The organism is Pantoea sp. X-Soil-TKNS-1207 (genome assembly GCF_059730485.1).
The window spans coordinates 1,833,232-2,062,934 of the sequence record NZ_AP035958.1; the positions used below are offsets into that span (position 1 = coordinate 1,833,232).

The 229,703-nt window shown below is 57.4% G+C and carries 213 protein-coding genes, 3 tRNA genes, 1 other RNA gene, 1 pseudogene and 1 other annotated feature (2 of these 219 only partly in view); of the genes and pseudogenes, 127 read left to right on the forward strand and 91 right to left on the reverse strand.

Annotated features, from left to right (window positions below; translation table 11 throughout):
* The 4 genes from dcuR to AC6I8V_RS08635 form a co-directional block, all read right to left on the reverse strand.
* Positions 1-444: the 5' portion of a two-component system response regulator DcuR gene (gene dcuR, locus AC6I8V_RS08620; RefSeq protein ID WP_497845456.1), read on the reverse strand. 276 nt of this gene lie to the left of the window's left edge; 444 of the gene's 720 nt are visible here — the first part of the coding sequence; its start codon is at positions 442-444; its stop codon lies off the left edge, out of view.
* Complete coding sequence (locus AC6I8V_RS08625; protein ID WP_497845795.1) at positions 441-2,072, reverse strand: sensor histidine kinase; 1,632 nt, start codon at positions 2,070-2,072, stop codon at positions 441-443. The genes dcuR and AC6I8V_RS08625 overlap by 4 nt, the downstream gene beginning before the upstream one ends.
* A 100-nt stretch (positions 2,073-2,172) precedes the next feature.
* Positions 2,173-2,712, reverse strand: a complete 540-nt coding sequence (gene msrA / locus AC6I8V_RS08630; protein WP_497845457.1) for a peptide-methionine (S)-S-oxide reductase MsrA — start codon at positions 2,710-2,712, stop codon at positions 2,173-2,175.
* A gap of 64 nt (positions 2,713-2,776) precedes the next feature.
* Positions 2,777-3,343: a flavin reductase family protein gene (locus AC6I8V_RS08635; protein ID WP_497845458.1), complete on the reverse strand. Its 567-nt coding sequence runs from the start codon at positions 3,341-3,343 to the stop codon at positions 2,777-2,779.
* Positions 3,344-3,455: 112 nt separating this feature from the next.
* On the opposite strand from AC6I8V_RS08635, the gene AC6I8V_RS08640 reads away from it, so the two are divergent.
* Complete coding sequence (locus AC6I8V_RS08640) at positions 3,456-3,971, forward strand: P-loop nucleotide/nucleoside kinase family protein (protein ID WP_497845459.1); 516 nt, start codon at positions 3,456-3,458, stop codon at positions 3,969-3,971.
* A 37-nt stretch (positions 3,972-4,008) separates the two neighbouring features.
* Here AC6I8V_RS08640 and umuC read toward each other — a convergent pair whose 3' ends face one another.
* Entirely contained in the window at positions 4,009-5,271 is a 1,263-nt protein-coding gene (gene umuC, locus AC6I8V_RS08645; protein ID WP_497845460.1) for a translesion error-prone DNA polymerase V subunit UmuC, read from the reverse strand.
* A gap of 132 nt (positions 5,272-5,403) precedes the next feature.
* Between umuC and AC6I8V_RS08650 the strand changes: the two genes are divergently transcribed.
* The 4 genes from AC6I8V_RS08650 to AC6I8V_RS08665 all read left to right on the forward strand — a co-directional run bounded on the left by AC6I8V_RS08650 (position 5,404) and on the right by AC6I8V_RS08665 (position 10,783).
* On the forward strand, positions 5,404-6,369 hold the full coding sequence (locus AC6I8V_RS08650; protein ID WP_497845461.1) for a threonine/serine dehydratase: 966 nt from the start codon (positions 5,404-5,406) through the stop codon (positions 6,367-6,369).
* The gene (locus AC6I8V_RS08655; RefSeq protein ID WP_497845463.1) at positions 6,366-7,307 is read left to right on the forward strand and encodes a Rossmann-fold NAD(P)-binding domain-containing protein; all 942 of its coding nucleotides are present in this window, start codon (positions 6,366-6,368) and stop codon (positions 7,305-7,307) included. Before AC6I8V_RS08650 ends, AC6I8V_RS08655 begins: the two co-directional genes overlap by 4 nt.
* A gap of 19 nt (positions 7,308-7,326) precedes the next feature.
* Positions 7,327-7,962 carry a helix-turn-helix transcriptional regulator gene (locus AC6I8V_RS08660; protein ID WP_497845464.1) on the forward strand — a complete coding sequence of 212 codons (636 nt, stop codon included), beginning with the start codon at positions 7,327-7,329 and terminating at the stop codon, positions 7,960-7,962.
* Positions 7,963-8,353: 391 nt separating this feature from the next.
* Positions 8,354-10,783, forward strand: coding sequence for a membrane-bound PQQ-dependent dehydrogenase, glucose/quinate/shikimate family (locus AC6I8V_RS08665; RefSeq protein ID WP_497845465.1), 2,430 nt, complete (start codon positions 8,354-8,356; stop codon positions 10,781-10,783).
* A gap of 37 nt (positions 10,784-10,820) precedes the next feature.
* Here the strand turns inward: AC6I8V_RS08665 and umuD are convergent, their stop codons facing one another.
* Positions 10,821-11,240, reverse strand: a complete 420-nt coding sequence (gene umuD / locus AC6I8V_RS08670; protein ID WP_497845796.1) for a translesion error-prone DNA polymerase V autoproteolytic subunit — start codon at positions 11,238-11,240, stop codon at positions 10,821-10,823.
* A 376-nt stretch (positions 11,241-11,616) separates the two neighbouring features.
* Here umuD and otsB point away from each other — a divergent pair.
* From otsB to cheZ, 15 genes and pseudogenes are all read left to right on the forward strand, one after another.
* Positions 11,617-12,406: pseudogene (gene otsB, locus AC6I8V_RS08675) on the forward strand (trehalose-phosphatase).
* Positions 12,403-13,839 carry an alpha,alpha-trehalose-phosphate synthase gene (gene otsA / locus AC6I8V_RS08680; RefSeq protein WP_497845466.1) on the forward strand — a complete coding sequence of 479 codons (1,437 nt, stop codon included), beginning with the start codon at positions 12,403-12,405 and terminating at the stop codon, positions 13,837-13,839. Before otsB ends, otsA begins: the two are co-directional and overlap by 4 nt.
* Positions 13,840-14,894: 1,055 nt before the next feature.
* Positions 14,895-15,245, forward strand: coding sequence for a flagellar transcriptional regulator FlhD (gene flhD, locus AC6I8V_RS08685; RefSeq protein WP_497845467.1), 351 nt, complete (start codon positions 14,895-14,897; stop codon positions 15,243-15,245).
* A complete protein-coding gene (gene flhC / locus AC6I8V_RS08690; protein ID WP_497845468.1) occupies positions 15,245-15,823 on the forward strand; it encodes a flagellar transcriptional regulator FlhC in 579 nt (192 codons plus the stop codon). The genes flhD and flhC overlap by 1 nt, the downstream gene beginning before the upstream one ends.
* A 132-nt stretch (positions 15,824-15,955) precedes the next feature.
* Positions 15,956-16,843 carry a flagellar motor stator protein MotA gene (gene motA, locus AC6I8V_RS08695; protein WP_497845469.1) on the forward strand — a complete coding sequence of 296 codons (888 nt, stop codon included), beginning with the start codon at positions 15,956-15,958 and terminating at the stop codon, positions 16,841-16,843.
* The gene (motB, locus tag AC6I8V_RS08700) at positions 16,840-17,874 is read left to right on the forward strand and encodes a flagellar motor protein MotB (RefSeq protein WP_497845470.1); all 1,035 of its coding nucleotides are present in this window, start codon (positions 16,840-16,842) and stop codon (positions 17,872-17,874) included. The genes motA and motB overlap by 4 nt, the downstream gene beginning before the upstream one ends.
* A gap of 11 nt (positions 17,875-17,885) precedes the next feature.
* Positions 17,886-19,859 (forward strand): chemotaxis protein CheA, encoded by a 1,974-nt coding sequence (gene cheA, locus AC6I8V_RS08705; protein WP_497845797.1) that lies wholly within the window; start codon positions 17,886-17,888, stop codon positions 19,857-19,859.
* A gap of 23 nt (positions 19,860-19,882) precedes the next feature.
* Positions 19,883-20,380, forward strand: coding sequence for a chemotaxis protein CheW (gene cheW, locus AC6I8V_RS08710; protein WP_497845471.1), 498 nt, complete (start codon positions 19,883-19,885; stop codon positions 20,378-20,380).
* A 164-nt stretch (positions 20,381-20,544) separates the two neighbouring features.
* Positions 20,545-22,212, forward strand: coding sequence for a methyl-accepting chemotaxis protein (locus AC6I8V_RS08715; protein ID WP_497845472.1), 1,668 nt, complete (start codon positions 20,545-20,547; stop codon positions 22,210-22,212).
* Between the two features lie 244 nt (positions 22,213-22,456).
* Entirely contained in the window at positions 22,457-24,115 is a 1,659-nt protein-coding gene (locus tag AC6I8V_RS08720; protein WP_497845473.1) for a methyl-accepting chemotaxis protein, read from the forward strand.
* Positions 24,116-24,274: 159 nt separating this feature from the next.
* Complete coding sequence (locus tag AC6I8V_RS08725) at positions 24,275-25,951, forward strand: methyl-accepting chemotaxis protein (protein WP_497845474.1); 1,677 nt, start codon at positions 24,275-24,277, stop codon at positions 25,949-25,951.
* 105 nt (positions 25,952-26,056) lie between these two features.
* Positions 26,057-26,932 (forward strand): protein-glutamate O-methyltransferase CheR, encoded by an 876-nt coding sequence (gene cheR / locus AC6I8V_RS08730; RefSeq protein ID WP_497845475.1) that lies wholly within the window; start codon positions 26,057-26,059, stop codon positions 26,930-26,932.
* A complete protein-coding gene (locus tag AC6I8V_RS08735) occupies positions 26,929-27,978 on the forward strand; it encodes a protein-glutamate methylesterase/protein-glutamine glutaminase (RefSeq protein ID WP_497845476.1) in 1,050 nt (349 codons plus the stop codon). The genes cheR and AC6I8V_RS08735 overlap by 4 nt, the downstream gene beginning before the upstream one ends.
* 39 nt (positions 27,979-28,017) lie before the next feature.
* Positions 28,018-28,407, forward strand: coding sequence for a chemotaxis response regulator CheY (gene cheY / locus AC6I8V_RS08740; protein ID WP_497845477.1), 390 nt, complete (start codon positions 28,018-28,020; stop codon positions 28,405-28,407).
* 9 nt (positions 28,408-28,416) lie between these two features.
* Positions 28,417-29,058 (forward strand): protein phosphatase CheZ, encoded by a 642-nt coding sequence (gene cheZ, locus AC6I8V_RS08745; RefSeq protein WP_497845478.1) that lies wholly within the window; start codon positions 28,417-28,419, stop codon positions 29,056-29,058.
* A gap of 79 nt (positions 29,059-29,137) precedes the next feature.
* Here the strand turns inward: cheZ and AC6I8V_RS08750 are convergent, their stop codons facing one another.
* Positions 29,138-29,956 carry a DeoR/GlpR family DNA-binding transcription regulator gene (locus tag AC6I8V_RS08750; protein WP_497845479.1) on the reverse strand — a complete coding sequence of 273 codons (819 nt, stop codon included), beginning with the start codon at positions 29,954-29,956 and terminating at the stop codon, positions 29,138-29,140.
* A gap of 376 nt (positions 29,957-30,332) precedes the next feature.
* On the opposite strand from AC6I8V_RS08750, the gene AC6I8V_RS08755 reads away from it, so the two are divergent.
* From AC6I8V_RS08755 to AC6I8V_RS08795, 9 genes are all read left to right on the forward strand, one after another.
* Entirely contained in the window at positions 30,333-31,130 is a 798-nt protein-coding gene (locus AC6I8V_RS08755; RefSeq protein WP_497845480.1) for a GolD/DthD family dehydrogenase, read from the forward strand.
* Positions 31,131-31,191: 61 nt separating this feature from the next.
* The gene (locus AC6I8V_RS08760; protein ID WP_497845481.1) at positions 31,192-32,127 is read left to right on the forward strand and encodes a D-ribose ABC transporter substrate-binding protein; all 936 of its coding nucleotides are present in this window, start codon (positions 31,192-31,194) and stop codon (positions 32,125-32,127) included.
* Positions 32,128-32,171: 44 nt separating this feature from the next.
* Positions 32,172-32,783, forward strand: coding sequence for a DUF2291 family protein (locus AC6I8V_RS08765; protein ID WP_497845482.1), 612 nt, complete (start codon positions 32,172-32,174; stop codon positions 32,781-32,783).
* Positions 32,784-32,793: 10 nt separating this feature from the next.
* The gene (locus AC6I8V_RS08770; RefSeq protein ID WP_497845483.1) at positions 32,794-34,326 is read left to right on the forward strand and encodes a sugar ABC transporter ATP-binding protein; all 1,533 of its coding nucleotides are present in this window, start codon (positions 32,794-32,796) and stop codon (positions 34,324-34,326) included.
* 10 nt (positions 34,327-34,336) lie between these two features.
* Positions 34,337-35,404 carry an ABC transporter permease gene (locus tag AC6I8V_RS08775; RefSeq protein ID WP_497845484.1) on the forward strand — a complete coding sequence of 356 codons (1,068 nt, stop codon included), beginning with the start codon at positions 34,337-34,339 and terminating at the stop codon, positions 35,402-35,404.
* Positions 35,405-35,415: 11 nt separating this feature from the next.
* Entirely contained in the window at positions 35,416-36,213 is a 798-nt protein-coding gene (locus AC6I8V_RS08780; protein WP_497845485.1) for a glucose 1-dehydrogenase, read from the forward strand.
* A gap of 251 nt (positions 36,214-36,464) precedes the next feature.
* A complete protein-coding gene (locus AC6I8V_RS08785; protein WP_497845798.1) occupies positions 36,465-36,671 on the forward strand; it encodes an XRE family transcriptional regulator in 207 nt (68 codons plus the stop codon).
* Positions 36,672-36,828: 157 nt separating this feature from the next.
* On the forward strand, positions 36,829-38,265 hold the full coding sequence (locus AC6I8V_RS08790; protein WP_497845486.1) for a YchO/YchP family invasin: 1,437 nt from the start codon (positions 36,829-36,831) through the stop codon (positions 38,263-38,265).
* A gap of 56 nt (positions 38,266-38,321) precedes the next feature.
* Positions 38,322-39,356 (forward strand): helix-turn-helix domain-containing protein, encoded by a 1,035-nt coding sequence (locus tag AC6I8V_RS08795; protein ID WP_497845487.1) that lies wholly within the window; start codon positions 38,322-38,324, stop codon positions 39,354-39,356.
* Here AC6I8V_RS08795 and AC6I8V_RS08800 read toward each other — a convergent pair.
* Positions 39,295-40,359, reverse strand: coding sequence for an alpha/beta hydrolase family protein (locus tag AC6I8V_RS08800; RefSeq protein ID WP_497845488.1), 1,065 nt, complete (start codon positions 40,357-40,359; stop codon positions 39,295-39,297). The genes AC6I8V_RS08795 and AC6I8V_RS08800 overlap by 62 nt on opposite strands.
* A 176-nt stretch (positions 40,360-40,535) precedes the next feature.
* Entirely contained in the window at positions 40,536-41,612 is a 1,077-nt protein-coding gene (locus tag AC6I8V_RS08805) for a porin (RefSeq protein WP_497845489.1), read from the reverse strand.
* An 885-nt stretch (positions 41,613-42,497) separates the two neighbouring features.
* On the opposite strand from AC6I8V_RS08805, the gene AC6I8V_RS08810 reads away from it, so the two are divergent.
* The 6 genes from AC6I8V_RS08810 (at position 42,498) to spy (ending at position 49,420) form a co-directional block, all read left to right on the forward strand.
* On the forward strand, positions 42,498-43,718 hold the full coding sequence (locus AC6I8V_RS08810; protein WP_497845490.1) for an aspartate aminotransferase family protein: 1,221 nt from the start codon (positions 42,498-42,500) through the stop codon (positions 43,716-43,718).
* Positions 43,715-44,746 carry an arginine N-succinyltransferase gene (astA, locus tag AC6I8V_RS08815; protein ID WP_497845491.1) on the forward strand — a complete coding sequence of 344 codons (1,032 nt, stop codon included), beginning with the start codon at positions 43,715-43,717 and terminating at the stop codon, positions 44,744-44,746. The genes AC6I8V_RS08810 and astA overlap by 4 nt, the downstream gene beginning before the upstream one ends.
* Positions 44,743-46,212, forward strand: coding sequence for a succinylglutamate-semialdehyde dehydrogenase (gene astD, locus AC6I8V_RS08820; RefSeq protein WP_497845492.1), 1,470 nt, complete (start codon positions 44,743-44,745; stop codon positions 46,210-46,212). Before astA ends, astD begins: the two co-directional genes overlap by 4 nt.
* Positions 46,209-47,537 carry an N-succinylarginine dihydrolase gene (gene astB, locus AC6I8V_RS08825; protein ID WP_497845493.1) on the forward strand — a complete coding sequence of 443 codons (1,329 nt, stop codon included), beginning with the start codon at positions 46,209-46,211 and terminating at the stop codon, positions 47,535-47,537. Before astD ends, astB begins: the two co-directional genes overlap by 4 nt.
* Before the next feature lie 46 nt (positions 47,538-47,583).
* Entirely contained in the window at positions 47,584-48,579 is a 996-nt protein-coding gene (gene astE, locus AC6I8V_RS08830; protein ID WP_497845494.1) for a succinylglutamate desuccinylase, read from the forward strand.
* Positions 48,580-48,925: 346 nt separating this feature from the next.
* On the forward strand, positions 48,926-49,420 hold the full coding sequence (gene spy / locus AC6I8V_RS08835) for an ATP-independent periplasmic protein-refolding chaperone Spy (RefSeq protein WP_497845799.1): 495 nt from the start codon (positions 48,926-48,928) through the stop codon (positions 49,418-49,420).
* A gap of 78 nt (positions 49,421-49,498) precedes the next feature.
* Here spy and cho read toward each other — a convergent pair whose 3' ends face one another.
* The 5 genes from cho to AC6I8V_RS08860 all read right to left on the reverse strand — a co-directional run bounded on the left by cho (position 49,499) and on the right by AC6I8V_RS08860 (position 54,095).
* Complete coding sequence (gene cho, locus AC6I8V_RS08840) at positions 49,499-50,359, reverse strand: excinuclease Cho (protein ID WP_497845495.1); 861 nt, start codon at positions 50,357-50,359, stop codon at positions 49,499-49,501.
* Between the two features lie 62 nt (positions 50,360-50,421).
* The gene (gene yddG, locus AC6I8V_RS08845; RefSeq protein WP_497845496.1) at positions 50,422-51,312 is read right to left on the reverse strand and encodes an aromatic amino acid DMT transporter YddG; all 891 of its coding nucleotides are present in this window, start codon (positions 51,310-51,312) and stop codon (positions 50,422-50,424) included.
* A 65-nt stretch (positions 51,313-51,377) separates the two neighbouring features.
* Positions 51,378-52,205, reverse strand: a complete 828-nt coding sequence (gene nadE, locus AC6I8V_RS08850; protein WP_497845497.1) for an NAD(+) synthase — start codon at positions 52,203-52,205, stop codon at positions 51,378-51,380.
* Between the two features lie 117 nt (positions 52,206-52,322).
* Positions 52,323-53,513, reverse strand: a complete 1,191-nt coding sequence (locus AC6I8V_RS08855; RefSeq protein WP_497845498.1) for a multidrug effflux MFS transporter — start codon at positions 53,511-53,513, stop codon at positions 52,323-52,325.
* On the reverse strand, positions 53,514-54,095 hold the full coding sequence (locus AC6I8V_RS08860; RefSeq protein ID WP_497845499.1) for a TetR/AcrR family transcriptional regulator: 582 nt from the start codon (positions 54,093-54,095) through the stop codon (positions 53,514-53,516).
* Positions 54,096-54,288: 193 nt separating this feature from the next.
* Between AC6I8V_RS08860 and osmE the strand changes: the two genes are divergently transcribed.
* Complete coding sequence (gene osmE, locus AC6I8V_RS08865; protein ID WP_497845500.1) at positions 54,289-54,624, forward strand: osmotically-inducible lipoprotein OsmE; 336 nt, start codon at positions 54,289-54,291, stop codon at positions 54,622-54,624.
* A 61-nt stretch (positions 54,625-54,685) separates the two neighbouring features.
* Here the strand turns inward: osmE and AC6I8V_RS08870 are convergent, their stop codons facing one another.
* The 6 genes from AC6I8V_RS08870 to hxpB all read right to left on the reverse strand — a co-directional run bounded on the left by AC6I8V_RS08870 (position 54,686) and on the right by hxpB (position 59,961).
* Positions 54,686-55,048, reverse strand: coding sequence for a DUF6515 family protein (locus tag AC6I8V_RS08870; RefSeq protein ID WP_497845501.1), 363 nt, complete (start codon positions 55,046-55,048; stop codon positions 54,686-54,688).
* A gap of 196 nt (positions 55,049-55,244) precedes the next feature.
* Positions 55,245-56,636 carry an L-cystine transporter gene (locus AC6I8V_RS08875; RefSeq protein WP_497845502.1) on the reverse strand — a complete coding sequence of 464 codons (1,392 nt, stop codon included), beginning with the start codon at positions 56,634-56,636 and terminating at the stop codon, positions 55,245-55,247.
* A gap of 152 nt (positions 56,637-56,788) precedes the next feature.
* Complete coding sequence (locus AC6I8V_RS08880; protein ID WP_497845503.1) at positions 56,789-57,379, reverse strand: metal-dependent hydrolase; 591 nt, start codon at positions 57,377-57,379, stop codon at positions 56,789-56,791.
* 132 nt (positions 57,380-57,511) lie between these two features.
* Entirely contained in the window at positions 57,512-58,273 is a 762-nt protein-coding gene (gene kduD, locus AC6I8V_RS08885) for a 2-dehydro-3-deoxy-D-gluconate 5-dehydrogenase KduD (RefSeq protein WP_497845504.1), read from the reverse strand.
* A gap of 17 nt (positions 58,274-58,290) precedes the next feature.
* Complete coding sequence (kduI, locus tag AC6I8V_RS08890) at positions 58,291-59,127, reverse strand: 5-dehydro-4-deoxy-D-glucuronate isomerase (RefSeq protein ID WP_497845505.1); 837 nt, start codon at positions 59,125-59,127, stop codon at positions 58,291-58,293.
* Between the two features lie 165 nt (positions 59,128-59,292).
* Entirely contained in the window at positions 59,293-59,961 is a 669-nt protein-coding gene (hxpB, locus tag AC6I8V_RS08895; protein ID WP_497845506.1) for a hexitol phosphatase HxpB, read from the reverse strand.
* 143 nt (positions 59,962-60,104) lie between these two features.
* On the opposite strand from hxpB, the gene AC6I8V_RS08900 reads away from it, so the two are divergent.
* Entirely contained in the window at positions 60,105-60,641 is a 537-nt protein-coding gene (locus AC6I8V_RS08900) for a YniB family protein (RefSeq protein WP_497845507.1), read from the forward strand.
* A gap of 4 nt (positions 60,642-60,645) precedes the next feature.
* On the opposite strand, the gene AC6I8V_RS08905 is transcribed toward AC6I8V_RS08900, so the two are convergent.
* Positions 60,646-61,536 carry a fructosamine kinase family protein gene (locus AC6I8V_RS08905; RefSeq protein ID WP_497845508.1) on the reverse strand — a complete coding sequence of 297 codons (891 nt, stop codon included), beginning with the start codon at positions 61,534-61,536 and terminating at the stop codon, positions 60,646-60,648.
* A gap of 92 nt (positions 61,537-61,628) precedes the next feature.
* Complete coding sequence (ghoS, locus tag AC6I8V_RS08910; protein WP_497845509.1) at positions 61,629-61,919, reverse strand: type V toxin-antitoxin system endoribonuclease antitoxin GhoS; 291 nt, start codon at positions 61,917-61,919, stop codon at positions 61,629-61,631.
* Positions 61,920-62,250: 331 nt separating this feature from the next.
* Between ghoS and AC6I8V_RS08915 the strand changes: the two genes are divergently transcribed.
* The 16 genes from AC6I8V_RS08915 (at position 62,251) to AC6I8V_RS08990 (ending at position 76,596) form a co-directional block, all read left to right on the forward strand.
* Complete coding sequence (locus AC6I8V_RS08915; RefSeq protein WP_497845510.1) at positions 62,251-63,012, forward strand: DUF481 domain-containing protein; 762 nt, start codon at positions 62,251-62,253, stop codon at positions 63,010-63,012.
* 244 nt (positions 63,013-63,256) lie between these two features.
* Positions 63,257-65,185, forward strand: a complete 1,929-nt coding sequence (gene thrS / locus AC6I8V_RS08920) for a threonine--tRNA ligase (RefSeq protein ID WP_497845511.1) — start codon at positions 63,257-63,259, stop codon at positions 65,183-65,185.
* Between the two features lie 3 nt (positions 65,186-65,188).
* Positions 65,189-65,731, forward strand: a complete 543-nt coding sequence (gene infC / locus AC6I8V_RS08925; RefSeq protein WP_497845800.1) for a translation initiation factor IF-3 — start codon at positions 65,189-65,191, stop codon at positions 65,729-65,731.
* 100 nt (positions 65,732-65,831) lie between these two features.
* The gene (rpmI, locus tag AC6I8V_RS08930; RefSeq protein ID WP_010275699.1) at positions 65,832-66,029 is read left to right on the forward strand and encodes a 50S ribosomal protein L35; all 198 of its coding nucleotides are present in this window, start codon (positions 65,832-65,834) and stop codon (positions 66,027-66,029) included.
* 109 nt (positions 66,030-66,138) lie between these two features.
* Entirely contained in the window at positions 66,139-66,495 is a 357-nt protein-coding gene (gene rplT / locus AC6I8V_RS08935; protein WP_007892678.1) for a 50S ribosomal protein L20, read from the forward strand.
* 115 nt (positions 66,496-66,610) lie between these two features.
* Positions 66,611-66,736 (forward strand) — a sequence feature (Phe leader region).
* On the forward strand, positions 66,616-66,660 hold the full coding sequence (gene pheM / locus AC6I8V_RS08940) for a pheST operon leader peptide PheM (RefSeq protein WP_106120997.1): 45 nt from the start codon (positions 66,616-66,618) through the stop codon (positions 66,658-66,660). It overlaps the preceding feature by 45 nt.
* A gap of 71 nt (positions 66,737-66,807) precedes the next feature.
* Complete coding sequence (pheS, locus tag AC6I8V_RS08945; RefSeq protein ID WP_497845512.1) at positions 66,808-67,791, forward strand: phenylalanine--tRNA ligase subunit alpha; 984 nt, start codon at positions 66,808-66,810, stop codon at positions 67,789-67,791.
* Positions 67,792-67,805: 14 nt separating this feature from the next.
* Positions 67,806-70,193 carry a phenylalanine--tRNA ligase subunit beta gene (gene pheT / locus AC6I8V_RS08950; RefSeq protein WP_497845513.1) on the forward strand — a complete coding sequence of 796 codons (2,388 nt, stop codon included), beginning with the start codon at positions 67,806-67,808 and terminating at the stop codon, positions 70,191-70,193.
* A gap of 4 nt (positions 70,194-70,197) precedes the next feature.
* Entirely contained in the window at positions 70,198-70,500 is a 303-nt protein-coding gene (gene ihfA / locus AC6I8V_RS08955; RefSeq protein WP_497845514.1) for an integration host factor subunit alpha, read from the forward strand.
* Between the two features lie 193 nt (positions 70,501-70,693).
* A complete protein-coding gene (locus AC6I8V_RS08960; RefSeq protein WP_497845515.1) occupies positions 70,694-71,050 on the forward strand; it encodes a DUF2502 domain-containing protein in 357 nt (118 codons plus the stop codon).
* A 102-nt stretch (positions 71,051-71,152) separates the two neighbouring features.
* Positions 71,153-72,136 (forward strand): vitamin B12 ABC transporter permease BtuC, encoded by a 984-nt coding sequence (gene btuC / locus AC6I8V_RS08965; RefSeq protein WP_497845516.1) that lies wholly within the window; start codon positions 71,153-71,155, stop codon positions 72,134-72,136.
* Positions 72,137-72,176: 40 nt separating this feature from the next.
* On the forward strand, positions 72,177-72,719 hold the full coding sequence (locus AC6I8V_RS08970) for a glutathione peroxidase (RefSeq protein ID WP_497845517.1): 543 nt from the start codon (positions 72,177-72,179) through the stop codon (positions 72,717-72,719).
* A gap of 3 nt (positions 72,720-72,722) precedes the next feature.
* Positions 72,723-73,469 (forward strand): vitamin B12 ABC transporter ATP-binding protein BtuD, encoded by a 747-nt coding sequence (gene btuD, locus AC6I8V_RS08975; RefSeq protein ID WP_497845518.1) that lies wholly within the window; start codon positions 72,723-72,725, stop codon positions 73,467-73,469.
* Between the two features lie 75 nt (positions 73,470-73,544).
* Positions 73,545-74,003, forward strand: coding sequence for a C40 family peptidase (locus AC6I8V_RS08980; RefSeq protein WP_497845519.1), 459 nt, complete (start codon positions 73,545-73,547; stop codon positions 74,001-74,003).
* Between the two features lie 311 nt (positions 74,004-74,314).
* Positions 74,315-75,058 (forward strand): EAL domain-containing protein, encoded by a 744-nt coding sequence (locus AC6I8V_RS08985; protein ID WP_497845520.1) that lies wholly within the window; start codon positions 74,315-74,317, stop codon positions 75,056-75,058.
* Positions 75,059-75,156: 98 nt separating this feature from the next.
* Positions 75,157-76,596: a protein adenylyltransferase SelO gene (locus tag AC6I8V_RS08990; RefSeq protein WP_497845521.1), complete on the forward strand. Its 1,440-nt coding sequence runs from the start codon at positions 75,157-75,159 to the stop codon at positions 76,594-76,596.
* Positions 76,597-76,605: 9 nt separating this feature from the next.
* On the opposite strand, the gene AC6I8V_RS08995 is transcribed toward AC6I8V_RS08990, so the two are convergent.
* On the reverse strand, positions 76,606-77,652 hold the full coding sequence (locus tag AC6I8V_RS08995) for a 3-deoxy-7-phosphoheptulonate synthase (RefSeq protein WP_497845522.1): 1,047 nt from the start codon (positions 77,650-77,652) through the stop codon (positions 76,606-76,608).
* 193 nt (positions 77,653-77,845) lie between these two features.
* Positions 77,846-78,673 (reverse strand): posphoenolpyruvate synthetase regulatory kinase/phosphorylase PpsR, encoded by an 828-nt coding sequence (gene ppsR, locus AC6I8V_RS09000; protein ID WP_497845523.1) that lies wholly within the window; start codon positions 78,671-78,673, stop codon positions 77,846-77,848.
* A 450-nt stretch (positions 78,674-79,123) separates the two neighbouring features.
* Here ppsR and ppsA point away from each other — a divergent pair, with 450 nt between their 5' ends.
* Entirely contained in the window at positions 79,124-81,511 is a 2,388-nt protein-coding gene (gene ppsA, locus AC6I8V_RS09005; RefSeq protein WP_497845524.1) for a phosphoenolpyruvate synthase, read from the forward strand.
* 453 nt (positions 81,512-81,964) lie between these two features.
* On the opposite strand, the gene rprA is transcribed toward ppsA, so the two are convergent.
* Together rprA and ydiK are read right to left on the reverse strand one after the other, a co-directional pair.
* Positions 81,965-82,072, reverse strand: an RNA gene (rprA, locus tag AC6I8V_RS09010) — antisense sRNA RprA.
* Between the two features lie 255 nt (positions 82,073-82,327).
* A complete protein-coding gene (gene ydiK / locus AC6I8V_RS09015) occupies positions 82,328-83,440 on the reverse strand; it encodes an AI-2E family transporter YdiK (protein WP_497845525.1) in 1,113 nt (370 codons plus the stop codon).
* Between the two features lie 208 nt (positions 83,441-83,648).
* On the opposite strand from ydiK, the gene ydiJ reads away from it, so the two are divergent.
* A complete protein-coding gene (gene ydiJ / locus AC6I8V_RS09020) occupies positions 83,649-86,702 on the forward strand; it encodes a D-2-hydroxyglutarate dehydrogenase YdiJ (protein WP_497845526.1) in 3,054 nt (1,017 codons plus the stop codon).
* Between the two features lie 33 nt (positions 86,703-86,735).
* Here ydiJ and AC6I8V_RS09025 read toward each other — a convergent pair whose 3' ends face one another.
* Positions 86,736-87,140, reverse strand: a complete 405-nt coding sequence (locus AC6I8V_RS09025) for a hypothetical protein (protein WP_497845527.1) — start codon at positions 87,138-87,140, stop codon at positions 86,736-86,738.
* Positions 87,141-87,530: 390 nt separating this feature from the next.
* On the opposite strand from AC6I8V_RS09025, the gene sufA reads away from it, so the two are divergent.
* From sufA to AC6I8V_RS09060, 7 genes are all read left to right on the forward strand, one after another.
* Positions 87,531-87,905: a Fe-S cluster assembly scaffold SufA gene (gene sufA, locus AC6I8V_RS09030; protein ID WP_497845528.1), complete on the forward strand. Its 375-nt coding sequence runs from the start codon at positions 87,531-87,533 to the stop codon at positions 87,903-87,905.
* A gap of 7 nt (positions 87,906-87,912) precedes the next feature.
* Positions 87,913-89,406 (forward strand): Fe-S cluster assembly protein SufB, encoded by a 1,494-nt coding sequence (gene sufB / locus AC6I8V_RS09035; protein ID WP_497845529.1) that lies wholly within the window; start codon positions 87,913-87,915, stop codon positions 89,404-89,406.
* A gap of 35 nt (positions 89,407-89,441) precedes the next feature.
* The gene (gene sufC / locus AC6I8V_RS09040; protein ID WP_497845531.1) at positions 89,442-90,188 is read left to right on the forward strand and encodes a Fe-S cluster assembly ATPase SufC; all 747 of its coding nucleotides are present in this window, start codon (positions 89,442-89,444) and stop codon (positions 90,186-90,188) included.
* The gene (sufD, locus tag AC6I8V_RS09045) at positions 90,163-91,440 is read left to right on the forward strand and encodes a Fe-S cluster assembly protein SufD (protein ID WP_497845532.1); all 1,278 of its coding nucleotides are present in this window, start codon (positions 90,163-90,165) and stop codon (positions 91,438-91,440) included. Before sufC ends, sufD begins: the two co-directional genes overlap by 26 nt.
* The gene (gene sufS, locus AC6I8V_RS09050) at positions 91,437-92,660 is read left to right on the forward strand and encodes a cysteine desulfurase SufS (RefSeq protein ID WP_497845533.1); all 1,224 of its coding nucleotides are present in this window, start codon (positions 91,437-91,439) and stop codon (positions 92,658-92,660) included. Before sufD ends, sufS begins: the two co-directional genes overlap by 4 nt.
* A 20-nt stretch (positions 92,661-92,680) precedes the next feature.
* A complete protein-coding gene (gene sufE, locus AC6I8V_RS09055; RefSeq protein WP_497845534.1) occupies positions 92,681-93,097 on the forward strand; it encodes a cysteine desulfuration protein SufE in 417 nt (138 codons plus the stop codon).
* 65 nt (positions 93,098-93,162) lie between these two features.
* Positions 93,163-94,197 carry a L,D-transpeptidase family protein gene (locus AC6I8V_RS09060; RefSeq protein WP_497845535.1) on the forward strand — a complete coding sequence of 345 codons (1,035 nt, stop codon included), beginning with the start codon at positions 93,163-93,165 and terminating at the stop codon, positions 94,195-94,197.
* 75 nt (positions 94,198-94,272) lie between these two features.
* Here the strand turns inward: AC6I8V_RS09060 and AC6I8V_RS09065 are convergent, their stop codons facing one another.
* From AC6I8V_RS09065 to AC6I8V_RS09090, 6 genes are all read right to left on the reverse strand, one after another.
* Complete coding sequence (locus AC6I8V_RS09065; RefSeq protein ID WP_007374746.1) at positions 94,273-94,509, reverse strand: major outer membrane lipoprotein; 237 nt, start codon at positions 94,507-94,509, stop codon at positions 94,273-94,275.
* 304 nt (positions 94,510-94,813) lie between these two features.
* Positions 94,814-96,226, reverse strand: a complete 1,413-nt coding sequence (gene pykF / locus AC6I8V_RS09070; protein WP_497845536.1) for a pyruvate kinase PykF — start codon at positions 96,224-96,226, stop codon at positions 94,814-94,816.
* Positions 96,227-96,574: 348 nt separating this feature from the next.
* Positions 96,575-96,651 (reverse strand) — tRNA-Val (locus AC6I8V_RS09075).
* 9 nt (positions 96,652-96,660) lie between these two features.
* Positions 96,661-96,737, reverse strand: a tRNA-Val gene (locus AC6I8V_RS09080).
* A gap of 3 nt (positions 96,738-96,740) precedes the next feature.
* Positions 96,741-96,817: transfer RNA gene (locus tag AC6I8V_RS09085), tRNA-Val, on the reverse strand.
* Positions 96,818-96,970: 153 nt separating this feature from the next.
* Complete coding sequence (locus AC6I8V_RS09090) at positions 96,971-98,344, reverse strand: MATE family efflux transporter (protein ID WP_497845537.1); 1,374 nt, start codon at positions 98,342-98,344, stop codon at positions 96,971-96,973.
* 198 nt (positions 98,345-98,542) lie between these two features.
* Between AC6I8V_RS09090 and AC6I8V_RS09095 the strand changes: the two genes are divergently transcribed.
* The gene (locus tag AC6I8V_RS09095) at positions 98,543-99,193 is read left to right on the forward strand and encodes a riboflavin synthase subunit alpha (protein ID WP_497845538.1); all 651 of its coding nucleotides are present in this window, start codon (positions 98,543-98,545) and stop codon (positions 99,191-99,193) included.
* A gap of 44 nt (positions 99,194-99,237) precedes the next feature.
* Here AC6I8V_RS09095 and cfa read toward each other — a convergent pair whose 3' ends face one another.
* Positions 99,238-100,386, reverse strand: coding sequence for a cyclopropane fatty acyl phospholipid synthase (gene cfa / locus AC6I8V_RS09100; RefSeq protein ID WP_497845539.1), 1,149 nt, complete (start codon positions 100,384-100,386; stop codon positions 99,238-99,240).
* A 310-nt stretch (positions 100,387-100,696) separates the two neighbouring features.
* Positions 100,697-101,902, reverse strand: a complete 1,206-nt coding sequence (punC, locus tag AC6I8V_RS09105) for a purine nucleoside transporter PunC (protein WP_497845540.1) — start codon at positions 101,900-101,902, stop codon at positions 100,697-100,699.
* 109 nt (positions 101,903-102,011) lie between these two features.
* Here punC and punR point away from each other — a divergent pair, with 109 nt between their 5' ends.
* Positions 102,012-102,923, forward strand: coding sequence for a DNA-binding transcriptional activator PunR (gene punR, locus AC6I8V_RS09110; RefSeq protein ID WP_497845541.1), 912 nt, complete (start codon positions 102,012-102,014; stop codon positions 102,921-102,923).
* Here punR and purR read toward each other — a convergent pair.
* A complete protein-coding gene (purR, locus tag AC6I8V_RS09115; protein WP_497845542.1) occupies positions 102,920-103,945 on the reverse strand; it encodes an HTH-type transcriptional repressor PurR in 1,026 nt (341 codons plus the stop codon). The two genes, punR and purR, sit on opposite strands and share 4 nt — an antisense overlap.
* A 285-nt stretch (positions 103,946-104,230) precedes the next feature.
* Between purR and cydH the strand changes: the two genes are divergently transcribed.
* Positions 104,231-104,320, forward strand: coding sequence for a cytochrome bd-I oxidase subunit CydH (gene cydH, locus AC6I8V_RS09120; protein WP_139810913.1), 90 nt, complete (start codon positions 104,231-104,233; stop codon positions 104,318-104,320).
* Between the two features lie 52 nt (positions 104,321-104,372).
* Here the strand turns inward: cydH and AC6I8V_RS09125 are convergent, their stop codons facing one another.
* Complete coding sequence (locus tag AC6I8V_RS09125) at positions 104,373-105,161, reverse strand: C40 family peptidase (RefSeq protein ID WP_497845543.1); 789 nt, start codon at positions 105,159-105,161, stop codon at positions 104,373-104,375.
* Between the two features lie 367 nt (positions 105,162-105,528).
* On the opposite strand from AC6I8V_RS09125, the gene AC6I8V_RS09130 reads away from it, so the two are divergent.
* Positions 105,529-105,861, forward strand: coding sequence for a Grx4 family monothiol glutaredoxin (locus AC6I8V_RS09130; protein WP_497845544.1), 333 nt, complete (start codon positions 105,529-105,531; stop codon positions 105,859-105,861).
* 34 nt (positions 105,862-105,895) lie between these two features.
* Here AC6I8V_RS09130 and rnt read toward each other — a convergent pair whose 3' ends face one another.
* The 5 genes from rnt to eptA all read right to left on the reverse strand — a co-directional run bounded on the left by rnt (position 105,896) and on the right by eptA (position 110,611).
* Complete coding sequence (gene rnt / locus AC6I8V_RS09135) at positions 105,896-106,564, reverse strand: ribonuclease T (protein ID WP_497845545.1); 669 nt, start codon at positions 106,562-106,564, stop codon at positions 105,896-105,898.
* A 108-nt stretch (positions 106,565-106,672) separates the two neighbouring features.
* A complete protein-coding gene (gene gloA, locus AC6I8V_RS09140) occupies positions 106,673-107,080 on the reverse strand; it encodes a lactoylglutathione lyase (RefSeq protein ID WP_497845546.1) in 408 nt (135 codons plus the stop codon).
* A 111-nt stretch (positions 107,081-107,191) separates the two neighbouring features.
* Positions 107,192-108,289: an alkene reductase gene (locus tag AC6I8V_RS09145; RefSeq protein ID WP_497845547.1), complete on the reverse strand. Its 1,098-nt coding sequence runs from the start codon at positions 108,287-108,289 to the stop codon at positions 107,192-107,194.
* 48 nt (positions 108,290-108,337) lie between these two features.
* Positions 108,338-108,934: a TetR/AcrR family transcriptional regulator gene (locus tag AC6I8V_RS09150; RefSeq protein WP_497845548.1), complete on the reverse strand. Its 597-nt coding sequence runs from the start codon at positions 108,932-108,934 to the stop codon at positions 108,338-108,340.
* A 39-nt stretch (positions 108,935-108,973) separates the two neighbouring features.
* Positions 108,974-110,611: a phosphoethanolamine transferase EptA gene (eptA, locus tag AC6I8V_RS09155; RefSeq protein ID WP_497845549.1), complete on the reverse strand. Its 1,638-nt coding sequence runs from the start codon at positions 110,609-110,611 to the stop codon at positions 108,974-108,976.
* 241 nt (positions 110,612-110,852) lie between these two features.
* Between eptA and AC6I8V_RS09160 the strand changes: the two genes are divergently transcribed.
* From AC6I8V_RS09160 to AC6I8V_RS09175, 4 genes are all read left to right on the forward strand, one after another.
* Positions 110,853-111,092, forward strand: coding sequence for a DUF1289 domain-containing protein (locus AC6I8V_RS09160; protein ID WP_497845801.1), 240 nt, complete (start codon positions 110,853-110,855; stop codon positions 111,090-111,092).
* A gap of 59 nt (positions 111,093-111,151) precedes the next feature.
* The gene (locus tag AC6I8V_RS09165; protein ID WP_497845550.1) at positions 111,152-112,048 is read left to right on the forward strand and encodes an aldo/keto reductase; all 897 of its coding nucleotides are present in this window, start codon (positions 111,152-111,154) and stop codon (positions 112,046-112,048) included.
* Positions 112,049-112,119: 71 nt separating this feature from the next.
* The gene (sodC, locus tag AC6I8V_RS09170; protein ID WP_497845551.1) at positions 112,120-112,638 is read left to right on the forward strand and encodes a superoxide dismutase [Cu-Zn] SodC; all 519 of its coding nucleotides are present in this window, start codon (positions 112,120-112,122) and stop codon (positions 112,636-112,638) included.
* Positions 112,639-112,756: 118 nt separating this feature from the next.
* On the forward strand, positions 112,757-113,224 hold the full coding sequence (locus AC6I8V_RS09175) for a hypothetical protein (RefSeq protein WP_497845552.1): 468 nt from the start codon (positions 112,757-112,759) through the stop codon (positions 113,222-113,224).
* Here the strand turns inward: AC6I8V_RS09175 and AC6I8V_RS09180 are convergent, their stop codons facing one another.
* Genes AC6I8V_RS09180 through AC6I8V_RS09190 form a run of 3 tightly spaced genes read right to left on the reverse strand, consistent with a single transcriptional unit; the run spans position 113,225 to position 116,334 of the window.
* Positions 113,225-115,225: an FUSC family protein gene (locus tag AC6I8V_RS09180; RefSeq protein WP_497845553.1), complete on the reverse strand. Its 2,001-nt coding sequence runs from the start codon at positions 115,223-115,225 to the stop codon at positions 113,225-113,227.
* A gap of 8 nt (positions 115,226-115,233) precedes the next feature.
* Positions 115,234-116,091 (reverse strand): efflux RND transporter periplasmic adaptor subunit, encoded by an 858-nt coding sequence (locus AC6I8V_RS09185; RefSeq protein WP_497845554.1) that lies wholly within the window; start codon positions 116,089-116,091, stop codon positions 115,234-115,236.
* A gap of 6 nt (positions 116,092-116,097) precedes the next feature.
* On the reverse strand, positions 116,098-116,334 hold the full coding sequence (locus tag AC6I8V_RS09190) for a DUF1656 domain-containing protein (protein ID WP_497845555.1): 237 nt from the start codon (positions 116,332-116,334) through the stop codon (positions 116,098-116,100).
* A gap of 154 nt (positions 116,335-116,488) precedes the next feature.
* Between AC6I8V_RS09190 and slyA the strand changes: the two genes are divergently transcribed.
* Positions 116,489-116,926 carry a transcriptional regulator SlyA gene (gene slyA, locus AC6I8V_RS09195; RefSeq protein ID WP_497845556.1) on the forward strand — a complete coding sequence of 146 codons (438 nt, stop codon included), beginning with the start codon at positions 116,489-116,491 and terminating at the stop codon, positions 116,924-116,926.
* A gap of 41 nt (positions 116,927-116,967) precedes the next feature.
* Here the strand turns inward: slyA and slyB are convergent, their stop codons facing one another.
* Complete coding sequence (gene slyB, locus AC6I8V_RS09200) at positions 116,968-117,435, reverse strand: outer membrane lipoprotein SlyB (RefSeq protein WP_497845557.1); 468 nt, start codon at positions 117,433-117,435, stop codon at positions 116,968-116,970.
* 286 nt (positions 117,436-117,721) lie between these two features.
* Here slyB and anmK point away from each other — a divergent pair, with 286 nt between their 5' ends.
* From anmK to pdxY, 5 genes are all read left to right on the forward strand, one after another.
* Complete coding sequence (gene anmK / locus AC6I8V_RS09205; protein ID WP_497845558.1) at positions 117,722-118,843, forward strand: anhydro-N-acetylmuramic acid kinase; 1,122 nt, start codon at positions 117,722-117,724, stop codon at positions 118,841-118,843.
* Positions 118,844-118,852: 9 nt separating this feature from the next.
* Complete coding sequence (locus tag AC6I8V_RS09210) at positions 118,853-119,173, forward strand: MliC family protein (protein WP_497845802.1); 321 nt, start codon at positions 118,853-118,855, stop codon at positions 119,171-119,173.
* A gap of 19 nt (positions 119,174-119,192) precedes the next feature.
* On the forward strand, positions 119,193-119,849 hold the full coding sequence (pdxH, locus tag AC6I8V_RS09215) for a pyridoxamine 5'-phosphate oxidase (protein WP_497845559.1): 657 nt from the start codon (positions 119,193-119,195) through the stop codon (positions 119,847-119,849).
* Between the two features lie 139 nt (positions 119,850-119,988).
* Positions 119,989-121,263 carry a tyrosine--tRNA ligase gene (tyrS, locus tag AC6I8V_RS09220; RefSeq protein ID WP_497845560.1) on the forward strand — a complete coding sequence of 425 codons (1,275 nt, stop codon included), beginning with the start codon at positions 119,989-119,991 and terminating at the stop codon, positions 121,261-121,263.
* A gap of 55 nt (positions 121,264-121,318) precedes the next feature.
* Entirely contained in the window at positions 121,319-122,179 is an 861-nt protein-coding gene (gene pdxY / locus AC6I8V_RS09225; protein ID WP_497845561.1) for a pyridoxal kinase PdxY, read from the forward strand.
* A 91-nt stretch (positions 122,180-122,270) separates the two neighbouring features.
* Here pdxY and gstA read toward each other — a convergent pair whose 3' ends face one another.
* Positions 122,271-122,876: a glutathione transferase GstA gene (gene gstA, locus AC6I8V_RS09230; protein WP_497845803.1), complete on the reverse strand. Its 606-nt coding sequence runs from the start codon at positions 122,874-122,876 to the stop codon at positions 122,271-122,273.
* A 70-nt stretch (positions 122,877-122,946) separates the two neighbouring features.
* Positions 122,947-123,855, reverse strand: coding sequence for a LysR family transcriptional regulator (locus tag AC6I8V_RS09235; RefSeq protein WP_497845804.1), 909 nt, complete (start codon positions 123,853-123,855; stop codon positions 122,947-122,949).
* A gap of 91 nt (positions 123,856-123,946) precedes the next feature.
* On the opposite strand from AC6I8V_RS09235, the gene AC6I8V_RS09240 reads away from it, so the two are divergent.
* Together AC6I8V_RS09240 and AC6I8V_RS09245 are read left to right on the forward strand one after the other, a co-directional pair.
* Complete coding sequence (locus tag AC6I8V_RS09240; RefSeq protein WP_497845562.1) at positions 123,947-124,573, forward strand: glutathione S-transferase family protein; 627 nt, start codon at positions 123,947-123,949, stop codon at positions 124,571-124,573.
* Complete coding sequence (locus AC6I8V_RS09245) at positions 124,557-125,405, forward strand: pyridoxamine 5'-phosphate oxidase family protein (protein ID WP_497845563.1); 849 nt, start codon at positions 124,557-124,559, stop codon at positions 125,403-125,405. Before AC6I8V_RS09240 ends, AC6I8V_RS09245 begins: the two co-directional genes overlap by 17 nt.
* Positions 125,406-125,448: 43 nt before the next feature.
* Here the strand turns inward: AC6I8V_RS09245 and dtpA are convergent, their stop codons facing one another.
* Both dtpA and betT read right to left on the reverse strand, forming a co-directional pair.
* Entirely contained in the window at positions 125,449-126,954 is a 1,506-nt protein-coding gene (gene dtpA, locus AC6I8V_RS09250; RefSeq protein WP_497845564.1) for a dipeptide/tripeptide permease DtpA, read from the reverse strand.
* Positions 126,955-127,499: 545 nt separating this feature from the next.
* Positions 127,500-129,515, reverse strand: a complete 2,016-nt coding sequence (betT, locus tag AC6I8V_RS09255; RefSeq protein WP_497845565.1) for a choline BCCT transporter BetT — start codon at positions 129,513-129,515, stop codon at positions 127,500-127,502.
* A gap of 160 nt (positions 129,516-129,675) precedes the next feature.
* On the opposite strand from betT, the gene betI reads away from it, so the two are divergent.
* From betI to AC6I8V_RS09275, 4 genes are all read left to right on the forward strand, one after another.
* A complete protein-coding gene (betI, locus tag AC6I8V_RS09260) occupies positions 129,676-130,281 on the forward strand; it encodes a transcriptional regulator BetI (protein WP_497845805.1) in 606 nt (201 codons plus the stop codon).
* Between the two features lie 9 nt (positions 130,282-130,290).
* A complete protein-coding gene (betB, locus tag AC6I8V_RS09265) occupies positions 130,291-131,757 on the forward strand; it encodes a betaine-aldehyde dehydrogenase (RefSeq protein ID WP_497845566.1) in 1,467 nt (488 codons plus the stop codon).
* Positions 131,758-131,800: 43 nt separating this feature from the next.
* On the forward strand, positions 131,801-133,465 hold the full coding sequence (betA, locus tag AC6I8V_RS09270; protein ID WP_497845567.1) for a choline dehydrogenase: 1,665 nt from the start codon (positions 131,801-131,803) through the stop codon (positions 133,463-133,465).
* A 144-nt stretch (positions 133,466-133,609) separates the two neighbouring features.
* Positions 133,610-134,299 (forward strand): CTP synthase C-terminal region-related (seleno)protein, encoded by a 690-nt coding sequence (locus tag AC6I8V_RS09275; RefSeq protein ID WP_497845568.1) that lies wholly within the window; start codon positions 133,610-133,612, stop codon positions 134,297-134,299.
* Positions 134,300-134,362: 63 nt separating this feature from the next.
* Here the strand turns inward: AC6I8V_RS09275 and AC6I8V_RS09280 are convergent, their stop codons facing one another.
* The 10 genes from AC6I8V_RS09280 to ydgT form a co-directional block, all read right to left on the reverse strand.
* Entirely contained in the window at positions 134,363-135,316 is a 954-nt protein-coding gene (locus AC6I8V_RS09280; protein WP_497845569.1) for a zinc-dependent alcohol dehydrogenase family protein, read from the reverse strand.
* Positions 135,317-135,327: 11 nt separating this feature from the next.
* Positions 135,328-135,960 carry an endonuclease III gene (gene nth / locus AC6I8V_RS09285; RefSeq protein WP_497845570.1) on the reverse strand — a complete coding sequence of 211 codons (633 nt, stop codon included), beginning with the start codon at positions 135,958-135,960 and terminating at the stop codon, positions 135,328-135,330.
* Positions 135,957-136,658: an electron transport complex subunit E gene (locus tag AC6I8V_RS09290; protein WP_497845571.1), complete on the reverse strand. Its 702-nt coding sequence runs from the start codon at positions 136,656-136,658 to the stop codon at positions 135,957-135,959. The genes nth and AC6I8V_RS09290 overlap by 4 nt, the downstream gene beginning before the upstream one ends.
* A complete protein-coding gene (gene rsxG / locus AC6I8V_RS09295; protein WP_497845572.1) occupies positions 136,651-137,283 on the reverse strand; it encodes an electron transport complex subunit RsxG in 633 nt (210 codons plus the stop codon). Before rsxG ends, AC6I8V_RS09290 begins: the two co-directional genes overlap by 8 nt.
* A gap of 3 nt (positions 137,284-137,286) precedes the next feature.
* The gene (rsxD, locus tag AC6I8V_RS09300; protein WP_497845573.1) at positions 137,287-138,345 is read right to left on the reverse strand and encodes an electron transport complex subunit RsxD; all 1,059 of its coding nucleotides are present in this window, start codon (positions 138,343-138,345) and stop codon (positions 137,287-137,289) included.
* Positions 138,346-140,775 carry an electron transport complex subunit RsxC gene (gene rsxC / locus AC6I8V_RS09305; RefSeq protein ID WP_497845574.1) on the reverse strand — a complete coding sequence of 810 codons (2,430 nt, stop codon included), beginning with the start codon at positions 140,773-140,775 and terminating at the stop codon, positions 138,346-138,348. It abuts the gene before it with no gap.
* Positions 140,768-141,346 carry an electron transport complex subunit RsxB gene (gene rsxB, locus AC6I8V_RS09310; protein WP_497845575.1) on the reverse strand — a complete coding sequence of 193 codons (579 nt, stop codon included), beginning with the start codon at positions 141,344-141,346 and terminating at the stop codon, positions 140,768-140,770. The genes rsxC and rsxB overlap by 8 nt, the downstream gene beginning before the upstream one ends.
* A complete protein-coding gene (rsxA, locus tag AC6I8V_RS09315) occupies positions 141,346-141,927 on the reverse strand; it encodes an electron transport complex subunit RsxA (protein WP_497845576.1) in 582 nt (193 codons plus the stop codon). The genes rsxB and rsxA overlap by 1 nt, the downstream gene beginning before the upstream one ends.
* A 123-nt stretch (positions 141,928-142,050) precedes the next feature.
* Positions 142,051-142,494 carry a DUF2569 domain-containing protein gene (locus AC6I8V_RS09320; RefSeq protein WP_497845577.1) on the reverse strand — a complete coding sequence of 148 codons (444 nt, stop codon included), beginning with the start codon at positions 142,492-142,494 and terminating at the stop codon, positions 142,051-142,053.
* A 105-nt stretch (positions 142,495-142,599) separates the two neighbouring features.
* Complete coding sequence (gene ydgT / locus AC6I8V_RS09325) at positions 142,600-142,815, reverse strand: transcription modulator YdgT (RefSeq protein ID WP_041525780.1); 216 nt, start codon at positions 142,813-142,815, stop codon at positions 142,600-142,602.
* 673 nt (positions 142,816-143,488) lie between these two features.
* Here ydgT and ytfQ point away from each other — a divergent pair.
* The 4 genes from ytfQ to yjfF are packed head-to-tail and all read left to right on the forward strand — an operon-like array spanning position 143,489 to position 148,013.
* Positions 143,489-144,445, forward strand: coding sequence for a galactofuranose ABC transporter, galactofuranose-binding protein YtfQ (ytfQ, locus tag AC6I8V_RS09330; protein ID WP_497845578.1), 957 nt, complete (start codon positions 143,489-143,491; stop codon positions 144,443-144,445).
* Between the two features lie 55 nt (positions 144,446-144,500).
* Complete coding sequence (locus AC6I8V_RS09335) at positions 144,501-146,021, forward strand: sugar ABC transporter ATP-binding protein (protein ID WP_497845579.1); 1,521 nt, start codon at positions 144,501-144,503, stop codon at positions 146,019-146,021.
* Positions 146,014-147,030: a galactofuranose ABC transporter, ATP-binding protein YtfT gene (ytfT, locus tag AC6I8V_RS09340; RefSeq protein ID WP_497845580.1), complete on the forward strand. Its 1,017-nt coding sequence runs from the start codon at positions 146,014-146,016 to the stop codon at positions 147,028-147,030. Before AC6I8V_RS09335 ends, ytfT begins: the two co-directional genes overlap by 8 nt.
* Positions 147,027-148,013 (forward strand): galactofuranose ABC transporter, permease protein YjfF, encoded by a 987-nt coding sequence (gene yjfF / locus AC6I8V_RS09345; RefSeq protein WP_497845581.1) that lies wholly within the window; start codon positions 147,027-147,029, stop codon positions 148,011-148,013. The genes ytfT and yjfF overlap by 4 nt, the downstream gene beginning before the upstream one ends.
* 1,326 nt (positions 148,014-149,339) lie before the next feature.
* Here yjfF and araA read toward each other — a convergent pair.
* On the reverse strand, positions 149,340-150,842 hold the full coding sequence (gene araA / locus AC6I8V_RS09350; RefSeq protein ID WP_497845582.1) for an L-arabinose isomerase: 1,503 nt from the start codon (positions 150,840-150,842) through the stop codon (positions 149,340-149,342).
* A 12-nt stretch (positions 150,843-150,854) separates the two neighbouring features.
* A complete protein-coding gene (locus AC6I8V_RS09355) occupies positions 150,855-152,540 on the reverse strand; it encodes a ribulokinase (RefSeq protein ID WP_497845583.1) in 1,686 nt (561 codons plus the stop codon).
* 367 nt (positions 152,541-152,907) lie between these two features.
* Here AC6I8V_RS09355 and AC6I8V_RS09360 point away from each other — a divergent pair, with 367 nt between their 5' ends.
* The 5 genes from AC6I8V_RS09360 to AC6I8V_RS09380 all read left to right on the forward strand — a co-directional run bounded on the left by AC6I8V_RS09360 (position 152,908) and on the right by AC6I8V_RS09380 (position 158,592).
* A complete protein-coding gene (locus tag AC6I8V_RS09360) occupies positions 152,908-153,891 on the forward strand; it encodes an arabinose ABC transporter substrate-binding protein (RefSeq protein ID WP_497845584.1) in 984 nt (327 codons plus the stop codon).
* Between the two features lie 66 nt (positions 153,892-153,957).
* The gene (gene araG / locus AC6I8V_RS09365) at positions 153,958-155,481 is read left to right on the forward strand and encodes an L-arabinose ABC transporter ATP-binding protein AraG (RefSeq protein ID WP_497845585.1); all 1,524 of its coding nucleotides are present in this window, start codon (positions 153,958-153,960) and stop codon (positions 155,479-155,481) included.
* Between the two features lie 17 nt (positions 155,482-155,498).
* Positions 155,499-156,485, forward strand: a complete 987-nt coding sequence (gene araH / locus AC6I8V_RS09370) for an L-arabinose ABC transporter permease AraH (RefSeq protein ID WP_497845586.1) — start codon at positions 155,499-155,501, stop codon at positions 156,483-156,485.
* A gap of 71 nt (positions 156,486-156,556) precedes the next feature.
* The gene (gene araC, locus AC6I8V_RS09375; protein ID WP_497845587.1) at positions 156,557-157,474 is read left to right on the forward strand and encodes an arabinose operon transcriptional regulator AraC; all 918 of its coding nucleotides are present in this window, start codon (positions 156,557-156,559) and stop codon (positions 157,472-157,474) included.
* A 77-nt stretch (positions 157,475-157,551) separates the two neighbouring features.
* Positions 157,552-158,592 (forward strand): oxidoreductase, encoded by a 1,041-nt coding sequence (locus AC6I8V_RS09380; RefSeq protein ID WP_497845588.1) that lies wholly within the window; start codon positions 157,552-157,554, stop codon positions 158,590-158,592.
* Between the two features lie 48 nt (positions 158,593-158,640).
* On the opposite strand, the gene add is transcribed toward AC6I8V_RS09380, so the two are convergent.
* The 3 genes from add to malX form a co-directional block, all read right to left on the reverse strand.
* Entirely contained in the window at positions 158,641-159,639 is a 999-nt protein-coding gene (gene add, locus AC6I8V_RS09385; RefSeq protein WP_497845589.1) for an adenosine deaminase, read from the reverse strand.
* A gap of 118 nt (positions 159,640-159,757) precedes the next feature.
* Entirely contained in the window at positions 159,758-160,933 is a 1,176-nt protein-coding gene (locus AC6I8V_RS09390) for a MalY/PatB family protein (protein WP_497845590.1), read from the reverse strand.
* A gap of 2 nt (positions 160,934-160,935) precedes the next feature.
* Positions 160,936-162,522 (reverse strand): maltose/glucose-specific PTS transporter subunit IIBC, encoded by a 1,587-nt coding sequence (gene malX / locus AC6I8V_RS09395; RefSeq protein WP_497845591.1) that lies wholly within the window; start codon positions 162,520-162,522, stop codon positions 160,936-160,938.
* Between the two features lie 176 nt (positions 162,523-162,698).
* Here malX and malI point away from each other — a divergent pair, with 176 nt between their 5' ends.
* Positions 162,699-163,727 carry a Mal regulon transcriptional regulator MalI gene (gene malI / locus AC6I8V_RS09400; RefSeq protein WP_497845592.1) on the forward strand — a complete coding sequence of 343 codons (1,029 nt, stop codon included), beginning with the start codon at positions 162,699-162,701 and terminating at the stop codon, positions 163,725-163,727.
* A gap of 47 nt (positions 163,728-163,774) precedes the next feature.
* Here malI and AC6I8V_RS09405 read toward each other — a convergent pair whose 3' ends face one another.
* Positions 163,775-165,274: a YdgA family protein gene (locus AC6I8V_RS09405; protein WP_497845593.1), complete on the reverse strand. Its 1,500-nt coding sequence runs from the start codon at positions 165,272-165,274 to the stop codon at positions 163,775-163,777.
* Between the two features lie 130 nt (positions 165,275-165,404).
* Positions 165,405-166,580, reverse strand: coding sequence for a mannose-6-phosphate isomerase (gene manA, locus AC6I8V_RS09410; protein ID WP_497845806.1), 1,176 nt, complete (start codon positions 166,578-166,580; stop codon positions 165,405-165,407).
* Positions 166,581-166,777: 197 nt separating this feature from the next.
* Here manA and fumC point away from each other — a divergent pair, with 197 nt between their 5' ends.
* Complete coding sequence (gene fumC, locus AC6I8V_RS09415; protein WP_497845594.1) at positions 166,778-168,175, forward strand: class II fumarate hydratase; 1,398 nt, start codon at positions 166,778-166,780, stop codon at positions 168,173-168,175.
* 58 nt (positions 168,176-168,233) lie between these two features.
* On the opposite strand, the gene tus is transcribed toward fumC, so the two are convergent.
* Complete coding sequence (gene tus / locus AC6I8V_RS09420; protein ID WP_497845596.1) at positions 168,234-169,163, reverse strand: DNA replication terminus site-binding protein; 930 nt, start codon at positions 169,161-169,163, stop codon at positions 168,234-168,236.
* A gap of 216 nt (positions 169,164-169,379) precedes the next feature.
* On the opposite strand from tus, the gene AC6I8V_RS09425 reads away from it, so the two are divergent.
* Positions 169,380-170,579 carry an MFS transporter gene (locus AC6I8V_RS09425; protein ID WP_497845597.1) on the forward strand — a complete coding sequence of 400 codons (1,200 nt, stop codon included), beginning with the start codon at positions 169,380-169,382 and terminating at the stop codon, positions 170,577-170,579.
* A 160-nt stretch (positions 170,580-170,739) separates the two neighbouring features.
* Positions 170,740-171,225, forward strand: coding sequence for an RrF2 family transcriptional regulator (locus AC6I8V_RS09430; RefSeq protein WP_497845598.1), 486 nt, complete (start codon positions 170,740-170,742; stop codon positions 171,223-171,225).
* 155 nt (positions 171,226-171,380) lie between these two features.
* Here AC6I8V_RS09430 and oqxB read toward each other — a convergent pair whose 3' ends face one another.
* Together oqxB and AC6I8V_RS09440 are read right to left on the reverse strand one after the other, a co-directional pair.
* On the reverse strand, positions 171,381-174,533 hold the full coding sequence (oqxB, locus tag AC6I8V_RS09435) for a multidrug efflux RND transporter permease subunit OqxB (protein ID WP_497845599.1): 3,153 nt from the start codon (positions 174,531-174,533) through the stop codon (positions 171,381-171,383).
* A gap of 18 nt (positions 174,534-174,551) precedes the next feature.
* Positions 174,552-175,706, reverse strand: a complete 1,155-nt coding sequence (locus tag AC6I8V_RS09440) for an efflux RND transporter periplasmic adaptor subunit (RefSeq protein WP_497845600.1) — start codon at positions 175,704-175,706, stop codon at positions 174,552-174,554.
* Between the two features lie 299 nt (positions 175,707-176,005).
* Here AC6I8V_RS09440 and AC6I8V_RS09445 point away from each other — a divergent pair, with 299 nt between their 5' ends.
* The 3 genes from AC6I8V_RS09445 (at position 176,006) to AC6I8V_RS09455 (ending at position 177,138) form a co-directional block, all read left to right on the forward strand.
* Complete coding sequence (locus AC6I8V_RS09445) at positions 176,006-176,353, forward strand: helix-turn-helix domain-containing protein (protein WP_497845601.1); 348 nt, start codon at positions 176,006-176,008, stop codon at positions 176,351-176,353.
* A gap of 87 nt (positions 176,354-176,440) precedes the next feature.
* Positions 176,441-176,872 carry a ribonuclease domain-containing protein gene (locus AC6I8V_RS09450; RefSeq protein ID WP_497845602.1) on the forward strand — a complete coding sequence of 144 codons (432 nt, stop codon included), beginning with the start codon at positions 176,441-176,443 and terminating at the stop codon, positions 176,870-176,872.
* 2 nt (positions 176,873-176,874) lie between these two features.
* On the forward strand, positions 176,875-177,138 hold the full coding sequence (locus AC6I8V_RS09455) for a barstar family protein (protein ID WP_497845807.1): 264 nt from the start codon (positions 176,875-176,877) through the stop codon (positions 177,136-177,138).
* Here the strand turns inward: AC6I8V_RS09455 and AC6I8V_RS09460 are convergent.
* The 4 genes from AC6I8V_RS09460 to AC6I8V_RS09475 all read right to left on the reverse strand — a co-directional run bounded on the left by AC6I8V_RS09460 (position 177,135) and on the right by AC6I8V_RS09475 (position 185,165).
* On the reverse strand, positions 177,135-179,498 hold the full coding sequence (locus tag AC6I8V_RS09460) for a virulence factor SrfC family protein (RefSeq protein ID WP_497845603.1): 2,364 nt from the start codon (positions 179,496-179,498) through the stop codon (positions 177,135-177,137). The two genes, AC6I8V_RS09455 and AC6I8V_RS09460, sit on opposite strands and share 4 nt — an antisense overlap.
* Positions 179,495-182,467 carry a virulence factor SrfB gene (locus AC6I8V_RS09465; protein WP_497845604.1) on the reverse strand — a complete coding sequence of 991 codons (2,973 nt, stop codon included), beginning with the start codon at positions 182,465-182,467 and terminating at the stop codon, positions 179,495-179,497. The genes AC6I8V_RS09460 and AC6I8V_RS09465 overlap by 4 nt, the downstream gene beginning before the upstream one ends.
* A 2-nt stretch (positions 182,468-182,469) precedes the next feature.
* The gene (locus AC6I8V_RS09470) at positions 182,470-183,801 is read right to left on the reverse strand and encodes an SrfA family protein (RefSeq protein ID WP_497845605.1); all 1,332 of its coding nucleotides are present in this window, start codon (positions 183,799-183,801) and stop codon (positions 182,470-182,472) included.
* 152 nt (positions 183,802-183,953) lie between these two features.
* Positions 183,954-185,165 (reverse strand): benzoate/H(+) symporter BenE family transporter, encoded by a 1,212-nt coding sequence (locus tag AC6I8V_RS09475; protein WP_497845606.1) that lies wholly within the window; start codon positions 185,163-185,165, stop codon positions 183,954-183,956.
* Between the two features lie 62 nt (positions 185,166-185,227).
* Between AC6I8V_RS09475 and AC6I8V_RS09480 the strand changes: the two genes are divergently transcribed.
* The 3 genes from AC6I8V_RS09480 to AC6I8V_RS09490 all read left to right on the forward strand — a co-directional run bounded on the left by AC6I8V_RS09480 (position 185,228) and on the right by AC6I8V_RS09490 (position 186,849).
* On the forward strand, positions 185,228-185,773 hold the full coding sequence (locus tag AC6I8V_RS09480) for a helix-turn-helix domain-containing protein (protein ID WP_497845607.1): 546 nt from the start codon (positions 185,228-185,230) through the stop codon (positions 185,771-185,773).
* Positions 185,774-185,857: 84 nt separating this feature from the next.
* Positions 185,858-186,280, forward strand: coding sequence for a MarR family winged helix-turn-helix transcriptional regulator (locus AC6I8V_RS09485; RefSeq protein WP_497845609.1), 423 nt, complete (start codon positions 185,858-185,860; stop codon positions 186,278-186,280).
* A 17-nt stretch (positions 186,281-186,297) separates the two neighbouring features.
* Positions 186,298-186,849 carry an isochorismatase family protein gene (locus AC6I8V_RS09490; protein WP_497845610.1) on the forward strand — a complete coding sequence of 184 codons (552 nt, stop codon included), beginning with the start codon at positions 186,298-186,300 and terminating at the stop codon, positions 186,847-186,849.
* A gap of 112 nt (positions 186,850-186,961) precedes the next feature.
* Here AC6I8V_RS09490 and AC6I8V_RS09495 read toward each other — a convergent pair whose 3' ends face one another.
* From AC6I8V_RS09495 to pqqU, 3 genes are all read right to left on the reverse strand, one after another.
* Positions 186,962-187,381 (reverse strand): type II toxin-antitoxin system VapC family toxin, encoded by a 420-nt coding sequence (locus AC6I8V_RS09495; protein WP_497845611.1) that lies wholly within the window; start codon positions 187,379-187,381, stop codon positions 186,962-186,964.
* Positions 187,381-187,632, reverse strand: a complete 252-nt coding sequence (locus AC6I8V_RS09500; protein WP_497845612.1) for a type II toxin-antitoxin system Phd/YefM family antitoxin — start codon at positions 187,630-187,632, stop codon at positions 187,381-187,383. The genes AC6I8V_RS09495 and AC6I8V_RS09500 overlap by 1 nt, the downstream gene beginning before the upstream one ends.
* 131 nt (positions 187,633-187,763) lie before the next feature.
* The gene (gene pqqU, locus AC6I8V_RS09505) at positions 187,764-189,887 is read right to left on the reverse strand and encodes a TonB-dependent receptor PqqU (RefSeq protein WP_497845613.1); all 2,124 of its coding nucleotides are present in this window, start codon (positions 189,885-189,887) and stop codon (positions 187,764-187,766) included.
* 219 nt (positions 189,888-190,106) lie between these two features.
* On the opposite strand from pqqU, the gene AC6I8V_RS09510 reads away from it, so the two are divergent.
* Positions 190,107-190,970, forward strand: coding sequence for an NAD(P)-dependent oxidoreductase (locus AC6I8V_RS09510; protein WP_497845614.1), 864 nt, complete (start codon positions 190,107-190,109; stop codon positions 190,968-190,970).
* Between the two features lie 4 nt (positions 190,971-190,974).
* Positions 190,975-191,757, forward strand: coding sequence for an AraC family transcriptional regulator (locus AC6I8V_RS09515; protein ID WP_497845615.1), 783 nt, complete (start codon positions 190,975-190,977; stop codon positions 191,755-191,757).
* On the opposite strand, the gene leuA is transcribed toward AC6I8V_RS09515, so the two are convergent.
* The gene (gene leuA / locus AC6I8V_RS09520) at positions 191,708-193,393 is read right to left on the reverse strand and encodes a 2-isopropylmalate synthase (RefSeq protein ID WP_497845616.1); all 1,686 of its coding nucleotides are present in this window, start codon (positions 193,391-193,393) and stop codon (positions 191,708-191,710) included. The two genes, AC6I8V_RS09515 and leuA, sit on opposite strands and share 50 nt — an antisense overlap.
* A 213-nt stretch (positions 193,394-193,606) precedes the next feature.
* On the opposite strand from leuA, the gene AC6I8V_RS09525 reads away from it, so the two are divergent.
* The 9 genes from AC6I8V_RS09525 to AC6I8V_RS09565 all read left to right on the forward strand — a co-directional run bounded on the left by AC6I8V_RS09525 (position 193,607) and on the right by AC6I8V_RS09565 (position 202,040).
* Entirely contained in the window at positions 193,607-194,539 is a 933-nt protein-coding gene (locus AC6I8V_RS09525) for an ABC transporter substrate-binding protein (RefSeq protein ID WP_497845617.1), read from the forward strand.
* A gap of 77 nt (positions 194,540-194,616) precedes the next feature.
* Positions 194,617-195,645, forward strand: coding sequence for a dipeptidase (locus AC6I8V_RS09530; RefSeq protein WP_497845618.1), 1,029 nt, complete (start codon positions 194,617-194,619; stop codon positions 195,643-195,645).
* 149 nt (positions 195,646-195,794) lie between these two features.
* The gene (gene pqqA / locus AC6I8V_RS09535) at positions 195,795-195,866 is read left to right on the forward strand and encodes a pyrroloquinoline quinone precursor peptide PqqA (protein ID WP_010617686.1); all 72 of its coding nucleotides are present in this window, start codon (positions 195,795-195,797) and stop codon (positions 195,864-195,866) included.
* Between the two features lie 56 nt (positions 195,867-195,922).
* Complete coding sequence (gene pqqB / locus AC6I8V_RS09540) at positions 195,923-196,849, forward strand: pyrroloquinoline quinone biosynthesis protein PqqB (RefSeq protein ID WP_497845619.1); 927 nt, start codon at positions 195,923-195,925, stop codon at positions 196,847-196,849.
* Positions 196,846-197,601, forward strand: coding sequence for a pyrroloquinoline-quinone synthase PqqC (gene pqqC, locus AC6I8V_RS09545; RefSeq protein ID WP_497845620.1), 756 nt, complete (start codon positions 196,846-196,848; stop codon positions 197,599-197,601). The genes pqqB and pqqC overlap by 4 nt, the downstream gene beginning before the upstream one ends.
* A 4-nt stretch (positions 197,602-197,605) precedes the next feature.
* Positions 197,606-197,884 (forward strand): pyrroloquinoline quinone biosynthesis peptide chaperone PqqD, encoded by a 279-nt coding sequence (pqqD, locus tag AC6I8V_RS09550; protein WP_497845621.1) that lies wholly within the window; start codon positions 197,606-197,608, stop codon positions 197,882-197,884.
* Positions 197,871-199,013: a pyrroloquinoline quinone biosynthesis protein PqqE gene (gene pqqE, locus AC6I8V_RS09555; RefSeq protein ID WP_497845622.1), complete on the forward strand. Its 1,143-nt coding sequence runs from the start codon at positions 197,871-197,873 to the stop codon at positions 199,011-199,013. Before pqqD ends, pqqE begins: the two co-directional genes overlap by 14 nt.
* The gene (gene pqqF, locus AC6I8V_RS09560; protein WP_497845623.1) at positions 199,013-201,319 is read left to right on the forward strand and encodes a pyrroloquinoline quinone biosynthesis protein PqqF; all 2,307 of its coding nucleotides are present in this window, start codon (positions 199,013-199,015) and stop codon (positions 201,317-201,319) included. The genes pqqE and pqqF overlap by 1 nt, the downstream gene beginning before the upstream one ends.
* A gap of 136 nt (positions 201,320-201,455) precedes the next feature.
* Entirely contained in the window at positions 201,456-202,040 is a 585-nt protein-coding gene (locus tag AC6I8V_RS09565) for a YceI family protein (RefSeq protein WP_497845624.1), read from the forward strand.
* A gap of 121 nt (positions 202,041-202,161) precedes the next feature.
* Here the strand turns inward: AC6I8V_RS09565 and dld are convergent, their stop codons facing one another.
* Positions 202,162-203,859 carry a D-lactate dehydrogenase gene (gene dld / locus AC6I8V_RS09570; protein WP_497845625.1) on the reverse strand — a complete coding sequence of 566 codons (1,698 nt, stop codon included), beginning with the start codon at positions 203,857-203,859 and terminating at the stop codon, positions 202,162-202,164.
* Positions 203,860-204,295: 436 nt separating this feature from the next.
* On the opposite strand from dld, the gene AC6I8V_RS09575 reads away from it, so the two are divergent.
* From AC6I8V_RS09575 to AC6I8V_RS09605, 7 genes are all read left to right on the forward strand, one after another.
* Positions 204,296-205,276 (forward strand): 6-phosphofructokinase, encoded by a 981-nt coding sequence (locus AC6I8V_RS09575; RefSeq protein ID WP_497845626.1) that lies wholly within the window; start codon positions 204,296-204,298, stop codon positions 205,274-205,276.
* Between the two features lie 10 nt (positions 205,277-205,286).
* Positions 205,287-205,601, forward strand: coding sequence for a PTS sugar transporter subunit IIB (locus AC6I8V_RS09580; RefSeq protein ID WP_497845627.1), 315 nt, complete (start codon positions 205,287-205,289; stop codon positions 205,599-205,601).
* Positions 205,594-206,961 carry a PTS sugar transporter subunit IIC gene (locus tag AC6I8V_RS09585; RefSeq protein WP_497845628.1) on the forward strand — a complete coding sequence of 456 codons (1,368 nt, stop codon included), beginning with the start codon at positions 205,594-205,596 and terminating at the stop codon, positions 206,959-206,961. Before AC6I8V_RS09580 ends, AC6I8V_RS09585 begins: the two co-directional genes overlap by 8 nt.
* A complete protein-coding gene (locus AC6I8V_RS09590) occupies positions 206,948-207,790 on the forward strand; it encodes a class II fructose-bisphosphate aldolase (RefSeq protein WP_497845629.1) in 843 nt (280 codons plus the stop codon). Before AC6I8V_RS09585 ends, AC6I8V_RS09590 begins: the two co-directional genes overlap by 14 nt.
* A 63-nt stretch (positions 207,791-207,853) precedes the next feature.
* Positions 207,854-208,123: a hypothetical protein gene (locus AC6I8V_RS09595; protein ID WP_497845630.1), complete on the forward strand. Its 270-nt coding sequence runs from the start codon at positions 207,854-207,856 to the stop codon at positions 208,121-208,123.
* A gap of 9 nt (positions 208,124-208,132) precedes the next feature.
* A complete protein-coding gene (locus AC6I8V_RS09600) occupies positions 208,133-208,570 on the forward strand; it encodes a PTS sugar transporter subunit IIA (RefSeq protein ID WP_497845631.1) in 438 nt (145 codons plus the stop codon).
* Positions 208,567-209,151 (forward strand): P-loop nucleotide/nucleoside kinase family protein, encoded by a 585-nt coding sequence (locus tag AC6I8V_RS09605; protein ID WP_497845632.1) that lies wholly within the window; start codon positions 208,567-208,569, stop codon positions 209,149-209,151. Before AC6I8V_RS09600 ends, AC6I8V_RS09605 begins: the two co-directional genes overlap by 4 nt.
* Here the strand turns inward: AC6I8V_RS09605 and AC6I8V_RS09610 are convergent.
* Both AC6I8V_RS09610 and AC6I8V_RS09615 read right to left on the reverse strand, forming a co-directional pair.
* Positions 209,118-209,981, reverse strand: coding sequence for an NAD(P)-dependent oxidoreductase (locus AC6I8V_RS09610; RefSeq protein WP_497845633.1), 864 nt, complete (start codon positions 209,979-209,981; stop codon positions 209,118-209,120). The two genes, AC6I8V_RS09605 and AC6I8V_RS09610, sit on opposite strands and share 34 nt — an antisense overlap.
* Positions 209,982-210,063: 82 nt before the next feature.
* Complete coding sequence (locus AC6I8V_RS09615) at positions 210,064-210,951, reverse strand: LysR family transcriptional regulator (RefSeq protein WP_497845634.1); 888 nt, start codon at positions 210,949-210,951, stop codon at positions 210,064-210,066.
* 113 nt (positions 210,952-211,064) lie between these two features.
* Here AC6I8V_RS09615 and AC6I8V_RS09620 point away from each other — a divergent pair, with 113 nt between their 5' ends.
* From AC6I8V_RS09620 to AC6I8V_RS09635, 4 genes are all read left to right on the forward strand, one after another.
* A complete protein-coding gene (locus AC6I8V_RS09620; protein WP_497845635.1) occupies positions 211,065-212,201 on the forward strand; it encodes a serine hydrolase domain-containing protein in 1,137 nt (378 codons plus the stop codon).
* Complete coding sequence (locus tag AC6I8V_RS09625; protein ID WP_497845636.1) at positions 212,201-213,367, forward strand: MFS transporter; 1,167 nt, start codon at positions 212,201-212,203, stop codon at positions 213,365-213,367. Before AC6I8V_RS09620 ends, AC6I8V_RS09625 begins: the two co-directional genes overlap by 1 nt.
* Before the next feature lie 69 nt (positions 213,368-213,436).
* On the forward strand, positions 213,437-214,231 hold the full coding sequence (locus AC6I8V_RS09630; RefSeq protein WP_497845637.1) for an SDR family NAD(P)-dependent oxidoreductase: 795 nt from the start codon (positions 213,437-213,439) through the stop codon (positions 214,229-214,231).
* Between the two features lie 241 nt (positions 214,232-214,472).
* The gene (locus AC6I8V_RS09635) at positions 214,473-214,730 is read left to right on the forward strand and encodes a hypothetical protein (protein WP_497845638.1); all 258 of its coding nucleotides are present in this window, start codon (positions 214,473-214,475) and stop codon (positions 214,728-214,730) included.
* Positions 214,731-214,762: 32 nt separating this feature from the next.
* On the opposite strand, the gene AC6I8V_RS09640 is transcribed toward AC6I8V_RS09635, so the two are convergent.
* Positions 214,763-215,092 carry a cupin domain-containing protein gene (locus AC6I8V_RS09640; protein ID WP_497845639.1) on the reverse strand — a complete coding sequence of 110 codons (330 nt, stop codon included), beginning with the start codon at positions 215,090-215,092 and terminating at the stop codon, positions 214,763-214,765.
* A 130-nt stretch (positions 215,093-215,222) separates the two neighbouring features.
* Between AC6I8V_RS09640 and AC6I8V_RS09645 the strand changes: the two genes are divergently transcribed.
* Positions 215,223-215,861, forward strand: coding sequence for an RpiB/LacA/LacB family sugar-phosphate isomerase (locus tag AC6I8V_RS09645; RefSeq protein ID WP_497845640.1), 639 nt, complete (start codon positions 215,223-215,225; stop codon positions 215,859-215,861).
* A gap of 52 nt (positions 215,862-215,913) precedes the next feature.
* On the opposite strand, the gene AC6I8V_RS09650 is transcribed toward AC6I8V_RS09645, so the two are convergent.
* From AC6I8V_RS09650 to AC6I8V_RS09675, 6 genes are read right to left on the reverse strand one after another with little or no spacing between them, the layout of a single operon-like run.
* Entirely contained in the window at positions 215,914-216,669 is a 756-nt protein-coding gene (locus AC6I8V_RS09650; protein WP_497845808.1) for an ABC transporter ATP-binding protein, read from the reverse strand.
* A gap of 19 nt (positions 216,670-216,688) precedes the next feature.
* Entirely contained in the window at positions 216,689-217,555 is an 867-nt protein-coding gene (locus tag AC6I8V_RS09655; protein ID WP_497845641.1) for an ABC transporter ATP-binding protein, read from the reverse strand.
* A complete protein-coding gene (locus tag AC6I8V_RS09660) occupies positions 217,527-218,432 on the reverse strand; it encodes an ABC transporter permease (RefSeq protein ID WP_497845642.1) in 906 nt (301 codons plus the stop codon). The genes AC6I8V_RS09655 and AC6I8V_RS09660 overlap by 29 nt, the downstream gene beginning before the upstream one ends.
* Positions 218,429-219,454, reverse strand: a complete 1,026-nt coding sequence (locus AC6I8V_RS09665; RefSeq protein ID WP_497845643.1) for an ABC transporter permease — start codon at positions 219,452-219,454, stop codon at positions 218,429-218,431. The genes AC6I8V_RS09660 and AC6I8V_RS09665 overlap by 4 nt, the downstream gene beginning before the upstream one ends.
* Complete coding sequence (locus tag AC6I8V_RS09670) at positions 219,451-221,082, reverse strand: ABC transporter substrate-binding protein (protein WP_497845644.1); 1,632 nt, start codon at positions 221,080-221,082, stop codon at positions 219,451-219,453. Before AC6I8V_RS09670 ends, AC6I8V_RS09665 begins: the two co-directional genes overlap by 4 nt.
* A gap of 60 nt (positions 221,083-221,142) precedes the next feature.
* A complete protein-coding gene (locus AC6I8V_RS09675) occupies positions 221,143-222,297 on the reverse strand; it encodes a mandelate racemase family protein (protein WP_497845645.1) in 1,155 nt (384 codons plus the stop codon).
* Positions 222,298-222,615: 318 nt separating this feature from the next.
* On the opposite strand from AC6I8V_RS09675, the gene AC6I8V_RS09680 reads away from it, so the two are divergent.
* Positions 222,616-223,731: an ABC transporter substrate-binding protein gene (locus AC6I8V_RS09680; RefSeq protein ID WP_497845646.1), complete on the forward strand. Its 1,116-nt coding sequence runs from the start codon at positions 222,616-222,618 to the stop codon at positions 223,729-223,731.
* Between the two features lie 541 nt (positions 223,732-224,272).
* On the opposite strand, the gene idnD is transcribed toward AC6I8V_RS09680, so the two are convergent.
* The 3 genes from idnD to AC6I8V_RS09695 are packed head-to-tail and all read right to left on the reverse strand — an operon-like array spanning position 224,273 to position 227,476.
* Positions 224,273-225,313 carry an L-idonate 5-dehydrogenase gene (gene idnD, locus AC6I8V_RS09685; protein ID WP_497845647.1) on the reverse strand — a complete coding sequence of 347 codons (1,041 nt, stop codon included), beginning with the start codon at positions 225,311-225,313 and terminating at the stop codon, positions 224,273-224,275.
* On the reverse strand, positions 225,313-226,683 hold the full coding sequence (locus AC6I8V_RS09690; protein ID WP_497845648.1) for an MFS transporter: 1,371 nt from the start codon (positions 226,681-226,683) through the stop codon (positions 225,313-225,315). The genes idnD and AC6I8V_RS09690 overlap by 1 nt, the downstream gene beginning before the upstream one ends.
* A 25-nt stretch (positions 226,684-226,708) precedes the next feature.
* On the reverse strand, positions 226,709-227,476 hold the full coding sequence (locus AC6I8V_RS09695; RefSeq protein WP_497845649.1) for an SDR family oxidoreductase: 768 nt from the start codon (positions 227,474-227,476) through the stop codon (positions 226,709-226,711).
* 286 nt (positions 227,477-227,762) lie between these two features.
* Between AC6I8V_RS09695 and AC6I8V_RS09700 the strand changes: the two genes are divergently transcribed.
* A complete protein-coding gene (locus AC6I8V_RS09700; protein WP_497845650.1) occupies positions 227,763-228,467 on the forward strand; it encodes a FadR/GntR family transcriptional regulator in 705 nt (234 codons plus the stop codon).
* A gap of 71 nt (positions 228,468-228,538) precedes the next feature.
* Positions 228,539-229,703: the 5' portion of an enolase C-terminal domain-like protein gene (locus AC6I8V_RS09705; protein ID WP_497845651.1), read on the forward strand. It continues 89 nt past the right edge of the window; only the first 1,165 of its 1,254 coding nucleotides appear in the window; it begins with the start codon at positions 228,539-228,541; its stop codon lies off the right edge, out of view.

Below are 229,703 nucleotides of genomic sequence, written 5' to 3' on the forward strand. Positions count from 1 at the left end.
CGTCGCCGGGCTGCCGTGGATCAGCAAATCCACATCTGACTGTTGATAGTAATGCTGGTTATCCATCAGCGATTTTTTCTGCTGCCACTGGGTCAGCGCTTCTTCAAAACGCGGGAACTGGAACGGTTTGATCAGGTAGTCCACCACGCCATAGTGCAGCGAGGTTTTGATGGTGGCGGCATCGGCGGCGGAGGAGATAATAATCACCTCCACCGGGCAGTTGGCTTTGCGCAGCTCCGGCAGCAGATCGAGGCCATTTTCCTGCTGCATATAAATATCCAGCAGCACCAGATCGACCGGCGGTTCGCTGTTGAGGATCTTCTCTTTTGCCTGCTGGAGCGTTGCGGCGGTGCCACAGCAGCTAAAGCCTGGCACCTGGCCGATATAGCAGCGATTAAGCTCTGCGACCATGGCATCATCGTCGACCACTAACACGTTGATCATGCGGTTTGATTTCCTCCATCCCAGGGGAGTTGAACTAAAAATTGGGTGTATACGCCAGGTTCGGATTCCACGCTGACGTCACCGCCGAGGCTTTCGGTCTGCTGCTTCAGCAGGAACAGGCCGACGCCGCGATCTTCGCCTTTGGTGGAGAAGCCTTTTTCAAAAATCGTCGCCAGAATCGCCGGTTCGATGCCCGGCCCGTCATCGCTCACTTCACAGGCCAGCCAGCCATTCTGATAGTGCAGCATTACGTGGATTTCCCCTTCGCCCTGACCATCCAGCGCATCGAGCGCATTCTCCACCAGATTGCCGACCACGGTAATCAGCACCGCCATCTGCTGCTCGTTGCCGCTGTCGGGCAAAAAACTGGCATCGCTGATGGTCAGACGATGGCCGCGATCGGACGCGCGATTGATCTTACTCAGCAGAAACCCGGCGATCACCGGCGACTTAATTTTCTGTACCAGCGAGCCGATTTCCGTCTGATAGTTATTGGCGGTTTTCAGTACGTAAGCTTCCACCTGCGCATAGTTTTTCATATGCAGCAGGCCGAGGATCACATGCAGCTTATTCATAAATTCGTGCGAACGCTCACGCAGCGCATCGACGTAGTTTACCATGCCGCTCAGGCGCTGCATCAGTTGGCTGATCTCCGTCTTATCCCTGAAGGTGCAGACCGCGCCGATAATGCGTCCCTGACTGCGTACCGGCACCGTGTTGCTGAGCAGAATATGGCCGTTGACGTTCAGCTCCTCGTCGCGTCGCGCCCGCCCGGAGTGCAGCACATCCAGCAAATGGGCGTTGATCACCGAGGCGTCATAAATGCGGTCGGCGCTGATGGCGCTGGTGGCCATCCCGGCGCTCAGCAGCGTGTGCGCCGTCTGGTTGATCAGCGTCACCTGCGCCTGATCGTCCATCGCCACCACGCCCTCTTTCACCGAGTTGAGGATTGCCTGACGCTGCTCAAACAGCGTGGAGATCTCATGCGGCTCCAGCCCGAACAGAATACGTTTCAGCACGCGCACCAGAATAAAGGTGCCCAGGGCGCCAGCCAGCGCGCCAATCAGCACCGTCCACAGCACGCTCCAGCGGCTCTGGTTGATCTGGTCGGTCACCGCGCTGAGCGCAATGCCGATCACCACCACGCCAATTTGCTGCTTTTGCGCATTATATACCGGGGTAAATACGCGCAACGCTTCGACCAGCGACCCTTTGTTTATCGACACATTTTCATGGCCATGCAGTGCGGGTTCGAGATCGTCGCCAATAAAGTGCTGGCCGATCAGCGTTGGATTAAGGTGTGAATAGCGGATGCCCTGCATATTGGTCACCACCACAAACAGCAGATTATTGCTTTGCTGGATTTCGCGGGCGATGGGCTGAAGCGGCTGATCGTCGGGCGGCAGCAGCAGCGCGTGCTGGACTTCCGGCAAATCTGCCAGCGTGCGCGCGACGGCCATGGCTTTATCTTCCAGCTGCACACGGGTGGTGGCGCCAATCTGAAAGAAATAGATCAGATGGACGCTGAGCAGCACCAGCGCGATCACCGCGCTGAGCATCAGCGTGACCAGCGTATTGAGTTTCATCGGTCGCTTACGCGCCGGGGGTCCTTGTGGTGGCGAAATCATCATCGCTCCCTGAATGGTGGCGGGAGGGTATTATGACGTAGCGGCGGGATTTATGGCGCGGTTTTTTGCAGGTGCGCAGTGCTGCGCACCTGCGGTGGCATTAACCCTGAGATTTCACGCGATTGGCGAAACTCTTTTTCAGTTTCTGCAATTTTGGCGGGATCACAGCCAGGCAGTAACCGTTGCGCTGACCTGCGCCATCCCAGTAATCCTGATGATAATCTTCCGCCGCATACCACTCACCCAAGGGTTCGATGGTGGTGACAATCGGGTCTTTATTATCTTCCTGCGCACGGGCAATCGCCGCGATGGCTTCAGCTTCCTGTTCCGCATTCGCCGGGAAGATGGCGGAGCGATACTGGGTGCCGATGTCATTGCCCTGGCGGTTCAGCTGCGTGGGATCATGGGTGACAAAGCTGATATCCAGCAGATCGCCGTAGCCGACCTGCGCCGGATCAAAACCGATACGAATCGCTTCGGCATGGCCGGTGGCACCGCTGCACACCTGTTCGTAAGTCGGATTCGGACGCGTGCCGCCGGTATAACCACTTTCGACTGACTCAACGCCAATCACATCTTTAAATACTGCTTCGGTACACCAGAAACAGCCACCCGCGATCACCGCGTATTCAATTGCCATGTCTTTACTCCTGTCAGGGCGAAAGCGTTACTGTGGGGACGCGCTTTCACGAATTCAACCTTGTTTAAATTAACATTTCTGGCTTAAAGTCGCGGTGTTTATCGAGCAGCAGATTGCTCATCACGGTAAAACGGCCTTCCCCGGTGTAGTGCAGGGTGGGGGGAAATTCCGGTTTGTCCGCCACATGCGCCTTGACGATCTCGAAGATAAACAGGTTGTAGTTATCTACCATCGAATCGTCGTACAGCTGACACTCAAAACTGGCAAAGCACTCTTTAATCAGTGGGGCGTTGACCCTGCTGGCCGGTTCCGCCGTCAGGTTAAAGGTAGTAAACTTATCGATGCGGTCGCCGTGGCTATTGCCAATCGCGACCACGCTATCGACTAAATCGGTCGAGGGAACGTTGATCACGCACTGGCCGCTTTGCCGGATCAGTTCATGGCTATAGTTACCGCCCGCGATCATGCAACCGACCAGCGACGGTGAGAATTCCAGAATGGTATGCCAGCCGCACGCCATGATGTCGTGCTGATCTTCAAACTGCGAGCTGACCAGTACCACCGGCCCCGGCTCCAGATATTTCCGCGCCTTGCTGACCGGAAAATCAATTTTATGGTGATTTTGGCTCATCGCTTTTCTCCTTTTTCTCGAAGGATGATGTAAGTGTAGCGAACCTGCACAGCGCTTTACCTGCGCGCTGTTTAACGGCATGGTAAACAGACATCTTAAAAGGAGCTGGTTTATGGAATCTGCGCGCGCGTTAACACAATCCCGTGCCACCCTGCATCTGCTATGCGGCAAAATTGCCGCCGGGAAATCAACGCTGGCGCACCGGCTGGCACAGGAGAGCGGGGCGGTGATCATTAGCGAAGATGCCTGGCTGGCGCATCTGTTTGCCGATGAAATGCGTGAGGTGGCCGATTATGTGCGTTGTGCGGCGAAGCTGCGTAATGCGATGACGCCGCACCTGATTTCGCTGCTGCACTGTGGGGTATCGGTGGTGCTGGATTTCCCGGCCAACACGCTGAGCAACCGGCAGTGGATGAAAACGGTGATCCAGAGTGCGGAGGCTGCGCATCAGCTGCATTTTCTTGATGTGCCGGATGAGGTCTGCAAAGCGCGGCTGCATACGCGCAATGCGGCAGGCGACCATGATTTCGCCGCCACCGACGCGCAGTTCGCGCTGATCAGCAGCTACTTTGCCGCTCCCCAGCCGGAAGAGGGGTTTGAGGTGGTGAGGCATCCCTGGTCAGCATAAATGCTGGCCCTACGGGGTGCAGGGTGCGTGCCTGGAACTACCGCGCCACCGGCACATCAGAAAACCGCGTGGTGTAGGCCGGTGACAGCATCTCGCGTTTCATCGACCAGGCTTTCTGCACCCCCTGACCGGCAAACCATAATGCGCCGCGCTGGCGGGTATTCAGGGTATCGATCAACTGCATCAGCTGCTCGCTATTGCGCCGTGGCTGATAGTCAGCAAACAGATCGAACTGCGCCACGCCAGTGCTGAAAAAGTCGCCCAGCATCACGCCACCTTTCATATAACGCTTGCCGGGACGCCAGATGGTCTCCAGACAGCGCAGCGCGGCATGCATAATATCGCGGCTATCCTGCGTCGGCGTAACCAGCGTGGTGCTGGCCGAATTGGCATAGTAAGGGTGATGGGGATCGTGCGGGCTGGTGCGGATAAAGGCGCCGATATGGCGACAATATTGCCGCTCGCTACGTAACTTCTCCGCCGCGCGCGCCGCGTAATTGCTGATGGCTTCGCGCATATCGCCGTAGTCGGTAATCCGATCGCCAAACGATCGCGAGCAGAGAATATTTTGCCGGTGCGGGATCACCTCTTCAAACGCCAGACAGGGTTCACCGCGTAGCTCGCGGGCCGTTCGTTCCAGCACCACGCCAAAATGTTTGCGCAGCAGCGCGGTGGGGGTTTCTGCCAGCTGTAAGGCGGTTGTAATGCCCATCAGATTGAGCTTTTTCGACAGACGTCGTCCGACGCCCCAGACCTCATCCACCGGCACCATCCCCATCAGTTTGCGCTGGCGCAACGGGGCGGAGAGATCCATCACGCCTTCCGCTTTGGTCCAGCGCTTGGCGGCGAAGTTGGCCAGTTTGGCGAGGGTTTTGGTCGGCGCGATGCCAACGCCGACGCGCAGATGGGTCTCTTTGTAGATCCGATCGCGCATCTGGCGACCAAACTGCTCCAGCGACATACAGGCATCAATGCCGCTGACATCCACAAACGCTTCATCGATGGAATAGATATCCACGCGCGGCGCCATCAATTCCAGCGTATCCATCACCCGCGTCGACATATCGCCATACAGCGCGTAGTTGGAGGAGAACACCACCACCTGATGCCTCATCAGCTCCTCGCGCTGCTTAAAATAAGGCGCGCCCATTTTGATGCCGAGCTTTTTCGCCTCTTTGCTGAGCGAGATGATGCAGCCATCGTTGTTGGACAGCACCACAATCGGCCTGCCGCGCAGATCCGGGCGAAACACGGTTTCGCAGGAGGCGTAGAAAGAGTTGACGTCGACCAGAGCGTACATAAAAAACATCTCAAAAATACTGTTTATATGTACAGTATGTGGCGAGAGGGCGATAAAGATCAAGGAAAGATGCGGTAGACTTGGTATACAAAAAGTCTATATTAGACAATAAATACATTATCAGGAATTCCCATGACGCATCCTTCAGAAATCTGTCAACACAGCCAGCAGGCGCACAGCGCGCTGCGCCCTCAGGTGCGGGTCACGCCGCTCGACAAAAGCCACAGTCTCTCTGCCCACTATGATTGTGAGCTGTTTCTGAAAGGCGAACATCTGCAACATACCGGTTCATTCAAATTCCGCGGCGCCAGTAACAAAATCCGCCTGCTGACGCCGATCCAGCGCGAGCAGGGGGTGATCACCGCCTCGTCGGGCAATCACGGGCAGGGGATGGCGCTGGCCGGGGCGCTGGCGGGGGTGCCGGTCACGGTGTATGCGTCGGCCAGCGCCTCGCCGGTGAAGCTGGATGCGATCCGTGCTTACGGCGCGCAGGTGATCACGCTGGAAGCCGATGCGCTCAGCGTGGAGCTGGAGGCGGCGCGCGCGGCGGAACAGGCCGGTCTTACCTTTGTCTCCCCGTATAACGATGCTGAGGTGATTGCCGGTCAGGGCACGATTGCCTGTGAGCTGGTGGAGCAGGCAGGCACACTTGATGCGGTGTTTGTGGCGGTCGGCGGTGGCGGGCTGATTGCCGGGATCGGTTCGGTGCTGAAGCAGCTGTCGCCAGCCACGCGCATTATCGGTTGCTGGCCAGCGGCCTCAACCGCCATGTACGCGTCACTGCGCGCCGGGGAGATCGTCGAGCCGGAAGAACAGGACACCCTTTCCGACGGCACCGCCGGTGGGCTGGAACCCGGCACCATCACCTTTCCGCTGTGCCAGCAGGTGGTGGATGACACCGTGCTGGTGACGGAAGCGGAAATTCGTCAGGCGATGCAGACGCTGGCGCGTTATGAGCGCTGGATGGTGGAAGGTGCCGCTGGCGTGGCGATGGCGGCGTTTATGCAGCAGGCGGCGCGCTGGCGTGGTAAGCGGGTGGCGGTGGTGCTGTGCGGCCGGAACATCACGCTGGAGAAATTTACCGGGGCGGTGCAATGAAGGTTCTCGATGAACAGGCCATCCGCGCCCGCTATCGGGAAGATCGCGCACTGGCAAACGTGAAACAGGGCTTTCTCGCCTGGTCAGAGGGCCGGGTACAGATGCCGCCCGTGCAGCAGTTCCTGTTCGACGACGCGGGAGGCGACTGCTGCATCAAGTCAGCCTGGATCACCGGCAGCGACAGCTTCAGCGTGAAAATTTCCACGGGTTTCTACCGCAATCCGCAGCGGGGACTAGCCAGTAACGATGGCCTGATTATGCTGCTTTCCGCCGTGACCGGGCAGCCGCAGGTGCTGCTTAACGATCACGGCTGGCTGACGGCGATGCGCACCGCGCTGGCTGGGCGCATTGCCGCCGAATGTCTGATGCCCGCACGGGTGGAGCGCATCGCGATCTTCGGCACGGGCTTACAGGCGGAACTGCAACTGCGTCAGCTACTGAATATCAGCGCCTGCCGCGCGGTGACGGTCTGGGGGCGGAGCAGCGACGCGCTGGAGGCGTTCCGGCAGCGCGTGGCGGATGTCGCGCCCGCAATCCGCACGACCCTCGACGCGGCCACGGCGGCGCGCGGGGCGAACCTGATCGTTACCGCTACTCCCGCCACGCAGCCGCTGATTAAAAAAGCGTGGATATCGCCCGGCACCCATATCACGGCGGTCGGCGCCGATGCGCCCGGCAAGCAGGAGCTGGATGCGGCGCTGGTCAGCGCGGCTCAATGCGTGCTGGTGGATTCCGCCAGCCAGTGCCGCGCCTACGGCGAGCTGAGCCGGGTATCGCCGGATATGCCCTTGCAGGTGCTGGAAATCGGCGCGCTGCTGGCGCAACCGACGCGCTATCGTCGCGGCGCTGAGGATATTACCGTGGCGGATCTGACCGGACTGGGGGTGCAGGATTTGCAAATTGCCATCAGCATCCTGTCGCCAGATGCGTTAAATTAACGCCACCCAGGAGCCACAGATGAAACCATTGGACCCCATGTCTGACAGCAAAAGCCAGCAGTTCACTACCCTCCAGTCGATCGCCGACGGCATTGCCGCGCTGTTCTTCCCTTCGGTGGAAGTGGTGATCCATGATGTCAGCAGCGGCAAAATTGCCTATCTGGCGAATAACCTTTCTAAGCGCAGCGTGGGCGATGATGCGGGGCTGGAGGCGTTGAGTCTCGGCGATCTGGACCGGCTGACCGGACCCTACGAAAAGCTCAACTGGGATGGCAAGACCATGCGATCCGTCAGCATCCGCGCCAGTATCGCTGAGGATGCGGGTTACATTTTCTGCATCAACTTCAGCACCGCGCTGCTGGATGAGGCGAGAAACGCGCTGGAGCTGTTTTTGTCGGTCAATCGCCTGCAACCGCAGCCGGTGCAGCTTTTCCAGCATGACTGGCAGGAAAAAATTAACACCTTTCTGCATCAGTGGCTGGCGGAAAACGGCACATCGCTCTCTGCTCTGACGCGCGTTGAAAAGAAAATCCTGGTGGCGGAACTCTATCGGCAGGGCGCGTTTAACGTGCGTAACTCCGCCGATTACATCGCCCGGGTATTATCCATCGGGCGCGCGACGCTTTATAAGCACCTGAAAACGATCAAACAATAAGCATCGATGGCGGTTTCCCTGGGGCGCGCAACGCAGGGACAAAAAGTGCGGTTAATCGCGCCCGCCATCGCTCACCAATAATCACCACCCACAATAATCACCCCGCCGGGAATAATTAACGGCTCATCATATTTTTACCCTGTGAAATGTCAGGGAATTCATTCTTAAACCATTAATAAACAAACTGACCGCTTTTTAATATCGGTAATTACGTCCGGAAGTTAATTAATAATCGATTATTCGGCGTTTATCGCGGGTGAATATTATTTATTTGTTGCTATAAAGTGACGAAAAATATGTGGTTTTACATTTATTGACATCTAATTAACATATACATACAGTTCCTGCGATTTTAACTAACATGTCACTATCGACAATAATCGGGGAGTGTATGGATATTAAGGAACAACGGTCTGGGCGGCGTTCCGGCTGGTCACGGGTATTGAGCATTATTTTTGCATTGCTCACGCTGGCAACCGCCGTGGCGATTATTATCGGCGGCGGGAAACTGATTGCGCTGGGGGGATCGGCCTATTATCTGATCGCCGGTATCGCCTATATCGTGCTGGTGGTGCTCTATTTTAAAAAGCCGACCAGCGGCTTTGTCTTCTCCTGCCTTATCTTTGTATTAACGCTTATCTGGTCACTGATTGAAGTTGGCGGTCTGAATTACTGGGATCTGCTGCCGCGTCTGGTGGTGCCCGCGCTGTTATTTCTGCTGAGCCTGCTGGTCACCGCCACCGATAAAGGGCTGCGCTCGCCGCAGCGCCGTCTCTCCGGCGGCCTGAGCCTGGTGGTGTTCGTGGCGCTGATCGCCACCTTTATTGGCGGCTTCTTCCCGCATAACACCCTGTATAACCCGGAAGCGATCTCCGCACAGCCGCTGACGCCGGACGATAGCGATGCGTCAAAAGCGGGCCAGGACTGGCGCTATATCAGCCGCAACGCCAGCGGTACGCGCTTTGTGCCGCTGGACCAGATCAATGCGGATAACGTCAAAGATTTACAGGTGGCCTGGACATATCACACCGGCCGCCGCCTGACCGGCAATGCCACGGGCGTTGACGAAAACACGCCGATTCAGATTGGTTCGGTGCTTTATACCTGTACCCCGGAAAACCGTATTGCGGCGGTGGATGCCGATACCGGCAAGCCGATCTGGCAGTTCGATCCCCATGCGCAGACCTACGAGCACGTCACCTGCCGCAGCGTCGGTTACTACGATTACGATAGCGATGAGAGCCTGAGCGCAGAGCAGAAAGCGGCTTACACCGACACCGCCTGCCGTCAGCGCATTATCGTTTCTACCGTTGATGCCCGTCTGATTGCGCTGGACGCGCACACCGGCGCCCTGTGCCCGAACTTCGGCCAGAACGGTATGGTCAACCTGCAACAGGGTATGGGCGATACCGCCGACAGCCGCCGTTATCACCCGACCAGCGTGCCGGTGATTATGGGCCATCTGACGGTGTTCGGTTCCTGGGTGCGTGATATCACGGAAGATGAACCTTCAGGCGTGCTGCGTGCCTATGACGTGCGCGACGGTTCGCTGGCGTGGGCGTGGGATGTTGGCAACGTCGAGGGCACGAAGCAGGGCGATCAACACTACACCCTGAGTACCCCGAACGTCTGGGCGATTCCGACGTACGATAAAGATCTCGGCCTGGTGTATGTCTCCACCGGTAACGGTCCACCGGATTACTGGGGCGGCAACCGCAATGCGGCAAAAGAGAAATACGGTTCGTCAGTGATTGCGCTGGACGTGAACACCGGTAAAACCAAATGGGTATTCCAGACCGTGCACCACGATGTCTGGGACTACGATTTACCGTCGCAGCCGGTGATGTACAACATGAAGAATGCGCAGGGCGAAGTGGTGCCCGCGCTGATTCAGACCAGCAAAATGGGCGAAATCTTCGTGCTGGATCGCCGCACCGGTCAGCCGGTCAGTAAGGTTGAAGAGAAATCGGTGCCGACCTCGCCAGCCGCGCAGGAAGAACATCTGTCGCCGACCCAGCCGTTCTCGGTGGATATGCCGACCATCGGTCTTGAGCAGCTGAATGAGAAGAAAATGTGGGGCGTCAGCATGTTTGACCAGCTCTACTGCCGCATCCTGTTCAAATCGGCGCTCTATTCCGGCATCTTCCAGCCGAACAGCGAGAAAACTTACCTCGAGTTCCCGGCCACCATGGGCGGCATGAACTGGGGTGGGGTGTCGATTGATGAAACCTCCGGCATTCTGTACGTCAACGATATCCGTCTCGGCATGTTGATGGCGCTGAAGAGTAAAGAAGCCGCGCAGGGCCAGAAAATCTCGCTGAACGAAGTGCCGCAATGGGCAGGCACCATTCGTCCGCAGATCAGCGGTCCGTATGTTGGGGTGCGGATGGATAACTTCGCCTCCTTCCTGCAGGTGCCGTGTCAGCATCCGCCGTTTGGCACCATGACCGCGATTGATCTGCACAGCAAGAAAATCGTCTGGCAGGTGCCGATAGGCACGGTGGAAGACACCGGTCCGCTGGGCGTGAAAACGCATCTGGCAATGCCGGTCGGGATGCCGACGCTGGGCGGCCCAACCACCACCAAAAGCGGTTTAGTGTTCTTCGCCGGCAGCCAGGATAACTACCTGCGTGCGCTGGACAGCAAAACCGGTAAAGAGGTGTGGAAAGTGCGTCTGCCGGTGGGAGCAACCGCTTCGCCGCTGATTTATCAGTCGGCAAAAACCGGTAAAGAGTACGTCGTGATCTCGGCGGGCGGGGCAGCACATGCGACCGATGTCGGTGATTATCTGATTGCTTACGCGTTGCCGGACAAAGCCTGACCGTGCAACATCACCCGGCCATGATGGCCGGGTGTGTTCAGTGCGCGGCGTAGATAATAAATGTCACCACGCCAAAAATCTCCAGCTCCTCTTCTTCACGCGGTGTAATCGGCGCATAGCGCGGATTCATCGGCAGCAGCTGCACCCGCGGAAATTGCTGTAACCGTTTAACCGTAAATTCGCCGTTAATGGCGGCCACCACAATATCGCCATGCTTCGCGTCCAGCGCGCTGTCGACCACCAGTAAATCCCCTTCGCTGATATTGGCATCCCGCATCGAATCCCCTTCCACCCGGACAAAGTAGGTGGCGCTGGGATGACTGATCAGATACTCGTTCATATCCAGCTTGCGTTCGATGTAATCCGCCGCCGGGGAAGGGAAGCCGCAGGGCACCGCATCGCGAAACAGAGGAAGGTAAAGCCGATTGGGCGCAGACGCGGGGAGGAAAAACTTCATCATGAATACTCAAACAAATACTGTTGATACATACAGTATTATTGATCGCAGGCAGGGATCAAGCCTGTGACGGCGGGAAATTGTTAGTCGGTTGTTCCGGCAGCAAATTTAGTTGAACCGCTAAGAGGGGCGTCGGGGAGGCGGCTGGCAAAATCCCTGACGGCGTCTACACTTAATGCGACGATGTTCGCAGTCTGGTTGATGTGCTGGCAATAAACTTGTTTGTTTGTGGAGCGTTACCCATCGAAATACCGCCCTGCCGGAAGACCCTCCCCGCCGTTCGCGCCCGGTTTTTTCTTTATTACCGTGTCGGACTGCACCCAACCTGCCTCCGAACATCGCTGTTGCTAACAGCCATTCGCACAGGAGGAGAGACGTGACCCCTGCGGTACATGAGAACAGCACCCTGCCGTCGCTAAGCGGCGGACTTTATGCCTTCTTTTTTGATGTCGACGGCACGCTGGCGGCGATTCAGCCGCAGCCCGAGTCGGTTTCGATCCCCGCATCGGTGCGCCAGCATCTGCAACAACTCTCCAATCTGAGCCACGGCGCACTGGCGCTGGTCTCCGGTCGTCCGATTGCGCAACTGGATGCTCTGGTTGCGCCACTGGAAGCACCGGCGGCTGGCGTACACGGCGCGGAACGCCGTGATGCGACGGGGCGTATCCATCGGCAGTCGCTGCCGGGGGACGTTGCGCAAACGCTGCAACTGGAGTTGCAGGAGACGCTGGATCAATGGCCCGGCACGCAGCTGGAAGTCAAAGGCATGGCGTTTGCGCTGCACTATCGCCGGGCGATGGAGTACGAACAGGCCATTATGCAGCTGGCCGAAGACGCTGTAACACGCTTTCCGGTGCTGGCACTGCAACCGGGAAAATGCGTGGTGGAACTGAAACCGCAGGGAATTGATAAAGGCGCGGCCATCCGTGACTTTATGCGGGAAGTGCCTTTTACCGGACGCATTCCGGTATTTGTGGGTGACGATCTGACTGATGAGAAGGGCTTTATGGCTGTTAATGCCATGGGCGGTATCTCGGTCAAGGTTGGCGAAGGTTCAAGCCATGCACGCTATCGCCTCAGCAATGTGGACGCGGTCTGGAGCTGGCTTGAACAATTATTATTACAACCAGAACATGACAAAAGTCGGTAAGGAGTCAAGGTTATGAGTCGTTTAGTGGTCGTATCTAACCGTATCGCTATACCCGATGGAACAAAAGCCAGTGCGGGCGGCCTCGCCGTCGGCCTGCTGGATGCATTGAAAACCACCGGAGGATTGTGGTTTGGCTGGAACGGTGAGATCAGCGAGATTTCCGGGGAAGAGGAGGAGGAGCTTACCGTCAGCGAACATGACGGCATTACCTACGCTGCGCTCCCGCTTAATCAAAACGATTACGATCTCTATTATTGCCAGTTTTCCAATACCGTCATCTGGCCTGCCTTTCACTATCGTCTCGATCTGGTGCAATTTCAGCGCGAAGCCTGGGAAGGCTATTGCCGCGTGAATACGCTGCTGGCAAAACGGCTGAAACCGTTGCTGAAGCCGGATGATATTTTATGGATTCACGATTATCACCTGCTGCCCTTCGCCGCAGAGTTGCGCAAACTGGGTATCAATAACCGTATCGGATTCTTTCTGCATATCCCGTTCCCGACGCCAGAGATCTTCAATGCGCTGCCACCACATAAGGCGCTGCTGGAGATGCTGTGTGACTACGATTTGTTGGGTTTCCAGACAGAATCCGATCGCGTGGCCTTTCTCGATAGCCTGAGTCAGCTGACGCAGTTGCAAAACAAGGGCGAGAAAAAGCATCGCGCCTTCGGCAACACCTTTATGACCGAGGTTTACCCCATCGGTATTGAACCGGACAGCATCAAAGAGATGGCTGAAGGGCCGCTGCCGCCGAAAATGGCGGCGATGAAGCGCGAGCTGGGGGATGCGAAGAATATCATCGCCTGTGAGCGTCTGGATTACTCCAAAGGCCTGCCGGAGCGTTTCCTTGCCTATGAAGCGCTGCTGGAGAACTATCCGCAGCATCGCGGCAAGATCCGCTATTCACAGATTGCCCCGACCTCGCGCGGGGAAGTGCAGGCTTATCAGGATATCCGTCATCAGCTGGAGACCGAAGCCGGTCGTATCAACGGCAAATATGGCACGCTGGGCTGGACGCCGCTCTATTACCTCAACCAGCATTTTGACCGCCGTCTGCTGATGAAGATTTTCCGGCTGACCGATGTCGGGCTGATTACGCCGCTGCGCGATGGTATGAACCTGGTGGCGAAGGAGTATGTGGCGGCGCAGGACCCGGACAACCCCGGCGTGCTGGTGCTGTCGCGCTTTGCCGGTGCCGCCAATGAGCTGACCTCGGCGCTGATCGTCAATCCGTACGACCGCGATGAAGTGGCGGCGGCGCTGGACCGGGCGCTCACCATGCCGCGTACCGAGCGTATATCGCGCTACAACGACATGATGTCGGTATTGCGTCAGCATGATATCTCGCACTGGCGTGAGAGCTTCCTGCGCGATTTAAACACGCTTCAGCCGCGCAGTGCCGATCACGGTACGGCGCATAAAGTGGCGACCTTCCCGAAACTGGCGTAGAGCCGGGCCGGATACGCATCCGGCAACCCCCGCAACAGCGCGATTTATCGCGCTGTTTTTATTTGCCCGGTGAAAAGCGTGCCGTTACGCCAGCGCAGAGGGCGAGTGCGCAACGTTTTCACAACGTCCCCCTCTTTCATTGTCACCCCGCGCAATCGATGCTTTTTCTTTAATCAGCGAAAAGCTGATACATCAGGTGCATAGGGCTGATTTGGTGAAAAAAGCAGCAAACAGACGCTGAAAATCGATTTTTTACCCCGCAACCCTAAAGCTTCGCACCGAATTGCCGATAGTTCGGGTACATCAATGCGTAAGCATTGCAATTCATTCATATCACTAATGTAACGCATTGTTACATCCCCTGCCGGACACTAAACACTCCCTACGAACTGTTAACGCTACGTTGCCGCACCACGTCTACTCTTCACGTTACGCTTGCGGCGTGGCGTTAATGCCTTTTGGCAATATTCCCTGTAAGTGATTAATTTAGAAGCGAATAATTTCTGCCAAATTCAGCATTTTATGCTGGTTAATTTTCAGGAGCTGGTTTCTTGTGGCGCGATAATCGCAACATGACAGATAAAAGATCACACCGCATGGATAATGTGCCAGATGGCTGTTTGTAAGCGAATCGGCAGTGAAATATTAACGAAACAAAGGAAAATCGCTCAAAAAATGAGCAAAAGAAAAGCACTGCTGAAGGGTTGGCGAAAAAATTTGCCTTAAAAGTGTGACGTAGATCACACTTTATCTAAAATTTCACACCCCTCACGTTGTATGTCGAAATCAGACGATATAGATTTGCCTTGTTTTCGGAATAGTCTTAAAAAACTGTAAGCAGACGTCACGGAAGATGGTTACAACTCAAGAAAAGATTGGCCTGGAGTTTTGACTACTACTGATCAGAGTCCCGGTGGGAAGTGAAACAGTTCAGTACACGTTTGGCTTGTGCCTGAATATTTTTTGCCATCTTTAGATTTACCAACCAGCAACCCGAACCATAGAGGAATTATTTCTGTGGCCGTATATATGTCGCGTCTATCAGGATGGAAAAAATGGGTACATCAGAATTACTAAAACATATTTATGACATCAATCTGTCATATTTGTTGCTCGCGCAGCGCTTAATAAACCAGGAAAAAGCTTCAGCAATGTTCCGTCTGGGTATCGATGAATCGATGGCAGATGCATTGGCACAATTAACTTTACCTGAGATGGTAAAATTAGCGGAAACCAATCAACTGGTTTGCCAGTTCCGCTTTACTGACCACAACATTATTAATCGCCTGACGCAGGAATCCCGCGTGGATGATTTACAACAAATCCACACCGGTATTTTATTATCCAGCCGTTTGTTGCGTAACGCGTCGAAAGACGACGTCAGCACGAAAAAGAGGGCGGTATAATGAGCGAAAAAAGTATTGTTCAGGAAGCACGCGATATTCAGCTCGCCATGGAGTTGATTACCCTGGGCGCGCGCCTGCAAATGCTGGAAAGCGAAACGCAGCTGAGCCGTGGTCGCCTGATTAAACTGTACAAAGAACTGCGCGGCAGCCCGCCGCCGAAAGGAATGTTGCCATTCTCCACTGACTGGTTCATGACCTGGGAACAAAATATCCACTCATCGATGTTCTGTAACGCATGGCAGTTTCTGCTGAAAACCGGTTTGAGCACCGGCGTGGAAGCTGTGATTAAAGCCTATCGCCTCTATCTTGAGCAGTGTCCGCAATCGGACGAGGGCCCGCTGTTGGCGCTGACGCGCGCCTGGACCCTGGTGCGATTCGTTGAAAGTGGCATGCTGGAACTGTCCGACTGTAAATGCTGCAACGGTAGCTTTATTAACCATGCGCATCAGCCAGTTGGCAGCTTCGTCTGCAGCCTGTGCCAGCCGCCATCACGCGCCGTAAAAAGACGTAAACTTTCTGCAGATTCTGCCGATACCTTTCCACAACTGCTGGATGAACAGGTTAAACACGCCGTTTAAGTTTGTTCGTATCGTGGAAGCCATCCAGCAGCGGTTAATCCGCTGCTTTTTTTTTGCTCCGCGTTTATGAATAACACCTGCGGCTCTCTGGCTTAACTTCCACCAACACGTTACGGACGTAAGGATTTTTTTGTGCTGATTATTCTGGGTTATATCGTGGTCCTCGGGTCCGTGTTAGGCGGTTACATGATGGTCGGCGGCCATCTGGGAGCGCTTTATCAGCCGTCGGAGCTGCTGATAATTGGTGGTGCCGCTATTGGTGCTTTTTTAGTCGGAAACAATGGCAAGGCAATTAAAAAGACCTTAAAAGCACTGCCCTTGTTAATGCGCGGCTCAAAATATAACAAAGCCGTTTACATGGATTTAATGGCGCTGCTGTATCGACTGATGGCGAAATCCCGCCAGCAGGGGATGCTGTCGCTGGAACGCGATATTGAAGATCCCAGTCAGAGTGAAATTTTCGCTAACTATCCGCGTATTTTGGCCGATAAACCCCTTGTGGATTTTATTACCGATTATTTGCGTTTAATGGTCAGCGGAAATATGAACGCCTTCGAAATCGAAGCGTTGATGGATGAAGAGATTGAGACGTACGAGCACGAGTGCGAAGTACCGGCGCAAAGTTTATCCGCGGTGGGTGATGGCCTGCCTGCCTTCGGTATCGTGGCGGCGGTAATGGGCGTGGTTCACGCTCTGGCATCGGCGGACCGTCCGGCGGCGGAGCTGGGAGCGCTGGTTGCCCATGCGATGGTCGGGACTTTCCTCGGCATCCTGCTGGCGTACGGCTTCATTTCGCCGCTGGCATCCGTGCTGCGTCAGAAATGCGCCGAAACCACCAAGATGATGCAGTGCGTAAAAGTGACGCTGCTCTCCAGCCTCAACGGCTATGCCCCGCAGATCGCGGTGGAGTTTGGACGTAAGACGTTGTACTCCACGGAACGTCCGTCGTTCCAGGAGCTGGAAGAACACGTACGTAACGCCAAAAACCCGGCGAAACAGACCTCGGATGAAGCCTCATGAAGCATGGCAATCGCCCTATTGTGCTGATTAAACGGCGCAAACATAAAAAACATGAAGGAGGTCATGGCTCATGGAAAATTGCCTATGCCGACTTTATGACGGCGATGATGGCGTTCTTCATGGTGATGTGGCTGCTTTCGATTGCCAATCCGCAGCAGCTGATACAGATCGCGGAATACTTCAGAACGCCGCTCAAAGTGGCGTTAACCGGGGGTCAGCGCAGCAGCGACAGCGACAGCCCGATTCCCGGCGGCGGTGACGATCCGACGCAAAAAAAGGGTGAAGTGAAGAAAGAAGTGGATATGGATGCGCAGAAGCGTCAGCTGGATGACATCCGTCTGAACCGTCTGCGTGAAAAGCTCGACCAGCTGATTGAAGCCGACCCGCGCCTGAAGGCGTTGCGTCCGCACCTGATTATTAACATGGTGGAGGAGGGGCTGCGTATCCAGATTATTGATAGCCAGAATCGGCCGATGTTTAAAACCGGCAGCGCCGAGGTGGAGCCTTATATGCGCGACATCCTGCGCGCCATCGCGCCGTTGCTGAATGATATCCCGAACAAAATCAGTCTGGCGGGCCATACCGATGACTTCCAGTATGCCAGTGGCGACCGTGGCTACAGCAACTGGGAACTGTCAGCGGATCGCGCCAACGCCTCACGACGTGAACTGATGATGGGCGGCCTCGACGGCAGCAAGATGTTGCGTGTGGTCGGTATGGCCGACACCATGAAACTGAAAAACCGTGGTGGCAATGATGCCGTTAACCGTCGCATCAGCCTGCTGGTGTTGAACCACGATACTGAAGCAGCAATTGAAAAAGAGAACGCCGAGAGCGATGCCGTTCAGGTGAGCGACCCGGCACAGATCATTCCCGATATTACCGCGCCCGCCGCTCCGGCTGCGCCGACAGCACCCGCGTCTTCAACGACACCGGCCGCGCCTGCGCCGGCTGCCTCGGCGACGCCCGCTGCTCCGGCCAATCCGGGCGCCAGTGCGGTGACTACTGACCACCCCTCACAGCCGAGGTGATCCCCGTGAGCATGGACATCAGCGATTTTTACCAGACATTTTTTGATGAGGCCGATGAGCTGTTAGCGGACATGGAGCAACATCTGTTAGGACTGGACCCTCAGGAACCAGATTCCGAACAGCTGAATGCCATCTTCCGCGCCGCCCACTCGATAAAGGGCGGAGCCGGTACGTTTGGCTTTACGGTTTTACAGGAAACGACTCATATCCTGGAAAACATTCTGGATGGTGCGCGTCGCGGCGAGATGGCGCTCAGCACTGACATCATCAACCTGTTTTTGGAAACCAAAGATATTATGCAGGAACAGCTCGATGCCTATAAAACCGCGCAGGAACCGAATGCAGAGAATTTTAACTACATCTGCGAAGCCCTGCGTCAGCTGGCGCTGGAAGCCAAAGGGGTAGCCCCGGCACCGGTTGTCGCCGCGGTGGCGCCTGTCGCACCTGTCGCCCAAAGCGCGGGGCTGCGCCTGCAGCTGGTTGATCTGAAAGAGAAAGAGCCGGAGCTGTTGCTGGAAGAACTCGGCAATCTCGGCACCCTGACCGACGTGGTGAAAAGCGCCAACGCGCTGGAAGCGACCATCGACGGCGTGGGCAAAGACGACATCGTCGCGGTGCTGTGCTTTGTGATTGATGAAGCGCAAATCCGCTTCCCGGAAGGGGCCGCCGCCCCGGTCGCCAGCGTGGAACCGGAAGAGGTTGCCGAGGCTGAACCGGTGCAAAGCGCCACCGTGACCGACATCACCCCAGCCGCCAAACGCGAAACCAAGCGCGCCGCCGCTCCGGCGAAAGGCAGCGAATCCAGCAGCATCCGCGTTGCGGTCGAGAAGGTTGACCAGCTGATTAACCTGGTCGGCGAACTGGTGATCACCCAGTCGATGCTGGCACAGCGTTCCGGCGCACTGGACCCGGTCGCGCACGGCGACCTGCTGAACAGCATGGGCCAGCTGGAGCGCAACGCGCGTGATTTGCAGGAATCGGTGATGTCGATCCGCATGATGCCGATGGAGTACGTCTTCAGCCGCTTCCCGCGTCTGGTACGCGATCTGGCCAGCAAGCTGAATAAAGAAGTGGAACTGACGCTGCTCGGCAGCTCCACCGAACTGGATAAGAGCCTGATCGAACGCATTATCGATCCATTAACGCACCTGGTGCGCAACAGCCTCGACCACGGCATTGAGTCACCGGACAAACGTCTGGCGGCGGGCAAAAGCGCGGTGGGTAACCTGACGCTGTCTGCTGAACATCAGGGCGGCAATATCTGCATCGAAGTGGTTGATGACGGTGCGGGCCTGAACCGTGAACGCATTCTGGCGAAGGCGATGTCATCCGGTCTGCCGGTCAGCGAAAGCATGAGCGACGAAGAGGTCGGTATGCTGATCTTCGCACCGGGCTTCTCCACCGCCGAGCAGGTGACCGACGTGTCGGGCCGTGGCGTCGGCATGGACGTGGTGAAACGGAACATCCAGGAGATGGGGGGTCACGTTGAAATCGCCTCGAAGCAGGGCAAAGGCACCACCATCCGCATCCTGCTGCCGCTGACGCTGGCGATCCTCGACGGCATGTCGGTACGCGTGGCGGATGAAGTGTTTATCCTGCCGCTTAACGCCGTGATGGAGTCGCTGCAACCGCGCGCCGAAGAGCTGAAGCCGCTGGCCGGTGGCGAGCGCGTGCTGGAAGTGCGCGGCGAGTATCTGCCGCTGGTGGAACTGTGGAATGTGTTTGATGTGCAGCACGCCAAAACCGATGCCACGCAGGGCATTGTGGTGATCCTGCAAAGTGCAGGCCGTCGCTATGCGCTGCTGGTCGATCAACTGATTGGTCAGCATCAGGTGGTGGTGAAAAACCTCGAAAGTAACTATCGCAAAGTGCCGGGCATCTCAGCCGCCACCATCCTTGGCGATGGCAGCGTGGCGCTGATTGTGGATGTCTCCGCCCTGCAATCACTGAACCGGGAAAAACGTGTGGCCGGTGCCGCAGCGTAATAGATAACGAAAAGGTAAATACAATGACTGGAATGGCAACCGTGACGAAAATCGCTGGCGAAACCGTGGGCCAGGAGTTCTTAGTCTTCACCCTCGGGGATGAAGAGTACGGTATTGATATCCTGAAGGTGCAGGAGATTCGCGGCTACGATCAGGTAACGCGCATCGCCAACACGCCGGAGTTCATCAAAGGCGTCACCAACCTGCGTGGCGTGATTGTGCCAATTATCGATCTGCGCGTGAAATTCTCGCAGCCGGATGTGGATTACAACGAAAACACCGTGGTGATCGTGCTGAATCTGGAGCACCGCGTGGTCGGTATCGTGGTGGATGGCGTGTCTGACGTGCTGTCGCTGACCCAGGATCAAATCCGTCCGTCCCCGGAATTCGCTGTCACCATGTCCACCGAGTACCTGACCGGCCTCGGCGCGCTGGGTGATCGTATGCTGATTCTGGTCGACATCGAGAAGCTGCTCAGCAGCGAAGAGATGGCGCTGATGGATACCCTGCGTAGCGCGTAAAGCAGGATTAACGGGTCGGAATTTCCGGCCCGTTATCATTTTTGTGTGAAATAATACCTTATAAATCAATAATAAATCTTCAAATAATCTTACTGCTGACCTCAATCCCGCAGTCTCCCGGCCGATAACTCCACTGCATTTTTTATCACTTTCCAGGGCAAGGTATGTTTACGAAAATTCGCGTTGTCACCAGCCTGTTGCTGGTGTTGTTAATCTTTGGTGTTTTACAACTGGTATCCGGCTCGCTGTTTTTTAAAGCGCTGAGCAATGACAAAGCCAGTTTCAATATTTCCCAGCTGGCGAGCAAAAATATCTCCGCCATCAATGATGCGTATATGAGCCTCAACCAGAGTCGTGTGCTGCTGACGCGCGTTCAGTTGCGGATTGCCACCAGTAAGCTGGCGGGTTCAGCGGCGGATCTCGCCGGTCTGTACAACCAGAGCAAAGCCTTTCAGGAGAAAGCGGCCAATAAATATCAGTTATTCAAAGATATTCCCGACACCCCAGGGCTGAATGCTGAGCTGAATAAACATCTGAATGAAACCTATAACGCTTATGCCAGCGCGCTGGGCCAGATGCAGGAGGCACTGCTGGCAAACAATCTGGATCTGGTCGCTAAATTACCGGTGGCGCCGACACAGGATGCCTTCTTTGCGGACTACAACGCCTGGCGCGCCGATCAGGACCGCCTGACCGCCGCCGGTGCTGAGGCCAATCTGGCGGCCTATCAACATATGATGTGGCTGCTGGGCGTGGTGGTGGCGGTAGTGGTGGGCGTGATCGCGCTGAGCTGGGTTGGTCTGCGCAAAGTGCTGATCAAACCGCTCGACAGCAATATCCAGCATATCCAGCATATTGCGCAGGGCGATCTGACGCAGACCATCAACGTGGAAGGGCGCAACGAAATGAGCCAGCTGGCCGCCAGCCTGCATGATATGCAGCAGTCGCTGGTACGCACCGTCAGCAACGTGCGCGACGGTTCGGATGCCATCTTTACCGGCGCCAGCGAGATTTCTGCCGGTAACAACGATCTCTCCGCACGCACCGAAGAACAGGCGGCATCGCTGGAGCAGACGGCGGCCAGCATGGAGCAGCTCACCGCCACGGTGAAGCAGAACGCCGAAAATGCGCGTCAGGCATCGCAGCTGGCGCGCAGCGCCTCAGACACCGCGCAGAAGGGCGGTGAGGTGGTCGAGGGTGTGGTGCGTACCATGCATGACATCGCCGGTAGTTCGAAGAAAATTGCCGATATCACCAGCGTGATCGACGGTATTGCCTTCCAGACCAATATCCTGGCGCTTAACGCTGCGGTGGAAGCGGCGCGTGCCGGTGAACAGGGACGCGGCTTTGCGGTGGTAGCCGGTGAAGTGCGAAGCCTGGCACAGCGCAGCGCTCAGGCGGCGAAGGAGATCAAAGGGCTGATTGAAGATTCGGTCAGTCGCGTTAATACCGGCTCCGAACTGGTCGGCACCGCCGGTGCAACCATGAGTGATATCGTCAATGCGGTAACGCGGGTGACGGACATTATGGGCGAGATTGCGTCGGCATCGGATGAGCAGAGCCGCGGTATCGACCAGGTGGGTCAGGCGGTGACCGAGATGGATCGCGTCACTCAGCAGAACGCCTCGCTGGTGGAAGAATCCGCTGCGGCAGCGGCGTCGCTGGAAGATCAGGCCAGCCGTCTCAGCCAGTCGGTATCGGTGTTTAACATCCCGCGCGCGCAGGCCGCAACTGCGGGCACGCGTCATCCACAGATTGCCCCGCCGATAGTGAGCGCAGCGCGTAAAGCAGTCACTGCGCCGGTCAGCGACAGCAACTGGGAAACGTTTTAACGTCTTCACCTTCACCTTCACCCTCTCCCGCAAGCGGGGGAGGGAACCGATCGAGCCTGTCGCACTACCTCCCTCACCCTAACCCTCTCCCTCTTTCTCTCCCTTTGGGAGAGGGAGAGGGTCACAGCTGGCACGAAATCGTCAATTTTTTTAATTATAAAACTCTGCTTTTAAAGTAAAAGGCAGAATTTTAATTGGCTGCGGTCGATAACAGGAGAGCCGAAAACCCATTTTTGGAGAACCCATGTTAAAACGAATCAATGTTGTGACCAGCCTGATTGCGGTGCTGCTGGTCTTTGGTGCTATGCAGTTAATTTCGGGTGGACTGTTCTGGTCTGCCTTACAAAAAGATAAGGAGGCATTTGCTGTCGCACAGGTGTCGACCAATAACGTTGCGGCGATGAGCGATGCCTGGATTGAACTGAACCAGACGCGCACGGTACTGAACCGCGCGATGCTGCGTATGCAGGGAAGCATGGCCGCGCAGAGCAATGGCGGCCAGCTAAACGCGCTGATTGCGCAGACGGAAACCCAGCTCAACAGGGCAGACGGCTATTTCCAGCGTTATTACAACCTGCCCGCCACACCGGGCTTCCCGGAGGCCCTGCGCGATAAGCTGGAAGCGGATTACGCGGCCTACAACAACGGGCTGAAAGCGATGCTGGAACGGCTGAAGGCTGACGATTTGCAGGGGATGTTCGCGCAAAATATCGAAGCGAAACAGGTTGCTATGAAAGCCACCTATGAAGCCTGGCGCACGAAGCAGAGCGAGCTGGCAGCGGCGGGCGCAGAACAAAATCAGCGCGCCTTCCACACCATGATGTGGCTGCTGGGAACGGTGCTGCTGCTGGTGGTGGTGGTGATTATCGGTTGCTGGTTCGGCCTGCGCAGCGTGCTGATTCAGCCTTTGCAGCAGCTGCTGGCGCATATTCGCCATATTGCCGCAGGCGATCTGACACAGAACATTGCGGTAGAAGGGCGCAATGAGATGAGCCAGCTAGCGGAAGGGCTGCTGGAGATGCAGCAGGCGCTGGTACGCACCGTCAGCAACGTGCGCGACGGTTCCGACGCCATCTTTACCGGCGCCAGCGAGATTTCTGCCGGTAACAACGATCTCTCAGCGCGCACCGAAGAACAGGCGGCATCGCTGGAGCAGACGGCGGCCAGCATGGAGCAGCTTACCGCCACGGTGAAGCAGAACGCCGAAAATGCGCGTCAGGCATCGCAGCTGGCGCGCAGCGCCTCAGATACCGCGCAGAAGGGCGGTGAAGTGGTGGATGGCGTGGTGCGTACCATGCATGACATCGCTGGCAGTTCGAAGAAGATTGCCGATATTATCAGCGTGATTGATGGCATTGCCTTCCAGACCAATATCCTGGCGCTTAACGCTGCGGTGGAAGCGGCACGTGCCGGTGAACAGGGACGCGGCTTTGCGGTGGTAGCCGGTGAAGTGCGAAGCCTGGCACAGCGCAGCGCCCAGGCGGCGAAGGAGATCAAAGGGCTGATCGAAGACTCGGTTAGCCGCGTCAACACCGGCTCCTCGCTGGTGGGCACGGCGGGTGCAACCATGAGTGATATCGTCAATGCGGTGACGCGGGTGACGGACATTATGGGCGAGATTGCGTCAGCGTCAGACGAGCAGAGTCGCGGCATCGACCAGGTGGGTCAGGCGGTGACCGAGATGGATCGCGTCACCCAGCAGAACGCCTCGCTGGTGGAAGAGTCCGCTGCGGCAGCGGCGTCGCTGGAAGACCAGGCCAGCCGCCTCAGCCAGTCGGTGTCGGTGTTTAAAATCCCGCGCGCGCAAGCTATCGCGGCAGTGACAATCGCGCCGAAAGCGCTGGCTACGCCGCGCAAAGGGGTGACCGCACCAGCCAGCGATAGCCACTGGGAAACGTTTTAACTGAATCGGGTCGGCATTGATGCCGATCCGCCAGAATCAGACCCAGGGGCGAATTTATTCGCGCCACCCACAATAGCTGGTCCAACCCCTTTGACCCAACATAAAGATCCCCATTCACACGCCGATAACACAAGCGATCCGCCAACCAATGAGGTGTTTATGTTTAGTCGTATTCGTGTCGTTTCCGGCCTGCTGTGTGTGCTGGTGTTGTTTGCCTTACTGCAGCTGTTCTCCGGGGGGATGTTTTTTCAAACGGTGAAAGCCGATAAAGATAATTTTGCTTATAACCAACGCCTTAGCACGTTGCAGCGGGCGATGGGCACCTCATGGGTTTCGCTGGTTCAGGCGCGTAACACGCTGAACCGTGCCGGGATCCGTTATCTGCTGGACAGCCAGCAGGCCGGTTCGGGCGCTACCGTGAAAGATCTGGTGGCGCTGGCCAGCGAGGAACTGAAAGCGGCCGATCAGGGGTTTGCCGAATTTAACGCCAACCTGTCCGAAAAGGGCAAAACGGCGGAAAACGTGCTGACGTTGCAGGCCAATTACAACGCCTTTCGCGGTGCGCTGGCCGAGCTGATTGATTTTCTCAGCGCGGGTAATTTTAAGGGGTTTGTCGACCAGCCCACCCAGGGTTTTCAGGACAAATTTGAAAAGGATTACAACGCGTGGCTGGGCTACAACAAAGTGCTCGCCCTGCGCGGTATCGATGACAACCTGGCGGCCTATCATAGTGCGGTCTGGCTGATTGTCGGCGTGCTGGCGGTAACGCTGCTGTTGATTGCGCTGGTGTGGACCGGGATGCGTACCGCATTGATCCGTCCGCTGAAACAAAGCATCGAACATATCCGCCATATCGCGCGTGGCGACCTGACGCAGCAGGTTGAAGTCAGCGTCAGCAACGAAATGGGCGACCTGCTTAGCTCGCTGCAACATATGCAGCAGGAGCTGGCGCGTACCGTCCGTACGGTGCGTGACGGTTCTGACGCCATCTACACCGGCGCCAGCGAAATCGCCATGGGCAACAACGATCTCTCCTCCCGTACCGAGCAGCAGGCGGCATCGCTGGAAGAGACCGCTGCCAGCATGGAACAGCTGACCTCTACGGTGAAACAGAACGCCGAAAATGCCCGTCAGGCATCACAGCTGGCGCTGACCGCGTCAGAAACCGCGCAGCAGGGCGGCAAAGTGGTGGATGGCGTGGTGACTACCATGAAAGAAATCGCCGGTAGTTCGAAGAAGATTGCCGATATTACCAGCGTAATCGATGGTATTGCCTTCCAGACCAACATCCTCGCGCTGAACGCCGCCGTGGAAGCGGCCCGTGCCGGTGAGCAGGGTCGTGGCTTTGCGGTGGTGGCCGGTGAAGTGCGGAGCCTGGCGCAACGCAGCGCCCAGGCGGCGAAGGAGATTAAAGGCCTGATCGAGGATTCGGTAAGCCGGGTTAACACCGGTTCCGTGCTGGTGGAAAGCGCCGGTGAAACCATGACCAACATCGTTAATGCGGTAACACGCGTGACCGACATCATGGGGGAAATCGCCTCGGCATCGGATGAGCAGAGCCGTGGTATTGACCAGGTGGGTCTGGCGGTCAACGAAATGGATCGCGTTACTCAGCAGAACGCTGCGCTGGTGGAAGAGTCCGCGACCGCTGCGGCATCGCTGGAAGATCAGGCCAGCCGACTGAAACAGTCGGTCGCGGTGTTCAATATCGGTAAAGAATTTGTCGGCCAGGCCGTTAACGTATCTACGGCGACAAAATTATTGCGTCCGTCCGCGTCAAAAGCACTGGCGCAACCGGCAGGCGCACGCGCTGACGATAACTGGGAAACCTTTTAAACCCGTGGCCGCCGCAAGGCGGCCCGTGTAAATGGGTGCGCACTGGCAGCACAGTAGCAACCGCAGTAACCACAATTTAATCAGTCTGTTGCCGGGTGACCAGAAATGAAGAAATCGACGTTATTGGAACAAAATGAAGCGACATCGCTGCTTACGCAGATGGTGCAGCGTCTGCCGCTTTCCGATACACACTTTCGTCGTATCAGCCAGCTGATCTATCAGCGGGCGGGTATCGTGCTGGCCGACCACAAGCGCGAGATGGTCTACAACCGCCTGGTGCGCCGTTTACGGATGCTGAATATTGATGATTTTGGCCGCTATCTGGGACTTCTGGAGCAGGACCAGAATAGCGCCGAGTGGCAGGCATTTGTGAATGCGCTGACCACCAACCTGACATCATTTTTCCGCGAGGCGCACCATTTCCCGATCCTCGCGGACCATGCGCGCAAGCACAGTGGCAGCTACAGCGTCTGGTGCGCCGCCGCATCAACCGGCGAGGAGCCGTATTCCATCGCCATGACGCTGGCCGAAACGCTGGGCACCGGGCCGGGTAAATTCCAGGTCCATGCCAGCGATATCGATACCCAGGTGCTGGAGAAAGCGGTGGCGGGGGTGTATCGCCAGGAGGAGCTGCGCACCCTGTCACAATCGCAGCTGCAACGCTTTTTCCTGCGCGGCACCGGCCCGCATGAAGGCATGGTGCGGGTGCGTTCCGATCTGTCCAGTATGGTGAGCTACGCCCAGCTTAATTTACTGGCTAACGACTGGTCGCTGCCGGGACCCTTTGACGCGATTTTCTGTCGCAACGTGATGATCTATTTCGATAAAGAGACACAGGAAAAAATCCTGCGCCGTTTTGTTCCCCTGCTGAAGCCGGGCGGTTTGCTGTTTGCCGGGCATTCGGAGAACTTCAGTCAGATCAGTAAAGAGTTCTGGCTGCGTGGACAGACAGTCTATGGACTGACTAAGGAAAGACGATGAGCAAAATCACCGTGATGTGCGTGGATGACTCTGCGCTGATGCGGCAGTTGATGACCGAAATCATCAACAGTCACCCCGATATGGAGATGGTCGCGACAGCGCCAGACCCGCTGGTGGCGCGGGATTTAATCAAGCAGTACAACCCACAGGTGTTGACGCTGGATGTGGAAATGCCGCGCATGGACGGCCTCGATTTTCTCGAAAAACTTATGCGCCTGCGGCCGATGCCGGTGGTGATGGTGTCATCGCTGACCGGGAAAGGTTCCGAAGTGACGCTGCGCGCGCTGGAGCTGGGGGCGGTGGATTTTGTCACCAAACCACAGCTCGGCATTCGTGAAGGGATGCTGGCCTACAGCCAGATGATCGCCGACAAAATTCGCGCGGCGGCACGCGCCAAATTACACGTCCGGGCGGCAATTCCCGCCCCGGCGATGCTAAAAGCGATGCCGTTGCTGAGTAGTGAGAAGCTGATTGCCATTGGCTCTTCCACCGGGGGCACCGAAGCGATTCGCCATGTGCTGCAACCGCTGCCCGCGACCAGTCCGGCCTTGCTGATTACCCAGCATATGCCGCCGGGCTTTACCCGCTCCTTTGCCGAACGTCTGAACAAGCTGTGTCAGATCACCGTAAAGGAAGCGGAGGACGGTGAGCGCATTCTGCCGGGTCACGCCTATATCGCGCCGGGTGCGATGCATATGGAGCTGGGGCGCAGCGGCGCTAACTACGTGGTGAAGATCAATGATGCGCCGCCAGTGAATCGCCATAAACCATCGGTTGATGTGCTGTTCCGATCGGTGGCGGTTAACGCCGGACGAAATGCAGTGGGGGTGATTCTGACCGGGATGGGCAACGATGGCGCGGCCGGGATGCTGGAAATGCATCGCGCCGGTGCCTGGACCATCGCGCAGGATGAAGCCAGCTGCGTGGTATTTGGTATGCCGCGTGAGGCGATTGCTCTCGGCGGCGCCAGTGAAGTGGTCGATCTGGGCCACATCAGCCAGCACATGCTGGCAAAAATTAGCGCCGGACAGGCATTGCGAATTTAACAGGCCCGTCCTGCCGGGCGAGACAACACAGGAGTAGATATGGCTGATAAAAATATGCGCTTTTTGGTGGTGGATGACTTCAATACGATGCGTCGTATCGTCCGCAACCTGTTAAAAGAGCTGGGATTCAATAACGTTGAAGAGGCAGAAGACGGTGCGGATGCATTGGGCAAACTGCGCGCAGGCGGCTTTGACTTTGTGATTTCTGACTGGAACATGCCCAACATGGACGGTCTGGAACTGCTGCAAACCATCCGTGCAGACGGCACGCTGAATAAGCTGCCGGTGCTGATGGTGACCGCAGAAGCGAAGAAAGAGAACATTATCGCGGCGGCGCAGGCCGGGGCCAGCGGATACGTGGTGAAGCCGTTTACTGCGGCCACACTGGAAGAGAAATTGGGCAAGATCTTCGAAAAACTGGGTATGTAAGGAGATGTGATGAGCGACCTTCCGAAACCAACACAGGATGCCTCGGCACACGACATCATTGCCCGCATTGGATCACTGACGCGCATGCTGCGTGACAGCCTGCGCGAGCTGGGTCTGGATAAGGCGATTGCCGATGCTGCGGAAGCCATTCCGGATGCGCGTGATCGCCTGGATTACGTGGTGCAGATGACGGCACAAGCCGCCGATCGTGCGCTTAACTGCGTTGAAGCCGCGCAGCCACACCAGGACAAACTGGAAGCCGGTGCTAACCAGTTGAAAGGCCGTTGGGATGCCTGGTTTGAAAACCCGATTGAGCTGGCGGATGCTCGCGAGTTGGTTTCGGATACGCGCGAATACCTTACCGCCGTACCGGACCACACCGCGTTCACCAACAAGCAGTTGCTGGAAATCATGATGGCGCAGGACTTCCAGGATCTGACGGGTCAGGTGATTAAGCGCATGATGGATGTGATCCAGGAAATTGAGCGCCAGCTGTTGATGGTGCTGCTGGAAAACATGCCGGAAGTGAGTGCTGAGCAGCGTAAGCAAAGCTCCAGCCTGCTGAACGGTCCGCAAATCCATACGGATGCGCCCGGTGTGGTGGCTAACCAGGATCAGGTTGACGATCTGCTGGATAGTTTAGGGTTTTAATACACCAGGTCGCCATATATGGCGACCCTACAACTGTAGGGTGCGCATTAATGCGCACCTGGATTTATGCGCCCCTGCCTTACATCGCCCGCCGCTGCGCCACCGCCAGCGGGGCGACCATCACCTGCACTCCCAGCGCTTCAAACGCGGCAATCTGTGCCGGGGTAATGCCACTGTCGGTAATCAGATAATGGATATGGCTCCAGTCGCAGGGCAGCGCAAACATCGACACCTTATCAATCTTGCTGGAATCCGCCACCACATACACGGTGCTGGCCGACTGAATCATCGCCATCTTTACCTTGATATCGGTCTCACTGGGAAAACTTAATCCCAGCCGTGGCGAAATGCAGGCGGTTGCCAGAAACAGCTTCTCCGCCAGCACATTCTCGAAAAACGACGCGGCTTTCTCCCCTGAGGTGGAGAGCGTCGGAAACTTAAAGGTGCCGCCAGTCAGCAAAATGTTGATCCCCGGCTCCCCGCCCAGCTTCAGCGCAATGTTCACCGCGGTGGTGATCACCGACAGGCGGCGGATATGCCCGATGGCCTCGGCAATCGCCGTGGTGGTGGTGCCTGAATCGAAAATCACCGTGTCGCCGTTCTCCACGTACTGCGCGGCAAGGCGGCCAATCGCCTCTTTCTCCTCCAGATGGGTCTGACGTTCCAGCAGCAGCGCGCCGGTATTTTGCTTGCCGGTCATCAGCGTTGCGCCGCCGTGGTAGCGCTGCACATGCCCGGCCTTCTGCAACATACGCAGGTCGGTACGGATGGTCGCTTCGGTTAAGCCAAAGGTTTCTGTCAGCGCTTTTACGGTGACGGTGCCGTCTTCACGAATCATCTCAAGGATCTTCTCACGGCGCTGTTGCATGTCGGCCAGCTGCTCAGTTTTGCTTTTCAATCGAAACGCTCCCTTTTTCCAATCACGGTCTGGTCTCAGCGAAAAAGAAACCCGAGCTGATTTTACTCTGCGCTTTTGTGATTTGCGAGGTGACTCGCACAAGCATGGATTTTCGAACGAAAATAACAATTCATTATGAGATTGATTTCGCAGAAGCCTGCCAGCGGCTTTATCCATGTTGATTTTTCTTTATTTTGTTAAAAATCAATAAAAAACATCAGGATAAAATTTATTGCCGTATTTTGTATGAAATTTGATCTCACCCACAAACCATTAACAAACGATAGCTTATATTTTTGTTCGAAAATGAGTGACCTGAATATCAACCCGGCCAGCGATAATCAGAGCTGCCGACAAACAACCAGGGAGAGTGAGGATGAGTGGGGAATATGATGTCAATCTGCGCTACGGCGTGAACACCGACCTGGATTTGAGCGGCAAAGTGGCGGTGGTTACCGGCGGCCTCGGCGGTATCGCCATGGCCAGCAATGCGATGCTGCTGGAAAAAGGCGCCCGGCTGGCGCTGCTCTATCCGCCATTCGAAAGTGACAAAGTCGCCAGCGTCCGCAGCCAGTTTGATGCCGAACGCGTGCTGCTGGTGTGCTGTGATGTGACCGATCCGGCTTCGGTTGAAGCGGCGTTTTCCGCCGTCGAAACGCATTATGGCCAGCTCGATATCCTGGTGAACTGCGCGGGTTACGTGATGTTGCAGCCGGTACTGGAGACGGCGTTTGACGAATGGCAGAAGCAGATCGCCGTTAACCTCACCGGCCCCTTTCTGTGTTCCCAGGCCGCCGGTAAACGCATGATTCGTGCCGGTAACGGCGGCAAGATCATCAATATCGCCTCGCAGGCGGCCTCCATCGCCATCGACAACCATGTGGCCTACACCTCGGCCAAAGCGGGTCTGCTGGGCATGACCAAAGTGATGGCCAAAGAGTTTGCGCCGCACCGCATCAACGTAAATACCCTGTCGCCCACGGTGGTGCTGACGCCGATGGGAGAAAAAGCCTGGCGTGGCGAGAAGGGGGAAAAAATGAAAACCCTTATCCCGCTCGGGCGCTTTGCCTATACCGACGAAATCGCCGCCGCCGTGCTGTTCTTTGCCAGTAACGGCAGCGACATGATCACCGGCGCCGATCTGATGATCGACGGAGGTTTCACCATTTGGTAGTCCCGCGCCTGCACCAGAGAAGGCTCTTACCCTGCAAAAACTACAATGCGAGAACATCACCATGAAAACCCGTACCCTGCTGTTTACTGCTATTGCCAGCTGTCTGGTTTCGCATGTCAGCCTCGCGGCGGACAAAGGCACCATCATGATCCTGGTGAATTCACTGGATAACCCGTATTACGCGTCTGAAGCCAAAGGGGCCGACCAGAAGGCGCAGGCGCTCGGCTACAAAACTACCGTGCTGTCGCACGGGGAAGATGTGAAAAAGCAGAGCGAATTGATCGACGCTGCGATCGGTAAAAAAGTGCAGGGCATCGTGCTGGATAACGCCGACTCCACGGCCAGCGTGGCGGCGATCAAAAAAGCCAAAGATGCGGGGATTCCGGTGGTGCTGATCAACCGTGAAATCCCGGTCGATGATGTGGCGCTGGTGCAGATCACCCATAACAACTTTCAGGCCGGTTCCGATGTCGCCAACGTCTTTGTTGAGAAGATGGGGGAGAAGGGCAAATACGCCGAACTGACCTGTAACCTCGCCGACAACAACTGCGTCACCCGCTCCAAATCCTTCCACCAGGTTCTCGACCAGTACCCCGATATGCAGAGCGTGGCGCGCCAGGATGCCAAAGGCACGCTGATTGATGGCAAGCGCATTATGGACAGCATCCTACAGGCGCACCCGGATGTGAAAGGGGTGATCTGCGGCAACGGGCCGGTGGCGCTGGGGGCGATTGCCGCGCTGAAAGCGGCGGGGCGTAACGATGTCACCGTGGTCGGTATCGACGGCAGCAACGATGAACGCGATGCGGTGGAGGCTGGCTCGCTCAAGGCTACCGTGATGCTCCAGGCGCAGGCGATTGCCGCCGAGGGCGTGACCGATCTCGATAACTTCATCCAGAAAGGCGCCAAACCGGAGAAACAGCGGGTGATGTTCCGCGGCATCCTTATTACCCCGGACAATGCGAAGAACGTGCAGGACTTTAACTATAAGTCGTGAGTCAACCAAGGCGCGCCCGCCTGGCGGGCGCCAGGGAGAATGTGATGTACAGACGACTCTGGTTACTGCTTCCTGTCGTGATCCTTAGCGGTTGCCGCATTGTGTCGCAGCAGGAGCTGGCCGACCTGAAAAATCCCCCCAATCCAAAAATGGCCAACATTGCGCAGACCTGGCAGCAGAAGCTGGTGCCGCAGGTGGCGCATGATGCGAAACCGCTGGGGCAGCTGATGAAAGAATTGCAGTCGGCGAAGGATTTTGACACCGCCTGTAAAACCTACGGCTACCGCAGCCAGGAGGAGAACCCTTGCGTGTTTAGCGTCAGCGTCAGCGGTGAGGTGACCAACGTGAACACCACCTCCCGCAGTGGAAAAATGACGCTGAAGGACAGTTCCGGCGAGCAGGTGACGGTGCAGATGGGGCCGATTATTCGCGGCACCGCGCTGCGCGATGCCTATAAAGGCGCCAGCTATCAGGACTTCAACGATCAGGTGCTGTTTGGCGACTATGGCCGCGCCATCAACCAGCAGGCCTCCGGCATGATGCAGACCTTTAAACCGCAGGTGGGCGATAAGGTGGCGCTGGCGGGGGTGTTCAGCAGCTGGGACATTCCGCAACAGGCGCCGGATATCACCCCGGCGCAAATCACCCGGCAATAAGGAGACGGCGATGCAAAATCCTCAGCCCAGCGGGCAGCCGGATGTGATTATCGAAACCCGCAACGTCTCGCGAATCTATCCCGGCGTCACCGCGCTGGACCAGGTTAACTACCGTGTGTATCGCAATCAGGTCAACGTATTGATTGGCGAAAATGGCGCGGGTAAATCCACCATGATGAAGATGCTGGCGGGGGTGGAAACGCCGTCATCCGGCGAGATTTTGCTGGATGGCGAACCGGTCACGCTCAACTCGACCCACCAGGCGGAGCAGCACGGTATCAGCATCATCTTTCAGGAGCTGAACCTGTTTCCCAACATGAATGTGATGGACAACATCTTTATCGCCAATGAGTTTTTCCAGCGTGGCGTGATTAACGAGAAATATCAGTATGCGCTGGCGAAATCGCTGCTGGAGCGGTTGCAGCTGGATGTGGACCCTTACGCGCCGCTGGGGGAGCTGGGGATTGGTCATCAGCAACTGGTGGAGATTGCGCGCGCGCTGTCGAAAGACACGCGGGTGCTGATTATGGATGAACCGACCAGCGCGCTCAGTCAGTCGGAAGTCCGAGTGCTGTTCAACGTGATTGAGCAGCTGAAGCGGCGCGGCGTCACCATCATCTATATCTCGCACCGGCTGGAGGAGCTGATGGAGATTGGCGACCACATCACCATTTTCCGTGACGGGCGCTTTATCAGCGAGCGGCCGGTGCGCGATGCCTCCATTCCCTGGATTATCGAACAGATGGTGGGCGATAAGAAAAAACACTTCGATTATCAACCGGCTCCCCTCGGGAGCACGGTGCTGAACGTCACCGGCCTGACGGCGCTGCATCAGAACGGCGGCTACAAACTCAATGACGTGTCGTTTTCGCTGCGCAAGGGCGAGGTGATTGGCATTTATGGGCTGCTGGGGGCCGGGCGTACCGAGCTGTTCAAAGGACTGATTGGCATGATGCATTGTCAGTCGGGCAGCGTCAGCCTGAATGGCGAAACCCTCGACAAACATAACTTTCAGCAGCGGCTGAAAAAAGGCATCACCCTGGTGCCGGAAGATCGTCAGACCGAGGGCGTGGTGCAGCTGATGTCGATCACCGCCAATATGACGCTGACCGAACTCAGCCTGCGTGGGTTTCGTCGCGCGCTGCGTCTGCTCAACCCGCAGCAGGAGCAGCGCCGGGTGGATGAGATGATTGGCCATCTGGCGATCAAGGTCAGCGATCCGGAGCTTCCCATCACCTCACTCAGCGGCGGGAATCAGCAGAAAGTGGTGCTGGGTAAAGCGCTGATGACCGGGCCGCAGGTGGTGCTGCTGGATGAGCCAACGCGCGGCATTGATGTGGGCGCCAAAACCGATGTTTACCACCTGATAGGCAACCTGGCACAACAAGGGCTGGCGGTGATGTTCTCTTCCTCCGAACTGGATGAAGTGATGGCGCTGGCAGACCGCATTCTGGTGATGGCCGATGGCCGTATCACCGCCGATCTGCCACGGCGCGAGGCGACCAGGGAAGCCCTGATTAGCGCCTCGACACCGCATGATTGAGGGAGGAAAAATGAATCAAAAATATCTGCTGTATATGTACCTGCTGAAGGCGCGCACGTTTATTGCGTTGTTGATAGTTATCGGCTTTTTCAGCCTGATGGTGCCGAACTTTCTGACCACCTCCAATCTGCTGATTATGACGCAACATGTGGCGATCACCGGCCTGCTGGCGATCGGCATGACGCTGGTGATCCTGACCGGTGGCATTGATCTGTCGGTGGGCGCTGTGGCGGGGATCTGCGGCATGGTGGCGGGGGCACTGCTCACCAATGGCCTGCCGCTATGGGGCGGTAACGTGATGTTTTTCAACGTGCCCGAAGTGATTCTGGTGGTGGCGCTGTTTGGCATCCTGCTTGGCTTGATCAATGGCACGGTGGTGACGCGGCTCGGCGTTGCGCCTTTTATCTGCACCCTCGGCATGATGTATGTCGCGCGTGGCGCCGCGCTGTTGTTCAACGATGGCAGCACCTACTCCAATCTGGTCGGTATGCCTGCGCTGGGCAACACCGGTTTTGCGATACTCGGCTCCGGCACGGTGCTGGGCGTCTATATCCCGATCTGGCTGATGGTCGCTTTCCTGCTGCTCGGCCTGTATCTGACGCGGAAAACCCCGCTGGGACGCTATATCTATGCCACCGGCGGAAATGAGTCGGCGGCGCGGCTGGCCGGGGTGCCGATCATTAAGGTGAAAGTCTTCGTCTATGCCTTCTCGGGTCTGTGCGCGGCGCTGGTGGGGTTAGTGGTGGCGTCACAGTTGCAAACCGCCCACCCGATGACCGGCAATATGTTTGAAATGGACGCGATTGGCGCCACCGTGCTGGGCGGCACCGCGCTGGCCGGTGGTCGTGGCCGGGTGTCTGGTTCCATTATCGGCGCGTTCGTGATTGTGTTCCTCGCGGATGGCATGGTGATGATGGGCGTCAGCGATTTCTGGCAGATGGTGATCAAGGGGCTGGTGATTGTCACCGCCGTGGTCATCGACCAGTTCCAGCAAAAATTACAAAGCAAGGTGGTGCTGCTGCGCAGGCACGAAAAAAAGCAGCAATCAGCCGCCCTGTCTGAAGCCACTCACGGATAACAGGAGGCAATATGACGCGTGATTTTAGTGGAAAAACGGTGGTGATTACCGGTGCCTGTCGCGGTATTGGCGCGGGCATTGCTGAGCGCTTTGCCAGTGACGGCGCCCGGCTGGTGATGGTGTCCAATGCCGAACGGGTGTTTGCGACGGCAGAAAAACTCACCGAACACTATGGCAGCGAAATCCTGGCACTTCAGGTGGATGTCACCAATGAAACCGAGGTGCAGCAACTGTATCAGCAGGCGGCAGAGCGATTCGGCACTATCGATGTGTCGATCCAGAATGCCGGGGTGATCACCATTGATCGCTTCGACACGATGCCAAAAAGCGACTTCGAAAAGATTCTGGCGGTGAACACTACGGGCGTGTGGCTGTGCTGCCGCGAGGCGGCGAAGTATATGGTGAAGCAGGGGAGTGGCAGTCTGATCAATACCTCATCCGGCCAGGGGCGGCAGGGATTTATTTATACGCCGCACTATGCGGCCAGCAAGATGGGGGTGATTGGCATTACGCAGAGTCTGGCGCTGGAGCTGGCGCCCTGGCATATCACCGTCAACGCTTTTTGCCCCGGTATCATTGAGAGCGAGATGTGGGATTACAACGATCGGGTCTGGGGCGAGATCCTCAGCAGCGAGAAGAAGCAGTACGGCAAAGGCGAGCTGATGGCGGAGTGGGTGCAGAATATTCCGCTGAAGCGCGCCGGTCAGCCGCAGGATGTCGCCGGGCTGGTGGCGTTTCTGGCGTCCGACGATGCGCGTTATATCACCGGGCAAACCATTAACGTTGATGGCGGCCTGATTTTTTCCTGATAGTGCGCGGTTATGTCGCGGGTCGCCATTAATGGCGACCCTGCAATATCCGCTCGATGGTTGGTTACTGACCGGAAAAGATCAGGACCGCTACCAGGCGCTGGTTGATGAACGGAGTAAAAAATGATGAAAGATATCAACAAAACCACCACACATATCACCCGCCCTGCAGACAATATCTTTGCTGATCTGGGATTCGACGCCAGGCTGCTGCGCTACCTGCGGAAACTGATCGCGAGCTAGCCCAGGCGATTGAATTGAAAAAGCAGCTTAGGGCGGCAAGCAAAAACGGGATGGAAGCCAGCGGACATAAACAGGCTGACGCCGCGAAATTGCTGCATGTCTCTCGCCCCCGACTTTCTGATACGGTGCACCAAAAAACAGATACGTTCACCATTGATGCCCAGGTTGGCATGGTGCAGCAAAGCGGTAAAACGGTGCGGATGATTGTTGAGTGACCTTCAGGGCAAGATGCGCGCCACAAACGGACAATCGTCCGAAAACGGCGGATAAACCGACTTCAGCCCTGCGTTCTGTCAGGAATATGTTAAGGTAAACAGGCATGGTTTTGTGAGATACCTCTAATTTTGAACTGAATCGAAACCTGATTTTGCTATGTTGCCAGCTGTTTTAACGCCCTTATCCCTGCGCTTTACCCTCAGTGCTGCTGCACTGCTTGTCGCTGTGCCTGCCGCCCAGGCGCTGACCACCGACACCAGCGTCCCTGCTGCGCCTTTTAGCGACCCGGCGCGCTTTCAGAAAATGGCGGACGATTTGCCGGCGCTGGGCTATCAGGACGACACGCAAAACTTCTCGAAAAAACTGGCGGATATTGCCAAAAGTATTGGTGAAGCCAGTGAAAACAGCACCGATACCACCTTTGGTCATCAGGCGGGGATCTGGGCATTCAATCATCTGCGGGACGAAGTGGCGACGCGCGTCGAGAGTGAAGGGCAGTCAATACTCTCGCCCTACGGCACCGCCAGCATCGATTTTACCGTCGACAGCAACGGTAAATTCACCGGCAGCGGCGCGGAGCTGCTTACCCCCTGGGCCGAACGTAATCGCTATCTCACCTTTAGCCAGCTGGGTTTTCATCAGACCGATTATGGCCTGGTGGGCAATGCCGGTCTGGGGCAGCGCTGGGAGGCCGGTCGCTGGCTGCTCGGTTATAACGCCTTTGTCGACCATATGTTTGATAGCGGGCTGGATCGCGGCTCCTTTGGCACAGAAGCCTGGGCGGATTATCTGCGTTTTTCAGCCAACTACTACTATCCGCTTTCCGGCTGGCAGGACAGTAGCGCGGCACAGCAGCAGCGTATCGCGCGCGGCTATGACTTCACCACTCAGGGCTATTTACCGTTTTATCGTCAGCTGGGGGTCTCGGTCAGCTGGGAGCAATATCTGGGGCAGGATATTGATCTGTTTAATTCCGGCACCGGCTACCGCAATCCCTCGGCGCTGACGTTGGGACTCTCTTACACGCCGGTGCCGTTAATCACCGTATCCGCCAGCCATAAGACCGGCAGCGACGGCGAGAGCCAGGAGCAGTTCGGCCTGCGCCTGAACTACCGTTTTGGCGTGGCGCTGAGTCAGCAGCTGAGCGCCGACAACGTCGCCGCGGCACGTTCCCTGCGCGGCAGCCGTTACGATATCGTCACGCGCAGCGACTCGCCGGTGCTGGAGTCCCGCCAGCGCAAAACGTTGTCGGTGTTTCTCGCCACGCCGCCGTGGCAGCTGAACGGCGGCGAAAACCTGCCGCTGAAGCTGCAAATCCGCTCGCTGAACCCGATCACCGGCGTGAGCTGGCAGGGTGACACCCGTGCGCTGAGTCTGACGCCGCCCGCCAACAATAACGATCCGCAAGGCTGGAGCATCATTGTCCCGGCGTGGGACAGCACCCCTGGCGCCAGCAACAGCTATCGTCTGGCGGTAACCTTGCAGGACAGCAAGCAAAACCAGGCCACATCAAACTGGATTACCTTGCAGGTACAGCAACCCTTCTCGCTGGATCAGCCAGAAGCGGCACGTTTTGACCTGCTGGCCCCTTAAGGAAAGCGCGGGAATCCGATGACCTGACCCTGTAAGATAGCGGCTGGTTTTCCTGAATGGATGCTCTCAACATGCCTGCGGTGCCTTTCCCGGTTGTCACCCTCTCTCTGCTGCTGCTTTTGCTGCTGAAATTATGCTGCGCGGATCGGCAAACTTATCGTGCCGCCATCCTGTTCCTTATTCCCTGCATTTTGCTGCTGGCGGTGGGGGCGTTGCGCTGGGAATATCCGCATCCGCTGCTGAAACTGGCGCGGGTGGCGCTGGCCACCTTGTTACCCGCCATCGCCTGGCAATGCTTTCATCAGCTGACGCTCCCGGAAAAATCGTGGCGCAGAGGGTGGCATGGTCTGCCGGTGGCGCTGGTATTGATCGGCGGCCTATGCTGGCCATCGACTATCGATGCGCTGCTGTTCCTGCTCTACACCGCCTATGGTATTGCGCTGATCAGCTTCGGCAGCCGTGGCAGCGATCGGCTGGTACTGACCCGGCTCAGTGCCGCGCCATTAACCGCCGTTATGGCGATGCTGGCTGGCATATTTTTGTGTTTCTCGGCGTTGACCGATTTGCTGGTGGCACTGGAATTTCTGCTCCATAAGGGGCAATTCGCGCCCCCACTGATCGCCGTGTTACAGGGAGTGATGCTGCCCTTTTTGGCGCTGGCGATTGTGCTGGCAGGCAGAACCCGGCCCGCGGCCGGGGCGGTGATGCCCGCCGCGATGGAGGAGGCGATCGCCACGCCTGAGCTGGCAGCGTTAAGCGCACAGCTGGAAAGGCTGATCAGGGAGAAGCAACTGTTTCTCGATGCCAATCTCACCTTAAATATGCTGGCGCGCAAAGCCGGGATTCCCGCGCGCCAGATTTCCCGTGCCATCAACGCCACCCACAGCTGCAATGTGTCGCAGTGGGTCAATGGCTTCCGCATCGAACGCGCGCGTCAGCTGTTGATGACTTCAACGCGGACGGTGACTGACGTGATGCAGGACACCGGGTTTATCACCAAATCCAACTTTAACCGTGAATTTCTGCGCATCACCGGGATGACGCCGACGGCGTTCCGGCAGAACGGGGGCGGTAATCCAGCGTCTGACTGAGAAAATCAGCGATTTTTTGCAGCACAAGTTGATGAATATCCTGACGCGCGAACCCGGTTTCGTCCTGGCAGATAATACCGTCGCCGGGCGAGTCGGCCTCAATCAGCGCCCGTGCGCCCGGCTGGCAGCGCTGCATAAAGCTAAAATGCGTAGCGCCGGGGATACGGGCAAATGTCACCCGCTGTGACGGAATGGCGTGCGCCAGATAACCCGACTCCAGCGTGGCAGGCAGTTCTGTGGAGTCCCTGTCGGCGGATAAAACCAGCACCGGGATGGGAAGCGCCGCGAGACTGGCGGGTGTGAAACCGCGTGCCAGCCCGAGGTCGAGCGAGACCACGGCGCTGATGTGCGGATTGCGCTGCGAAGCGGCGAGTTTTTGCTGCGCCTGGGTGGCGTCAATCCCCAGCGTCGCGGTGAGTTTGCAATCCGCCAGTTGCGGATGCTGGCGGCAATCCGTGATGAATTGCTGCGCATCAAACTGCGCCCCCGCCAGTTCCATCACCGTCCAGCCGCCCAGCGAGTGACCAATGGCGGCAATCCGCGCCTTATCTGCCTCACCGGCGAGCGCAGGGGCCGCCAGCAGTTTATCGAGCACCCGATCAATATCATCAGGACGGAGCCAGAGCTTTGCCGCCTCAGCCGGGTTGCGGTTTTGCGTGGTGGTGCCGGGATGGTCCGGCGCCGCAACAATATAACCCTGTGCGGCCAGCGCCTGCGCCAGCCAGTTCAGATTGCGCCAGCTGCCGCCATAACCATGCGAGAGCAACAGCAGGGGATGCTGGCCCGGTGCGGGGGCGGCCTGCGGCAACACGGGTGCGCCAATAAAAGCGGCATTTCCTCCGACCATCACCTCATGTCCGACAGCCTGGGTGGGATACCAGAGAGCGACCTTCAGCTCGCGCGCAGCGGAACCCGCCAGGGTGATTTGCTGAAAGCCAACCTGACCTGCGCTTGCCGCTATCGAGGCGAGCGCGATTAAACAACAGAACACGACCTTCCACATTTGCTTCATTCTCCTGAGTTAAGAATTCAGCGAGATAAATAGCACTGACGTCAGGGCTGTGGCGTCCTCGAACATGATCGGGTACGCAAATTCAGGAAAAAGAAAAGGGCAGCTTGCGCTGCCCCTGGGGGCGTCCGGTTGACACGGGCCGGACGCGGTAATGAGGGTAATGCTGCTTAGAACTGGTAAATCAGACCGACAACAGAGATGTCGTCGTGCGCCAGACCCAGCGGGTTGTTGTCTTTCAACAGGTTGATACGGTATTCGGCGTAGGCAGACATGTTCTTGTTGAAGTAGTAAGTCGCACCCACTGAGGTGTACTTGATGATATCCGCGTCGCCGATGTTCTCGATGTCTTTACCTTTGGAAGAGACATAGCCCACAGACGGACGGAAACCGTTCAGGAACTGGTACTGTGCCACCGCTTCAAAGTTGACCGCTTTGTTGGCGAAGCCACCAGAAATCGGGGTTGCGTTCTGAGTCTGGCCATACATGGTTGCCAGGTAGAACTGGTTAGCGTCGTATTTGATCGCGGTAGCCCAGTGCTGCGCTTTCTCACCGCGGCCACGGGTGGCTTCGTTCTGGGTATCCGTACGATCCAGGCTGGCGTAGGTGCCGACCAGGCTCAGGCCGAAGTCGAAATCATACGAGGTAGACAGGGCAAAACCGTCACCGTTGGAACGACGTACGGCGATGGTGGAATCGGTACGGTCGTTTTTACCTTCGTACTGTGCGGCAACGTTCAGACCTTTCACCAGGCCGAAGAAACCTTTGTTGCGCCAGGTCAGCACGCCGGTAGAACGGCCAGACAGGAACGCATCGGTGTAACCGGAGTCACCGCCGAAGAACGGCAGCATGTCGGTGTAGCCCAGCGCATCGTAAACCAGACCGTAGTTACGACCGTAGTCCAGTGAACCAAACTCGCCATATTTCAGACCCGCATAGCCCAGACGGGTACGGTTGCCGCTCTGCGAATCCGCACCGGCTTCAGAGTTGCTCAGGCTGTACTGGTACTGCCAGAAACCATAACCGGTCAGCTGGTTGGTGATTTTAGTTTCACCTTTGAAACCCAGGCGGGTGTACGAGGAGGTATCACCGTTATTGTTGTTATCTTCTGAGAACAGGTGTGAAACGTTGATTTTACCGACCAGGTCGAGCTTGTTGCCATCTTTGTTATAGATTTCGGCGGCGTGAGCCGTAGAAAGTCCCAGCAGTAACGGCATAACTGCTGCCAGTGAAGAGCGCTTCATCATTTAATTTTTACCCTGTGTTATTTTTTAATTGTTGCCCTGCTATGGGGCGAAATGAAAATGACACAAAAGGTTCAGGATCAAAAGTGCAATAAATGTAACTAATTATTTCGGATTGGCTTTTTGTGCGAAAAGTAATCTCCAATTCCAATATACGGGAATGTTTATTGTTTTTACTTATCCTTTGAAACGACGTTACTAATGCGAATTAAATACTTATTTATATGATTTTATTGAATTTTATTTATATTGTTTTCTTATGGTTTTTAACGCGAGTTAAAACCTGAAATAGCACAAGGCTATGTCTATTTGTTCAATAACAATCAAACAGAACAGCCTAATAATTAGCGTGATCATTTTTTTATACATACGCTGTTTCTGGTTATTTCTGAATTTATAATAACCTTAGTCACTAAATAATTTTTAAGCATTGCGCGTATTACGCAGGCAAAAATTATCCCCTCTTCAGTTATTGAATTGTTAAAAGCCGTATTAAAAATAGCCAGCAGTGTTCTCTCTTTTTCCGCACCAGCAGCGTGCCGATGCGCACTGAAGCAGGGCAAATTGCCCCGTAATGGTGCTTCTGCCGCGCGATGCTGGCGAAATATTTGCTGCCCGATCACAAAAGTAATATTTCATTTTGTGAATGCATAAATCCGCTTAAGAATTCTCTGGCATATAGGCGCCATCAGACGGTTATTCACTTTTTATGCATTTATAGTGAATACAGCATGATGTTAAGTTGTTGATATTTCGTTGTTGAAATCCATTTATGCATTTTTTTCTCTGGATGGCACGGTTACTGCAATCTACAGTAGAGCTGCAACTCAACAGCTATTAACAATTTTAAAACAAAAGCTTCACTTTCCGTGGAGCGGGAGAATGGTTATGTCACTGCAGGTTTCACGTCACGATTTCGATCAATGGATGATGCCGGTTTATGCTCCAGCCGCTTTTGTGCCGGTGCGTGCCGAAGGTTCAACTCTCTGGGATCAGCAGGGTAAGGATTACATCGATTTCGCCGGGGGAATCGCCGTCAACGCCCTGGGTCATGCGCATCCGGCGCTGCAACTGGCGTTGCAGGAGCAGGCCAGCAAACTGTGGCATACCGGTAACGGTTACACCAATGAACCGATCCTGCGTCTGGCGAAACAGCTGATTGATGCCACCTTTGCCGATCGCGTGTTCTTCTGTAACTCCGGCGCTGAAGCCAACGAAGCCGCACTGAAGCTGGCGCGTAAAGTGGCGCATGATCGCTTCGGCGCGGAGAAAAATGGCATCGTCGCTTTCAATAATGCCTTTCATGGCCGCACGCTATTTACCGTGTCTGCGGGCGGTCAACCGGCCTATTCGCGTGATTTTGCTCCGCTGCCACCCGCCATCGAACACGCGCCGTTTAATGACCTGGCCGCGGCCGCAGCCTTAATTAATGACAATACCTGTGCCGTGATTGTTGAACCGATTCAGGGTGAAGGCGGCGTGCTGCCTGCCGATCCGGCGTTTCTGCGCGGCCTGCGCGCGCTGTGCGATCAGCATCACGCGGTGCTGATTTTTGATGAAGTCCAAAGTGGTGTGGGTCGTACGGGATCGTTATATGCCTATATGCATTACGGCGTGACGCCGGATGTCCTGACCACCGCGAAAGCGCTCGGCGGCGGCTTCCCGATTGGCGCCATGCTGACGCGCGAAGATCTGGCGCTGGTGATGGGCGTGGGGACACACGGCACCACCTACGGCGGCAACCCGCTGGCGGGCGCGGTCGCCGGTAAAGTGATGGAACTGATTAATCAGCCCGCCTTTATGGACGGGGTGGCCGAACGTCATCAGTGGTTTGTCGCCGCCCTGGAAGAGCTGAACCAGCGCCTGCCGCTGTTTAAGGAAATCCGCGGGCTGGGCCTGTTGATTGGCGCAGTGCTGAATGATGACTTCGCCGGTAAAGCGAAACAGTTCAACCTCGCGGCCGCAGAAGAGGGCGTGATGGTGCTGATTGCCGGTGCGAACGTGGTGCGTTTTGCCCCGGCGCTGAATATCAGCGAGCAGGAAGCGAAAGAAGGGCTGGCACGATTTGCCCGCGCCTGTGAACGTGTAATGAAAGGAACCTCATCATGATGGTGATCCGTCCCGTCGAACGTGACGATCTGGCGCAGTTGCTGTCGCTGGCGGGCAAAACCGGCGGCGGTCTGACATCGCTTCCGGTGGATAGCAATACGTTGCAGGCGCGTATTGAACGTTCACTGCTGACCTGGCAGGGCGCGTTACCGCGCGCCGAGCAAGGCTACGTTTTTGTGCTGGCCGATAGCGAAGATAATCGCGCGGTGGGGATCTGCGCGATTGAAGTGGCAGTGGGCTTGCAGGATCCCTGGTACAACTTCCGCGTAGGAACGCAGGTTCATGCGTCAAAAGAGCTGAATGTCTATGCCAGCCTGCCAACGCTGTCGCTGAGTAACGACCATACCGGCAGCAGTGAGCTGTGCACGCTGTTTCTCGATCCGGATTATCGGGATGGCAAAAATGGTCATCTGTTGTCCAAATCGCGCTTTCTGTTTATGGCGAACTTCCGCGATCGTTTTATGCGTCACGTCGTGGCTGAGATGCGCGGCGTCAGTGATGAAAACGGCCATTCGCCGTTCTGGGACAGCGTCGGCAGCCGCTTTTTCTCGATGGAATTCAGCAAAGCCGACTTCCTGAGCGGCACCGGCCAGAAAGCCTTTATTGCCGAGCTGATGCCGAAACATCCGTTGTATATCCACTATCTGACCGAAGAAGCGCAAAAGGTGATTGGGGTGGTGCACCCCAAAACGGCGCCGGCAAGGGCGGTGCTGGAAGCCGAAGGATTTCGCTACCTGAACTACGTCGACATCTTCGATGGCGGCCCGACGCTGGAGTGCGAAATCGACCGCATCCGCGCCATTCGTAAAAGTCAGCTGCTGACCGCCGAAGCCGGTGAAGCCAGCGGCGACTGGCCGCTGTGTCTGGTGGCGAACAGTGATTATCAACAGTTTCGTGTCGCGCTGCTGCCGGTGGATATCGCCTCTGGTCGCGTGCGCCTCAACGACAGCCAGCGTAGCGCATTACGCTGCGCTTATGGCGACAACCTGCGTGTGGTCACGCTGGGTCGCGAGGAGAAAAAAGCATGACGCATTTTATTAACGGTCAATGGCTGACTGGCGGCGCTGACGCTTTCAGCAAACAGAATCCCGTAAGTGGTGAGACGCTGTGGCAGGGCAAGTCGGCCTCGGCTTCCCAGGTGGCGGCTGCATGTGAAGCAGCGCGCGCCGCGTTCCCGCACTGGGCGCGCAGACCTTTTGCCGAACGTCAGGCGCTGGTTGAGGCGTTTGCCCGCCAGCTGGAAGCCAATAAAAACACGCTGGCGGAAACCATCGCCTGCGAAACCGGCAAACCGCGCTGGGAAACGCTGACCGAAGTGCAGGCGATGATCAACAAAATCGCCATTTCGGTAAAGGCCTACCACACCCGCACCGGCGAACAGGCCGAGGGTGAAAGCTCGCTGCGTCACCGTCCACACGGCGTGCTGGCGGTGTTCGGTCCCTATAACTTCCCCGGCCATCTGCCGAATGGTCATATCGTACCCGCGCTGCTGGCGGGGAACTGCGTGGTGTTTAAACCGAGTGAGCTGACGCCGATGACGGCGGAAAAAACCGTGCAGCTGTGGCAAAAAGCCGGGCTGCCTGCCGGGGTGCTCGGACTGGTGCAGGGCGGGCGCGACACCGGCCAGGCGCTGGCGGCGGAGAGCCAGATTGATGGCCTGCTGTTTACCGGCAGCGCCGCCACCGGCTATCACCTGCATCGTCAGTTCGCCGGTCAGCCGGAAAAAATGCTGGCGCTGGAGATGGGCGGCAACAATGCGCTGATCGTTGAAGACCCGTCAGATATCGATGGCGCGGTGCATATCGCCATTCAGTCGGCGTTTATTACCGCCGGACAGCGCTGCACCTGCGCCCGCCGTTTGCTGGTGAAGCGGGGAGCGGCGGGTGATGCGTTCCTGCAACGGCTGGTGCAGGTGAGCGCGCGTCTGCGTCCTGACGCCTGGAATGCCGAACCGCAACCGTTTATGGGCAGCGTCATCTCTCCGCAGGCCGCCGGACAGATTTTTGCCGCCTGGCAACAACGCGTGGATATGGGCGGCAAGGTGTTGCTGGGGATGCACTGGCCGGATCGCGACAGCGCCATCATCACGCCGGGTATTATTGATGTCACCGATCTCCGGTCGCTGCCGGATGACGAGGTGTTTGGGCCGCTGTTGCAGGTGGTGCGCTACGACAGCTTTGAGCAGGCGATTCGTATCGCGAACCAGACGCGTTACGGTCTCTCCTGTGGACTGATTTCGCCGCAGCGTGAACAGTTCGATCAACTGCTGCTGGAGGCGCGTGCCGGTATCGTTAACTGGAACAAACCGCTGACCGGTGCGGCCAGTTCGGCCCCGTTTGGTGGCATTGGTGCCTCCGGCAACCACCGCGCCAGCGCCTGGTACGCGGCGGATTACTGCGCCTGGCCGATGGCCTCGCTGGAAAGTCCCAGCCTTAACCTGCCGGGCGCCTTATCGCCCGGCCTCGATTTCTCAGCGCCGGGAGCCGCAGAATGAAAGCGTTCGAAGCCAACTTTGATGGGTTAGTCGGCCTGACGCACCATTACGCCGGATTGTCGTTTGGTAATGAAGCCTCGACGCGCAATCAGTTGCAACCGTCAAATCCACGCCTCGCGGCGAAGCAGGGGCTGCTGAAGATGAAGGCGCTGGCGGATATGGGCTACGTGCAGGGGGTGATCCCGCCGCATGAACGTCCCAATCTGCCGCTGCTGCGCCAGCTGGGGTTTAGCGGCAGCGATGAACAGGTGCTGGCAAAGGCGGCGCAGCAGGCGCCGCAGCTGCTGTCGGCCGCCAGTTCCGCGTCGGCGATGTGGGTGGCAAACGCCGCAACGGTTTCGCCGTCAGCCGATAGCGCCGATGGTCGCGTGCATTTCACCGTCGCCAACCTGAATAACAAATTCCATCGCGCGATCGAAGCGCCAGAAACCGCCGATCTGTTGCGCGCTATCTTTCGCAACCCGCAACACTTCAGCGTGCACGATGCGTTGCCGCAGGTGGCGCTGTTTGGTGATGAGGGCGCCGCGAATCATAACCGCTTTGGTGCGGATTACGGTGATGCTGGCGTGCAGCTATTTATTTATGGCCGCGACGGTCAGCAGCAGGGCGCCGCACCGGCGCGCTATCCGGCACGCCAGACGCGTGAAGCCAGTGAAGCGGTAGCGCGTCTGCATCAGCTCAATAGCGAACGTACGGTTTTCGCACAGCAAAACCCGCAGGTGATCGATCAGGGCGTGTTTCATAACGATGTGATCGCCGTCAGCAACCAGCAGGTGCTGTTCTGCCATGAAGAGGCCTTTGTGCAGCAAGCGCAGCTGCTGGCCGATTTACAGGCGCGGGTACCCGGTTTCTGTGCCATTGAAGTACCGCGCGATCGGGTATCGGTGGCTGATGCGGTCAGCACTTATCTGTTCAACAGCCAGCTGTTGCAGCGGGCCGATGGCGGCATGTTGCTGGTGCTGCCGGAGGAGTCGCGTCAGCATAGCGGCGTATGGCGCTATCTCACCGAACTGGTGGAGAGCGGCGGCCCGATTCGTGAGCTGAAAGTGTTCGACTTGCGGGAAAGTATGTGCAACGGTGGGGGACCCGCCTGCCTGCGCCTGCGCGTGGTGCTGACCGAGGCGGAACGGCAGGCACTCAACCCAGCGGTACTGATGAACGATCGCCTGTTTGCCACACTGAATGGCTGGGTCGATCGTCACTATCGCGATCGCTTAACTCAGGCGGATTTGGCGGATCCCCAACTGCTGCGTGAAGGACGCACCGCGCTGGATGAACTGACACAGCTGCTAGACTTAGGCAGTGTCTACGCATTTCAGCGTTAACGCCGGGGGCGACCACGTCGCCCTTTGTTCTATGTAAGGAGAGAGGATGCAGGACTTTTTACAGCAAACATTGTCCGGCCGGGTGCCGCATGAGCGTCAGGGAGAGAATGCCCATCTGAGCTGGCAGTGGCTTGATGAGGGCATTCTGTGCTTAACCCCGCACGCGCCGACGCCCCAGGCGCTGGTGTTATCGGCGGGTCTTCACGGCAACGAAACGGCGCCGGTGGAGATACTTAACCTGTTGCTGACGCCGTTGCTGCGCGGCGAAAAGCCGCTGGCGGTGCGACTGCTGGTGCTGCTGGGCAACCCGCAGGCGCTGCGCCAGGGTAAGCGTTATCAGCAATATGATATCAACCGGCTGTTCGGTGGCCGCTGGCAACAGGTGTCGGATGTCCCCGAGGCGCGGCGAGCGTTGCGGCTGGAGCAGGCGGTGGAAACCTTCTGGCAGGCGTGCAATGGCAGTGATAAGCGCTGGCATCTGGATCTGCATACCGCGATTCGCGGCTCTTATCATGCGCGTTTCGGCGTAATGCCGCTGAACACACGCCCCTGGCCGGAGGACTTTATGCACTGGCTGGCGGCAGCGGGTCTGGAGGCGCTGGTGTTCCACCGCTCGCCGGGCGGCACCTTTACGCACTTCAGCTGTGAGCATTACGGCGCAGCCAGCTGCACGCTGGAACTGGGCAAGGCGCTGCCGTTTGGCGAGAACGATCTGACCCAATTCAGCGCGGCGCATCAGGCGCTGGCGGCGCTGCTGTACGGCGAACCGCTGCCCGACGTTGAGGTGGCTCCGCGCCATTATCGCGTGGCGCAGCAAATTACCCGTCATGGTGAAGACTTTGTGCTGCACATGGGACCGGAAACCCTCAACTTTACCGCGTTTCCCCACGGCACCCTGCTGGCGGAGGAGGGTGAAACCCGTTATTACGTGCAGCAGGCGCGTGAATATGTGCTGTTTCCTAATCCAAACGTGGCGCCAGGTTTACGTGCTGGCTTGATGCTGGTGGAAGAGAACGAACAGACTCAGGCGTTGAGTTTGTAGCGACGCAATTCATCGCACGCCGTTAGCGGCAAGGGCATGTTCTGTCAGACTCACGCGATAAATCGCGCCGCGACAGAATGTGCCTTATCCCACCACGACCTTCTTTCGTTTTGCCGACAAAACCGTTACACTCCTCCTTAATTCCTGCGTTTTTCCCTTTATTGTCATACTCTTTTGCAATTCTTCACGCATATCTTCTCATTCTCTTCATGATTGACTGATTTCTGTCTTTTATGCTTTCAGGGCTTTACTCAGACTCTGAGTAGTTGACGTTCAGCGTCGTATGCTTGTTTCCGAAGACGCGACACAGGCTGTCGTCATGAAACTGAAAAGTAAGGACAATATTATGCGTAAACTGACTTCCCTCTTTCTGGCTACCGCGATGGCTCTCGGTGCTGCCAATATCGTCCATGCTGCGGCAGACAACCTGACGCCGCCGCCGGCCGGCAGTGAGAAACCAATGCATAAGCCGCCGATGCACCACGGCATGAACATGATGTTCAAAGGTCTGAACCTGACCGACGCCCAGAAAAAACAAATGCATGACATCATGCGTGAAAGCCACAAGGACTTTAAACGTCCTTCGCTGGAAGAGCGTCGTGCCAACCACGCCATCATTGCTTCTGACAGCTTCGACCGTGCCAAAGCCGAAGCTCAGGCAGAGAAAATGACTGCCAATGCAAAAGATCGCGCCGTTGCGATGATGGAAACCCAGAACAAACTCTATAACGTGTTGACTCCTGTGCAGAAAAAACAGTTCAACGCGAATTTTGAGAAACGTCTGACAGAGAAACGCCCGCATGACGGTAAAATGCCGCCACCGCCGGCAGATGGTGAATAAGCCATAAGCCTAACGGTTTGAGACCGCCGACGTTGTCCATTGCACGCTGTGCTTTGGGCAGCGTCGGCGGTTTTGTTTCTACAGCACGATCAACGGGAATTCACCCGACAATAACGGGCGACAGAGAATTTTATAGCCATCGTGATCAAAGCCCTGCGGCGCCCGCTGCAATTGACGCGCTTCCGCCTCGCTAGTGACCGAACCCAGCCAGAACCAGTGATCGATGACGTGAATCTGCGTCATGCTGGCCCCGCGCTCCACCATGCCAACGGCTCCCTGCCACGGCCAGCATATGACGCGCAAATCCTCCAGCGCGGCGCGCAGACGTTGTTGATGCGCGCTAACCGGCTCGTTGCCGCAGCAGGCTCCGGCACAACGCTTCAGCGCGGCACGAAAGCAGCCGCGCCCGGCGCGTAAACTCTCCAGACCCAGCAAACCGTGGCACAGACGTTGCTCATCAGCGATGTTTTTCAGCTTTTCCAGCGCGGCATGGCGGCTGCGAAATAAACCGTACAGATTGGGCGAGCTGGAGAAATCGAGATCGCGCGCATACACCACCTGCGGCGCGTCATCGTTCAGTTGCAGCGAACAAAGCTGACGGTTTTTACGCAGGCGTTTATTGAACAGTGGCTGCTGAGTTTTGATCATCTGCGCTTCCAGCAGCTGCGCACCGACATCGCCCGCTGTCGGGATCCAGCTGACGCGCCGCGCCTGGCGCAACATGCTGGCTTCCTCAGCGGTGCGGAAATGGGACATGACGCGACTGCGCAGATTGACGCTTTTGCCGATATACAATGGCAGGCTGTCGCTTTCGCCGTGGAAAACATACACGCCGGGCTGGCTGGGCAGGCCTTCCAGCCACTGGCGCAGATGGTCGGGATATTGGTAAATGGCGGCCGCATCAAATTCGAGGCGGTAGCTTGTGGCTCGTCTGACCAAGGATCACTCCGGTTACTGGTTGTGCATCCAGTATATCAGCGTGACCATTTTATCGCCAGCCGCTACAGACGGCGGGTCGCCAGCCAGCAGATGAGCGATCCCAGCGTGATCATCAGCACCCCCTGCCAGAATGCCAGCGGCGGCGTCAGGCCAAGCCACAGCGATGCGAGCAGCGCCGACAGTACCGGCGTGAAATACGAGGCCGTCGCCAGCAGCGTCAGGTTGCCGTGCTGGATGCCATGATTCCATGCAGAGTAGGCCAGCGCGGTTGAGACGCCCATAAACAACACTTCCAGTGCCGGGACCAGGCTGAAATGCAGCGAGCTGAATGGCTCCGTCAGCGCAAATTTGATCCACAGCGCCAGCGCGGTGATCACAAAGAACAGGTTGACCCCGCTTTTGCCATTGGCAAAACGCCGCGTCACGTTGTTGTACAGGCCCCAGGCGAACGCGGCGATAAACGCCAGTCCGTAGGCCAGCGGATTGCTCAGCAGGTTCTGACCGAGCTGGGACAGCGAGCTGCCGCCCCGACTCTGCAACACCCACATAATCCCCGCCAGCGACAGCAGCAGGCCCGGCCACAGCCACAGACGAAAACGCTGCTGGTTGAGCGGGATGGCAAACAGGATGGTGAGGCAAGGCCACAGGTAGTTGATCATGCCCAGCTCCAGCGACTGTGCACGATCCCGTGCCAGACCAATCGCCAGCGCCAGACAGATTTCATAGCCGACAAACAACAGGCCGCCGCCCCACAGATAGCGCGCGGGCAGCTGGCGGACATCGGGCACGCCGCGCGTCAGGCAGAGCAATAACGCCGTGGTGGTGTAAATCAGGGCTGCGCCGCCGGTGGCGCCAAAGGCTTCGCTGACGCTGCGCAACAGGCCAACGGTGGTGCTCCAGAGTAAAATAGCGCTCAGACCGATCAGGGTCGCACGCGGTAAATGTGCAGGCATAGAAAAGGTTCAAATAGGGCGAAGAAGGGCGTTTTCCGTGTGGAGCAGGAAAACGCCGGGCGGGGTTATTTTTTCCAGAAATCGTCGAACACGGTGATCGGCGGGCGACGTTTATGTTCGGTTTTCAGATACCAGCCTTCGATGATTTTGGCCGAGGCCGCATCGATGGTTTTGCCTTCGAGGTAAGCGTCAATCAGCTGATAGGTCACGCCGAGCGCCACTTCATCCTGCAAACCCGGACGGTCGTCTTCGAGATCGGCGGTCGGGTGCTTCAGATAAAGATGCTCCGGGCAGCCCAGCAGTTTCAGCAGCTGTTTACCCTGGCCTTTGTTCAGACGGAAAATGGGGTTGATGTCGCTGCCGCCATCGCCATATTTGGTGAAGAAGCCGGTCACCGCTTCCGCCGCATGGTCCGTACCCACCACGACGCCTTTGGTCATACCGGCAATGCTGTACTGCGCCTTCATACGCTCACGCGCTTTCTCATTGCCGCGAATGTAGTCAGACAAGCTCACACCCGCGTCGAGCAGGGCGCGCTCACTCGCCAGCACCGCTTCTTTGATGTTAACCACCAGCGAACGGTCGGGCTGGATAAACGCCAGCGCATCCTGACAATCCTGCTCATCCGCCTGCACGCCATACGGCAGACGCACAGCGATAAAGGTGTAGTCGTTATCACCGGTCTCTTCGCGCAGTTCGCGAATCGCGGTTTGCGACAAAATACCGGTCAGGGTGGAATCCTGGCCCCCGCTGATGCCCAGCACCAGGGTCTTAATGCCTGGGTTGGCCTTCAGATAGGATTTTAAAAAATCAACGCTGACGCGAATTTCCTGCTGGGGGTCGATGACGGGCTTAACGCCAAGGGCTTCAATGATTTCCTGCTGCAGTGACATGAACCTCTCCTCAAGTCAGTTGCCGGACGGCACAATGCGGATCATTCCCTAAAGCTAACGCGGCTGGCCCAAAACAACAAGCCGCATGGCTTGTTGTCCGGGTTATTTGTTGGCAAATCAGGCGCTTTTCGGCTTCTTCGTCAGCGCAATGAACATCACAATCGCCAGCATAAAGCAGCCGAAGATGGTGCCGGTCATGCTGATCACCGAGGTGCCGCCGAGGCCCGTCACCGGTACGCTGATAGCGCCCAGGGTGAACATGGTAACGCCAATTACCGCCGAGGCGCTGCCCGCGCGATGGCCCTGGCTCTGCATCGCCAGTGACGACGCGGTGGTGGCGATCACCCCGTTGCTGGCGATGGTGAAGAACAGCGCCACGAGGATCACTGGCAATGCCGCACCGCTGATCCCGGCCAACAGCAGGCAGGTGGAGGCGATAAATGCCAGCGTCAGGCCGCCTTTCAGCACGCGATATTCACCCCACAGTGGGCACAGACGTGCGCTGGTTTGTGACGCGATAATCAGACCCACGCCGTTGACCGCAAAGCAGAAGCTGAACGCCTGCGGCGACAGGCCGTAAATCTGTTGCAGCACAAAAGGGGATGCGCCGATGTAGGCGAACATGCCAGACATCATAAAGCCCTGGGTTAAGCAAAAACCCATAAACGGACGGTGGGTGACCACCTGGCCGAGCGCCGCCCAGGCCGAGAATATCGAACCCTGGCTGCGTCGCTCTGACGGCAGGGTTTCATGCAATTTCCAGCGCGCGAGGAAGATCAGCAGAATGGCCACGCAGCCGAGCACCACAAAAATGCCGCGCCAGCTCAGTACTGTCATCAATACGCCGCCCAGCACCGGTGCGGCAATCGGGGCGAGACCGTTAACCAGCATCAGCAGGGCAAAAAAGCGCGTCAGCTCATGACCGCTATACATATCACGCGCCACGGCACGCGACAGCACGGCGCCGCCGGCACCGGCTAATCCTTCGAACAGACGCGCCACCAGCAGCTGGTTGATATCTTTTGCCAGCGCGCAGCCAATCGAGGCGATAAACAGCAGCACCAGCGAGAGCAGCAGCGGGCGCAGGCGGCCAAATTTGTCGCTCATTGGCCCAAACAGCAGCTGGCCGGCGCCGAGGCCCAGCAGGCCAGCGGTCAGACTCAGCTGTGCGGTAGCGGTTTCGGTGTGCAGGTCGCCCGCCAGCTCCGGCAGGGCGGGAAGGTAAAGATCGATACAAAGTGGTCCAAGTGCAGCGAGCAAACCAAGGGTGATGGCATAAACCAGGCGATTAGAATGTGCAGGTGTCATTTATCCTCTGTCTTTAATTAGGTGTGAAATCAGGTTCTGATAAAGGTGTTGCAGGGTCACCGCTGACGCTTTCTGTGGCGTCAGTCGGCGCAGGGCGGTGCCATCAAATAGCACCGCCAGGACTTCGACGCAGGCATTGACCTGATCGTCGTTGAGTTCGGGGTGGCTGGCGCTCACTTTCTCACGGGCGTGACAAAACATGCGGGCATCGGCGGCTTCCAGCATTGCGGCCACCCGGGGATTACGGCCCGCTTCCGCCGCGACATCCAGCATCAGCAGCTCATCTTCAGGATTGAGGCTTTCGCGCCAGGCAAGGGTGGCGGCGATATGATCGCTATCGACCCGATCGCGCATCGCGGCGACGCGTGCATCAACAATGCGTTTCACCATCTCTTCAATGATGGCGTCTTTGCTGGGGAAATAACGGTAGATTTGTCCAACGCTGAGATTGGCCGCAGAGGCCAGCCGCGCCATGCTGGCGACATGGAAGCCCTCACGGCGGAAACATTCGCGCGCGGCGCGGATAATTTCGTTCTGCCGCAGACGGTGGCGTTCGTCTTTATTGTCGTGTTGTCTGGTCATAACCGCCCTGAAAATAGTTTTGAGAGTGCTTATTCTCGTCGGGGGATTATACGGAGGCGCGCCGGTAAGCACAGACACTTTTACGCAATCCTGACGCTTCAGAAATGACTGATTGCGAGTCCATAAAGTTGATAAATCGGGAAATATGTTCCAGGCTTAGCCTTACATGGACAAAACAATGAGGAACAACAAGATGAATAAAGTGCTGGGATGTATCGCTGCCGCGCTCACGCTGGCGGCACTCTCTGGTTGTACGGCTTACGATCGCGCGGAGAGCATCGTGACTAAGCCGGTGGTGAAGGATGTGAAAAAAGGGATGACCCGTGAGCAGGTGCGCCAGATTGCGGGGCCGGCGTCTACCGAGATCACCATGGTACATGCCCGTGGTACTTGTCAGACTTATGTGCTGGGCGAACGTGATGGTAAGCCACAAACCTATTTCGTCAGCTTTAACGATACCGGTCGCGTAATGAACTACGGTTTCCAGAGCTGTAAAGATTACGACACCGATCCGCAAGCCGCGCAGTAAGCGCAGCAGAATAGTAAACGGCCCGTCAGTTGAACTGACGGGCCGTTTTGCATTGGGGGGCTTATAAACCGTAGGGGCGCGGCACTTCGGTGTAGCTGCCGTTAATATCGCGCTGGTAGTAGTGACCTTCCTGCACGTAATAACGTCTGCCATTGAAGTCGAGCACCCGCATACCGACTTCCGGCGCTGACTGAGGCGGTTCCACCACTACGTAGGTATCACCCTGACGCTGGTAGTAGCTACCGTTAAGCAGATAGTACGTCAGACCGCCAATCAACACCGCAGTGGCGGCATCGGGCAGGAAGTGCATAGGGCCGGGTCCACCCCAGTGTGGTCCTGGACCGCCGGGTCCCCAGGGATGGGCAAAAGCGATGGCTGGTGTTAATAAGGTTAACGCCAGCACGGAGGCGATAACTTTCTTCATGGTATTTCTCCTGCTGTGACTGGTAGCAGGATTGGCCTTTCAGCAGGAAAAGACAAGAGAAAAGCGCTTGGTTTTTCCTCTATTTACCATGCTTAACACTTTCCTGACGCTTGCGCCATGATTGGTACGGATTGGGGAGGAAAGCAGGGACGATGATTGACCCGGTGCGTGTTGATACGCACCGGGCCACAGGAGATTAACGATGCGCCAGCTCAGCGTGATCGTCACTTTCCAGCACTTTGCGGTCGGTCAAACCGAGCCAGCGGCTGGTAAGGGAACCGGCGGTCATTGCGCCATTGACGTTCAGCGCGGTACGGCCCATATCGATCAGCGGCTCGATGGAGATCAGCAGCGCAACCAGCGTGACCGGCAGGCCCATGGCAGGCAGCACGATCAGGGCGGCAAAGGTGGCTCCGCCGCCCACACCGGCGACACCGGCCGAGCTGAGGGTGACGATGCCCACCAGCGTGGCAATCCACAGCGGGTCAAACGGGTTGATCCCCACGGTAGGCGCAACCATCACGGCCAGCATGGTCGGATAGAGACCGGCACAGCCATTCTGGCCGATAGTGGCACCGAATGAGGCGGAGAAACTGGCGATGGACTCCGGCACGCCGAGGCGGCGGGTTTGCGTTTCCACGTTCAGCGGGATGCTGGCGGCGCTGGAGCGGCTGGTAAAGGCAAAGGTAATCACCGGCCAGACTTTGCGGAAGAAACGCAGCGGGTTGATACCGTTAACCGACAGCAGCAGCGCGTGTACGCCAAACATAATGGCGAGGCCGAGATAAGAGGCCAGCACAAAACCGCCGAGCTTGATGATGTCCTGTAGGTTAGAACCGGCCACCACTTTGGTCATCAGCGCCAGCACCCCGTAAGGCGTCAGCTTCATGATCAGACGTACCAGCTTCATTACCCAGGATTGCAGGGTATCAATCGCCACCAATACGCGTTCACCTTTCACCTTGTCATCTTTCAACAGTTGCAGTGCGGCCACACCGAGGAAGGCGGCGAAAATCACCACGCTGATGATGGATGTCGGGCTGGCACCGGTGAGGTCAGCAAACGGATTTTTCGGGATAAACGACAGCAGCAGTTGCGGCACGGTGAGGTCGGCGACTTTACCGATGTAGTTGCTCTGAATCGCATTCAGACGCGCCGTTTCCTGGGCGCCCTGTACCAGGCCGTCAGCACTGAGGCCAAACAGACCGGTCACCAGCACGCCCACCAGCGCCGCAATCGCGGTGGTAAACAGCAACACGCCAATGGTCAGCACGCTGATTTTGCCCAGCGAAGAAGCATTGTGCAGACGCGCCACGGCGCTGAGGATCGAGGCGAATACCAGCGGCATCACGATCATTTGCAGCAGCTGCACATAACCATTGCCGACGATGTTGAACCAGCCTATCGAGGCTTTGACCACCGGGCTGTTTTCGCCATAAATAGTTTGCAGCGCCAGACCGAACAGCACGCCGAACACCAGTCCGGTCAGTACGCGCTTCGACAGGCTCCAGCGATCGCTACCGATGCGCGCCAGCACAATCAGCAGCGCGACAAACACCACGAGATTAATTATCAGGGGAAAATCCATGCTCTACTCCAGAGATTTGCCACGCCTGCCCATGTCAGGCGCGGAATACAGTGTGATTCCTTAACAGGAATGGCGGCATGTTATCAGTTCATAAACAGGCAGACTTATATCCAAATGGAATTGATTATAACTTTATGCTGAATGTTGTCTGATTATTGCGCGTTATGGCTATTTATCAGCCGACCCACGCCATTTTGTAGCGTGCTGAACAGTTGCTCAGGCCAGCCGTTTGCACCAAAAGATGGCATGCCGGGAGGGAACCACAGCGCATAACCCACCAGAGCGAGGCAGAGCGCCCGTTCCAGCTGATTGCCTTTCTGGCTATTAAGCAGCGGCAGACGAAAACGCCAGCGGCAGGGCCACAGCAGCGGTACGCCTGCGGGCGTGAGCATATCGGCGACAATGTGGCTGAGATAACCGAGCGTCAGGCCCTGCAACACATCGGCGGGAATTGGCCAGCTGGCAGGAACGTTAAGCTGGAACAGCCATAAGCTGACGGCCACCGCCAGCAAACTGTGGGTAAAACCGCGATGCCCGAACGCGCGGGCGATGGGGTGGGATAGCCACTTCAGCCGTTGTCCCAGCACCGATTTAGGGTGGTCGATATCCGGCAGCAGACAGGTGAGCAGTGCAGCCGGCACCAGGTGCCACCAGTCGGCGCTGGCCATCACGGGCGTCAATTCCGCGCGTTTAGCGAAAATCGCACTGGCGATGGCGAAAATGATATGGCCTTCGGCCGTCATGATAAAACCTGGCTGCAAACTGTCGATGCATCCAGTATAGGGATTTATCCAGTGAATGAGAATATGTGACGCTGTAACTAAGCATGAATTTGTGAGGAAACCCGCGCCGAAATGACGCGGGAAAAGAGCAGCTTAGCGTGCCAGCCAGCCGCCGTCGACGGCCAGGGTATAGCCGTGGACATAATCGGAGGCGCTGGAGGCAAGAAACACCACCGGCCCCATCATATCGTCTGGCGCGCCCCAGCGTCCGGCCGGGATACGCGCGAGGATCTCCTCGCTGCGCGACTCATCGCTGCGGATCTGCGCCGTATTGTTCGTCACCATATAGCCGGGCGCGATGGCGTTGACATTGATGCCATGCTGCGCCCATTCGTTAGCCATTAAGCGCGTCAGTCCCATCACGGCGCTTTTCGAGGCGGTGTAAGAAGGCACACGGATCCCGCCCTGGAACGAGAGCATCGAGGCAATGTTGATGATCTTGCCGCCCTGGCCCTGGGCGATAAACTGCCGCGCCACCTGCTGAGACAGGAAAAACAGGCTTTTGCTGTTGATGTTCATCACATCATCCCAGTCTTTTTCGCTGAAGTTCAGCGCATCTTCCCGACGGATAATGCCAGCGTTGTTAACCAGAATATCAATGCGACTCGCCAGCGCCACCGCCTGCTCCACCACTTGCGGAGCGAGGGAGGGACGGGTCAGATCGGCCTGAATCGACCAGAACCGACGGCCGAGCGCCGCCACTTTGGCTGCGGTTTCATCTGGTGCGGTGCGGTTGACGCCAATAATGTCGCATCCCGCCTGCGCCAGCCCAAGCGCCATACCCTGACCTAATCCGGTGTTACAACCGGTGACCAGCGCGATTTTTCCTGCAAGATTGAAAGCATTCTGCATCATGGTTTTCTCCCCAAACTTCAGCGCAGCGCGTTAACGCTGACGTGGTCCATATCATCAAACACCTGATTTTCACCCACCATGCCCCAGATAAAGGTATAGCGCTGGGTGCCGACGCCGGCATGAATCGACCAGCTCGGTGAAATCACCGCCTGCTCGTTGTGTACCAGCAGATGACGGGTCTCCTGCGGCTGGCCCATCATATGAAACACCGCGCTGTCCTCGGCCATATCGAAATAGAAGTACACCTCCATGCGCCGCTCGTGGGTGTGACACGGCATGGTGTTCCACAGATTGCCATCATCAAGGCGGGTCAGCCCCATGGTGAGCTGACAGGTTGGCAGCACATCCGGCACGATAAATTTATTGATGGTCCGGCGGTTGGACGTTGCGGCATCACCGAGCGAGGCTTTCACCGCTTCATCGAGGGTGATTTTTTTGTCCGGGTAGCGGCAATGCGCCGGGGCGCTGTTGTAATAAAACTTCGCCGGATGGCTGGCATCGACGCTGCGAAAAATCACCTGCTGCGCGCCCTGACCGACATACAACGCTTCCTGATGGCCGATCTCCCAGCTGTTGCCATCAACCTCAATCAATCCCGGACCGCCAATATTGATGATCCCCAGCTCGCGGCGTTCGAGAAAATAACTCACCCCCAGCTGTTTACCCACTTCGCTGCCGATGGTGACGGCGTGGCGAACGGGCATCACGCCGCCAATGATAATGCGGTCGATGTGGCTGTAGGTCAGGGTGTAATCATCCGGGGTAAAGATCTTTTCGATCAGAAATTCGCGTCGCAGGGCGGCGGTGTCGAGGGTTTTGGCGTGCTCACTGTGAATGCTTTGACGTACGTCCATCTCAGGCCTCTTGATAAAAGAAGGAACAGGTCCCGATGCGGGTCTGTTGGCATCTTAGGCAGGATGGGACGTGAATTCAATAAAAATGAAACGTTGTTTTATTTATTTGTGTAGGCGATCAAGTCGACAAAAAAAAGCCCGCTGTCAGAGCGGGCGAGGGGGCGATTAACCCAGCAGATGTGAGGCTGTCAGCTGGGTCAGGTCATCCAGCCGGACATTGGCCAGCGCCCAGCGCGCATCGTCCCGATGCTCAGCCGCCGGTACCACAATCGAACGCATACGCGCCGCTTTGCTGGCGACCATGCCGTTGAAGGAGTCTTCCAGCGCCACGCAGTTAAGCGGATCGATACCCAGGCGCGCGGCGGCGTCGAGATAGACCTGTGGGTGGGGTTTGCTGTACGGCAGCAGTTCGGCGGAGGCGAGAACATCGAAATAGGGGCGCAGGTTGAACATCTCCAGCACCCGTTCCAGCATATGCAGCGGTGACGCCGAGGCGAGGCCGATTTTCAGTCCCTGCTGCTGACACAACCGCAGCGCCTGCTCCACACCGGGCAGCAGCGGGCGGGTCTCTTCCACCAGCGTCAGCGCGCGCGCAATGATGCGATCGGTGACTTCCTGCTGACCCGGTCCGTTCCACGGCAGTGCTTCGTACCACATGCGCACGGTTTGATCGATGCGCAATCCCAGGGTATCCGGCAATTCGTGGCGGCGGGTCAGGTCCACGCCCAGCGTGGCAAAAATATCCAGTTCGGCCTGATCCCACAGCGGTTCTGAGTCGATCAGTAATCCGTCCATATCAAAAATGGCGGCCAGAACAGGGCGACGATATGACATACAGCAGCTCCGTTTGAAATTTGGCCTACCTTAACATGAGTCAGCGCGAAAGCCGACCAGCCACCATGCCGCGCATTTTTCAGGAAAAAAAGGCGCAGTGCAGGTAGACTTAGGACAAAACTTTTTCCGTTCAGGGAGACACCATGACTTACCAACAGGCTGGCCGCATCGCCATCCTTAAGCGAGTGGCTGGCTGGGTAATTTTTATTCCCGCGCTACTGTCCACCATTATCTCCATCCTGGGTTTCATGTTTAAGCACAGTGAAAAGCAGCCCGGCATTGATGCGGTGATGCTCGATTTTGTCCATGTGATGATTGATATGGTGAAGTTCAATACGCCGTTTCTCGGTTTCTTCTGGCAAAACTCGCCGGTGCCGGAATTTAAAGGCGGAACGAATATCGGTTTCTGGATTATCTACTTTTTGATTTTCGTCGGTATTGCCTTGCAGGCATCTGGCGCGCGTATGTGGCGTCAGTCGCGTCATGTAAAAGAAGGGATTGAGGATCAGTTGATTCTGGAACAGGCCAAAGGCAGCGAAGGACGCAACCGCGCGCAGCTCGAGGAAAAAATCCACGTTCCCCGCCACACCATTCTGCTGCAGGTATTCCCGCTGTACATTCTGCCGATTGTGATCGCCATTGCCGGTTACTTTGTGCTGAAACTACTCGGCCTGCTGTAAGGCGTCAGGCCGGTCTGGCCTGACGTTGTAACGCATCTTCATCCAGCAACTGGCCGATGGCAAATTGCGCTTCGCCCGACCAGTTGCCGCCAAATACGTTGGCGCGGTTGAGCAGATAATAAAGCTGATATACCGGCTGACGCTGCGAAAAACCTTCCGGCAGCGGCCATACCGCATGGTAACCCTCATAAATCTGTCGCGGCAGGTCGGCGTAATAGCTCAGCATCGCCAGATCGCATTCGCGATCGCCCCAGTAACAGGCGGGATCGAAAATCCACGGGCCGCCGGGGCTACCGGCACAGTTGGCAGGCCACAAATCGCCATGTAATAACGAGGGCTGCGGATGATGGTTAGCCAGCGCGCGCTGGACGCAATCGACGATAAGGTCCATATCGCCGTAACTGACGCCTTTTTCTTCCGCCAGTTGCAGTTGCCAGCCGATGCGTTGCTCGGCAAAAAACACTGACCAGCGCCGTAACCAGCTGTTGGGCTGTGGGGTGGTGGTGATGTTGTTGTCGAAATCGAGGCCAAACTGGGGTTGTTCACTCCACTGGTGCAGATGCGCCAGCTGCTGACCAAGCTGAAAGGCGGTGCGTTCATTGAGCGGTTCTGGCGGCAGGTACTCGAGCAGCAGGAAGCTGGTGTCACGATCGTTACCCACGCCGTAGACCTGCGGAACGCGCACCGTCTGGGTACGGGCCAGCAGTGCCAGCTGGTCAGCTTCCCAGCTGAACAGGGTGAGCATATCGCGGGTGTTACATTTGACGAACACCTCAAGCTCGCCATAGCGGATACGCCAGGCAGGATGAACATCGCCGCCGGGCAGTTCATGGCGTTCGGTGATTTCGGCATCGCCAGCGTACTCGCTTAACAGACGACTAATGGCTGACCACATTGGGTAATCCTCTTTATTCGCTGCGTAAGTTCGATTGTAACGCTCAAAACCTGAACAAAACCAGCACGCGCACGCGCTTTTCGCATATCCCGTTACGATTGTGCTTTTAAAAACTCTTCCAGCGTTGATACCTCAACGTCAGGTTTCGTCTCCAGCGCCGTCTCAGCCAATCCGGCAGCCTGAGCCGCCACTTCCTGCTTATCCAGGGCGCTGATCACACCGAAACTGTTGGTACCCAGCTCATGCGGATGACCTTCATCATCGTTGAGTGTGGTGCTGTAACCGGCGTTGGTCATGGTGCTGTTCAGGGACAGCACATCCCCCAGCCCTGACTCCTGATAGCGGAACGTCACGATGTAACGGTGCAGGCTATGATCGCTCATCTTTCACCTCGTTGTTCTGGAACAGATTTCAGCGTAGACCAGCGAGGCGGATTGAGCGAATTAGCAGCAACTCACGCTGGCGAGGAAGGGAAAATTTCTGGCGGGACGTTCAGAAAATTCTTGTAGCATTTCGGCTGCTATTTCGCTAATTGCCCTCTATAATGCGCGCCGTTAATGGGAACAATCCCATTCAGCACGCGGTGCCAGGGTGAAACCTGGTTTTTTCCGGCATTTCATACTTATTTACAAAACTTACCGTAAATTGCATTGATCGTCCGGGAAAACTCTTCAGACTCATCACTTTTTAAACTGTCGTACGGGTCACATTTAAATGAAAGCCTTTAACAAGCTGTCCGCTGTTCTGTTGCTCTCTGCTGGAGCATTTTGTCACCAGGCATTTGCAGATAACACCGTCTTCACCTCCATGGATGATCCTTCAACGGCGAAAAAACCGTTCGAAGGCAGCGCGTCAGCGGGTTATCTGGCGCAGACCGGTAACACCACCAGTTCCGCACTGAGCGCGGCAACTAACATGACGTGGTATCAGACCAACACCGCTTACAGCCTGTGGGGGAACGCGGCGAACAACTCATCTAACGATGTGCGTTCCTCTGAGACTTACAGTGCCGGTGGTCGTACCCGTTATAACCTCAACAGCGCCGACTACCTGTTCGGTCAGGCCAGCTGGCTGAGCGACCGTTTCAACGGCTACGATTCGCGTGATGTACTGGCTGCCGGTTACGGTCGTCAGATCCTCAGTGGTCCGGTGCACTCGCTGCGTGCTGAATTCGGTCCGGGTGTGCGTTATGACGATTTCTCCGCCGGTGGCCATGAAACCAAAGCGCTGGGCTACGGCGCGCTGAGCTACCAGTGGCAGCTGACTGACACCACCAAATTTATCCAGGGCGTGTCTGTGCTGACCAGCTTCGGTGAAGACACCACGGTGAACTCCGAAACCGGTTTGCAGGTGGCGATCAACGAACACTTCGCGCTGAAACTGGCTTACAACGTGACCTGGAACAACAATCCGCCGTCTTCTGCGCCGGACCGTACCGACACCAAAACCACCATTCAGCTCTCTTACGCGATGTAAGCGGGTCTGATGGAAAACCGCTGCCGGGTGAATGCCCCGCAGCGGTTTTTTTTTACCTGACGCAGGCTTAGCGCATTTTCTGCGGGTTTTGATTACGGCTGAAAGCTGTTATCATCTCCGGCGCTTTATCTCCCAGGCGTCATTCCGACAATGTGGGTCTGACATTACGCCGGGTTACCCTTATTAAAACTCAATGTTGCATGTAGGCTTTCGTGTGGCTTACCACTGCAATTAAGGATATGAAATGCCAGTAATTACTCTTCCTGATGGCAGCCAGCGCAGTTTTGATCGTCCGGTGAGCGTGATGGATATCGCGCAGGATATCGGTCCGGGTCTGGCGAAAGCCTGTATTGCCGGTCGCGTGAATGGCGAGTTAGTTGATGCGGTTGATCTGATTCATGACGATGCGCAGGTGGCGATTATCACCGCCAAAGATGACGCGGGTCTGGAAATCATCCGTCACTCGTGTGCGCACCTGTTGGGTCACGCCATCAAGCAGCTGTGGCCGAACACCAAAATGGCAATCGGTCCGGTGATCGATAACGGCTTCTATTATGATGTCGATCTGGAACACACCCTGACGCAGGAAGATCTTGATCAGCTGGAAAAGCGTATGCATCAGCTGGCAGAGACCAATTACGACGTCATCAAGAAAAAGGTGAGCTGGCAGGAGGCGCGTGACGTCTTTGCCGCGCGTGGTGAAAACTACAAAACCACCATTCTTGATGAAAACATCAGCCATGATGATCATCCTGGCCTGTACCATCATGAAGAATACATCGACATGTGCCGCGGTCCGCACGTGCCGAACATGCGTTTCTGCCATCATTTTAAGCTGCAGAAAATCTCCGGCGCCTACTGGCGCGGCGACAGCAACAACAAAATGCTGCAGCGTATTTATGGCACCGCATGGGGCGATAAAAAACAGCTCGCTGCCTATCTGCAACGTCTGGAAGAAGCGGCGAAGCGCGATCACCGTAAAATCGGTAAGCAGCTCGACCTCTACCACATGCAGGAAGAAGCGCCGGGTATGGTGTTCTGGCACAACGACGGCTGGACCATCTTCCGCGAGCTGGAAGTGTTCGTACGCAGCAAGCTGAAAGAGTACCAGTACCAGGAAGTTAAGGGTCCGTTCATGATGGACCGCGTGCTGTGGGAAAAAACAGGTCACTGGGAAAACTATAAAGAAGCGATGTTCACCACCTCTTCGGAGAACCGTGAATATTGCATCAAACCGATGAACTGCCCAGGTCACGTGCAGATCTTTAATCAGGGTCTGAAATCCTACCGCGATCTGCCGCTGCGTATGGCGGAGTTCGGCAGCTGTCATCGTAATGAGCCGTCAGGCGCGTTGCACGGTCTGATGCGTGTGCGTGGCTTTACTCAGGATGATGCTCACATCTTCTGTACCGAAGATCAGGTACGTGATGAAGTGAACAGCTGTATCCGTATGGTGTATGACATGTACAGCACCTTCGGCTTCGAGAAAATTGTGGTAAAACTCTCCACCCGCCCGGAAAAACGTATCGGTACGGATGAAATGTGGGACCGTGCGGAAGTGGATTTGGCCGAAGCGCTGAAAGAAAACGAAATTCCGTTTGAATATCAGCCGGGTGAAGGTGCATTCTATGGCCCGAAAATTGAGTTTACCCTGCACGATTGCCTCGACCGCGCCTGGCAGTGTGGTACTGTTCAGCTAGACTTCTCCCTGCCGAAGCGTCTGGACGCCACTTATGTGGGTGAAAACAACGATCGCCAGACGCCGGTAATGATTCACCGCGCGATCCTGGGGTCAATGGAACGCTTCATCGGCATCCTGACCGAAGAGTTCGCTGGCTTCTTCCCAAGCTGGCTGGCTCCGGTACAGGCGGTGGTGATGAATATTACTGACAGTCAGGCAGAATATGTCAGTGAGTTGACAAAGAAATTGCAGAATGCTGGCATTCGTGTCAAAGCAGACTTGAGAAACGAGAAGATAGGCTTTAAAATCCGCGAGCACACATTACGTCGCGTCCCATATATGCTGGTTTGCGGTGAGAAAGAGGTGGAAGCAGGCAAGGTTGCCGTGCGCACCCGCCGTGGTAAAGACCTCGGGACCATGGACGTTGATGTGTTTGTTGAGAAGCTGCAACAAGAGATTCGCAGCCGACATCTTCACCAATTGGAGGAATAAGGTATTAAAGGCGGAAAACGAGTACAACCGACGCGTCCGAATCGTATCAACGGCGAAATTCGCGCTACCGAAGTGCGCTTAACTGGCGTTGATGGCGAGCAAATTGGCATTGTCTCACTGCGTGAAGCTATCGAGAAAGCAGAAGAAGCTGGCGTAGATTTAGTTGAAATCAGCCCGAACGCCGAGCCGCCGGTTTGCCGTATAATGGACTACGGCAAGTTCCTCTATGAAAAGAGCAAATCTTCTAAGGAACAGAAGAAGAAGCAAAAAGTTATCCAGGTTAAGGAAATTAAATTCCGACCTGGTACCGATGAAGGCGACTATCAGGTAAAACTCCGCAGCCTGATTCGTTTTCTGGAAGAGGGCGATAAAGCCAAAATCACGCTGCGTTTCCGTGGTCGTGAGATGGCGCACCAACAGATCGGTATTGAAGTGCTTAACCGCGTGAAAGAAGATCTGAGTGAACTGGCAGTGGTCGAATCCTTCCCATCGAAGATCGAAGGCCGCCAGATGATCATGGTGCTCGCACCTAAGAAGAAACAGTAGGCTTTCAAGTAATAGAAACCGCGCAGTGTTCGCGCTGTGCGGATTTTTATTCGCCTGTCTGGGTCATTTTATTAACAATGCGAAGTGGATATTTGTAAAAATGCCAAAGATTAAAACTGTACGTGGCGCGGCTAAGCGCTTCAAGAAGACCGCTTCTGGCGGCTTCAAGCGTAAACACGCGAACCTGCGTCATATTCTGACCAAAAAATCAACTAAGCGTAAACGTCACCTGCGTCCGAAAGGCCTGGTGTCTAAAGGCGATCTGGGTCTGGTTATTGCCTGCCTGCCGTACGCATAAGTTAACTTTTTTTAGCTCCCGATAGATTTTGGGTTGCAGCAAGGCCTCAAACGCCGCTGCGGCACGAAAGATAAAGGGAAAATTCAGAATATAGAAACAGGAGAGTCACATGGCTCGCGTAAAACGTGGTGTAATTGCTCGCGCACGTCACAAAAAAATCTTAAAACAAGCTAAAGGCTACTACGGTGCACGTTCACGTGTATACCGCGTTGCCTTCCAGGCTGTTATCAAAGCTGGTCAGTATGCTTACCGTGACCGTCGTCAACGTAAGCGTCAGTTCCGTCAGCTGTGGATCGCACGTATCAACGCTGCGGCGCGTCAGAACGGCATCTCTTACAGCCGTTTCATCAATGGCCTGAAAAAAGCGTCCATTGAAATCGACCGTAAAATCCTGGCTGACATCGCTGTATTCGACAAAGTGACCTTCACGGCACTGGTCGAAAAAGCAAAATCAGCTCTGGCGTAAGTCAGGTAAAAAAGGGAGCTTGCTCCCTTTTTTATTATCCGCAAACCACGCAAAAGATTGACATTTTACGCGCCGCGCATTTCAATAGTGCCGTTCAAATCATGACAAGGTAACGCAAGCATGAATGCTGCTATTTTCCGTTTCTTTTTTTACTTTAGCGCCTGACATCCGGGGGCTTTTGCGCATAAGAAAAGAAACGAAAAATCGCGCTGAAAGCCTCCCTCGTGGAGGCTTTTTTGTTTCTGGCGACACTACATTGGATCCACGGATCCCAACGAGAACAGACCAGCCTGACTGGAAGAAGAGGAAATCATGTCCCAACTCGCAGACCTGGTGGCCCGTGCCACGGCCGCCATCGACGAGGCGTCGGATATCGCCGCTCTGGACGCTGTGCGCGTCGAATTCCTGGGTAAAAAAGGACATCTGACGCTGCAGATGACCACCCTGCGTGAGCTGCCGGCGGAAGAGCGCCCGGCAGCCGGTGCGGTCATCAACGACGCTAAGCAGCAGGTGCAGGACCGCCTTACCGTGCGTAAAGAGACGCTGGAAAGCGCCGCACTGAATGCGCGTCTGTCAGCGGAGACCATTGATGTCTCACTGCCGGGTCGTCGTACTGAGAACGGTGGCCTGCATCCGGTAACCCGTACTATCGATCGTATCGAAACCTTTTTCGGTGAATTGGGTTTCGCGGTCGCCACCGGACCGGAAATTGAAGATGACTACCACAACTTCGATGCCCTGAATATTCCCGGTCACCACCCGGCGCGCGCCGATCACGACACCTTCTGGTTCGATGCGACCCGCCTGCTGCGTACGCAGACCTCTGGCGTGCAGATTCGTACTATGAAAAACCAGCAGCCGCCGATTCGCATCATCGCGCCGGGCCGTGTGTATCGTAATGACTACGATCAGACCCACACCCCAATGTTCCATCAGATGGAAGGCCTGATTGTTGATAAAGACATCAGCTTCACCAACCTGAAAGGCACGCTGCACGATTTCCTCAACAACTTCTTCGAAGAAAACCTGCAAATTCGCTTTCGTCCGTCTTATTTCCCGTTCACTGAACCGTCCGCAGAAGTGGATGTGATGGGTAAAAACGGCAAATGGCTGGAAGTGCTGGGTTGCGGCATGGTTCACCCGAATGTCCTGCGCAACGTTGGTATTGACCCGGAAATCTACTCCGGCTTCGCCTTCGGCATGGGCATGGAGCGTCTGACCATGCTGCGTTATGGCGTGACCGATTTGCGCGCCTTCTTCGAAAATGATTTACGTTTCCTCAAACAATTTAAATAAGGGCAGGTTATCCAATGAAATTCAGTGAACTCTGGTTACGCGAATGGGTAAATCCAGCCCTGGACAGCGCTGCGCTGGCTGAACAGATCACCATGGCCGGTCTGGAAGTGGACGGCGTTGATGCGGTTGCCGGCGCCTTTCACGGCGTGGTCGTAGGTGAAGTGGTGGAGTGCGGCCAACACCCGAACGCCGATAAACTGCGCGTCACCAAAATCAACGTAGGCGGCGATCGTCTGCTGGATATCGTTTGTGGCGCACCTAACTGCCGTCAGGGTCTGAAAGTCGCGGTCGCTACCGTGGGTGCGGTACTGCCGGGCGATTTCAAAATCAAAGCGGCTAAGCTGCGTGGTGAGCCGTCTGAAGGTATGCTGTGCTCCTTCTCTGAGCTGGGCATTTCCGACGACCATAGCGGCATCATCGAACTGCCCGCGGATGCGCCGATTGGCACTGATATCCGCGCTTATCTGCAACTCGACGACAACACCATTGAAATCAGCGTGACGCCGAACCGTGCTGACTGCCTCGGCATCATCGGCATCGCCCGTGATGTGGCGGTACTTAATGGCCTGCCGCTGAATGCGCCGGTTATCGAGCCGGTGAAAGCCACCATCGCAGACACGTTCCCGATTCGTGTTGATGCGACCGCTGCCTGCCCGCGTTATCTTGGCCGCGTGGTGAAAGGTGTCAACGTACAGGCTGCAACACCGCTGTGGATGCGTGAAAAGCTGCGTCGTTGTGGTATTCGCTCCATCGACCCGGTGGTTGATATCACCAACTACGTCCTGCTGGAGCTGGGTCAGCCGATGCATGCCTTCGACCTGGACCGTATCGATGGCGGTATCGTGGTGCGTATGGCGAAAGAGGGCGAAAGCCTGACGCTGCTGGATGGCAGCGAAGCGAAACTCAGCAGCGACACGCTGGTGATCGCCGATCACCACAAAGCGCTGGCGATGGGCGGCATCTTCGGTGGCGAGCATTCCGGTGTGAATGACGCGACGCAGAACATTCTGTTCGAAAGCGCCTTCTTCGATCCGCTGGCGATTACCGGTCGTGCACGCCGTCAGGGCCTGCATACCGACGCCTCACACCGCTACGAGCGCGGCGTGGACCCGGCGCTGCAACACAAAGCAATTGAGCGCGCGACCCAGTTGCTGCTGGAAATCTGCGGCGGGGAAGCAGGTCCGGTGATCGATCACACCGATACGGCTGCACTGCCGCCGCGTGCCACTATCCGACTGCGTCGCGAGAAGCTGGACCGCCTGATTGGTCATGTGATTGCCGATGCGCAGGTGACGGACATTCTGACCCGCCTGGGTTGTGAAGTGACGGTCGCGGCCGGTGAATGGCAAGCCATCGCGCCGAGCTGGCGTTTCGATATGGCTATCGAAGAAGATCTGGTTGAAGAAGTGGCGCGCGTCTATGGCTACAACAACATCCCGGACGTGCCGGTAAAAGCCAGCCTGATCATGACTCAGCATCGTGAAGCCGATCTCTCCCTGAAGCGCGCGAAAACCCTGCTGGTCGATAAAGGCTATCAGGAAGCGATTACCTACAGCTTCGTGGACCCTAAAGTGCAGCAGCTGCTGCATCCGGGCGAAGAAGCGCTGATTCTGCCAAGCCCGATTTCCAGCGATATGTCGGCGATGCGCCTGTCATTGTGGACCGGTTTGCTGGGTGCGGTGGTGTACAACCAGAACCGTCAGCAGAGCCGTGTGCGCCTGTTTGAAAGCGGTTTACGCTTTGTGCCTGATACTCAGGCTGATCTCGGCATCCGTCAGGATCTTATGCTGGCGGGCGTGTTGAGCGGTAACCGCTATGAAGAGCATTGGGATCTGGCGCGTCAGACGGTTGACTTCTATGATTTAAAAGGCGATTTAGAATCGCTGCTGGATTTGACCGGCAAGCTGGATGAGATTTCCTTCCGTGCAGAGGCGAATCCGGCACTGCATCCAGGACAGAGCGCCGCAATTTATTTACGCGACGAACGAATCGGATTTATCGGGGTGGTTCATCCTGAACTGGAACGTAAGCTGGATCTCAACGGCCGCACCTTAGTGTTTGAACTGCTTTGGAATAAGGTCGCAGACCGCGTCCTGCCTGACGCGCGCGAGATTTCACGCTTCCCGGCGAACCGTCGTGATATCGCTGTGGTAGTGGCTGAAAACGTGCCCGCAGCAGATATCATCGCGGAGTGTAAGAAAGTTGGCGTAAATCAGGTAGTTGGCGTAAACTTGTTTGACGTGTACCGTGGTAAGGGTGTAAACGAAGGCGAAAAGAGCCTTGCGATTAGCCTGATTTTGCAGGATACCAGCCGGACACTCGAAGAAGAGGAGATTGCCGCGACCGTTGCCAAATGCGTTGCGGCATTAAAAGAGCGATTCCAGGCAACCTTGAGGGATTGAACCTATGGCGCTTACAAAAGCTGAAATGTCAGAGTACCTGTTTGAAAAGCTCGGGCTGAGCAAACGCGACGCCAAAGAATTGGTCGAGCTGTTTTTTGAAGAGGTTCGCCGCGCGTTGGAAAACGGAGAACAGGTTAAACTGTCCGGATTTGGTAATTTTGATCTGCGTGACAAAAACCAGCGTCCGGGCAGAAACCCGAAAACCGGGGAAGATATTCCGATCACTGCCCGCCGCGTGGTGACCTTTCGGCCTGGCCAGAAGTTGAAAAGCCGGGTAGAGAACGCGTCACCCAAGGATCCTGACTGATTTCAGTAAAACAAAAAGGCCGCTTAGCGGCCTTTTTTCTTTTGGCGATAAAATCGCCATCCTCCATGCTTTTTCCACATTGTAAGGATTTCGTAAGTATGCGGAAAATAGCATGAAAATCGGCACTGACTGATAGTGACCTCTTCAGCGCATTTGTTATAACAGCGCCAACACAAAACAAGAGGTTAAGCTGATGAAAAAGACAGCACTTTTATTAAGCATCCTGTTAGGTATGCCGCTGCTCGCCAACGCAAATGTTTCCGTTAACATCAACACACCGGGTGTGTCGATTCATATCGGCGATAAAGACAAACGTGGTTACTACTGGGATGGCTATGACTGGCGTTCGCCGTCATGGTGGCAACAGCACCATAACCGTAACGTAGGCGTGAAAGGCCCGCACGGTTACTGGAACGGTAACGGCTGGCAGCCGCAGCATCCGGGCAATGGCCCGCAGAAACGCCCGCCGCAGGGGCAACACAAGCCGCAGCCGAATCACGACAAACGTGATGACCACAACGGCCAGCCGGTTCCGCCACACCATAATTAATGCCAGACCTGGCGGTGTCAGCCCGACACCGCCATCACGCACCTTTCTTTTTGCTGTAATCCCACTACAATCAAATCTCTGTTTTCTCAGCCAATCTTATTTATGACTCTGCTGGATCAGCTTGCCCGCCAGGCAGACCGCCGCAGCCAGCGCTGGCTTATTGCGCTGAGCGCGCTACTTATTATCCTGATGGTAATCAGCCTGTGTGCTGGCGATAGCTGGATCTCTCCGGCGCGCTGGTTTTCGCCCGAGGGTGACATGTTCGTCTGGCAGCTGCGTCTGCCGCGCACCCTCGCGGTGCTGCTGGTGGGCGCTGCGCTGGCCGTTTGTGGCGTAGTGATGCAGGCGCTGTTTAACAACCCGCTGGCGGAGCCGGGGTTGCTCGGTGTGTCAAATGGTGCGGGAATTGGCCTGGTGCTTGGCGTGATGCTCGGTAATGGGTCATTGTGGAGTCTGGCGCTGGCGGCGATGGCTGGCGCGTTGCTGATTACGCTGATTCTGCTGCATTTTGCCCATCGTCATTTATCCGTCAGCCGTTTGCTGCTGACCGGCGTCGCGCTGGGCATTATCTGTAGCGCCATCATGACCTGGGCAGTCTACTTCAGCACCAGCCTCGATCTGCGTCAGCTGATGTACTGGATGATGGGTGGGTTTAGCGGTATCGACTGGCGCTATGGCTGGATGATGCTGGCGCTGCTGCCCGCCACCCTGGTGTTGATTGCCACCGCGCGGGTGCTTAACCTGCTGGCGCTGGGGGAAACCTCCGCGCGTCAGCTCGGTCTGCCGATGCTGCTGTGGCGCAATCTGCTGGTACTGACGATGGGCTGGCTGGTGGGGGTTAGCGTCGCGATGGCTGGCGCTATCGGTTTTGTCGGGCTGGTGATCCCGCATTTGCTGCGGCTGAGCGGATTCAGCGATCATCGCTATCTGCTGCCTGCGGCTGCGCTCGCCGGCGCGGCGGTGCTGCTGGGCGCGGATATCCTCGCTCGCCTGGTATTAACCTCCGCCGAGTTGCCGATTGGTGTGGTCACCGCCACCCTCGGCGCACCGCTGTTTATCATGTTATTAGTAAAATCTTCGCGCTAGCTGCGGCTGGCTCCCTTTGCATCAACAACAGGAATCGACAATGAGCATTTATCAAACAGAACTGGTTACGCTTGACGGTGAAAAAACCACGCTGGCGCAGTGGCAGGGTAAGGTGCTGCTGGTGGTGAATGTGGCGTCTAAATGTGGCCTGACGCCGCAGTACGAGCAACTGGAAGCGCTGCAAAAAGCGTGGCAGGCACAGGGTTTCAGCGTGCTCGGCTTCCCGTGTAATCAGTTCCTTGAGCAGGAACCGGGCAGCAGCGAAGAGATCAAAACGTTTTGCAGCACCACTTACGGCGTGACATTCCCGATGTTCGAAAAAACCGACGTCAATGGCCCGGCCCGTCATCCGCTCTACAGCCAGCTGGTGGCGGCACAGCCTGAGGCACAGCGCCCGGAAGGAAGCGGCTTCTATGAGCGTATGGTCAGCAAAGGCCGCGCGCCGAAAGCGCCGGGGGATATTCTGTGGAATTTTGAAAAATTCCTGATCAATAAGCAGGGTGAGGTGGTAGCGCGCTTTGCACCGGATATGACGCCGGATGACGCGACTATCCTTGCCAGCATTAAGCAGGCGCTGGCCTAAGCGATGTTGTTGCAGTGTCAGGGGGCCAGCGTCAACGGACGGCTGGCCCCCGTCGATCTCAGCCTGCAACCTGGTGAGCTGGTACATCTGGTCGGCCCAAATGGCGCGGGAAAAAGCACGCTGCTGAACGTGCTGGCCGGTCTGCTGCCCGCGACGGGCAGCATCAGCTTATCCGGTCAGCGGTTAGCGCAGTGGAACGGTGCGGCGCTGGCGCAGGTCCGGGCCTGGCTACCGCAACAGCAGCCACCCCCCGGCCAGATGCCGGTGTGGCACTATTTACGTATGCACCTGCTGGATGCCGCCTCTGAGGCCGATGCGCTGCTGAAGCAGGTGCTGGAGGCGCTGGGTTTGCAGGACAAACTGGCGCGCAGTCTGACGCAGCTGTCCGGCGGCGAGTGGCAGCGGGTGCGGCTGGCTGCGGTGGTGCTGCAAATCCATCCGGCGGTGAATCCGCGCGGTAAGCTGCTGTTGCTGGATGAACCCCTGAGCGCGCTGGATGTGGCGCAGCAGCGGGCGGTCGATCTGCTGCTGGCGCAGCTCTGCCAGGCGGGTATCGCGATGGTTGCCAGCAGCCACGACCTTAACCATAGCCTGCGCCATGCCGACCGCGTCTGGCTGATGCATCAGGGAACGCTGGTGGCGCAGGGAACGCCCGACAGCGTGTTAACCGCCGAACAGCTGGCACCGATCTACCACATCGAATTCCAACGCGTTGAGACGCCCCAGGGCGCGCTGCTGCTGGCACCCTGAGGGACATGCCTTGCGCTGCGGGGCGCTTTGCCGCTAAAGTGTGGCTCGGGCAACGGATTTTAAAGGACTTTTCTGATGCGGCTGATGATTGTGATCCTGGCATTGTTGCTGGCCGGTTGTAGCCATCATGCGCCACCGCCTAATGGCCGCCTGTCCGACTCCATCACCGTTATTGCTCAGCTCAATGATCAACTCAACCGCTGGCATGGCACGCCTTATCGTTATGGCGGCCTGAACCGGGGCGGCGTCGATTGTTCCGGCTTTGTCTATCTCACCTTCCGCGATAAATTCGATTTGCAACTGCCACGCTCCACCGATGCGCAGAGCGATATCGGCACCCGTATTGATAAGAATGACCTGCTGCCAGGCGATTTGGTGTTTTTCAAAACCGGCAGTGGTGAAAATGGCCTGCACGTTGGCATTTACGATACGGACAATACCTTTATTCACGCCTCCACCAGCCAGGGCGTGACACGATCTTCGCTGGATAATGTTTACTGGCGCAAAGTATTCTGGCAGGCAAGACGTATTTGACCGCTATTAGTTGCAAACCCGCCAGGTAAACGTTCGCAAAGATTTGTGTACTTAAATTAAATTCTTAAGCCCAATAAATGCTCTCTTAAAAAATGGCACTTTACCCGCGAGCGATTTAATACTAACAATATCGGGTAAATTTAATTAACCGGGAAGGATAATAGTCGCTGGCTATTTGGCTTAAGGATTATTTCAATGGTAAAAAGCCTCAATAAGACTGAAAAGCTGCTCTCTTCAAACGTTTGGTCCTATTGCCTGAGGGTATTCATTGATATACGATGCGCCAATCGCCACTGCTTCTGGCTGTTAAAATGAAAGTTCATTTATCTGCCGACTATCAGTCGGAAACCTGGTTTTATCCAGCTTATTCTTTAGCAGGCCAGTTAACCGCCGTTGAACTGGTTACGCAATTCGTCCACGACAGCGCGCCTATCACGCTGCCGCAGGATTTGCTGTTGCCGCAATTGGACGATGCCCAGCAGTTACGTCTGTTACAGAGCCAGCTTACGCTGCTGGAAAAGTACCGCGAGTTTTTTGAGTTAAATCAAATTACCGCCTTGGTACGTATTGATGATGCGATGGCAGTAACGCTGCTGGAGAGTGAATTTCTGTTAAGGAAATTCAAACAATTGCCGTTTATAGTTTTAGATATCAGCGAAACGTTTCCGCAATTATCGCAGGGGAAATCGCATCCGCTGTTAGCCGCACTTCAGGGTGAGTTTCGTTTATCGCTTTCACAATTTGGCGCGGGAAAATCGCCGGCAACGGCGGTATACGATAATCTTTTTAGCGTGTTAAAACTGGATAAGAATTTTATTCAGGGGCTGGCAAAACGTGCATCCTTTACACCCTTTATTCAGACGGTTATCGACAATTTCAGTGATAACGCGGCGCAGATTATTATTTGTGGCATTGACGATACAACAATGCTGGAGAAAGTGACGTCGCTGACTGGCGCCCATTTACAGGGCAGCCTGTTCCCTGGCGTCAAAGCGGAACGTCTTAACGATTTGATTTATCCCGACGTTAATCTTAACTCCCCGTCGCAGCAGTAATCCTTTCACCTGTTTTCCCCGCAGTGTCAGCGTTACACTATTAGTTAATTCTCAACCCAAACGTGGTGCCTGGAAACTGTGCACCTCGCGGAGTGACTATGCAGTTTACCAATAGCTGGCAGCAGGAGTTGCCGGGATTCTACAGTGCGCTGGCCCCGACCCCATTGCAGGGCGGTCGCCTGCTGTACCACAACGCACCGCTGGCGGCGGACATGGCGCTGGACCCGGCGCTATTCCTGGGGAAGGGGCATGGCGTCTGGAGCGGCCGTGAATTATTACCCGGCATGGCACCGCTGGCGCAGGTCTATAGCGGCCATCAGTTTGGTGTCTGGGCCGGGCAGCTGGGCGATGGCCGCGGCATTTTGCTCGGTGAACAACGGCTGGCGGATGGACGCAAACTGGACTGGCACCTGAAAGGCGCAGGGCTGACACCCTATTCACGGATGGGGGACGGACGCGCGGTGATCCGCTCCACGGTACGTGAATTTCTCGCTTCGGAAGCGTTACACCATCTGGGCATCCCGACCACGCGTGCGCTGACGCTGGCGATTGGCGATGAACCGGTCCTGCGCGAAACCGAGGAACGCGGCGCGATGCTGATGCGGATTGCGGAGAGCCATCTGCGCTTTGGTCATTTCGAACATTTCTACTATGGTGGCGAGCAGGATAAGGTCCGTCAGCTGGCCGATTACGCCATCCGCCACCACTGGCCAACGCTCCAGGATGAGGCCGAACGCTATCTGCTGTGGTTCACCGATATCGTGAAACGCACCGCCAGCCTGATTGCCCAATGGCAGAGTGTGGGTTTTGCCCACGGCGTGATGAACACCGATAACATGTCGCTGCTGGGTCTGACCATTGATTACGGCCCGTATGGGTTCCTTGACGATTATCAGCCGGGCTTCATCTGCAACCACAGCGATTATCAGGGGCGCTATGCCTTCGACAATCAACCGATGGTTGGCCTGTGGAATCTCAACCGCCTGGCGCATGCGCTGTCCGGGCTGATGACTACCGATCAGCTGAAACAGGCGCTCAGCCACTATGAGCCGGAGCTGATGCGGGTCTGGGGCGAGAAGATGCGCGCTAAACTCGGGCTGCTGACGCCGGATGCTAATGACAATGCGATCCTCACCGGCCTGCTGACGCTGATGACGGCGGAGCACAGTGACTACACGCTGACTTTCCGGCTGCTCAGCGAGACGCAGCAACATCAAACCCGTTCGCCGCTGCGTGACGAATTTATCGATCGCGATGGCTTTGACCGCTGGTATGACGGCTACCGTCAGCGTTTGTTGCAGGATGAAGCCAGCGATGAGCAGCGGCAAAAGGTGATGAAGGCGGCGAATCCGGCGCTGGTGTTGCGTAATTATCTGGCGCAGCAGGTGATTGACGAGGTGGAGCGTGGCGAAACGGCGGCGCTGGCGCGTCTGCACCTGGCATTGCAGCAACCCTTCAGTGATGAGGCCGTCAGCGCGGAGTTGCGCCAACGGCCACCCGAGTGGGGTAAGACGCTGGAAGTCAGTTGTTCCAGCTAAGGTAGAAAATTAAAACCGGCTGTCGACGGCGGCAGCCAGACGCGCCAGCACCTCGGCGCTGTCGTCCCAGCTCAGGCAGGGGTCGGTGATCGACTGGCCATAAACCAGTGGTTCACCGCTCACCACCTTCTGATTACCTTCCTGCAGGAAACTCTCAATCATCACGCCGGCAATGGCGTCTGAACCGGCGCGAATCTGCGCCGCGACATCTTCCGCCACATCACGCTGGCGACGATGCTGCTTCAGGCAGTTGCCGTGGCTGAAATCGATCACCAGCTGCTGCGGCAAATTGAAATCGCGCAGATTCGCGGCCGCGGCGGCGACATCTTCCGCATGGTAGTTCGGCTGACGGCCACCCCGCAGAATCACATGGCCGTGCGGGTTACCGCTGGTCTGGTAAATGGTCATCTGACCATTTTTGTCCGGCGACAGGAACATATGGCTGACGCGAGAAGCACGGATCGCATCCACGGCGATCTGCACGTTGCCGTCGGTACCATTTTTAAACCCGACCGGGCAGGAGAGCGCGGAGGCCATTTCGCGATGGATCTGGCTTTCGGTGGTCCGTGCGCCGATGGCACCCCAGCTGATCAGGTCAGCAATAAACTGGCCGATCACCATATCGAGGAATTCAGTAGCGGTGGGCATACCGAGCGCATTGATGTCGAGCAGCAGCTGGCGCGCAATGGCAATGCCGCGGTTCACATCAAAGCTGCCGTCCAGATCGGGGTCCGAGATTAAGCCTTTCCAGCCCACCACGGTACGCGGCTTCTCAAAGTAGGCGCGCATCACAATTTCCAGCCGATCCTGATACTGCTCGCGCAGCGCATTCAGGCGCAGTGCATAGTCCAGCGCGGCTTTGGGATCGTGCAGGGAGCAGGGGCCAATAATCACCAGCAGGCGACGATCTTCCCCGGTCAGAATGCGGGCAATGCGCTGGCGCGCTGAGGTGACGGTGGCAGCAATTTCTGCCGAAATGGGGTGTTGTTGCGCTAAAGCGGCTGGCGTTATCAGATTGCCGATGCGCGCGGTACGCAGTTCATCAGTTTTGTTCATTGGGATTCTCAAAAATCTATTCTTCGCAGCGGTGAAATACCGGGAAGTGATGGTGGTCACAATAAACCATTAGTCTGCGAATTCAACCTGCTAAAGCGAAAGGAAATTCAGACAGACGGCAGCCATGCTTTACAAAAGTCACTACAAATCCTGGCGGCGCGGGTTAACGCGCCGCCACAATCAATGCATTACGTCAGTACATACGCCGTGTCAGGCCCATAATGTCGAGGATTTTGGTGGCGATCTCCTCCACCGAATAGTTGGTACTGTTGAGATACCGAATCTGATGGGTGCGGAACAGCGCTTCCACTTCACCGACTTCCAGACGGCACTGGCGCATCGAGGCGTAGCGGGTGTTCTCTGCACGCTCCTGGCGGATCGCCGCCAGACGCTCTGGGTCGATGGTCAGGCCAAACAATTTATGCTGATGAGCACGCAGGGCGGGCGGCAGTTTCAGGTTATCCATATCATCGGCGATAAACGGATAGTTGGCGGCACGTACGCCAAACTGCATCGCCAGGTAGAGGCTGGTGGGCGTTTTACCGCAGCGTGATACACCGAGCAAAATCACCTGCGCCTCCTCCAGGCCGCGCAGTGAAATGCCATCATCATGCGCGAGGGTGTAATCAATGGCGGCGATACGCGCATCATATTTGCCCAGGTTGCTGGCGGTCAGACCGTGGGTACGGTGGGCGACCGGCATCGAAGGCACGCCCAGCTCACTTTGCAACGGGCCGACCAGCGCCTGAACGATGTCCTGGCAGAAGCCCTCGCTCTCCAGAATAATTTCCCGTACGTCAGGGGTGACGATGGAGAAGAACACCAGCGGACGTACCCCGCTTTGCTGATAAAGCGCGTTAATTTGCGCTTTAACCGCCTGAGCACGCTGCACATTTTCGACAAACGGCAGCGTCACGCTATTGGTGATAACCGGGAACTGCGACAGCACCGCATGGCCCAGTACTTCAGCGGTGATGGCGGTGCCATCGGAGATATAGAACACGCTACGTTCAGTGCTCATGGCAGAATTGATCCTCATGGTAACTTTTACGCAACATTGCCGTTGCCGATATTTCATTTTCGTAGATAATAAAACGTAATATCCATATGGAAAAGGGTGTCGCCCTGTACGGCATTAATCTAATAACCAATATAGATGAAATAGCGTTTTATAAATCGCCCTTTTTGCCGCTTATTTTGCTTCGCGCAAAGAATTAAGTCTGCTTTTGTTGCGCAACAAAATGCAAGCGCTAACCCTCTGAAAAGGGGAAATTTATCGGCTAAGCAATCTGTTAGCCTTATTTGGCGTGGTTGCGCAACTCCGCTAATAACGGGTACTAATCCGATTTTGCATTTCTTTCTCTGCTTTAACGATTCAACACTTAGTCTTTATTTATCGCTTGTGCCAGGCTGTATTTGCGAATAGCAAAATGTTCCATGTGCCCCCCTATCATTTAAAAGGATAATCTCGATGTCCAATAAAGGCGAACAGCCGCTAGTGCTCTGGTACAACCAGCTTGGCATGCATGATGTTGATCGGGTGGGAGGCAAAAATGCCTCTCTCGGTGAAATGATTACCAATTTGTCGTCGCTGGGTGTGTCCGTCCCTAATGGTTATGCGACCACATCTTATGCTTTTAATCAGTTTCTCGATCAAAGCGGGCTGAACCAGCGTATCTATGACCTGCTGGACAAGACCGATATTGATGACGTTGATGAACTGGCTAAAGCCGGTAAGCAGATCCGTCAATGGGTGGTTGATACTCCGTTCCAGCCAGAGCTGGAAGCGGCCATCCACGATGCGTATAAGCAATTGTCTGCCGACGATGCTGACGCCTCCTTTGCGGTGCGTTCCTCTGCCACCGCGGAAGACATGCCGGATGCTTCGTTCGCCGGACAGCAGGAAACCTTCCTGAATGTGCAGGGCATTGAAGCGGTGATGGTGGCGGTGAAACATGTCTATGCCTCTTTATTTAACGATCGCGCCATCTCCTATCGCGTGCATCAGGGTTACGACCACCGTGGCGTAGCGCTGTCGGCGGGCGTACAACGCATGGTGCGTTCCGATCTTGCCTCCTCTGGCGTCATGTTCACCATTGATACCGAATCCGGTTTTGATCAGGTGGTGTTTATCACCGCTGCGCTGGGTCTGGGTGAAATGGTGGTGCAGGGCGCTGTGAACCCGGATGAGTTTTATGTGCACAAACCAACGCTGGCTGCGAATCGCCCGGCGATTGTGCGTCGCAATATGGGTTCGAAGAAAGTGCGGATGGTATACGCCGATTCACAGGAGCACGGCGAGCAGGTGCGCATTGAAGATGTGGCTGAAGCCGAGCGCGACCGTTTCTGTCTGAGCGATGATGAAGTCCAGGCGCTGGCGCATCAGGCGGTGCTTATCGAGCAGCACTACAAACGCCCGATGGATATCGAGTGGGCCAAAGATGGCCACACCGGCAAACTGTTTATTGTCCAGGCGCGCCCGGAAACGGTGCGCTCCAACGGTCAGGTGATGGAACGTTACAACCTACAGGGCAAAGGTAAGGTGGTGGTGGAAGGGCGTGCCATTGGTCACCGTATCGGCGCGGGTGAAGTGAAGGTGATTCACGACATCAGTGAAATGAACCGTATCGAGAAAGGCGACGTGCTGGTCACCGACATGACCGACCCGGACTGGGAACCGATCATGAAGAAAGCCTCGGCGATCGTCACCAACCGTGGCGGGCGCACCTGCCATGCGGCGATTATCGCGCGTGAGCTGGGTATTCCGGCTGTCGTAGGTTGCGGTGATGCCACCGACCGGCTGAAAGATGGTCACAAGGTCACCGTCTCCTGCGCCGAAGGCGACACCGGCTACGTCTATGACGATCTGCTGGATTTCGAAGTCACCAGCTCCCAGGTGGATAGCCTGCCGGATCTGCCGCTGAAAATTATGATGAACGTCGGTAACCCGGACCGTGCCTTTGACTTCGCCTGCCTGCCGAATGAAGGCGTGGGACTGGCGCGTCTGGAATTCATTATCAACCGGATGATCGGGGTGCACCCGAAAGCGCTGCTGGAGTTTGACCAACAAACCCCAGCGTTGCAGCAGGAAATCCGTCATATGATGAAGGGCTTTGACGATCCGGTTGAGTTCTATATCGCGCGTCTGACCGAAGGGATCGCCACCCTGGGCGCCGCGTTCGCACCGAAACGCGTCATCGTGCGTCTGTCGGATTTCAAATCGAACGAATACGCCAACCTGGTGGGCGGTGAGCGTTACGAGCCGGAAGAAGAGAACCCGATGCTCGGCTTCCGTGGCGCTGGTCGCTACGTGGCTGACAGCTTCCGTGACTGCTTCGCGCTGGAGTGCGAAGCGGTGAAACGGGTGCGTAACGAAATGGGCCTGACCAACGTGGAAATCATGATCCCGTTTGTGCGCACCGTGGCGCAGGCGGAAGCGGTGGTAGCCGAGCTGGCGAAGCAGGGACTGAAACGCGGCGAAAACGGACTGAAAGTGATTATGATGTGTGAAATCCCATCCAATGCGCTGCTGGCAGAACAGTTCCTGCAACACTTTGATGGCTTCTCCATCGGTTCCAACGATATGACGCAGCTGGCGCTGGGTCTGGATCGTGACTCCGGCGTGGTCTCGGAGCTGTTTGATGAGCGTAACGAGGCGGTGAAAGCACTGCTGTCGATGGCGATTCAGGCGGCGAAGAAACAGGGCAAATACGTCGGTATCTGCGGCCAGGGTCCATCCGACCATCAGGACTTTGCTGCCTGGCTGATGGAAGAGGGTATCGACAGCTTGTCGCTTAACCCGGATACGGTCGTGGAAACCTGGCTGAGTCTGGCGGAGCTGGACGCGGCGAAAGGCTAAGCAATGTTTTAAACGCGTTCCGGGTCATGCCCGGAACGCGCTTCCTGGTTAACGCCACACCGACCGCTGGACACCACTCTTCCTTCTTCTGCAACATCTGGCTTTCCCTGAACCACTTCAGCCCGCTCCGGCGTCATGGTGCGAAAAAATTAATGACTTTTCTGCTCTGCTTCAAATTGACCTGACCGCTGAAATAACGCTTCTCAGTGCGGCAGAAAATCTCTGGCTGAACGCAAAGAATGTTTTTGGCGACAAATTCCAGACTGATTTAGCCGCGGGCCGCGCCATTGTTGCCGGTTCACAGTATCGCAACGCCATCTGGAAGAAGGCGCGCGCCAGCCAGACGGTGCAGGTTTCATTCAGTCGCTAATGCCAAAAAACGCAGTTGGCTGCGCTAAAGAGCCGTCAACTGCGCAATTTTGGTTCAACCCAGTGAACTGAAGCAGAAAAAAGCCAAAAAAAAGCCCATCACAGGGGATGGGCAAAGACTACACACAGCAATTCTTCACTTTACTCAGGGGAAAAAGGTTGTTTAAAAATCAGTGGTTTGATCTCAAACATAGGAAACATGTTATTCACCGCTGCCGCTGGCGTCTTTAAGAATCCTCTTATTAGTTTAAAGCTGATAATCTTTCCGCACCGTTTTTAGGGGTTTTTGCGCGGGAAACAGTGCGGAAAATAATCATTCCGTAAGGGAAACTGGCCTTAATGGGGTGAAAATGCGTTTTTTCTTAAAATTCGCTTATGAAAAAATTCGCTAACCAGAGGGAATTGAGTGGCGGCGATTAACTGAGGTTAACCGCCGCGAGGCAGGGGTCAGGCGGTGTGATCGTCGTGCTCGGTCAGTTCTTCCACCACGGTCTCCGGGTCGTCATCCGGGGCGGGTGCCTCATGCATCCATACCGACACCAGACGATAAGAAACCGCCAGCACGACCGGCCCAATAAACAGGCCAATCATGCCAAACGCCACCAGACCGCCGATGACGCCGGAGAGAATCAGAATCATCGGCAAATCGGCACCCATGCGAATCAGCATCGGGCGCAGCACGTTGTCGAGCGTGCCAACCACACAGCTCCACACCAGCAGCACGGTGCCCCAGGTGGTATCGCCGCTCCAGTAAAGCCAGATAATCGCCGGGACCAGCACGATTAACGGGCCAAGCTGTACCAGGCAGGAGAGGATCATCACCACGGTCAACAGCGTGGCATAGGGGATGCCAGAGATGGCCAGACCGATGCCGCCCAGCACGCCCTGTACCAGCGCCGTAACCACCACGCCAAGCGCAACCGCGCGAATCGCCTGACCGGCCAGCAGCACGGCGGCATCACCACGACGGCCAGCCATACGGTAGGCAAAGTGGCGGATACCGTGTCCAACCTGTTCGCCACGCCAGTAAAGCAGCACGCTAAATAACAGCATCACCGCCAGATGGATCACAAAACGCCCGAAGTGACCCGCCTGCGCGACAAAGAAGCCGGTCGTGCGGCCAACATAAGGCTGCAACTTGCCCATGATGGCTGCGCCACCGCCATCCACCAGCAGGTGATAACTGGAAAACAGCCGGTTGCCCGCCATCGGTATCTGTTTCAGCCAGTCGAGCTGCGGCAATACCAGGTGGCCGCGCGTCGCCCAGGCGATCACCGGCGCGCTGTTATCAATCAGGCTGTTAACCAGCACGGCGATAGGAATGATAAACAGCAGCAATAACAGGATGGCCATAGCGACCACCGCGAGAAAACGACGTCCCCACAGCAGATGTTGCAATTTGATCATCAGCGGCCAGGTGGCAATCACCACCATGCTGGCCCAGGCAAAACCTAAAATAAACGGCTGAACCACCCACAGACAGGCGATGATCATGATCAGGATGAACATCAGTGAGAACAGCATTTGCGGTAAATCCATACCGCGGTGCAGGTTTTTCATAACAGCGTTTTGACCTCGATAAAATCCTTTACGGTGGGGCTTACCGGCCCCTGATCAATGATGATCTATTTCCCGAATATAAAACAGGAAAATGCAGGGGGCTTTTTACGCTCCCTGAAAAAACAGCGGTCAGCAAAAAAATGTGATAAAACGGGAGATTCATAAAAATGAACTACGCAAACGTTTACAACATCTCGGTCACCCAATAATGATCCCACAGATTTCCCAGGCACCGGGCCTCGTTCAACTGGTGCTGACATTCCTGCAGTCATTAAAAGAGCAAGGATTCACCGGCGATACCGCCACCAGCTACGCCGATCGTCTCTCCCTTTCTACCGATAACAGCATCTATCAGCTGCTGCCGGACGCCGCGCTGTTCCCGCGTTCCACGGCGGATGTGGCGCTGATTGCCCGTCTTGCCGGTGAAGAACGTTTTGCCAGCCTGGTGTTTACCCCGCGCGGCGGCGGTACCGGCACCAACGGACAGTCGCTGAACCAGGGAATTGTGGTCGATATGTCGCGCTACATGAACCGTATTCTGGAAATCAACACCGAGCAGGGCTGGGTGCGGGTTGAAGCGGGGGTCGTGAAAGATCAGCTCAATGCCTGGCTGAAGCCGTATGGCTTTTTCTTCTCGCCGGAACTCTCGACCAGTAACCGCGCCACCCTTGGCGGGATGATCAATACCGATGCCTCCGGGCAGGGATCGCTGGTGTATGGTAAAACCTCCGATCATGTGGTCGGCCTGCGTGCCGTGCTGCTGGGGGGAGATATCCTCGATACCCGCGCGATGCCGACCGAACTGGCGGAAAAACTGGCGCAGACGCCGACCGCCGAAGGGCGTATTTATCAGCAGGTGATGTCCCGCTGTCGCGAACAGCGCGCGCTGATTCTGGAAAAATTCCCCAAACTGAACCGCTTTCTCACCGGCTACGATCTGCGTCATGTGTTCAGCGACGATCTGCAAACCTTTGACCTGACGCGTCTGCTGTGCGGCGCCGAAGGTACGCTGGCGTTTATCACCGAAGCGCGCCTCGACATCACGCCGATCCCGAAAGTACGTCGTCTGGTCAATATTAAGTACGACTCGTTCGACTCAGCGCTGCGTAACGCGCCCTTTATGGTTGAAGCGAAAGCGCTATCGGTCGAAACCGTTGATTCCAAAGTACTGAACCTGGCGCGTGAAGATATCGTCTGGCATTCGGTGAAGGAGCTAATCACCGATGTGCCCGATAAAGAGATGCTGGGGCTGAATATCGTCGAGTTTGCCGGTGATGACGGCGAACTGATTGAGCAGCAGGTTTCGATGCTGTGTCAGCGCCTCGATGAACTGATGGCGCAGCGCCTGGGCGGCGTGATTGGCTATCAACTCTGCGACGATCTGGGCGGTATCGAGCGTATCTATAATATGCGCAAAAAAGCGGTTGGCCTACTCGGTAACGCCAAAGGGCGTGCCAAGCCGATTCCGTTTGTCGAAGATACCGCGGTGCCGCCGGAGCAGCTGGCCGATTACATCGTCGATTTCCGTGCGCTGCTGGATAGCCACGGCCTGAGCTATGGCATGTTCGGTCACGTTGATGCTGGCGTACTGCACGTACGTCCGGCGCTGGATATGTGCGACCCGCAGCAGGAGATGCTGATGAAACAGATCTCCGATGAAGTGGTGGCGCTGACCGCGCGTTACGGCGGCCTGCTGTGGGGCGAGCACGGTAAAGGGTTCCGCGCCCAGTACAGCCCGGCGTTTTTCGGTGAAACCTTATTTAACGAGTTGCGTCGCATCAAAGCGGCATTCGACCCGGATAACCGTCTGAACCCCGGTAAAATCTGTACGCCAATGGGCAGCGATGAGCCGATGATGCAGGTCGATGCGGTGAAGCGGGGGACCTACGATCGTCAGATCCCGCTCACGGTACGCAACGACTGGCGCGGCGCGATGGAGTGCAACGGCAACGGCCTGTGCTTCAACTTTGACACGCGCAGCCCGATGTGTCCGTCGATGAAAATCACCCGCAACCGCATCCACTCGCCCAAAGGCCGTGCGACGCTGACGCGCGAATGGTTACGTTTGTTATCGGAGCAGGGCGTCGATCCGGTGCAACTGGAGAAATCGCTGCCTGAGCAGCGCGCCAGCCTGCGCACGCTGATCCAGCGTACCCGTAACTCCTGGCATGCGCAGCAGGGGGAGTATGACTTCTCCCATGAAGTGAAAGAGGCGATGTCGGGCTGTCTGGCGTGTAAAGCCTGTTCGACCCAGTGTCCGATTAAGATCGATGTCCCGAACTTCCGCTCACGCTTCCTGCAGCTCTATCACACCCGTTATCTGCGTCCGATGAGCGACCATCTGGTGGCGGCGGTGGAAGGCTATGCGCCGCTGATGGCGAAAGCGCCGAAGGTGTTTAACTTCTTCCTGAAACAGCCGTGGGTGCGCGATCTCAGCAAAAAACATATCGGCATGGTCGATCTGCCGCTGCTGTCGTCGCCGAGCCTGAAGCAACAGCTGAGCGGCCATCCGGCCATGAACCTGACGCTGGAGCAGCTGGAAGCGCTCGACAGCGCCGCGCGGGAAAATTGTGTGCTGGTGGTGCAGGATCCGTTCACCAGCTACTACGAGGCTCAGCTGGTGACCGACTTCGTCAAACTGATTGAGAAGCTCGGTTTCCGCCCGGTGCTGCTGCCGTTTTCACCGAATGGCAAAGCGCAGCATGTGAAAGGTTTCCTGCAACGCTTTGCCCGCACCGCAGAGAAAACCGCTGATTTCCTCAATCGCGTCGCGCAGCTCGGTATGCCAATGGTCGGCGTCGATCCTGCCACCGTGTTGTGTTATCGCGACGAATACAATCAGGTGCTGGGAGAGAAACGCGGGGAGTTCAGCGTGCTGCTGGTGCACGAATGGCTGCAACAGGCGGTGGCGGAGCGCGCGGTGCAGAGCACCAGCGGTGAAGCCTGGTATCTGTTCGCCCACTGCACCGAGGTGACGGCGCTGCCTTCCACGCCTAACCAGTGGCAGGATATTTTCGCCCGCTTCGGCGCGAAACTGGAAAATATCAACGTGGGCTGTTGCGGGATGGCCGGCACTTACGGACACGAAAGCAAGAATCTCGAAAATTCATTGGGAATTTACGCGCTCTCCTGGCATCCGCAGCTACAAAAACTGCCACGTCAGCGCTGTCTCGCCACGGGTTTCTCCTGCCGTAGCCAGGTGAAACGTGCCGAAGGGAATGGTATGCGCCATCCATTACAGGCATTGCTGGAAATGATGTAAACAAATTGTAGGAGACGTCACAACGCAGCTGGATTAGAATATCCAGCCTGCGTGGCGGACGAAATCACTCTGCAGGTTGGTGGCTTGATCCCACTCACCGCTCAGCGCCAGTTGATGACACAAGCGAGTCAGCGACAGGCGCGCCAGTTGATAGGCCTGAATACGGAACAGGCGGTCGCGATCGGCATTGCCCATCTCCTGCACTAAGCGGTGATGAAGCTTGCCCATGGCGTGCAGATAGCTCTGGTCGTCGCCATTCAGTTCGCAGATTTCTGCCATGTCGAGACAGGTGTCGTTAAAGCGACGCAGCTGTTCGATAGTACAATCGGTGCGGTTGAGCTTTGCCTGAGCCATATAGAAGTCAACGGTGATATCACGCACCGAAAACTTATATTCATCGATTTTGTGTTGTAACCAGGCTGAGACGGTAAGCGCCATATCGCCACCTTAAATGGGTTAATGATAATCATTATCATATTCAACCGCGTCAGGAATGCAATTCCCGTAGAGAAATTTTATTGATTTACTTTGCCTGTTGCTCAAATCGGCAATAACAATTTCTTCACATTAAGGAAAGGCGTAACCTATCAATAAGCGGTAAGTCGTAAAGTGGCAAAACGAAATTTTACGGGTTTTTAACGGGTTACAGCAGCAATGACGCGGCAGGATTGGCTGCCGCAAAGCAGTGTGAAGCGACTATGCTTAATTAAGTACCAGTAAAAAACAGCACGAGATGATTATCCCTGCAAAACAAGAGGTTGAAGTGGTATCCGATATCACTACCATAGGGGGATAGCCTGAAAAGGCCCAGACTTACGAGGTAGCACTATGTCATCAGTAAATGCAGCTTCTTTTTCACCCGATGATTTCGTCTGGAAAGGACTGACGCTGACCGAATCGGCAGCAAAACAAATTCTTAACCTGGCCGCTCAGGACCCGGAAGTGAAGGGTCTGCGGTTAGGGGTGAAACAGTCCGGCTGTGCCGGATTTGGTTACGTTATGGACCTGGCAAAAACGCCGGCCGATGACGAACTGCAGTTCTCCTACTTTGGCGCAACGCTGTTTGTGCCGCTACAGGCAATGCCTTTTGTCGATGGCACCGAAGTGGACTACGTCCGTGAAGGCCTGAATCAGATCTTTAAATTTAACAACCCTAAAGCTCAGCACGCCTGCGGGTGCGGTGAAAGCTTTGGCGTCGAGTAAGTGAAATATGTCACGACACAGCGAAACATCTGACGATGTACAAATGTGGGAAGGCAAGCTCAATTATAAAGAGGGCTTCTTCACCCAATTGCAAACCGAAGAATTTGCTCACGGCATCAATGAAGATGTGGTGCGGGCAATTTCGGCTAAGCGTAACGAGCCAGAGTGGATGCTGGAGTTTCGTCTTAAAGCCTTTCGTGCCTGGCTGGAAATGGAAGAGCCGCACTGGCTGAAAGCGCATTACGAGAAACTTGACTATCAGGATTACAGCTATTACTCCGCGCCTTCCTGTGGCAACTGCGATGACACCTGCGCTTCAGAACCGGGTGCCACTCAGGCTTCAGGCAGCACCCCTGCCAGCGATTATCTGACGCAGGAAGTGGAAAACGCCTTTAACCAGCTGGGTGTCCCGGTGCGTGAAGGCAAAGAAGTGGCGGTCGATGCGATTTTCGACTCCGTTTCGGTTGCCACCACCTATCGCGGCAAACTGGCGGAGCAGGGCATCATTTTCTGTTCCTTCGGTGAAGCGATTCAGGAACACCCGGAACTGGTGAAGAAGTATCTCGGCACGGTCGTCCCGGCTAACGATAACTTCTTTGCGGCGCTGAACTCCGCAGTGGCCTCGGACGGTACCTTTGTGTATATCCCGAAAGGCGTACGCTGCCCGATGGAGCTGTCGACCTATTTCCGCATTAACGCGGCGAAAACCGGCCAGTTCGAACGTACCATTCTGATCGCTGACGAAGATAGCTACGTCAGCTACATCGAAGGTTGCTCGGCACCGGTGCGCGATACCTATCAGCTGCACGCGGCGGTGGTGGAAGTCATTATCCACAAAAACGCTGAAGTGAAATATTCCACCGTACAGAACTGGTTCCCAGGCGGTGAAGGCGATGGCGGTATCCTCAACTTCGTGACCAAGCGTGCGCTGTGCGAAGGCGACTACAGCAAAATGTCGTGGACCCAGTCGGAAACCGGCTCTGCCATCACCTGGAAATACCCGAGCTGCATTCTGCGCGGTGATCACTCCATCGGTGAGTTCTACTCTGTGGCACTGACCAGCGGACATCAGCAGGCCGATACCGGCACCAAGATGATCCACATCGGCAAGAACACCAAATCGACGATTATTTCGAAAGGGATCTCCGCCGGTAAGAGCCAGAACACCTATCGCGGCCTGGTGAAAATCATGCCTACGGCGACCAACGCGCGTAACTTCACCCAGTGTGATTCGATGCTGATTGGTGCGGATTGCGGCGCGCATACTTTCCCGTATGTGGAAGCACGCAACAACACCGCGCAGCTGGAACATGAAGCCACCACCTCGCGTATCGGCGAAGATCAGATGTTCTACTGTCTGCAGCGTGGCATCAGTGAAGAAGATGCGATCTCAATGATCGTCAACGGCTTCTGTAAAGATGTTTTCTCCGAGCTGCCACTGGAATTCGCCGTGGAAGCGCAAAAATTGTTAGCAATCAGCCTTGAGCACAGCGTGGGCTGATGGCCCGTTGCCGGAAGCAATGTGAAGGAAAGAGTATGTTAAGCATTAAAGATTTACAGGTTAGTGTTGAAGACAAAGAGATTTTGCGCGGTCTGAACCTTGAGGTTAAACCGGGTGAAGTCCACGCCATTATGGGACCGAACGGTTCCGGTAAAAGTACGCTGTCTGCAACCCTGGCTGGTCGTGAAGATTATGAAGTCACCGGCGGTTCCGTCTCCTTCAAAGGCAAAGATCTGCTGGAGCTGGAACCGGAAGAACGCGCGGGCGAAGGCATCTTTATGGCGTTCCAGTACCCGGTAGAAATTCCGGGTGTCAGCAACCAGTTTTTCCTCCAGACCTCCGTCAATGCGGTGCGTAAATACCGTGAGCAGGAGGAACTGGATCGCTTCGACTTCCAGGACTTTATCGAAGATAAAATCCACCTGCTGAAAATGCCGGAAGATCTGCTGACCCGCTCCGTCAACGTCGGCTTCTCCGGCGGTGAGAAAAAGCGTAACGATATTCTGCAAATGGCGGCGCTGGAGCCGGATCTGTGCATCCTCGATGAGACGGACTCCGGTCTGGACATCGATGCGCTGAAAATTGTCGCCAACGGCGTTAACAGCCTGCGCGACGGTAAGCGCTCATTCATCATCGTTACCCACTACCAGCGCATCCTGGATTACATCCAGCCGGATCACGTCCATGTGCTGTATCAGGGTAAAATTGTGAAGTCTGGCGACTTTTCGCTGGTGAAACAGCTGGAGGAGCAAGGCTATGGCTGGCTTACCGACGAAGAGTGATAACGCCCTGCAACAGTGGCATCACCTGTTTGAATCGCGCGGCGACGTGCGTTCCTTACAGGCACAGCAGCACTGGCAGCAACTGATGCGTCTCGGCTTGCCAACGCGCAAGCATGAGAACTGGAAATACACCCCGCTGGATGGCCTGCTGGCGCAGCAGTTTTTACTGCCGCAGCCGCAGGAGGTCAGCGCAGCGCAGGTTGAGCAGCTGGCGCTGCCGATTGACGCGGTGCGTCTGGTGTTTGTTGACGGTCGCTTCCAGCCTGCGCTGAGCAGCCGCGATACCGGCCTGTTTGAGGTCCAGCATTCGCAGGCGGCAGAACGTCGCCCGCTGCCGGCACCGGTACAACCGGAAGTGTTCCTGCATCTGACTGAAAGCCTGGCGGAAGAAGCCACCAGCATTCGTCTGGCGCGTGGCAAAGCGGCGGCGCTGCCGCTGTATCTGCTGCACATCACCAGCGGTCAGGAAGCGGGCATGAATACCGTGCATCATCGCCACCATTTGCAGCTGGAAGCCAGCGCAGAGGCGGAGGTGATTGAGCATTATGTGACGCTGAATGATGTGGCCCATTTCACCGGTGCGCGCTTCACCTTTGACGTTGCCGACAACGCCAAACTGTCGCATATCAAACTGTCGTTTGAGAGCGAGAAAAGCTACCACTTCGCCCACAACGATGTGGTGATTGGTCGCGATGCGCAGGTCTCTACCACCAGCTTCCTGCTGGGTGCCGGTTTGTCTCGTCACAACACCAGCACGCAGCTGAACGGTGAAAATACCAATCTGGCGATGAACAGCCTGGCGCTGCCGGTGAATCAGGAAGTGTGCGATACCCGTACCTATCTGGAACACAACAAGGGCTACTGCCTGAGCCGTCAGATGCACAAAACCATCGTGCGTGACAAAGGACGCGCGGTGTTTAACGGCCATATTAAAGTGGCGCAGCATGCGCTGAAAACTGACGGACAGATGACCAACAACAACCTGTTGCTGGGACGTCTGGCGGAAGTGGACACCAAGCCGCAGCTGGAAATCTATGCCGATGATGTGAAATGTAGCCACGGTGCGACGATCGGACGTATCGACGACGAGCAGATGTTCTATCTGCGTTCGCGCGGTATCGATGAGACCTCGGCACAGCGTATGATCATTCACGCCTTTGCGGCTGAACTGACCGAAACGCTGGACAACCCGGTGCTGCGTCAGGTGGTGCTTCAGCGTATCGCTGAGCGCATCCCAGGAGTTGAGTCATGAGTTTCGATCTCGAACGAATCAGAGCGGAATTTCCGATTCTGAAACGCGAGGTCAACGGTCATCCGCTGGCTTATCTGGATAGTGCGGCCAGCGCACAGCGTCCGCTGGCCGTCATTAATGCGGAAAGTTATTTTTATCAGCACGGCTATGCGGCCGTGCACCGCGGTATTCACTCGCTGAGTGCCCAGGCGACGACCGATATGGAAAACGTGCGCATTCAGGCCGCACGCTTTCTGAACGCATCGTCACCGGAAGAGATTGTGTTCGTCAAAGGCACCACCGAGGGCATCAACCTGGTGGCCAATAGCTGGGGCGGCAGTCAGTTGCAGCCGGGCGACAACATCATCATCACCGAGATGGAGCATCACGCCAACATCGTGCCCTGGCAGATGGTGGCGCAGCGCACCGGTGCGGAAATTCGCGTACTGCCGTTGAATGATCAGGGTGAACTGGCGCTGGAGCAACTGGCCGGGCTGATCGACAGCCGGACCCGTTTGCTGGCGGTGACGCACGTTTCTAACGTGCTCGGCACCGTCAACCCGGTCAAAGCTATTGTGGCGCAGGCGAAAGCCGCCGGTGTCGTCACGCTGGTGGATGGCGCGCAGGCGGTGATGCATCATGCCGTCGACGTGCAGGACATCGATTGTGATTTCTACGTCTTCTCGGGCCACAAGATTTACGGACCGACCGGCATTGGCGTGCTGTATGGCCGCAAAGCGCTGCTCGACATCATGCCTCCGTGGGAAGGTGGCGGTTCGATGATCGATCAGGTGGTGCTGCCTACCGGGACCACCTGGAACACCGCGCCGTGGCGTTTTGAAGCCGGTACCCCGAATACCGGTGGCATCATCGGCCTGGGTGCGGCGCTGACGTGGATCACCGAACTGGGGCTGGATACCATTCATCAGCGTGAATCGATGCTGATGCGTTACGCGCTGGATAAATTGGCTTCGGTGCCGGATCTGACCATCTATGGTCCGAGCGCGCGTAGCGGCGTGGTCGCCTTTAATCTTGGCAAGCACCATGCGTTTGACGTGGGCAGCTTCCTCGATCAATACGGCATCGCCATCCGTACCGGCCATCATTGCGCCATGCCGCTGATGCGCCACTATGCGGTACCCGCCATGTGCCGTGCCTCTTTCGCGCTGTATAACAGCGAGGAAGAAGCCGACCGTCTGGCGGCTGGTCTGACGCGAATTCATCGTCTGCTGGGCGGTTGAGCAGATTTCAGGAGTAACCAATGGCAAATTTGCCAGACAAAGAGAGATTAGTTCGCAACTTTAACCGTTGCGCTAACTGGGAAGAGAAGTACCTCTACATCATTGAACTCGGGGCAAAATTACCAGAATCGTCTGAAAGCTTATATCAGCCGGAGAACGTGATTTCTGGTTGCCAGAGCCAGGTGTGGATCACCATGACCCCACAGTCAGACGGGACTATCGCCTTCGAGGGCGACAGTGATGCGGCGATCGTTAAAGGCTTGATTGCCGTGGTATTTAGCCTGTATCAGGGGCTGAAAGCGCCGGAGATTCTGGCACTGGATGTCCGCCACTGGTTCGAACAACTGGCACTCACCCAACATCTCACCCCCTCACGTTCGCAGGGGCTGGAAGCGATGATTCGCGCGATCCGTCATAACGCACAGACCCTCAGCTAAGATACACTCTCCAGACCCCGGCCAACCTGACCGGGGTCTGTTTCCTCCGACATAGAGAAAATTGCATGAGACCAGCGTTACGTTTAGCCGGTGCATTGCTGTTGTCCTGCTGCGGACTGTCTGCACCTGCGTTTGCCACGGAATACCCTCTGCCCGCCGATAACAGCCGTTTAATTGGCGAAAACACCCTGACCACCGTCCCCGATGACAAACGGCCGCTGGAGAGCATTGCCAGCCGTTATAAGATAGGTTTGCTCGGTATGCTGGAGGCCAACCCCGGTGTGGACCCCTGGCTGCCCAAAGCCGGTACACAACTGACCATACCGTTGCAGATGCTGCTGCCGGATACGCCGCGCGAAGGCATCGTGATTAACCTTGCTGAGCTGCGTCTCTATTACTACCCGAAAGGCGAAGATCGCGTCATTGTCTATCCGATCGGTATTGGTCAGCTTGGCGCTGCCACGCCGGTGATGGTGACCAGCATCAGCCAGAAGATCCCCAATCCAACCTGGACGCCCACCGCCAATATCCGCAAGCGCTATGCCAAAGAGGGCATTACCCTGCCGGGCGTGGTGCCAGCCGGGCCGGATAACCCGATGGGGCTGTTTGCCCTGCGTCTGGCGCGCGGAACCGGGCAATACCTGGTCCATGGCACCAATGCCGATTTCGGCATAGGGATGCGCGTCAGTTCGGGCTGTATCCGTCTGCGACCGGAAGATATCGAAGCGTTGTTTAACAGCGTGCCGAAAGGGACGCGGGTGCAGGTGATTAACCAGCCGGTGAAGTACGCCATTGAGCCGGACGGCAAACGGTACATTGAAGTGCATCAGCCATTGTCGCACACCGACAAAGACGATCCGCAGACCATGCCGATTGCGTTAACCGCAGGCATGAAGACCTTCCTGAACAGCCCAAAAAGCGATACTGCGTTGATTAAGGTGGCGCTGGAGCGACGTTCAGGTATGCCAGTACTGGTGAGCAGTGGCGAGCCGGTAACGGGGGATACGGCATTGCCGCAGGTGGTGCAATCACAGCAGGGGAGTGATGCGGCCAGGGCGACGATCAGTGAAGCGATGGGGACGTCAGTAGCGAAACCCTGAATCAGCACCAATCGTTGGCAGAATCAGGACAAAAAAAATGGCGCCAACAAGGCGCCATTTTTAGTACCAGAACTCTTACTTACGGTAAGAGTGAGCCTGGTTGTCCAGACGCTGGTTAGCACGAGCTGCGTCATCTTTAGCAGCCTGAACGTCAGAACGGATTGCGTTCACGTCGTTGCTCAGCTGGTCAACTTTAGCGTTCAGAGTCTGAACGTCTGAAGACAGCTGGTCGATTTTAGCGTTGCTTGAGCAACCAGCCAGCAGAGTTGAACCCAGGATTACCGCGCCCAGTACCAGTTTAGTACGATTCATTATTTATACCCTCTAGATTGAGTTAATCTCCATGTAGCGTTACAAGTATTACACAAAGCTTTTTGAGTTGAGAATAAATTTTTGATGAGAACATGCTTAAATTTGATCGTTCGCTCAAAGAAGCATCGTTTCGCAGAAGATGATAAAAATATTTAGCGAAAACAGAGAGATTTAATCGGATTAACCTTAATTTTGTGGGGGTTTGAATAGTTATTATCGATTGGTAATTTCTTGTTTCTGTATTAAGCCGCGAATAAAAAAAGCGCCCAAAAAAGGCGCTTTTTAATAAATAATGAGCTGAAAATCAGAGTACGTGTACGGAAGCGGTGTTGGTTGTGCCGCTCGGAACCAGGGCGCCGGAGACCATTACCACCACGTCGCCTTTTTGTGCATAACCACTCTCTGTCGCCATTTCTTTGCCAATACGATAGAAATCGTCAGTTGAGGCAATTTCTGTCACCAGACGGGTTTCCACGCCTTTGCTCAGAATCAGCTGGCGCGCGGTGGTGGCATTAGTCGTCAACGCGAGGATGGTCGCATCCGGGAAGTATTTTCTGATGGCTTTGGCTGATTTTCCGCCTTCAGTCGCAACCACAATCAGTGGCGCTTCCAGCTTCTCAGCGGTCTCAACGGCACCGCGACATACCGCTTCGGTAATGCGCAGTTTGCGTGAATCCTGGAGTGAATCAATGCGGGATTTCATCACACGATCGGTACGTTCGCAGATGGTCGCCATGATGGTGACTGACTCCAGCGGATATTTCCCTTTGGCGCTCTCGCCGGACAGCATAACCGCATCCGTTCCGTCGAGGATGGCGTTCGCCACGTCACCGGCTTCCGCACGGGTAGGACGCGGGTTTTTGATCATCGAATCCAGCATCTGCGTCGCGGTGATCACCACTTTGCGCGCTTTGTTGCACTTCTTGATCATCATCTTCTGCGCGAAGATCACTTCTTCAACCGGGATCTCAACGCCCAGGTCGCCACGCGCCACCATGATGCCGTCAGACGCTTCGAGGATTTCGTCGAAGTTGTTCAGGCCTTCCTGGTTTTCGATTTTAGAGATGATCTGAATGTGCTCGCCGCCGTGCTGTTTCAGGTGCTCACGGATTTCCAGTACGTCGGAACGTTTACGGATAAAGGAAGCCGCAACGAAATCAACACCCTGCTCACAACCAAAAATCAGGTCACGTTTGTCTTTTTCCGCCAGTGCGGGCAGCTGAATGGAGACACCTGGCAGGTTAACGCCTTTGTTTTCGCCGAGGTCGCCGTTGTTCAGCACTTTACATACCACGGTGTTTTCCGTGACTTCGGTGACTTCCATACCAATCAGACCATCATCCACCAGCACGGTGTTGCCGATTTTCAGGTCTTCGGTGAAACCAGCATAGGTCACGGCAACGCGTTCGCTGTTACCAATTACCGATTGGTCGGTGGTGAAAGTGAAGGTTTGACCGGCTTTCAGTGGCGCATCGTTGCCACCTTCCAGTTTCATGGTACGGATTTCGGGACCTTTGGTGTCCAGCAGAATTGCGGCCTGACGACCGGTTTTTTCCATGACGGCACGCATGTTCGTGATGCGCTGACCATGCTCGGCGTAATCCCCGTGAGAGAAGTTAAGGCGCATGACGTTCATGCCCGCTTCCAGCAGTTGGGTCAGCATCTCTTCCGATTCGGTTTTCGGACCGATAGTACAAACGATCTTGGTCTTTTTCATGTCAGGTTATCTGTAAGTTGTGATGGATGATAAAGGTTGGGATTCGATGCGATGGCACCGAAGTGGAAATTCGTTTGGTGTTGATAACAGGCAGTACAGAGTAAGAATAGGAGACGAAAGCTAAGCGTGCAGGGAAGTTGTGCGGTACGCGAGGGAACCGACCAGGCGGTGTTGCGCAAATAATATGAGTTCTCGCAGTAAACACGTTAGCGCTGAAACCTTTCAAGTGGAACAACGCGGCATAGTATAGACGCTAAGTATGCGAAAACCAATATAAAAGCTGTTGCAGAAAACGACACAGATCAAGGAAGAGGGGCTTGCGCAACGGGAAACGGGATTGAAGAAGAGTGGTGCGTTCTAATGGACTCGAACCATCGACCCCCACCATGTCAAGGTGGTGCTCTAACCAACTGAGCTAAGAACGCATACAGAAATGGTGCGTCCGAGTGGACTCGAACCACCGACCCCCACCATGTCAAGGTGGTGCTCTAACCAACTGAGCTACGGACGCACTTGGTGCGCTCTAATGGACTCGAACCATCGACCCCCACCATGTCAAGGTGGTGCTCTAACCAACTGAGCTAAGAGCGCAACACGCTGTCAGGGCGACAGCGGGGACGAATATTAACGGCAGGCCGGTAAGCTGGCAAGGGGAAAAAGCGATTTTTCATCATGACTGACCAGCATCTGTGCTATGCGTCGTTTTTTTAGGCGTTGCGGGCCTTTTCCGGCCCGCTCAGCCACTTAGCGCGCAGCGCGCGTCAGAATCACCTGTGCAGGCAGCTGCTGTAAACGGCGGATACGCCAGATCATCATGATCGCTGCCGAAGTCAGTCCGATGATAAAGCCACACCAGAAACCGGCCGGTCCGAGGCGAGGCACCACCAGGTCGGTCAGGCCCAGAATGTAGCCGCAGGGCAGACCCAGCACCCAGTAAGCCACCAGCGTGATAAAGAAGATGGAGCGGGTATCTTTATATCCGCGCAGAATGCCGCTGCCAATCACCTGAATCGAATCCGAGAACTGGTAAATCGCTGCCAGCAACATCAGCTGGGCGGCGAGGGTAATCACTTCCGGATTAGCGGTATACAGGGCGGCGATATGATGGCGGAAGGTCACGGTAAATAATGCGGTAACCGCCGCCATGCTGATGCCGACGCCCTGCGCTGCCCATGCGGCCACCCGTGCCTGCTCCGCCGATCCCTGGCCGAGCCGGTAGCCGACGCGAATGGTGGTGGCCACCCCGAGCGACAGGGGCAGAACGAACATCAGCGAGCTGAAGTTAAGCGCGATTTGATGCCCGGCCACTTTGACGATACCGAGCGGCGACACCATCAGCGCCACCACCGCAAACAACGTCACTTCAAAAAACAGCGCCAGCGCCACCGGCAGGCCGAGGGTAAACAGCCGCGATAAAATGGCCCGCGACGGCGCTGAAAAGCCGCTGGTCATACGGATATCGCGCATACTGCCCATACGCTTCAGCCAGAAGCGCATCACGATAAACATCACCCAATACACCGAGGCGGTGGCGACCCCGCAGCCGACGCCGCCGAGTGCAGGCATCCCGAAGTGACCATAGATAAACACGTAGTTGAGCGGAATATTCACCATCAGCCCGAGGAAGCCCAGCACCATCCCAGGTTTGGTTTTCGATAAGCCTTCGCACTGGTTACGCGCCACCTGGAAAAACAGATAGCCCGGCGCACCGAACAGCAGCGCATGAAGATAGCCTTCGGCTTTGGCGGCCAGCAGCGGATCGATGTCGTGCATCGCGTGGATCAGATAACCCGCGTTCCACAACACCAGCATAATCAGCAACGCTACAAACAGCGCCAGCCAGTAGCCCTGACGCACCTGTTCAGCGATGCGCTCACGGCGACCTGAACCGTTGAGTTGCGCAACGGTGGGCGTCAATGCCAGTAGCAAACCATGACCGAACAGAATGGCGGGAAGCCAGATAGAGGTGCCGACAGCAACGGCGGCCATATCCGTGGCGCTTACCGCACCGGCCATAATGGTATCCACAAAACCCATTGCGGTCTGGGCAACCTGAGCAAGGATGACCGGGATCGCAAGGGCCAGCAATTGACGCGCTTCTGTTAAATACTTCTGCACGTATCACCTGCGTTTAAATAAGAAGAGAGCGGGGGGAAGTCCCCAAAGAATGCGTGGCTAGTGTAACGGTCGCCCGGTCATCCGCCAAACATTGTTCGCATTTTGTTAACACGAGTGTGTAAATTTTGCGCACCGCCAAATTAAACCTGACCGTGGCAGCTGTGATAAACTACAGCAAACTTCGCAGAGGCTGAGATTATGTTTACAGGAATTGTGCAGGGTACGGCAGAGATTGTTGCCATTGAAGAAAAAAAACTGTTTCGCACCCATATCGTAAAGCTACCGGAAGAACTGTTGCCGGGCCTGGCGCTGGGCGCATCGGTGGCGCACAACGGTTGCTGCCTGACGGTGACGGCAGTTGAAGGCGATCGCGTCAGCTTTGACTTAATCAAAGAAACGTTGCGCATTACCAACCTGGGGGAATTACAGGTGGGTGATGTGGTCAATATTGAGCGCGCGGCGAAGTTCAGCGATGAAATTGGCGGTCACTTAATGTCCGGCCATATTATGACCACGGCGGAAATCTGCAAAATTATTCAGTCAGAGAACAACCGCGAGGTGTGGTTTAAATTACAGGACGCGGCGCAGATGAAATATATTCTGCATAAAGGTTTTGTGGGCATCGATGGCATTAGCCTGACGGTCGGCGACGTTACGAAAAGTAAATTCTGCGTGCACCTGATCCCGGAAACGCTGGAGCGCACCACGCTGGGGGCGAAAAAGCTGGGTCACAAGGTGAACATTGAAATCGATCCTCATACGCAGGCGATTGTCGAAACCGTGGAGCGCGTGCTGGCGCAGCGTGAAGCCGCCGCACTGGCGCAGTTACAGCCTGACGACAGCGAATAACCTGACGTTAAAACAAAGGCGCCTTGCGGCGCCTTTTTTATTGGCTAGCGAGCCACCCGCAGACCGCCTTCGGCCCCACGGCTGAACACTACCTGCCATAGCTGAATATCTCGTGCGCGGAAGGCTCCGGCGCAGGCGTTGAGATAGTAGCTGAACATGCGTTTAAAACGGTCACCGTATTTTTCTGCCAGCTGCGGCCAGGCCTCAAGAAAGCGGTGATGCCAGGCCATCAGCGTGGTGTCATAATCCGCGCCGAAATTGTGCCAGTCTTCCATCACGAAATGCGACTCGCTGGCATCGGCAATCTGGCGTACTGAGGGCAGACAACCATTCGGGAAGATATATTTATCGATCCAGGGATCGACATTCATATCGGTTTTCACTGACCCAATGGTATGCAGCAGGAAAATACCGTCCGGCTTGAGATTGCGATCGGCCACGTCGAAGTAGGTCGCGTAATTTTTCGGACCCACATGTTCGAACATCCCGACTGACACGATGCGATCAAACTGCAAATTGAGATCGCGATAATCCTGCAACAGAATGGTGACATCCAGACCGGCGCAACGCTCCTGCGCCATTTTCTGTTGCTCGGCGGAAATCGTCACGCCATGCACCTTAACGCCGTAATTGCGTGCGGCGAATTCCGCCAGCCCGCCCCAGCCACAACCGATATCCAGCAATGTCATGCCTGGCTCAAGTTGCAACTTGCGGCAGATCATATCGAGCTTCGCCTGCTGTGCCTGTTCCAGCGTTTCTGCATCTTTCCAGTAGCCGCAGGAATATTGCATAAAGGGGTCCAGCATCAGCGAAAAAAGATCATTACCGAGATCGTAATGTTCTTTGCCGACTATCCAGGCCCGCTTTTTCGATTGCAGGTTGGTTAAACGCGCCGCCGCAATACGCAGCGTGTCTTTAAAATGATGAGGTAATTGCTGATCCAGATGATGCTTCAGTACACGGTGGAAAAACATATCGAGATTTTCGCAATCCCACCAGCCGTCCATGTAACTTTCGCCGAGGCCCAGCGATCCTTCCTGCAGGACCCGTTTAAAAAAATCCGGATGCTTAACCTGAATATCCCAGGGGCGAGTGCCATTTACGGCAATATCGGCCCGTTCGAGTAATTCATGGGCGATACGAAACCAGTGGTTTTCTTCAAGGCTCACTTCTTCTATACACGATGAACTCATAGCTTCTCCATCACCTGTCCGATTCAACCTGAGAAATAGAATAGTCAATTTCTCCAGGCTTGTGAGAGAACTCACGGAAAATCCGTGCGCCAGATATCCGACGTTTTACAGAGGTATGAATCTGAGTAGAAATGTCTGCCACAACACAGGGGGAAGAATATCGTGCAGACGCCATCCCAGCGACAGAGTCGCTTAAAATTAATACAATTATGTTATTGATTTGTTACAGAAATGCTGACCCACGCAGTATATGCTTACGTGGGTCAATATTCAACGACTTATCGTTAGTATGCTAACTAAAATCGTTGCCTTAGTGATTATCTTCGCAGGGACGAGAGTTGTGAGCAACATCACTTTGTGCGTTTGTTGCAACACGTTGCCAGCCGTAACCGGCCCAGGCGAGGGCGACGGTGGCGAGCATGACCAGGCTGGTGCTGTGCAGCGCCTGATGCAGACCGGCAGAGACCAGCAGGCTGGCCACAAAGCATAGCCCCAGTTGCAGCAGGTTTTGTAGCGAAGCGGCTTTACCGGTGGCGTGAGGGAATGGCAGCAGAGCGCTGGCCACCACAATCGGATAGATCGCGCCGTTAGCCAGCGCCATACCGCAAAACGGCAGCAATAACGCCCACAGGGCAGGGGCTGGCAGCTGGGCGACGGCAAACAGGCTGATAATGCTCAGGCTATAAATCACCAGCAACCACGGCAGCAGCTGTTTGCCCTGAAAACGATTCAGCAACGCGCGGCAGCCAAAGCCGCCAATCAGAAACGCGATGGTTTGCGGTATATAACTCAGGCCGATATCCGCGGGGGAGAGGCCCGCATCGGCGAGGATAAACGGCGAGCCTGTCAGCCAGGCAAAAAAGCTGGCGGAACAGGCGGAGTAGATCAGCACGTTGCCGCTATAAATCCGCGAAGCCAGTAAACTCAGCCAGCCGGGTTGCGCAACGCGCGCCGCGCTGGAACGGGCAGGGCTGCTCAGTTTCAGGGTACCTATCAACAGCACGACAGTGATCAGCGTCAGCAGCACAAAGATACTGCGCCAGTGAAAATGGCCCATCAGCCAGGCACCTAACAGCGGAGCCAGCGCGGGAGAGAGCGCTACCAGCGGCATAATGGTGGCGAACACCTTATTCGCCTGCGCGCGCGGATAACGATCCACCACCAGCGCCTGCCAGCTCACTGCGGCAGCGCACACGCCTACGGCCTGCACGAAACGCAGGGCCAGCATCAGACGTACATCCGTGACCCACAACATGCCAAGGCAGCCAAGGGCAAAAATCACTAATCCCGCCAGCAGAACAGGCTTACGGCCGAAACGATCGGAAAGGGGTCCCCAGAACACCTGCGCACAGGCAAATCCGCCCAGGAACAGGCTCAGGCTGGCACTGATGGTGCCGGGTGCGGTGGCAAAATCCTGCTGCATAGCACCAAATGCAGGCAGATACATATCCGTAGCAAGAAAGCCCAGCATGCTGAGTAACGCAAGCCAGGGTAGAAATCCTTTTGATGACAACATGGTAATTCTCTTTTGGCAGGTTGAACGCGGGGGAGTGTAAAAGGGTGCGGCGGCCTTTGTGAAACGCTAATATTTGCAAAGTGCTATCAAAAAATTTGCAGGCAAAAAAATGTGGTCAGAATATGCCCTTGAGGTGGTGGATGCCGTGGCGCGTACCGGCAGTTTCAGCGCAGCCGCGCAGGAGCTGCACCGCGTACCTTCTGCCATCAGCTATACGGTCCGTCAGCTGGAAACCTGGCTGGCGGTGCCGCTGTTTGAACGTCAGCATCGGGAAGTGGTGCTGACCGCTGCGGGCGAGCATTTTGTGCGCGAAGGTCGCGGTGTTATCAAAAAAATGCTGGCCACCCGGCGTCAGTGTCAGCAGCTGGCCAATGGCTGGCGTGGTCAGCTCAGCATTGCGGTTGACTGTATCGTTAAACCGCAACGTACCCGGCAGCTGGTGAAAGATTTTTATCGCCACTTTCCCGATATGGAGCTGATTATCAGCTACGAAGTGTTTAATGGCGTCTGGGATGCGCTGGCGGACGGCAGGGTTGATGTGGCGATTGGTGCCACCCAGGCGATTCCGGTGGGGGGACGTTTTGCCTTTCAGGATATGGGGGCGCTTAACTGGCGCTGCGTTGTCAGCCCCGATCATCCGTTAGCGAATAGCGCGTTGCTGGATGAGGAGACACTGCGCGCCTGGCCGTCGCTGGTGCTGGAGGATACCTCGCGGGCGCTGCCGCGCCGCATGACCTGGACGCTGGATAATCAGCGTCGCCTGGTGGTGCCGGAATGGGAGACCGGGCTGGATTGCTTGCTGGCCGGGCTGTGCGTGGGGATGGTGCCAGGTCATTTAGCCCGGCCGCTGCTGGACAGCGGCGGCTTAACCGAATTGCTGCTGCCAACGCCGTTTCCGGACAGCCCTTGCTGCGTCAGCTGGTCAGAACAGCGCGCCTCTCCGGCGTTGGGCTGGTTGCTGGCCTATCTTGGCGATGCAGAGACGCTCAACCACGAATGGCTGAGCGAAACCGTTGCTTAACGGCGATAGTCGCGGAACGGGCCGTCAGCCACTGAGCGACGCTCAATCAATGTCGGCTGAACTTCGATGGTTTGCGGATCTTCACGCTTGCTGGTAATGCGATCGAGCAGCATCTCCAGCGCTTTCTCGCCCAGCTGCGCTTTGGGCTGGTGGACCGTGGTCAGCGCTGGGGTAAAGTAGCGGGCGTTGCGCACGTTGTCATAGCCAATCACGGAAATATCCTGCGGCACGCGCAAACCCATCTCGTCGGCGGCGCAAATGGCGCCCATTGCCATGATGTCGCCACCGCAGAAGATTGCGGTCGGGCGCTGCTTCTGGTTAAGGATCTGCTGCATCGCCTGGTAGCCGGATTCCGGCTCAAAATCGCCCTGCACAATCCACTCAGGGCGCACGGTGATGCCTGCTTCATTCAGTGCCTGAAGAAAACCGGCATGGCGGCCGCCACCGGTGTTGCGTTCCATCTGACCGGGGATCGCGCCAATGTCGCGGTGGCCGCGCTCAATCAGATAACGACCGGCGAGATAGCCCCCCTGGAAAGCGTTGTCCTGTACGGTATCGGTAAAATCACCGCGCGACTCACCCCAGTCCATCACCACCATCGGGATATTGCGGTTCTCTTCCAGCATGGTCAGCAGGTCGTCGGGATATTCAGAACACATCACCAGCAGGCCATCGACACGTTTCTGCGCCATCATCGACAGATAGGCCCGCTGCTTTTGCAGATCGTTATGCGCATTGCCGAGAATCAGCGTATAGCCGCGATCGAAACAGTGGTTTTCCACCGCTTCAATAATTTCAGCAAAATAGGGCGCTTCGCTGGAGGTTGCCAGCAGCCCCAGCGTTTTGGTGTGGTTGACTTTCAGGCTGCGCGCCACGGCACTCGGCGAATAATGCAGCTCTTTAATCGCTTCCCATACGGCGTTACGCGTCTCTTCCGCGACAAAACGCGTTTTGTTGATGACATGCGAAACGGTGGTGGTGGAGACACCGGCGCGTTTCGCCACATCTTTAATTGTTGCCATGAAAATGGTACTCCCGGGCTTATCGCAACTTACTGATAAGTATATTGTTAAACGTTTGCGTCTGCTAATGGTTTTGCGCCCCGATTTTGGGGGCATTAAGGACTGAAAAAGGCGTTAACTATCAGTCAATATCGCTTCATCTTGCCGCAAACACAGCGTGCGCAAAATCTGTTGCGCAACGAAAGGCGGCGATTCTAGCAAGCTGGCGCGGATAAGACGAGATTTTTACCGGGCGCTGTGCGAAAATCGCATTAACCCTTCAATTAATGTGACTAAGGAGTTGTGATGAGTACAGACCTGAAACTGGCGCTGGGTACTACGGTTGGCGCATTGCTAATGATCATCGTGTTCAGCTTCACCGCGATCCTTCATTAATAAAAAAAGCCGGACCTGAAAATCAGTGTCCGGCTTTTTTTCGATCTCATGTTTAGCGAATGGTTTTTGGCGTCATCATCCGCCGCGCGCCGACATAATGCTTCTGCCAGTAATCCTCGCCTAACGCGCTGATCTGAATATCTTTACCGGTACGCGGTGACTGAATGAATTTGCCGTTGCCGAGGTAAACCCCAACGTGATCGGCGGTGCCGCGATGGTTAATGCGGAAGAACACCAAATCCCCTTTCTCCAGCATATCGCGCTTAATCGGTGCCGCATCGCGCAGGTGGTACATCTCGTTCGCGGTGCGCGGGAATTTGTATTTCACCAGATCTTTGTAGGCATACCACACCAGGCCGCTGCAATCGAAGCCGGTATGCGGTGACGTGCCGCCCCATTGGTAGGGTTTGCCAATCTGTCCCATCAGCTTATTCATCGCCGTTTCACGCGCTTTCTGGTAGCGCTGACGGTGTGACTTGCTCATTTTGATGGTGGTGAGATCGCCAGTATCCTCATCCAGCTCGGACGTTCTTTTCGCCAGACGCTGATGACCATATTTTTTCTTCGACGATTGTTTCAGCAGGGATTTTTTGCTGGTGGTTTTGTGTAGTGCGGTTTCGGTTTTCGGCTGTTTTTTCAGTCTTAACTTTTGAACGCTGGCCAGACGGGATTTTTTCGTGCTGGTTTTCACCGGACGTCGTTTGCGACGTTCATCTTCGCGCGCACTCTTTTTATCTGCTTTATGCAAACTGACATTGACGGGCGCCTGCGGGGAAGCAGAAGCCACATTAAAAAACAGTTGGGCGAAAGCCAGTATCAAAAGCGTAATAAGTAAACGCATAGTCCGGTTACAGGTTAAGCAGTCTGATAAGAAACAGCCTGCGGCTAAGTTAGAATAATCTGATCAATGATCAGTGCCGTGATGATTCTAATCCACTTTTTTTCCAAAAGGTAAGGCATTTTTCCATTAATCTGTTACGAGACTCGATATGGGGCAAAAATGAGCGATTTCAGCCGGTTAACACAGCACAATTATTGCTAATTATTAATCGGTTAATGCTTATTAATGATATGAAAATGTTATTTGTCATGCCGGAACTTAACAAACATGGCGATTATCAGCATCGCGATGCAAAATCCCGTTTTCAGTGCGGGGGTGAAGTCGCTACAATAAACAAACACGAAGTGACGGATTAAGGAAGGCAAAAATGAGTACTGTTGAAAAAATTCAGCGCCAGATCGCAGAAAACCCGATCCTGCTGTACATGAAAGGTTCGCCGAAACTGCCAAGCTGCGGTTTCTCTGCCCAGGCGGTACAGGCTTTGTCTGCCTGCGGTGAGCGCTTCGCGTATGTTGATATCCTGCAGAACCCGGATATCCGTGCTGAATTGCCGAAATACGCCAACTGGCCAACCTTCCCGCAGCTGTGGGTTGATGGCGAGCTGGTTGGTGGTTGCGACATCATCGTTGAGATGTTCCAGCGTGGTGAACTCCTGCCGCTGATCAAAGAAACTGCTGAGAAGTATAAAGAAGCAGAATAATGAGAAAGGCCGACAATCGTCGGCCTTTTTTTTGTCACTCTTCGGCGTCGTCTGCCGACTCATCGTCACTGTACGGCAGCGGCCAGCCGCCCAGCCGTTTCCAGCGGTTCACCAGCTCGCAAAACAGAATGGCCGTTTGCTCGGTGTCATACAGAGCGGAATGCGCCTGAGTGCTGTCGAAATTCATGCCCGCCGCTTTACAGGCTTTTGCCAGCACCGTCTGACCCAGCACCAGCCCGCTTAATGCGGCGGTATCAAACGTGGCGAACGGATGGAACGGGTTACGTTTCAGGCCGACGCGCTCTGCGGCTGCCATCAGAAAGTTGTGATCAAAGGTGGCATTGTGCGCCACGATAATCGCGCGATTACAGCCGCTGTCTTTGGTGCCTTTGCGCACCATCTTAAAAATTGCATGCAGGGCGTCGTATTCACTCACCGCGCCACGCAGTGGGTTGCTGGGATCAATCCCGGTAAACGCCAGCGCGTCAGGATTCAGAATCGCGCCTTCAAAAGGTTCGACATGGAAATGCAGCGTTTCGTCGCGGTGCAGCCAGCCGTCCTCGTCCATCCTGAGTGTGGTCGCAGCAATTTCAAGCAGGGCATCGGTCTTCGCATTAAAACCGGCGGTTTCGACGTCGATGACCACGGGATAAAAGCCGCGAAAGCGTTGATGGAGAGCGTTTAAGGCGTTCGATTCAGACATCAGGATCTCATAGCAATAAATGGGGCAGCGCGCATTATGGCAAAAATCGCGAGAGGGTGCAGCAGATGAGGAGTGCCAGCCGGCAAAAGCGCAGGCTGGCAGGCTGGCTTAGTTGCCGATGCCGTGTCCGGCATGTTTGTTTTCGATCAGCTCGATCTTGTAGCCGTCCGGATCTTCAACAAAAGCAATCACCGTGGTGCCGCCTTTAACCGGGCCAGCTTCACGGGTCACTTTGCCACCGGCGTTGCGGATACGATCGCAGGTCGCGGCAACATCATCCACGCCCAGCGCGATGTGGCCGTAGGCGTTGCCGAGGTCATAGCTGTCAACACCCCAGTTATAGGTCAGTTCAATCACCGCGCCTTCGCTCTCTTCGGTGTAACCAACAAAAGCCAGGGTGTATTTGTATTCGGTATTTTCGCTCTGACGCAGCAGGCGCATACCCAGCACACGGGTGTAGAAATCGATAGAACGTTGCAGATCGCCAACGCGTAACATGGTGTGAAGTAAACGCATAACATCCTCTTTTTAAAAGTCATCAGGGAATGACACAAACGCTAAGTATAGCGAGTTAACGCCCTGAAGAAACAGCACTGCCGCACATCCGGTGCGGCAGTCGGGTTTTTATTACAGGCTGGGGTAGTCGGTATAACCCTCGGCACCGCCGCCGTAGAAACTCTCCGGGCGCTGCGGGTTCAGTGGCGCGTCCTGTTGCAGGCGCTCGACCAGGTCCGGGTTGGCGATGAAGTCGCGGCCAAAGGCGACCGCATCAATCAGGCCGCGCTGAATCAGGTCATCCGCTTTTTCCACGCTGTAGGCACCGGCACCGATGATCACCCCAGGGAACAGCGCGCGCACTTTCTCACGGAAAGCATCGCTATAAGGCTGACCACCCGCCCAGTCCGGCTCGGAGAGGTGCAGGTAAGCCAGTTTACGTTTGCCCAGCTCGGAGATGTACCACAGCGCCGCGGCCTCTTCATCCGGGCCGTTCGACAGATTCTGGAAAGAACCAATCGGAGAAATACGGATGCCGATACGGTCGGCAGACCAGTTTTTAATCGCAGCATCAACCACTTCCAGCGCGAAACGGCCGCGTTTCTCAATCGAACCGCCGTATTCGTCGGTGCGCTGGTTGGAATCCGGTGCCAGGAACTGGTGCATCAGATAACCGTGCGCCGAGTGCAGCTCCAGCAGATCGAAATCAGCTTCACGCGCGTTGGCCGCGGCCTGACCGAAATCCGCCACAATCTGCTGGATTTCCGCCACGCTCAGCTCACGCGGCAGCGAAGTATCTTCACGATACACTGTGCCGTCAGCCTGACGCAGCGAGGTGCGCGTACCCGCAGCCAGTGCGGAAGGCGCGACCGGCGGCAGACCCTGCGGCTGCACGCTATGATGAGAGATACGACCGGTATGCCACAGCTGAACCGAGCTATGACCGCCCGCGCCGTGGATAGCTTCGTTAATCACTTTCCACGCGGCGATTTGCTGCTGCGTGTGCAGACCGGGTGCACCTGCATAACCTTTCGCCTGGAAAGAAATCTGCGTTGCCTCAGTGATAATCAGCCCGGCGCTGGCACGCTGCTGGTAATACTCGGCCATCAACGGAGTAGGGATATCGCCCGGCTCAATGCTGCGCAAACGCGTCAGAGGGGCCATAAAAACGCGGTTAGGTACGGTAATCGCACCAACTTTAAGTGGGGAGAACAGCTGTTTGCTCGCCATAATGACTCCTGTATTAGACCGGTCGACTAGAGACTGCGGTTTTTAAAATCAGTGGCGACTGAGCCACTGTTCGATAGTATCGAGCGCCAGGCTTATCGGGCCTGATTCCCGTGAAATTTTGCTCTGCAAACTGGCGCCGAGCCACAGCAAATAGCAGCGCTCAGCCAGCTGTTGCGGGCTTTGCCCGTAGGGCAGCGTTTGTTCTGTCGCCACCTCAGCCAGACAACGCGCGTAGGCGCCGATCACCGCATTTGCGCCATATTGCAGCGCATCACGCATCGGCTCCGACAGATCGCACACCTCTGCGGACAGCTTTACGCCGAGGCAACCCATGATATGGCCGCGTTCGATAAACAGCGTCTCTGCCGCGCGGAAATGTTGCAGAAAACGCTCTCGCGCCGGGGTGTCGGGTTGATTAAGCTGACGCTCAACCAGCTGCAAATGCTGCACAAAGTAACGCTCCAGCAGGGCGACGCCAAAGGCTTCTTTTGAACGGAAGTAGTGATAAAACGAACCTTTCGGCACTTCCGCCAGCGTCAGCATTTCACTGAGGCCCATCCCGGTAAATCCCCGTTGCAGACACAACTGCTCGCCGGTAGCGAGCAGATGTTCACGGGTATCGTTGCGTTGCAGAGTCTTGTTCATGGGCAGCAGAGTAGTAGACCAGTCAGTCTAATGCAACCCTTAACGCCCGGCCTGGCACGATCTGATCATATCCAGCTGCGGCTGATACTCGCTAGTCTGGATATTAAACATGCCCAGCAGGGTGTGGAACAGGTTGTCCTGCGACACCGGCGTGGCCGTGGCCTGCTGGCGTAAGCAATCCTCGTTGATGTGATAGGTTGCGGCATAGCCCGGCGACATCCACATCAGCAGCGGAATATGGGTCTGCTGTGAGGGTGCAAACAGATAGGGCGCGCCGTGCAGATACATACCGTGCTCGCCCAGCGATTCGCCGTGATCGGAGAGATACACCAGCGCCACATTGTAGCGATCGCTCAGTGCCTTCAGCTTATCAATGGTCCGGCTCAGCATATCGTCGGTATACAGCAGCGAGTTGTCATAGGTGTTCACCAGCGCCTGGTGATCGCAATCCTGAATCTGATTGCTGTCACAGGTCGGGGTAAAGCGGCGGAACTCAGCCGGATAGCGCTGATAATAGGCCGGCCCGTGGCTGCCCATCTGGTGAAGCACGATAATGCCGTCGTTATGCAGGCTGCCGATGTAGTTGTCCAGCTTGTGCAGCAGCACGTCGTCGAGGCAAAAGCCATCGTGGCAATATTGCGTCAGGTTCCACATCGTCATATCGGTATGCGGCACACGATCGCAGGCCCCTTTGCAGCCACCGTCGTTTTCACGCCACAGCACGCTGACCCCGGCATGGGCCAGCACATCCAGCAAACCTTCCTGATGGTGCGCCAGATTGGCATCGTAATGTTCTCGCGGCATATTGGAGAACATGCAGGGCACGGAGACTGCGGTTTCGGTGCCGCAGGAGCTGGTTTGCGGATAGTAAATCACCTGCTGTTTTGCCAGCTGAGGGTTGGTATCGCGCGTGTAGCCGCCAAGGGAAAAGTCCTCGGCACGTCCGGTCTCACCCACCACCAGCACCACCAGCGTTTTCTTCTGTTCGGCAGCGATCAGCGGGCCTTTGTGCGCATCCTGGCCGATTTTCACCAGCTGCTGGCTGCCCTGCAACCAGCGTTGATCGACATAGTGGCCGGTGCCGCTGACGATATTCGCCGGGGTGATCATTTTGACCAGCCCTTTATTGTTGCGGATCAGCGAGGCGTAATCTTTATAAAACAGCACCGCCATCAGCAAGATAATCAGTAACGCGCCGAGTGCGCCCGCCAGACGTTGCAGCAGGCTCCACCACCAGCGTTGCCCGGACTGAATCCGCACGCGGCTGATTACCGCCACCGGCAGAATGCCCATCAGCAACATCCAGATGACCCAGGTGCGACTAATCAACGCCCCGGCTTCCTGCGCATTGGACTCGAACACGTTCTCGATCATGTTGGTATCGATCACCGTGCCAAAGCTGTGCATAAAATAGTTTGCCGCGGCGCTGGCCAGCACCAGCATCACCAGCAAGGGTTTACGAATAAAGGGCCAGGCGAGCAGAGAGAAAATAAAGTAGAACGCCGCGATCAGAACCACGGGAATACTGGCGGCAAACAGATAATCGTGCAGGTGATAATAAGGAATGATTTGCCATGCGCGCAGCAGAAACAGGCCATTTAACACAACACCAAAGAACAACGCGGCACTGAAATTAAACCAGCCGGAGTGACAGTGTAACTTATTCGGGAATTTCATGAAAACTCATCAATGGATCGAAATGGCGCCAGAGTAAGGACAAAATATGAGGAAAACCTTAACGAAGCATCAACGTAGCGCAGGTCAGAGGGGGTCAGACGCTCCTGTTTGGTAAGCAGCAGTTACGGTCCGGCGCTCTGTTTGATTGAATGCACAGAATGCGTGCGATCAGCGTTTACTCCTTGCACAATGTCACTAAGCTGTTATCAATATGCTGCAACTAAAACACATTGAGGTTGATGTGGCCGAGCAACTTGAGTTTTTTCCTGTTCCCAGTCCCTGTCGCGGCATTTGCCAGAGCGATGCGCGCGGCTATTGCCGTGGCTGCCTGCGCAGCCGCGAAGAGCGTTTTAACTGGATGTCCTACAGCGATGCACAAAAGCGCGACGTATTGCGTCTGTGTCGCCTGCGCTGGCAACGCCTGCAAAGACAGCAAAAGAACGAAGAACCTGACGAACCGCAACAACCCACGCTGTTCTGACCGCCCGGCCAGTGACTTTCCGTTATACTCGCGATTCGTCATTCGGATGGAGAGTCACGATGTTACAACCGCAACAAATTGCTCCGCAGGGACCGGCGTTTTCGCCGCTGATCATGGGTTACTGGCGCCTGATGGAGTGGGGCATGACGCCGCAGCAGTGCGTGCAGTTTATTGAGCATCATCTCTCGCTGGGCATCACCACCGTCGATCACGCCGATATTTATGGCGACTACCGCTGCGAAGCGGCGTTTGGCGCCGCGCTCAAACTGGCGCCGGGCCTGCGCGAAAAACTGCAAATCGTCACCAAGTGCGGCATTGCCACCCGGGCGAAAGCGGAACACCAGATTGGTCACTACATCACGGAAGCCCGGCATATTCTGCACAGCGCGGAAAACTCGCTACGCCACTTCGGCACCGATTATCTCGATCTGCTGCTGATTCATCGCCCCGATCCGCTGATGGATGCGGATGAAGTGGCGGAAGCCTTCCTGTCGCTGCATCAAAGCGGCAAGGTGCGTCATTTCGGCGTCTCCAACTTCACCGCATCGCAATTTACCCTGTTGCAGTCACGTCTGCCGTTCAGCCTGGTCACCAATCAGCTGGAAATTTCGCCGCTGGAACAATCGACGCTGCTGGATGGCACGCTGGATCAATGTCAGCAGCAACGCATCCGGCCGATGGCCTGGTCATGCCTCGGCGGCGGCCGCCTGTTTAACGATCCACATTATCAGCCGCTGCGTGATGAACTGCATCAGGTACAGCAGGAGATCGGCGCCAGCAATATCGAACAGGTGGTGTATGCGTGGGTGATGAAACTGCCCAGCCGCCCGCTGCCGATTATTGGGTCGGGCAAAATTGCGCGCATCAGTGACGCGGTGGCCGGCAGCGAGCTGAGCCTCGATCGCCAGCAGTGGTTCCGCATTCGTAAAGCGGCCCTCGGTTATGATGTGCCCTAAAGCGTAAAACTGCGGCAGCCTGGACAAAAGCCGTCCAGGCTTACAGGGACTGTGAACCGCAAGGAGACGATATGAACAAAACTGTGATTGCTGCACTGGCGCTCTTTTGTGTCAGCGCAGCGCAGGCAGCCACGGAAGAGGTTGAGCTGCATAAGGTGACCGCGCAGGGCATCGGTGCCTCTATCGGTAAAGTGGTCATCAGCGAAACCCCCTACGGCCTGCAATTTATCCCCGCCCTGAGTGGTCTGCCGCCCGGCATTCATGGCTTCCATGTCCATGCTAAAGGCAGCTGTGCGCCCGCGGAGTCGGACGGGAAAATGGTTGCCGCCGGGGCGGCGGGCGGCCATCTCGATCCTGAAAATACCGGCAAGCACCTCGGTCCGTATGCCAGCGGGCATCTCGGCGATCTGCCTGCGTTGTTTGTCACCGATGATGGCAAAGCGAATTACCCGGTACTGGCGCCGCGCATCAAATCGCTGAGTCAAATCAAGGGCAAAGCTCTGATGGTGCATATGGGCGGCGATAATCATTCCGACCACCCGCAACCACTGGGCGGCGGCGGCGCCCGTTTTGCCTGTGGCGTGATTTAAATCGGCGGCGGCAACCGGTTTGCCGCCCTGATTTGCGTAACGAGACATTTCTGCAGATGTTTTTGCCGCGGTTCCCGCCTATGATACGTGACAGGGACTAAACAGCTCAGGGGCAGGAATGAAAACGTGCGGGATCATGCTGTTATGTGCGTTGCTGGCAGGATGTGATCAACCTAATGATACGCAGTTACGGCTCGACGCCAGTCGGTTGCTGCAAAGAACTATCGACATCAACCCGCTCCGCGCCAGTTGCGAAAACATTGCCCGTGGCCGCGAATGGCTGACGCAGCGCACGCTGCAACAGCTGGAAGCGCAGGGGTGTCAGAACGTATTGCGCAGCGCCACCGAGACGGATTTCACCCATACCGAAATTTTTCATCACACTATGATCATGGTGTGCGGCGGTATCGCTGGCAAAAGTTTCACCGGCACGCTGTTGACGCGGCGTTTTATCTACTCGCCGGAAGAGAAGGCGCTGGTCATTGAACCGATGACCGATCAGGATAAGACCCGGTTTGAAGGACGGAAAACCCTGCAACAGTTGCAGGACGATTTTAATCGCCAGCAGCAGCAATATTGTCAGTAATCAGTCCGGCACCGCCTGCTTCAGCTGCGCCAGTGAACAACGCAACCGCCAGAGGATGCCAGCCAGGGTGTTGGCTTCGCTATCCTGCTCAACCGGCAGTTGCGCAATCATTCCCTCCAGTTCATCCAGCGTGGCCTGTAACGAGGCGTGACGCACCCCGCGCAGGCTCATGATGCGCTGTAAATCCTGTAAGCTGCTGTCGCGCATATGCGCCAGCGTCGGCGAGGCGGGTTGCCAGTCGCGCAGTTGCCACACAATATGCGAACAGTTAAGCAAAACCACGCCCCAGCGCAGCAGCCAGATCCGCGCCTGTTCGTCGCGGCTGTTACTTAACTGGCTGATATGATGATAAATCTGCGATTCAAAGCGGCTTTCGCTCAGCTGTGGATGACGGCGCAACTGATCGAGAAAGGCGTGGCGCAGCGCGCGGATATGACGACGGCTGCGGCGCGCATCGGAGCTGGGACGCAATATCTGAAATGCCAGCCACGCCAGCATCACGCCGCAAACCTTGGCCAGATTGTCGTTGAGAAAACTTTGGTAGTCCCAGTCCGGCGGATTGCTGACGGCAATAAACGACCCCATAAATACAATGAATTGCCCCCACATCGCGGCACGCTTTTTCTGCTGTAACTTGAACAGCTGAAGCGTGATCAGCAGCGGGAACAGCACCAGCAAAAATTGCCACAACGCGCTAATCTGCACCATCAGGCCAAACTGCAACACAAAGCTGAACACGGACAGCCACAGCAGGGTTTTCAGCAGCAGCGAAATGCTGCCGGTCGGCGAGGGGGCAGAGGAGTACAGCACGCAGGCGATGGCCGTCAGCGTCAGCGCCGCCGCGCCGGAATCCCATTGGGTGGTAATCCAGTAAGCGCAGCCCAGCATGATCACGCTAAAGGTGCGCAGGGCACTCCAGCCCGCTTCGGCATTGTCGCTCTCCCGCGCCAGCGACGGCACGCGCGGTGGCTGAAAACGCGTATCGGCGTCGGCCCGTTCGATCAGGCGGATCCAGCGGCTTACATTCAGGTAAACCCAGCAAAAATAACGCAGGCGCTGCACAAAGGCGCGCTGGCGATAATCCCCTGCGGCGGCGGGGGTGATGCTGCGCAGGATCAGCGCCAGCCGGTATTTATCGCAATCCGGCTGTGCCAGTTCATGCAGTAATTTTTGCATCGCCTCAAACAAGGCGGCAGGCGCATCCGGCCAGTTCAGCAACATGCGACGCAGGCTGGAGAGCACGCTGGTTAAGCGCAGTTGCTGATGCAGCACGTAATTGAGCACGTTATTTTGCCGCCGAAAACGGTAGTGGCTCCAGAATGCCTGGATGCGCAGCAGGTTCATGGTCAGAATCTGGCTGATCACATTCTCATGCGCGGTGCGCACATTGTCGGTGCTGCCCTGCTGCAACAGCAGCACCGCATGGTCCAGCAGCCTGGCATGCATCTGTCGCAAAGAACCCATTAATGCGTGACCATCCGAGGTGCTGGGCAGCACCATCATCATCAGCCCGGCACAGAGAATGCCGGAAATAACCTCGCAGACTCGTGCCTGGGTGATGGTCCATAAATCGGTGATATCGGTGATATTGACGCTGCTGAAGGCGATGATGGCGGCGGTATAGCCCGCCAGTGAGAAGGCGTAGGCGACATTGTTCTGATAATGGTTGGCGATCCAGGTGCAGAGCGCCAGCCAGCCGGCCATAAAGAAGGCAAAGAGCCAGGGTTCATTCAGCGTATGCCCGGCAATCAGCAGCGCGGCCGTGGCTCCGAGCAGACTGCCGACAATACGGCCGAGACTTTTGCTGATCGCGCCGCCAACGGTAGGGAAGCTCACCACGGCCGCCGAGGTCATCGCCCAATAGGGCTGATCCAGTTGCAGCACATAGGCGACCGTCAGCGCCAGGCACATGGCGATGCCGTTACGCAACGCATAACGCCATTCGCCGGAGGAGGCTTTCATCCACGGCAGGTTTTGCCACGCCAGCCACTGCAAATTCATGCGGAGCCTCAGCGCACAATTGAGATGGTGCAGGTGGTGCCCGCCACCAGCGGGACGTCATCCGGGATCGCATCCAGATGGATACGCACCGGAACGCGTTGCGCCAGCCGCACCCAGGGCACATTGGGTTTGATATCCGGCACCAGCCCGCTATCGCTGTCGACGCTCTGATCGTAAATGGCGCGCCCGATGCTCTCAACTCTGCCCTGCAAACGCTGCCCGTTGCTGTACAACACGATGTTAGCGATGGCCCCCGGCTGGATATGGCGCAGTTTGGTCTCTTCGAAGTAGCCCATCACGTAATAAGAGTGGCTGTCGACCAGCGCAAACAGCGGCGTGCCGGCGGTCGCGTAGTTGCCCGGACGCAGCGTGAGGTTGCTGATCCAGCCATCCGTAGGGGCGCTGACGACGGTTTGTTGCAGATTCCAGCGCGCCTGATCCAGCGTGGCCTGAGCAGCTTTGCTGGTTGCCGTGGCGGCGTTCGCCGTCAGTCGCGCCGCATCAAGATCTTCGGCGGAAATCACGTTGCGCGGCAGATTGCTGCGTCGCGTTAACTCATGCTGAGCCTTCTCCTCGTCAGACTGGGCTTTCGCCAGCTGCGCTTCGGCATTATCCAGCGCGATTTGCCACGGCACCGGATCGAGGGTCAGCAACGTTTGTCCTTTATGCACAAACTGATTATCGCGCACCGATAATGCGACTATGCGCCCGGAGACTTCTGGCGTAATGTCGACCAGTTCAGCGCGTACTTTGCCGTCACGAGTCCAGGGCGATTGCATGTAGTAATTCCACATCCACCAGCCCGCCAGCAGCGCCAGCGCAAATACCACCAGGGTAGAAAAATACTTAAAGGGATTGAATTTCATGGTGATTTATCCGAGGCTCAGTAACCAAAGTGCAGCGGTGACGCACAGAACAAACAGTGAAAGGTCCATTAATGTGGGATGCCAGATATCACCGGAGTACATCCAGCCGCGCAGCAACGGATGAATCAGCAGCCAGAAGAAGAAACCCAACAGCACCGCTTTGAACAGCGGGGGGAAAAATAGCGAGGCACCAAAAACCAGGTCGGTGAGTGGCGCACTAGCGGTAAACGGGGAAAAAGACACGTGTCATCATCCTTAGTTAACCCAGGTTATCTCTCAATGAAGCGTAGATGAACGCGTGTGTCAGCTGGCCTGGGATTTGTATTTTGTCCTGTAAACTCGCAGAATAGTGTAAAATCTGGCTTGATAGCTAGCAAGCTAATTATAAGGAGATGAAATGGATACGACACTCGGAACGGATCTATCCCGCCTGGTGCGCATCTGGCGTGCCTTGATCGACCAGCGTCTGAAGCCGCTTGAGTTGACGCAGACACATTGGGTGACATTACACAATATTCATCAACTACCGCCAGAGCAGTCGCAGATTCAGCTGGCGAAGGCCATTGGTATTGAGCAACCCTCGCTGGTTCGTACGCTCGACCAACTGGAAGAGAAGGGATTAATCACCCGTTCAACCTGCGCCAACGACCGTCGTGCGAAGCGCATCAAGCTGACCCGACAGGCGGAGCCGATCATTGAACAGGTCGAAAATGTGATTGATGCCACGCGGGATGACATCCTGAACGGTATCAACCGGGAAGAGGTCAATCAGATGGTGACGCTGATTGCCCGACTGGAGAAAAACATTCTCGAGTTGCAAAACCGCGAGAAATAAAAAAACCGACGCCAGGGCGTCGGTTTTTTTTATCTGTTCACTTAGCGCGGCGACACCGTAACCTGGCTGCCGTTCGACGCCATCACCACACGCTGGCCGACAGAGAAGCGGGTTGCTGCCTGCTTCTGCACCACCATGATGGTATTACCGTCATCCTTACGAATTTCCAGTTCTACACCGTCGCTCTTATTGAGGCTGCTCTGAACACCCTGGCCTGCGACGCCACCCAGCACAGCGCCACCGGCTGTTGCGAGGGAACGACCAGTACCACCGCCAACGGTATTACCGAGGAAGCCACCCAGTACCGCACCACCAATGGCGCCAATCACGTTGTTCTCATCGCCACCCTGAATCTTCACCGGGCGGACAGAGACCAACGTTCCGTAAGAAACGTTTTGTACCTGTTTTGCTTCGCTGGCACTGTAAACATCACCGGAAAGCGTGTCGTTGCTGACACAACCTGCCAGAGTTAAGCCGGTCAGAGAGACGACCAGTAAACGCTTAATCATCAGAAAGCTCCTTAATGCAAATGTGCGCCATGTTCTTATCCCGTCCTGCTCAAAGTATAAGACACAAACCAGTCAATTGACTTTAGTCCGAATAATCCGCGGCTGGGGGCGAAGCATAGACCATTGCATCTCAACAATAATTCAATTGGACAATGAAAATATTTTACACCGCAAAGCGGGTGGATAAGGTGCTTAAAAAGCGGAATTTAATCATAGAATTAGCCGCCGTAATTTGCCAGGCTACAAAGAGATGAATCATTTGCTCGCGGGCGAGTAAGGAAAGTTTATGAAATCAGGACGCTATATCGGTGTGATGTCCGGTACCAGTCTTGACGGCGTTGATGTCGTACTGGCTGCCATTGATGACCAGATGGTGGCGCAGCAGGCGAGTTACTGTCATCCGATCCCCCAGGATCTGCGGCAACAGGTGCTGGCAATCTGTCAGGGGCAATCCCTTACGCTGTCGCAGCTGGGGCAGCTCGATACCCGGCTCGGCAGGCTATTCGCCGAAGCGGTGCTGACCCTGATGCGCCAGCAGTCGCTGGAAGCCAGTGATGTTATGGCGATTGGTTGCCACGGGCAAACGGTGTGGCACGAGCCGCTAAGCGATGCGCCCAACACCCTGCAAATCGGTGATAATAACCAGATTGCGGCCGCAACCGGCGTGACGGTGGTCGGTGATTTTCGCCGCCGGGATATGGCGCTGGGCGGCCAGGGCGCGCCGCTGGTGCCCGCCTTCCATCAGGCGTTATTAATGGACAGCGTTGAACGGCGCATGGTGCTGAATATCGGCGGCATCGCCAATCTCTCGCTGCTGATCCCGGCGAAGCCGGTGCGCGGTTTCGACACCGGCCCAGGCAATATGCTGATTGATGCGTGGATCTGGCGTAATCAGGGCAAAGCGTACGATAAAGACGCGGTCTGGGCGCGCAGCGGTCAGCTGGTGCCTGCGCTGCTGGACCAGATGCTGGCCGATCCCTGGTTTGCGCTGCCGCCGCCGAAAAGCACCGGGCGCGAATATTTCAACCTCGGCTGGATTGAGCAGCAGCTGCAACGCTTCCCGGCGCTGGCGCCGCAGGATGTGCAGGCGACCCTTACCGAACTCACCGCGCTGACCATTGCTCAGCAGGTACAGCTTAATGATGGCTGCGATCGCCTGCTGGTGTGCGGCGGGGGCAGCCGTAACCCGCAGCTGATGGCGCGCCTGGCGGCGCTGCTGCCGGGGACAGAAGTGAACACCACCGATCAGGCTGGCATCAGCGGCGACGATATGGAGGCGCTGGCGTTTGCCTGGCTGGCCTTCCGCACCCTGTCAGGCTTGCCGGGCAATTTGCCCGCAGTAACCGGCGCGCGGGAAATGAGCGTGCTGGGTGCTATCTATCCGGCCAATGCGCGGCCGCTACGCTAAGGAGCGATGATGAAAAAGAGTGCGTTTTTGGCGGCAGGCATCCTGCTGCTCAGCGGCTGTGGTTTAATGCATAAACCCGCCAGCGAACCGCAAACGCTGCACTACCGTTGCGGCACGCTGCCGCTGACCGTCACGCAGGACAATGCGCGGCAGCAGGTCAGCTTTATTCTGGATGGTAAACCCTTAACATTGACGCAGACGGTCTCCGCCTCGGGCGCCCGCTACAGCGACGGCACCTATGTGTTCTGGTCGAAAGGCAACGGTGCTTTTGTTGAGCGCAACGATAAGATTGTGATTAATGACTGCGAATTGCAGAATGCCGGTAATTGATTGAGAAAGAGTGATCAGCATGAGCGACAGTGACAGCTTGCAAAATATTGCCCACCTGCGTCGTGAATACACCCGCGGCGGCCTGCGGCGCAAAGATCTGCCAGAAGACCCTCTGGCATTGTTTGAACATTGGCTGCAACAGGCCTGTACCGCGCAGTTGCCCGATCCGACGGCCATGACGGTGGCGACGGTCGACAGCAGCGGCCAGCCTTACCAGCGCATTGTGCTGCTGAAGCACTACGATGCGCAGGGCATGGTGTTTTACACCAACCTTGGCAGCCGTAAAGCGTTGCAGCTGGCGGATAACCCGCGTATTTCGCTGCACTTCCCGTGGCATTTCCTCGAACGTCAGGTGATGGTGTTGGGCGAAGTGGAAAAGCTCTCCCCGCTGGAGGTGCTGAAGTATTTCCACAGCCGCCCGCGTGACAGCCAGATTGGCGCCTGGGTATCCAAACAGTCGAGCCGGATTTCCGCGCGCGGCATCCTCGAAGGCAAGTTCCTTGAGCTGAAGCAGAAGTTTCAGCAGGGCGAAGTGCCGCTGCCGAGTTTCTGGGGCGGATTTCGCGTGAAATTCCACACCATGGAGTTCTGGCAGGGCGGTGAACATCGTCTGCACGATCGCTTCCTTTATCAGCGTCAGGACAATGGCTGGTCAATCGACCGTCTGGCCCCGTAAAACTGCGTTTTATCCCCTTTCAGCGCTGGCGCAGTTGGCGTCAGCGCTTTATGCTATAGCCCTCATTTTTTTCCCTTCCGCAAATCAGCGGAAAGCTGTGTACCAGCATAGGTGCAGTCTGATCAATTTGGAGTCAGTGATGACCAGCAGTAACCTGATACAACAATTGCAAGAGAGGGGCTTGATCGCCCAGGTAACGGACGAGGAAGCGTTAGCAGAGCGACTGGCGCAAGGGCCAATTGCACTCTATTGCGGCTTTGACCCAACCGCTGACAGCTTGCATTTGGGCCATCTGGTGCCGCTGCTCTGCCTGAAACGTTTTCAGGACGCCGGACACAAGCCGGTCGCGCTGGTGGGTGGTGCCACCGGTCTGATTGGCGATCCCAGCTTTAAAGCAGCAGAACGTAAACTCAACACCAGCGAAACCGTGGGTGAGTGGGTTGAGAAAATCCGTAAGCAGGTTGCCCCGTTCCTCAGCTTCGATTGCGGCGACAACAGCGCTATCGCGGCGAACAACTACGACTGGTTCGGCGGCATGAACGTGCTGACCTTCCTGCGTGACATCGGTAAACACTTCTCCGTGAATCAGATGATCAACAAAGAAGCGGTCAAACAGCGTCTTAACCGTGAAGATCAGGGCATCTCCTACACCGAGTTCTCCTATAACCTGTTGCAGGGCTATGACTTCGCCGAGCTGAACAAGCGTTATGACGTGGTGCTGCAAATTGGCGGTTCCGATCAGTGGGGCAACATCACCTCCGGTATCGATTTGACCCGTCGTCTGCATCAGCAGCAAACCTGGGGTCTGACCGTGCCGTTGATCACCAAATCGGACGGCACCAAATTCGGTAAAACCGAAGGTGGCGCGGTTTGGCTCGACGCGAAGAAAACCAGCCCTTATAAGTTCTACCAGTTCTGGATCAACACCGCGGATGCGGATGTGTATCGCTTCCTGAAGTTCTTCACCTTTATGAGCATTGAAGAGATCAATGCGCTGGAAGAAGAAGACAAAAACAGCGGCACCGCACCGCGCGCTCAGTATGTGCTGGCGGAGCAGGTCACACGTCTGGTGCATGGCGAAACCGGTCTGGCAGCGGCGAAACGCATTACGCAGAGCCTGTTCTCTGGCAGCCTGAGCGACATGACCGAAGCAGACTTCGAACAGCTGGCGCAGGACGGTATGCCGACCATCAGCCTGAATGCCGAAGACGATCTGCAACAGGCGCTGGTCGCCGCCGAGCTGGTGCCGTCACGCGGCCAGGCACGCACCATGATCGGTTCCAACGCCGTCTCACTGAACGGTGAAAAACAGTCTGACGCCGAGTACCGTTTCAGCGACAGCGACAAACTGTTTGGTCGCTTCACGCTGTTGCGTCGCGGCAAAAAACATTACTGCCTGATTAACTGGCAGTAAGCGATTCAGGGCCGGTCTCCGGCCCTTTTTTATGGCAAGGCAGTACAGGGTAACAATGAAAAATATTCTCGCAATTCAGTCACATGTTGTTTATGGCCACGCCGGAAACAGTGCGGCCGAGTTTCCTATGCGTCGTATGGGAGCCAACGTCTGGCCGCTGAATACCGTGCAGTTCTCCAACCACACCCAGTACGGTCACTGGACCGGCACGGTGATGCCAGCTACGCATCTGACCGAAATCGTGCAGGGCATTGCGGCCATCGATCGCCTGAAAACCTGCGATGCGGTGCTGAGTGGTTATCTCGGTTCCGCCGAGCAGGGCGAGCAGATCCTGGAGATTGTGCGTCAGGTGAAAGCGGCGAACCCAAATGCCTGGTATTTCTGCGATCCGGTGATGGGCCACCCGGAAAAAGGCTGCATTGTGGCGCCGGGCGTGGCGGAGTTTCACTGCAAGATGGCGCTGCCGGCCAGCGATATCATCGCGCCTAATCTGCTGGAGCTGGAAATGCTCAGCGGCCACAGCATCGCCAATGTAGAACAGGCGGTGGTGGCGGCGCGTGAGCTGGTCGCTCTGGGGCCGAAAGTGGTGTTGGTGAAGCATCTGGCGCGCGCCGGACGCCGCAGCGATCGCTTTGAGATGCTGCTGGTGACTGCCGATGAGTGCTGGCATATCGACCGTCCGCTGGTGGATTTTGGCGTGCGTCAGCCGGTGGGCGTGGGCGACCTGACCAGCGGCCTGCTGCTGGTGGACTTGCTGCACGGCAAATCGCTACAGGACGCGCTGGAGCACGTCACTGCCGCGGTTTATGAAGTGATGCTGAAAACCCACGAGATGGGTGAGTACGAGCTGCAACTGGTGGCGGCGCAGGATGCGATTGCCCAGCCGACCCAGCATTTCGCTGCGGTGAAACTGTAAAAATACCCTGCGGCGTATCGCACGCCTCCCTCTCCCGCGTGCGGGAGAGGGAAGGATAAGGGCGGCAGGCCGCCGCAACCCGCGCGATGAATTAAACCAACCCTTCCGCCTTTAACGCCGCCTGCACCGCCGGACGCTCCGCCACCCGCGCAAACCAGCTACGCAGGGCGTCGAATTCGCTCAGATCCAGCTGCACCGCCTGCGCCCAGCGCGTCACCACAAACAGATAGGCATCGGCAACGGTAAAACGCAGCCCCATCAGCCACTGTTTATCCTGTAGCGCGCTATCGACGATCTGAAACTTTTTCTTCAGCTGCTCGCGTACCACCGCCTTGTACTCCTCCGGCGTATCCTTTCGGAACAGCGGGCTGAAGCCTTTGTGCAACTCGGTGCCGATAAAGCTCAGCCACTCCAGCGTGTGGTAACGCGTCAGGCTGCCGGTCGGGGCCAGCAAATGGCGATCGGGTTTTTGATCGGCCAGATACTGCACAATCGCCGTGCCCTCAGTCAGCAGGGTGCCATCATCAAATTGCAGCGCCGGAACCTGTCCTTTGGGGTTAATCTGCCAGTAATCCTCTCCCTGCTCGGTGCGCTTGTGTTGCAGGTCGACATTAACCTGCGTGAAGTCCAGCCCGCACTCGCGCATCACAATGTGTGGCGAAAGCGAGCAGGCACCGGGCTTGCAATAGAGTTTCATCATGGCCTCTCCTGGGTTGTTAGGATGTAAGCAGCATAAATCGGCATTGGCGCTTTGCCAGTGATACCGATCAGGAATCGTAGTGAAAGCAATAATCTTCTGCGACGAAGCAGGATAGCGCAGGCAGCTGTGTCAGTGCAAAATCCCAGAACTGGCGCACTTTGGGCGTCATATTTTTTACCCGCTGCGTGACCAGCTGTACCGGTAACGCGGCAGGCTCCCACTCGGGTAATAAACGGACCAGCGTACCGCGCCGGATATCCTCCAGCACCTGATACGACAGCAGACGGCCGATGCCCTGATCGTTGCGCAGCGCCAGCAACTGGCTCTCGACTTCATTGACGCGCAGGCGCGGCGCGATGCGCACCCGCAGGTCGCGGGCGAAGCGCCACTCGCGCGTCTGACGCACCCCGGCAATCAGCGCGTGCTCGCTCAGCGCCGATGGGTGTAACGGGATGCCCGCCCGTTGCAGATACGCCGGGCTGGCGATCAACATGCTGCGCACTTCGCCGACCTTACGCGCCACCATCGATGAATCCCGCAACTCGCCAATACGCAGCGCGATATCCAGCGCGTTATCGATCATGTCCTGATAGCTGTCGTTCAAAATCAACTCCAGCTGGATTTCCGGGTGCTGCGCGAGGAACCGGTTGACCAGCGGCATCACATGGCGTCGGCCAAACTGCACCGGCGCGGTGATGCGCAGCAGCCCCTGCAAGCCGCTGTGATGGGCGCTGTCCATGGCGTGTTGATAGTCATCCAGCAGCCGACGCGCCTGCTCGAACAGCTGCCAGCCCGCCTCGGTGGGGGCCAGCTGGCGCGTGGTGCGTTCAATCAGCGTGGTGCCAAAGCGCTGCTCCAGCGCCGCCAGCGTACGGGTGATCACCGGTGGCGAACGCTGCAACCGACGCGCGGCGGCGGCCAGGCTACCCTGTTGAATGACGGTAACGAACACCTGAAGCTCGTCGAATCTGTCCATCATTATTCCTGTTTTAGTAACAGTCTCTTGTGAGAACGCGATCTTCATTACTTAAAGCACAAGAGTAAGCTAAGCAAAAAAGGAGATCACCATGAAACTTTACAGCACGCCCTTATCCGGCCACGCCCACCGCGTCCGGCTGCTACTCAATATGCTGCAACTGGATTATCAGTGCCTTGCCGCATCCGCCGCCGAGCGCCAGCAGGCGGCATTTCATCAGCTGAATCCGTGGCAGCAGATTCCGGTGCTGGTCGATGGTGATGAGGTGATTTACGACAGCAACGCCATTCTGGTCTATCTGGTGCGCCGCTATGCGTCCGCCAGCCACTGGCTGCCGGATGAGGCGCTGGCCGCGGCGCGGGTGCAGCTGTGGCTGGGAAAAGCGGCCGGGGAGATACGCTACGGAGTCGGGTCGGCGCGGCTGATTAAGCAGTTTCAGACGCCAGAGGATTACGCGTCAGCATACAGCGTCGCGGCACGCTTTCTGCCGCAGATGGAGGCGCATCTCAGCACCCGGCGCTGGCTGGCAGGGGAACAGGTCAGCATCGCCGACCTGGCCTGTTATGCCTACGTGGCCTGCGCGCCCGAGGGGGGAATCTCGCTGCAACCCTGGCCTGCCATTCGTCAGTGGCTGACGCAGGTTGAAGCCTTGCCGGGCTTTGAGGCGCTGCCACCGCTGCCGCTGCCTGTGGACGACGACGATGTTTCATCCCGGTGAACAACAGGCGCAGCAGCGCGCGGGCTTTAGCCGGGTCCGCGCCGCCATCTATGGCGAGATGCCGCAACAGCATCAGCTGTTTTATGCGCAGCTGCCGTATCTGCTGCTGACGCAGCGCGACAGCGCAGGCTGGCCGCTGGCGCATCTGCTGATGGCGACACCCGGTTTTGTCCGCGCGCTGGATGATAACCACCTGGCGATTAAACGCAGCGCGTTGCAGGCTGCGCCGCTGCTGGGTGCGCTTCAGGAGGGGGACGCGCTGGGGGTGCTGGGGATCGATTTCGCCACCCGTCGCCGTAATCGCGCCAATGGCGCAGTGGCGGCGCTGGGGCCGGAACATCTGATGATGCGGGTGAAAGAGAGTTTTGGCAACTGCCCGCAATATATTCATCACTATCGCTGGCGTATGCCAGCGGTTGCGCGGGTGGCGGTGGAGGAGGCCAGTCGCTTCAGTCTCAGCGATCGACGCTTGCTGAACCGCAGTCAGACCTTCTTTATCGCCAGCGGCGAGCCGGGCGGCAGCCTGGACATTTCCCATCGTGGCGGCCCGGCAGGGTTTTTACGCTGGCATCCGAGCGGAATGCTGTCGTTCGATGATTTTCCCGGCAATCGTTATATGAATACCATTGGTAATTTGCTGCTGGATGCGCGCTGTGCGCTGTTGATCCCGGACTGGCAGCAGGGCGCCGCGTTGCATATGCAGGGCGAAATGACGATCGACTGGCAAGCGGTAAATGACGACGGGGAAAAGATACGCAGGTTGTGGTTTACGCCGCGACGGATTATGCGATTGGGCGAGGGTGCTTGCTGGCAGAGTGAGATGCGGGATTGATGCGGGTCGCCCGCCACCAGGGGCGAGCGACCAGAGGGACGAATTACGAGTTCGCGTTAGCGCGCTGCAATTCCGTCTGCGTATCATTCTGGGTCATGCGGTTCAGCAGCGGTGCGGTGATCAGCATCAGGATAGCGATTACCCCGGTAGCAATACCAATCTGCTGGAACACCTGGCTATACACCGCCAGCGAGGCGTGTGGATCGGTCACGTTATCCGGTACCGCCATCAGGTTAGCCACTTTACCGGCGATCATCGCGGCGCCCGCGGTGGTCAGGAACCATGAACCCATGATAAAGCCCATCAGACGCTGCGGCACCAGCTGCGCCACCATCGCCAGACCCAGGCCGGAAATCATCAGTTCGCCAATGCTCTGCAATGCATAGCTGATGATCAGCCAGTTCACGGAAACGATACCGGCCTGGTTCGCGAATTTGGCACCAAACGGCAGCACGAGGAAGGCGGCTGAGCAGAGCACCATCCCAATGGCGAACTTATGCGGCATCGGCAGTTTGTCGCCCAGCTTGTTGTACACCGCGGCCAGAATCGGGCTGGCAACCATGATCCAGAACGGGTTCAGCGCCTGGAACTGCTCCGGCTCAAAGGTGATGCCGAGAATCGCGTGTTCAACGTTACGGATCGCGAAGAAGTTCAGTGAGGTCGGCATCTGCATGTAAAGCACAAAGAACACAATGGCTTCAACCATCAGCAGGAAGGCGACGATCATTTTACGACGGGCTGCGCCCTGCAAGGCAAAGGCTTCTTTGGCAAACACCATCACGATACCGATAGCAATCACGCCCAGCGTCATACGCGCAACGCTCTGGTGATGCAGCAGCCAGGTCGCCAGCGCCACCAGCGCCACCACGCCAACCAGCGTCATCAGCAGTTTAGGCACCTGCAACGGGGCGAAGTCCGGTTTGGAACCGTAGTTTTTTACCAGACGCTTGCAGAACAGGAAGTTGAGCAGGGTGATGACCAGGCCGACAACGGACAGGGAGAATGCCGCACCCCAGCCATATTTCGCCGCCAGCCACGGTGTCAGCATCATCGAGAACAGCGAACCGATGTTGATCGACATGTAAAACATGGTGAATGCACCGTCGATACGCGGGTCGTCTTTCTCATAGCAGGTTGACAGCAGTGAAGACGGGTTGGCTTTAAACAGGCCGCTACCGACCGCGATGGTCGCCATGCCGATATACACCATGGTGGTGTCATGGCCTGAGAAGGCGACGAACGCATAGCCCAGCGCCAGAACCAGCACACCCAATACGATGACGCGTTTGGTGCCCAGCACTTTATCGCCGAGCCAGCCGCCGATGGCCACCAGGCCATAAACCAGCGCGCTGAAGGAGGTGAACAGGGTGATGGAGTCCGCTTCGGACATCCCCAGCTGCTTCACCAGGTAAACCGCCATAATGGCTTGCAGGCCGTAGTAACCAAAACGTTCCCACAGTTCGATCGAGAAGATCAGATAGAACGCTTTCGGTTGCTTGAACGCGTTGAGGCTGACTGCCTCATCAGTGTGTTTGTTTGCAGTTGACACTTGTACCTCAGTTTATACATAGCCTGTTTTACGACAGGAATTAAGTCTGCGTCAGGCTGGGTAAATCCTGCGCAACATTGTTATTAGAAAGGAAAAACGGCGCCTAATTTGGCTGAATCAGGCCAGCAGGGCAAGCATTTTTTACCAGCTGAAATACCTGATAAGGGTAGGGTTAACGCGATTATAAAAAGTTGTTAATCAGTGTTAAATGCCGAATTAGGTCATTATATCAGGATAAAGCGTTGCTTTGGAGATCCGGAAGATCACTTTCCTGATATAAACTGCGATTATGTTAATTTTCAGTCAATATCGCTATTGAACAAAACATCAACAACAAATAACACTGCGAATGGCTACTTTATAAGCGGAATTGATTGATATATGAGCGTTAAATGGTGCCGAAAGGTTCCATAAGGCTAATTAGTTGATCCTGCGCACAAAATGATGAATTAATTAATAATAAAAAAGAAGTAAACGTTTGCGTTTGGCGATTTTGCGCAAAAAAAAGCCGCCCTTAAGGCGACTTTGGCGCATAACCCGCAGGATTAACGCACTAAATGCAAATATTGCAAATGGCGTTCGTAGTGATCGAGGATGTCATTGATAATCTGATCTTCGCTGTAGCCAACCAGATCGTACTCCTGACTCCCTTCCCACAGATGCACCTCGGCGCGGTAGTAGCGGCTGGCGGCGAGGTTCAGCGGGCTGCGCGAACGCATAAATGACGGAGTGGTATAGCCGATCATTTGTACGCCATAGTGGAACGGCGCTTCATCACCGTGCGCGACGCGAATGCCAAGGGTGAAATCCTGCGGCGAGAGATCGCTCTCCACCTGCAACCCTTTCTCCTGCAACACCGCTGAGACCTTGCTCAGCGCCGGACGTACGGTGTCATCCATAAAGCGAAACACCGTATCCCGCGAGGGATAGCTGATGGCGCGATTCAGGCGACGACGCCAGCTGCTGGTATGGCCGGGACGATAGCGGTCGTTAATCAGCGGCGCGGCAATCGCCACCGAGCGGCTGCGATCGCGCTGCTTTTCATGATGCAGCGCGCGATACATCGCCACCACGTATAGCACCAGCACCAGCGAGAACGGCAGCGCGCTCAACACCACGGCGGTTTGCAGCGAGGTGTAATCCCCGGCGAACAGCAGCGACAGGGTTAACACGCACACGGCGGCAGCCCAGAAAATCCGCAACCAGTTGGGGGCATCTTCACCGCCGCTGTCACCGACGCAGGAGAGATTCGCCACCACCAGCGCGCCGGAATCCGCAGAGGTAACAAAGAAGATAAAGCAGATGGCGACCGCCAGCACAATCACCGGAGTCGCCAGCGGATAGGTGGCCAGCATGTGATACACCGCCTGGGCCGGGTCGCTTAGCGCCACGTCACCAAGGCTTTTCATCCCCTGCTGGAACAGGGTCAGCGCGCTATTGCCGAACACCGACAGCCAGGCGAGGGTAAAGCCCATCGGGATCAGCAGCACGCCAATCACAAATTCGCGCAGCGTGCGTCCACGCGAAATGCGGGCGATAAACATGCCGACGAACGGCGACCAGGCAATCCACCACGCCCAGTAAAACACCGTCCAGCTGCCGAGCCAGTCATCCTTGCTGCCGTTGCTGTAGGCATACAGATCAAAGGTTTTGCGTGGCAGGCTGGTGAAGTAATCGCCGAAATTCTGCACCAGCGCATTCAGCAGATGGCCGGTTGGCCCGGCGAACAGCACAAAGGCAAACATCAGCAGCGCCAGCAGCATATTCGCCTCCGACAGGCGCCGGATACCTTTATCCACGCCGCTTACCGCTGACATCGTTGCTGCGCCCATCACGATAATGATCAGCACCACCTGCATGGTATGCGACTGCGCCAGCCCGGTCAGCCAGCTGATGCCTGAGTTAATCTGCATCACGCCAATCCCGAGGCTGGTGGCGAGGCCGAACAGGGTGCCGACGATGCCAAAGATATCCACCGCATGACCAATCGGCCCGTTTATGCGGTCGCCAATCAGGGGATAAAACGCCGAGCGCAGCGCCAGCGGCAGGTTGTGACGATAGGCAAAGTAGGCCAGCGCCATCGCCACCAGGGTGTAAATGCCCCAGCCATGCAGGCCCCAGTGCATCATGGTCAGCACCATGCCATCCCGCGCCGCATCGGCGGAACCGGCAACCCCGGCGGGTGGCTTCAGCAGGTGATCAAGCGGCTCAGACGCGCCAAAGAACAGCAACTCGGAACCGATGCCGGCGGAAAATAGCATCGCTGCCCAGGAGCCGTAGCTAAAATCGGGGCGCGCATGGTCCGGCCCCAGTTTGATGTCACCATAGCGCGACAGGGCGACAAACAGCACGAAGCCGAGATAAAACGCCACCACCAGCATGTAATACCAGCCAAAGGTGGCCGATGCCCAGCTTTGCGCCCGCCCGAGCGTGGCGCTGGCCTGCTGCGGAAACAGCAACACCGTCAATGAAAACAGCACGATAATCAGTGCGGCGCCCCAGAATACCGCTTTATTAAGTCTGACTGGCTGACTGTCGAGCCGGTCCTGTATCCCCAGCATCTTTTTTCCTCAATTTGCGATGACGCTTCCCTGCAAAATATCCCTGTGTTTTACGCGGGATTGTTACCCGGTTGTTAGAAAGTGTAGTTTTTATTGATTGAACGTTCAATATAAAAAGACTACACTTCTTCACATTCAATAGACAAAATCGATGAACACCATGCCTAAAGTGGGAATGAAAGCCATTCGCCAGGCGCAGTTAATTCAGGCGACCTTAACGGTGATTGATCGTGTTGGCCTGGCGGATGCCAGCATCGCGGTGATCGCCAAAGAAGCAGGCGTCTCAACCGGTATCGTCAGCCACTATTTCGGCGACAAAAACGGTCTGCTCGATGCCTGTATGCGGCAAATCCTCGCCGATCTCTATCTGGCGGTGGAGCGTCAGCGACGGCTGGCGGACGACACGCCGGAGGCGCAGATTCGCGCCATCATTGATGGCAACTTCGATCTGTCGCAGGTGGAAGGGCCGGTGCTGACCACCTGGCTGGTGTTCTGGACCAATAGCCTGCATCAGAGCAACCTGCAACGTTTGCAAAGCATCAATGACAGACGGTTGTGGTCGAATCTCACCGCGCAGTTTGCACGGGTAATGCCGCGTGAGCAGGCGCGCGCCGCAGGCAGCAGCCTGGCGGCGATTATTGACGGACTGTGGCTGCGGATGACGCTGGCGCCGCAGCCGATGGAGCAGGGGCTGACGCGCGCGCGCCAGCTTTGCTATCAGAATCTCGCCCTGTGGCTGGCCGCCGCCGGGCAAACCCCATCCTGAGGAGGACGCATGACCGAACTCATTCGCCGCGGTTTATATATCAACGGTCAGGAGTGCCCAGGCAACGGGCCGTTGTTTACCAGCATCAACCCGGCCAACGGCACGGTACTGGCGGAAATCACCGCCGCCAGCGCGGACGATGTGGCGCGTGCGGTTGCGACAGCGCGTGAAGGGCAACGCATCTGGCGCGGTTACACGCCGGTGGAGCGCAGCCGGGTACTGCTGAAGGCGGTGGCGCTGCTGCGTGAACGTAATCAGGCACTGGCCGAACTGGAAACCGCGGATACCGGCAAGCCAATCAGCGAAACCGCTGCGGTGGATATCGTGACCGGCGCTGACGTACTCGAATATTACGCCGGGCTGGCTCCGGCGTTGCAGGGGGAACAGATCCCGCTGCGCGAGACCGCGCTGGTTTACACCCGGCGCGAACCGCTGGGCGTCTGCGCGGGTATCGGCGCGTGGAACTACCCGATTCAGATCGCGCTGTGGAAAAGCGCCCCGGCGCTGGCGGCCGGTAACGCGATGGTGTTTAAGCCCAGCGAAGTCACGCCGCTCAGCGCGCTGGCGCTGGCGAAAATCTACAGCGAAGCCGGACTGCCGGATGGCGTGTTTAACGTGGTGCAGGGGGCGGGCGATGTCGGCCAGGCGCTGAGCCAGCATCCGCACATCGACAAAGTCTCCTTCACCGGTGAAGTGAACACCGGCAAGCGGGTGATGGCAGATGCCGCGCTCGCCAACCTGAAGGAAGTCACGATGGAGCTGGGCGGTAAATCGCCGCTGATCGTGTTTGACGACGCCGACCTGGAGCGTGCCGTGGATGGCGCGCTGATGGCCAACTTCTACAGCAGCGGCCAGGTGTGCACCAACGGCACCCGCGTGTTTGTGCAGCGCGCTTTACAGGCGCAGTTTGAGCAGCGTCTGCTGGAGAAAATGCGCGGCATCCGTATCGGCGATCCCACTGACGAAACGGTCAACTTCGGCCCGCTGGTCAGCGAGCAGCACTGCCGCAAAGTGGAAAGCTACCTGAAACTGGGCAAAGAGCAGGGCGCACGGCTGCTGGCGGGGGGCCATCGCATTATCGACGGTCCGCTGGCGCGCGGCTGCTACATCGAACCCACGGTGTTCAGCGACTGCTGTGATGATATGCGCATCGTACGCGAAGAGATCTTTGGCCCGGTGATGAGCATCCTCACTTTCGACGACGAAGACGAGGTGATTAACCGCGCCAATGATACCGAGCTGGGGCTGGCCGCCGGAATTTTCACCCGCGACCTGAATCGCGCCCATCGCGTGATCCATCAGCTGGAGGCCGGTATCTGCTGGATCAACAGCTGGGGCGAATCACCGGCGCCGATGCCGGTCGGCGGCTATAAGCAGTCGGGACTCGGCCGCGAAAATGGCATCGCCACATTGCAGAACTACACGCGGACCAAATCGGTGTTGATTGAGCTGGGCGACTACCCGAGCGCGTTTTGAGTTAATGACCGGCGGTACGCCGCCGGTGTTTTCAGGAGGTTTAATGCAGAAATTTGATTACATCATTATTGGCGCGGGTTCCGCAGGCAACGTACTGGCGACCCGTTTAACCGAGGATGCTGACGTATCGGTACTGTTACTGGAAGCGGGCGGGCGCGATCACCGCTGGGACTTCCGTACCCAAATGCCAGCCGCTTTGGCCTATCCGTTGCAGGGTAAGCGCTACAACTGGGCCTATGAAACTGACCCGGAGCCAAACATGAATAACCGTCGCATGGAGTGCGGGCGCGGAAAAGGACTGGGCGGCTCGTCGCTGATCAACGGTATGTGCTACATCCGCGGTAACGCGCTGGATTACGACAACTGGGCGCAAAAAGCCGGACTGGAAAACTGGTCCTATCTCAACTGCTTACCCTATTTCCGCAAGGCGGAGAAGCGTGATGCCGGCGCCAATGATTACCACGGCGACGCGGGTTATCTCAGCGTCACAACGGCCAAACCGGGTAACAACCGCCTCTATCACGCCTTTGTCGCTGCCGCAAAACAAGCCGGGCACGCGGAGACCGACGATCTCAATGGCTACCGTCAGGACGGTTTTGGGCCGATGGATCGCACCGTCACCGCCGAAGGACGCCGTTCCAGCACCGCGCGCGGCTATCTCGACGTGGCGAAACAGCGTAGCAACCTGACTATCATCACCCATGCGCAAACTGACCGTATTCTGTTTGACGGCAAAACCGCCACCGGCGTGCGCTGGCTGGTGCGCGATCAGGTACAGGAAGCCCAGGCAAATCGTGAAGTGTTGCTGTGCGCGGGCGCTATCGCCTCACCGCAGATTCTGCAACGTTCCGGCGTCGGGCCAGAGGAGTGGCTGCGCGAACTGGATATTGACGTGGTGCACCCGTTGCCGGGCGTTGGCCGCAATTTGCAGGATCATCTGGAAATTTACATGCAATATCGCTGCAAACAGCCGATCAGCCTCTATCCGGCGTTGCAGTGGTGGAACCAGCCAGCGATTGGCGCCGAATGGCTGCTGAAAGGCACCGGCGTGGGTGCCAGCAACCAGTTTGAAGCCGGCGGTTTTATCCGCAGCGACGATCGCCCGGAGTGGCCGGACCTGCAATACCATTTCCTGCCGGTGGCGATTAACTACAATGGCAGCAGCCCGGTGAAAGAACACGGTTTCCAGGCGCATGTCGGGCCGATGCGTTCCCTGAGCCGTGGCCGGGTAAAACTTACCTCGAAACATCCGTATGCCGCGCCGTCGATCTTCTTTAATTACATGTCGCAGGAGCGCGACTGGCAGGAGTTCCGCGCGGCGGTGCGTCTGACGCGGGAAATCATGCGGCAACCGGCGCTGGCTGACTATTGCGGTGCCGAGATCCAGCCCGGTCTGGCGGTGCAGAGTGATGAGCAGATTGATGCCTTTATCCGCTCCCATGCCGAGACCGCTTACCATCCCTGCGGCAGCTGCGCCATGGGGTATGGCGAGATGGATGTGGTGGATAGCGAAGGGCGGGTGCACGGGATGCAGCAGCTGCGCGTGGTTGATGCATCGATTATGCCGCAAATCACCACCGGCAACCTGAATGCGCCCACGGTGATGATCGCCGAGAAAATTGCCGATGCCATCCGTGGCCGCGCACCGCTGGCGGCGTCTGAGGCGGAGTATTATGTGCTGCAACGTGATGAAGTGACCGCTGACTAAACGAATAACGGATTGATAACCGTAGCGGCGCGATAAATCGCGCCGCTACGGAACATCACTGTATCCTCACCCTCTGCAATTCTCTCCCTTCGACAAGCCGCTAACTTTGCTGTAACATCCTTTTTTCCCCGAAAGGACGTTCCCATGACGCAGTCAGTTCGTGTCGCCCTTGTTGGCGATTACCGTGCCAGTGCCGTCGCGCACCAGGCCATTCCTCCCGCTGTTCAGCTTGCCGCACAACACCTTAACCTCAACGTCACCGCCGACTGGATTGCCAGCCCCGACATCAACATCCCGACCTTAGCCGACTACGACGCTATCTGGGTGGTGCCGGGCAGCCCGTATCAAAACGATGCCGGCGTCTTCGCGACCATCCAGTGGGCGCGTGAAAACGGCAAACCTTTTCTCGGTTCCTGTGGCGGATTTCAGTACGCGGTGCTGGAGTATGCCCGCAACGTGCTTGGCTGGGATGATGCCACCCACGCGGAGACCGATAGCGAAGGCCGCTGGGTGATCGCCCCGCTCAGCTGTTCGCTGGTGGAGCAGCGCGGTGAGGTGACCTTCAAACCCGGCTCGCGCATTGCCATCGCCTATGATGCGCTGCAAAGCGATGAAGGTTATCACTGTAACTTTGGCGTTAATCCGGAATTCAGCCAGGCGCTGGAGACGCAGCAGCTGGCAATCACGTCGTGGGATCTGGCGGGTGATGTGCGCGGCATTGAACTGAACGATCATCCGTTCTTTGTTGCCACTTTGTTCCAGTCGGAACGCGCAGCGCTGCAAAACCGCTTATCGCCGCTGGTGGTGGCCTGGTTGCAGGCAGCAACGCGTTAATGATGGCGCGCGATAAATCCCGCACCTGACGTAGCGGCACGATTTATCGCGCGTTGTTGCACTTCACGACAGTTGCAGCAGCGGTTTGCAGCTGCGGCCAGACTGATAATAACAGGCGATGGCCTCGCGCCACTGCGCCAGCGGGAACACGATGACATCGCCACAGTCACTGCTGCGCAGCAGCGGCCAGAGTTCCGCAAACAGCTGCTGCCACGCCTGCGGCGTCAGCCCATCAAGGTGATGCCGCACATGGAACCAGTGCAGTGCGGGCAGGGCTGCCGTGACGCGTACCGGCTGGCCGGTCAGCACGCCATAGGCAACAAACTGCGCGTGGGCGGGCAGGGTCTGCCAGATAGCTTGTCCCACCGCGCCACCGGTTGCATCAAACACCAGGTCTGCGCCTGCGGCGATCTGGCTGATTTCGGCAGCGTTATCCTGACGCACCGCGCGGATGCCCAACTGCTGTAACCGTTCTACATGCTGCGGCGATCGATAAATAGCGGTTACGCTAGCCGCGCCCATCCGCACCGCCCACTGCGCCAGCAACAGCGCGCAGGCAGACCCGCCTGCGGTAAGCAACACATGCTGGTGCGTCGGTGACCAGTTTTTCAGCATCAGCCACGCGGCCAGCGGATTGATATAGGCGCGGGCAGCCAGGCTGTTGTCGATATCGTCCGGCACCGCGATGGTCAGCGCGGCCTCCACATCAACATAGCGTTGCCATGTTCCGGCACCGCGCAGCGGCAGCACGCGTTTGCCCAGCCAGTCCGCATACGCCGCCGGGGCGGCGATCACCGTGCCCACGCCTTCATAACCGGCCACCCGTGGCGGGGTGACACGATGACGGTAAGCGCCGGTGATGGGGATTAAATCGGATGCATTTATCGGGGCAAGCTGCATCTGCACGCGGAGCTGTGATGCCGCCAGCGGCGTAAGAGGAGGGTGCTCAATGGCTAACACATCAGGGGGATTGCCAAACTGCCGGAAAGTTAATGCTGCATTCTCAGCCGTGGTCATGGCATCCCTTGTTATTCAGTCTTGGCGTCGAACTCGCACAGATCTTCAATCAGGCAGGAGCCGCAGCGGGGTTTGCGCGCCACGCAGGTGTAGCGGCCGTGCAGAATCAGCCAGTGGTGGCAATCGACCTTAAACGCTTTGGGCACCACCTTGAGCAGCCGCTCCTCCACCTCTTCGACATTCTTGCCAGGGGCGAAACGGGTACGGTTGCTGACGCGAAAAATATGGGTATCGACGGCGATAGTCGGCCAGCCAAACGCGGTGTTCAGCACCACGTTAGCGGTTTTGCGGCCCACGCCGGGCAGCGCTTCCAGCGCAGCACGATCTTCCGGCACTTCGCCGCCGTGCTGTTCCAGCAGAATGCGGCAGGTCTTGATGACATTTTCCGCTTTGCTGTTAAACAGGCCGATGGTTTTGATGTACTCCTTCACGCCATCCACGCCCAGCGCCAGTAGCGCGGCGGGCGTATTCGCCACCGGATAGAGTTTCGCGGTGGCTTTATTGACGCTGACATCAGTGGCCTGCGCCGACAGCAGCACCGCAATCAGCAGCTCAAACGGCGAGGTGAAGTTCAGTTCAGTGGTGGGATGCGGATTCTCGTCACGCAGGCGCGTCAGAATCTGTACGCGTTTGTCCTGATTCACACCGCTTTCCCCGTCTGGCCCTGCGGCTCGACTGCCGGAGCGGCAAGGCGATTGGCGGCGCGCTGTTTCATCCGCTGGTCGATAAGATATTTTGCCGCCAGCAACATACCCAGACCGATAAACGCACCCGGTGGCAGCATCGCCAGCAGCATCGGCGAGTCAAAATGGACCACTTCGATGCGCAATACTTTGGCCCAGGGGCCGAGCAGCTGATCGGCGCCGTTAAACAGGGTGCCGCTGCCGATGATCTCGCGAATCGAACCCAGAGTCACCATGGCGCAGGTGGCGCCCATGCCGATGGCAAAACCATCCAGCGCGGAGAGCGGAATGCTGCTTTTCGAGGCGACCGCTTCGGCGCGACCCACCACGATGCAGTTGGTCACGATCAGCGGAATAAAGATACCCAGTGACTGATACAGGCCATGCGCATAAGCGTTGATCAGCATCTGCACGCAGCTCACCACTGAGGCGATAATCATCACGTAAATCGGGATACGGATTTCGCCCGGCACCCAGCGGCGCGACGCCGAGATGGCGCTGTTGGTGATGGTCAGTACCAGGGTGGTGGCGAGACCGAGTCCCAGCGCATTGGTGGCGGTGGAGGTCACGGCCAGCAGCGGACAAAGCCCGAGCAGCTGCACCAGCGCGGAGTTATTTTTCCACAGGCCGCCGATCAGTAAGTTCTTAGCTTCACTCATTTGCCTCTCCACAGTCAGGCAGCGATGACAATTTCGCTGGCAGGGTTTCCATCAGCAGTGCGGCGCGTTTCGTGGCGTTCACCACCGCGCGCGGGGTAATGGTTGCGCCGGTAAACTGGTCAAACTCGCCACCATCTTTTTTCACCGCAAAGTTCTTATCGTCGGCACCGTGCACCACTTTGCCGTTAAAACTGTTGATCCAGTCAGAAATACGCAGCTCGATTTTGTCGCCAAGGCCTGGGGTTTCGTGATGTTCAATCACGCGTACGCCCAGCACTTTACCGTGAAAATCGGCACCGACCAGCATCTCAATCGCTCCAGAATAGCCGTCCGGCGCGGTGGTCTCAAGCGCGGCAGCCACTGGCGTGTTGCCTTTGCGTGCCAGATAGAGATGGTGCGGCTTGCCGTTACCCAGCGCCGGGTCCGTCACCACATAGCATTCCTGCTGAATATGGTTGTCGTACAGGCTGGGCGGAACCACCTGATCGAGCAGGTTTTTCTGCTGTAACGCCGTCTGATGCGCGACCGTCGGCTTGGTCACCGTGTTCACCACGGCGGTGACGCCGGTGGTGATGGCCGCAAAGACCGCCAGGGTGACGCCGTTTTTACGAATGGTTTCGATCATCGATTAATCCTTGCGATGGCCGTAGACGCGCGGCTGAGTGTAGTAATCAATCAGCGGCACACAAATATTGGCCAGCAGCACCGCAAAGGCGACGCCGTCCGGATAACCGCCAAAGCTGCGGATCAGCCACACCAGCAAACCAATCAGCGCGCCGTAAATCAGACGGCCCCGGTTAGTGGTGGAGGCAGTGACCGGGTCGGTGGCGATAAAAAACGCACCCAGCATGGTCGCACCGGAGAACAGGTGAATCAGCGGCGAGTTCAGTGAATGCGGCGAAAACAGCCAGCCGAGGGTGGCGCAGAATGCCAGCGACAGCAAAAAGCTTGCCGGGATATGCCAGCGGATAGCGTTCTTAGCCAGCAGCAACATGCCGCCGAGCAGATAACCCAGGTTGACCCACTGCCAGCCCAGACCCGCCAGCACGCCGGTGTAAATCGGCTCCGCCAGCAGCTGTTCGGCGCTATGTCCGGCACGCAGCCCGGTTTTAAAGGTGTCGAGCGGCGTTGCCTGGCTGATACCATCTGCGCCGAGTTGCAGTTGCTGCATGGTTTCACCCGCCAGCGTGTGATGGGTGAAGATCATGCTGAGGGAATCGAGCAGACCGGGTTTGACCAGTTGCAGGGAGTCCGGCGGCATCCAGCTGGTCATCTGTACCGGGAAGGAGATCAGCAGCACCACATAACCGACCATCGCCGGGTTAAACGGGTTCTGTCCCAGCCCGCCATACAACTGTTTGGCGATAACAATGGCGAACACCGTACCGATCACCACCAGCCACCAGGGGGCTAACGGCGGCAGGCTGATGCCGAGCAGCAGGGCGGTAAGCAGCGCGGAGTTATCGGCCAGCGTTGGCACCACCGGGGTTTTACGCAGACGCAGAATCGCGCCTTCCGTTGCCCATGCGGTGGCAATCGCCAGCACCACCTGAATCAGAAAACCAACGCCAAAAAAATACCACTGCGCCGCCATGCCTGGCAGCGCCGCCAGCACCACCAATAGCATGATATTGCCGGTGCTGCGGCGGTTATGGGTATACGGGGAACTTGCGATACGAAAAGCCATTTAATCCTCAGACGTCGAAGGCTGCTGCTGCGCGGCTTTGCGCGCTTTGGCACGGGCGACCGCCGCAGCGATAGCCGCTTTACGTGGGTCGGCGGAGTCAGGAGACGCAGCGGCCTCCGGTTCGGGGGAATCGGTTGTGGCGGGCGTTGCAGCCTGCTGTGCCGCAGCGGCTTTTTTCGCTTTGGCGCGGGCAATGGCGGCTTCAACCGCCGCTTTGCGTGGATCGACGGTTTCCGCTGGTGCTTCAGCCACCGGCTCCGCAGCGGCTTTTTTCGCTTTGGCGCGGGCAATGGCGGCTTCAACCGTCGCTTTGCGTGGATCGACGATTTCCGCTGGCGCTTCAGCCACCGGCTCCGCCGCAGCGGCTTTTTTCGCTTTGGCGCGGGCAATGGCGGCTTCAACCGCCGCTTTGCGTGGATCGACGATTTCCGCTGGCGCTTCAGCCACCGGCTCCGCCGCAGCGGCTTTTTTCGCTTTGGCGCGGGCAATGGCGGCTTCAACCGCCGCTTTGCGTGGATCGACGATTTCCGCTGGCGCTTCAGCCACCGGCTCCGCAGCGGCTTTTTTCGCTTTGGCGCGGGCAATCGCGGCTTCAACCGCCGCTTTACGCGGGTCGACGGCTTCCGCTGGCGCTTCAGCCACCGGCTCCGCAGCGGCTTTTTTCGCTTTGGCGCGGGCAATGGCGGCTTCAACCGCCGCTTTACGTGGATCGACGGTTTCCGCTGGCGCTTCAGCCACCGGCTCCGCAGCGGCTTTTTTCGCTTTGGCGCGGGCAATCGCCGCTTCAACCGCCGCTTTACGCGGGTCGCCCGACTGACGGCTAAGCGCCTGGGTTTCGGCCTGCTTCTCAGCCTGACGCGCCAGCGCCTGGGCATGACGGGCTTCGCGTTCAGCCGCTTCCTGTTCCGGCGTTTTCTCCTGACGCGCTTTCACGCGCGCCACTGCCGCATCCAGTTCGCCCTGATCGCTGCGTGCAGCGCGCTGTTTCGCCTGTTCATGACGCGCTTCACGCGCCAGTTTTTCCCGCTCCAGACGCGCCTGGCGTGCTTCAAAGCGCGCTTTGGCTTCAGCGGTGCGTTTCGCTTCCAGATCGATGGCGCGCAGTTCGGCCTTCTCCTGGCGATAGTATTGCACCAGCGGAATATTGCTCGGGCAGACATAGGCACAGGCGCCGCATTCGATGCAGTCGTCAATATGGTGCGCGCGCGCTTTATCGTGGTCGCCGCCCTGGCTGTACCAGTAAAGCTGCTGTGGCAGCAGTTTGGCCGGGCAGGCATCGGCGCAGGCGCTGCAACGGATACAGGATTGTTCTTCCTGGTCGCTGCCCATTTCACTGGCCGCAGGCGCCAGAATACAGTTGGTGATTTTGACCACCGGCACATCCAGCGACGGCAGGGTAAAGCCCATCAGCGGGCCGCCCATAATCACCATCTGGCGCGGGCCGGGGGTAAATCCGGCATGATGCAGCAGGTGGCTGACCGGCGTACCCAGACGCCCCCAGACGTTACGTGGCTGGGCGATGGCTTCCCCGGTCAGGGTCACCACGCGTTCGGTAATTGGCTCACCGTCGACAATCGCCCGCTTCACCGCCCAGGCGGTGCCGACGTTTTGCATCAGCACGCCAATATCGGTCGAACGGCCGCCGTGCGGCACTTCCAGACCGGTGAGGATCTGCGTCAGCTGCTTCGCGCCGCCGGAAGGATATTTGGTGGGGATCACCCGCACCTGCAAATCGCGCTCGCCGCCCAGCGCCTGTTTCAGCGCCTGGATGGCTTCCGGTTTGTTGTCTTCCACACCGATCAATACGCGCTCCGCCTGCAATACCCAGGCGAGGATGCGGCAGCCTTCCAGCACTTCTGCCGCGCAGTCCTGCATCAGACGGTCATCGGCGGTGATATAGGGTTCACACTCGGCGGCGTTGATAATCAGGGTTTTCACCCCACGCAATCCGCCGCGCAGTTTGGTGGCGGTAGGGAAACCTGCGCCGCCAAGACCGGCAATACCGGCCTCATGAATGCGTTTCACCACGTTTTCACGCGGCAACGCACGGTAATCGGGGTGCGGATCGAGCGCGGTCCAGCGGTCTTCGCCGTCAGCGGTGAGAAAAATGCACAGCTCGGACAGCCCGGAAGGGTGCGCGGTCATATGCGGCGCAATGGCTTCGATAGTTCCTGACGTCGGCGCGTGCACCGGCAGCATCCGTCCGCTGCCGAAGGTCAGCGGCTGGCCGCGCAGCACCTTATCGCCGGGCGCAACGCAGATTTCGCCTTCGTGGCCGATATGTTGTTTCAGCGGAATGATAAAACGTTCAGGCAGCGGTAACTGGCTAAGCGGCGTACCGTTCGACTGTGTTTTCATTTCAGGCGGATGAATGCCGCCCTGAAAATCCCACAGCTTCTCTTTGCGGAACAGGTTGAGCAAATTAAGCATGACTTTCTACCGGGATCACCCGTACAGGAATAGTTTCGAGATCCCACTTCCAGTTGGCCGTGGTGGTGGCAACCGGACGCATCTCAATGCAGTCGGTCGGACAGGGGGCAACGCAGAGATCGCAGCCGGTGCAGACATCGCTCAGTACGGTATGCATGGCGCGGGTGGCGCCGACAATCGCGTCCACCGGGCAGGCCTGAATACACTTGGTGCAGCCGATACAGTTGGCTTCATCGATCCAGGCGACGGTACGCACCGGCGTCAGCACTTCTTCGCCGCCGTCCAGCGGTTGCGGATCAACGTTAAGCAGCGCCGCCAGTTTCAGCATGGTCTGCTCGCCGCCAGGGGCGCATTTGTTGATCGCTTCGCCGTTATTACCGACGGCATCGGCGTAGGGGCGACAGCCCGGATAACCGCACTGGCCGCATTGGCTTTGCGGCAGAATGGCATCAATCTGTTCAACAATCGGGTCTTCTTCCACCTCGAAACGACGCGAGGCGTAACCGAGCAGGGCGCCAAATACCAGGCTCAGGGCACTTAATACGGCAACAGCAATCCAAATCGCGGTCATCAGAATTTCACCAGACCGCTGAAGCCCATAAACGCCAGCGCCATCAGGCCAGCGGTGATCAGGGCAATCGAGGAACCTTTAAAGGGGGTTGGCACATTGGCCAGCACCAGGCGTTCGCGCATCCCGGCGAACAGTACCATCACCAGCGAGAAGCCGAGCGAGGCGCTAAAGCCATACAGCGCGGCCTGCAAAAAGGTGTGGTTCAGGTTGACGCTCAGCAACGGCACGCCCAGCACCGCACAGTTGGTGGTGATCAGCGGCAGAAAGATGCCAAGCAGGCGATAGAGTGACGGGCTGGTTTTGCGCACCACCATTTCGGTGAACTGCACCACCACGGCGATCACCAGGATATAGGCCATGGTACGCAGGTAGACCAGATCGAGCGGCACCAGAATCAGATGGTTAACCAGCCACGCGCAGATCGACGCCAGCGTAATCACGAAGGTAGTGGCAAGTCCCATGCCAATGGCCGTTTCCAGTTTTTTTGACACGCCCATAAATGGGCAAAGGCCGAGGAACTTTACCAACACGAAGTTGTTCACCAGCACGGTGCCAATAAAGAGAAGTAAATAATCGGTCATTATGAAACCTGGGAAGCCGAAAGGCGTCTATTATCCGGAATTGAGCGCCGCATCTCAACCCTGAGGCGGCCTGCGGCGCGGCTGAAAGCACTCAGAATTAAATTCCTGACGAAAGTCGCGCCATTACGGCTGGATAAACGTCTGTTTGACGCGCTGAGAGCGTTTGAAATAGGGAACAAATACCGCTGCGGCCAACAGGGACAGCAGTAAAGTCTGAATCGCTTTGCTGTCGGATACCGGGGTAAAGGCAAAAGTTTTCATTGCCAGCAGCACCGTCATCAGCAGCCACAAAATATAGTGACGCGGCAGACGACGCGAGCGTTGACAGAAAATCCAGCAAACCCAGATGCTGTAAAGCCAGACTAATGCCGCAGTCAGCAACGACACCGACCATTGGGTCAGCAGAATTCCGCCGTGCGAAAACAGCGTGCTGCGCAGCTCCGGGTTAAACAGCGGGCTGAGATACATCGCAACCACCAGCGCGCTGGTCAGCATGGTCATGATCAGCCACGCCAGCGGGAATAGCAGCCAGCCAGCAATACGCGGTGGAGTCACCTGTTCGGTCATGTAATTAATCCAGTTACCAGGGTAAGGGTGTTGCAGAGCGTATCATGTCCAAACGGGACACGCCCGACCTGGACAACGCAATAGTGTTGAGATGCAGAGCGCGAATTATACCACGTAACGCCAGACAGATTTCGGCACGCGGCCGAGATCGAACAGGCGACCGCCGGAAGCTAACTCAGCACGACGGTGATCGGCGGCGCGATACATATTGATGATCTCATTATCATCAGTAAGCGAATAATTGAGATGATCGTAGAGTTTTTCCAGACTCTCGAGATTATTCACTTTGCGGAATTTCAGCAGGTAATCTAGCGCAGTCATGATTGCCATTAAAAAATAAGGAACAGGGGAGTGCCCAAGTATAGGGAGCACGCGACGAGAGTCCATACACCAGTCACAAAAAAATTCAAAAATCAGACAAAGTGAGCTAATTCGCTCATCAGAAGGCATTTTTTTACCCTTTATGCCGTTCATCACGACCTTTTCTGGTGCATTCAGCGTCAATTTAACCCCGTCATTCGGGCGGTGGTGAGAAAATCTCACAACCTGTAACGACAAAATAGCGGGCGTTATTTTCCCCAATTTATAACGTTATTTCGCGGCGCAGCTCTGCTGGAATTTTCTATTTATTACCGACTGGTCGGTATTTTTTTGAACAGGCTGTGAAACAGCAAATCACAATGTGTGCGGGCAGTCACAAAACGACGAATTCCTTTAGTGAAAGCGTTATAACCATTCTTTACGCGGTGCCTGTAATCGTTTCCAGCATTGTGCAACATAAGCGATTCTGTTTATTACATTTATTTAACCGCAATAGCCAAAAATGACAGGTATTTTGTCCATAAGGTTGACCGGCTTTTTCAGTGCCTTCTCCTCGTAACCCCTTTAATTCACTCTGTTTTGTGAAGCAGGTCGCTCTCAGGAGCGCGCTTTTGCGCCAGGCTTAATCCGCGTTTGTACCCCTACAGCACACTCCCTTCAGAGGAATGAAATTATGTGGAAACGTTTACTCTTGTCCGCCATGGTGAGCACGGCACTCAGCGCACCGGTGATGGCCGCCGGTCTGACCGTGGGTTTCGCCCAGGTCGGCTCGGAATCCGGCTGGCGCGCAGCAGAAACCAGCGTGGCAAAAAGTGAAGCACAGAAGCGCGGCATCACGCTGAAAATCGCCGATGGTCAGCAGAAACAGGAAAACCAGATCAAGGCGGTGCGTTCGTTCATCGCGCAGGGTGTGGATGCCATCTTTATCGCGCCGGTGGTCCAGACAGGCTGGGAACCGGTGCTTGAAGAAGCCAAAGACGCGAAGATCCCGGTATTTTTACTCGACCGCGCCATCGTGGTGAATGATAAGTCGCTGTATGAGTCGGTGGTGACGGCGGATAACGTACTGGAAGGCAAACTGATTGGCGACTGGCTGGTGAAAACCGTCGGCAGCAAGCAGTGTAACGTGGTGGAACTGCAAGGCACCGTCGGTGCCAGCGTGGCGATTGACCGTAAAAAAGGGTTTGCCGAAGCCATCGCCGGACACAACAACATCAAGATCATCCGTTCCCAGTCTGGCGACTTTACCCGCAGTAAAGGTAAAGAGGTGATGGAAAGCTTTATCAAGGCGGAGAACAACGGCAAAAACATCTGCATGGTGTTTGCGCATAACGATGACATGGTGATCGGTGCCATTCAGGCGATCAAAGAAGCCGGTCTGAAACCGGGTAAAGATATCCTGACCGGCTCGATTGATGGTGTGCCGGATCTGTATAAAGCGATGCTGGCCGGTGAAGCCAACGCCAACGTCGAGCTGACGCCAAATATGGCCGGTCCGGCATTTGATGCGCTGGAGAAACTGAAAAAAGACGGCACCCAGCCGCCGAAAATCATCAGAACCGAATCGAGACTCTTCCTGCCCGCAGATGCGCAGGCGCAACTCGATAAGAAAAAAGACATGGGCTACTGATCCCCGCACCGCCCTTCGGGGCGGTTTTTCATGACGTAAGGCGAGGCAGATCCGTATGAGCACACCACAAGAAGAAGCACTGCTGTCCATCAGCGGCGTCAGCAAAGGTTTTCCTGGCGTGAAAGCGCTGGATAACGTCTCGTTCAGCATCCGCAAAGGCGAAATCATGGCGCTGCTGGGGGAGAACGGGGCCGGAAAATCCACGCTGATCAAAGTGCTGACCGGCGTTTATAGCCGCGATGCGGGCGTCATTACCCTGAACGGCACCGCGATTACACCGCACAGCACCGGCGATGCGCAGGCGATGGGCATCGGAACCGTTTACCAGGAAGTCAACCTGCTGCCGAATATGTCGGTGGCGGACAATTTATATATCGGCCGCGAACCGCGCCGGTTTGGCATGATCGATCGCAAACGCATGGTGCGCGATGCCGATGCGCTGATGCGCAATTACGGTTTTGCCCTGGACGTGACGCGCCAGCTGGGTCACTACTCGGTGGCGATGCAGCAGATTATCGCCATCTGTCGCGCGGTGGATCTGTCGGCGCAGGTGCTGATCCTCGACGAACCGACCGCCAGCCTCGACGCCAGCGAAGTTGAAATGTTATTTACCCTGATGGCGCAGCTGAAAGCCAAAGGGATGAGCCTGATTTTTGTCACCCATTTTCTCGATCAGGTGTATCGCATCACCGATCGGATTACGGTGCTGCGTAACGGCCAGTTTATCGCCACCCGCGACACCGCATCGCTGCCGCGTATTGAGCTGATTAAACTGATGCTGGGGCGTGAACTGCTGGAAACCGCCTTGCAGCGTCAGGGCAGCACGCTGCGCAGCAATCAGCCGGTGGTGGCGTTTGAAGATTACGGCAAGAAGGGCACCATCGAACCGTTCAGCTTACAGGTGCGACCGGGCGAAGTGGTCGGTCTGGCCGGGCTGCTGGGTTCCGGGCGGACGGAAACCGCCGAAGTCTTATTTGGTATTCGCCGCGCCGATCGCGGCACCGCCACCATCAAGGGAAAAGTGCAGCAAATCCGCACGCCAGCCAAAGCATCAAAACTGGGCATGGGGTTTTGCCCGGAAGACCGGAAAACCGACGGCATTATTGGCAAGGCGTCGGTGCGGGAAAATATTATCCTGGCGCTACAGGCGCAGCGCGGCTGGCTGCGGCCGATTAAAAAACGTGAACAGCAGGCGATTGCGGATCGTTTTATCAAAAGCCTTGGCATCCGCACCCCTCATGCTGAGCAGTCGGTGGAGTTGCTGTCGGGCGGCAATCAGCAGAAGGTGCTGCTGTCGCGCTGGCTGGTGACCAAACCCCAATTTCTGATCCTCGACGAACCGACGCGCGGCATCGATGTAGGTGCCCACGCCGAGATTATTCGTCTGATTGAATCCCTGTGTGCCGATGGACTGGCGCTGCTGGTTATCTCCTCTGAACTCGAAGAATTGGTGGGTTACGCCGATCGCGTATTAATCATGCGTGATTTGAAGCAGGTGGCTGAAATCCCGCTGGAGCAGCTGTCGGTGGCGTCGATTGTCAACGCCATTGCGCACGGAGGAGAACAACATGCTTGAATCCCATATGACGCCTGAAAAACCCAACCGGCGGAAGCCGAAACTGCCGCCCGGTATGCCGCAAATCGCTGCGCTGATTCTGGTGCTGCTGGTCGATAGCCTGGTGGCGAACAGCTTTTTTGCCGTGCATGTACAGGACGGCCGCCTGTTCGGCAGCCCCATCGATATTCTCAACCGCGCGGCGCCGGTGGCGTTGCTGTCGGTGGGGATGACGCTGGTGATTGCCACCGGCGGCATTGATCTTTCGGTGGGGGCGGTGATGGCGATTGCCGGGGCGACCGCCGCGACCCTGACGGTGGCGGGACACGGTTTGCCGTTTGTTATTCTTGCCACCCTCGGCACCGGGCTGGCCTGCGGCTTATGGAACGGCGTGCTGGTGGCGCTGCTGCGCATTCAGCCGTTCGTTGCCACGCTCATCCTGATGGTGGCGGGGCGCGGTATCGCTCAGCTGATCACCCAGGGGCAAATCGTCACCTTCGATAACGATAATCTGGCGTGGTTCGGCAGCGGCGCGCTGTGGCTGTTGCCGGTGCCGGTGTGGATCACCCTGGTGGTGGCGCTGGCGGTGTGGCTGCTGACGCGCAAAACCGCGCTGGGGCTGTTTATCGAAGCCGTCGGGATCAACCTGCGCGCTGCGCGCAATGCCGGGGTGACCGGCTGGCTGGTGGTGATGTCGACCTACGCCATCAGCGGCGTTTGTGCCGCGGTGGCCGGTTTGATTGTTGCGGCGGATATCCGTGGGGCCGATGCCAACAACGCCGGGCTATGGCTGGAGCTGGACGCGATTCTGGCGGTCGTGATTGGTGGCGCCTCGCTGATGGGCGGGCGCTTCAATCTGGTGCTGTCGCTGATTGGCGCGCTGATTATCCAGTCGATGAATACCGGGATTCTGCTGTCGGGCTTTCCGCCGGAGTTGAATCAGGTGGTGAAAGCGGTAGTGGTGATGTGCGTGCTGTTGCTGCAATCACCGCGCTTTCTGGCGATGCTGAAACGGAAACGTCCATCATGATTAAACGTCATCTTCCGCTCATGATTACCCTGCTGGTGTTTGTCGCCGGTTATCTGTTCTGTCTGAGTCAGTTTCCGGGCTTCGCATCCACGCGGGTGATCTGCAATATCCTCACCGATAACGCCTTTCTCGGCATTATCGCCGTCGGCATGACGTTTGTGATCCTCTCCGGCGGTATTGATCTGTCGGTGGGGGCGGTGATCGCTTTTTCCGGCGTGTTTCTCGCGCGTCTGATTGGCGATTACCATGTCGATCCTTTGCTGGCGTTTGCGCTGGTACTGGCGCTTGGCGCGCTGTTCGGCGCCATGATGGGCTGGCTGATCGATGCGTTAAAGATTCCGGCGTTTATTATTACCCTCGCCGGGATGTTTTTTCTGCGTGGTTGCAGCTATCTGGTGTCCGAGAACTCGATTCCGATTGACCATCCGTTATATACCACGCTGTCGAGCATGGCGTGGAAGATCCCCGGCGGCGGCCGTCTGAGTCTGCTGGCGGTGATTATGCTGGTGGTGGTGCTGGGCGGCATCATTCTGGCGCACCGCACGCGCTTCGGTAATCAGGTGTACGCTATCGGCGGCAACCTGACTTCAGCTCAGCTGATGGGGATTTCAACGCGCGCCACCACCATCAAGATTTATATGCTGTCGACCACCCTTGCCACGCTGGCGGGCATTGTGTTCTCCATCTATACCTCGGCGGGTTATGCGCTGGCGGGGCTGGGCGTGGAACTGGATGCCATCGCCTCGGTGGTGATTGGCGGCACGCTGCTCTCCGGCGGCGTAGGCACGGTGCTGGGTACGCTGTTTGGGGTGCTGATTCAGGGGCTGATTCAGACCTGGATCAACTTCGACGGCACCCTGAGTTCGTGGTGGACCAAGATCGCGATCGGCATTCTGCTGTTTGCCTTTATCGCGTTGCAACGCCTGCTGACGGTGATGTGGGATCGCCAGCAGAATGCACCGGTCAAGCGCTTAACCTCCTGAACCTTAGTTCCCTCTCAACCGCAAGGTGGTCATTTATGACCACCTTTTTAGGTTTGTGCGGCTTGTGAAATGGTCGCGATAAATCGCGACCCTACATGAAGGTGCGGGGTGGTCATTTATGACCACCTTTTTAGGTTTGTGCGGCTTGTGAAATGGTCGCGATAAATCGCGACCCTACATGAAGGTGCGGGGTGGTCATTTATGACCCCCTTTTTGGTTTTGTGCGGTTGGTGAAACGGTCGCGATAAACCGCGACCCTACATGAAGGTGCGGGGTGGTCATTTATGACCCCCTTTTTGGTTTTGTGCGGTTGGTGAAACGGTCGCGATAAATCGCGACCCTGCGCGGAGTTGTAGGGTGGTCATTTATGGCCACCTTGTTGGTTTTGTGCGGCTTGTGAAACGGTCGCGATAAATCGCGACCCTACGTGAAGGTGCGGGGTGGTCAATTATGACCACCTTTTTAGATTTGTGCGGCTTGCGAAACGGTCGCGATAAACCGCGACCCGGCGCGGAGTTGTAGGGTGGTCATTAATGACCACCTTTTTAGGTTTGTGCGGCTTGTTAAACGGTCGCGATAAACCGCGACCCTACATGAAGGTGCGGGGTGGTCATTTATGACCCCCTTGTTAGTTTTGGGCGTTTGGTAAAACGGTCGCGATAAATCGCGACCCTACGTGAAGGTGCGGGGTGGTCATTTATGGCCACCTTGTTGGTTTTGTGCGGCTTGTGAAACGGTCGCGATAAACCGCGGCCCAACGAGGAGTTGTAGGGTGGTCATTTATGGCCACCTTGTTGGTTTTGTGCGGCTTGTTAAACGGTCGCGATAAATCGCGACCCTACATGAAGGTGCGGGGGGGCATTTATGACCCCCTTGTTGGTTTTGTGCGGCTTGTGAAACGATCGCGATAAATCGCGACCCTACATGAAGGTGCGGGGTGGTCATTTATGACCCCCTTGTTGGTTTTGTGCGGCTTGTGAAATGGTCGCGATAAATCGCGACCCTACGTGAAGGTGCGGGGTGGTCATTTATGACCACCTTTTTAGATTTGTGCGGCTTGCGAAACGGTCGCGATAAACCGCGACCCTACCGGAGTTGTAGGGTGGTCATTTATGGCCACCTTGTTGGTTTTGTGCGGCTTGTTAAACGGTCGCGATAAATCGCGACCCTACCGGAGTTGTAGGGTGGTCATTTATGACCACCTTTTTTGGTTTTGTGCGTTTGGTAAAACGGTCGCGATAAACCGCGTCGCTACGGCCTGGTGCGGTGGATAAAAAAAGCCGCGACTGCTCGCGGCCTTTCAGGTTTCAGCTAATCAATCGGCGGTTAACGCATCAGGCGGTAATAGGCTTCATTCCAGCGCAGCGCATCTTTAAACGCCGGCAGACGGGTTTCCTCATCAATCACCAGCACCTCAATACCGTTCAGCTCGCCGTACAGATACAAATCGTCGAGATCCAGCGCCTGGCTGAACACCGTATGGTGTGCGCCGCCCGCCAGAATCCACGCCTCGGAGGCGGTGGCCAGCGACGGTTGCGCACGCCACAGCGCACGGGCGACCGGCAGCTTCGGCAGCGGTTTTGGCTGCTCGATGGCGTCCACCACATTCACCAGCAGACGGAAACGGTCGCCGAGATCGATCACGCTGGCATTAACCGCGCGCCCGGCCGGGGTGGAGAAAATCAGACGGGCCGGATCGGCTTTACCGCCAATGCCGAGGAACTGCACATCAATCAGCGGCTTCTCCTCTTTGGCGATGGAAGGACACACTTCCAGCATATGCGAACCCAGCACCAGGTCGTTGCCCGGTGAGAAGTGATAGGTGTAATCCTCCATAAAGGAGGTGCCGCCAGGGCGATTGCCAGCCTGAACTTTCAGGATGTGCAGCAGCGCGGCCGTCTTCCAGTCACCTTCACCGGCGAAGCCGTAGCCCTGGCCCATCAGACGTTGCACCGCCAGACCCGGCAGCTGCGTCATGCCATGCAGCGTCTGGAAATTGGTGGTGAAGGCTTTACAGCCTTCCGCATCGAGGAAACGCTTCAGCCCCAGCTCAATCCGCGCCGCATCCAGCACGTTCTGACGCTTCTCACCGTTCACCGCCGCCACATCGCTAAAACGATACTGGCTTTCATACACGTCGATCAGGGCATTGACGTCGCCATCGCTGACGCTATTCACCACCTCGACCAAATCGCCGACGCCCCAGCCGTTCACCGCATAGCCGAACTGGATCTGCGCGGCGACTTTATCGCCCTCGGTCACAGCCACTTCGCGCATATTGTCGCCGAAACGCGCCACTTTCAGCTGGTGGCTGGCCTGTTTCGCCTGCGCGGCACGGATCCAGCGGCCAATGCGCTGCTGGCTCTCTTTATCCTGCCAGTGCCCGGTCACCACGCTGTGTTGCAGCCCCATACGCGCGCCGATAAAACCGAACTCGCGGCCGCCGTGGGCGGTCTGATTCAGGTTCATAAAATCCATATCCATGCTGTCCCACGGGATCTCCGCATTGAACTGGGTATGGAATTGCAGCAGCGGCTTATTGAGGATGCTCAGGCCACCGATCCACATTTTGGCCGGCGAGAAAGTATGCAGCCAGGTAATAATCCCGACGCATTCATTGGCATGATTCGCCTCGCGGCACAGCGCCAGCGCTTCATCCGGCGATTTCACCAGCGGCTTCAGCACCAGTTGCAGCGGCAGGGTGCCGCTCTGGTTCAGGCCATCCATCACCTGGCGGGCGTGCTGCTCCACCTGGCGTAAGGTTTCCGCCCCGTAGAGGTGTTGCGTACCAATGACAAACCACACCTGTTGTGTGTTGTGCTGTTCCATAAAACCACTCCTTTACTTAGCGGACGCGGTGCGCGCGGCATACTGGGGTTCAGCGGCCTGGCACCAGTTTTGATAGCGTTGATAAAGTTGTTGATAGCGCGCGACGCGCTGGCTATCCGGTTGCAGCGTGGCGGCAATCGGGCTGGCCATCACCTGCTGCGCTGCCGGGACGTCGTGGTAAACCTGCGCGGCGACGGCGGCAAAAATGGCGGCGCCGAGGGCGCAACATTCGTCAGAGGCGACGATATCCAGCGGACGGTTCATCACGTCGCAGCAGGCCTGCATGATGGCCGGGGATTTGCGGGCGATGCCGCCGAGCGTCAGCACGTTCTCCACCGGGATCTGCTGTTGTTCGAAACACTCCATAATGGCGCGCGCACCAAAGGCGGTGGCGGCGATCAGTCCGCCAAACAGCGCCGGGGCATCGGTGCCGAGATTCAGGTCGGTTATCACGCCTTTCAGGCGCTGGTTGGCATCCGGGGTGCGGCGACCGTTGAACCAGTCGAGCACCACCGGCAGATGATCGAGCTGCGGATCAGCAGCCCAGGCGTCGGTAAGCTGGCGGATCAGATCCTGTTGCAGACGCGCCAGCTGCGGTTGCAGCTCGGGATGGGCAATCGCCGCCTGTTGCAGCGGCCAGCCAAGCAGACGACTAAACCAGGCGTAGATATCCCCGAAGGCGGATTGTCCGGCTTCACAACCAATGGCGCCCGGCATCACGCTGCCGTCGACCTGGCCGCAAATGCCTTTGATGGCGCGATCGCCGACCTTTTCACTGTCGGCAATCAGGATGTCGCAGGTGGAGGTGCCAATCACCTTCACCAGCGTATAAGGCTGCGCACCGGCACCCACCGCGCCCATATGGCAGTCGAAGGCGCCACCCGACAGCACAACGTCGGTCGACAGGCCCAGGCGCTGCGCCCATTCGGCGCTCAGGGTGCCGACCGGGACGTCAGCGGTCCAGGTCTCGCTAAACATCGGGCAGTCGAGCTGTTCAGTCAGCAGCGGGTCGAGCGCATTAAGGAAGTCGGCGGCGGGCAGCCCCTGCCAGTCGGGATGCCAGAGGGATTTGTGTCCGGCGGCACAACGACCGCGACGCAGCTGCTGTGGCGCGGTGGTGCCGCTCAGCAGCGCAGGCACCCAGTCGCACAGCTCCACCCAGGAGACGGCGGCGTCGCGCACCGCGGCATCTGCGCGTGAGACATGCAGAATCTTGGCCCAGAACCACTCCGAGGAATAAATGCCGCCGATATAGCGGGTGTAATCGGTGAAGCGACCGCTGTGGCACAGCTGGTTGATCTCCTCCGCCTCTTCAATGGCGGTATGATCTTTCCACAACACAAACATCGCGTTTGGGTTGTCGGCAAATTCCGCGCGTAACGCCAGCACGTTGCCGTCGCGATCGATCGGCGCCGGGGTGGAGCCGGTACTGTCAACGCCAATCCCGCGCACTATTGCGCGCTGTTCCGGGCTAAGCGCCTGCACCACCGTCACCAGCGCCTGCTCCAGCGCATCAATATAGTCCTGCGGATGATGGCGGAAGCGGTTAGCGTGCGCATCGCAAAACAATCCTTTGGCCCAGCGGGGATAGTTAACCACCGCTTTTTCCAGTTCTTTGCCACTGTGGCAATCCACGGCCAGGGCGCGGACCGAATCACTACCAAAATCCAGCCCGATTGTTATGGCGCCAGCACCCATTGAGACTCTCCTGTGTAAGTTATCTGTGCCTATCCTGGAATGGGCTGGACCAGAGGGTTAGGCATCCCCGGCTGAGAATATGCACTTTTCTGCCATTAGCAGGCGTTTCGTGATCCACTGCAAAAGTTAATGGCCGGTTAAATTTGCTGAATATATGGAGGATTTTGTCGGCTTTTCGGGATGTGATACCGCTCTACATTTTTCTTGCCTTTTCCCGCTACAACTAGCCCAGCGTTTGCACAGCCTTTGTACAAACCTTGTCCTAACGCGCTGATTTTGCGCTGTACCCGTAAGTGAAATCAGATTGGTAGCGTTTACACCGATTCGTTTATAGCAGGCGAAAAACACCATTGTGCCGGAGAGCATCATGCATAAATTCACTAAAACGTTGGCGGCTGTGGGTCTCGCTGCGCTTATGTCACATTCCGCTATCGCCGAGACCATGAAGCTCGGTTTTCTCGTCAAACAACCGGAAGAACCCTGGTTCCAGACTGAGTGGCGCTTTGCTGACAAAGCGGGCAAAGATCTCGGCTTTGAAGTGATCAAAATCGCCGTTCCCGACGGTGAAAAAACCCTGAACGCCATCGACAGCCTGGCCGCCAGCGGGGCTAAAGGTTTTGTTATCTGTACCCCGGACCCGAAACTGGGGTCGGCGATTGTGGCGAAAGCGCGCAGTTACAACCTGAAAGTGATTGCTGTCGACGATCAGTTCGTCAACGCCAAAGGCAAACCGATGGACTCGGTGCCGCTGGTAATGATGGCGGCGACGAAGATCGGCGAGCGCCAGGGACAGGAACTGTATAAAGAGATGCAAAAACGCGGCTGGAATGCCAAAGAGACCGGCGTGATGGCGATCACCGCCAACGAGCTGGATACCGCGCGCCGTCGCACCAGTGGCTCGATGGACGCGCTGAAAGCGGCGGGCTTCCCGGCCAGCCAGATCTATCAGGTGCCCACCAAATCCAACGATATCCCAGGGGCGTTTGACGCCGGCAACTCGCTGCTGGTGCAGCACCCGCAGGTGAAACACTGGCTGATTATCGGCATGAATGACAACACCGTGCTGGGCGGCGTGCGCGCCACCGAAGGTCAGGGCTTTAAAGCGCCGGATGTGATCGGCATCGGCATCAACGGCGTGGATGCGGTGAGCGAGCTTTCCAAAGCCGAAGCGACCGGCTTCTACGGCTCGCTGCTGCCAAGCCCGGACGTACACGGTTATAAGAGCAGCCAGATGCTGTATGACTGGGTAACCAAAGGCAAAGAACCGGCGAAATTCACCGAAGTAACCGATGTGGTGCTGATCACCCGCGATAACTTCAAAACTGAACTGGCGAAAAAAGGGCTGATGTAAATCCGTCGCGTGCGCTCTGTGCCTCAAAGGTACAGAGCGCTTCATTACTCACGATATGGAGTTTCCATGAATAGCACTGATTCTGCTTTTCTGTCGTTTCATGGCATCAGCAAAACGTTTCCAGGTGTGAAGGCGTTGCAGGATATCTCGTTCAGCTGCCGTGCCGGTGAAGTCCATGCGCTGATGGGAGAAAACGGGGCAGGTAAATCCACCCTGCTGAAAATTCTCAGCGGCAGCTATCAGCCCACATCCGGCGAGATCCACATCAAAGGCCAGCCGGTGCGTTTTAATCACACCACCGAAGCGCTGGATGCCGGGGTGGCGATCATTTATCAGGAACTGCATCTGGTGCCGGAAATGAGCGTGGCGGAGAACATCTATCTCGGCCAGATCCCGCATCGTCATGGGCTGGTCAACCGCAAGCTGCTGCGCTACGAAGCCGGACTTCAGCTGAAAAATCTGGGAATGGATATCGATCCGGATATGCCGCTGAAGTACCTGTCGCTCGGCCAGTGGCAGATGGTGGAGATTGCTAAAGCGCTGGCGCGCAATGCCCGCATTATCGCCTTTGACGAGCCGACCAGCTCGCTGTCGGCGCGTGAGATCGAACATCTGTTCCGGGTGATCCGTCAGCTGCGCGAGCAGGGCCGGGTGGTGCTGTATGTTTCGCATCGTATGGAGGAGATTTTTGCCCTCAGCGACGCCATCACCGTGTTTAAAGATGGCCGCTACGTGCGCACCTTCACCGACATGAAAAACACCCACCATGAAGACCTGGTACAGGCGATGGTGGGCCGCAATCTGGGGGATATCTATGGTTACGCGCCGCGTGATTTGGGCGCCGTGCGTTTGCAGCTGGACCAGGTGGAGGCGAAGGGCGTGCGTATGCCCATTTCGTTAGAGGTCCGGGCGGGTGAAATCGTCGGGCTGTTCGGCCTGGTTGGGGCTGGCCGTAGCGAACTGATGAAAGGCCTGTTTGGCGCCACCCGGTTGCGCGGCGGCACGGTGTCGCTGGATGGTAAGGCGCTCAACATCCGGAAGCCCATCGACGCCATTCGCGCCGGCATTATGCTGTGCCCGGAAGATCGCAAATCGGAAGGCATTATTCCGGTGCACTCGGTACGCGACAACATCAACATCAGCGCGCGTCGTCACAATCTCACCGCCGGTTGCCTGATTAAACCGGGCTGGGAGACGAAAAATGCCGACAGCCATATTCGTTCACTCAACATCAAAACCCCCCACGCGCAGCAGCTGATTATGAATCTGTCCGGCGGCAACCAGCAGAAGGCGATTCTTGGCCGCTGGCTGTCGGAGGAGATGAACGTGATCCTGCTGGACGAGCCGACGCGCGGCATTGATGTTGGCGCAAAACATGAGATCTACCACCTGATTTATCAACTGGCAAACAAAGGTATTGCCGTGTTGTTTGCTTCCAGCGATCTGCCCGAAGTGATGGGCCTTGCCGACCGTATCATCGTGATGCGCGAGGGCGAAATTGCCGGTGAACTGCCACACGACCGTGCCACGGAACAGCTGACCCTGAGCCTGGCGATGCCGAAAACCCCTCAAGCGGCCGCCGTGGCCTGATGTAAAGGAGAGCAATTATGGCTTCATCTACCACTTCCAATACGCCACCGGTGCAGCGCAGCGGCCTGCAACTGGGGCGTATCTGGGATAACTTCGGCATGTTGGTGGTGTTCGCGCTGCTATTTATTGCCTGTACCATTTTTGTCCCCAATTTCGGCACCTTTATCAATATGAAAGGGCTGGGCCTGGCGATGTCGATGTCCGGCATGGTGGCATGTGGGATGCTGTTCTGCCTCGCATCGGGCGATTTTGACCTGTCAGTGGCGTCGGTAATTGCCTGTGCGGGCGTGGTCACTGCGGTGGTGATCAACCTGACGGAAAGCCTGTGGATTGGCGTGGCTGCCGGGTTGCTGCTGGGCATGGTCACCGGTTTTATCAACGGCTTCGTCATCGCCCGGCTGAAGATCAATGCATTGATCACCACGCTGGCGACCATGCAGATTGTGCGCGGACTGGCGTATATCTTCTCCGACGGTAAAGCGGTCGGCATCGAAGATGAGCGCTTTTTCACCCTCGGCTATGCCAACTGGCTCGGCTTACCGGCCCCGATCTGGCTGACCATCGCCACCATGATCGTGTTCGGCTTTCTGCTGAACAAAACCACCTTTGGCCGCAACACCCTGGCGATTGGCGGCAACGAAGAGGCGGCGCGGCTGGCGGGCGTACCGGTGGTGCGTACGCGCATTATCATCTTTATCCTCTCCGGCCTGGTGTCGGCGGCGGCAGGCATCATCCTGGCGTCACGCATGACCAGCGGCCAGCCGATGACGTCGCTGGGGTATGAGTTGATCGTGATCTCCGCCTGTGTGCTGGGTGGCGTGTCGTTGAAAGGCGGTATCGGCAAAATCTCTTACGTGGTGGCCGGGGTACTGATCCTCGGGACCGTTGAGAATGCGATGAATCTCCTGAATATCTCGCCTTTCTCACAGTATGTGGTGCGCGGTTTGATACTGTTAGCGGCGGTGATTTTTGACCGCTACAAACAGAAAAATAAAGCTGCCTGAGAGGGCATTTGCAGCGGGACGGCACGGGCCGTCCCATTTCGGTAATCAATCACGCGAAAAGCGAGGGCATTATGTACCACCGTGAACCCCCTGTGGCACAACAAAACCCGTTGTTACCGGGCTATCCCTTCAATGCCTGGCTGGTCGCCGGGCTGACGCCGATTACCGCCGATGGGCCGCTTGATTTTTTTATCGACCGTCCGCTCGGGATGAAAGGCTATATCCTCAATCTGACCATCAAAGGTGAAGGTCGGGTGTTTGACGGCGAGCAGGGATTTGACTGCCAGCCGGGCGATATGTTGCTGTTTCAGCCGAAAACGCCGCACTACTATGGCCGCGCGCCGGACAGCCCATGCTGGTTCCACCGCTGGGTCTATTTCCGCCCACGCGCCTACTGGACCGACTGGCTGCAATGGCAGGATGAGGCGCAGGGAGTGGGGCGTTTACGGTTGCCGGAAGTGCAGCGTGCCGAATTTGACCGGCTGTTCGCCAGCATCGAACAGACGCACAACTCCGGGCGCCGCTTTGCCGAGGAGCTGGCAATGAATCTGCTGGAGCGTCTGTTGCTGCGCGCGGTGGAGGAAGATCCGCGCAGCCATCAGCAAATCCGCGATCCGCGTGTGATTGAAGCCTGCCAGTACGTCACCAATCATCTGGCCAGCGAGGTGAAAATTGAGGAGGTGGCGCGTCACGTTTGTCTGTCGCCGTCGCGCCTCGCCCATCTGTTTCGCGAGCAGATGGGGATCAACATGCTGCGCTGGCGCGAGGACCAGCGGGTGATCCGTGCCAAGCTGCTGTTGCAGACCACCCAGGAACCCATCGCTTCGGTTGGCCGTGAAGTGGGCTATGACGACCAGCTCTATTTTTCACGCGTGTTCCGCAAACGGGTTGGCGTCAGCCCCAGCGATTTCCGTCGCAAAAGCCAGGATGCGCACGATGCCTTTGTGGCGCAGGAGAGCTGGCAACCAGCACGGAGTGCTATCTCCTGAGTTTTCAGGTGATTCCGCCTTGTTCTTACCGGCTGATTCGTCTTAAATCAGTCTGGTAACGAACAAGAGGAATAAGAATGAGCGATAAACTTCGTGTCGGCCTGATTGGCTACGGTTTTGCGAGTAAAACCTTCCATGCACCGCTGATCGCCGGAACGCCGGATGTGGAGCTGGCGGCGATCTCCAGCAGTGACGCCAGCAAAGTTCATGCTGACTGGCCGTCGGTGCAGGTTGTTTCCGATCCCCAGGCGCTGCTGGACGATCCGACGCTGCAACTGATTGTCATTCCTACCCCGAACGATACCCATTTCCCGTTAGCCAAAGCGGCGCTGAACGCGGGCAAACATGTGGTGGTGGATAAGCCTTTTACCGTCACCCTGTCCCAGGCGCGCGAGCTGGATGCGCTGGCAAAAGCCAAAGGTCTGCTGCTGTCGGTATTCCATAACCGCCGCTGGGACAGCGATTTCCTGACGCTGAAATCGCTGCTGGCTGATGGCACCCTTGGCGAGGTGCGCTATCTGGAATCGCATTTCGACCGTTTCCGCATCGAAGTGCGTCAGCGCTGGCGTGAGATGAAAGGGCCGGGCAGCGGCATCTGGTTCGATCTGGGACCGCATGTGCTGGATCAGGCGTTGCAGCTGTTTGGTACGCCGGTGGCGATCAACGTCGATATGGCTGAACTGCGTCCGGGTGCGCAAACCACCGACTATTTCCACGCCACGCTGACCTATCCGCAGCGCCGCGTGGTGCTGCACGCCAGTATGCTGGTGGCGGCCGAGTCGCCGCGTTTTGTGGTGCACGGTACGCGCGGCAGCTATGTGAAATATGGCCTCGACCCGCAGGAGGATCGCCTGAAGTCAGGCGCGCGTCCACCGCAGGAAGAGTGGGGCTACGATATGCGCGATGGCGTGCTGACGCTGGTGGATGGGGATGTGATGGTGGAGAAAGCGCTGCTGACGCTGCCAGGCAACTACCCGGCCTACTATGCCGCGGTGCGTGACGCTATCGCCGGAACCGGCGCGAACCCGGTCACTGCCGAGGACGCGATTCAGGTGATGGAGCTGATTGAGCTGGGGTTACAGTCAGCCGAGAAGCGCCAGACCCTGTCAATGAAGTAACCTATAACACGGCTCCCTCTCCCCTGACGGGAGAGGGGACCGACCTCATTATCCCGCCACACGCGCCCGTAACGCCGCTTTCTCGGCATCGCTCAGGAACGCAATCGTCAGACCATTTTCCTGTGCCTGGCGCATTTCGGCTGCGTTCAGGCCCGCCTGCGGTGCCGCGACCTGATATTCATGCGCCAGCTCGATACCCTGAACCGCCGGATCGTCGGTGTTAATGGTGGCGAGAATGCCGTGGTTAAGAAACGCTTTCAGCGGATGGCTGGCGAACGAGGAGACGGTGCTGGTCTGAATGTTGGAGGTCAGACAGGATTCGATACCAATCCTCTGGTCAGCCAGAAAATCCATCAGCGCGCGATCTTCAATCGCTTTCACGCCGTGACCGATACGCTCGGCACCCAGTTCACGAATCGCCTGCCAGATACTTTCCGGACCAGCCGCTTCACCGGCATGGACGGTAATGCGGAAACCGGCATCGCGCGCGCGGTTAAAGTGGCTGAGGAATTCGCTGCCGGGGAAGCCCAGCTCGTCACCCGCCAGATCGACGGCGGTGATGCCCGCGCGATGCGCCAGTAAACCTTCCAGCTCGCGCAGGCAGGCTTCTTCGCCAAAGGTACGGCTCATGATGCCGATCAGACGCACATCCACGCCGTACTGCTGCACACCGGCGCGCACGCCATCGATCACCGCTTCAACCACCCCGGCAATCGGCAACTGGTGCGTCATCGCCATATAGCCCGGCGAGAAACGCAGCTCGGCGTAGTGAATTCCCGCGCGTGCGGCGTCTTCGACGTTTTCCAGCGCGATGCGGCGGCAGGCATCAAGATCGCCCAGCACCTTCACGCCCCAGTCGAGTTTCTGCAGAAAGCTCACCAGATCCGGTTCGTTTTCCGTCACCTGCACATGCGGACGCAGGGCGTCGAGGGTGGTGGCAGGCAGGGTGAGGTTAAACTGGCGACCCAGATCAAGAATGGTTTGCGCACGGATGTTGCCATCAAGGTGGCGGTGGATGTCGGTAAGAGGAATTTTGGAATCAATCATGGCGCACTCGCTGAGTTATCATAAAGTGCAGAGCATTATAAAAATATCTTGCGCAACAGCGCCAGCGATTTGCGCAAATGCGTGGGCAGATGCTGCATAAAGCAGCATCTGCCGGGTTTCAGCACGATTGCAACGCGGCAATCAGGCGGTTGAGGCCTTCATCCAGTTTGGTGCGCGGACAACCGGCGTTGAGCCGCAGCCAGCCGCGGCTGGCCTCGCCGTATGTAGAGCCGGGCATCATCGCGACTTTCTGCTGCTCAATCAGCCGTCGTTGCAGCTGCTGCTCATCCACACCGAGAGGGTTGAGGTCGATCCACGCCAGATAGGTGGCCTCCGGTGGCTGCCAGTTCAGCTGTGGGAAAGCGCCGTTCAGCCGTTGTGCCACCTGCTGCATATTGCCGCGAAGATAACCGCGCAGCGCATCCAGCCACGGGGCACCTTCGCGGTAAGCTGCAATGGTGGCCGTCAGCGCCATTACCGCCGGTGATGATAAGCCATCCTGTTGCTTGAGCGCGCGGAACCACGTCTGCCGATCATGGGCGTCTGGGATGATACCCCAGGCCCCGGTCAGCGCCGGGATGTTGAAGCTTTTCGAGGCAGAGGTGAACAGCGCCCAGCCCGATTGTGCCACTTCGCTCCACGGCAGGTGACGCGCATCGCTCAACACCATATCCATATGGATCTCATCGCTGATCACCTTCACTCCGTGTTTTGCACAGAGCGCGGCCATCTGGCGCAGCTCGTCAGCCTGCCACACCTTACCGGTGGGGTTATGGGGGCTGCACAGCAGCATCACTTTGCAGCGTGGCCGGGCGAGTCGTGCCTCAAGCTGTGACATATCACAACGCCACTGTGCGCCGTCCGGTTGCAATGGCAGCGCCAGTACCCGGCGCTGATTGCTTCCGATGGTGTGATAAAAGGCATCATACGCCGGGGTATGGATCAGCACTTCATCATCCGGCAGTGTCCAGTGGCGCAACAGCTGCGCCACCAGATAGATCACCGACGGGCCGTAGACCACAGCCTCGGTGGCAACATTGCTGGCGAAGCGGCTGCGCATCCAGTGCTGAATCGCGCCGATAAAATCGTCGTGCTGCCAGCGGCTATAGCCGAACACGCCATGATCCAGCCGCTGCTGCAATGCAGTAATGACGCATGGCGCGGTGGAGAAATCCATATCAGAGATGGTGAACGGCAACAGATCGGGTACGCCGAAACGGTCGGCGACAAAATCCCACTGGGTGCACCAGCTGCCGTGGCGGTCGATCGGCAGGTCAAAGTTGAAGTCCTGCATGGTTACACCGTCACGCTCATCAGCTGGGCCATTTCATCTTTGACCGACTGCACCTGCGGGCCAATCACCACCTGAATGCTGGTCTGATTAAGGTGCACCACGCCGATGGCGCCGTTGGCCTTCAGCGCCGCATCATCGACTTTGCTCATATCCGCCACCGTCAGACGCAGACGCGTCAGACAGTTATCCAGCGATGTGATGTTCTGTACGCCGCCAAGCGCCGCCAGGATCGCGGGGGTGTTGTAGCCCGATTTACCCACGCCTGCGCGGCTGACCTGCTGCTCAACCTGGCTGTTGTCAGCTTCGCGGCCGGGGGTTTTGATGTTGAAACGCATAATGGCGAAACGGAAGATGCTGTAGTAACCGGCAAACCACAGTGCGGCAATCACCGGCACCCAATACCATTTGGTTGACAGGCCATGCAGTACGCCGAACACCAGAAAATCAATCACGTTACCGTCGGTATTGCCGATGGTGACGCCCAGTATCGCCATCACGGTAAAGCCGAGGCCGGTGAGCAGTGCGTGGATCACGTACAGTACTGGCGCAACGAACAGGAACAGAAATTCAATGGGTTCGGTGGTGCCGCCTACCACGCAGGCCACCACGCCGGAGATCAGCAGCCCTTTAATTTTATGGCGATTCTCCGGGCGGGCGCAGTGGTACATCGCCAGCGCCGCCCCCGGCAGGCCGCCCAGGAAGGCAGGCATTTTACCCTGCGACAGGAAACGCGTGGCGCTCTCGGCAAAGCCCTGGGTCGATGGACAGGCCAGCTGTGCCTGAAAGATAGTTAGCGCACCGCTGACCGAATGGCCACACACGTCCAGGGTGCCACCGGCATCGGTAAAGCGAATAATCGCCACCAGAATATGTTGCAGACCGAATGGCAGCAGCAGGCGTTCGCCGGTGCCAAACATCATCGGACCGAACTCGCCTGCGCTGTTGATCATCCAGCCCAATCCGGTGATAGCACGGGCAAACCACGGCCAGATCAACGGCACCACCAGCCCCAACACGCCCATCACCAGGGTGGTAATGATTGGCACAAAGCGCGTGCCGCCGAAGAACGCCAGCGCATCCGGCAGACGGATATTGTGAAATCGCTCGTGCAGCCAGAACACAATAATGCCGACGATTACCGCGCCAAGAATACCGGTATCGATAGACGGGATGCCGAGGATGGTCTGAACGTTGTTAGCTTTCAGCACCGCAGCATCTGTAGTGGGCAGGATACCGTTAATATTCAGCCAGAAATTGATGCTGAGATTGAGCACCGCATAACCGACGAACCCGGCGAATGCGGCCACGCCTTTGTTCTCACGCGCCATGCCGAGTGGGATGGCGATGGCAAACATCACCGGCAGATAGCTGAAGGCAAAAGAGCCGATTTTTGCCATCCAGATAAACAGATATTGCAGCAGCGGCTGGTCCAGCAACGGGATCAGCGTCAGGACATCATGGCTGCTGAGCGAGCTACCAATACCGAGCATAATGCCGCAAAACGACAGCAGCGCCACCGGCAACATAAAGGTCTTACCCAGACTTTGAAAAAACTCCCATAGCGACATCTTTGTTCGGCTGGTGGACATAATCTCTCCTGGCAAAAAGTAATCATCTGCATAAAGTGCGCGGATGATAAAACGTTTTACCCAACAATATTGAGGCAATAATCACAAACTATGACTAATGCGTCGCTTTCTTTTTGCGTCAATCGGTGTAACGTTTTACCTCTTTGCTTCCTCGCGTATTCACCATGACAAAAGAAATGATGCAGCCGAAAATTACCATCCATGAAGTCGCTGAGGCGGCCGGGGTCTCCGTCACCACCGTTTCGCTGGTGCTGTCTGGTAAAGGCCGCATTTCCCCTGCCACCATTGCGCGCGTACATCAGGCCATTGAGCAACTCGGCTACGTCCGTAATCGCTCGGCCGCCTCATTGCGCGGCGGCGAAAGCGGGGTTATCGGTCTGATCGTGCGCGACCTTAGCCAGCCGTTTTATGCGGCGATGACTGCGGGATTGAGTGAGGTGCTGGAGCAGCACGGCAAAATGCTGGTGCTGACGCAAAACGGTCACGACGGGCAACATCTGCAACGCTGCTTTGCCTCGTTGCTGGCGCAGGGCGTGGATGGCGTGGTGCTGGGCGGCGCCCCCCTACAGGCGGAGACGCTGGTGGCCCAGGCGCAGGAGCAGGGCATCGCATTGATTTGCGCGGCGCGGGCCAGCACGCTTGATCAGATCGATTCATTGCGTCCGGATAACAGCCAGGCGGCGCGGCTGGCGACCGAGTTTTTGATTCGTCAGGGGCATCAGCGTATCGCGTGGATTGGTGGCTCCGGTTCGTCATTGACGCGTGCGGAGCGTATCGGCGGCTACTGCGCCACGCTGTTGCAATACGGTTTACCGTTCCGGCCGGAATGGATCATCGAATGTGATGATCGCCAGCCAGGGGTAGCCGACATCACCGCACGCCTGCTACGTCAGCATCCGGGCATCACCGCAATCCTGGCGCATAACGCCACAGTTACACTTGGCTGCTATTTTGGCGCTCTGCACAGCGGCCGTACGCTGGGTGAAGGCGCGGCAGACAGTTATTACACTCAGCAACTGGCGCTGGTGGGATTTAATGACGATCCGCAGCGCGAGCTGTACGATCCGGCGTTGACCTTTGTCAGCAGCGGGGCGCGTGAGGTGGGAAGACGTGCCGGACAGCGGATATTGCAGCGGCTGGCTCAGCCGGACAGCGAGGTGCAGACGTTGATCGTACCGCCACAATTGCTGCGCGGCAGGACATAAAAAAAGCGACCGGAAAAGGTCGCTTTTTTCGTTACCGAACCACCGAATTACTCCGGCATCCCTTCGCTGGTCGGGGTGCCCAGCATATAACGTGACAGGAACTGGTCGAGCGTCAGTTTGTCGCCGTTCATAGTGACCTGACCGTTGCCATATTGCAGGCTGGTGGTGATGTTGTTGTCCTGCTGCTGCGTCAGGCGGAACATCTGGCCCATTGCCGCCAGGCCTTTCACCTGCTGGTCAGCCAGCTTCTGCGCGTCATCGCTCTGATAACCTTCAGCCAGACCCACATGGCGCATCACTTCGGTGGCCATCGGCATATTGATGACCAGTTTGCCATCAAGGGTTTTCAGCACGCGATCCACCGCGGCGCTCAGGGTCTGCACTTCGCCGGTCACGCTTGCCGGATCGTTGAAACCAACGTTCAGGTTGAAGGTGCTTTCGCCTTTGTCGTTTTTCCAGCTCAGCGGCGCAATGCTGATGGTCGGCGCGCCTTTCAGCAGCGTCGGCAGGTTATTCACCAGAATGGTATGCACACCCTCCTGGTAACGCACCGGATCGTCGATCACGCCCGGTTGATTCAGCAGATCCTGCATCTGTGCATTGTAGGTATCGGAGAAGGCTTTCACCGCCTGGGCATCAAACTGCGCCAGTTTTATCGTCACGTTGGCGGAGCCAAACGGCTGTTTTTGCAGGCTGATATTGCCGACCTGGTAGTCGATCTGGCCGCCAATCTTGCCGTCTTTGTTGTCGAACGAGGATTTGCCGTTCATTTTTTCCAGCGTCAGACCTTCCTGACCGCTGATGCTGGCAGTGGCCTTATCCAGCGCAATGGTTTGATCGCCAACGCGCACGCCTTCCGGGCTGAGGTGGGTATCCGCGCTCACCTTCAGGCCGTTAAGGGTAAACAGCACCGGCTGATCCGCTTCATTCTTGCTGGCGAAAGCAACGCTGGAGAAATCTCCCTGTAAGGCGACGTTATCGCCTTTCTCATCGGCGCTGATGTCCAGCGTGCCGCCGTTAGTCGCCAGACGCACGCCATTCTGCGCGTCCTGATAATCCGCAGGCAACAGCGTCAGGGCGGTATCTGTGGCGCCGCTGTAGCCGATGCGGGTTTCGGAGGTCACCAGCGATTTGCCGTTGGTCAGCTCGAACAGTTTTTTCACCGCGTCGGTGTTTTCAAGTTCGCCGTGCACTGATGCCATGCTCGGGATCAGCACGCCATGTTTCAGCTGAGAAAAAGGGAAGGGGCCGTGGTCGATGACGGTGTTCAGCACGATGCTCTGACCCGGTTTCAGCAGCGGATTGTCCACCGTCTGCGAACTGGCCTGCAACACCAGTTTGGCTTTGCTGCTAAACACGCCGCGCTGGTAATCCTGATAGCTAAGCGTCAGGCGGCTGTTGGGCGCATAGGCATTGAGCTGGGCATTGGCGTTCTGCACCAGCTGATCCATATGGCTTTCCAGTTGCTTACCGGTGAACCAGGCGGCGCCGGTCCAGATTACCCCGAGGGCCACAATCACACCTACGGCAACCTTGGTCTTTTTCATCGCTGAGTCGTCCTTATCCTTGCGTCCGCATGCGCCTGGCGTGTGCGCGACGGTGAAGAAAAACGCCCGCAGGCGTTTTAAATTAATAGTTTGAAAATGATAGCAGTTATCGTTGCGGGCGTCAGCCGCTTCAGTGGAGCGCGTTGAATACCCGCGCCAGCCGACCGGTACCGGCCGCCGTCACCGGCGACTCACTGGCGGCGATAAAACATGACTCACCCGGTTGCAGCACCAGCTGCTGACCGGACTTCTCAATCACCGCCTGACCCTCAATGCAGAACAGCACGGCGGCGCTCTGCTGCGCCAGCGTTTGCGGCTGCGGGTGCAGGGTATGAATGGCGAAAGCAAAGTCCTCCACCGGAATCGGGAAACTCAGGGTATCGCCCTGTTGCTGCGGCTGCGTCAGCAGCGTGGCGAAAGGGCTGGCCTGGAATTTCAGGTTCGCCAGCAGTTCGGGAATATCGATAAATTTCGGCGTCAGCCCGGCGCGCAGCACGTTATCGGAGTTCGCCATTACCTCCAGCGCCACGCCCTTCAGGTAAGCATGAGGCGTCTCGGCGAACAGAAACATCGCTTCGCCCGGTTGCAGGGTAATCACGTTGAGCAGCAGCGGTGAGAACAGACCGTTGTTGTCCGGATAATCTGCGGCGATGGCTTTGATGGTCTGCCAGGGTTCACCTTCACGCGCGTTCAGCGCGGATTTCAGCACGCCAATCGCCAGCGATTTGGCATCATCTTTCAGCGAAAGCAGGGTGGCGAACAGTTTTGCCAGATTGGCTTCATCGGCATGTTCAAGAAAATGGGCAATTTGCGGATGGGCGCCGGCGACGGGTTCCAGCAGCGAAACAATCTCATGCAGCTCGCGGAAACCGTTAATCGCCTGGAATGACGTCAGAGCGTACACCAGCTCGGGCTTATGGTTGGCGTCTTTATAATTACGTTCGGCGGCGCTGAGAGGAATGCCAGCGGCGTTTTCCCGCGCAAAACCGGCTTCCGCCGCGCTTTTGCTGGGATGTACCTGAATCGATAGCGGCTGGTCGGCGCACAGCACCTTAAACAGAAACGGCAGCTCGCCGAAGCGTTTCTCCACCGCCGCACCCAGCATCGCGGTTTTATCGCTGTCGATCAGGTCACGCAGCGAACGTTGCTCGCCTGCTGTTTCTACCGTCGAAGGACTTTTAGGGTGGGCGCCCATCCAGAGTTCGGCCATTGGCAACCCTTCGGGGTTCGCGATGCCGTAAAGGTCGGTCAGCGCAGTTTTGCTGCCCCATGCGTAATTTTGCAGCGAATTGTTCATTTTTTGCATCATTTACCCCTAATAACGGTAAGTTTATCCGCCTATTAAAGCAGAAAGTGCCATTGAAAATACATCAGCAAGTGCAATAAACGCGAACGGCTCGCATAATGTTAATTTCTTGTATGTGACAATCTTGCCCGCTCAATTGTCCTCGCGGGAAGAGGCGCTGGGCGGAAACCTCAAATCTGAGTTAAGGAGACGTAGTCATGGCAGCCAATCGCATTGAAAAAGATTCAATGGGACCGATCGAAGTACCGGCAGATAAGTTGTGGGGCGCGCAAACGCAGCGCTCACTGGAGCATTTCCGCATCTCAACCGAGAAAATGCCTGTCGCGCTGGTTCATGCGCTGGCGCTGACCAAACGCGCGGCTGCACAGGTTAACCGCGATCTCGGCCTGTTACCGGCGGAACGTGCCGATGCGATAATGAAGGCTGCTGACGAAGTGCTGGCGGATAAGCACAGCGATGAATTCCCGCTGGCGATCTGGCAGACCGGCTCCGGTACGCAGACCAATATGAATATGAATGAAGTGCTGGCTAACCGTGCCAGTGAAATTCTTGGCGGCGAGCGTGGTATGTCACGTCTGGTGCATCCGAACGATGATGTGAATAAAAGCCAAAGCTCCAACGATGTGTTCCCCACCGCCATGCACGTTGCCGCGGTCATCGCCGTGCGGGAGCAGCTGATTCCGCAACTGCACGTACTGAAAAAAACGCTGAACGACAAAGCCGAAGCCTTTAAAGACATCGTCAAAATTGGCCGTACCCATTTGCAGGACGCCACGCCGCTGACCCTCGGCCAGGAGATTTCCGGCTGGGTGGCGATGCTGGAACATAACCTCAAACATATCGAGCACAGCATTCCGCATCTGGCGGAGCTGGCACTCGGTGGCACCGCGGTGGGCACCGGCCTGAACACCCACCCGGAATATGCAGTGCGCGTCGCCAAAGCGCTGGCGGAACTCACTCAGCAACCCTTTATCACCGCGCCGAACAAATTTGAAGCGCTGGCAACCTGTGATGCGCTGGTTCATGCGCATGGCGCGCTGAAAGGTCTGGCCTCTTCATTGATGAAGATCGCCAACGACGTACGCTGGTTGTCATCCGGCCCACGCTGCGGCATCGGCGAACTGTCGATCCCGGAAAACGAGCCGGGCAGCTCGATCATGCCGGGCAAGGTCAACCCGACGCAGTGCGAAGCGCTGACCATGCTCGCCTGCCAGGTGTTTGGCAACGATGTGGCGGTGAATTTCGGCGGCGCCTCTGGCAATTTCGAGCTGAACGTTTATCGTCCGATGGTGATCCACAACTTCCTGCAATCCATCCGCCTGCTGGCGGACGGCATGGACAGCTTCAATCATCATTGCGCGGTAGGTATTGAGCCGAACCGTGAGCGTATCGATCAACTGCTGAACGAATCGCTGATGCTGGTGACGGCGCTCAACACCCATATCGGTTATGACAAAGCGGCGGAAATCGCCAAGAAAGCCCATAAAGAAGGGCTGACGCTGAAAGCCTCGGCGCTGAAACTGGGTTATCTGACTGACGAACAGTTTGACGCCTGGGTACGCCCGGAAGAGATGGTTGGCAGCATGAAGCAGTAAGCTGTGCAGGGTCGCCAGCCAGGGCGACCGATGATCAGGCCAGCGCTGCTGGCCTTTTTTATGCCAGACGATCGCACCATAAATGCAGCCGCGGGATGATCAAATGCAGCGGCTCGGCCTGCGGTTTATAGCGATGCGTGACGTTATCGGCATCATAATTCAGCAACTCGCCCAGCACCGGCACCTGGCTGCGATCATGACAGAGCACCAGCATCGGCGAAGGGCAGGCGAGCTGGGTTTGCTTCTTCTCATCGGCCCGCCAGACGCGCGCCACGGGCTGCACTTTCACCGGTCGTTTGATTTTCAGGCGTGCGCTGACCGGCAGATCCTGTATCGCCGCCAGCTCCTGCTGCACTTTTTCCGCCCACTGTTCACGCGTCCAGGGGGCCTGGGCGCGGCCCGCTTTCAGGCTGCGCTCCAGCTGCTCAATGATCTCGTCACGCGTGACATTCTTGATGATATTTTTGTTGGCCCAGCCGAAACGCAGGCTGTCCGGGGAGTCCAGCAGGGTCACGTTGCGATAGGCATTCAGGGTAATCAGGCCGCGTAAATGCTGATGCACAAACTCGAAACGCGCTTCACTCGGCAGCCCGGATTCCACGGTGATCAGCTGCTCCAGCCGCTGCTTGAGGGTGTTAATCTCCGCCACCCGTTGCGTGATTGCGGCGCGGGTTTGCTCGTCCGCTTCAATACAGATGGCGCCCGGCAGCCGCACCGCCGCTTTGGTGCTGAGCTTCTCCGACTGATGCTGCATAAACAGCCGGCAGTAGTGGGCCAGCGCCAGTTCGCGTGCCGCTACGCCGAGGTGCTGGGTGACGGCAATGCGCGAAATCTGGTCATGCTCATGGCCTTTTTCGATATCCGGCAAACTGAACACGCGCGCAATCAACAGGGGTTGCTGCTCGACCTGCTGGCGTAACGCAGCCAGATGCTGCTCCAGCGCGTTGACGCAGGCGTGCAGGTCAGAAATCAAATCGTAGTGGGCCATGAAATCTCTCCATAGTTACAACATACCAAATGTGGCAGGAGATGTGCGGGCTGGCAAGTGCGCTTTATAATTACAACATACTCAGAGATTGACGAAAATCACCGCAGGTTTGCCATGGCGGAGCGATGATTCCGCCTGGCAGGAGGGCCGAAGCGTTTTTCCCGATGGTTGAACGTGTTATAACAAACACTTTGCCTGCTAACGGAACAATCATACGTGGAGTTTTACGCAAAGCCCGGCGTTCCTGCCGTTATTACCCTCGGGCTGGTACAAATCCTCTCCTGGGGTGGATCATTTTATTTGATGGCGGTGATGGCAAATCCCATCGTCGCCGAAACCGGCTGGTCGCAGCAGTGGGTGTATGGCGCATTATCCCTCGGCATCCTGGTCTCCGGGTTGCTGGCGCCGCTTAGCGGTCGGCTGATTTCCCGCGCTTATGGTCGGCTATTGCTGGCGATGAGTGGCGTGGTGATGGCTATCGGGCTGGTGATCATGGGCTTCAGCCACAGTTTGCTGCTGTTCCTGTTCGCGTGGGTGATTATCGGCGTTGGCATGGCGATGGGGTTGTATGACGCGCTGTTCGCCAACCTCGGTACGCTGTATGGCGGTCAGGCGCGGGGTGCCATCACCGGCATCACCCTGATTTCCGGCTTCTGTACCACGCTGGTGTGGCCGGGGACGGCGTTGCTGATCCACTGGCTGGACTGGCGCGGTGCCTGCTTTGCCATTGCGTTGCTGTTATGTGTGGCGGTGTTGCCCGCTTATTTCTCTGCTCTGCCGCCCGCCCTGGCGAAGTCAGCAGGCGCAAAACAGCCGAAAGCGGCGGGCAAAAGCGATCTGGCGCCGGGGTTGTTCTGGCTGCTGTGCAGCATTTTTACCCTGGCCTCGGTGATTATGACCGCCATTTCGGTGCAGCTGATTACCCTGTTGCAGGCCAGCGGTCACTCGCTGACATCTGCGCTGGCGATCAGCGCCATTCTCGGGCCATGTCAGGTCGGTTCGCGCATCGTTGATATCGCCTTCAAACGCGGTCATCCGATCTGGACGACCTTTTTCTCGGTTGGTCTGGTGGCGATTGGCTTGCTGCTGCTGGCCTGTTTCCCGCAGTTGGCGCTGCTGAGCATGGTGCTCTACGGGGCAGGAAATGGGTTACGTGCCATTGTGCGGGGAACTTTGCCGCTGGTAATGGTCAAACCAGAGGCTTACGCTGTGGTGGTTGGGCGCATGGCGCGTCCGGCGTTGATTGGCCAGGCGCTGACGCCGCTGATTGGCGGTTATGTTTTTCAGCATCTGGGCGCAAGCGCCACCCTGTGGTTGCTGTGCATTCTGGCGTTGATCAACGTGCTGCTGGTGATGGTGTTAAAGCAAAAATTGCCGCATCTCAGCCCGCAGCAGGAGCGGGGCGTGATAAACTAAGCAGCCTGTGCGCTTCTGTCTGAGTAAATGATGAATACGTGCCTTGATCACAGGCGCTTGCTTCTAAAAAGCAACAGTGTTTGTTATATTTATTGCTCAATGATTACTCACTGCCGCGGCATGAAAACAACAAGATAGACCGCAACTCAGGATTAAAGAAATGCTTGATTACCGCTTCCCGACAGCTTTGCAGATGGTTTTGAGCGTAGCGATGGCGGAGCAATTGGGTAAACGCTCGACCAGCGCCATTCTGGCTTATGGTCTTGAAGCGAACCCCAGTTTCATTCGGAAGTTAATGGTTCCGCTGACCCGCGATGGCATCATCGTCTCGACGCTTGGCCGTACTGGCTCGATTCATCTGGGTCGCCCGGCTGGCGAGATCACCCTGCGCGATATTTACACCTCGGTGATTGAAGACAAAAAACTTTGGGCATCACGCCCGGATGTCGCACCGCGTTGCCTGGTCAGCGCCAACCTGTGCTGGTATTTTAAATCGATTGCGGACGAAGCCGAGCAGGCGTCACTTGAAGTGCTGGAGAAACGCACCGTGGCCGATGCGCTGGCTGAACTGAAAAAACGTGACACCAGCAACTGCGAACCGCTGCCCGATCTCGAAATCGACGATCTCTGCAAGAAAACCCGCTAATTCTTCTGCCAAACCGCACCATCCCAACTGATTGCACAACGTCTTCTCCCGCTTGCGGGAGAAGGCCGGGATGAAGGCGTCAGAACGCACCACACTGAGCATAAAAAATCCGGGCGCCAGGCCCGGATTTTTGTGTCAATACCTACGGCAATCAATCACACCGTCTGCAATTCTCCTTCGGGCTGTTTACGCGTCACCAGCTTACGCAGCGTCACGTAAAACACCGGCGTCAGGAACAAGCCAAACAGTGTCACCCCCAGCATCCCGGAAAACACGGTAATCCCGGTGACACCGCGCACTTCGGCACCGGCACCTTCACCAAGAATCAGCGGGATAGTCCCGGCGATAAAGGCGATGGAGGTCATCACAATCGGGCGCAGACGCAGGCGACAGGCTTCCAGCGCGGCTTCGACAATCCCTTTACCCTGCATCTCCAGCTCGCGGGCAAATTCGACGATCAGAATGGCGTTTTTACAGGCCAGCCCCATCAACACCACCAGACCCACCTGAACAAACACGTTGTTATCACCGCCAGTCAGCCACACGCCGACCAGCGCCGACAGCATCGTCACCGGCACAATCAGAATCACCGCCAGCGGCAGCGTCCAGCTTTCGTACAGCGCCGCCAGTACCAGGAATGCCAGCAGTACCGATACCGGGAAGACGATAAACGCCGCGTTGCCCTGCGTTGACTGCTGGTAACTCAGGTCGGTCCATTCGATATTCATCCCGTTCGGCAGCACCTGATTTGCCATCGCCTCCAGTTTGGTCATCGCCTGCGCTGAAGAGAGTACGCGCGGGTCGGCATCACCAATCAGGTCCGCCGCCGGATAGCCGTTATAGCGGATAACCGGGTCCGGGCCATAGGTGGTGGTGATCTTCACCATGCTGCCAATCGGCACCATCTCGCCACGATCGTTGCGGGTACGCAGGTTGGAAATATCCTGCACGCTATCGCGGAAATCCCCGTCGGCCTGCGCCATGACGCGCCAGGTACGGCCAAACTTATTGAAATCATTTACATAAGAGGAGCCAAGGTAAATCTGCAAGGTGCTGAACAAATCGGTCAGCGACACGCCCTGCGCTTTGGCTTTATCCCGATCGACCTGCACATCCAGCTGCGGCACGTTGGCCTGATACGAGGAGATTGGGAACATCATGCCTGGCGTCTGCATCACCGCCCCGGAAAGGGTGTTAATCGCGGTTTGCAGTTCGCCATAGCCAAGACCCGCACGATCCTGCACGTAAAGCGAATAACCGGAGCCTTGACCCAGCCCCAGAATCGGCGGCGGCATAATCGAGAAACCGAAGCCTGACTGGATTTTGCTGATTTTGGCGTTCAGCTCGGCGTTAATTTCCGCGGCGCTGCGTTTACGCTGGTCAAACGGCTTCAGGCCGAAGAACACCGTGCCGGTATTCGGCGTATTGGTGAACTGCAACGCATTCAGGCCGGGGAAGGCGACCGCATAATCGACCCCTTCGGTGCTCATGCCGATCTCGCTCATCTTACGAATCACTTCATCGGTACGCGCCAGCGAAGAACCTTCCGGCATTTTCACGCCGCCAATCAGGTACAGCTTGTCCTGGGTGGGAATAAATCCGCCCGGCACGGTATGGAACATCCATCCGGCTCCGGCCAGCAGCAGCACATACACGGCAAATACCGCCCCGCGACGACGCAGGGTTTTCCCCACCAGCGACTGATAGCCTTCCGCGCTGCGGTGGAACAGGCGGTTAAACGGACGGAACAGCCAGCCCAGCAGGCGATCGATCAAGCGCGAAGGGAGATCTTTCGGCGCATGATGGGACTTAAGCAGTTTCGCCGCCAGCGCCGGGGAGAGCGTCAGCGAGTTAATGGCTGAAATCACTGTTGAGATGGCGATAGTCACCGCGAACTGTTTGTAGAACTGACCGGTCACGCCGGAGAGAAACGCCATCGGCACGAATACGGCGCATAACACCAGCGCGATGGCGATAATCGGTCCGGAGACTTCCCGCATCGCCTGATGCGCGGCCGCGGTGGGCGACAAACCCTGCTCGATATTACGCTCGACGTTCTCCACCACCACGATGGCGTCATCCACCACAATGCCGATGGCGAGCACCAGCCCAAACAGGCTGAGCGTATTGAGTGAAAATCCGAGCAAATACAGCACGCTAAAGGTACCAACCACCGAAACCGGCACCGCCAGCAACGGAATGATCGAAGCACGCCAGGTTTGCAGGAACAGAATCACCACCAGCACCACCAGCACAATCGCTTCCATCAGCGTCTGCACCACGGCTTTGATCGAATCCCGCACGAACACGGTCGGATCGTAAGGCGCGGCCCACTGCACATCGTCCGGGAAACGGGTAGCCAGCTCTTTCATTTTGGCGCGAACCGCATTGGAGAGATCGATCGCGTTAGCGCCCGGTGCCTGGAAGATACCGATACCGACGGCATCTTTGTTATTCAGCTGCGAACGCAGCGCATAACTGCCGGACCCCATCTCAATGCGCGCCACATCGCGCAGGCGCACCAGCGTGCCGTCATCGGCGGTTTTCAGGATGATATCGCCGAACTGTTGCTCGCTCTCCAGCCGCCCCTGGGTATTGATGGAGAGCAGGAAATCGCTCTCTTTCTTCAGCGGCTCGGCACCGAGCTGCCCGGCAGAGACCTGCACGTTCTGCTCCTGCATGGCATTCACCACGTCTGACGCGGTCATGCCACGCGCCGCCACCTTGTTCGGATCGAGCCACACGCGCATCGCGTACTCACCGGCACCGAAGATTTGAATCTGACCGACGCCCGGCAGGCGCGCCAGCTCATCTTTCACCTTCAGGGTGGCGTAGTTACGCAGATAGAGCGAGTCATACTTCCCGTGCGGCGAGAACAGGTGTACCACCAGCGTCAGGGTAGGCGACTGCTTCTGCGTGGTGAGGCCGAGCTGGCGCACCGCATCCGGCAAACGCGCTTCAGCCTGTGCCACGCGGTTCTGCACCTGAACCTGCGCCTGATCGGGATCGGTGCCCGGACGGAAGGTCACGGTGGTGACCAGTACGCCATCGGAACCGGCGACTGACTTCATATACATCATATTTTCCACCCCGTTGATCGCCTCTTCCAGCGGCGTCGCCACCGAGTCGGCAATCACTTTGGGGTTGGCGCCGGGATACTCTGCGCGCACCTGCACGCTTGGCGGCACCACGTCGGGATATTCACTGATCGGCAGCAGCGGAATGGCGATCAGCCCGGTAACAAATATCAGAATCGACAGCACAGCCGCGAAAATCGGCCGGTCGATAAAAAAGCGTGAAAAATCCATAGCAGGCAGTCTCGATTATTATTGGGCTGAGCGCATCGCAACCGGCTGCGCGGTGACCGGCATCCCGGGCATAAATACTTTCTGCAAGCCGTTAACGATCACCTTGTCGCCAGGTTTCAGACCTTCCTGCACAATGCGCAGGCCATTGGCCATCTCGCCCGGCTGGATATCGCGGCGCTGGGCTTTGCCGCCAGCATCCACCACGTAAACGTATTTACGATCCTGGTCGGTGAGCACCGCTTTATCGTCAACCAGCAAGGCGGCGAACTGCGCGCTCCCCGGCAGGCGCACACGGGCAAACAGGCCTGGCGTGAACTGACGTTGCTGATTATCCAGCGTGGCGCGCATACGGATGGTGCCGGTGCTGGCGGTGAGCTGGTTATCGAGAAAATCCACTTTGCCGACATGCGGATAACCCGCTTCGCCGGTCAGACCGATCTCCACCGGCAGCGCGCCGCGGTTCTGCCCCTGACGCGCCATCGCCTGATAGTGCAGGTAAGTGGCTTCATCGACGTCGAAGTAGACATAGACGCGATCCTGCGACACCAGCGTGGTCAGCACGCTGGCGCTGTCCCCGGCGGTCACCAGGTTACCGGTGGTGATCATGGCGCGGCTGGCGCGACCATCAATCGGCGCGGTAACGCGGGTGAAGTCGAGATTGAGCTGCGCCATATCCACCGCCGCCACAGCCGACAGAACATCCGCCTGCGCCTGACTGGCCGCCGAACGACGCTCCTCCCACGACTCCTGCGACACCAGATGGCTGCCAATCAGCTTCTCGGTACGCGCCGATTCACTGCGTGCCAGCGCCGCCTGGCTGCGGGCGCGCGCCAGTTCGGCCTGCGCCTGCTCCAGCGCTGCGCGATAGGTACGATCGTCAATGGTGAACAACACCTGGCCTTTTTTCACTTCATCGCCTTCGCGATAGTTCACCTGATCGATATAACCCGATACGCGCGGACGCAGCTGCACGCTCTGCACCGCCTCGACACGGCCATTGAAACTGTCCCATTGGTTGACTTGCTGTTGTACCACCTGCGCCACACTCACTTCGGGCGGTGGCGGCGGGGCGTTTTTTGCCACACCGCTATCACAACCGGCCAGCAGGCTTCCCAGCAGCACCATTCCTGACAGGCTTACGCCCCGACGAACCCCATATGTCTGCAGATGCATTGTAGTTATTCCGCGTTGGTCAAAAAAAATAAGAAAGGTCTTGTACGAATAATCTGCAACTTTAATGATTGCATTAAAACGCGATGAGTGTAGGCTCGTGCAAACTGCATCTGCAAGAATATCTGATACACTTTATGTGCGGTTTTCATCGCGACGGATCACGCAGGGGAAAGCCCCTACGCGAAGTGCGGCATTTAATGCAATAATATGACTTGCATTAAATGTCATAGTCAGTCACCCTTAAAGTGTAACTGCAACAGATACTGATACTGATCGCCACGGCGACGGGAGAGAATGGGATGATGAGCGACGCATTTATTCACGATCTGATCGACTGGATTGATAACAACATTGAAGCACGTCTGGATCTGGACACCGTAGCGGGGCGCGCCGGCTATTCGAAGTGGCACCTGCAACGGATGTTCAAAGAGCACACCGGCTATCCGCTGGGTGAGTACATTCGGGCGAAAAAACTGAAAAAATCGGCAGACCGGCTGACCACCACCAATGAACCGATCCTCAACGTGGCGATTTCGCTCGGCTTTGACTCGCAGCAGTCATTCAACCGCAGCTTTAAACGCCAGTACGGTGTCGCACCCGGCGCATGGCGTCGTCATGCGTCGCACCAGCCGAGCGTTATGCAGTAAACTCCGCCAGGGCCAGCGTTGCTGGCCCGCGTTTTTCCTGCCGCAAAAGCCTGCTATTATCGGCCTCCTGAATGTCAGGAAGTCACTATGTCAAAGAAACTCTGGATTGGATTATTCATCGCACTGGTCGCCAGCTGGGCCGGGCTGAAACCGCATTTCTCCGCAGCACCCAACACCCATAGCAATATCGCGCAGTTAACCGATGCCGAAACGGTCGCCCGCTGGCTGCAACAGCATCACCGCCTGCCCGATCTCTATCTCACCAAAAGTGAAGCGCGTCGGCAGGGCTGGAATCCCGCCAAAGGCAATCTGTGTGATGTGCTGCCCGGCAGGGCGATTGGCGGCGATCATTTCGGCAACCGCGAGCAGCGACTGCCGCAGCAGGCCGGACGGCAATGGTATGAAGCCGATGTGAATTACGATTGCGGCCACCGCGACGCCGATCGTCTGCTTTACTCTTCAGATGGCCTGATTTTTCTCACCACCGATCACTATCGCAGCTTTAAGCCGGTACCCTGATGATGCTGACGCTGACCTTTGATTTTCACCAACTGCCTAACCGCCAGGCGTTTTACCACGCGCTGACCGAGCAGAGCCATTGCCCGTTTGCGTTTGGCAACAATCTGGATGCGTTATGGGACTGGCTGACCGGCGGCATGGCGCTGCCCGCCACCCTGCACCTGCACCATCTGGATAAGACCAGCCCGGAGTTCGCACCGGTGCTGGCGTTGCTGGAAGAGGCGGCGGCACAGCTGAATGGCGAGCTGTGCCTGGTTCTGCATTAAGCGTGCAGCGGTAACAACATAAACGCCAGCGTCTGGCGGGCGCTGGCAGGCAGATCGCCACCCCCGGTGTAGCCGTTGTTTTCGATAATCACGCTGTTCAGCCCCACCAGCCAGTCGTAGATGTAATACGCGGTATGGTTGGCGGGTGCGGCAGAGAGACGCGTCAGACGCTGACCCGATGAGAAACTGACGCTCGGCGCGGGCGGGCGAGAGAAGATCGGCTGACCGCGATTGACGCGGCTTGCCGGTCGTTCGCTCTCCGGACGCTGCAAAAAGCCCAGCCAGGCGACAAAATCCCCCAGCACCGTCATCGCACGGGAAACCTGACGATCGGTACGCGCCTCGTGGGCGCTGGCCTGGGCATCCGGCTCGTTGAGCGCCGCCTGTAAGGTGCTCAGCATCTTATGGCGGAAACTGGCGGTGATTAACTCCTCCACCAGCAGCTCCAGCGTGGGTTTATCGACGTTGAGCAGCGCCAGCAGGCTGCGGCTCTCCGGCAGCTGACGCAGATGATCCAGCCACAGAGCGAACACCTGCTGCGGAAACTGCTGATCGCGCTGGCCGCCGCTGGCGCGCGGTTCGCTGGCCGCCACCGGCTCGTCTTTAAACAGATCAAACTCAAAACCAATGCCGAAATAGCTTTGCTCGGCCGTGGCGGCTTGCGCCTGATGCTGGCTGCTGCCGTTGCTCTGGCTGAGCCACAGCTGACGCACCGCTTCGCGCGACGGCTGCAAACGCTCCAGCAGTTCGCCGTGCAGGCCGGTCCGGTGTTGCAGGCACTTCAGCAGGGTATCGGCGATGGTTTGCTTGCGCGCCGCCTGTTCCGGGGTTGCGCTGGCTTCGGTCCAGGGTTGCAGACGTTCAACCAGCGTTTGTTGCAGCGTACTCAGCTGCAACGCAAGGCGATCGCGGCGCGCTTCCGGCTGCATTTCATCCTGCAACCAGCTGCCCATACGATCGACTCCGGCGCGATCCAGCGCCAGCATTGACCCCCAGCTTTGGCCGGGCTGACCAATCTGGCGTTGCACCGCTTCATCCACGTTAATCTGCTGATGCCGCGCATCGTACGGGGTGATGGCCCAGATCAGCCGCGGTTTCTCGCCGCTGGCGGGCACCGGCTGATGCAAATGCCACTCACGCAGCGCCTGGCTGGCCAGATCGGCATCCTGACGCTGGCTGGCGGCGGTACAGATCAGCAGCAGATCGACATCCTGCCGGGCAGCGAACCAGCCCGGCAGCAGCGCGCGTTTCTGCTCCAGCAGCAGGGCGCGCAGCGCATCACGGCTTTGCAGGCGTTGACGATCGTCAAGCTGCGCGCGATCGGCCGGGGTGCCCGGTGCGGGCAGCTCCAGCATATCGGCTTCGTCATACAGGGCCTGGCGCGGCGTGGAGCTGAGAGGAATGGTAATTTCCAGCGTCAGCAACGCCAGCAGACCGAGCGGCACCGGCTGCGCTTTGCCGATGCGGTTGGCGACAATCGGGCACACTTCAATCATCTCCAGCAGGTCGGCATCGCTGGCGATCAGCTTCTCGGCGGGCAGCGAGGCATCATCCACCAGCAGGCTGAGCGGTGCCAGCACGCGCGGCGCGTGGCGCAGCTGATGACGCAGATGCATCAGGCTGCGCAGGCTTTCGCTCAGCGCCGCCTGTCCCGGCCACAGCAGGGCGAACAGCTGCACGCGATCATCGACATTCAGCCAGGGCGCGAGGGTAATCGCCTGCGGCCAGAAGTGACGATCCAGCACCTCGGCGTGGCGGTGGTGACGACGGCTCCACGCCCACAGCGTCACCAGCGCATCGCTCTCCAGCCCCGGCTGCACCTCGCTCTGGCGATGGCGTTGCAGACGTTGCAGGGCGCTGTCGATCGCGGTGGTATCCGGCTGAGCGTCGGTGGTGGCGCAGGCCAGCATCAGACGAATCAGCTCCACTTCGCTCAGCAGCGTCATCTCCAGCGGCCAGGCGTTGGACTGGGTATCACGCTGGTGGCTGAAACGGGTAGCGATGGCGAAATCGAGGTTGCCAGGGTTGATATGCTGAAAATAGTTCAGGGTTTTGTCGCCGAGGCGGGCCATCAGCTGACCCTGCGCATCGCCGACCATTTCACTCAGCAGCCAGGCTTTGCCCGCCTGTGACTGACCAAACAACGCCAGCGTCACCGGCCGTGCCAGCTGGCGCGCCAGCGCGTGACTCTCCACACGGGCGCGGCGCAGTTGCAGGCTCAGGGTATCGCCTTCCATGGTCAGACGTGGCGAGTGCGCGCGCTGGTTTTCCACCCAGGTCAGGGCGCCATCAAGGGTTTCCTGTAGCAGACCGAGGCGTTTAGCCAGCGTGGCCTGCGGCTGTTTTTTACCGGTTCTCATTTTTTGCAGACGCTCCCGCTATCAATCCAGTATTGCGCATTCGCATTGCCCGTGGCGGAAAGCGTATTCAGTTTCAGGCTCAGTTGTTCCAGTGGGACGCGGCTGCCGTCATCGAGGCGCGCATCGCTCAGCACCAGCCGCTCCGGCCCCGCGTTGTCCGGGCCAGGTTGCACGGCCAGCTTGATGCGCAACACGCTTTCACCTGCCACTTTGCGCGCCAGCTGAGGGTCGGTGATGCTCAGGCTGTAGAGCGGCGAGGCAGGCCAGCGGTCGTTTTCCAGTTGACGGAAGCCCAGACAGACATTGCCGCGAATGCGGAAGCTGCTTTTACGATCCAGCGCGAAGGCATGGCTGTCGAGGTCGATCTCGCTGTAGCACAGGTTGTCATCGCTCAGCGCCTGGTTTTCATCCAGCACGCCAAGGTAGCGAATGGTTGAGTAAGGTTCAAAATCTCCGGCGCGGAACCAGAAGCTGCTGAGACGCAGATCCAGCGCCAGCAGACACAGCATCGCGCCGACCGCGGCGGTCGATTTCGGGTTATCGATGCGTCCCTGTTTGTTGAACGGATACCAGTCGCTGGTGTGGTAGCCCTCCAGCGACAAAATGCGGCTGCCCGGCAGCGGTTGCAGATGGCGCACCAGCGCCTGGATGCCGGGGAAGCGCGACGGGCGTCCGGTCAGCAGCAGCACATCGCACTGATACAGCGACACCACTTCACACATGGCGCGCAGCGCCGGAATGATCGCCATCCGGTGTTGCAGGAACTCGCCATGCAGCTGCGCCAGGCTCACCACCAGCGGCACGTCCAGCAGATCAAAACGGCTGTCGCCGCCGAGGGTGCGCTGGATTTCGCCGTTGACGAAGGCCAGCACCGCGCTGCCCGGTTTCTGCGGCACCAGTTCGCCAAACAGCGCGTTGATTTCGCTGTGGCTGTCGAGCGGGTCCCAGCTTTCATAGCGTTCCAGCACCGCCTGCGCCAGCGGGATAAACAGTTGCAGCGTCACCTGCTGACGTAGGGTGGCCTGGCCATCCATGCGGCTGTCGTGGCCGAACAATTTGTTCATCAGCGACTCGGGCAGCAGCAGGCCCGCTTTCTGTAAACTTTGCTGCAACGCGGGCAGGATCCACAGCTGGATCACGTCGAGCAGGATGTCATCCCCGGCCACCTTAAAGCCTTCGCGGAACAGCAGGCGCGGGGTGATTTTGACGTTGTTGCCCTGGCCGTCGTCGAGACGATATTGGGTAATGGCGAGGTCGGTGGTGCCGCCGCCGATATCAATCGAGGCGATGCGCAGGCTTTTGCCCGGCAGCTCATCGGCTTCACGCGGGCGATCCGGGCGCGCCATGCTGCTGAAGAAATCCTCCGCGCGACCGGCAAAATTGACCTGAGTTTCGTTGAACAGCCACACCATCTGGCCGCAGGTGGCTTCATCCCACTCCATCTGCACATCCGGCACCGGGCGCAGGCTTCTGGCCTGACTTTCCGCGCTGAACTCCTCTTCCGCCGGGTGCCAGCCTTCGGCTTTCCACACCAGGGCGATCGCTTCCTGCATCCGACGGCGAAAGATTTCGCGTTCCGGCTTTGGCATCGCCGACGGCAGTGTCAGGATCACATGGCGCAGCTGACGTGGCGCCTGGCTTTGCGGCATCCGCTGGCGCTGCGCCACGCTGTTCATCTGCATCATTGCCTGCGCCAGCAGCTCGCACAGCATAAAGGTCATCAGCGAGCTGCGGCTGTAGCTGGCGGAGAACACCGGCAGACGATCGTCCACGGCCAGCGCGTGCAGCGGCTGGCCTTCATCATTCAGCAGCAGGGTAAAGGGCAGCGCCGTGGCCTGCGGTTCCTCACCGCTGCCGTTGGCATTGAACCGCCAGCCGGGCTGATAACGCGCTTCATCCCACAGATAACGGCGTGGGCTGGAGAGGCCGGTGCTGCCTTCGGTTCCGGCGCGCAACAGCGCCAGGCGGCTGGCCTCGCGGCCGACGCGGGTCAGCGATGGCCACATAAAGGCGCTTTCGCGTCCGCTCTCCAGCGAGAAATTGGCTTTGCCGAAACGCGGTTCGGCGAACTCGAGGCGGCTGTCGAACAGTTCGTTATAAACCTGATGCGGTTCCGATAAATCGCGCAGTTGCAGTTCGTAGGTCTGACGCAGGCCGTTGCTCTCCTCGGCGTGGTCTTCCACCAGAATGCCGCAGGTGTGCGAGTTGCCGACGTCCAGAATAATATCGACATTCACCGCTGGCGTTTGCGGTGAAGCCGCCTGAATGGTGATTTCAGCCAGATCAAGCTGTTCACCCAGCAGCTCCAGCAGATTGAGATAGTGCGCCTGATATTCGAACTCGCGCAGCGCCTGGTTCAGCTCCTGCTCGCGACGGGATTCCAGCGCCATCACCTGCTGGCTGAAGGTTTCACGCAGCCAGCCGTCCACCCAGGTGAGATCGAGAAAACCACCCAGTTCGTAGTTGTGCCAGGCAAGGGCGAAACTGACGCCGTTTTGCGCGTCGGCTTTGCTCAGGCCGAGCTGCTCACCGCCGTCGTTCTCCGCCACCAGGCGGGTATCGAAGGCGAGGGTGATGCGGTGGGTATTGCCAGCCGCATCCGGCTGTGTCAGCGGCGCAAGGCGCAGACGCGCCCAGTTTTCCGGGCCGCCGATAAAACGACGGCCGCTGGTGCAACGCAGCACCGGCAGCGGCAGCCACTGCTGCGCCAGCAGCGTCAGCGAGTCGGCCAGCGCGATGTCCGATTCCGGGCGCACCACTTCGGGCGCGCTGCCATCTTCCGGGTAAAGCAAAAATTTGCCGCTGTTGCCGTCAACGTTAAGGCGCAGCAACGGGCCGTTCGCCGTCTGGCGCACGAACTGACGCCGCGCCTGCAACGCAGGCAGGCGCAGGCCAAAATCAAGAAACTGCACACCGCTATCTTCAATCAGCGTGATTTTTTGTTTGTCATCGATGAGGGGAGCCAACATGGTTACTTACTCTCACGCTTAATCGTCAACGGGAAAACCTGATCCGCGCCATATTGCGCGTCACAGCTGGCAATGCCATCGCCTTGTTTACACACCAGTTCCGGCATCCGGTAGCGCGACTTATCGCTACAGCTGGCGGTGTAACGGCTGCGTACCACCATAGTGCCCGCGCTGGTCATCGCGGCGGTCACATCCGCCTTACAGCGAATGCCATCGCCCTGAGTGATCAACGCCGTGCCTTTGCCATTGCGGATCTGATAACGCAGGCTCGGCGGTTTGCCGGTTGGCAGGTTGGTCTGGCGCAGGGTCACACGCCAGCGACCATCCAGGAAACGTACCGAACCGACGCGCACATCTTCGGCGGTGATCACCAGATCATCGGCTTTGGCCGGTGCGGTGGCCACGGGCGGCGGGATGACGGGCGCAGACGGCTCAGCCGCAGGCACCGGTTGCGGTGCGGTAACTGTAGCATTTGTCTGTGGCAGCGTTGCCGCCAGTTTCTCAGCCTGGACCAGCACCGCAGGCGGCGCGATCGGCTGGCTGACCACAGGTGCCGGGGTAACGGCTGGCGGGGTAATGGCAGCGACCGGCGCGACCGGCTCTGGCGTGCGGTGCAGCCAGTATGCGGTGCCGGCGGCCACCGCCAGCGCTACCGGCAGCAGCAGGAATAACGGACGCAGCGGCCGTGCGCGGCGCGGGGTCGCCACCGGCAGAGGCTCGGCTGGCGCAACGACCGGCTCCACCACTGCAGGTTCAGATGGCGCGGGTTCTTCAGGTTCCTCCTGCGTCAGCAGCAGCGGCGCTTCCGCTTCCACCACCGGTTCCGGCAGCAGCGACGGCAGTTCTTCGTCGAGGCTGTCACGCAGGCAGGCCAGCGCATCATCACGGCTGCGTGCCTGGGGATCGACAAAGCCCCAGAAGGTAATCACGGGCTTGCCATCCACCAGATAAACGTATTGCTGATCGGGGAATTGCAGGGTTTTGCTCAGCAGCGCGCCAAACAGGCGCATTGCCGGATTTTCCGCTTCACGCGCGCGCAGGCTCAGCGCCTGGAGATCCTGCTGATTCAGGGTCAGTTGTTCCAGCGCCTGACGGCGTTCGTAATCGCTGGCGGCCAGCCATGAACGGACTTTGCCGCTGAACGGGGCGTACCAGTCGAGGCGGTCGCCGCGTTCATTTGGCTGAGGAATGGCGAGACAGTTCGCCAGCGTAGTTTGGCGGCGCAGCCGCAAGGTTTCGCGAATTTGCAGGGCAGAAGCCCAGACCGGCTGGCCGTTCTCACCCAGTGCCAGTACCGCGTCCAGATTACCGCTGCGCAGAAAAGTTTTTGCCACTCGTTGGCCCTTATCGGTGGTTGCCTGAGGCTGAAAATCAAAGGTTTTTGGCGATTGTGGTGATCTTAAGCCAAATGAGGGCAAATCAAACGGTGGAAATAAGGGGGAAAACAGGGCGGTTTTCCCCGGCTGGGCGAGAAGTTGCTGAAAATTTAAGCGCGCGAGCGCGGCAGCAGAATCAAATGGGTAAGCATACCGCCGACCAGTCCCCAGAAGGCCGAACCAATGCCCAGCAACGATACGCCGCTGGCGGTGATCAGAAATGCCACCATCGCGCTGTCGCGTTGCAGCGGTTCCGCCAGCGCTCGATGCAGGCTGCCGGACAGGGTGGCAAGCAGCGCCAGACCGGCCAGCGTGGCAATCAACACCTGCGGCAGGGCGCTGAACAGCACGGCAATCAGCGCGCCGGTAAAACCGGTCAGCAGATAGAAGAAACCGGCCAGCGCTGAGGCCATCCAGCGTCGCGACGGGTCGGGATCAACATCGTCACCCATGCAGATGGCGGCGGTAATCGCCGCGATGCACACCGAGAAACCGCCAAAAGGCGACAGCACCAACGCCAGCAGCCCGGTCCAGCCAGTCAGCGCCGAAACGGGAGGCTGATAGCCGTGGGCCTGTAGGGTGGCGATGCCCGGCGCATTCTGCGAAGCCATCGTCACCAGGAAGTAGGGCAAACCGACGCCAATCAGCGCCGCCAGATTGAAATGCGGGGTGATCCACTCAGGCACGCTGAGGGTCAGCGCCTGCGCGGGAAAGTGGATGGCGTTTTGTCCGAGCGCCACCAGCACGCCGCTGACCAGCGCCAGAATAATCGCGTAACGCGGCAGCCAGCGGCGGCTCAGCAGCCATACCAGGCACATGCTGCCGCACAGCGCAAAATTACCCTGCAAACCGGTAAAGGTGTTGAGACCGAAACGCAGCAGGATACCCGCCAGCATGGCGGCCGCCAGCGATTGCGGAATGTGGTTCATCAGGCGAGCAAACAAACCGGTAACGCCGCTCAGCACAATCAGGGCATTGGTGAAGACAAACACGCCAATCACTTCATTTATCGTCAGGCCATGCAGGCTGGTGGCGAGCAGCGCGGCGCCGGGCGTTGACCAGGCCGCCAGAATCGGCATCCGCGTCCATAACGACAAGCCGAGCGACGCCACCCCCATCGCCACGCCGAGCATGGAAAGCCAGCCGCCAATCTGCGCCTGAGAGGCACCGGCCGCCTGTGCCGCCTGAAAGATAATCGCGGCCGAGCTACTGTAGCCAATCAATACGGCGATAAAACCGGAGATCAACATCGGCAGCGAAAATGCGCTGCGCGGGGTGGCACTTATCATTGAAGGGGTCCATTTGTGCGTTATAACGCACATTGTTGCATGGGACGCTATAGCGCACAAGTGCTACACTGCGCGCGGGTTTGTCAGGAGATCTCATGGAAAATCTGCATCAACATCTGAGCCTGGCGCTGAAACAGCTGCGTCAGGCGAATGGCTGGAGTTTAACGCTGGCGGCGGAACGCACCGGCGTCAGCAAGGCGATGCTGGGCCAAATCGAACGTGGTGAGTCCAGCCCCACGGTGGCGACGCTGTGGAAAATCGCCACCGGCTTTAACGTGCCGTTTTCGTTCTTTATTCAGGGCGGCGAACAACCGCCGGGCGCGTCAGCCACCTTCAGCCAGACCAACGCGCAGATGCAGGCAAAATCGTTGTTGCCTTACGATGAACAGCTGCGTTTTGACCTGCTGGAAGTGACGCTGGCGGCGGGCGCGCAGAGTGATTCCTCGCCGCATGAAGCCGGGGTGATTGAACAGGTGGTGGTGCTGGAAGGGGAGTTATTGCTGGGGGTGGAAGGCACCTGGCGGCGTTTACAACCGGGTGATGCCAGCCAGTTTGCGGGCGATAAACCGCATAGTTACCGCAACCCGCGCAGCACGCCGCTGCGCTTTCACAGCCTGATCCACTACCCGCATCGGTCGTAAGGCTTACAAATTGATACGAAGGTAAACTACAAAGTTTGCCTTCGTATTTATATACTCGCGCTTCATTGTAAGGGAGAAGACGCCATGAGCGATCTGAACAGCGCCGCGGCGGCACTGCGTAGCGTCAACGGCAAACTGGGACGCCGCCTGCGTGAATCGGCGCCGCCGGGCGATCTCACCTGGTCGCAGGTCTCGGTGCTGGGCTATCTGGTGCGCGATGGCGCGATGACGGTGACCGAGCTGGCAGCGGCAGAAGGCGTGCGTACCCAGTCAATGGGGGCGACGGTAGCCAGTTTGCTGGCGGTGGGCCTGGTGCTGGGGGAAGCCGATCCGCATGATGGTCGCAAAACCCGCTACTATCCTACCGAGGCCTGCCGCGAGCGGGTGGCTGCCAACCGCGCCCAGCGAGATGACTGGCTGGTGCAAAGCATGGCGACGCTCAGCCCGCAGGAACAGCAGACGCTGCTGGCGGCCATCCCCTTACTGCAACGACTTGCCGACCAATAATCCTGAGAGGACTCAACATGGCTTTAACGACTTTAGATGCCAACACCGCCCTGATTGTGATTGACCTGCAACACGGGATTGTCGCGCTGCCCACCGCGCACGATGCGAAAGTGGTGATCGAACGTTCAGCACGCCTGACCGACGCTTTCCGCGCGAAAAATCTGCCGGTGGTACTGGTGAACGTGGCGGGCGGTGCGCCGGGCCGTAATGAGCAGGCGCGTCACAGCGGCGAACTGCCTGCTGACTGGGCGGTACTGGTGCCAGAAATGACCCCGCAGCCGGGCGACATCAGCGTCACCAAGAAAACCTGGGGCGCGTTCCACAACACCGGTCTGCACGAGCAGCTGCAACAGCGCGGCGTGACTCAGGTGGTAGTGTGCGGCATCGCGACCAGCATCGGTGTTGAATCCACTGCGCGTCAGGCGTACGAGCTGGGTTATAACGTCACGCTGGCAACCGATGCTATGACCTGTCTGAACATCGACACCCACAACAACAGCGTGGAACGTATTTTCCCACGTCTGGGCGAAACCGGTTCAACCGAAGACGTGCTGGCGCTGCTGGCGTAAGCGTCAATAGTTGCATCTAACGTAGCGGCGCGATTTATCGCGCTGTTTTTTTATGTAATGGATTAAAACGTGCGATAAATCGCGCCGCTACGCAAATGTGCGGTTCTAAGCGTTATTCCCACGGATTCAATAGCATCACCCCGGTTCCCGCAAAATCCCGCACATTACGGGTGACCAGAATTAAATCGTGATGAATGGCGGTCGCGGCAATCAACGCATCGGTAGCCGGACGTTCGTCGGGGATGTGCAGCTGGGCACACAGGCGGGCAATGGCGCTATCGACAGGCAGGGTGCGCCAGGCGAATTCAGTAAGCACCCGTTCCTGATACCAGCGCTGTAAATGCTGTGCCTGCCCGGCATCTTTGCGGGCAAATTTCAGTATGCCTTTCTCAATCTCCATCAGCGTAAGGGCCGAGATAAACATCTCCTCCGCATCGATGGTCGCAGCCCAGGCAATCACCTGCGCATTGGCTTTTGGCGTCCCTGCCTTACGTAGTTCAGAAATGACGTGAGTATCCAGTAGATAACGCATCAGAATTCAACATCCCTGTTAATGATGGTTGCACGCTCAGGTTCGAAGTCGATATCCAGCCCATCTGGCATAGCCAGTGAATCCACGATGCTTCGGTGCGATCCGACCAGCTTTTTATAATCATCATAAGTCAGCAAAACATGGGCAGGTTTGCCGCGATCGGTGATATACACCGGGCCAGCTTCCGCCGCCTTTTTGGCTCGCGAAACCTCCTGGTTGAAGGCGCGACTGCTGATTTTGGTCACTGTCATATAGCCCCTCATTAAAGTAGTGACGTTGCTACATTCTAAAGCAGTGACCGCATGTGAACAATATTCACGCAAAAAAAAGCCCTGCCAGATAAAACGTCCGGCAGGGCTTTGGTCGTGAACGGCAGTGCGCGTTAATTAAAGGCGTAGCTCACCGTCAGACCCACGCTGTAATTACGACCGGGTGCCGGTTCGTAATAACGGCCGTTGCTTTCATTGACGATCACCGAGCCGATGTAGTTGCGGTCGAACAGGTTATCGACGCGGGTAAACAGATCCAGCGTCCAGTTCTGTACCAGCCACTTATAACCGGTGTTCAGGCCCACCACGGTGTAGGCCGGGGCTTTCACATCATTTTCGTCGTCAGCGGCGATATCGCTCATATAACGGACATCACCACCGGCATACCAGCCCTGATCGGGCGTATAGGACAACCCGGCATAGGCCATGTTGCGTGCGATGCCGGGGATGCGGTTGCCGTCGCAGCTGTCGGTGCCGCAGGCGTTGGTGCGATAGCGCGCATCCAGTAAGGTCCATGCCGCTTTCAGACGCCAGTCTTCACCAAATTGCTGATCGAGACCCAGTTCCAGACCACGACGGCGGGTTTCCCCGGCGTTTTTGTAAGTGGTACGTCCGCCGCTGCTGGTGTCAGTCACGATCTCGTTATCGGTGTCGGTCTGGAAAATCGCTGCGCTCAGCAGGCCGTAACCGATGCGTTTTTTGGTGCCGATTTCCACGGTATCGCTGGTGGCGGGTTTCAGGCCGAGGTTAAGACCGGACTGGCCGTCGGCACGATAAGACAGCTCATTAATGGTCGGCGTTTCAAAACCGCGTCCCGCTGAGATATAGGCGTTCCAGCTGTTGTCGATGGCGTATTTCAGGGCTGCCGCAGGCAGCCAGCGATGGTAAGTCGCATTGCCGCTGTCGTCACCGTTACCCGGCGTGATGTAGAAATCGTTGGAGTCGAAATTCACCGTGCTGAAACGCACCCCGGCGTCCAGCGACCATTTATCGGTCAGCTGCCAGGCGGTTTGCAGATAAGGGTCGAGGTTCCACATCAGGTTGCGTTCGTTACGACGCAAATTGCCTTCAACGCCGTAGTCAGTGACGCCATTGCTGGTGGTGAAGTTCTCGTAGCCTTTGCGGCGCTCGGTCATGGTTTCATAATCGAGACCGCCGGTGACTGCCACCGGAATGCTGAACAGCGTATCGCGGTGCGTCCAGCGCGTATCGATGCCCTGATAATGGCGGGTGAGGGAGATAACGCCGCCGGGGTGCGCCGGGTTGGTCTGGGCGCTGGCAGGAATCGACTGGTACTGCGTGGTTTCGCGCACGCCCGCGTACATCATCACGCTCAGATCGTCGTTTTCGCTCATCTGGCGCTGATAATGCAGGCCGCCCTGAGTCTGGTCGACCGTTTTGCGGGCGTTGTACTGATCTACCACACTCGCCACCTGGCGCGGGTTCTGTTCCCACTGGGACGGTGTCAATCCGCCCGGATCCTGCGCATCAACATGCACGCTGTTAAACAGCAGCGTCAGGGTGCTGACATCATCAATACGCACGCCAAGTTTGGCATTGCCGAGGTTTTTCTCTGCCGAGCTGTGATCGCGATAGCCGTGAGTGGTAAAGCGCGAGGCGGAAATGGTGTAGTTGACGTCACCGGCATGGGTGCCATCGCCGGTCGCGCCGCTGGCTTTGACGCTGTTGCGCCAGCTGCCGTAGCTGCCGAACCAGCTGCTGGCTTCCAGCGTGGTGGGCTGCTGGCCGGTTTCGGTGGCAACGTTGATCACGCCACCGGAGGAGTTGCCGTACAGCGCCGAGAACGGACCGCGCAACACTTCGACATGGTCGATGGAGCCGATATCCACGTTGGAGGTCTGGCCCTGGCCGTCGGGCATGGTAGCGGGGATGCCGTCCACGTACATGCGGATACCGCGCAGGCCGTAGGTGGAACGGGAGCCAAAGCCGCGCACGGAAATCTGGAGATCCTGCGCATAGTTTTGTCTGTTCTGGATTTGCAGGCCCGGCACGCCGGTGAGATTTTCCGACAGATTGACACGCGGAGCCGCATGGCGCATATCCTCGCCGGACACCACGCTCACCGCGGCAGGGGTATCAAGTTCCGATAAACCGCTATCGGCCGGGGCGGCACTCACTACCATGGTATTGCTGGCATCGTCGGCTGCCAGCAGCGGCAACGGAAAGATCGCAGGCAGCCCCAGCCACAACGCCTGACGCACTAAAGCTATTTTCATTATGAAAGACCGTAACAAAAGAAGTGAAATGAACCGGATGGAACATAGTGCCGCATATGTTAAATGTTTTTTCTGTTGTTTGAAAAGCGTTAATAGTATGACCATTTATTGCCAGCGGCTGGGTTTAAAAATGTTTTTTCACCGCACCTCTGGCCTGGCTGTATGGCGCAATTCCTGTCAGGCTACTGCTTTTGTGCGAAATCCTAAAAGGGAGTGAAGATGAGTCAGCAACCTGTGGTGGCGGTACTGGGACTGGGCGCAATGGGCCATGCCTTTGCCGCTAACCTGTTGAAAAAAGGCTTTGTGGTGCGCGGCTGGAACCGTACGCGCGCCCGTGGCGAAGATCTGCTGGCGGCCGGATTGATCCTCAGCGATAGCGCAAGCGAAGCGGTGAGTGGCGCTGATGTGGTGATCGCCATGCTGTCCGATGGCGATACCACGCGCCAGGTATTCAGCAGCGCACAGGCGTCGTTGCAGCAGGGCGCGACTGTCTGCCAGATGGGCACCATCGGGGTTGAGGCCACCGACGCGCTGATTGCTGAGCTGGCAGCAGCGCGCCCGGATGTGGTGTTTATCGATGCGCCGGTCTCCGGCACCAAAGCACCGGCGGAAAACGCGCAGATTCTGGTGATGGCGAGCGGCGATCAGAGCAAGGCCCAGGCGGCAGAACAGGTATTTGCCGCGATTGGTAAAGGCACCCAGTGGCTCGGCGCGGCCGGGGCCAGTTCGCGTATGAAGCTGGTGGTGAACAGCTGGCTGATTGGCCTGATGCAGAGCCTGGCGGAAAGTACCCGTCTGGCGGAGCAGTTTGGCTTCAGCACCGATGACCTGTGGAAAGTGCTGGACGGCGGCCCGCTGGCGGCGCCTTACGCCAAAATGAAGCTCGGCATGATCGCCAGCGGTGATTACAGCCCGCAAATGCACCTGATCTGGGCGCTGAAAGATGCCCGCCTGGCGCTGGATGCCGCGGGTGAGGCGAAACTGCCTGCGCTGGAAAACATCGTGGACGTCTGGCAGCAGGCGGTGGACGCCGGTTACGGCGAGCAGGATCTGGCGGCCGTTTATCAGTTTCTGAAGAAGTAAAGCGATGACCGCGCGGCTCCACTTCAGTTTCGCCAGCCGTCCGCTGGTGCCCTATGCCCATGACTATGCCCATGGGGATGCGGAACCCTGGCACTACCACGACTGCGCGCAGCTGATCCACACCCTGAGCGGCGTGGTGAAGGTGGAGACCCAGCACGGCAGCTGGATTGTGCCGCCGAGTCGGGGCGTCTGGCTGCCTGCCGGCACCCGCCATGCGTTGCAGATTATTGGGCAGGTAGCGGCGCGCACGGTGTTTGTCGATCCGCTGGCGCGCGCCGATCTGCCCGCCAGCTGCCAGGTGGTGCAGATCTCGCCGCTGCTGCGTGAACTGATCGTCAGCGCCATTGCGCTGCCGGAGCACTATGCTGCGGGCAGCCGCGCGGAACGCATCTACGAATTGATTCTGGATGAAATCCGCGTGATGGATGTGCTGCCGTTTGGTCTGCCGTGGCCGGAAAGCCCGCGTCTGCTGACGTTGTGCCAGCAGATCCAGCAGCAGCCGGGCGAAAACTGGACGCTGGCGCGGGCCGCAACGGTGTTATGCGTGGCGGAGCGAACGCTGGCGCGTCATTTCAGCCGCGAAACCGGTTTGCAGTTCAGCGACTGGGTGCGACGGGCGCGGCTTAGCGTGGCGTTAACCCGGCTGGCGCAGGGCGAAACCGTGCTGTCGGTGGCGCTGGACCTCGGCTACGACAGTCCCAGCGCCTTCAGCGCGATGTTTCGCCGTCTGCTGGGCGTTACGCCAGCGAATTACTTTCCTGCGGCAGAAAAGCGTGGGCAGCGTTAAGCAACGCCTGTAGGGATGCGCGCGCCACGTCATTATCGATGCCCACTCCCCAGGCGCGTTCACCGCGCGTATTGATGCAGCTGAGGTAGGTTACCGATCGGCTGTCGCTGCGTTTGCCCAGCGTATGCTCGTGATAATCTTCAATACTCAGCGACAGGCCGTAGCGTTGACGCAACGCCGTCGCCGCCGCTGACAGCAGGCCGTTGCCTTTCCCTTCCAGCGTCACCTGCTGCGATCCCTGTTGCAGACGCGCTTTCAGGCGCGTTTCGCCGGTCTCATCGCTGTGGCTTTCCGCTTCCAGCAGCCGCCGCGCCGGTTGCGTCAGGCCGTAATGTTCGCAGAACAGCTGCCACAGCGCGTGGTGGGTCATCTCCTGGCCGTGTGCATCGGTTTGCTGCTGCACGACACGGCTGAAATCCTGTTGCAGACCGCGCGGCAGTTGCAGACCGTGATTCTGCTCCAGCAGCCAGGCGGCTCCGCCTTTGCCCGACTGGCTATTCACGCGGATCACCGCTTCGTAGCTGCATCCGATATCGGCCGGATCGAGCGGCAGATACGGCATCTGCCAGATAATCTCCTCACGCTGTGCGCGTTCGGTAAACCCTTTACGGATCGCGTCCTGATGCGAGCCGGAGAACGCGGTAAACACCAGTTCGCCCGCATAGGGATGGCGCGGGTGCACCGGCAGCTGGTTGCAGCGCGTCACCACTTCCAGCACCTGCTGGATATCGCTGAAATCCAGCTGCGGCGCGACGCCCTGGCTGTAGAGATTCAGCGCCAGGGTGACGATATCGACGTTGCCGGTGCGCTCACCGTTACCAAACAGACAGCCTTCAACGCGATCGGCGCCCGCCAGCATCGCCAGCTCGGCACAGGCGATGCCGGTGCCACGGTCGTTATGCGGATGCACGCTGATCGACACCTGGTCGCGCTGGCTGAAGTGACGACAGAAATATTCAATCTGGTCGGCATAGACGTTCGGCGTGTTCACCTCGACGGTGGCGGGCAGGTTGATGATCATCGGCCGTTGCGCGCTGGGTTGCCAGATGGCGGCCACCGCTTCACAAATCTCCAGCGCGAACGCCGGTTCGGTAAAGCAGAAGGTCTCCGGTGAATACTGGAAAGTCCATTGCGTAGCCTGCTCGCTGTCGCAGCGCGCGCGGATCTGGCGTGTTGCGGCGCAGGCCAGCTCGATGATCTCCGCTTTGCTCTGACGGAATACGCGCTCGCGGAACAGCGGCGCGGTGGCGTTATACAGATGGAGAATGGCGACGGGGGCGCCACGCAGCGCCTCAAAGGTGCGGTCAATCAGGTCGGTACGCGCCTGGGTCAGCACCTGAATCGCCACGCCTGCCGGGATATGGTTTTGTTCAATCAGCAGCCGGACAAAATCGAAATCGGTTTGCGATGCCGCCGGGAACGCCACCTCAATTTCCTTAAAGCCGCAGCGCAACAGCAGTTGCCAGAACTCCAGTTTGCGCGCGCTATCCATCGGCGTGGCTAACGCCTGGTTGCCGTCGCGCAGGTCGGTCGACAGCCAGCGCGGGGCGGCGGTCAGCTGGCGTGAGGGCCACTGGCGATCCGGGAGTTCGATAACCGGGTACGGACGATATTTCTCTGCGGGTTGGGTAAGCATGGGTTTCTCCTTGTTGTCTGTTGTCAGTCTGTCTGATGACACCCCATGCAGGCTCGCCCATTGCTGACAACCCTGCGCGCAAAACTGACAAACGCACTGCGCATAGCGCGTCTGCCGTTATGCGCCCGCTGGCAATTCTCATGCGAAATCGGCATCGGCGGATTGCGCGCTTCCGGTTTACTCTGGGGTTTTACGCGGGAAGGGAAAAACAGAATGAAAAGAATCACTTTGATGGTCATCGCGCTGGCGATAAGCGCCAGCGTGCAGGCAGACACGGTGACGCTGCGCATCGCCGATCAGAAGGGCAATATGCGCGCCGAACTGGAGGCCGCGCAGCAGCTGAATAACCTTAATTATCACATCGAGTGGGCGGAATTCCCGGCGGCGGCGCCGCTGGCGGAAGCGCTGAATGCCGGGGCGGTAGACGCCGGCATTATCGGCGATGCGCCGCTGCTGTTCTCGCTGGCGGCGGGATCGCAGGTGCAGGCGGTGGCGGTGAGCAAATCGGTGCCGGTCGGGACGGCGTTGCTGGTCAGCCCGGATTCGCCGCTGAAAAGCGTGGCGGATCTGAAGGGCAAGAGCATCGCGACCGGACGCGGTTCCATTGGGCACTTCCTGGCGCTGAAAGCGCTGGAGCAGGCGGGTCTGAGCGATAAAGATGTGCAGTGGCGCTTCCTGACGCCCGCCGATGCGCGTATTGCGCTGCTCAACGGTTCGGTCGATGCCTGGGCCACCTGGGATCCTTACACCGCGCTGGCGGAGGTAACCCACAGCGGCCGGGTGCTGATTGATGGCAAAGGCCTCTCCACCGGCAATAGTTTCCTTGCCGCCACCGATGCGGCGCTGAAGGATGCGGCTAAACGCGCAGCGTTGCAGGATTACGTCAATCGCCTGGCGGCTGCGGATCGCTGGGCAAACAGCCACGTTACCGCCTATTCGGCGACCCTGGCGAAAATCATCGGCTTCCCGCCGGCGGCGGCAGAAAAATCCTTCTCGCGTCGCCAGTCGCACTGGCAAAGCATCGATGAAGGCACCATCGCCCAGCAGCAGGCAACGGCGGATTTCTATCAGAAATATGGCCTGATTCAGCAGACCCTTGATGTGAAACCCACCTTCTTCCACGGCTTACAGGTGGCGCAAAACTAACGCTTTGTGCGCCCTGATTTGGCGAAACCGCGCGGCGCGCGTAGCATAGCCGCATGTTGTTTCGCCCATCTCATTCTATGACATCGCTAACGACCTTCGACGGCCATAACGATCTGCTGCTAAATCTGTGGCTGCATCACCGCGACGCCCCGGCCGAGGCGTTTTTCTCCGGTATCGAAAACGGCCATCTTGATTATCCACGGATGCAGCAGGGCGGCTTTGCCGGTGGCCTGTTTGCCTTATTTGTGCCGCCGCAACGGTATATCGAGCAGGTGGCGCCGCAGCGGGCGCAGGAGCGCTGGCAACCGCTGGAGATTCTCTGGCAGCAGCTGGCGATCCTGAAAACCCTCGCTGCGGAAGCCGAAGGGCGCGCGCGGCTGTGTCTGACCACGGCGGATATCGCCGCGTGTCGTGCTGAGGGCGTGCTGGCGCTGGTGGCGCATATTGAAGGCGCAGACGGCTTTGATGGCGAGGGTGAAGCGCTGGCGGCATTTTATCAGGCCGGGGTGCGCAGTATCGGGCCGTTCTGGAATCTGCCCAATCGCTTTGGTACCGGCGTCACGGGATCATTTCCTGCGTCGCCGGACAGCGGCCCCGGCCTTACCGCCGCCGGAGAGAGGCTGATTGCGCTGGCAAACCAGCAGCGGATGCTGATTGACGTCTCGCATATGAACGAAAAAGCGTTCTGGGATACCGCACGGCTCTCCGCCGCGCCGCTGGTGGCGACACACTCCAATGCCCATGCGCTCTGTCCGCAGCCGCGTAACCTGACTGACGACCAGCTGCGCGCCATCCGTGACAGTGGCGGCGTAGTCGGTGTGAATTTTGGTAACGCCTTTTTACGCGCCGATGGTAAACGCGACAGCGATACGCCGCTGATCGAAATTGTTAAACATATTGATCACTTAATCGGGATAATGGGGCGCGATCACGTTGCCTTTGGCTCCGATTTCGACGGTATCAGCGCGCCAGAGGCACTGAAAGATGTTTCCGGGCTGCCGCGACTTTGCGCGCAGTTGCGCGAGTTTGGCTATGATCAGTCATTACTGGAGCAAATTACCTGGGGTAACTGGCAGCGGGTACTGAAACAGATTTGGCGGGAATAACACAATTCCCTTACCGAATCAGGGTTGATCTGTTGGTCACATTGGCGCAACATCAGCCCCCGTTGTGCGTTGCTGGCAGGAGAATTCGTCCTGCGGCAATATTTCATGCAGAGTTATCTCTGCGTTATGACACTTTGAGGAAGAATATTATGTGGAAAAAACCTGAATTTGTTGACCTGCGTCTGGGCCTGGAAGTGACTCTGTACATCTCCAACCGCTAAGACCTTCTGCCCGCCATTCGTGCGGGCATTTTGTTTTCTTTCTCCGGTCATTTCTCATGTTTATTAAAGTTCTCGGTTCGGCGGCGGGCGGTGGTTTTCCGCAGTGGAACTGTAACTGCGCCAATTGCAGCGGCCTGCGCAACGGCACCCTCCAGGCGCAGGCGCGGACTCAGTCATCGATTATCGTCAGTGATAATGGCGAAGACTGGGTGCTGTGTAATGCATCACCCGATATCAGCCAGCAGATCGCCCATACGCCAGAACTGAACAAAAAGGGCGTCCTGCGCGGCACGGCGATTGGCAGCATCATTCTTACCGACAGCCAAATCGATCACACCACCGGCTTACTCAGCCTGCGTGAAGGCTGCCCGCATCAGGTGTGGTGCACCCCTGAAGTCCACGCTGACCTTACCAGCGGCTTCCCGATTTTTACCATGCTGCAACACTGGAATGGCGGTTTGCAGCATCGCGCGCTGACGCCGCTGGAACCGTTCCGCGTTGATGTCTGCCGCAACCTGGTCTTTACCGCCATCCCGATTCTCAGCAACGCGCCGCCGTATTCGCCGTTCCGCGATCGTCCGCTGCCGGGCCACAACGTGGCGTTATTTATTGAAAACAGCGCCAGCGGCCAGACGTTGCTTTACGCACCGGGCCTCGGCGAGCCGGATGCGGTGATAATGCCGTGGCTGCAAAAAGCCGACTGCCTGCTGATTGACGGTACCGTCTGGCAGGATGATGAGCTGCTGACCACCGGCGTCGGGAAAAATACCGGCAAAGCGATGGGCCATTTAGCGCTGGCGGAAGAACAGGGGCTGATGGCGCTGCTGGCGTCATTGCCCGCCAGACGCAAAATTTTGATTCATATTAACAACACCAATCCGATCCTTAACGAGCAGTCACCGCAGCGCCAGTTCCTGACGCAGCAGGGCATTGAAGTCAGCTGGGATGGGATGGCGATTCATTTGCAGGAGTCTTCAACGTGATCATTACTGAAGCCCTGACGCCAGCCGCCTTTGAACAGGCTCTGCGCGCCAAAGGTGCCTACTACCATATTCATCACCCATACCACATTGCCATGCACAACGGCGAAGCGACGCCGGAGCAGATTAAAGGCTGGGTGGCGAACCGCTTTTATTATCAGACCAACATCCCGCTGAAAGACGCGGCGATCATGGCGAACTGCCCGGACCCGGCCACGCGCCGCAAATGGGTACAGCGTATCCTCGATCACGATGGCAGCAATGGTCATGAAGGCGGAATTGAAGCCTGGCTACAGCTGGGCGAAGCGGTAGGCCTGACGCGTGAAGAACTGCTGTCGGAGCAGCATGTGCTGCCGGGCGTACGTTTTGCTGTGGATGCCTACGTGAACTTTGCCCGTCGCGCCAACTGGCAGGAAGCGGCCTGTAGCTCGCTGACCGAGCTGTTCGCGCCGCAGATTCACCAGTCGCGCCTCGACAGCTGGCCTCAGCACTATCCGTGGATCAAAGAGGAAGGCTATTTCTACTTCCGCAGCCGTCTGAGCCAGGCGAACCGCGATGTGGAGCATGGACTGGCATTGGCGCTGGAGATTTTCACCACCGCGGAACAGCAAAACCGTATGCTGGAAATCCTGCAATTTAAGCTCGATATCCTGTGGACCATGCTTGATGCCATGACTATGGCCTACGCTCTGCAACGTCAGCCTTACCATACGGTCACCGATAAGGCGGCCTGGCACACCACCCGACTGGTATAACAACATGAAAGATAACCTGATCCCTGCCTTCCGCCGTGGCTATCGCCTGCAATGGGAACCGGCGCAGGAGAGCCATGTGGTGCTGTACCCGGAAGGAATGGCGAAGCTGAACGAAACCGCTACCGCCATCCTTGAACTGGTTACCGGCAAACAGGATGTCGCCGCAATTATCGCTACGCTGAACGCGCGCTTCCCGGAAGCAGGCGGCGTGGATGAAGACGTGAAAGCGTTTTTGCTGTCAGCGGTTGAACAGAAATGGATCCAGTGTCGTGAACCCGAATAAACCAGGCGTTACGCCGCCGCTGTGGCTGCTGGCCGAGCTGACCTATCGCTGCCCGTTGCAGTGTCCGTACTGCTCCAACCCGCTCGACTTTGCCCAGCAGGAAAAAGAGCTGACCACCGAACAGTGGATTGAGGTGTTCCGTCAGGCACGCGCCATGGGCAGCGTGCAGCTCGGCTTCTCCGGCGGTGAACCGCTGACGCGCAAAGATTTACCGGAACTGATCAAAGCCGCCCGCGATCTGGGTTTCTATACCAACCTGATCACCTCCGGTATCGGCCTGACGCAGAACAAACTCGACGCCTTTGCCGACGCCGGACTGGATCATATCCAGATCAGCTTCCAGGCGAGTGATGAGACGCTGAACGCCGCGCTGGCCGGTTCGAAAAAAGCCTTCCAGCAGAAGCTGGAGATGGCGAAGGCGGTAAAAGCACACGGCTATCCGATGGTGCTGAACTTCGTGCTGCATCGCCACAATATCGACCAGATCGATAAAATCATCGACCTGTGTATCGAGCTGGAAGCAGATGACGTTGAGCTGGCCACCTGCCAGTTTTATGGCTGGGCGCATATTAACCGTCAGGGGCTGCTGCCCACGCGTGAGCAGATTGCGCGCGCCGAAGAGATTGTGCACCAGTATCGTGAGCGCATGACGGCCAGCGGCAACCTGACCAATCTGCTGTTCGTCACTCCCGACTATTACGAAGAACGCCCGAAAGGCTGCATGGGCGGCTGGGGCGCGATCTTCCTTAGCGTCACGCCGGAAGGCACCGCGCTGCCGTGCCATAGCGCGCGTCAGCTGCCGGTGGAGTTCCCGTCGGTGCTGGAGCAGAGCCTGGAGGATATCTGGTATCACTCGTTTGGTTTTAACCGCTATCGCGGCTATGACTGGATGCCGGAACCGTGCCGCTCGTGCGACGAGAAAGAGAAGGACTACGGCGGCTGCCGTTGCCAGGCCTATATGCTGACGGGCAACGCCGACAATGCCGATCCGGTATGCAGCAAATCGCCGCATCACGACAAAATTCTCGAAGCCCGCCGTGAAGCCAGCTGTAGCGATATCAAAATTGCCCAGCTGCAATTCCGCAATCGCACCAATTCTCAGCTGATCTACAAGCAGCGCATCATCTGATGACCACGCGCAGCCTTCGGCTTACGAACGGCCTGTGCTGCCATCTGCATCACCAGCCCGATGCCCGTAACGCTGCCGCGCTGCTGCGTGTGGCGGCGGGCAGTCTGCATGAAGCGGATCGCTGGCCGGGGCTGGCGCATCTGCTTGAGCATCTGCTGTTCTGCGGCAGCCACGATTTCCCGGACGCGCAGCGTCTGATGCCGTGGGTGCAGCAGCAGGGCGGCCAGGTCAACGCCACCACGCAGCTCAGCCACAGCGCTTTCTTCTTTCAGGTACCTGCCAGCGCGCTCGACGCCGGTGTGGCGCGGCTGGTGTCGATGCTGGCGGCCCCTCTGCTGACGCCTGACGCCATCCGTCAGGAGTGCGCGGTTATCGATGCCGAATATCGGCTGTTGCAGCGCCATGCGGCGACGCTCAGCGAGGCGGCGTTGCTGGATTTGCTGGACGCGCCCGGTCAGCTGCGGCGTTTTCGCGTGGGCAGTCAGGCGGTTTTTGGTGACAACGTCACACAGCTGCGACAGGCGCTGATTGCGTTCCATCAGCAGTTTTACCGCAGCGGCAATATGATGTTGTGGTTGCAGGGGCCGCAGTCGCTGGATGAACTGGCGGCGATGGCGGCGCAGTATGGTCAGCAACTGTTGCCCGGTGACGCGCCAGTGCTGGCGTTGCCGCCACAGCCGGGCGTCACCGCCCGGCGTCAGTTGCAGCTGCCCGGCGAAGAGAGTTTCTGGCTGACGCTGCTGCTGCCGGGCGAAATGACGACTTTACGTGACAATGTCACTTTGTTGCGACGCATCTGGCTCGATGAAGCGCCCGACAGCCTGCTGGCGACACTGCAAGCGGCGGGATTATGCGAATCCCTTAGCGTGCAGTGGCTGTGGCGTGATACGCAGCACAGCTGGCTGGCGATGAAGTTCAGCGCGCGCAGCCTCACGCCGCACCAGGCGCAGCGCATCGAACAGATTTTCCGCCAGCAGCTGGCCGCGCTGCGCCAGACCAGCGCAGCGCAACGCCAGCATTATGCCCGGCTGGCGCGTGAGGATTTCGCGCAGCTCGCCCCGCTGGAGCAGCTGCGCGGTTGGGCGTTGGGATTCGCGCCGGGTGAGGTGTCTGACGTTGCGCCTTTTATCACCCTGTTGCAGCAGGCCAGGGTTGTGCGCCTGCTTACCCGGCAGCAGCTCGGCTCCCGGCCGCATGATACGCAGGGATTCCGCCTGGCCGTTGCCGACTGGCCCGACGAGGCGGCACCGCCGGACGGTGCGCTATCCTTCCGCTTTTATCCGCTGGCGTCACAGGAGGCCGAGCGCCTGTTGCCGGAGGCGCGTTTTCCGTTGCTGCGCGTGGCGCCTGTGCAGCCGCAGCAAACCCTGCTGCTGCGTCCGGCGTTTTATCACACCCTGAGCGATGAGGACGCGCTGGCGCGCCAGAAATTGCTGCGTCCGGTGCTGGCCGCGCTGCGCCATGCGGGTGGCGGTGGCAGCTGGCAACAGGCGCAGGGCAGCTGGCAGCTCCGGCTGCATCTGCCGGACGATCCTCGCTCCGCGTGCGCCGCTGTCGATCAGGCGGTACAGGCACTGAGCGCGCCGCCTGCGCTGCAACCGGTGACTGATGCTGACGGCATCGCCATTCGCCAGCTGCTGGCGGCGCTGCCGTTGCAGTTGCTGGCACCGTCCACCTTGCCAGCGTGGCTGGCCGCCTGGTGTGGCCCGGAGACGGCACTGGCCGGGGCAACGGCGCGGCTTCTCAGCCCTTTACCGGCCGCGACAGCGACCCTCCCGCCAGCGTTACATCATGGCGTCACGCCAGTCCGCTGCGCGGGCAGCGATCAGGCGTTGTTGCTGTTTATGCCGCTGGCGGCAGCGGATGATCGCGCGCTGGCAACGCTGCGTGCGCTGGCGTTGATTTATGAACCGCGTTTTTTCCAGCGCCTGCGTGTGGAACAACAGATTGGTTATGTGGTGACGGCGCGGTATCAGCGCGTGGCGGATGTGGATGGCATTCTGCTGGCGTTGCAGTCGCCGGATATGCCGTGGCGTGCGCTGCTCGGCCACTGCAAACGCTTTCTGCGCTCGCTGGCATTCGCTGACGTAGATCCTGCGGCCCTGCAACAGACGCTACGGGGGCAGGCTGGCCCAACGGACAACGCCGACGTCGCGCTTGAGGCGCTGCGTGAGCAGCAGGGCTTAGCCCGGCTGACACCGCAGGCGATTGATGCGCTGAATCTGACGTCGTTGCAGCAGCTGCATCAGCACCTGCTGCGGGCGCGACGGAAATGGCGGGTTCTGTTTGCGTTAGGTCAGAAATGAAACTGTCCCTGGGAGAAACTGTTTCCTGTTGATATTGCTGAATTTTTTTGAAAAATTAGTCCAAAACTCTTCACTGTTACCGCGCGGCGTAATACCGGACACTCAATGGAATATTCTGAACAAAGAGGAACACCTGGTGAAAAACGTTACACGCTTTGCTCTGCCGCTGCTGGCCGCTGCCACTCTGTATGCACCGCTGTCGCAGGCTGCTGCCATGCATTACGACCTGAACCCGGAACACACGTCAGTGATTGTGACCTGGACCCACTTCGGCTTCTCCCATCCGACGGCAGACATCCCGAACAGCAAAGGTACGCTGGTATTTGATAAGGACCACCCGGAGCAGTCACGCGTTGACGTTACCCTGCCGATCAGCCAGATCGACAGCCATGTCCCGGCACTGACCAAAGAGTTTCTCGGCAAAGAGTACTTCGATACCGCTAAATATCCGTCAGCGGTGTTCCACAGCACCAAAGTGGTGGCGAAGGGCGACAACAAGTTTGACGTGGAAGGTAATCTGACGCTGAAAGGCATCACCAAACCGGTTACGTTACATGCCACGCTGAATCAGCAGGGTATGCATCCGATGGTGAAGAAACAGGCGATTGGTTTTGATGCCACCGGCACCATCAAGCGTTCTGACTTCAAACTGGACAAATACGTTCCGGCAGTCAGCGACGATGTGACGCTGACCATTTCAACCGAAGCGTACGCCAAATAATCCGACCAGGTGCGCATAAATGCGCACCCTACAACAGTGATCATCCGGATATCGCAGGGTCGGCATTTATGCCGACCAGACCAGATAAATCATCCGGTATTTATACCGACCTGGGGAATGTCTATTCGGCCCAAAACTTCTTCTTACTGGTTTTGCCAATACCCGGATTGCAACTGTTGGTCGGGTCCAGCTGCTGCCAGTGCGCCACATGCTCGCAAGACGCATGATACAGATGCCCGACGTTATGCTCCGCCGGATACTTCGCACCGCGTTGCTCCAGATACACCTTCACCGCCTCTTTAAACGCCTTCGCATCAACACCCGCCTTTAGCACGTAATCCTGATGATTGACGTAACAGAAGAAATGCCCGCAACAGGAATCCACCTGCACCTGGGCTGCCAGATGGTCTGGCAGGGTTAAACGCCACTCATCATCGTTACGGCGCAGCGCCACATCAAACGCCACCAGCCGCTCGTTCGGATTGTAACCGAGGGCATCGCAATAGGAGATGGTGCAGCCGCCGACGCCGAAACGCACCAGAAAGGCATCGGCCGCTTCGCGCGCATCGCAATGGAAAAAGTTACCGCTATGGCTGGCAAAAAATTCCTGTAACAATGCCTGTAATTCAGCGGTTTGCGTTGCATCGACCTTGATCATCAGATGATGCTGATATTCACTGCGGTAATCCATAATGCGCGGCGCAACAAAACGCGGGGTTATCTGGTTAAAGAATTGCAGCACCCGATCAACAAAATTGCGCGGCAGGAATGTCAGATGGCTGACGCGCACATCCCATTTGGCTTTTTTCGCCATCATCTGCGGGATGGCCTGCGGACCCAGCTTACGGATCGCCAGATACATATGTTTGGCGTAGCGCACGGTTAAATCAAAGGCGTTGCGATGGATATACTCCGCCTGCAACGGCAGCTCGCTCATACGCGTCAGCAGAAAGCGGCGCAGCGCCACCAGCTCCGCTTCTTCGTTGGTGCCGATATAGAAGGTGTCGCTGCCGCTACTGGCTTCAAAAGTGGGCAGGCGTACGGCAAACACCACCACTTTCCCGGCGCTGCCCGCGCTGTCGTGCAGGTATCGGATGTCGCCGTTAAAGCGCGAAGGGCTGTCGGCGGTGACATCGCGCAGGCGGTCGGCGTAATCCTCTGCCCAGATTTTTCCCTGCCAGTCCGGTTGATCGCCGGTCTGATATTGCTGACCGCTGAGATTCGCCAGCATCGCTTCCGGCGTGGCGCCGAGATCAATACCGAGATGGTTGACCATCTCCAGGCAACCATCGTCATGGATGCGGGCAAACAGCGATTTCTCAGTAAATGCCGGACCACGGCGAATCAGCGACCCGCCGGAGTTGTTGCAGATACCGCCCACCACCGAAGCCCCGATGCACGAGGAGCCGATCACCGAATGCGGCTCGCGTCCCAGGGGTTGCAGCGTCTGCTCCAGCTCGGTCAGCGTAGTACCGGGGAAAGCAATCACCTGGCGTGCCTGGTCAATCACCTGAACGCCTTTCAGCTGGCGCGTGCTGACAATCACCACGTCACGGTCATAATCGTTGCCGTCCGGCGTAGAGCCGCCGGTGACGCCGGTATTGGATGCCTGCATCAGAATGATGGCGTCGTGCGCCACGCATACCTGAAGGATCTGCCACAGTTGCAGCAGCGTCTGCGGCAAGGCCACGGCGAGCGCTTCGCCGCGACCGACGCGGAATCCTTTGGTGTACCAGGCTTTATCATCAGGATGGGTTAACAGCTGTTTTTCACCTACCACGTCAGTGAGCTGACGCAACATTACCTGCGGGGATGTCATCTTTTCTCTTCTGTGTCATGGGTCTGCCGCGTTATTGGACAGGGGGATAAGTAGAAAAGTCAATCATTCATCGGGACTAAACGATAAATAACGCACTGAAGCATTATCCCTTTATCTTTCGCGGGAAATCGCCTGCGAGCCAATAAAAATGCGTGGGAAATCACAAAATAGATTTAAAGAAAAAAGGCGCAAACCGGTTTAAATCACCTCAGCCATTTCGATGCATAAAATAAATATAACCTTATGAAATTAATCATAATTAAGATTGATCGGTAACATTACCAATGTGATGTTAATCACAAAAATAAGCCACTCAGAACCACTGTCAATGATCTCGCTGCGTGAATTCGTAGTAAAAATGTGATCTTCATTGCAAATAAGAACCTCGTTGATCGGAAGAATGAATATCAGACGCGCAGCATGAGGAGTTCTGACAATGAGAATTGGCATGGTGATCAGCGGCGGTGATGTCACTGGCATTAATAACTTTATTTATCAGATTTCCCGCTTAACCCAGGCCGGGATGGTGTTATTTAATGGCGGCATTCCGGGCTTGCTGGAAAATAATCATCAGGAAATCGCCCAGCGTGATTTGGTGGATTACGCTATCGCGGCAATTCCGGTGATGCAATCAGGACGCCCGACGCGAAAATTAATTCGCCCGGAATATGAGATCATCACCAAACACCTGAAAGCGTTGCGTATCGATGTCTTAATTATGGCCGGTGGCGATGGTTCACTGCAATTTCTGCATACGCTAAGCGAATTTGGCATCAACTGTTTTGGCGTCGGCATGACCATTGATAACGACGTATTTGGCAGTGATTACACCATTGGTTTTTCCACCGCCTGTGAACAGGTGTTAAAAGAGGTGGCGAAATTACGCAATACCGGTCGCGCCTTAACCGGGCGGGTGTTTATGGTGGAATTGCTGGGCGGTTATTGCGGCGAATTAACGCTTCAGTCGGCCATTAAATCCAATGCTGATTTTGCGCTAATCCCCGAATGCCAGATTGCGCCTCATGAGCTGGCGGAGCGCATCACCAGGCGGCTGGCGGCGCAGAATAGCGTGATTATTTTGTGTTCGGAAGGCTACACCCGTGAATATTCACCGGGTTTTCAGGGCGCAATTGATACCTTAATTAAACAGCTTGAGCCGATGATTGGTGTACGTATCCGTAAAACCATTATCGGTTATGGCCTGCGTAACGGTGAGCCGACCTGTGAAGAGATTTATCAGGGCACCATTATGGCCAGTGAAGTCGCGCGTTGTATTCAGTCGGGAATGCGCAATAAAGCCGTCATTATTAATGGCAGCAACAAACCGATTCCGATCGATTTAATAAGCATGAAAAAACGCCTGGTGGATACCGAAGGGCATCATTACAAACTCGCCAAACAATTGCATATCCTGTGAGGAGATAGCCATGCTGAAAATATTATGTGTGTGCGGATGTGGTCTGGGATCCAGTTTCGCCATCGAAATGAGCGCCAAATCGGTATTAAAGAAGCTGGAAATTGACGCAGATATCGACCACACCACCATCTCCGAAGCCAATGCCTTTAAATCCGACATGATTTTAACGCAGAAAGCCTTCGCCGATGTATTAAATGCCGATGCCAGCCCGGAACAGATGAAGCGGGTGATTATTCTCAACAAGCTGACCGACAAAGCCGAAATTGAGGAAAAGATCGTGGCGTTTTTGAAAGACCACAACATGAAGGTTGCCAGTCATGAATAGTGTGATCAACTTCCTGGTAAAAGATCTGCTGGGGCAGGCGTCGATTTTGATCGCCTTTATTGCCCTCGTCGGTCTGCTACTGCAAAAAAAATCAGCAGGGAAGGTGGTGGAAGGCACCTTTAAAACGCTGCTCGGTTTCTTAATTATGATGGCGGGTATCAACATTATTGTGGGCACCCTGACTTTCCTCAACACCATTTTCACCCACGGCTTTGGTATGAAGGGTTATATCACTGACGTTGCGGCGATTGCCGGGTTAGCCAACCGCGAGCTGGGTTCAGAAGTGGCGCTGACGCTGCTGGTGATCTTTATCGTCAACATCATCATTGCCCGTCTGACACCGTTCAAATACATCTTCCTCACCGGTCAGGCGCTGCTGTGGATGGCGACCATCGGTGCGGTGATCGGCTACAAAGCGGGACTGACGGGCTTACCGTTGATCCTGACCGGCGGTATTTTTGGCGGCGTGATGGCGGTGGTGATGCCCGCGCTGGCCCAGCCGGTGGTGCGTCGCATCACTGACTCGGACGACGTCGCGCTCGGCCACTTCTGCACCATTGGCTACCTGGTGACTGCGGCGGTGGCGAAAGTGGTGGGCAAAGGCTCCCGCTCCACCGAAGACCTCAAGCTGCCGGATAACTTCAAGTTTTTGCAGGATACCTACCTGTCGATGGCGGTGGTGATGGTGCCGATGTACCTGATCCCGGCGGTGGCAGCAGGCCCGGCTTTTATCGCGCAGTACAGCAACGGTATGAACTACCTGATGTATGCCTTTATGCAGTCGATTCAGTTCGTGGCCGGGGTGTTCGTACTGTACAGCGGCGTACGTTTGTTGCTGAACGAACTGGTGCCGGCGTTTCGCGGTATCGCCATGCGTATCGTGCCGGATGCCAAACCTGCGCTCGACTGTCCGGTGATGTTCCCGTATGCGCCGAACGCGGTGATCGTTGGCTTCCTCGCCACCACGCTCGGTTCGGTCGTCGGTATGCTGGTGTTCCCGATGTTCGGTCTGGCGATGATTTTGCCGGGTCTGCTGACCAACTTCTTCGCCGGGGGTACCGCCGGGGTGTTTGGTAACGCGCTTGGCGGTCGTCGCGGCGCGATGATTGGCGGTTTTGTCCACGGTCTGTTTATCACCATACTGCCCGCCATTCTGGTGCCGATGCTGGAAAGTTACGGTTTTACCGGCGTCACCTTCAGTGATTCGGACGTTATCAGTACCGGCCTGGTGCTCGGTCATGCGTTCCAGAATAACTGGCTGTTTGTCGCACTGTTTATTCTCTTCATTACCCTGATTGCCTGGTTTGTTAACGGAAAATCCACTAAGCCTCACGAGGAAAATATTCATGAAACTCTATAATTTCACCGATTTGTTAGAGGTGGCTAAACAACGTGAATTTAAAGCGCTCGGCTCTTTTAATTTACACTGTCTGGAAATGTTACCGGCTTATTTTAAAGCGGCAGAAAAAACCAATAGCCCATTAATGATTCAGATTTCTACCGGCACGGCGAAATATCTTGGCCATAAGTTACTGGTTGATGCGATTTGTTCGCTGGCGGAAAGCCGCAATGTGCCAACCTGCCTGCATCTGGATCACTGTTCAGATCTGGCGGCGATTCAGACCGCGCTTGATGCGGGCTTCAGCTCGGTGATGTACGACGGCTCGCATCTGCCGATTGACGAGAACATCGCCAACACGCGTAAAGTGATTGATATGGCGCGTCCACGTCACGTCTCCGTGGAGGCGGAGCTGGGGGCGATTGGCGGCTCGGAAGACGGGAAATCGGTGGCAATGAACGAAACCGCGTTCACCACGGTCGACGACGCCAAACGCTTTGTCACTGAGACCGGCGTCGATATGCTGGCGATTTCCATCGGCACGGTGCATGGCCTGTACACCGGAAAGGCGCATATTCAGCATCAGCGGCTGGCGGATATCACCGCCGCGACGCATACGCCACTGGTGCTGCATGGCGGCACCGGCGTCAGCGACGAAGATATGCGTCTTGCGGTACGCAGCGGCATCGAAAAGGTGAACGTCGGCACAGAAATGAACGTGCAATGGGTGGCGCACTGTAAACAAACCTTCGAAAAAGGCAAAGTGAACGACAGCGTGCGCAACTTCCTCGTGCCCGCCAATGATGCCGTCACCGATGTGTTGGTAGAAAAAATTCAGCTATTCCGCTAAGCGCGCATAACTCATGACGTATTAACCTGAGGTGCCCTGGCGCCATTCGGGGCAGGAGACGCTATGTTTGGATTCAGGAAAAAGTCGCAGGAAAATAACGGGCCAGATCAGCAGGAAATAGATCGTCAGGCAGAAAGCATCAGTGAGAAAATAAGCACGCTGGAGCAGCAGCTGGCGAATAATCCGCAATCAGGCGACACGCAAAAACAATTAATGCTGGAGTACAATCGGGCATTAAGTTTATTTGCCAAAAGCCGTCGTTATCGCCAGCAGATTGATCCGCTGTTCGTCAAAATCGATGAGCTGCGCAATACCATTCGCAAGTCGATTTAAGGAGGCGGTATGAGTATCAAACGACTGTTGCAGGAAGCGAACGCGATTCAGGTGGGAATTGCCGCAACCGACTGGCGCGAGGTGATTGCGCTGGCTGCCCAGCCGCTGGTTAACGGCGGCTATGTCAACCCTTCCTATCCGGAGGCGGTGATCGCCAACACCCTGACCCACGGCGCGTATTACGTGTTCGAGGAGGGAATCGCCATCCCCCATGCGCGCCCGGAAACCGGCGTGCTGAAGGATTGCTTTAGCCTGATCGTACTGGAAGAGCCGGTGTCATTCGACGGCAGCGACAAGGCCGATATCGTCATCATGTTCGGTGCGCGTGACAGCAACGCCCATATTGAAGAGGGTATCCGCGCCATTGTGACGATGCTGGAAGATGAGGAAACGCTGGTGCGGCTGCGCAACGCCAGCAGTGTGGCGGAGGTCATCGCAATCCTATGACAACGTGCACTGAGGAGAAATGTGTGGTGCTGGTCAACGGTATTCCGGCTTCCGGCAAAAGCACCCTGGCGCGCGGGCTGGCTCAGCAGTTTGGCTTGCCGGTGCTGACGCTCGACAGCCTGAAAGAGCCGTTTATGGCCAGCTTCGCGCCGGTAGATCGCCTGCGCAATCGCCAGCTGGGTTGCGCCGCCTATCAGGCAATCTGGAAGATTGTCGGCCAGGCGCCCGCGAACTGCGTCTATCTGATCGATGCCTGGTTCGGTTTTCAGCCCAAAGCGGTGCTGGAGGAGGGCCTGCGCAATGCGGGGGTGACACGGGTGCTGGAGCTGTGGATGGCGATCACACCGGATGAGGTGGTGGCGCGTTATCAGGCGCGTCTGGAACAACGGATGCCTGGCCATCCTGGCGCGGAGTATCTGCCGGAGCTGCGGCAACTGGCGGAACGCGCCCAGCCGATGGCGCTCGGTCCGGTGTTGCAGCTGGATGCCTGCGCACCGGACGAGGCGGCGGCGCAGGCGTGGCTACAACGACAGTTGCAGCCGGTGAATTACGCTTCGCGCCCGTTATCGGTATCGGGGTGAAGAAAAGCCGTCAGCAGGGCGCTTAACTGCCGATCGCCTTTCTGGTCGGCAGCCAGCTGACGGCATACCTCCCCCAATGCCTGATACAGGCGATCGGTTGCCAGCTCACCCTGATTGAGGGTGGCGATCTCATCCATCTCAGCCGCCCAGCGCCAGGCTTTTGGCAGCATATCCGGGGTGGCTTTTTCTATTCTTTTCAGCATCGCCGCCTGGCTTTCGGCCATCTCTTCGCGCAACGCCTCCGCCGCGCCAACGCGGCTGGCGTTAATCAGCATCGCCGAGGTCAGCAGGGTGATGCCTTTGTTGATCCCGGCATAGGCCATCTTCAGCGCCGAGGCCGCGCCATTTTCCGCCTGCATAATGCGCACGCGCAGGCCCAGCTCGCTCAGTGCCGCGAGGTCGCTGGCATGTGGACCGGAGAACCAGAAGCGCGGCCCGGCGGGATTTTGCTCGCCCGGCGGCAGGCCGATAATCGCGCCATCGGCGAAGGGCGTGCCGGTGGCCTCAATCACCGCCGCCACCTGTTGCAGCGTTTCCGGGCTGATGGCGTTGCAGTCGACATACAAGGGTTTGCGCGTCGCCGCCTGTAAATGCGGCGCCATCTGCTGCGCCCAGCTGAGGGCAAACTCGGGCGGCAGAATGGAGAAGATAATATCGGCTTCGCATAACGCGGCTTCACTGGCATCGGTCATCTGCGCGGCGTGAGCGCGCTGTTGCGAATCGGCGGAACGCTGGCTGAAGGGACAGATTACGCGCGCGCCGTGCTGTGTCAGAACAGCAGCAACCGCTGCGCCCATCGCACCCGGTGCGGCAAAGGCTAGGGTTTTCATGGCTCAATCTCCTGGGAAAGGTGCTTCCAGTATGGAGCGCGCCGCCGTTTTCCTGCTATCAGCAAATGCAACCAAATATATTTCACTCAGGGAAAAGACGTGGACTGAGAAAATCAATCAGAGCGCGCACTTTGGGCGAGGGATGTTTACTGGCAGGCCACAACAGATGGAACACTCCGCTATGGCAGGCATAGTCGGATAACACCTCACGCAGCTGCCCCTGCGCCAGTGCCTCGCGGATTGCAAAGTCGGGCAACCAGGCCAGCCCCAGGCCACGCACAGCAAAGCAGACACGCGTCTCAATGTTATTGCAAACCATCGCCGCAGGCCGGGTAAATTCATATTCGGCCTGATTGTCGCGCATCTCCCAGGGCTCCAGCTTGCCGCTGCTGAGAAAGCGATAATGCAGGCAGGCGTGTTGGGCCAGATCAGCCGGAGTCTGTGGCTCGCCGTGTCGTGCCAGATAGTCTGGAGAGGCGACCACCAGGGTACGGGAATGCCCAAGCTTGCGTGCCGACAAGCGTGAATCGCTGGGCTGGCCCACCCGCAGCACCGCGTCGTAGCCGCCGGCAATCACATCCACCAGCCGGTCTGTGAAATCCATATCCAGCTGGATCTCCGGATACTCGCGCATAAAGTCACCCAGCACCGGCAGAATCAGCGAACTCACCAGCGGCAGACTCAGGCGTAACCGGCCGCGGGGACGCGCTGCTGCCTGTGTCAGCTCGCGTTCTGCGGCTTCGATCTCTGCCAGAATGCGCTGGCTGCGCTGTAAAAACAGCACACCTTCGGCGGTGAGGGTGATGCTGCGCGTACTACGATGAAACAGCCGCACCCCAAGTTTATCTTCCAGCCGGCTGATACTTTTCCCTACCGCCGAAGCTGAAACCCCCAGATAGCGCCCGGCCGCGACGAAACTGCGTGTTTCCGCTACCTGCACAAACACCATAAACCCATTGAGACTGTCCACGCGCCCTCGCTATTGCGGACATTTATTTCCGCAGAGTAGTGAAATATACCCACCTTTTTCCGCAATCAGGAAGCGACTACTGTGGTTCCGTTGATAATTAAGGAGATAAAAGCATGAAGGGTTTGCTTGAAGCGGTGATCCAGCGGGCAATAGCTGAGCAGCGCGTGGTGGGTGCAGAAGTGATGATTGCCCATCGTGGGCAGATAATTTTTCACCAGGCAGCGGGGTATGCCGATCGCGAAAGTGAACAGCGTATGACGCTGCATAGCCGCTTTCGCCTCGCGTCGGTCAGCAAACCGATTGTCACCAGCGCCGCGATGGTGCTGGTTGCGCAGGGTAAGCTACAGCTGGATGAGGACATTCAACGCTGGCTGCCGTGGTTTGCGCCACGCTTAGCGGATGGCAGTAGCGTGACGATCACGCTGCGGCAGTTGCTGAGCCACAGTGCCGGGCTGGGTTATCGCTTTCTCGAAGCCGCTGAAGATGGCCCTTATGCCCGTGCAGGGGTTTCCGATGGTATGGATGCTTCCGGCTGGTCGCTGACGGAGAATGTGCAGCGCATCGCCACGGTACCGTTGTTATATCCCCCTGGCCAGGGATGGTGTTATTCGCTGGCGATTGATGTGGTCGGGGCGCTGATTGAGCAGGTGCAGGGACAGCCGCTGGACGAGGCAGTGAAAATGCTGGTGACGGACCCGCTGGCAATGCAGGCCACCGGCTTTTCTGTCTCTGCGGATCAATACGTGGTGACCGCCTATGTGAACGGGCAACCGCAGCCGCATCGGTTACAGGAAAATGAGGTCGTCTCGCCGTTTGCTGACCTTGTCGGGATCCGCTACAGCCCGGCGCGCGTCTATGATCGTCAGGCATTTCCGTCAGGTGGCGCAGGCATGGTGGGTACCGTCAGCGATTTTATGCGCTTGCTGGAAAGCTTACGCAGCGGTGGCCTGCTGTCACCGGCATGGGTGGCGGAAATGGGGCGCGATCAGGTCAGCCAGTGTGAACTGCCGGACGCGCCGGGGGTTGGCTTCGGGCTGGGTTTCTCGGTGCTGCGTGATCCGCAGTTGGCGGCATCGCCGGAATCTATCGGCACTTGGCGCTGGGGAGGTGCTTACGGCCACGCATGGTTTGTCGATCCGCTTCAGCAACTGAGCGTGGTGGCTTTTACCAACACCTTATACGAAGGAATGTCGGGTCAGTTTGTTAATGATCTGCGCGATGCGGTGTATCAGGGGCTGGTGGTGGCGTGATGGGGAAAACAACCGAGGATTTGCCGGTGATCCCGCTGGTTGCGCTCAGCATGACGGCGTTTATCGCCATCGTGACCGAGGCATTACCGGCGGGTTTGCTGACACCGATGTCCAACGATCTCAGCGTCTCCGCCGCCGCTGCCGGGCAGAGTGTCACGGTCTATGCGCTCGGATCGCTGCTGGCCGCCATCCCGGTCATGCTGCTGTTGCAGGGGATGCGGCGCAGGCGGTTACTGTTATTGGCCCTGGCGGGCTTTACCCTGGCGAATCTGGTGACAGCCTGGTCTCCCTGGTATGCCCTGATGCTGGTGGCCCGCGGCATTGCGGGCATGGCGGCAGGCGTGTTGTGGGCGCTGCTGGCGGGTTATGCGGCGGCGATGGTGGCGGCGCATAACCGGGGGAAAGCGATTGCGGTGGCGATGGCCGGTACGCCGCTGGCGTTGTCCATTGGCGTGCCGCTCGGGACTTTTGCCGGCAATCTGCTGGGGTGGAGGATTTGCTTTGCCGGTTTGTCCGGGTTGTCGCTACTGTTGATCGCCATCCTGCGTTTGACTGCCCCGGATGTGGCCGGGCAGTCGGCACAACAGCGCCGTTCTCTGTACCAGGTATTTATGTTGCCGGGCGTGCGCAGCGTCTTGCTGCTGGTGCTGGGTTTTGTGCTGGCGCATAACCTGCTCTATACCTATATCTCACCTTTTCTCCAGCCTGCCGGTCTGGCGACGCGCACTGATAGCGTGCTGCTGCTTTTCGGTATCTGTTCGCTGATCAGCATTTTTGTTACCGGCATGATGATTGGCCGTTATCTGCAACAGCTGACGTTGTTCAGTCTGGTGCTGTTTATCTGTGCCGCGCTGCTGTTGCAGCTGGCTGCTGACAATACCGCGGTGGTGTGGCTGGCCGTGGTGCTGTGGGGATTGGCGTTTGGCGGTGCCGCGACACTGTTTCAGACTGCGATGGTGGAGCAGGCCGGCGCCGCCACCGATGTGGCGCAATCGATGCTTGTCACCGTCTGGAACCTGGCGATTGCGGGGGGTGGCGTGATGGGCGGATTGCTGCTGGCGGGCTGGGGGATTGCCGGTTTTGCTCCGGTGCTGTTGCTGCTGCTGGTGATGACAACCGCATGTTTCGTCAAGGCATCGTTACGCCTTTCAACCAGGCTGTTGTGATTCTGATCTCAACACAACGCACCTTCCGTAGCGGCGCGATGAGTCGCGCAATCAATCATGGAGAATGTTATGAAAATCGATCTACACGGAAAAATAGCGTTAATCACCGCGTCAACCGGCGGCATTGGTTTTGCCATTGCCCAGGGGCTGGCTGAGAGCGGGGCGGAAGTGGTGCTTAACGGGCGCAGTGAAGAGTCCGTCAGCCGCGCGCGGGAAAAACTGAACGCAGCCGTGGCAGGCGCCAAAATTCATACGGTGATTGCGGATTTGGGCAGCGCGCAGGGGGTTGATACCCTGCTGAAGGGCTTACCCGCCATTGATATTCTGGTGAATAACGCCGGGATCTACGGACAGAAAGATTTCTACGCCACCGACGATGATACCTGGGAAGATTACTGGCAGACCAACGTGATGTCCGGGGTGCGTCTGTCGCGCGCGTTGCTGCCGAATATGGTGAAGCAGGGCTGGGGACGCGTGGTGTTTATCTCGTCTGAATCGGCGCGCAATATTCCGGCCGATATGGTGCATTACGGCGTAAGCAAAACCGCGCAGCTGTCGCTGTCGCGCGGTCTGGCGAAAGTGGTGGCCGGTTCCGGGGTCACGGTAAATAGCGTGTTGCCAGGCCCGACGCTGTCGGATGGCTTCGCCAGCATGATGGCTGAAGAAGTGAAGCGTACCGGCAAAACGCTGGAGACGCTGGCGAAAGAGTTTGTGATGAGCCAGCGTCCGAGTTCGGTGATCCAGCGCGCCGCCACGGTGGAAGAAGTGGCAAATATGGTGGTGTACGTCTGTTCCACCCAGGCATCCGCCACATCCGGTGCCGCGCTGCGCGTTGATGGCGGCGTAGTGGATGATATTGTTTGATCGCACCGCGTAAGTGATCGGGTCGCCATCAATGGCGATCCTGTTCCCGCTCACATCACCAGGTCGCCATCAATGGCGACCCTGCTGCCTGCAAAATACCTTACGATTTCTTTACCTCTTCCTTACAATGGCCGTTGCCTGATATCTAAGGCATTGAACTTATTGCACGTCAGACCATGGGGCTGTGAATGGGAAGCTCCGTTTGACAGCATGGTGCAATTTTTGCCAGAAGGTGGGTTGAATGGGGATTTCACCGGAAAAGCTAAATACGTTATGCCGTTTGCAAAAAGGCAGGGAGTACCTGTTGCGTGGTGATAAAGCCGTAGGCGTGGAAGTCATACGCGATACAGCCACGCACAAAAGAAGAGAAGTGAATTGCCGCAGCTTGTCGCCGTTGATGCGCGATGGTTTGATTGAATTCGTAACAGCGTCGAACGATATGACGCGTTTTTATGCGGTCAGGCTGACGGAGGCTGGCAGGAAACTGCTCAGGAAATAGCCCGAGATGCTGCGCCGGGCGCAGCGTCTGGATTACTGTGCTGCCAGAAAATCTTCACGCTGCGGGGTAAAGGTATCCAGCAGCGTACCCGCCTCCAGACAGACGCAGCCGTGCACCACATCCGGCGCTTTGTAGAGGGTGTCACCGGCGCTGACTTCTCTGGTCACGCCATTGATGGTAAAGGCAAAACGCCCTGAAAGCACATAGGTCAGCTGCTCATGCGGGTGGTGATGCAGCGGGCCGATGGCCTGTTTTTCAAAGGTGACTTCAACCGCCATCATACGGCCGCCGTGCGCCAGAACGCGGCGCGTGACGCCGTTACCCAAATCTTCAACCTGTGTGGCATTGCGGTAGATAAACATCGTCGGCTCCTCGCGTGTTGTCTCGCCGTTGTGTGACATAACTCACAAGCAAAAGGGAATTTCACTGCTGCATTTTAGTCAGCTTTGATTAAAATGAAACGGTGTTTCAATTTAATATGAAGGATGGATCATGAAAATCGCGTTAATGATGGAAAACAGCCAGGCGGCCAAAAACGCTACCGTACTGAAAGAACTGGCAGCGGTGGCGCAACCGCTGGGACATCAGGTGTTTAACGTCGGCATGAGCGACGAGCAGGATCATCATCTGACCTATATTCATCTCGGCATCATGGCCAGCGTACTGCTGAACAGCAACGCGGTGGATTTTGTTATCGCGGGCTGCGGCACCGGGCAGGGGGCGCTGCTGTCGCTTAATATCCATCCGGGCGTGGTGTGCGGCTACTGTATCGATCCGGCGGATGCGTACCTGTTCGCCCAGATCAACAACGGGAACGCGCTGTCGCTGCCCTTCGCCAAAGGCTTTGGCTGGGGCGCGGAACTCAATCTGCGCTTTATCTTTGAAAAAGCCTTTACCGGTGCCAAAGGACTGGGCTATCCGCCTGAGCGCAAAGAGCCGCAGGTGCGTAATGCCGGGCTGCTGAATCAGGTTAAAACCGCGGTGACAAAGGAAAACTATCTCGATACCCTGCGCGCTATCGATCCTGAGCTGGTGAAGACCGCGCTGAGCGGTCCGCGCCTCCAGCACTGTCTGTTTGAGCACGGGCAGAATGACGAGATTGTGGGCTTTGTGCGTGAGGTAACGCGCTAGTTCACACCCTCACCTTAATCCCTCTCCCGCAAGCGGGAGAGGGATTAGGGCATCAGACCGCGGAGACCCGCGGACTCCGGCTCGCCTCCACCAGCATCTGCGTATAGGGCACCCTGGCCTGTCCGGCCACCAGCGCATCCACCTCCAGCGTCTCCAGCACCTTGCCGTGCTGCATCACCGCCACGCGATGGCATAAATGCGCCACCACGCCCAGGTCATGCGTCACCATCAGATAGGTCAGCTGCGTCTGCTGCTGCAAATCGCTAAGCAAGTTGAGAATTTCCGCCTGCACCGACACATCCAGCGCCGAGGTTGGTTCATCCAGCAGCAGCACGCGCGGTTCAAGGATCAGCGCACGGGCAATCGCCACGCGCTGGCGCTGGCCGCCGGAGAGCTGATGGGGATAGCGGGTCTGCCACGCACGGTTCAGGCCGACTTTCTCCAGCATGGCGATCACCCGCTGCTGGCGCTGGCCGATACCGTGGATAAGCAACGGTTCTTCCAGGATATCGCCGACCGTATGGCGTGGATGCAGCGAACCGTAGGGATCCTGAAATACCATCTGCACTTTGCGACACAGGCTGCGTTCGATGCGATGCTTCAGCGGCTGTCCATCAATCGCCAGCTCGCCCTGCCAGTGGGGAAACAGACCGGCGAGACACTTCAGCACCGTGGTTTTACCGGAGCCGGATTCACCCACCAGGCCAAAAATCTCGCCCTCCCGCACCGCCAGATTGACGTCCGACAACACCTGATGCCGCTGTTCCTCCTCGCCAAAGCTGAGGTTGAGATTACGTACGCCGATCATCTCTTTCATGGCTCTCTCCTTAAGGTTGCAGCCAGCTGTCCTGGCGTTGCAGCACCGGCAAACGCGGACGGCGCTGGTCCATGGCGGGTAACGCCGCCAGCAGGCCCTGGGTATAGGGGTGCTGCGCACGATCCAGCTCCGCCGCCGCCAGCGACTCGACGATGCGCCCGGCATACATCACCAGCACCCGGTCACAAAAGTGGCGCACCAGATTGATGTCGTGGCTGATAAAAATCAGGCCAAGGCCACGCTGCTTCACCAGATCATCCAGCAACGCCATGACCTGCAAACGCACCGACACATCCAGCGCTGAGGTCGGCTCATCGGCGATGACCAGTTCGGGATCGGTGATCAGCATCATGGCGATCATCACGCGCTGCCCCTGGCCGCCGGAAATCTCGTGGGGATAAAGTTGATACACCCGCTCCGGGTCGCGGATGCGCACCACATCCAGCATCGCCAGCGCGCGGCGCTTTGCTTCATCGCGCTGTCCGGGATGATGGCTGCGCCACGCCTCGGCAATCTGCTCGCCAATGCGCACCACCGGATTGAGGGAGTATTTCGGGTCCTGCATGATCATCGAGATACGTTTGCCGCGAATGGCGCGCATCTGCGCCGGTGAGGCGCGCAGCAGATCGCAATCGGCAAACTGCATCCGGCGGGCGGCGACCTGCGCGCTGCGCGGATGCAGGTGTAGCAGGGCGCGGCCAACGGTGGATTTACCCGAACCGGATTCGCCGACAATCGCCAGCTTCTCCTGGCCGAGCTGGAACGACACACCGCGCACCGCAGGCGTGATGTGGCGTCCGTTGGCGAAGCTGACCTGCAAATCTTCTACGTCGAGCAACGGTCGGGGATTACTCGCTACGGGGATCGAGGATGTCACGTAAGCCATCTCCTAAGAAATTAAACGCCAGACTGTTCACCAGAATCGCCAGACCCGGCACCGTCACCACCCACCAGCACTCCAGCATGTAGCTGCGGCCGCTGGCGATCATCGCCCCCCATTCCGGGTCCGGCGGCTGTGCGCCAAGGCCGAGGAAGCCCAGCCCGGCCGCGGTGAGGATGATGCCCGCCATATTCATGGTGATACGGATAATCACCGACGGCAGACAGAGCGGCACGATGTGTCTCCACAGCACGCGCAGCGACGAGGCGCCCTGCAAACGCACCGCAGAGATAAAGTCCGCCTGGCGCAGCGACAGGGCTTCGGCACGGGCGAGCCGCGCAATCGGCGGCCAGGCGGTGAGGGTAATGGCGATCACCACATGTTCGAGGCCCGGCCCCAGCGCGGCGACAAACGCCAGCGCCAGCACCAGGCTGGGGAAGGAGATAAAGATGTCAGTCACGCGCATCAGCACGCTATCGACCTTACCGCCGAAATAACCGGCGGCGACGCCCAGCAGCAGGCCAATCGGGCCGACGGTGACCGACACCAGCAGCACGATATACAGGGTGATGCGTGCGCCCCAGACCAGGCGGCTGAAGATATCGCGGCCGAATTCGTCGGTGCCGAACCAGTGCTGCGCGTTCGGGGGCGTCAGGGCGTTATTCAGATCCTGCACCAGCGGGTGATAAGGGGCGATCCACGGCGCAAACAGCGCCACCAGCAGTAACAGCAGGATGATGGCGCCACCGATAGCGGTCAGCGGATTACGTGCCATGCGGCCGATAAAGTGCCCGCTGCGGCGCACAAAGCGGCGACAGCGCGCCAGCCGCTCGTGCGTGGCGGCGGAAGCCGGGGTTGCCAGCGAAATCGTCATACTTTAGTCCTCGGGTCGAATACCTGATAAAGCAGGTCAGAAACCAGGTTGAGCAGGACAAAAATCAGGCCGACCACCAGCACGCAGCCCATCACCGCATTCATATCTCCCAGCATCAGGCTACCGGTGAGATAGGAGCCAAAGCCCGGCCAGGAAAAGACGGTTTCAATCAGCACCGCGCCTTCCAGCAGCGAACCGTAAGCCAGCGCCACGACCGTCAGCAGCTGCACCAGAATATTGCGGAACGCGTGTTGCCAGATGACCTGCCACTCGGTCAGCCCTTTGACGCGCGCCGTCAGGATGAACTCCTGCGACAGCTGCGCCAGCATAAAGCTGCGCGTCATGCGGCTGATATAGGCCAGCGAGTGGAAGCCAAGCAGCGATGCCGGCAGAATCAGATGATTCAGCGCGCTGGCGAACACCGTGCCATTGCCCGCCAGCAGCGCATCCACCAGCAGCAAGCCGGTGCGACGCGGCACCACGCCATCGAGGCTGAAATCGACCCGCCCGGCACCGCCCACCCAGCCGAGGTGGGCGTAGAACAGCAGCAGACCGATCATGCCGACCCAGAAAATCGGCGTGGAGTAACCGGCGAGGCTGATAATACGCACCACATAGTCCACCACGCCGTTACGGCGCGCGGCGGCCCAGACGCCAAGCGGGACGCCCAGCCCGGTGCCGATTACAATCGCCAGCGTCGCCAGCTCCACCGTCGCCGGGAACACGCGCAGAATATCGTTGATCACCGGCTGGCCGGTCAGCAGCGCCTGGCCGAGATTGCCGTGCAGCAGGCCGTTCAGGTAAATGCCAAACTGCACCCACAGCGGTTTATCAAACCCAAGCTGGTGATAGACCTGCTGATATGTGGCGTGGTCGGCATCCGGCCCGACAATCGCCAGCACCGGATCGAGCGGCATCACCCGACCGATAAAAAAGGTCAGCAGCAGCAGGCCAGTCAGCGTAATGAGCACCTGCCAGCCCCGGCTGCGCAGCTGGCGCCAGTGGCTTCGCGTCAGTTTCATGGTGTTCCTCCCGCCAGGCTATCCGGCGTTTTCCACACGTCACGCAAAAAGGTGGTGGCCGACGGATGCGGCACGTAATCCTGCACCCGGTTGTTCACCACCACCGAATCGACCATCTGTGAAATGGGCATCAGCGCCGGGATCAATTGGTCATAACGCCGCTGGATGGCGAAGTAATCCTGCTGCTGACGTGCGCTGTCACGCTCCAGCAACGCCTGATCGATCATCTGATTCAGCTGCGCATCGTAAAAACCGGTGCGCCAGCCCTGAAAGTTGGTCAGCCTTGCGCTGTCAGCGTTGTTCGGGTTGTACACCAGCGAACGCAGGCTGGAGTGCGGATGGGGTTCGACGCCGCTGCCGCCGCGTCCCACCAGCAGGTTGAACTGACGTTCGCGCATCGCGCCGTAGATCTGGTTGCCGGTGCCGGTGATGATTTTGGCGCGAATGCCGCCCTGCATCAGCGTGGACTGAATAGCGATGGCGATATTGAGAAACGGCTGATCCGCCAGCACGCGCAGGGTGGTATCAAAGCCATCGGGATAACCGGCTTCCGCCAGCAAGGCTTTGGCGCGCGGGATATCCAGTTTGTAGCCAGGGTCGGGCAGCGTGGCAGGCATTCCGGCCTGAATGGGACGCTGATGCAGCTCGCCATAGCCGGCCATCAGAGTTTTGTTAATCCCCTGATAATCCACCAGATAACGTACCGCTTCGCGCACTTTGGCATGGGCGAAATGGGCATCTTTCATGCTCATCGCCAGATAGTAAAGGGTGCCTTTCGGTACGGCGTCGATGGTGAGATCGGGATCGTGACGCAGCGCTTTCACATCAGGAATCGCCATATTGCTGGCAATATCGATGTCGCCTTTTTCCATCATCAGCCGCAGGGTTTGTGACTCCTGTAAATGACGGAACACCACGCGCGACAGCTTTGGCGCGCCGCGCCAGTAGCGATCATCGCGCTGCATACGCAGCACATCTTTTGCCTGCCAGACCTCAAGACGGAAGGGGCCGGAGCCAGCCTCATGGGTGGTCAGCCAGCGGTTGCCCCAGTCACCGTTGACGGCATGAGCCTGCACGGTTTTGCTGTCCAGCACCACCATGCTGCCGAGCGCGGCCAGTGAATAGAGCACCAGTTTCGGATCGTTGGCCTTCGGCAGACGGATCTGCACGGTATGGTCATCGGGGGCGGTGATCAGCTGGTCCACGTTGTCTTTAGTAAACCCGTAGGATTTCCACACCGACGCCTGCGCCAGATTCAGCTGCAACACGCGGCGCATCGACCAGACCGCATCAGCGCTGGTAAGCGGATTACCGGAATGAAAGGTGACATTGTCACGTAAGTGGAAGGTGAGTTGCCGGTTATCGGCGCTGATTTCCCAGCGATCCGCCAGCGCCGGACGCACATCCGTCAGCTGGCGTGGATTCAGCTCTACCAGGCCGTCATACAGATTCACCACGATACCCACGATCTCGTTGCCGGTCATGGCGGCGGGATCGAGGGTCAGCAGGTTGTTCATATTCATACCGACGATCAGCTGATCGTCCGGGGTGGCCGCCAGCACGCCGGGGCTGCCCGTCAGCAGCAGCAGCGCGACGAAGCACGCTGTGCAGCGGGGAAAGAGGTTCATAAGCAAAGTCCAGCAGGTCAGAGGTTTATTGTTGTTTGCCGTACTGCTCGTAATGGTGACTTACCAGCGATTCAGGGTATGGGTCTCAATCCAGCTGAAGTTAATGTCCTCGCCAAGACCGGGGCGCGAAGGCAGATGCACAAAGCCGTTGCTGTCCATGGGATCGACCAGGCTGTGCAGATAAGCCGGGGGTTGTTCATAGTCGAGGAACGGATGCAGCAGGCCGCGCTCGTACCAGCGACAGTTGCGGATCGCGCCGACCACCGCCAGACTGGCTGCGCCGTTGCCGTGCACTTCGCAATCCATGCCGAAGGCTTCGGCGAGGCTGGCGACTTTCAGGGTGGCGGAGATGCCGCCGACGCCGTTGGCACCGGCGCGCAGAATGTCGCAGGCACCGGCCTGCACCCAGTCGGCGCGGCTGTGATGTTTACCGCCAAGACTTTCCGGGCCAAGGACATCGATGCTGAGGTTACTGGCCAGCCAGGCGTAAGATGCCATGCTTTCCTCTTCCATCGGCTCCTCAAACCAGGTAAAGCTGAGCTTTTCCAGCGCCTTGCCAATGGTGAGCGCGTCACTGCGGCTGTACCAGTGATAGCCGTCGAGCATCAGGGCGATATCCGGTCCGACCGCTTCACGCACGGCGGCGCAGGCTTTGATATCCATCGCCGGGCTGGGCGCAAACGACACCGGCGGCATCCAGGTGTGCAACTTGATGGCGCGATAACCGCGTGCCACCAGTTGTTCGGCAAAGCGCGCGTAATCATCGGGCGTCGCCAGTCCCCCTTCCAGTTCGTCGCCGCACATGGTGCTGCCGTAGGCGGGGATTTTTTCGCGATAGCCGCCGAGCAGCTTATGCACCGGCTGCTGCAATCGGCGGCCAATCAGATCCCATAGCGCCTGCTCCACCGCCGACAGGGCGCGCTCCGTCAGCTGATGGGCGCTGCCGCGCTGCCAGTGCACCAGATCCTGCCACAGCCGTTCACGATCAAAGGCGTTTTGCCCCAGCAGCACCTTGCGAAAGAAGGCGTTGACCACATGCGGACGGATCACTTCCGGCGGGGCAAACGCATATCCGCAGTGGCCGTCTTCGGTGGTCAGGGTCAGCAGCGCTAGTTGGGCGTCGCTTTCAGGGCCGGGATGGGAATGTCCGGCGCTGTCCGAGACGCGGCGGGTGGGGTAACTGAACTGGGTGACATCAATGGCGCTGATCTTCACGGCAACTCCTCGGTAAACACATGTCCATGCCCGCAACGGGCGTTATGAATAAATTAAAACGGTGTTTCATTTCGTAATTTAGTCTTCACCTTTTGTTTACGCATTAGCCAAAATGCAGTAAATGGCGGCGATTACCTGGGCAATTGCACGGGGTGCTGTGAGGCTTTTCACGAAAGGGAGGCGTTTTGTGAGCGATTGCACAGCCGCAGCGATGTAAAAAAATGTTACACCGGGGCTTTCCATTTTGCGCCCGCCAGGTAATAGTGACGCCGCGAAACACATTAATAATAATCATTATCATTTGTATGGGTAGATAACATGAAAAAATGGATGTTGGCGCTGGGGTTGCTGACGGTGGCGGGGAGTGCGTCCGCCAAAATCATTACTGACGTTGCCGGTCGCCAGGTGGAGGTCGCGCAGGAGTCAAAACGCATTATTCTCGGGGAAGGACGGCAGATGTATCTGCTGGCGGCGTTCGATACCGCTGCGCCATTCCAGCGCGTGGTTGGCTGGCGCGATGATTTCCACAAAGCGGATTACGACGGCTACATGGCGTATGAAAAGCAGTATCCGCAAATCAAACAGCTGCCGACCTTTGGCGGCGCGAAGGATGGCACCTTCAATATCGAGCAGGCGCTGACGCTGAAACCGGATTTGGTGCTGATGAACCTCGAATCAAAAGCGGCTACCGATGAAGGCAAGCTGATCGAGAAGTTACAGGCGGTGGGCATCCCGGTGGTGTTTATCGATTTCCGCGAGAAGCCGATGGAGCACGCGGAACAAAGTATCCGCATTATGGGCGAGCTGGTGGATAAGCCGCAGCGTGCTGAAGACATCATCGCTTTCCGCCGTGCGCAAATCGCGCTGGTGACCGACCGTCTGAAGAACGTTAACGGCAAACGCCCGAAAGTGATGATTGACCGCGCCGGGGGCTATAGCGATGAGTGCTGCATGTCATTCGGTGATGAAAACTTCGGTCAGATGGTTGAGATCGCGGGTGGCAATAATATCGCGAAGGACCTGATCCCCGGCACCTTCGGCACCCTCAATCCGGAGCAGATCATTGCCAGCCAGCCGGATGTGGTGGTGGTGACCGGCGCGAACTGGAAAAACTACAACACCGTGGGCAAATGGGTGGGTGTGGGGCCGGGGGCCGATACCAAAGAAGCGGAAGCGCGTCTGCGTACCCTGATGATGCGCGACGCGTTTAAAACCCTGCCGGTGGCGCATAACGGCAACGCACATGCCATCTGGCATCAGTTCTACGACAGCCCATATCAGTTTGTCGCCATTCAGGCGCTGGCGAAATGGCTGCACCCGGCGTTGTTTGCCGATCTCGATCCGGATGCGACCTTCCGTGAATTCCACCAGAAGTTCCTGCCGCTGCCGTATCAGCCAGGCTACTGGGTAACGTTACCGGCTGATAAGTCCTGAAAATCCCGTTGGGTCGGGTAAATCGCAGGCAATAAAAAAGGATTTGGCATTAACGCCAAATCCTTTTTTTCTGTTCACCCTTTGGCTGGTAACCGCGTGGTAAACGGGGTGCTCAGCACTCCTCACAAAACCGATGATAAATTGTGCAGAGAAAGATTTCAAGTTTCGCAAGAATACTGTATGGTTATACAGTTGTTGAGTGTCGGGCGTAACCTCATTGTTTGCTGACGACTCCCAGGGGCGCGGTTTGTAAATCCCGGCAGGTACCAGGTGGTGCTGGCCTGTGGCTTTCACAATGAGCGTCGCTCAGCACTCCTCACCGCTGTGCTGAGGCGTCCGGCGGGTGGAGTCAAAGTCCCGGATGCCGTAAGGCGCGCTCCTGTCAGAGGAGAAGGAAAGTGATGGAACTGATTAGATTACTGCTGGATTTAGTCCGGGTCATCTTGCAGATCATCGTTGCCCTTTTGCAACTGACTGGTCAGGCTCACTGACCGGAACTTGAATCAAGGCGGAGCTTACCACTCCGCCTTTTTTCGCCGCGTCAGAAAACCAGCTGTACTTTTGCCGCGCGTTCTTTGTCTGACGCCAGCTCCAGCGCACTGACTGCCTCGCTCATCGCTATCTCGGCGGACAGCAGTGGCAGCGGATTGATCTTCCCGGACTCCAGCCAGCGCACCGCCGTGGTGAATTCGGTGGTGAAGCGGAACGATCCCCGCAGCTGAATTTCCTTCACCAGCAGCGGGCCGACCGGATAATTCACCTCAGGCGCGCCCATGCCGAGCTGCACAATGATGCCGCCGGGGCGGGTGAAACCGACGGCGGAGGCCACGGCAGAGGCAGCGCCGGAGGCTTCAAAGCACACATCAAAAGCACCGCCATTCTCCGTCCAGCCGCTGGTCATCTCGGTGGCGCGCGGGTCCAGCGTCTGGCTGGCTCCCATCTGCTGCGCCAGGCTGCGGCAGCGTTCGCTGATATCAGTCGCCATCACCTCGGTGGCGCCGGCGGCCAGCGCGGCTGCAATCACCAGGCAACCAATCGGACCGGCACCGGTAACCAGCACCCGCTTGCCGGTCAAATCCCCGGCCTGACGCACCGCATGAATACAGACGGCCAGCGGCTCGGCAAAGGCAATGATTTTTGCATCCGCCTTGTCGCTATAGGGAATGCACTGCACCGGGTTTACCGCGACATACTCCGCGAAACCGCCGTTAACGTGCGGGAAAAACTGGGCGCTGCCCATAAAACGCATCGAACGGCACAGATTCTGTTTCCCCTCCAGACAAAACGTGCATTGCTGGCACGGCTGAGAAGGGTTGATGGCGACGCGCTGACCCGGCTGCAAACCGCTGTCGGCAGGCGCCTGATCGACAATGCCGACAAACTCATGGCCGAGCACCATCGGGGATTTCAGTACCGACATCCCCGCGCGGCCATGCTGATAATAATGAATATCGGAGCCGCAGATGCCGCCACGCTCAACGCGCACCAGCACCTGATTATCGTGCCATTCGATGTTGCGGGTTTCACAGCTCACCTGATGCGCGGCGCTGACGACAACCGCTTTAACTGTTTTCTGCTGCATTATGCTTCTCTCTGTGTACTGGAAGGGGGCGCAAAACGTGGGTCCGGATGGGGCGTGGCTTTTTCACCGGGGGGCGTGAGCACCTCGATTCTGCCCACCAGCAGCAGGTAAGCCAGAAAACCACAGAGCGCGACGGCGGCGATATACCACATCGCATACTGGAAATTCTGCGTGCGTTGCAGGATGACGCCAATAATGATCGGGCTGACGATGCCGGACAGATTGCCAAAAATATTCAGGAAGCCGCCGATGGTGCCAATCAGATGGCGTGGGATCACATCGCTACACACGACCCAGCCGAGGTTGGAGAAAGCATTGGCGAAGAACGCCACCGACAAAATGCCAATGGCAATCGCCGGGCTATCCTGGAAAAAATTCACCAGCGCGATGGAGCAGGTCAGCAACATGCCCGCCATCACCGGCAGCTTACGCGCAAAGGTGCGGCTGCGTCCGCGCTTCAGCAGCATATCGCTCAGCGTACCGCCGCAAAGCACACCCGCCATCGCCATCAGGTAGGGGAACATTGCGCCGATCCCGGCTTTATCGATCGACAGGTGCAGCCCTTTTTCCAGATAAACAATAAACCACGTCAGGAAGAAGTAGAGGGTCGAGGAGGCGGCAAACTGGGCGATAAACAACCCCCAGGTGATGCGCTGACGCAGGATAAAACGCACCGACGGCCAGTTAACGCGGGCGTTTTGCTGCTGCTGATTAGCTGAACCATAGCCGCCGCCCTGACGGATCACCGCCAGCTCTGCATCATTGACGCGCGCGCTATGCTGCGGATCGCGATAGACCAGCAGCCAGTAAATCCCGAACACTATCCCCACCAGGCCAGAAATGTAGAACGACATTTCCCAGCCCCATTTGCTGACGATAAAGGATAACGCCGGCGTCAGCAGCGCCAGCCCGATATATTGCGCGCTGGAATAGGTCGCAGTGGCGCGGGCGCGCTCATGGTCAGGAAACCAGGTGGCGATAATCTTGGTGTTGGAGGGGAAAGAGGGGGCTTCCGCGATGCCGATCAACGCGCGGCACACCAGCAACATCATAAACGAGGCGGTTGCGGTGGTGAAAAAATGGTGCGAAGCCAGCCCCATCAACAGGGTAAACAGGCTCCATAATACGATGGCGCTGCCGTACAGCCAGCGCGATCCAATCCGATCCAGCAGGTAGCCGACGGGGATCTGGCTCATGGCATAGAACCAGGTAAACATCGAAAACAGTAAACCGAGTTGCGTGGCGGACAGGAAAAAATCGCCCTGGATATGAGAACCGGCCACGGAGAGGTTAGCCCGGTCCATATAATTAATGGCGGTGACAACAAACAGCATTGTCAGCACCGAAAGTCGGGTACGAGAGGGTTTCATATTCAGCCTTTAGCGTTGTTGTTATTTAAAGCGTTGCCAGCCAGCCGCCATCCACATAGATCATCTGACCGTTCACATAATTTGAGGCGTCAGAGGCCAGATATACCGCGGTGCCGATCAGCTCCTCGGGTTTGCCCCAGCGGCCAGAAGGGTTGCTGCTGCATACCCATTTATTGAACTCTTCGTTGTCGACCAGCGCGGCGTTCATATCCGTGAGGATGTAGCCCGGCCCGATACCGTTGGTCTGAATATTGAACGCCGCCCATTCCGCCGCCATCGATTTGGTCAGCAGTTTGATGCCGCCTTTCGCGGCGGTGTAGGGCGCAACGGTGGCGCGGGCGGCTTCGCTGGTGAGCGAGCCGATATTGATGATCTTGCCGCCGCTGTTGCGCGCCACCATGCGGCGGGCCGCAGCGCGCGCCACCAGAAAGGCGCTGGTGAGGTTGACATCCAGCACGCGCTGCCAGTCGGCGAGCGCCAGTTCCAGCATCGGTTTGCGAAACTGAATCCCGGCGTTATTGATCACGATATCGACATGGATCTGTTCCGCATCCAGCCGGGCAAACACCGCTTCGATCTCCGCCTCATCGGCGACGTCAAACAGAAAACCGCGCGCGGTAAAGCCCTGGTCTGCCAGCTGGCTCAGCGCCTGCTGCATCGGCGCTTCCCGCGTACCGTTCAGAATGACCTGCGCCCCGGCCTGCGCCAGGCCCTGCGCATACGCCAGTCCCAGGCCGCGGGTTGACCCGGTGATAAGCGCCGTTTTACCGCTCAGGTTAAAAAGGTTCTGCATAAGAATTCATCCTTTCATGTAACATGACTAACAAGTTGCTTGCTGACGTTTTACGATATGCGCGAAATGACAGCAATTGCGTTGAAAAATAATTGCAGGCGGCATCACAGATTTTGCGTTGGCTGACAGGCGTGGCGAGCGGGCTGATTTACGGCTATTTTTTCTGGTTTCAGTGGGTTAGCGGTTTTTTTCGGCAGGATTTTTTTCGGTGGCTGCAATTTTTTGCTTGTCAGCCGCCTGCTGAAACGTTAAAAACGGGAACATGTAGGACAAGTGAGCAAAACCGGTGAGCCTCGAGAGTATCCAGAAACATAACGTGGTCGACGTTATCTATGAACAGATGAAGCAGAACATCCAGAATGGTGTGTGGGAGTCTGGCTGCAAGCTGCCGTCGGAAGCGGAGCTGACCGCCACCTTCCAGGTGAGTCGCGTCAGCGTCAGAAGCGCGGTGCAGAAGCTGCGTGATTTAGGCGTGGTGGTGACGCATCAGGGGAAGGGCACCTACGTGACGCGCGACCTGACGCGTTACGACGCCTTCAACGATAACGCGCCCATCCTGCATCTGTCGCAGGAAGAGTTTGATGATATGCGGGTGTTCCGTCAGACCGTCGAGTTTCGCTGCATGGAGCTGGCGGTGCAGAACGCGACGGACGACGACGTGCAGGCGCTGGAGAAAGCGCTGAACCGGATGCTGGTCAGTCGTGATGATTACAAAAAATATTCGCTGGCTGACTACGATTTTCACCTGGCGATCGTCAAGGCCTCCCATAACAAGGTGTTTATCCATGTGATGGAGTCCCTGAAAGGCATCTACGTCCACTACCTGGAGGAGCTGAACCGGGTACTGGGGGTGACGCTGGAGAGCGTGGAAGCGCACATCAAAGTTTTTATGGCGCTGAAGAACCGCGATGCGGCATTGGCAACCGAAACGCTGAACGGTGCCATGACGCATAACGTCCATGCCATCGAGGACGTGCGCCACAGTTCATAATCTACAGCCCGGCTGCGGGCTTTTTTTACCGATTAACATGTAGGACATCATACAGGATAAGTGAGGATTTCATGAGTGAGCTGAAGATTACCGACGTCAAAACCATACTCACTGCCCCCGGCGGCATTGATCTGGTGGTGGTAAAGATTGAGACCAGCGAACCGGGATTATATGGCCTTGGCTGCGCCACCTTTACCCAGCGCATTTTCGCGGTGGCCGCCGCTATCGAAAATTACATTAAACCTTTCCTGATCGGTAAAGACCCGAGCCGTATTGAGGATCTGTGGCAGTCGGCGGCGGTCAGCGGCTACTGGCGCAATGGCCCGGTGATGAACAATGCGCTGTCGGGCATGGATATGGCGCTGTGGGATCTGAAAGGCAAAGTCGCGAACCTGCCGGTGTATGAACTGCTGGGTGGCAAATGCCGTGACGGCATCGCGCTCTATCGGCACTGCGACGGCGCGGACGAAATCGAGGTGGAAGACAATATCCGCGCGCGGATGGAAGAGGGTTATCAGTATGTCCGCTGCCAGATGGGGATGTACGGCGGCGCAGGCACCGATGACCTGCGCCTGATCGCGGGCAAGCTGTCGCGCGCCAGAAACATTCAGCCGAAAGTGTCACCGCGCAGCCAGACGCCCGGCGTCTATTTTGACCCGGATGCCTACGCGCGCGCCGTGCCGCGTCTGTTTGACCATCTGCGTAACAAGATCGGTTTTGGCGTTGAATTTATCCATGATGTTCACGAACGCATCACGCCGATTGCGGCGATCCAGATGGCAAAATCTCTCGAACCTTATCAGCTGTTCTTCCTGGAAGATCCGGTAGCGCCGGAAAATATCGGCTGGCTGAAGAAACTGCGGGCGCAGAGCAGCACGCCGGTGGCGATGGGCGAGCTGTTTACCCAGATCAATGAGTGGAAACCGTTGATCGAGAATCAGCTGATCGATTATATCCGCTGTCACGTCAGCACCATCGGCGGTATCACCCCGGCGAAAAAGCTGGCGACCTTTGCCGAGCTGTACGGCGTCAGAACCGCCTGGCACGGACCGGGCGACATCTCACCGATTGGCGTGGCGGCCAATCTGCATATCGATCTGAGCATCACCAACCTCGGTATTCAGGAGTACACGCCGGTGAACGAGGCGTTGCAGGAGGTGTTCCCAGGCTGCCCGGAAATCGATCGCGGTTACGCCTACCTGAGCAACCGACCGGGGCTGGGGGTGGATATCGATC

Excerpts from the sequence above, each read along its gene's own strand:
- AC6I8V_RS08625 (WP_497845795.1), bottom strand. The coding sequence starts at position 2,072 with ATGATTTCGCCACCACAAGGACCCCCGGCGCGTAAGCGACCGATGAAA.
- msrA (WP_497845457.1), bottom strand. The coding sequence starts at position 2,712 with ATGGCAATTGAATACGCGGTGATCGCGGGTGGCTGTTTCTGGTGTACC.
- AC6I8V_RS08635 (WP_497845458.1), bottom strand. The coding sequence starts at position 3,343 with ATGAGCCAAAATCACCATAAAATTGATTTTCCGGTCAGCAAGGCGCGG.
- AC6I8V_RS08640 (WP_497845459.1), top strand. The coding sequence starts at position 3,456 with ATGGAATCTGCGCGCGCGTTAACACAATCCCGTGCCACCCTGCATCTG.
- umuC (WP_497845460.1), bottom strand. The coding sequence starts at position 5,271 with ATGTACGCTCTGGTCGACGTCAACTCTTTCTACGCCTCCTGCGAAACC.
- AC6I8V_RS08650 (WP_497845461.1), top strand. The coding sequence starts at position 5,404 with ATGACGCATCCTTCAGAAATCTGTCAACACAGCCAGCAGGCGCACAGC.
- AC6I8V_RS08655 (WP_497845463.1), top strand. The coding sequence starts at position 6,366 with ATGAAGGTTCTCGATGAACAGGCCATCCGCGCCCGCTATCGGGAAGAT.
- AC6I8V_RS08660 (WP_497845464.1), top strand. The coding sequence starts at position 7,327 with ATGAAACCATTGGACCCCATGTCTGACAGCAAAAGCCAGCAGTTCACT.
- AC6I8V_RS08665 (WP_497845465.1), top strand. The coding sequence starts at position 8,354 with ATGGATATTAAGGAACAACGGTCTGGGCGGCGTTCCGGCTGGTCACGG.
- umuD (WP_497845796.1), bottom strand. The coding sequence starts at position 11,240 with ATGAAGTTTTTCCTCCCCGCGTCTGCGCCCAATCGGCTTTACCTTCCT.
- otsA (WP_497845466.1), top strand. The coding sequence starts at position 12,403 with ATGAGTCGTTTAGTGGTCGTATCTAACCGTATCGCTATACCCGATGGA.
- flhD (WP_497845467.1), top strand. The coding sequence starts at position 14,895 with ATGGGTACATCAGAATTACTAAAACATATTTATGACATCAATCTGTCA.
- flhC (WP_497845468.1), top strand. The coding sequence starts at position 15,245 with ATGAGCGAAAAAAGTATTGTTCAGGAAGCACGCGATATTCAGCTCGCC.
- motB (WP_497845470.1), top strand. The coding sequence starts at position 16,840 with ATGAAGCATGGCAATCGCCCTATTGTGCTGATTAAACGGCGCAAACAT.
- cheA (WP_497845797.1), top strand. The coding sequence starts at position 17,886 with ATGGACATCAGCGATTTTTACCAGACATTTTTTGATGAGGCCGATGAG.
- cheW (WP_497845471.1), top strand. The coding sequence starts at position 19,883 with ATGACTGGAATGGCAACCGTGACGAAAATCGCTGGCGAAACCGTGGGC.
- AC6I8V_RS08715 (WP_497845472.1), top strand. The coding sequence starts at position 20,545 with ATGTTTACGAAAATTCGCGTTGTCACCAGCCTGTTGCTGGTGTTGTTA.
- AC6I8V_RS08720 (WP_497845473.1), top strand. The coding sequence starts at position 22,457 with ATGTTAAAACGAATCAATGTTGTGACCAGCCTGATTGCGGTGCTGCTG.
- AC6I8V_RS08725 (WP_497845474.1), top strand. The coding sequence starts at position 24,275 with ATGTTTAGTCGTATTCGTGTCGTTTCCGGCCTGCTGTGTGTGCTGGTG.
- cheR (WP_497845475.1), top strand. The coding sequence starts at position 26,057 with ATGAAGAAATCGACGTTATTGGAACAAAATGAAGCGACATCGCTGCTT.
- AC6I8V_RS08735 (WP_497845476.1), top strand. The coding sequence starts at position 26,929 with ATGAGCAAAATCACCGTGATGTGCGTGGATGACTCTGCGCTGATGCGG.
- cheY (WP_497845477.1), top strand. The coding sequence starts at position 28,018 with ATGGCTGATAAAAATATGCGCTTTTTGGTGGTGGATGACTTCAATACG.
- cheZ (WP_497845478.1), top strand. The coding sequence starts at position 28,417 with ATGAGCGACCTTCCGAAACCAACACAGGATGCCTCGGCACACGACATC.
- AC6I8V_RS08755 (WP_497845480.1), top strand. The coding sequence starts at position 30,333 with ATGAGTGGGGAATATGATGTCAATCTGCGCTACGGCGTGAACACCGAC.
- AC6I8V_RS08760 (WP_497845481.1), top strand. The coding sequence starts at position 31,192 with ATGAAAACCCGTACCCTGCTGTTTACTGCTATTGCCAGCTGTCTGGTT.
- AC6I8V_RS08765 (WP_497845482.1), top strand. The coding sequence starts at position 32,172 with ATGTACAGACGACTCTGGTTACTGCTTCCTGTCGTGATCCTTAGCGGT.
- AC6I8V_RS08770 (WP_497845483.1), top strand. The coding sequence starts at position 32,794 with ATGCAAAATCCTCAGCCCAGCGGGCAGCCGGATGTGATTATCGAAACC.
- AC6I8V_RS08775 (WP_497845484.1), top strand. The coding sequence starts at position 34,337 with ATGAATCAAAAATATCTGCTGTATATGTACCTGCTGAAGGCGCGCACG.
- AC6I8V_RS08780 (WP_497845485.1), top strand. The coding sequence starts at position 35,416 with ATGACGCGTGATTTTAGTGGAAAAACGGTGGTGATTACCGGTGCCTGT.
- AC6I8V_RS08790 (WP_497845486.1), top strand. The coding sequence starts at position 36,829 with ATGTTGCCAGCTGTTTTAACGCCCTTATCCCTGCGCTTTACCCTCAGT.
- AC6I8V_RS08795 (WP_497845487.1), top strand. The coding sequence starts at position 38,322 with ATGGATGCTCTCAACATGCCTGCGGTGCCTTTCCCGGTTGTCACCCTC.
- AC6I8V_RS08800 (WP_497845488.1), bottom strand. The coding sequence starts at position 40,359 with ATGTGGAAGGTCGTGTTCTGTTGTTTAATCGCGCTCGCCTCGATAGCG.
- AC6I8V_RS08805 (WP_497845489.1), bottom strand. The coding sequence starts at position 41,612 with ATGATGAAGCGCTCTTCACTGGCAGCAGTTATGCCGTTACTGCTGGGA.
- AC6I8V_RS08810 (WP_497845490.1), top strand. The coding sequence starts at position 42,498 with ATGTCACTGCAGGTTTCACGTCACGATTTCGATCAATGGATGATGCCG.
- astA (WP_497845491.1), top strand. The coding sequence starts at position 43,715 with ATGATGGTGATCCGTCCCGTCGAACGTGACGATCTGGCGCAGTTGCTG.
- astD (WP_497845492.1), top strand. The coding sequence starts at position 44,743 with ATGACGCATTTTATTAACGGTCAATGGCTGACTGGCGGCGCTGACGCT.
- astB (WP_497845493.1), top strand. The coding sequence starts at position 46,209 with ATGAAAGCGTTCGAAGCCAACTTTGATGGGTTAGTCGGCCTGACGCAC.
- astE (WP_497845494.1), top strand. The coding sequence starts at position 47,584 with ATGCAGGACTTTTTACAGCAAACATTGTCCGGCCGGGTGCCGCATGAG.
- spy (WP_497845799.1), top strand. The coding sequence starts at position 48,926 with ATGCGTAAACTGACTTCCCTCTTTCTGGCTACCGCGATGGCTCTCGGT.
- yddG (WP_497845496.1), bottom strand. The coding sequence starts at position 51,312 with ATGCCTGCACATTTACCGCGTGCGACCCTGATCGGTCTGAGCGCTATT.
- nadE (WP_497845497.1), bottom strand. The coding sequence starts at position 52,205 with ATGTCACTGCAGCAGGAAATCATTGAAGCCCTTGGCGTTAAGCCCGTC.
- AC6I8V_RS08855 (WP_497845498.1), bottom strand. The coding sequence starts at position 53,513 with ATGACACCTGCACATTCTAATCGCCTGGTTTATGCCATCACCCTTGGT.
- AC6I8V_RS08860 (WP_497845499.1), bottom strand. The coding sequence starts at position 54,095 with ATGACCAGACAACACGACAATAAAGACGAACGCCACCGTCTGCGGCAG.
- osmE (WP_497845500.1), top strand. The coding sequence starts at position 54,289 with ATGAATAAAGTGCTGGGATGTATCGCTGCCGCGCTCACGCTGGCGGCA.
- AC6I8V_RS08870 (WP_497845501.1), bottom strand. The coding sequence starts at position 55,048 with ATGAAGAAAGTTATCGCCTCCGTGCTGGCGTTAACCTTATTAACACCA.
- AC6I8V_RS08875 (WP_497845502.1), bottom strand. The coding sequence starts at position 56,636 with ATGGATTTTCCCCTGATAATTAATCTCGTGGTGTTTGTCGCGCTGCTG.
- AC6I8V_RS08880 (WP_497845503.1), bottom strand. The coding sequence starts at position 57,379 with ATGACGGCCGAAGGCCATATCATTTTCGCCATCGCCAGTGCGATTTTC.
- kduD (WP_497845504.1), bottom strand. The coding sequence starts at position 58,273 with ATGATGCAGAATGCTTTCAATCTTGCAGGAAAAATCGCGCTGGTCACC.
- kduI (WP_497845505.1), bottom strand. The coding sequence starts at position 59,127 with ATGGACGTACGTCAAAGCATTCACAGTGAGCACGCCAAAACCCTCGAC.
- hxpB (WP_497845506.1), bottom strand. The coding sequence starts at position 59,961 with ATGTCATATCGTCGCCCTGTTCTGGCCGCCATTTTTGATATGGACGGA.
- AC6I8V_RS08900 (WP_497845507.1), top strand. The coding sequence starts at position 60,105 with ATGACTTACCAACAGGCTGGCCGCATCGCCATCCTTAAGCGAGTGGCT.
- AC6I8V_RS08905 (WP_497845508.1), bottom strand. The coding sequence starts at position 61,536 with ATGTGGTCAGCCATTAGTCGTCTGTTAAGCGAGTACGCTGGCGATGCC.
- ghoS (WP_497845509.1), bottom strand. The coding sequence starts at position 61,919 with ATGAGCGATCATAGCCTGCACCGTTACATCGTGACGTTCCGCTATCAG.
- AC6I8V_RS08915 (WP_497845510.1), top strand. The coding sequence starts at position 62,251 with ATGAAAGCCTTTAACAAGCTGTCCGCTGTTCTGTTGCTCTCTGCTGGA.
- thrS (WP_497845511.1), top strand. The coding sequence starts at position 63,257 with ATGCCAGTAATTACTCTTCCTGATGGCAGCCAGCGCAGTTTTGATCGT.
- rpmI (WP_010275699.1), top strand. The coding sequence starts at position 65,832 with ATGCCAAAGATTAAAACTGTACGTGGCGCGGCTAAGCGCTTCAAGAAG.
- rplT (WP_007892678.1), top strand. The coding sequence starts at position 66,139 with ATGGCTCGCGTAAAACGTGGTGTAATTGCTCGCGCACGTCACAAAAAA.
- pheS (WP_497845512.1), top strand. The coding sequence starts at position 66,808 with ATGTCCCAACTCGCAGACCTGGTGGCCCGTGCCACGGCCGCCATCGAC.
- pheT (WP_497845513.1), top strand. The coding sequence starts at position 67,806 with ATGAAATTCAGTGAACTCTGGTTACGCGAATGGGTAAATCCAGCCCTG.
- ihfA (WP_497845514.1), top strand. The coding sequence starts at position 70,198 with ATGGCGCTTACAAAAGCTGAAATGTCAGAGTACCTGTTTGAAAAGCTC.
- AC6I8V_RS08960 (WP_497845515.1), top strand. The coding sequence starts at position 70,694 with ATGAAAAAGACAGCACTTTTATTAAGCATCCTGTTAGGTATGCCGCTG.
- btuC (WP_497845516.1), top strand. The coding sequence starts at position 71,153 with ATGACTCTGCTGGATCAGCTTGCCCGCCAGGCAGACCGCCGCAGCCAG.
- AC6I8V_RS08970 (WP_497845517.1), top strand. The coding sequence starts at position 72,177 with ATGAGCATTTATCAAACAGAACTGGTTACGCTTGACGGTGAAAAAACC.
- btuD (WP_497845518.1), top strand. The coding sequence starts at position 72,723 with ATGTTGTTGCAGTGTCAGGGGGCCAGCGTCAACGGACGGCTGGCCCCC.
- AC6I8V_RS08980 (WP_497845519.1), top strand. The coding sequence starts at position 73,545 with ATGCGGCTGATGATTGTGATCCTGGCATTGTTGCTGGCCGGTTGTAGC.
- AC6I8V_RS08985 (WP_497845520.1), top strand. The coding sequence starts at position 74,315 with ATGAAAGTTCATTTATCTGCCGACTATCAGTCGGAAACCTGGTTTTAT.
- AC6I8V_RS08990 (WP_497845521.1), top strand. The coding sequence starts at position 75,157 with ATGCAGTTTACCAATAGCTGGCAGCAGGAGTTGCCGGGATTCTACAGT.
- AC6I8V_RS08995 (WP_497845522.1), bottom strand. The coding sequence starts at position 77,652 with ATGAACAAAACTGATGAACTGCGTACCGCGCGCATCGGCAATCTGATA.
- ppsR (WP_497845523.1), bottom strand. The coding sequence starts at position 78,673 with ATGAGCACTGAACGTAGCGTGTTCTATATCTCCGATGGCACCGCCATC.
- ppsA (WP_497845524.1), top strand. The coding sequence starts at position 79,124 with ATGTCCAATAAAGGCGAACAGCCGCTAGTGCTCTGGTACAACCAGCTT.
- ydiK (WP_497845525.1), bottom strand. The coding sequence starts at position 83,440 with ATGAAAAACCTGCACCGCGGTATGGATTTACCGCAAATGCTGTTCTCA.
- ydiJ (WP_497845526.1), top strand. The coding sequence starts at position 83,649 with ATGATCCCACAGATTTCCCAGGCACCGGGCCTCGTTCAACTGGTGCTG.
- AC6I8V_RS09025 (WP_497845527.1), bottom strand. The coding sequence starts at position 87,140 with ATGGCGCTTACCGTCTCAGCCTGGTTACAACACAAAATCGATGAATAT.
- sufA (WP_497845528.1), top strand. The coding sequence starts at position 87,531 with ATGTCATCAGTAAATGCAGCTTCTTTTTCACCCGATGATTTCGTCTGG.
- sufB (WP_497845529.1), top strand. The coding sequence starts at position 87,913 with ATGTCACGACACAGCGAAACATCTGACGATGTACAAATGTGGGAAGGC.
- sufC (WP_497845531.1), top strand. The coding sequence starts at position 89,442 with ATGTTAAGCATTAAAGATTTACAGGTTAGTGTTGAAGACAAAGAGATT.
- sufD (WP_497845532.1), top strand. The coding sequence starts at position 90,163 with ATGGCTGGCTTACCGACGAAGAGTGATAACGCCCTGCAACAGTGGCAT.
- sufS (WP_497845533.1), top strand. The coding sequence starts at position 91,437 with ATGAGTTTCGATCTCGAACGAATCAGAGCGGAATTTCCGATTCTGAAA.
- sufE (WP_497845534.1), top strand. The coding sequence starts at position 92,681 with ATGGCAAATTTGCCAGACAAAGAGAGATTAGTTCGCAACTTTAACCGT.
- AC6I8V_RS09060 (WP_497845535.1), top strand. The coding sequence starts at position 93,163 with ATGAGACCAGCGTTACGTTTAGCCGGTGCATTGCTGTTGTCCTGCTGC.
- AC6I8V_RS09065 (WP_007374746.1), bottom strand. The coding sequence starts at position 94,509 with ATGAATCGTACTAAACTGGTACTGGGCGCGGTAATCCTGGGTTCAACT.
- pykF (WP_497845536.1), bottom strand. The coding sequence starts at position 96,226 with ATGAAAAAGACCAAGATCGTTTGTACTATCGGTCCGAAAACCGAATCG.
- AC6I8V_RS09095 (WP_497845538.1), top strand. The coding sequence starts at position 98,543 with ATGTTTACAGGAATTGTGCAGGGTACGGCAGAGATTGTTGCCATTGAA.
- cfa (WP_497845539.1), bottom strand. The coding sequence starts at position 100,386 with ATGAGTTCATCGTGTATAGAAGAAGTGAGCCTTGAAGAAAACCACTGG.
- punC (WP_497845540.1), bottom strand. The coding sequence starts at position 101,902 with ATGTTGTCATCAAAAGGATTTCTACCCTGGCTTGCGTTACTCAGCATG.
- punR (WP_497845541.1), top strand. The coding sequence starts at position 102,012 with ATGTGGTCAGAATATGCCCTTGAGGTGGTGGATGCCGTGGCGCGTACC.
- purR (WP_497845542.1), bottom strand. The coding sequence starts at position 103,945 with ATGGCAACAATTAAAGATGTGGCGAAACGCGCCGGTGTCTCCACCACC.
- cydH (WP_139810913.1), top strand. The coding sequence starts at position 104,231 with ATGAGTACAGACCTGAAACTGGCGCTGGGTACTACGGTTGGCGCATTG.
- AC6I8V_RS09125 (WP_497845543.1), bottom strand. The coding sequence starts at position 105,161 with ATGCGTTTACTTATTACGCTTTTGATACTGGCTTTCGCCCAACTGTTT.
- AC6I8V_RS09130 (WP_497845544.1), top strand. The coding sequence starts at position 105,529 with ATGAGTACTGTTGAAAAAATTCAGCGCCAGATCGCAGAAAACCCGATC.
- rnt (WP_497845545.1), bottom strand. The coding sequence starts at position 106,564 with ATGTCTGAATCGAACGCCTTAAACGCTCTCCATCAACGCTTTCGCGGC.
- gloA (WP_497845546.1), bottom strand. The coding sequence starts at position 107,080 with ATGCGTTTACTTCACACCATGTTACGCGTTGGCGATCTGCAACGTTCT.
- AC6I8V_RS09145 (WP_497845547.1), bottom strand. The coding sequence starts at position 108,289 with ATGGCGAGCAAACAGCTGTTCTCCCCACTTAAAGTTGGTGCGATTACC.
- AC6I8V_RS09150 (WP_497845548.1), bottom strand. The coding sequence starts at position 108,934 with ATGAACAAGACTCTGCAACGCAACGATACCCGTGAACATCTGCTCGCT.
- eptA (WP_497845549.1), bottom strand. The coding sequence starts at position 110,611 with ATGAAATTCCCGAATAAGTTACACTGTCACTCCGGCTGGTTTAATTTC.
- AC6I8V_RS09165 (WP_497845550.1), top strand. The coding sequence starts at position 111,152 with ATGTTACAACCGCAACAAATTGCTCCGCAGGGACCGGCGTTTTCGCCG.
- sodC (WP_497845551.1), top strand. The coding sequence starts at position 112,120 with ATGAACAAAACTGTGATTGCTGCACTGGCGCTCTTTTGTGTCAGCGCA.
- AC6I8V_RS09175 (WP_497845552.1), top strand. The coding sequence starts at position 112,757 with ATGAAAACGTGCGGGATCATGCTGTTATGTGCGTTGCTGGCAGGATGT.
- AC6I8V_RS09180 (WP_497845553.1), bottom strand. The coding sequence starts at position 115,225 with ATGAATTTGCAGTGGCTGGCGTGGCAAAACCTGCCGTGGATGAAAGCC.
- AC6I8V_RS09185 (WP_497845554.1), bottom strand. The coding sequence starts at position 116,091 with ATGAAATTCAATCCCTTTAAGTATTTTTCTACCCTGGTGGTATTTGCG.
- slyA (WP_497845556.1), top strand. The coding sequence starts at position 116,489 with ATGGATACGACACTCGGAACGGATCTATCCCGCCTGGTGCGCATCTGG.
- slyB (WP_497845557.1), bottom strand. The coding sequence starts at position 117,435 with ATGATTAAGCGTTTACTGGTCGTCTCTCTGACCGGCTTAACTCTGGCA.
- anmK (WP_497845558.1), top strand. The coding sequence starts at position 117,722 with ATGAAATCAGGACGCTATATCGGTGTGATGTCCGGTACCAGTCTTGAC.
- AC6I8V_RS09210 (WP_497845802.1), top strand. The coding sequence starts at position 118,853 with ATGAAAAAGAGTGCGTTTTTGGCGGCAGGCATCCTGCTGCTCAGCGGC.
- pdxH (WP_497845559.1), top strand. The coding sequence starts at position 119,193 with ATGAGCGACAGTGACAGCTTGCAAAATATTGCCCACCTGCGTCGTGAA.
- tyrS (WP_497845560.1), top strand. The coding sequence starts at position 119,989 with ATGACCAGCAGTAACCTGATACAACAATTGCAAGAGAGGGGCTTGATC.
- pdxY (WP_497845561.1), top strand. The coding sequence starts at position 121,319 with ATGAAAAATATTCTCGCAATTCAGTCACATGTTGTTTATGGCCACGCC.
- gstA (WP_497845803.1), bottom strand. The coding sequence starts at position 122,876 with ATGAAACTCTATTGCAAGCCCGGTGCCTGCTCGCTTTCGCCACACATT.
- AC6I8V_RS09235 (WP_497845804.1), bottom strand. The coding sequence starts at position 123,855 with ATGGACAGATTCGACGAGCTTCAGGTGTTCGTTACCGTCATTCAACAG.
- AC6I8V_RS09240 (WP_497845562.1), top strand. The coding sequence starts at position 123,947 with ATGAAACTTTACAGCACGCCCTTATCCGGCCACGCCCACCGCGTCCGG.
- AC6I8V_RS09245 (WP_497845563.1), top strand. The coding sequence starts at position 124,557 with ATGTTTCATCCCGGTGAACAACAGGCGCAGCAGCGCGCGGGCTTTAGC.
- betT (WP_497845565.1), bottom strand. The coding sequence starts at position 129,515 with ATGCTGGGGATACAGGACCGGCTCGACAGTCAGCCAGTCAGACTTAAT.
- betI (WP_497845805.1), top strand. The coding sequence starts at position 129,676 with ATGCCTAAAGTGGGAATGAAAGCCATTCGCCAGGCGCAGTTAATTCAG.
- betB (WP_497845566.1), top strand. The coding sequence starts at position 130,291 with ATGACCGAACTCATTCGCCGCGGTTTATATATCAACGGTCAGGAGTGC.
- betA (WP_497845567.1), top strand. The coding sequence starts at position 131,801 with ATGCAGAAATTTGATTACATCATTATTGGCGCGGGTTCCGCAGGCAAC.
- AC6I8V_RS09275 (WP_497845568.1), top strand. The coding sequence starts at position 133,610 with ATGACGCAGTCAGTTCGTGTCGCCCTTGTTGGCGATTACCGTGCCAGT.
- AC6I8V_RS09280 (WP_497845569.1), bottom strand. The coding sequence starts at position 135,316 with ATGACCACGGCTGAGAATGCAGCATTAACTTTCCGGCAGTTTGGCAAT.
- AC6I8V_RS09290 (WP_497845571.1), bottom strand. The coding sequence starts at position 136,658 with ATGAGTGAAGCTAAGAACTTACTGATCGGCGGCCTGTGGAAAAATAAC.
- rsxG (WP_497845572.1), bottom strand. The coding sequence starts at position 137,283 with ATGATCGAAACCATTCGTAAAAACGGCGTCACCCTGGCGGTCTTTGCG.
- rsxD (WP_497845573.1), bottom strand. The coding sequence starts at position 138,345 with ATGGCTTTTCGTATCGCAAGTTCCCCGTATACCCATAACCGCCGCAGC.
- rsxC (WP_497845574.1), bottom strand. The coding sequence starts at position 140,775 with ATGCTTAATTTGCTCAACCTGTTCCGCAAAGAGAAGCTGTGGGATTTT.
- rsxB (WP_497845575.1), bottom strand. The coding sequence starts at position 141,346 with ATGACCGCGATTTGGATTGCTGTTGCCGTATTAAGTGCCCTGAGCCTG.
- rsxA (WP_497845576.1), bottom strand. The coding sequence starts at position 141,927 with ATGACCGATTATTTACTTCTCTTTATTGGCACCGTGCTGGTGAACAAC.
- AC6I8V_RS09320 (WP_497845577.1), bottom strand. The coding sequence starts at position 142,494 with ATGACCGAACAGGTGACTCCACCGCGTATTGCTGGCTGGCTGCTATTC.
- ydgT (WP_041525780.1), bottom strand. The coding sequence starts at position 142,815 with ATGACTGCGCTAGATTACCTGCTGAAATTCCGCAAAGTGAATAATCTC.
- ytfQ (WP_497845578.1), top strand. The coding sequence starts at position 143,489 with ATGTGGAAACGTTTACTCTTGTCCGCCATGGTGAGCACGGCACTCAGC.
- AC6I8V_RS09335 (WP_497845579.1), top strand. The coding sequence starts at position 144,501 with ATGAGCACACCACAAGAAGAAGCACTGCTGTCCATCAGCGGCGTCAGC.
- ytfT (WP_497845580.1), top strand. The coding sequence starts at position 146,014 with ATGCTTGAATCCCATATGACGCCTGAAAAACCCAACCGGCGGAAGCCG.
- yjfF (WP_497845581.1), top strand. The coding sequence starts at position 147,027 with ATGATTAAACGTCATCTTCCGCTCATGATTACCCTGCTGGTGTTTGTC.
- araA (WP_497845582.1), bottom strand. The coding sequence starts at position 150,842 with ATGGAACAGCACAACACACAACAGGTGTGGTTTGTCATTGGTACGCAA.
- AC6I8V_RS09355 (WP_497845583.1), bottom strand. The coding sequence starts at position 152,540 with ATGGGTGCTGGCGCCATAACAATCGGGCTGGATTTTGGTAGTGATTCG.
- AC6I8V_RS09360 (WP_497845584.1), top strand. The coding sequence starts at position 152,908 with ATGCATAAATTCACTAAAACGTTGGCGGCTGTGGGTCTCGCTGCGCTT.
- araG (WP_497845585.1), top strand. The coding sequence starts at position 153,958 with ATGAATAGCACTGATTCTGCTTTTCTGTCGTTTCATGGCATCAGCAAA.
- araH (WP_497845586.1), top strand. The coding sequence starts at position 155,499 with ATGGCTTCATCTACCACTTCCAATACGCCACCGGTGCAGCGCAGCGGC.
- araC (WP_497845587.1), top strand. The coding sequence starts at position 156,557 with ATGTACCACCGTGAACCCCCTGTGGCACAACAAAACCCGTTGTTACCG.
- AC6I8V_RS09380 (WP_497845588.1), top strand. The coding sequence starts at position 157,552 with ATGAGCGATAAACTTCGTGTCGGCCTGATTGGCTACGGTTTTGCGAGT.
- add (WP_497845589.1), bottom strand. The coding sequence starts at position 159,639 with ATGATTGATTCCAAAATTCCTCTTACCGACATCCACCGCCACCTTGAT.
- AC6I8V_RS09390 (WP_497845590.1), bottom strand. The coding sequence starts at position 160,933 with ATGCAGGACTTCAACTTTGACCTGCCGATCGACCGCCACGGCAGCTGG.
- malX (WP_497845591.1), bottom strand. The coding sequence starts at position 162,522 with ATGTCCACCAGCCGAACAAAGATGTCGCTATGGGAGTTTTTTCAAAGT.
- malI (WP_497845592.1), top strand. The coding sequence starts at position 162,699 with ATGATGCAGCCGAAAATTACCATCCATGAAGTCGCTGAGGCGGCCGGG.
- AC6I8V_RS09405 (WP_497845593.1), bottom strand. The coding sequence starts at position 165,274 with ATGAAAAAGACCAAGGTTGCCGTAGGTGTGATTGTGGCCCTCGGGGTA.
- manA (WP_497845806.1), bottom strand. The coding sequence starts at position 166,580 with ATGCAAAAAATGAACAATTCGCTGCAAAATTACGCATGGGGCAGCAAA.
- fumC (WP_497845594.1), top strand. The coding sequence starts at position 166,778 with ATGGCAGCCAATCGCATTGAAAAAGATTCAATGGGACCGATCGAAGTA.
- tus (WP_497845596.1), bottom strand. The coding sequence starts at position 169,163 with ATGGCCCACTACGATTTGATTTCTGACCTGCACGCCTGCGTCAACGCG.
- AC6I8V_RS09430 (WP_497845598.1), top strand. The coding sequence starts at position 170,740 with ATGCTTGATTACCGCTTCCCGACAGCTTTGCAGATGGTTTTGAGCGTA.
- oqxB (WP_497845599.1), bottom strand. The coding sequence starts at position 174,533 with ATGGATTTTTCACGCTTTTTTATCGACCGGCCGATTTTCGCGGCTGTG.
- AC6I8V_RS09440 (WP_497845600.1), bottom strand. The coding sequence starts at position 175,706 with ATGCATCTGCAGACATATGGGGTTCGTCGGGGCGTAAGCCTGTCAGGA.
- AC6I8V_RS09445 (WP_497845601.1), top strand. The coding sequence starts at position 176,006 with ATGATGAGCGACGCATTTATTCACGATCTGATCGACTGGATTGATAAC.
- AC6I8V_RS09450 (WP_497845602.1), top strand. The coding sequence starts at position 176,441 with ATGTCAAAGAAACTCTGGATTGGATTATTCATCGCACTGGTCGCCAGC.
- AC6I8V_RS09455 (WP_497845807.1), top strand. The coding sequence starts at position 176,875 with ATGCTGACGCTGACCTTTGATTTTCACCAACTGCCTAACCGCCAGGCG.
- AC6I8V_RS09460 (WP_497845603.1), bottom strand. The coding sequence starts at position 179,498 with ATGAGAACCGGTAAAAAACAGCCGCAGGCCACGCTGGCTAAACGCCTC.
- AC6I8V_RS09465 (WP_497845604.1), bottom strand. The coding sequence starts at position 182,467 with ATGTTGGCTCCCCTCATCGATGACAAACAAAAAATCACGCTGATTGAA.
- AC6I8V_RS09475 (WP_497845606.1), bottom strand. The coding sequence starts at position 185,165 with ATGTGCGTTATAACGCACAAATGGACCCCTTCAATGATAAGTGCCACC.
- AC6I8V_RS09480 (WP_497845607.1), top strand. The coding sequence starts at position 185,228 with ATGGAAAATCTGCATCAACATCTGAGCCTGGCGCTGAAACAGCTGCGT.
- AC6I8V_RS09485 (WP_497845609.1), top strand. The coding sequence starts at position 185,858 with ATGAGCGATCTGAACAGCGCCGCGGCGGCACTGCGTAGCGTCAACGGC.
- AC6I8V_RS09490 (WP_497845610.1), top strand. The coding sequence starts at position 186,298 with ATGGCTTTAACGACTTTAGATGCCAACACCGCCCTGATTGTGATTGAC.
- AC6I8V_RS09495 (WP_497845611.1), bottom strand. The coding sequence starts at position 187,381 with ATGCGTTATCTACTGGATACTCACGTCATTTCTGAACTACGTAAGGCA.
- AC6I8V_RS09500 (WP_497845612.1), bottom strand. The coding sequence starts at position 187,632 with ATGACAGTGACCAAAATCAGCAGTCGCGCCTTCAACCAGGAGGTTTCG.
- pqqU (WP_497845613.1), bottom strand. The coding sequence starts at position 189,887 with ATGAAAATAGCTTTAGTGCGTCAGGCGTTGTGGCTGGGGCTGCCTGCG.
- AC6I8V_RS09510 (WP_497845614.1), top strand. The coding sequence starts at position 190,107 with ATGAGTCAGCAACCTGTGGTGGCGGTACTGGGACTGGGCGCAATGGGC.
- AC6I8V_RS09515 (WP_497845615.1), top strand. The coding sequence starts at position 190,975 with ATGACCGCGCGGCTCCACTTCAGTTTCGCCAGCCGTCCGCTGGTGCCC.
- leuA (WP_497845616.1), bottom strand. The coding sequence starts at position 193,393 with ATGCTTACCCAACCCGCAGAGAAATATCGTCCGTACCCGGTTATCGAA.
- AC6I8V_RS09525 (WP_497845617.1), top strand. The coding sequence starts at position 193,607 with ATGAAAAGAATCACTTTGATGGTCATCGCGCTGGCGATAAGCGCCAGC.
- AC6I8V_RS09530 (WP_497845618.1), top strand. The coding sequence starts at position 194,617 with ATGACATCGCTAACGACCTTCGACGGCCATAACGATCTGCTGCTAAAT.
- pqqB (WP_497845619.1), top strand. The coding sequence starts at position 195,923 with ATGTTTATTAAAGTTCTCGGTTCGGCGGCGGGCGGTGGTTTTCCGCAG.
- pqqD (WP_497845621.1), top strand. The coding sequence starts at position 197,606 with ATGAAAGATAACCTGATCCCTGCCTTCCGCCGTGGCTATCGCCTGCAA.
- pqqF (WP_497845623.1), top strand. The coding sequence starts at position 199,013 with ATGACCACGCGCAGCCTTCGGCTTACGAACGGCCTGTGCTGCCATCTG.
- dld (WP_497845625.1), bottom strand. The coding sequence starts at position 203,859 with ATGACATCCCCGCAGGTAATGTTGCGTCAGCTCACTGACGTGGTAGGT.
- AC6I8V_RS09575 (WP_497845626.1), top strand. The coding sequence starts at position 204,296 with ATGAGAATTGGCATGGTGATCAGCGGCGGTGATGTCACTGGCATTAAT.
- AC6I8V_RS09580 (WP_497845627.1), top strand. The coding sequence starts at position 205,287 with ATGCTGAAAATATTATGTGTGTGCGGATGTGGTCTGGGATCCAGTTTC.
- AC6I8V_RS09585 (WP_497845628.1), top strand. The coding sequence starts at position 205,594 with ATGAATAGTGTGATCAACTTCCTGGTAAAAGATCTGCTGGGGCAGGCG.
- AC6I8V_RS09590 (WP_497845629.1), top strand. The coding sequence starts at position 206,948 with ATGAAACTCTATAATTTCACCGATTTGTTAGAGGTGGCTAAACAACGT.
- AC6I8V_RS09595 (WP_497845630.1), top strand. The coding sequence starts at position 207,854 with ATGTTTGGATTCAGGAAAAAGTCGCAGGAAAATAACGGGCCAGATCAG.
- AC6I8V_RS09600 (WP_497845631.1), top strand. The coding sequence starts at position 208,133 with ATGAGTATCAAACGACTGTTGCAGGAAGCGAACGCGATTCAGGTGGGA.
- AC6I8V_RS09605 (WP_497845632.1), top strand. The coding sequence starts at position 208,567 with ATGACAACGTGCACTGAGGAGAAATGTGTGGTGCTGGTCAACGGTATT.
- AC6I8V_RS09610 (WP_497845633.1), bottom strand. The coding sequence starts at position 209,981 with ATGAAAACCCTAGCCTTTGCCGCACCGGGTGCGATGGGCGCAGCGGTT.
- AC6I8V_RS09620 (WP_497845635.1), top strand. The coding sequence starts at position 211,065 with ATGAAGGGTTTGCTTGAAGCGGTGATCCAGCGGGCAATAGCTGAGCAG.
- AC6I8V_RS09625 (WP_497845636.1), top strand. The coding sequence starts at position 212,201 with ATGGGGAAAACAACCGAGGATTTGCCGGTGATCCCGCTGGTTGCGCTC.
- AC6I8V_RS09630 (WP_497845637.1), top strand. The coding sequence starts at position 213,437 with ATGAAAATCGATCTACACGGAAAAATAGCGTTAATCACCGCGTCAACC.
- AC6I8V_RS09635 (WP_497845638.1), top strand. The coding sequence starts at position 214,473 with ATGGGGATTTCACCGGAAAAGCTAAATACGTTATGCCGTTTGCAAAAA.
- AC6I8V_RS09640 (WP_497845639.1), bottom strand. The coding sequence starts at position 215,092 with ATGTTTATCTACCGCAATGCCACACAGGTTGAAGATTTGGGTAACGGC.
- AC6I8V_RS09645 (WP_497845640.1), top strand. The coding sequence starts at position 215,223 with ATGAAAATCGCGTTAATGATGGAAAACAGCCAGGCGGCCAAAAACGCT.
- AC6I8V_RS09650 (WP_497845808.1), bottom strand. The coding sequence starts at position 216,669 with ATGATCGGCGTACGTAATCTCAACCTCAGCTTTGGCGAGGAGGAACAG.
- AC6I8V_RS09660 (WP_497845642.1), bottom strand. The coding sequence starts at position 218,432 with ATGACGATTTCGCTGGCAACCCCGGCTTCCGCCGCCACGCACGAGCGG.
- AC6I8V_RS09665 (WP_497845643.1), bottom strand. The coding sequence starts at position 219,454 with ATGAAACTGACGCGAAGCCACTGGCGCCAGCTGCGCAGCCGGGGCTGG.
- AC6I8V_RS09670 (WP_497845644.1), bottom strand. The coding sequence starts at position 221,082 with ATGAACCTCTTTCCCCGCTGCACAGCGTGCTTCGTCGCGCTGCTGCTG.
- AC6I8V_RS09680 (WP_497845646.1), top strand. The coding sequence starts at position 222,616 with ATGAAAAAATGGATGTTGGCGCTGGGGTTGCTGACGGTGGCGGGGAGT.
- idnD (WP_497845647.1), bottom strand. The coding sequence starts at position 225,313 with ATGCAGCAGAAAACAGTTAAAGCGGTTGTCGTCAGCGCCGCGCATCAG.
- AC6I8V_RS09690 (WP_497845648.1), bottom strand. The coding sequence starts at position 226,683 with ATGAAACCCTCTCGTACCCGACTTTCGGTGCTGACAATGCTGTTTGTT.
- AC6I8V_RS09695 (WP_497845649.1), bottom strand. The coding sequence starts at position 227,476 with ATGCAGAACCTTTTTAACCTGAGCGGTAAAACGGCGCTTATCACCGGG.